The 228678-nt window shown below is 70.0% G+C and carries 215 protein-coding genes, 4 tRNA genes, 3 pseudogenes and 1 riboswitch (2 of these 223 only partly in view); of the genes and pseudogenes, 60 read left to right on the plus strand and 162 right to left on the minus strand.

Going from position 1 to position 228678, the window contains the following annotated elements; genetic code table 11:
* Positions 1–45, plus strand: the 3' portion of a protein-coding gene (locus tag OOK38_RS09515) for an SDR family oxidoreductase (protein WP_266761825.1). 729 nt of this gene lie to the left of the window's left edge; only the last 45 of its 774 coding nucleotides appear in the window; its start codon lies beyond the left edge, outside the window; its stop codon occupies positions 43–45.
* 127 nt (positions 46–172) lie between these two features.
* Positions 173–880 (plus strand): ester cyclase, encoded by a 708-nt coding sequence (locus tag OOK38_RS09520; RefSeq protein ID WP_266849328.1) that lies wholly within the window; start codon positions 173–175, stop codon positions 878–880.
* Between the two features lie 136 nt (positions 881–1016).
* On the opposite strand, the gene groL is transcribed toward OOK38_RS09520, so the two are convergent.
* From groL to OOK38_RS09540, 4 genes are all read right to left on the minus strand, one after another.
* Positions 1017–2642 (minus strand): chaperonin GroEL, encoded by a 1626-nt coding sequence (gene groL / locus OOK38_RS09525; RefSeq protein ID WP_266761822.1) that lies wholly within the window; start codon positions 2640–2642, stop codon positions 1017–1019.
* 155 nt (positions 2643–2797) lie between these two features.
* Positions 2798–3106, minus strand: a complete 309-nt coding sequence (gene groES, locus OOK38_RS09530; RefSeq protein ID WP_266761820.1) for a co-chaperone GroES — start codon at positions 3104–3106, stop codon at positions 2798–2800.
* A gap of 227 nt (positions 3107–3333) precedes the next feature.
* Positions 3334–4086 (minus strand): polysaccharide deacetylase family protein, encoded by a 753-nt coding sequence (locus OOK38_RS09535; protein WP_266761818.1) that lies wholly within the window; start codon positions 4084–4086, stop codon positions 3334–3336.
* A gap of 20 nt (positions 4087–4106) precedes the next feature.
* Positions 4107–5084 (minus strand): polysaccharide deacetylase family protein, encoded by a 978-nt coding sequence (locus tag OOK38_RS09540; RefSeq protein ID WP_266848346.1) that lies wholly within the window; start codon positions 5082–5084, stop codon positions 4107–4109.
* Positions 5085–5175: 91 nt separating this feature from the next.
* Between OOK38_RS09540 and OOK38_RS09545 the strand changes: the two genes are divergently transcribed.
* On the plus strand, positions 5176–6369 hold the full coding sequence (locus OOK38_RS09545; RefSeq protein ID WP_266848347.1) for a methyltransferase domain-containing protein: 1194 nt from the start codon (positions 5176–5178) through the stop codon (positions 6367–6369).
* On the opposite strand, the gene OOK38_RS09550 is transcribed toward OOK38_RS09545, so the two are convergent.
* From OOK38_RS09550 to tsaB, 17 genes and pseudogenes are all read right to left on the minus strand, one after another.
* Positions 6347–8389 (minus strand): cell wall-binding repeat-containing protein, encoded by a 2043-nt coding sequence (locus OOK38_RS09550; protein WP_266761813.1) that lies wholly within the window; start codon positions 8387–8389, stop codon positions 6347–6349. The genes OOK38_RS09545 and OOK38_RS09550 overlap by 23 nt on opposite strands.
* A 175-nt stretch (positions 8390–8564) precedes the next feature.
* On the minus strand, positions 8565–9842 hold the full coding sequence (locus OOK38_RS09555) for an RNA polymerase sigma factor (RefSeq protein ID WP_266848349.1): 1278 nt from the start codon (positions 9840–9842) through the stop codon (positions 8565–8567).
* Positions 9843–9886: 44 nt separating this feature from the next.
* On the minus strand, positions 9887–10243 hold the full coding sequence (locus OOK38_RS09560; RefSeq protein WP_266761810.1) for a YciI family protein: 357 nt from the start codon (positions 10241–10243) through the stop codon (positions 9887–9889).
* Positions 10244–10388: 145 nt separating this feature from the next.
* Positions 10389–10787: pseudogene (locus OOK38_RS09565) on the minus strand (Uma2 family endonuclease); the annotation flags it as partial.
* 27 nt (positions 10788–10814) lie between these two features.
* Positions 10815–11693, minus strand: a complete 879-nt coding sequence (locus OOK38_RS09570; protein ID WP_266848351.1) for a hypothetical protein — start codon at positions 11691–11693, stop codon at positions 10815–10817.
* A gap of 305 nt (positions 11694–11998) precedes the next feature.
* Positions 11999–13066, minus strand: coding sequence for an LCP family protein (locus OOK38_RS09575; RefSeq protein ID WP_266848353.1), 1068 nt, complete (start codon positions 13064–13066; stop codon positions 11999–12001).
* Positions 13067–13193: 127 nt separating this feature from the next.
* The gene (locus OOK38_RS09580; protein WP_266761807.1) at positions 13194–14567 is read right to left on the minus strand and encodes an endo-1,4-beta-xylanase; all 1374 of its coding nucleotides are present in this window, start codon (positions 14565–14567) and stop codon (positions 13194–13196) included.
* A 279-nt stretch (positions 14568–14846) separates the two neighbouring features.
* Positions 14847–15926, minus strand: coding sequence for a LacI family DNA-binding transcriptional regulator (locus OOK38_RS09585; protein WP_266761806.1), 1080 nt, complete (start codon positions 15924–15926; stop codon positions 14847–14849).
* 96 nt (positions 15927–16022) lie between these two features.
* Positions 16023–18248 carry a glycoside hydrolase family 3 N-terminal domain-containing protein gene (locus OOK38_RS09590; protein WP_266761804.1) on the minus strand — a complete coding sequence of 742 codons (2226 nt, stop codon included), beginning with the start codon at positions 18246–18248 and terminating at the stop codon, positions 16023–16025.
* A gap of 254 nt (positions 18249–18502) precedes the next feature.
* On the minus strand, positions 18503–19351 hold the full coding sequence (locus tag OOK38_RS09595; RefSeq protein WP_266761802.1) for a carbohydrate ABC transporter permease: 849 nt from the start codon (positions 19349–19351) through the stop codon (positions 18503–18505).
* Positions 19348–20352 (minus strand): carbohydrate ABC transporter permease, encoded by a 1005-nt coding sequence (locus tag OOK38_RS09600; protein WP_266761800.1) that lies wholly within the window; start codon positions 20350–20352, stop codon positions 19348–19350. Before OOK38_RS09600 ends, OOK38_RS09595 begins: the two co-directional genes overlap by 4 nt.
* A 10-nt stretch (positions 20353–20362) precedes the next feature.
* On the minus strand, positions 20363–21658 hold the full coding sequence (locus tag OOK38_RS09605) for an extracellular solute-binding protein (protein ID WP_266765808.1): 1296 nt from the start codon (positions 21656–21658) through the stop codon (positions 20363–20365).
* A 342-nt stretch (positions 21659–22000) separates the two neighbouring features.
* Positions 22001–23023, minus strand: coding sequence for a LacI family DNA-binding transcriptional regulator (locus OOK38_RS09610; RefSeq protein ID WP_266848355.1), 1023 nt, complete (start codon positions 23021–23023; stop codon positions 22001–22003).
* 189 nt (positions 23024–23212) lie between these two features.
* Positions 23213–23464: a hypothetical protein gene (locus OOK38_RS09615; protein ID WP_266761797.1), complete on the minus strand. Its 252-nt coding sequence runs from the start codon at positions 23462–23464 to the stop codon at positions 23213–23215.
* The gene (tsaD, locus tag OOK38_RS09620) at positions 23461–24564 is read right to left on the minus strand and encodes a tRNA (adenosine(37)-N6)-threonylcarbamoyltransferase complex transferase subunit TsaD (RefSeq protein ID WP_266761795.1); all 1104 of its coding nucleotides are present in this window, start codon (positions 24562–24564) and stop codon (positions 23461–23463) included. The genes OOK38_RS09615 and tsaD overlap by 4 nt, the downstream gene beginning before the upstream one ends.
* The gene (rimI, locus tag OOK38_RS09625) at positions 24557–25030 is read right to left on the minus strand and encodes a ribosomal protein S18-alanine N-acetyltransferase (RefSeq protein ID WP_266765807.1); all 474 of its coding nucleotides are present in this window, start codon (positions 25028–25030) and stop codon (positions 24557–24559) included. The genes tsaD and rimI overlap by 8 nt, the downstream gene beginning before the upstream one ends.
* Before the next feature lie 17 nt (positions 25031–25047).
* Positions 25048–25701, minus strand: a complete 654-nt coding sequence (tsaB, locus tag OOK38_RS09630; RefSeq protein ID WP_266761793.1) for a tRNA (adenosine(37)-N6)-threonylcarbamoyltransferase complex dimerization subunit type 1 TsaB — start codon at positions 25699–25701, stop codon at positions 25048–25050.
* 110 nt (positions 25702–25811) lie between these two features.
* Between tsaB and OOK38_RS09635 the strand changes: the two genes are divergently transcribed.
* On the plus strand, positions 25812–26366 hold the full coding sequence (locus tag OOK38_RS09635) for a hypothetical protein (protein ID WP_266761791.1): 555 nt from the start codon (positions 25812–25814) through the stop codon (positions 26364–26366).
* A gap of 375 nt (positions 26367–26741) precedes the next feature.
* Here OOK38_RS09635 and tsaE read toward each other — a convergent pair whose 3' ends face one another.
* From tsaE to glmS, 8 genes are all read right to left on the minus strand, one after another.
* A complete protein-coding gene (gene tsaE / locus OOK38_RS09640; protein ID WP_266761790.1) occupies positions 26742–27275 on the minus strand; it encodes a tRNA (adenosine(37)-N6)-threonylcarbamoyltransferase complex ATPase subunit type 1 TsaE in 534 nt (177 codons plus the stop codon).
* The gene (locus OOK38_RS09645) at positions 27241–28476 is read right to left on the minus strand and encodes an alpha/beta fold hydrolase (protein ID WP_266761788.1); all 1236 of its coding nucleotides are present in this window, start codon (positions 28474–28476) and stop codon (positions 27241–27243) included. The genes tsaE and OOK38_RS09645 overlap by 35 nt, the downstream gene beginning before the upstream one ends.
* Before the next feature lie 127 nt (positions 28477–28603).
* On the minus strand, positions 28604–29776 hold the full coding sequence (gene alr, locus OOK38_RS09650; protein ID WP_266761786.1) for an alanine racemase: 1173 nt from the start codon (positions 29774–29776) through the stop codon (positions 28604–28606).
* A gap of 433 nt (positions 29777–30209) precedes the next feature.
* Entirely contained in the window at positions 30210–31112 is a 903-nt protein-coding gene (locus OOK38_RS09655) for a L,D-transpeptidase family protein (protein WP_266761784.1), read from the minus strand.
* A gap of 200 nt (positions 31113–31312) precedes the next feature.
* Entirely contained in the window at positions 31313–32743 is a 1431-nt protein-coding gene (locus OOK38_RS09660) for an NAD(P)H-hydrate dehydratase (protein WP_266761782.1), read from the minus strand.
* 133 nt (positions 32744–32876) lie between these two features.
* The gene (locus tag OOK38_RS09665) at positions 32877–33248 is read right to left on the minus strand and encodes a holo-ACP synthase (RefSeq protein ID WP_266761781.1); all 372 of its coding nucleotides are present in this window, start codon (positions 33246–33248) and stop codon (positions 32877–32879) included.
* A gap of 129 nt (positions 33249–33377) precedes the next feature.
* On the minus strand, positions 33378–33887 hold the full coding sequence (locus OOK38_RS09670) for a hypothetical protein (RefSeq protein ID WP_266761780.1): 510 nt from the start codon (positions 33885–33887) through the stop codon (positions 33378–33380).
* Between the two features lie 69 nt (positions 33888–33956).
* A complete protein-coding gene (gene glmS, locus OOK38_RS09675; RefSeq protein ID WP_266761779.1) occupies positions 33957–35804 on the minus strand; it encodes a glutamine--fructose-6-phosphate transaminase (isomerizing) in 1848 nt (615 codons plus the stop codon).
* Between the two features lie 167 nt (positions 35805–35971).
* Between glmS and coaA the strand changes: the two genes are divergently transcribed.
* Together coaA and OOK38_RS09685 are read left to right on the plus strand one after the other, a co-directional pair.
* A complete protein-coding gene (coaA, locus tag OOK38_RS09680) occupies positions 35972–36961 on the plus strand; it encodes a type I pantothenate kinase (protein WP_266761778.1) in 990 nt (329 codons plus the stop codon).
* Positions 36962–37052: 91 nt separating this feature from the next.
* A complete protein-coding gene (locus OOK38_RS09685; protein ID WP_266848356.1) occupies positions 37053–38006 on the plus strand; it encodes a DUF389 domain-containing protein in 954 nt (317 codons plus the stop codon).
* Between the two features lie 154 nt (positions 38007–38160).
* Here the strand turns inward: OOK38_RS09685 and glmM are convergent, their stop codons facing one another.
* From glmM to rplM, 3 genes are all read right to left on the minus strand, one after another.
* On the minus strand, positions 38161–39519 hold the full coding sequence (gene glmM / locus OOK38_RS09690; protein WP_266761774.1) for a phosphoglucosamine mutase: 1359 nt from the start codon (positions 39517–39519) through the stop codon (positions 38161–38163).
* 196 nt (positions 39520–39715) lie between these two features.
* Complete coding sequence (gene rpsI / locus OOK38_RS09695) at positions 39716–40237, minus strand: 30S ribosomal protein S9 (RefSeq protein WP_261705341.1); 522 nt, start codon at positions 40235–40237, stop codon at positions 39716–39718.
* Between the two features lie 42 nt (positions 40238–40279).
* Positions 40280–40723, minus strand: coding sequence for a 50S ribosomal protein L13 (rplM, locus tag OOK38_RS09700; RefSeq protein WP_168529673.1), 444 nt, complete (start codon positions 40721–40723; stop codon positions 40280–40282).
* 1125 nt (positions 40724–41848) lie between these two features.
* Here rplM and OOK38_RS09705 point away from each other — a divergent pair.
* Positions 41849–42736, plus strand: coding sequence for a hypothetical protein (locus OOK38_RS09705; RefSeq protein WP_266761771.1), 888 nt, complete (start codon positions 41849–41851; stop codon positions 42734–42736).
* A 140-nt stretch (positions 42737–42876) separates the two neighbouring features.
* Here the strand turns inward: OOK38_RS09705 and truA are convergent, their stop codons facing one another.
* From truA to OOK38_RS09890, 38 genes and pseudogenes are all read right to left on the minus strand, one after another.
* A complete protein-coding gene (truA, locus tag OOK38_RS09710; RefSeq protein ID WP_266848358.1) occupies positions 42877–43743 on the minus strand; it encodes a tRNA pseudouridine(38-40) synthase TruA in 867 nt (288 codons plus the stop codon).
* A 92-nt stretch (positions 43744–43835) separates the two neighbouring features.
* Positions 43836–44333, minus strand: a complete 498-nt coding sequence (rplQ, locus tag OOK38_RS09715) for a 50S ribosomal protein L17 (protein ID WP_266761767.1) — start codon at positions 44331–44333, stop codon at positions 43836–43838.
* A 125-nt stretch (positions 44334–44458) separates the two neighbouring features.
* Positions 44459–45481: a DNA-directed RNA polymerase subunit alpha gene (locus OOK38_RS09720; RefSeq protein WP_003966937.1), complete on the minus strand. Its 1023-nt coding sequence runs from the start codon at positions 45479–45481 to the stop codon at positions 44459–44461.
* A gap of 178 nt (positions 45482–45659) precedes the next feature.
* Entirely contained in the window at positions 45660–46064 is a 405-nt protein-coding gene (gene rpsK / locus OOK38_RS09725; RefSeq protein WP_003956432.1) for a 30S ribosomal protein S11, read from the minus strand.
* 69 nt (positions 46065–46133) lie between these two features.
* Positions 46134–46514, minus strand: a complete 381-nt coding sequence (gene rpsM / locus OOK38_RS09730; RefSeq protein WP_081218901.1) for a 30S ribosomal protein S13 — start codon at positions 46512–46514, stop codon at positions 46134–46136.
* Positions 46515–46732: 218 nt separating this feature from the next.
* Positions 46733–46846, minus strand: a complete 114-nt coding sequence (gene rpmJ / locus OOK38_RS09735; protein ID WP_003998809.1) for a 50S ribosomal protein L36 — start codon at positions 46844–46846, stop codon at positions 46733–46735.
* Between the two features lie 68 nt (positions 46847–46914).
* Positions 46915–47136, minus strand: coding sequence for a translation initiation factor IF-1 (gene infA / locus OOK38_RS09740; RefSeq protein WP_003948620.1), 222 nt, complete (start codon positions 47134–47136; stop codon positions 46915–46917).
* A gap of 345 nt (positions 47137–47481) precedes the next feature.
* Entirely contained in the window at positions 47482–48321 is an 840-nt protein-coding gene (gene map, locus OOK38_RS09745; protein WP_266761765.1) for a type I methionyl aminopeptidase, read from the minus strand.
* A 195-nt stretch (positions 48322–48516) separates the two neighbouring features.
* On the minus strand, positions 48517–49173 hold the full coding sequence (locus tag OOK38_RS09750; protein ID WP_266761763.1) for an adenylate kinase: 657 nt from the start codon (positions 49171–49173) through the stop codon (positions 48517–48519).
* Entirely contained in the window at positions 49173–50486 is a 1314-nt protein-coding gene (secY, locus tag OOK38_RS09755) for a preprotein translocase subunit SecY (RefSeq protein ID WP_266761761.1), read from the minus strand. The genes OOK38_RS09750 and secY overlap by 1 nt, the downstream gene beginning before the upstream one ends.
* 245 nt (positions 50487–50731) lie before the next feature.
* Positions 50732–51187 carry a 50S ribosomal protein L15 gene (gene rplO / locus OOK38_RS09760; RefSeq protein WP_189190330.1) on the minus strand — a complete coding sequence of 152 codons (456 nt, stop codon included), beginning with the start codon at positions 51185–51187 and terminating at the stop codon, positions 50732–50734.
* Between the two features lie 2 nt (positions 51188–51189).
* Entirely contained in the window at positions 51190–51372 is a 183-nt protein-coding gene (gene rpmD / locus OOK38_RS09765; RefSeq protein ID WP_055553514.1) for a 50S ribosomal protein L30, read from the minus strand.
* On the minus strand, positions 51372–51977 hold the full coding sequence (gene rpsE / locus OOK38_RS09770; RefSeq protein ID WP_037694140.1) for a 30S ribosomal protein S5: 606 nt from the start codon (positions 51975–51977) through the stop codon (positions 51372–51374). Before rpsE ends, rpmD begins: the two co-directional genes overlap by 1 nt.
* Before the next feature lie 41 nt (positions 51978–52018).
* Positions 52019–52402, minus strand: a complete 384-nt coding sequence (gene rplR, locus OOK38_RS09775) for a 50S ribosomal protein L18 (RefSeq protein WP_010986354.1) — start codon at positions 52400–52402, stop codon at positions 52019–52021.
* 3 nt (positions 52403–52405) lie between these two features.
* The gene (rplF, locus tag OOK38_RS09780; RefSeq protein ID WP_266761757.1) at positions 52406–52945 is read right to left on the minus strand and encodes a 50S ribosomal protein L6; all 540 of its coding nucleotides are present in this window, start codon (positions 52943–52945) and stop codon (positions 52406–52408) included.
* A 24-nt stretch (positions 52946–52969) separates the two neighbouring features.
* The gene (rpsH, locus tag OOK38_RS09785; protein WP_010986352.1) at positions 52970–53368 is read right to left on the minus strand and encodes a 30S ribosomal protein S8; all 399 of its coding nucleotides are present in this window, start codon (positions 53366–53368) and stop codon (positions 52970–52972) included.
* Positions 53369–53578: 210 nt separating this feature from the next.
* Positions 53579–53764, minus strand: a complete 186-nt coding sequence (locus OOK38_RS09790; protein WP_003948630.1) for a type Z 30S ribosomal protein S14 — start codon at positions 53762–53764, stop codon at positions 53579–53581.
* Between the two features lie 5 nt (positions 53765–53769).
* Positions 53770–54327, minus strand: a complete 558-nt coding sequence (gene rplE, locus OOK38_RS09795) for a 50S ribosomal protein L5 (protein WP_037626984.1) — start codon at positions 54325–54327, stop codon at positions 53770–53772.
* On the minus strand, positions 54327–54650 hold the full coding sequence (gene rplX, locus OOK38_RS09800) for a 50S ribosomal protein L24 (protein WP_007494760.1): 324 nt from the start codon (positions 54648–54650) through the stop codon (positions 54327–54329). The genes rplE and rplX overlap by 1 nt, the downstream gene beginning before the upstream one ends.
* Positions 54651–54652: 2 nt before the next feature.
* Positions 54653–55021 carry a 50S ribosomal protein L14 gene (rplN, locus tag OOK38_RS09805; protein WP_003998823.1) on the minus strand — a complete coding sequence of 123 codons (369 nt, stop codon included), beginning with the start codon at positions 55019–55021 and terminating at the stop codon, positions 54653–54655.
* A gap of 100 nt (positions 55022–55121) precedes the next feature.
* Entirely contained in the window at positions 55122–55406 is a 285-nt protein-coding gene (gene rpsQ, locus OOK38_RS09810; protein ID WP_266761752.1) for a 30S ribosomal protein S17, read from the minus strand.
* Entirely contained in the window at positions 55406–55630 is a 225-nt protein-coding gene (rpmC, locus tag OOK38_RS09815; RefSeq protein WP_003998824.1) for a 50S ribosomal protein L29, read from the minus strand. The genes rpsQ and rpmC overlap by 1 nt, the downstream gene beginning before the upstream one ends.
* A complete protein-coding gene (gene rplP, locus OOK38_RS09820) occupies positions 55630–56049 on the minus strand; it encodes a 50S ribosomal protein L16 (protein ID WP_099500627.1) in 420 nt (139 codons plus the stop codon). Before rplP ends, rpmC begins: the two co-directional genes overlap by 1 nt.
* Before the next feature lie 5 nt (positions 56050–56054).
* Entirely contained in the window at positions 56055–56885 is an 831-nt protein-coding gene (rpsC, locus tag OOK38_RS09825; RefSeq protein WP_266761750.1) for a 30S ribosomal protein S3, read from the minus strand.
* Complete coding sequence (gene rplV / locus OOK38_RS09830; protein WP_006604878.1) at positions 56885–57232, minus strand: 50S ribosomal protein L22; 348 nt, start codon at positions 57230–57232, stop codon at positions 56885–56887. Before rplV ends, rpsC begins: the two co-directional genes overlap by 1 nt.
* 42 nt (positions 57233–57274) lie before the next feature.
* On the minus strand, positions 57275–57556 hold the full coding sequence (gene rpsS / locus OOK38_RS09835; protein WP_024755409.1) for a 30S ribosomal protein S19: 282 nt from the start codon (positions 57554–57556) through the stop codon (positions 57275–57277).
* A gap of 12 nt (positions 57557–57568) precedes the next feature.
* Positions 57569–58405 (minus strand): 50S ribosomal protein L2, encoded by an 837-nt coding sequence (rplB, locus tag OOK38_RS09840; protein ID WP_153289116.1) that lies wholly within the window; start codon positions 58403–58405, stop codon positions 57569–57571.
* A gap of 39 nt (positions 58406–58444) precedes the next feature.
* A complete protein-coding gene (gene rplW, locus OOK38_RS09845; RefSeq protein WP_189190335.1) occupies positions 58445–58861 on the minus strand; it encodes a 50S ribosomal protein L23 in 417 nt (138 codons plus the stop codon).
* Positions 58861–59517: a 50S ribosomal protein L4 gene (gene rplD, locus OOK38_RS09850; RefSeq protein ID WP_037627000.1), complete on the minus strand. Its 657-nt coding sequence runs from the start codon at positions 59515–59517 to the stop codon at positions 58861–58863. The genes rplW and rplD overlap by 1 nt, the downstream gene beginning before the upstream one ends.
* 4 nt (positions 59518–59521) lie before the next feature.
* Complete coding sequence (gene rplC / locus OOK38_RS09855) at positions 59522–60166, minus strand: 50S ribosomal protein L3 (protein WP_261705325.1); 645 nt, start codon at positions 60164–60166, stop codon at positions 59522–59524.
* A gap of 17 nt (positions 60167–60183) precedes the next feature.
* Entirely contained in the window at positions 60184–60492 is a 309-nt protein-coding gene (rpsJ, locus tag OOK38_RS09860) for a 30S ribosomal protein S10 (protein WP_003948644.1), read from the minus strand.
* 505 nt (positions 60493–60997) lie between these two features.
* The gene (locus OOK38_RS09865; RefSeq protein ID WP_266848360.1) at positions 60998–61453 is read right to left on the minus strand and encodes a hypothetical protein; all 456 of its coding nucleotides are present in this window, start codon (positions 61451–61453) and stop codon (positions 60998–61000) included.
* A gap of 52 nt (positions 61454–61505) precedes the next feature.
* Positions 61506–62048 (minus strand): hypothetical protein, encoded by a 543-nt coding sequence (locus OOK38_RS09870; protein ID WP_266761743.1) that lies wholly within the window; start codon positions 62046–62048, stop codon positions 61506–61508.
* 102 nt (positions 62049–62150) lie between these two features.
* Positions 62151–63116: a hypothetical protein gene (locus OOK38_RS09875; protein WP_266761741.1), complete on the minus strand. Its 966-nt coding sequence runs from the start codon at positions 63114–63116 to the stop codon at positions 62151–62153.
* A gap of 46 nt (positions 63117–63162) precedes the next feature.
* Positions 63163–67845 (minus strand): DUF6531 domain-containing protein, encoded by a 4683-nt coding sequence (locus tag OOK38_RS09880; protein ID WP_266761739.1) that lies wholly within the window; start codon positions 67843–67845, stop codon positions 63163–63165.
* A 145-nt stretch (positions 67846–67990) separates the two neighbouring features.
* The gene (locus OOK38_RS09885; protein ID WP_266848361.1) at positions 67991–68632 is read right to left on the minus strand and encodes a hypothetical protein; all 642 of its coding nucleotides are present in this window, start codon (positions 68630–68632) and stop codon (positions 67991–67993) included.
* Positions 68629–69174, minus strand: coding sequence for an SUKH-3 domain-containing protein (locus tag OOK38_RS34615; protein WP_353962500.1), 546 nt, complete (start codon positions 69172–69174; stop codon positions 68629–68631). The genes OOK38_RS09885 and OOK38_RS34615 overlap by 4 nt, the downstream gene beginning before the upstream one ends.
* A gap of 4 nt (positions 69175–69178) precedes the next feature.
* Positions 69179–69286: pseudogene (locus tag OOK38_RS09890) on the minus strand (transcriptional regulator); the annotation flags it as partial.
* A gap of 296 nt (positions 69287–69582) precedes the next feature.
* On the opposite strand from OOK38_RS09890, the gene OOK38_RS09895 reads away from it, so the two are divergent.
* Positions 69583–70767 (plus strand): helix-turn-helix domain-containing protein, encoded by a 1185-nt coding sequence (locus OOK38_RS09895; RefSeq protein WP_266848362.1) that lies wholly within the window; start codon positions 69583–69585, stop codon positions 70765–70767.
* A 49-nt stretch (positions 70768–70816) separates the two neighbouring features.
* On the plus strand, positions 70817–71413 hold the full coding sequence (locus OOK38_RS09900; RefSeq protein ID WP_266761736.1) for a Uma2 family endonuclease: 597 nt from the start codon (positions 70817–70819) through the stop codon (positions 71411–71413).
* 245 nt (positions 71414–71658) lie between these two features.
* Here OOK38_RS09900 and gdhA read toward each other — a convergent pair whose 3' ends face one another.
* From gdhA to rpsL, 5 genes are all read right to left on the minus strand, one after another.
* Positions 71659–73014 carry an NADP-specific glutamate dehydrogenase gene (gene gdhA / locus OOK38_RS09905; protein ID WP_266761735.1) on the minus strand — a complete coding sequence of 452 codons (1356 nt, stop codon included), beginning with the start codon at positions 73012–73014 and terminating at the stop codon, positions 71659–71661.
* 349 nt (positions 73015–73363) lie between these two features.
* Positions 73364–74557: an elongation factor Tu gene (gene tuf, locus OOK38_RS09910; RefSeq protein WP_266761733.1), complete on the minus strand. Its 1194-nt coding sequence runs from the start codon at positions 74555–74557 to the stop codon at positions 73364–73366.
* 143 nt (positions 74558–74700) lie between these two features.
* Complete coding sequence (fusA, locus tag OOK38_RS09915; protein ID WP_266761731.1) at positions 74701–76830, minus strand: elongation factor G; 2130 nt, start codon at positions 76828–76830, stop codon at positions 74701–74703.
* Between the two features lie 39 nt (positions 76831–76869).
* Positions 76870–77340, minus strand: a complete 471-nt coding sequence (gene rpsG, locus OOK38_RS09920) for a 30S ribosomal protein S7 (RefSeq protein ID WP_003992340.1) — start codon at positions 77338–77340, stop codon at positions 76870–76872.
* A gap of 3 nt (positions 77341–77343) precedes the next feature.
* Complete coding sequence (gene rpsL, locus OOK38_RS09925; RefSeq protein WP_003948652.1) at positions 77344–77715, minus strand: 30S ribosomal protein S12; 372 nt, start codon at positions 77713–77715, stop codon at positions 77344–77346.
* 421 nt (positions 77716–78136) lie between these two features.
* Between rpsL and OOK38_RS09930 the strand changes: the two genes are divergently transcribed.
* The 6 genes from OOK38_RS09930 to OOK38_RS09955 all read left to right on the plus strand — a co-directional run bounded on the left by OOK38_RS09930 (position 78137) and on the right by OOK38_RS09955 (position 86021).
* A complete protein-coding gene (locus OOK38_RS09930) occupies positions 78137–78838 on the plus strand; it encodes a Crp/Fnr family transcriptional regulator (RefSeq protein ID WP_266761729.1) in 702 nt (233 codons plus the stop codon).
* A gap of 188 nt (positions 78839–79026) precedes the next feature.
* On the plus strand, positions 79027–79980 hold the full coding sequence (locus OOK38_RS09935; protein WP_266761727.1) for a hypothetical protein: 954 nt from the start codon (positions 79027–79029) through the stop codon (positions 79978–79980).
* Positions 79977–82160: a hypothetical protein gene (locus tag OOK38_RS09940; RefSeq protein ID WP_266761725.1), complete on the plus strand. Its 2184-nt coding sequence runs from the start codon at positions 79977–79979 to the stop codon at positions 82158–82160. Before OOK38_RS09935 ends, OOK38_RS09940 begins: the two co-directional genes overlap by 4 nt.
* A gap of 3 nt (positions 82161–82163) precedes the next feature.
* Positions 82164–83693, plus strand: coding sequence for a PE-PGRS family protein (locus OOK38_RS09945; RefSeq protein WP_266761723.1), 1530 nt, complete (start codon positions 82164–82166; stop codon positions 83691–83693).
* 215 nt (positions 83694–83908) lie between these two features.
* Entirely contained in the window at positions 83909–84427 is a 519-nt protein-coding gene (locus OOK38_RS09950) for a Pycsar system effector family protein (protein ID WP_266765806.1), read from the plus strand.
* A 40-nt stretch (positions 84428–84467) separates the two neighbouring features.
* Positions 84468–86021, plus strand: coding sequence for a M48 family metalloprotease (locus tag OOK38_RS09955; RefSeq protein WP_266761721.1), 1554 nt, complete (start codon positions 84468–84470; stop codon positions 86019–86021).
* 123 nt (positions 86022–86144) lie between these two features.
* Here OOK38_RS09955 and OOK38_RS09960 read toward each other — a convergent pair whose 3' ends face one another.
* The 11 genes from OOK38_RS09960 to OOK38_RS10010 all read right to left on the minus strand — a co-directional run bounded on the left by OOK38_RS09960 (position 86145) and on the right by OOK38_RS10010 (position 100633).
* Positions 86145–90044, minus strand: a complete 3900-nt coding sequence (locus tag OOK38_RS09960; protein WP_266761719.1) for a DNA-directed RNA polymerase subunit beta' — start codon at positions 90042–90044, stop codon at positions 86145–86147.
* A gap of 114 nt (positions 90045–90158) precedes the next feature.
* Complete coding sequence (gene rpoB / locus OOK38_RS09965; protein WP_266761717.1) at positions 90159–93644, minus strand: DNA-directed RNA polymerase subunit beta; 3486 nt, start codon at positions 93642–93644, stop codon at positions 90159–90161.
* A gap of 638 nt (positions 93645–94282) precedes the next feature.
* The gene (gene rplL, locus OOK38_RS09970) at positions 94283–94663 is read right to left on the minus strand and encodes a 50S ribosomal protein L7/L12 (protein ID WP_266761715.1); all 381 of its coding nucleotides are present in this window, start codon (positions 94661–94663) and stop codon (positions 94283–94285) included.
* A gap of 110 nt (positions 94664–94773) precedes the next feature.
* A complete protein-coding gene (gene rplJ / locus OOK38_RS09975; protein ID WP_164373166.1) occupies positions 94774–95304 on the minus strand; it encodes a 50S ribosomal protein L10 in 531 nt (176 codons plus the stop codon).
* A 324-nt stretch (positions 95305–95628) separates the two neighbouring features.
* A complete protein-coding gene (locus OOK38_RS09980) occupies positions 95629–96489 on the minus strand; it encodes an LppX_LprAFG lipoprotein (RefSeq protein WP_266761713.1) in 861 nt (286 codons plus the stop codon).
* A gap of 182 nt (positions 96490–96671) precedes the next feature.
* Complete coding sequence (locus tag OOK38_RS09985; protein ID WP_266761711.1) at positions 96672–97577, minus strand: hypothetical protein; 906 nt, start codon at positions 97575–97577, stop codon at positions 96672–96674.
* 191 nt (positions 97578–97768) lie between these two features.
* Positions 97769–98494: a 50S ribosomal protein L1 gene (gene rplA, locus OOK38_RS09990; protein WP_266761709.1), complete on the minus strand. Its 726-nt coding sequence runs from the start codon at positions 98492–98494 to the stop codon at positions 97769–97771.
* A 94-nt stretch (positions 98495–98588) separates the two neighbouring features.
* Positions 98589–99023 carry a 50S ribosomal protein L11 gene (rplK, locus tag OOK38_RS09995; RefSeq protein WP_266761707.1) on the minus strand — a complete coding sequence of 145 codons (435 nt, stop codon included), beginning with the start codon at positions 99021–99023 and terminating at the stop codon, positions 98589–98591.
* A 193-nt stretch (positions 99024–99216) separates the two neighbouring features.
* The gene (gene nusG, locus OOK38_RS10000) at positions 99217–100092 is read right to left on the minus strand and encodes a transcription termination/antitermination protein NusG (protein WP_266848364.1); all 876 of its coding nucleotides are present in this window, start codon (positions 100090–100092) and stop codon (positions 99217–99219) included.
* Between the two features lie 77 nt (positions 100093–100169).
* Positions 100170–100451, minus strand: a complete 282-nt coding sequence (secE, locus tag OOK38_RS10005) for a preprotein translocase subunit SecE (RefSeq protein WP_103549158.1) — start codon at positions 100449–100451, stop codon at positions 100170–100172.
* A 109-nt stretch (positions 100452–100560) separates the two neighbouring features.
* Positions 100561–100633, minus strand: a tRNA-Trp gene (locus OOK38_RS10010).
* A 247-nt stretch (positions 100634–100880) separates the two neighbouring features.
* Here OOK38_RS10010 and OOK38_RS10015 point away from each other — a divergent pair.
* Positions 100881–102107 (plus strand): pyridoxal phosphate-dependent aminotransferase, encoded by a 1227-nt coding sequence (locus OOK38_RS10015; RefSeq protein ID WP_266761701.1) that lies wholly within the window; start codon positions 100881–100883, stop codon positions 102105–102107.
* A gap of 173 nt (positions 102108–102280) precedes the next feature.
* Complete coding sequence (locus tag OOK38_RS10020; protein WP_266761700.1) at positions 102281–103300, plus strand: adenosine deaminase; 1020 nt, start codon at positions 102281–102283, stop codon at positions 103298–103300.
* A gap of 53 nt (positions 103301–103353) precedes the next feature.
* On the opposite strand, the gene OOK38_RS10025 is transcribed toward OOK38_RS10020, so the two are convergent.
* The gene (locus tag OOK38_RS10025) at positions 103354–103977 is read right to left on the minus strand and encodes a TetR/AcrR family transcriptional regulator (RefSeq protein WP_266765805.1); all 624 of its coding nucleotides are present in this window, start codon (positions 103975–103977) and stop codon (positions 103354–103356) included.
* 151 nt (positions 103978–104128) lie between these two features.
* On the opposite strand from OOK38_RS10025, the gene OOK38_RS10030 reads away from it, so the two are divergent.
* A complete protein-coding gene (locus tag OOK38_RS10030) occupies positions 104129–104761 on the plus strand; it encodes an NAD(P)-dependent oxidoreductase (protein ID WP_266761698.1) in 633 nt (210 codons plus the stop codon).
* Positions 104762–104808: 47 nt separating this feature from the next.
* Here the strand turns inward: OOK38_RS10030 and OOK38_RS10035 are convergent, their stop codons facing one another.
* The 8 genes from OOK38_RS10035 to OOK38_RS10070 form a co-directional block, all read right to left on the minus strand.
* On the minus strand, positions 104809–105864 hold the full coding sequence (locus tag OOK38_RS10035; protein WP_266761696.1) for a UDP-N-acetylmuramate dehydrogenase: 1056 nt from the start codon (positions 105862–105864) through the stop codon (positions 104809–104811).
* Between the two features lie 152 nt (positions 105865–106016).
* Positions 106017–107465 (minus strand): DHA2 family efflux MFS transporter permease subunit, encoded by a 1449-nt coding sequence (locus tag OOK38_RS10040; protein ID WP_266765804.1) that lies wholly within the window; start codon positions 107463–107465, stop codon positions 106017–106019.
* Positions 107466–107718: 253 nt separating this feature from the next.
* Positions 107719–108288, minus strand: a complete 570-nt coding sequence (locus OOK38_RS10045) for a TetR/AcrR family transcriptional regulator (protein WP_266761694.1) — start codon at positions 108286–108288, stop codon at positions 107719–107721.
* 175 nt (positions 108289–108463) lie between these two features.
* The gene (locus tag OOK38_RS10050) at positions 108464–108892 is read right to left on the minus strand and encodes a MaoC family dehydratase (RefSeq protein WP_266761692.1); all 429 of its coding nucleotides are present in this window, start codon (positions 108890–108892) and stop codon (positions 108464–108466) included.
* Between the two features lies 1 nt (position 108893).
* Entirely contained in the window at positions 108894–109346 is a 453-nt protein-coding gene (locus OOK38_RS10055) for a MaoC family dehydratase N-terminal domain-containing protein (protein WP_266761690.1), read from the minus strand.
* A 189-nt stretch (positions 109347–109535) separates the two neighbouring features.
* The gene (gene rpmG, locus OOK38_RS10060; RefSeq protein WP_003948671.1) at positions 109536–109700 is read right to left on the minus strand and encodes a 50S ribosomal protein L33; all 165 of its coding nucleotides are present in this window, start codon (positions 109698–109700) and stop codon (positions 109536–109538) included.
* An 87-nt stretch (positions 109701–109787) separates the two neighbouring features.
* Positions 109788–109860 (minus strand) — tRNA-Met (locus OOK38_RS10065).
* 46 nt (positions 109861–109906) lie between these two features.
* Positions 109907–109979: transfer RNA gene (locus OOK38_RS10070), tRNA-Thr, on the minus strand.
* A gap of 447 nt (positions 109980–110426) precedes the next feature.
* Between OOK38_RS10070 and OOK38_RS10075 the strand changes: the two genes are divergently transcribed.
* Positions 110427–111677: an amidohydrolase family protein gene (locus OOK38_RS10075; RefSeq protein WP_266761688.1), complete on the plus strand. Its 1251-nt coding sequence runs from the start codon at positions 110427–110429 to the stop codon at positions 111675–111677.
* A 415-nt stretch (positions 111678–112092) separates the two neighbouring features.
* Here OOK38_RS10075 and OOK38_RS10080 read toward each other — a convergent pair whose 3' ends face one another.
* Positions 112093–113190, minus strand: coding sequence for a hypothetical protein (locus tag OOK38_RS10080; protein ID WP_266761687.1), 1098 nt, complete (start codon positions 113188–113190; stop codon positions 112093–112095).
* A 109-nt stretch (positions 113191–113299) separates the two neighbouring features.
* Here OOK38_RS10080 and OOK38_RS10085 point away from each other — a divergent pair, with 109 nt between their 5' ends.
* Positions 113300–113953 carry an SDR family oxidoreductase gene (locus OOK38_RS10085; RefSeq protein WP_266761685.1) on the plus strand — a complete coding sequence of 218 codons (654 nt, stop codon included), beginning with the start codon at positions 113300–113302 and terminating at the stop codon, positions 113951–113953.
* Between the two features lie 77 nt (positions 113954–114030).
* On the opposite strand, the gene OOK38_RS10090 is transcribed toward OOK38_RS10085, so the two are convergent.
* The 3 genes from OOK38_RS10090 to OOK38_RS10100 all read right to left on the minus strand — a co-directional run bounded on the left by OOK38_RS10090 (position 114031) and on the right by OOK38_RS10100 (position 115818).
* Positions 114031–114243 carry a hypothetical protein gene (locus OOK38_RS10090; RefSeq protein WP_266761684.1) on the minus strand — a complete coding sequence of 71 codons (213 nt, stop codon included), beginning with the start codon at positions 114241–114243 and terminating at the stop codon, positions 114031–114033.
* Positions 114244–114569: 326 nt separating this feature from the next.
* Positions 114570–115397, minus strand: coding sequence for a hypothetical protein (locus OOK38_RS10095; RefSeq protein ID WP_266761683.1), 828 nt, complete (start codon positions 115395–115397; stop codon positions 114570–114572).
* A gap of 339 nt (positions 115398–115736) precedes the next feature.
* Positions 115737–115818, minus strand: a tRNA-Tyr gene (locus OOK38_RS10100).
* Positions 115819–116019: 201 nt separating this feature from the next.
* Between OOK38_RS10100 and OOK38_RS10105 the strand changes: the two genes are divergently transcribed.
* Entirely contained in the window at positions 116020–116508 is a 489-nt protein-coding gene (locus tag OOK38_RS10105) for a YajQ family cyclic di-GMP-binding protein (RefSeq protein WP_266761681.1), read from the plus strand.
* Positions 116509–116794: 286 nt separating this feature from the next.
* On the opposite strand, the gene OOK38_RS10110 is transcribed toward OOK38_RS10105, so the two are convergent.
* Positions 116795–117061 carry a GlsB/YeaQ/YmgE family stress response membrane protein gene (locus OOK38_RS10110; protein ID WP_266761679.1) on the minus strand — a complete coding sequence of 89 codons (267 nt, stop codon included), beginning with the start codon at positions 117059–117061 and terminating at the stop codon, positions 116795–116797.
* Between the two features lie 179 nt (positions 117062–117240).
* On the opposite strand from OOK38_RS10110, the gene OOK38_RS10115 reads away from it, so the two are divergent.
* A complete protein-coding gene (locus tag OOK38_RS10115) occupies positions 117241–118485 on the plus strand; it encodes an APC family permease (protein WP_266761677.1) in 1245 nt (414 codons plus the stop codon).
* Positions 118486–118489: 4 nt separating this feature from the next.
* On the opposite strand, the gene OOK38_RS10120 is transcribed toward OOK38_RS10115, so the two are convergent.
* From OOK38_RS10120 to OOK38_RS10180, 13 genes are all read right to left on the minus strand, one after another.
* The gene (locus tag OOK38_RS10120) at positions 118490–119056 is read right to left on the minus strand and encodes an SMI1/KNR4 family protein (RefSeq protein WP_266761675.1); all 567 of its coding nucleotides are present in this window, start codon (positions 119054–119056) and stop codon (positions 118490–118492) included.
* Positions 119057–119343: 287 nt separating this feature from the next.
* Positions 119344–119736 carry a YccF domain-containing protein gene (locus OOK38_RS10125; protein ID WP_266761673.1) on the minus strand — a complete coding sequence of 131 codons (393 nt, stop codon included), beginning with the start codon at positions 119734–119736 and terminating at the stop codon, positions 119344–119346.
* On the minus strand, positions 119733–120596 hold the full coding sequence (gene htpX / locus OOK38_RS10130) for a zinc metalloprotease HtpX (RefSeq protein WP_266761672.1): 864 nt from the start codon (positions 120594–120596) through the stop codon (positions 119733–119735). The genes OOK38_RS10125 and htpX overlap by 4 nt, the downstream gene beginning before the upstream one ends.
* A gap of 236 nt (positions 120597–120832) precedes the next feature.
* The gene (locus OOK38_RS10135; RefSeq protein ID WP_266761670.1) at positions 120833–122332 is read right to left on the minus strand and encodes an NADH-quinone oxidoreductase subunit N; all 1500 of its coding nucleotides are present in this window, start codon (positions 122330–122332) and stop codon (positions 120833–120835) included.
* The gene (locus OOK38_RS10140; protein ID WP_266761668.1) at positions 122329–123903 is read right to left on the minus strand and encodes a NuoM family protein; all 1575 of its coding nucleotides are present in this window, start codon (positions 123901–123903) and stop codon (positions 122329–122331) included. The genes OOK38_RS10135 and OOK38_RS10140 overlap by 4 nt, the downstream gene beginning before the upstream one ends.
* Before the next feature lie 6 nt (positions 123904–123909).
* Positions 123910–125901: an NADH-quinone oxidoreductase subunit L gene (locus OOK38_RS10145; protein WP_266761666.1), complete on the minus strand. Its 1992-nt coding sequence runs from the start codon at positions 125899–125901 to the stop codon at positions 123910–123912.
* Positions 125898–126272, minus strand: a complete 375-nt coding sequence (gene nuoK, locus OOK38_RS10150) for an NADH-quinone oxidoreductase subunit NuoK (protein ID WP_266761664.1) — start codon at positions 126270–126272, stop codon at positions 125898–125900. The genes OOK38_RS10145 and nuoK (OOK38_RS10150) overlap by 4 nt, the downstream gene beginning before the upstream one ends.
* On the minus strand, positions 126272–126922 hold the full coding sequence (locus OOK38_RS10155; protein ID WP_266761662.1) for an NADH-quinone oxidoreductase subunit J: 651 nt from the start codon (positions 126920–126922) through the stop codon (positions 126272–126274). The genes nuoK (OOK38_RS10150) and OOK38_RS10155 overlap by 1 nt, the downstream gene beginning before the upstream one ends.
* Positions 126919–127584 (minus strand): NADH-quinone oxidoreductase subunit I, encoded by a 666-nt coding sequence (locus tag OOK38_RS10160; RefSeq protein WP_266761661.1) that lies wholly within the window; start codon positions 127582–127584, stop codon positions 126919–126921. The genes OOK38_RS10155 and OOK38_RS10160 overlap by 4 nt, the downstream gene beginning before the upstream one ends.
* 2 nt (positions 127585–127586) lie before the next feature.
* Positions 127587–128555, minus strand: coding sequence for a complex I subunit 1 family protein (locus OOK38_RS10165; protein ID WP_266761660.1), 969 nt, complete (start codon positions 128553–128555; stop codon positions 127587–127589).
* Entirely contained in the window at positions 128552–130021 is a 1470-nt protein-coding gene (locus OOK38_RS10170; protein WP_266761658.1) for an NADH-quinone oxidoreductase subunit C, read from the minus strand. Before OOK38_RS10170 ends, OOK38_RS10165 begins: the two co-directional genes overlap by 4 nt.
* A complete protein-coding gene (locus OOK38_RS10175; RefSeq protein ID WP_266761656.1) occupies positions 130018–130683 on the minus strand; it encodes an NADH-quinone oxidoreductase subunit B in 666 nt (221 codons plus the stop codon). Before OOK38_RS10175 ends, OOK38_RS10170 begins: the two co-directional genes overlap by 4 nt.
* Positions 130674–131087, minus strand: a complete 414-nt coding sequence (locus OOK38_RS10180) for an NADH-quinone oxidoreductase subunit A (RefSeq protein ID WP_266761654.1) — start codon at positions 131085–131087, stop codon at positions 130674–130676. Before OOK38_RS10180 ends, OOK38_RS10175 begins: the two co-directional genes overlap by 10 nt.
* A 305-nt stretch (positions 131088–131392) precedes the next feature.
* On the opposite strand from OOK38_RS10180, the gene OOK38_RS10185 reads away from it, so the two are divergent.
* The 5 genes from OOK38_RS10185 to OOK38_RS10205 all read left to right on the plus strand — a co-directional run bounded on the left by OOK38_RS10185 (position 131393) and on the right by OOK38_RS10205 (position 138321).
* Complete coding sequence (locus tag OOK38_RS10185; RefSeq protein ID WP_266761652.1) at positions 131393–132592, plus strand: sensor histidine kinase; 1200 nt, start codon at positions 131393–131395, stop codon at positions 132590–132592.
* Between the two features lie 157 nt (positions 132593–132749).
* Positions 132750–134105, plus strand: coding sequence for a sensor histidine kinase (locus tag OOK38_RS10190; RefSeq protein WP_266761650.1), 1356 nt, complete (start codon positions 132750–132752; stop codon positions 134103–134105).
* A gap of 304 nt (positions 134106–134409) precedes the next feature.
* A complete protein-coding gene (locus tag OOK38_RS10195) occupies positions 134410–135069 on the plus strand; it encodes a response regulator transcription factor (RefSeq protein ID WP_323178795.1) in 660 nt (219 codons plus the stop codon).
* A gap of 236 nt (positions 135070–135305) precedes the next feature.
* Positions 135306–137249, plus strand: coding sequence for a 2-oxoacid:acceptor oxidoreductase subunit alpha (locus tag OOK38_RS10200; RefSeq protein ID WP_266761646.1), 1944 nt, complete (start codon positions 135306–135308; stop codon positions 137247–137249).
* Entirely contained in the window at positions 137242–138321 is a 1080-nt protein-coding gene (locus OOK38_RS10205) for a 2-oxoacid:ferredoxin oxidoreductase subunit beta (protein ID WP_266761644.1), read from the plus strand. Before OOK38_RS10200 ends, OOK38_RS10205 begins: the two co-directional genes overlap by 8 nt.
* A 25-nt stretch (positions 138322–138346) precedes the next feature.
* Here the strand turns inward: OOK38_RS10205 and OOK38_RS10210 are convergent, their stop codons facing one another.
* Positions 138347–138760, minus strand: a complete 414-nt coding sequence (locus OOK38_RS10210; protein WP_266761643.1) for a helix-turn-helix domain-containing protein — start codon at positions 138758–138760, stop codon at positions 138347–138349.
* 92 nt (positions 138761–138852) lie between these two features.
* On the opposite strand from OOK38_RS10210, the gene OOK38_RS10215 reads away from it, so the two are divergent.
* The 3 genes from OOK38_RS10215 (at position 138853) to OOK38_RS10225 (ending at position 141647) form a co-directional block, all read left to right on the plus strand.
* Positions 138853–139707 (plus strand): SDR family oxidoreductase, encoded by an 855-nt coding sequence (locus tag OOK38_RS10215; RefSeq protein WP_266761641.1) that lies wholly within the window; start codon positions 138853–138855, stop codon positions 139705–139707.
* Positions 139708–139898: 191 nt separating this feature from the next.
* Positions 139899–141029 carry an EamA family transporter RarD gene (rarD, locus tag OOK38_RS10220; RefSeq protein WP_266761639.1) on the plus strand — a complete coding sequence of 377 codons (1131 nt, stop codon included), beginning with the start codon at positions 139899–139901 and terminating at the stop codon, positions 141027–141029.
* 147 nt (positions 141030–141176) lie between these two features.
* On the plus strand, positions 141177–141647 hold the full coding sequence (locus OOK38_RS10225; protein ID WP_266761637.1) for a VOC family protein: 471 nt from the start codon (positions 141177–141179) through the stop codon (positions 141645–141647).
* Between the two features lie 43 nt (positions 141648–141690).
* On the opposite strand, the gene OOK38_RS10230 is transcribed toward OOK38_RS10225, so the two are convergent.
* From OOK38_RS10230 to OOK38_RS10245, 4 genes are all read right to left on the minus strand, one after another.
* Positions 141691–142425, minus strand: a complete 735-nt coding sequence (locus OOK38_RS10230; protein WP_266761636.1) for a hypothetical protein — start codon at positions 142423–142425, stop codon at positions 141691–141693.
* Complete coding sequence (locus OOK38_RS34505; RefSeq protein WP_323178796.1) at positions 142415–144712, minus strand: hypothetical protein; 2298 nt, start codon at positions 144710–144712, stop codon at positions 142415–142417. Before OOK38_RS34505 ends, OOK38_RS10230 begins: the two co-directional genes overlap by 11 nt.
* Before the next feature lie 8 nt (positions 144713–144720).
* Positions 144721–145290 (minus strand): hypothetical protein, encoded by a 570-nt coding sequence (locus tag OOK38_RS10240; RefSeq protein WP_266761634.1) that lies wholly within the window; start codon positions 145288–145290, stop codon positions 144721–144723.
* Between the two features lie 251 nt (positions 145291–145541).
* Positions 145542–146555: a peptidoglycan DD-metalloendopeptidase family protein gene (locus OOK38_RS10245; RefSeq protein WP_266761632.1), complete on the minus strand. Its 1014-nt coding sequence runs from the start codon at positions 146553–146555 to the stop codon at positions 145542–145544.
* A gap of 268 nt (positions 146556–146823) precedes the next feature.
* Between OOK38_RS10245 and OOK38_RS10250 the strand changes: the two genes are divergently transcribed.
* From OOK38_RS10250 to OOK38_RS10300, 11 genes are all read left to right on the plus strand, one after another.
* Entirely contained in the window at positions 146824–147381 is a 558-nt protein-coding gene (locus OOK38_RS10250) for a DUF6668 family protein (protein ID WP_266765803.1), read from the plus strand.
* Positions 147378–147641 carry a hypothetical protein gene (locus OOK38_RS10255; RefSeq protein WP_266761630.1) on the plus strand — a complete coding sequence of 88 codons (264 nt, stop codon included), beginning with the start codon at positions 147378–147380 and terminating at the stop codon, positions 147639–147641. The genes OOK38_RS10250 and OOK38_RS10255 overlap by 4 nt, the downstream gene beginning before the upstream one ends.
* Before the next feature lie 547 nt (positions 147642–148188).
* Positions 148189–148488 carry a hypothetical protein gene (locus tag OOK38_RS10260; protein ID WP_266761628.1) on the plus strand — a complete coding sequence of 100 codons (300 nt, stop codon included), beginning with the start codon at positions 148189–148191 and terminating at the stop codon, positions 148486–148488.
* A 40-nt stretch (positions 148489–148528) separates the two neighbouring features.
* Complete coding sequence (locus OOK38_RS10265) at positions 148529–149302, plus strand: hypothetical protein (protein ID WP_266761626.1); 774 nt, start codon at positions 148529–148531, stop codon at positions 149300–149302.
* A gap of 1 nt (position 149303) precedes the next feature.
* Positions 149304–150440 carry a hypothetical protein gene (locus OOK38_RS10270; protein ID WP_266761624.1) on the plus strand — a complete coding sequence of 379 codons (1137 nt, stop codon included), beginning with the start codon at positions 149304–149306 and terminating at the stop codon, positions 150438–150440.
* A gap of 202 nt (positions 150441–150642) precedes the next feature.
* Positions 150643–152136 (plus strand): SCO6880 family protein, encoded by a 1494-nt coding sequence (locus tag OOK38_RS10275; RefSeq protein WP_266761622.1) that lies wholly within the window; start codon positions 150643–150645, stop codon positions 152134–152136.
* 11 nt (positions 152137–152147) lie between these two features.
* Positions 152148–153641 carry an ATP/GTP-binding protein gene (locus tag OOK38_RS10280; protein ID WP_266765802.1) on the plus strand — a complete coding sequence of 498 codons (1494 nt, stop codon included), beginning with the start codon at positions 152148–152150 and terminating at the stop codon, positions 153639–153641.
* A 366-nt stretch (positions 153642–154007) separates the two neighbouring features.
* Positions 154008–155765: a type IV secretory system conjugative DNA transfer family protein gene (locus OOK38_RS10285; RefSeq protein ID WP_266761620.1), complete on the plus strand. Its 1758-nt coding sequence runs from the start codon at positions 154008–154010 to the stop codon at positions 155763–155765.
* A gap of 29 nt (positions 155766–155794) precedes the next feature.
* Positions 155795–156244 carry a DUF4913 domain-containing protein gene (locus OOK38_RS10290; RefSeq protein WP_266761618.1) on the plus strand — a complete coding sequence of 150 codons (450 nt, stop codon included), beginning with the start codon at positions 155795–155797 and terminating at the stop codon, positions 156242–156244.
* Positions 156245–156262: 18 nt separating this feature from the next.
* Complete coding sequence (locus tag OOK38_RS10295) at positions 156263–156574, plus strand: hypothetical protein (RefSeq protein ID WP_266761616.1); 312 nt, start codon at positions 156263–156265, stop codon at positions 156572–156574.
* Positions 156571–157677, plus strand: a complete 1107-nt coding sequence (locus tag OOK38_RS10300) for a zeta toxin family protein (protein ID WP_266761614.1) — start codon at positions 156571–156573, stop codon at positions 157675–157677. Before OOK38_RS10295 ends, OOK38_RS10300 begins: the two co-directional genes overlap by 4 nt.
* Before the next feature lie 5 nt (positions 157678–157682).
* On the opposite strand, the gene OOK38_RS10305 is transcribed toward OOK38_RS10300, so the two are convergent.
* Complete coding sequence (locus tag OOK38_RS10305; RefSeq protein WP_266761612.1) at positions 157683–158240, minus strand: hypothetical protein; 558 nt, start codon at positions 158238–158240, stop codon at positions 157683–157685.
* 46 nt (positions 158241–158286) lie between these two features.
* On the opposite strand from OOK38_RS10305, the gene OOK38_RS10310 reads away from it, so the two are divergent.
* Positions 158287–160986 carry a hypothetical protein gene (locus OOK38_RS10310; RefSeq protein ID WP_266761610.1) on the plus strand — a complete coding sequence of 900 codons (2700 nt, stop codon included), beginning with the start codon at positions 158287–158289 and terminating at the stop codon, positions 160984–160986.
* 506 nt (positions 160987–161492) lie between these two features.
* On the plus strand, positions 161493–162080 hold the full coding sequence (locus tag OOK38_RS10315; protein WP_266761608.1) for a flavodoxin family protein: 588 nt from the start codon (positions 161493–161495) through the stop codon (positions 162078–162080).
* Positions 162081–162091: 11 nt separating this feature from the next.
* Here OOK38_RS10315 and OOK38_RS10320 read toward each other — a convergent pair whose 3' ends face one another.
* The 4 genes from OOK38_RS10320 to OOK38_RS10335 form a co-directional block, all read right to left on the minus strand.
* On the minus strand, positions 162092–162982 hold the full coding sequence (locus OOK38_RS10320) for an ABC transporter permease (RefSeq protein ID WP_266761606.1): 891 nt from the start codon (positions 162980–162982) through the stop codon (positions 162092–162094).
* Positions 162969–164138, minus strand: coding sequence for an ABC transporter ATP-binding protein (locus OOK38_RS10325; protein WP_266761604.1), 1170 nt, complete (start codon positions 164136–164138; stop codon positions 162969–162971). Before OOK38_RS10325 ends, OOK38_RS10320 begins: the two co-directional genes overlap by 14 nt.
* A gap of 29 nt (positions 164139–164167) precedes the next feature.
* Positions 164168–165439: a DUF2092 domain-containing protein gene (locus tag OOK38_RS10330; protein ID WP_266761602.1), complete on the minus strand. Its 1272-nt coding sequence runs from the start codon at positions 165437–165439 to the stop codon at positions 164168–164170.
* 275 nt (positions 165440–165714) lie between these two features.
* On the minus strand, positions 165715–166758 hold the full coding sequence (locus OOK38_RS10335; protein ID WP_266761600.1) for a CHRD domain-containing protein: 1044 nt from the start codon (positions 166756–166758) through the stop codon (positions 165715–165717).
* Between the two features lie 238 nt (positions 166759–166996).
* On the opposite strand from OOK38_RS10335, the gene OOK38_RS10340 reads away from it, so the two are divergent.
* On the plus strand, positions 166997–167536 hold the full coding sequence (locus OOK38_RS10340) for a hypothetical protein (protein ID WP_266761598.1): 540 nt from the start codon (positions 166997–166999) through the stop codon (positions 167534–167536).
* 8 nt (positions 167537–167544) lie between these two features.
* Here OOK38_RS10340 and OOK38_RS10345 read toward each other — a convergent pair whose 3' ends face one another.
* Positions 167545–168555: a polyprenyl synthetase family protein gene (locus OOK38_RS10345; RefSeq protein ID WP_266761596.1), complete on the minus strand. Its 1011-nt coding sequence runs from the start codon at positions 168553–168555 to the stop codon at positions 167545–167547.
* Between the two features lie 463 nt (positions 168556–169018).
* On the opposite strand from OOK38_RS10345, the gene OOK38_RS10350 reads away from it, so the two are divergent.
* A complete protein-coding gene (locus OOK38_RS10350; protein ID WP_266761595.1) occupies positions 169019–171016 on the plus strand; it encodes a CocE/NonD family hydrolase in 1998 nt (665 codons plus the stop codon).
* A gap of 829 nt (positions 171017–171845) precedes the next feature.
* Positions 171846–172007: riboswitch (cyclic di-AMP (ydaO/yuaA leader) on the plus strand.
* 3 nt (positions 172008–172010) lie between these two features.
* Complete coding sequence (locus OOK38_RS10355) at positions 172011–172778, plus strand: LysM peptidoglycan-binding domain-containing protein (RefSeq protein ID WP_266848365.1); 768 nt, start codon at positions 172011–172013, stop codon at positions 172776–172778.
* A gap of 216 nt (positions 172779–172994) precedes the next feature.
* Here OOK38_RS10355 and OOK38_RS10360 read toward each other — a convergent pair whose 3' ends face one another.
* Positions 172995–173804, minus strand: coding sequence for an HAD family hydrolase (locus OOK38_RS10360; RefSeq protein ID WP_266761592.1), 810 nt, complete (start codon positions 173802–173804; stop codon positions 172995–172997).
* 266 nt (positions 173805–174070) lie between these two features.
* Between OOK38_RS10360 and OOK38_RS10365 the strand changes: the two genes are divergently transcribed.
* Complete coding sequence (locus tag OOK38_RS10365; protein ID WP_266761590.1) at positions 174071–175072, plus strand: hypothetical protein; 1002 nt, start codon at positions 174071–174073, stop codon at positions 175070–175072.
* A gap of 210 nt (positions 175073–175282) precedes the next feature.
* Here the strand turns inward: OOK38_RS10365 and OOK38_RS10370 are convergent, their stop codons facing one another.
* Positions 175283–176506 (minus strand): FAD-dependent oxidoreductase, encoded by a 1224-nt coding sequence (locus tag OOK38_RS10370; protein ID WP_266761588.1) that lies wholly within the window; start codon positions 176504–176506, stop codon positions 175283–175285.
* Positions 176507–176533: 27 nt separating this feature from the next.
* Positions 176534–177805 (minus strand): ATP-grasp domain-containing protein, encoded by a 1272-nt coding sequence (locus tag OOK38_RS10375; RefSeq protein ID WP_266761586.1) that lies wholly within the window; start codon positions 177803–177805, stop codon positions 176534–176536.
* A gap of 228 nt (positions 177806–178033) precedes the next feature.
* Between OOK38_RS10375 and fahA the strand changes: the two genes are divergently transcribed.
* Complete coding sequence (gene fahA, locus OOK38_RS10380) at positions 178034–179263, plus strand: fumarylacetoacetase (RefSeq protein ID WP_266761584.1); 1230 nt, start codon at positions 178034–178036, stop codon at positions 179261–179263.
* 147 nt (positions 179264–179410) lie between these two features.
* Here the strand turns inward: fahA and recQ are convergent, their stop codons facing one another.
* Entirely contained in the window at positions 179411–181429 is a 2019-nt protein-coding gene (recQ, locus tag OOK38_RS10385; RefSeq protein ID WP_266765801.1) for a DNA helicase RecQ, read from the minus strand.
* Between the two features lie 291 nt (positions 181430–181720).
* On the opposite strand from recQ, the gene OOK38_RS10390 reads away from it, so the two are divergent.
* Positions 181721–182317: a hypothetical protein gene (locus tag OOK38_RS10390; RefSeq protein ID WP_266761583.1), complete on the plus strand. Its 597-nt coding sequence runs from the start codon at positions 181721–181723 to the stop codon at positions 182315–182317.
* A 59-nt stretch (positions 182318–182376) separates the two neighbouring features.
* On the opposite strand, the gene nuoN is transcribed toward OOK38_RS10390, so the two are convergent.
* Genes nuoN through OOK38_RS10460 form a run of 14 tightly spaced genes read right to left on the minus strand, consistent with a single transcriptional unit; the run spans position 182377 to position 198327 of the window.
* Complete coding sequence (gene nuoN / locus OOK38_RS10395; RefSeq protein ID WP_266761581.1) at positions 182377–184035, minus strand: NADH-quinone oxidoreductase subunit NuoN; 1659 nt, start codon at positions 184033–184035, stop codon at positions 182377–182379.
* Positions 184032–185603: an NADH-quinone oxidoreductase subunit M gene (locus OOK38_RS10400; protein WP_266761579.1), complete on the minus strand. Its 1572-nt coding sequence runs from the start codon at positions 185601–185603 to the stop codon at positions 184032–184034. The genes nuoN and OOK38_RS10400 overlap by 4 nt, the downstream gene beginning before the upstream one ends.
* Positions 185604–185608: 5 nt before the next feature.
* Entirely contained in the window at positions 185609–187522 is a 1914-nt protein-coding gene (gene nuoL / locus OOK38_RS10405; protein WP_266761577.1) for an NADH-quinone oxidoreductase subunit L, read from the minus strand.
* A 14-nt stretch (positions 187523–187536) separates the two neighbouring features.
* Positions 187537–187836 carry an NADH-quinone oxidoreductase subunit NuoK gene (gene nuoK / locus OOK38_RS10410; protein WP_004927567.1) on the minus strand — a complete coding sequence of 100 codons (300 nt, stop codon included), beginning with the start codon at positions 187834–187836 and terminating at the stop codon, positions 187537–187539.
* Positions 187833–188648, minus strand: a complete 816-nt coding sequence (locus OOK38_RS10415) for an NADH-quinone oxidoreductase subunit J (RefSeq protein ID WP_266761575.1) — start codon at positions 188646–188648, stop codon at positions 187833–187835. Before OOK38_RS10415 ends, nuoK (OOK38_RS10410) begins: the two co-directional genes overlap by 4 nt.
* On the minus strand, positions 188645–189274 hold the full coding sequence (nuoI, locus tag OOK38_RS10420) for an NADH-quinone oxidoreductase subunit NuoI (protein ID WP_266761573.1): 630 nt from the start codon (positions 189272–189274) through the stop codon (positions 188645–188647). Before nuoI ends, OOK38_RS10415 begins: the two co-directional genes overlap by 4 nt.
* Complete coding sequence (gene nuoH, locus OOK38_RS10425) at positions 189267–190640, minus strand: NADH-quinone oxidoreductase subunit NuoH (protein WP_266761571.1); 1374 nt, start codon at positions 190638–190640, stop codon at positions 189267–189269. The genes nuoI and nuoH overlap by 8 nt, the downstream gene beginning before the upstream one ends.
* On the minus strand, positions 190637–193141 hold the full coding sequence (locus OOK38_RS10430; protein ID WP_266848366.1) for an NADH-quinone oxidoreductase subunit G: 2505 nt from the start codon (positions 193139–193141) through the stop codon (positions 190637–190639). Before OOK38_RS10430 ends, nuoH begins: the two co-directional genes overlap by 4 nt.
* Positions 193138–194487, minus strand: coding sequence for an NADH-quinone oxidoreductase subunit NuoF (gene nuoF / locus OOK38_RS10435; RefSeq protein ID WP_266761568.1), 1350 nt, complete (start codon positions 194485–194487; stop codon positions 193138–193140). Before nuoF ends, OOK38_RS10430 begins: the two co-directional genes overlap by 4 nt.
* Complete coding sequence (gene nuoE, locus OOK38_RS10440) at positions 194487–195329, minus strand: NADH-quinone oxidoreductase subunit NuoE (RefSeq protein ID WP_266761567.1); 843 nt, start codon at positions 195327–195329, stop codon at positions 194487–194489. The genes nuoF and nuoE overlap by 1 nt, the downstream gene beginning before the upstream one ends.
* Complete coding sequence (locus tag OOK38_RS10445) at positions 195326–196666, minus strand: NADH-quinone oxidoreductase subunit D (RefSeq protein ID WP_266761565.1); 1341 nt, start codon at positions 196664–196666, stop codon at positions 195326–195328. Before OOK38_RS10445 ends, nuoE begins: the two co-directional genes overlap by 4 nt.
* Positions 196663–197403 (minus strand): NADH-quinone oxidoreductase subunit C, encoded by a 741-nt coding sequence (locus tag OOK38_RS10450; protein WP_266761564.1) that lies wholly within the window; start codon positions 197401–197403, stop codon positions 196663–196665. The genes OOK38_RS10445 and OOK38_RS10450 overlap by 4 nt, the downstream gene beginning before the upstream one ends.
* A complete protein-coding gene (locus OOK38_RS10455; protein ID WP_266761563.1) occupies positions 197400–197954 on the minus strand; it encodes an NADH-quinone oxidoreductase subunit B family protein in 555 nt (184 codons plus the stop codon). The genes OOK38_RS10450 and OOK38_RS10455 overlap by 4 nt, the downstream gene beginning before the upstream one ends.
* Before the next feature lie 13 nt (positions 197955–197967).
* Entirely contained in the window at positions 197968–198327 is a 360-nt protein-coding gene (locus tag OOK38_RS10460) for an NADH-quinone oxidoreductase subunit A (RefSeq protein ID WP_007383963.1), read from the minus strand.
* Between the two features lie 713 nt (positions 198328–199040).
* On the opposite strand from OOK38_RS10460, the gene OOK38_RS10465 reads away from it, so the two are divergent.
* The gene (locus OOK38_RS10465; protein WP_266761562.1) at positions 199041–199874 is read left to right on the plus strand and encodes a C40 family peptidase; all 834 of its coding nucleotides are present in this window, start codon (positions 199041–199043) and stop codon (positions 199872–199874) included.
* Between the two features lie 259 nt (positions 199875–200133).
* Here the strand turns inward: OOK38_RS10465 and OOK38_RS10470 are convergent, their stop codons facing one another.
* On the minus strand, positions 200134–201435 hold the full coding sequence (locus OOK38_RS10470; RefSeq protein ID WP_266761560.1) for a geranylgeranyl reductase family protein: 1302 nt from the start codon (positions 201433–201435) through the stop codon (positions 200134–200136).
* 98 nt (positions 201436–201533) lie between these two features.
* Here OOK38_RS10470 and OOK38_RS10475 point away from each other — a divergent pair, with 98 nt between their 5' ends.
* Both OOK38_RS10475 and OOK38_RS10480 read left to right on the plus strand, forming a co-directional pair.
* Positions 201534–202040, plus strand: a complete 507-nt coding sequence (locus OOK38_RS10475; protein WP_266761559.1) for a GNAT family N-acetyltransferase — start codon at positions 201534–201536, stop codon at positions 202038–202040.
* 80 nt (positions 202041–202120) lie between these two features.
* On the plus strand, positions 202121–202453 hold the full coding sequence (locus OOK38_RS10480; protein ID WP_266848368.1) for a PASTA domain-containing protein: 333 nt from the start codon (positions 202121–202123) through the stop codon (positions 202451–202453).
* Positions 202454–202475: 22 nt separating this feature from the next.
* On the opposite strand, the gene OOK38_RS10485 is transcribed toward OOK38_RS10480, so the two are convergent.
* From OOK38_RS10485 to OOK38_RS10505, 5 genes are all read right to left on the minus strand, one after another.
* On the minus strand, positions 202476–203171 hold the full coding sequence (locus OOK38_RS10485; protein WP_266761555.1) for a demethylmenaquinone methyltransferase: 696 nt from the start codon (positions 203169–203171) through the stop codon (positions 202476–202478).
* 205 nt (positions 203172–203376) lie between these two features.
* Positions 203377–204912 carry a reprolysin-like metallopeptidase gene (locus OOK38_RS10490; RefSeq protein WP_266761553.1) on the minus strand — a complete coding sequence of 512 codons (1536 nt, stop codon included), beginning with the start codon at positions 204910–204912 and terminating at the stop codon, positions 203377–203379.
* Between the two features lie 240 nt (positions 204913–205152).
* The gene (locus tag OOK38_RS10495; protein ID WP_266765800.1) at positions 205153–206415 is read right to left on the minus strand and encodes an acyltransferase; all 1263 of its coding nucleotides are present in this window, start codon (positions 206413–206415) and stop codon (positions 205153–205155) included.
* A 300-nt stretch (positions 206416–206715) separates the two neighbouring features.
* Positions 206716–209058, minus strand: coding sequence for a bifunctional polysaccharide deacetylase/glycosyltransferase family 2 protein (locus OOK38_RS10500; RefSeq protein ID WP_266761551.1), 2343 nt, complete (start codon positions 209056–209058; stop codon positions 206716–206718).
* A 19-nt stretch (positions 209059–209077) separates the two neighbouring features.
* Positions 209078–209485: a hypothetical protein gene (locus OOK38_RS10505; protein WP_266761549.1), complete on the minus strand. Its 408-nt coding sequence runs from the start codon at positions 209483–209485 to the stop codon at positions 209078–209080.
* Positions 209486–209803: 318 nt separating this feature from the next.
* Here OOK38_RS10505 and OOK38_RS10510 point away from each other — a divergent pair, with 318 nt between their 5' ends.
* The gene (locus OOK38_RS10510; protein ID WP_266761548.1) at positions 209804–210844 is read left to right on the plus strand and encodes a chitinase; all 1041 of its coding nucleotides are present in this window, start codon (positions 209804–209806) and stop codon (positions 210842–210844) included.
* 20 nt (positions 210845–210864) lie between these two features.
* On the opposite strand, the gene OOK38_RS10515 is transcribed toward OOK38_RS10510, so the two are convergent.
* From OOK38_RS10515 to OOK38_RS10530, 4 genes are all read right to left on the minus strand, one after another.
* Positions 210865–211464, minus strand: a complete 600-nt coding sequence (locus OOK38_RS10515) for a hypothetical protein (RefSeq protein WP_266761546.1) — start codon at positions 211462–211464, stop codon at positions 210865–210867.
* Between the two features lie 7 nt (positions 211465–211471).
* Positions 211472–212686: a cyclic dehypoxanthinyl futalosine synthase gene (mqnC, locus tag OOK38_RS10520; RefSeq protein ID WP_266761544.1), complete on the minus strand. Its 1215-nt coding sequence runs from the start codon at positions 212684–212686 to the stop codon at positions 211472–211474.
* Positions 212687–212758: 72 nt separating this feature from the next.
* Positions 212759–213496 carry an A24 family peptidase gene (locus tag OOK38_RS10525; protein WP_266761542.1) on the minus strand — a complete coding sequence of 246 codons (738 nt, stop codon included), beginning with the start codon at positions 213494–213496 and terminating at the stop codon, positions 212759–212761.
* A gap of 162 nt (positions 213497–213658) precedes the next feature.
* Complete coding sequence (locus tag OOK38_RS10530; protein WP_266761540.1) at positions 213659–216688, minus strand: BTAD domain-containing putative transcriptional regulator; 3030 nt, start codon at positions 216686–216688, stop codon at positions 213659–213661.
* A gap of 225 nt (positions 216689–216913) precedes the next feature.
* Between OOK38_RS10530 and OOK38_RS10535 the strand changes: the two are divergent.
* Positions 216914–217309: pseudogene (locus OOK38_RS10535) on the plus strand (DUF5753 domain-containing protein); the annotation flags it as partial.
* A 7-nt stretch (positions 217310–217316) separates the two neighbouring features.
* A complete protein-coding gene (locus tag OOK38_RS10540; protein WP_266761539.1) occupies positions 217317–217520 on the plus strand; it encodes a DUF397 domain-containing protein in 204 nt (67 codons plus the stop codon).
* A 50-nt stretch (positions 217521–217570) separates the two neighbouring features.
* Here the strand turns inward: OOK38_RS10540 and OOK38_RS10545 are convergent, their stop codons facing one another.
* Positions 217571–219544 carry an Ig-like domain repeat protein gene (locus tag OOK38_RS10545; protein WP_266761537.1) on the minus strand — a complete coding sequence of 658 codons (1974 nt, stop codon included), beginning with the start codon at positions 219542–219544 and terminating at the stop codon, positions 217571–217573.
* A 213-nt stretch (positions 219545–219757) separates the two neighbouring features.
* On the opposite strand from OOK38_RS10545, the gene OOK38_RS10550 reads away from it, so the two are divergent.
* The 5 genes from OOK38_RS10550 (at position 219758) to OOK38_RS10570 (ending at position 222387) form a co-directional block, all read left to right on the plus strand.
* Positions 219758–219901 (plus strand): hypothetical protein, encoded by a 144-nt coding sequence (locus OOK38_RS10550; protein WP_266761535.1) that lies wholly within the window; start codon positions 219758–219760, stop codon positions 219899–219901.
* A 33-nt stretch (positions 219902–219934) separates the two neighbouring features.
* On the plus strand, positions 219935–220264 hold the full coding sequence (locus OOK38_RS10555) for a hypothetical protein (RefSeq protein ID WP_266761533.1): 330 nt from the start codon (positions 219935–219937) through the stop codon (positions 220262–220264).
* Positions 220265–220369: 105 nt separating this feature from the next.
* On the plus strand, positions 220370–221074 hold the full coding sequence (locus tag OOK38_RS10560) for a hypothetical protein (protein ID WP_266761515.1): 705 nt from the start codon (positions 220370–220372) through the stop codon (positions 221072–221074).
* Positions 221074–221490, plus strand: a complete 417-nt coding sequence (locus tag OOK38_RS10565) for a DUF4279 domain-containing protein (protein ID WP_266761513.1) — start codon at positions 221074–221076, stop codon at positions 221488–221490. Before OOK38_RS10560 ends, OOK38_RS10565 begins: the two co-directional genes overlap by 1 nt.
* Before the next feature lie 9 nt (positions 221491–221499).
* Positions 221500–222387: a DUF4279 domain-containing protein gene (locus tag OOK38_RS10570; protein WP_266761511.1), complete on the plus strand. Its 888-nt coding sequence runs from the start codon at positions 221500–221502 to the stop codon at positions 222385–222387.
* A gap of 51 nt (positions 222388–222438) precedes the next feature.
* Here OOK38_RS10570 and OOK38_RS10575 read toward each other — a convergent pair whose 3' ends face one another.
* The 9 genes from OOK38_RS10575 to OOK38_RS10615 all read right to left on the minus strand — a co-directional run.
* The gene (locus OOK38_RS10575; protein ID WP_266761509.1) at positions 222439–222906 is read right to left on the minus strand and encodes a pilus assembly protein TadG-related protein; all 468 of its coding nucleotides are present in this window, start codon (positions 222904–222906) and stop codon (positions 222439–222441) included.
* Entirely contained in the window at positions 222903–223307 is a 405-nt protein-coding gene (locus tag OOK38_RS10580; protein WP_266765799.1) for a TadE/TadG family type IV pilus assembly protein, read from the minus strand. The genes OOK38_RS10575 and OOK38_RS10580 overlap by 4 nt, the downstream gene beginning before the upstream one ends.
* Before the next feature lie 38 nt (positions 223308–223345).
* Positions 223346–223723, minus strand: a complete 378-nt coding sequence (locus OOK38_RS10585) for a TadE family protein (protein WP_266761507.1) — start codon at positions 223721–223723, stop codon at positions 223346–223348.
* A 93-nt stretch (positions 223724–223816) separates the two neighbouring features.
* Entirely contained in the window at positions 223817–224068 is a 252-nt protein-coding gene (locus OOK38_RS10590) for a hypothetical protein (RefSeq protein ID WP_266761505.1), read from the minus strand.
* 63 nt (positions 224069–224131) lie between these two features.
* Positions 224132–225055 carry a type II secretion system F family protein gene (locus OOK38_RS10595; RefSeq protein ID WP_266761503.1) on the minus strand — a complete coding sequence of 308 codons (924 nt, stop codon included), beginning with the start codon at positions 225053–225055 and terminating at the stop codon, positions 224132–224134.
* On the minus strand, positions 225052–225981 hold the full coding sequence (locus OOK38_RS10600; RefSeq protein ID WP_266765798.1) for a type II secretion system F family protein: 930 nt from the start codon (positions 225979–225981) through the stop codon (positions 225052–225054). Before OOK38_RS10600 ends, OOK38_RS10595 begins: the two co-directional genes overlap by 4 nt.
* A 95-nt stretch (positions 225982–226076) precedes the next feature.
* Entirely contained in the window at positions 226077–227387 is a 1311-nt protein-coding gene (locus tag OOK38_RS10605) for a CpaF family protein (RefSeq protein WP_266761501.1), read from the minus strand.
* The gene (locus OOK38_RS10610; protein ID WP_266761499.1) at positions 227384–228244 is read right to left on the minus strand and encodes a hypothetical protein; all 861 of its coding nucleotides are present in this window, start codon (positions 228242–228244) and stop codon (positions 227384–227386) included. Before OOK38_RS10610 ends, OOK38_RS10605 begins: the two co-directional genes overlap by 4 nt.
* 20 nt (positions 228245–228264) lie before the next feature.
* On the minus strand, positions 228265–228678 hold the 3' portion of the coding sequence (locus tag OOK38_RS10615) for a hypothetical protein (protein ID WP_266761497.1). It continues 321 nt past the right edge of the window; the window shows 414 of its 735 coding nt (coding positions 322–735); the start codon falls outside the window, past its right edge — the gene reads right to left on this strand; it ends in the stop codon at positions 228265–228267.

Below are 228678 nucleotides of genomic sequence, written 5' to 3' on the forward strand. Positions count from 1 at the left end.
GGCGGGATCTCGTCGAGGACCGGGCGGAAGTACGGCCCCCAGTAGGGGCGATCACGCAGGTCGCGCGGTTCGCGCGGCAGGCGCTCGCGCGTCTCGTGCGGTGGGTGGTGTCGCCCCTCCGGTGGGAGGATTGAGGGTGAATCAACCGGACCAGGGGGCCGGAGGCGGCGCCATGACATTCGTGCAGTTGATTGACTGTAGAACCAGTCGGTTCGACGAGATGAACCGGCTGATGGACACATGGGTCGAGAAGACCAAGGGGAAACGGACCGCGACGCACAGCGTCATCGGCAAGGACCGTGCCAACGCGAGCCACTTCGTGGAGATCGTGGAGTTCCCGTCGTACGAGGACGCGATGCGGAACTCGAAGCTTCCGGAGACCGACACGATCTTCCAGGAGATGGTGGCACTCTGCGACGGGATGCCGACGTTCACGGACCTGGACGTGGTGCGCGACGAGCAGCTCTACGCGACGAACGTCCGCATGTACTTCGACATGCTGGCGGGCCCGGGTGAGCTGGAGCCGCTCAACGGACTGATGGCGGAGAGCTATCACGACCACGATCCCGCCAACGAACAGGACACCATCGGGCTCGACGCGGTACGGCGCGAGATCGAGATGTGGCGCGGCGGCTTCGACTTCAAGTTCACCGTCGAGGACCAGATCACGGAGGGCGACCGCGTCTGCACCCGGTGGACCTGGAACGGCACGCACACGGGCGACTTCATGGGGATCCCGGCGTCCGGGAAGCAGGCCTCCATGACCGGCACGACCATCTTCCGGTGCGGGGAGGACGGAAAGATCGTCGAGGGCTGGTGGCAGTACGACCGGCTGGGTCTGATGGCCGGGCTCGGCGCGCTGGACGCGCTGGAGGGCTGACCGCTCCGCGCGCCGGACGGACAGTCCCGGGGAAACAGCCTCACGGAAACGCGGGAGGTCCCCGTTCCTGATGGAACGGGGACCTCTTCACGACGTCACGCCTCGGTGGGCGTGTCCGTCCTCATGACGTCGTACGTCAGTGGGAGTGGCCGTGGCCGCCGTGACCGGCGTCGCCCTCGTCCTCGGCCGGCTTCTCGACGACCAGGGTCTCGGTCGTGAGGAGCAGGGAGGCGATGGAGGCGGCGTTCTCCAGGGCGGAGCGGGTGACCTTGACCGGGTCGATGACGCCGGCCTTGACCAGGTCGCCGTACTCGCCGGTGGCGGCGTTGAAGCCCTGGCCCTTGTCGAGCTCGGCGACCTTGGAGGTGATGACGTAACCCTCCAGGCCGGAGTTCTCGGCGATCCAGCGCAGCGGCTCGACGGCGGCCTTGCGGACCACCGCGACACCCGTGGCCTCGTCGCCGGTCTTGCCGAGGTTGCCCTCGAGGACCTTGACGGCGTGGACCAGCGCGGACCCACCACCGGAGACGATGCCCTCCTCGACCGCGGCGCGGGTCGCGGAGATGGCGTCCTCCAGACGGTGCTTCTTCTCCTTGAGCTCCACCTCGGTGGCGGCGCCGACCTTGATCACGCACACGCCGCCGGCCAGCTTCGCGAGGCGCTCCTGGAGCTTCTCGCGGTCCCAGTCGGAGTCGGTGTTCTCGATCTCGGCCTTGATCTGGTTGACGCGGCCGACGACCTCGTCGGAGCTGCCGCCACCGTCGACGATCGTGGTGTCGTCCTTGGAGACGGTCACGCGGCGGGCGCTGCCGAGCACGTCCAGGCCGACCTGGTCGAGCTTGAGGCCGACCTCCTCGGCGATGACCTGACCACCGGTGAGGGTGGCGATGTCGCCGAGCATGGCCTTGCGGCGGTCACCGAAGCCGGGGGCCTTCACGGCGACGGCGTTGAACGTGCCGCGGATCTTGTTCACGACCAGGGTCGACAGGGCCTCGCCCTCGACGTCCTCGGCGATGATCAGCAGCGGCTTGGAGGCGTTCGACTGGATGACCTTCTCCAGCAGCGGCAGCAGGTCCTGGATGGAGCTGATCTTGCCCTGGTGGATGAGGATGTACGGGTCGTCGAGGACGGCCTCCATACGCTCCTGGTCGGACACCATGTACGGGGACAGGTAGCCCTTGTCGAAGGCCATGCCCTCGGTGAAGTCCAGCTCCAGACCGAAGGTGTTGGACTCCTCGACGGTGATGACACCGTCCTTGCCGACCTTGTCCATCGCCTCGGCGATGAGCTCGCCGACCTGCGGGTCCTGGGCGGACAGACCGGCGACGGCCGCGATGTCGGACTTCTCGTCGATCGGGCGCGCTGTGGCGAGGAGCTCGTCGGAGACCGCCTTGACGGCCGCGTCGATGCCCTTCTTCAGCAGCGCCGGGGAGGCACCCGCGGCGACGTTCTTCAGGCCCTCGCGCACGAGCGCCTGGGCGAGCACGGTGGCGGTGGTCGTACCGTCACCCGCGATGTCGTTGGTCTTGGTCGCCACCTCCTTCACCAGCTGGGCACCGAGGTTCTCGAACGGGTCCTCGACCTCGACCTCACGGGCGATGGTCACGCCGTCGTTGGTGATGGTGGGGGCGCCGAACTTCTTGTCGATGACGACGTTGCGGCCCTTGGGGCCGATCGTCACCTTCACCGTGTCGGCAAGCTTGTTGACGCCGCGCTCAAGGGCGCGACGGGCGTCCTCGTCGAACTTCAGGATCTTCGCCATGGGAGCGGTTCAGCCCTCTCGGAAAACTTGGGAGAAACGAACGGCGCCCCCAGCGCCCGGTTCATCAAAGGTAGCGGGGGCCAGGGGCGCAGTTCACTGCAATGCTTGGTGCGGGGTTGTCCGGGGGAAGCCCTCGGACGCCCTTACCGGGTGAATTACTTCTCGATGATCGCGAGCACGTCGCGAGCCGAGAGGACGAGGTACTCCTCGCCGTTGTACTTCACCTCGGTGCCGCCGTACTTGCTGTAGAGAACGATGTCGCCGACGGCGACGTCGAGCTCGACACGCTTGCCGTCCTCGATGCGGCCCGGACCAACGGCCAGGACGACGCCCTCCTGGGGCTTCTCCTTGGCGGTGTCCGGGATGACCAGGCCAGAGGCCGTGGTCTGCTCGGCGTCGAGCGGCTGGACCACAATGCGGTCCTCGAGCGGCTTGATGGCAACCTTGGAGCTGGTGGTCGTCACGATCCGACCTCCCCCTTCGGAGATCTCACGGGGTTAACTGTCTGAGGTGGCGACCAGGTCGATCCGTCGTCGCGGGTGCCGGATCTGCCTGTCGCTATTGGCACTCTCCAGGGGGGAGTGCCAGACCTGAGACTATGACTGCGATTAGCACTCGGTCAAGCGGAGTGCCAAAGGCGTCCGGCGTGGCGTGGCCCGGAAGATGCCGGAGCGTGGCGAACGGGCGCCCCCTAGAGGTAGTTCTCCAGCCGGGCCGGAGTGAAGCCCTCCGCCTGGATGCGCCGGAGCAGCCGGACCGTGGCGTCCGTGAGATCGGGTTCGCCGAAGCCGCAGAGGATGTCGCCCGGCCGGAGCCGGTGCGCGTCGGCGGCGCGGCCGAGGACGATCGCGGCGACCCCGCAGTCGGCGGCGGCGCGCAGGGTGGTGCTGTCGAACCTGCCGTAGGGGGGCCGCAGCAGCCGGGGCCGGATGCCGAAGCGCTGCCGGAGCTTGTCCTGCTGTCCGCAGATCTCGGCGCGCTGGCTGGCATAGGGCAGACCGCGCAGGGAGGCGTGGTCGAGGGTGTGGTTCTGGACGCTCGCGCCGACCGCGCGCAGCCGGGCGAAGTGCCCGTACCCCGGCCCGACGACACTGTCCGTGAGGAACACGCTGACCGGCAGCCGCAGTTCGCGGACCATGTCGACGAACCGGGGATCGCGCTCCACCCCGTCGTCGTACGTCAGGAAGACCACCTTGTCGCGGGTGCGCACATGGTCCACGACGGGCGGCAGTCCCGGACCCGCGGTGCGTGCGGTGGTCCGGGCCGGCACCTTCGGCGCCGCGGCGAGCGGAGCGGCCAGACCCCAGCGGCGGTACGCCGTCTCCTGCGGACGCACCCGCTGGGCCGCCTTCTTGCCCAGCCGCTCGATGGGGTCGACGGACTGCGCGCAGCCACCGAGCAGCACCGCCGCGAGCAGCCCGGCGAGCGCCGCCCGCACCCTCACAGGCAGTCCTCGACGCGGACTCACAGGTAGTCCTCGAGGCGCGCGACCGCGTACCCCTTGCGGGTGACCGTCTTCAGAAAGCGGCGGACCATGTCGGGCATGGTGCCCTTCCAGTCCTTGCGGCCCCGGAAGTGGGTGAGGACGATGTCGCCGGGGTGCAGGTCCTGGTCGTCCTCGCGGTACTCCCAGTGGTCGACGAAGACTTCCTCGTTCCAGATGGGCGCGTACTCGACGCCGCAGGACTTGGCGGCGCGCAGGGTCTCCTGGTTGTAGTTGCCGTACGGCGGGCGGAAGAGGACCGGGCGCTTGCCGAACTGCTTCTTCATCACGTCCTGCATGCCGCAGATCTCGCGCTTCTGCCGCGCGTAGGACAGGGCGGGCAGATAGGGATGGTGCAGCGTGTGGTTGTTGAGGGTGATGCCGCGGTCGCGCATCTTCCGGAAGTACCCGTAGTCGTCCTTGACCAGGTAGTCGCTGAGGAAGGCGGTGTACGGGATCTTCAGGTCGCTCATCATCCGCAGGAAGGCGGGGTCCTTCTCCTCGCCGTCGTCGATGGTGAGGAAGACGACCTTGTCCTTGGTGGGGACGGTCGTGAAGACCGGCGGCAGCCCCAGCTCCTCCTGGCCGTCGACCTCGAACCCCTTGCGGGCCTCGATGACCGGCTTCCTGGCGGGCGGCGCCGGGGGTGTCAGCGGCACCCCGGCGAGTCCCCAGCGCTTGGCGGCGGCGACACGCCGGGCCTGCGCCAGCCGGAGCCGGGAGGCGTACGCGTCGAGGGCGCGGGCCGGGGGCGCCTGGAGCCGGACCTGCCGACCGTGGGCCGGCTTGGCGGCGCCGGAACCGGAACCGGAACCGGGGGCGGAACCGGAACCGGGGGCGGAGCCGGAGCCGGTCTCGGCACAACCGGAGACGAGGAGGGCGAGGGCGAGTACGCCGACTCCCCAGCGCGCACCGGCCCCGTTTGTGCCGTTTTTATCATTTTGTCGTACGGGTCGCATGGAGCCGGATCCTCCCAGGTCACCGCCCTCGCCAAGGCCCCGACACCGCCGCCGGAAGCACACCGTCCACCGACTGGCCCACAATGGCCGGGTGAACGACGTCTCCTTCGCCTCCCTCCTCACCGCCGAGGGCCGCGCCCTGCTCGACGAGGTCCGCGCCACCGAACCGGCACAGGAACTGGCCGTCGCCACCCGGCTGCGCCGCGAGCACCCCGCCGAACTGGTCTCGGCGGCCCTCGGACAGGCCCGGCTGCGGCAGCGGGCGGCGGCGAAGTTCGGGGCCGAGGACGCCGGACGGATGTTCTTCACCCCGAACGGGGTCGAGCAGTCCACCCGGACGAGCGTGGCGGTCCACCGCGCCGAGCGGCTGCGCGCCCTGGGAGTCCGGTCCGTCGCCGATCTCTGTTGCGGCATCGGCGGCGACGCGATCGCGCTGGCCCGCGCCGGAATCCGCGTCCTCGCCGTCGACCGCGATCCGCTGACGGCCGCCGCGGCCCGCGCGAACGCCGACGCGCTGGGGCTCACGGACCTGATCGAGGTGCGCGAGACGGACGTCACCGAGGTGGACACCTCTTCGTACGACGCGGTCTTCGTGGACCCGGGGCGCCGGGGCGGCCGGGGCCGGATCTTCGACCCGGAGGCGTACTCACCGCCGCTCTCCTGGGCGATCGGGGCGGCCGCGAAATCTCCGGTCGCCGCGCTGAAGATCGCCCCCGGCATCCCGCACGAGGCGATCCCCGCCGAGGCGGAGGCCGAATGGATCTCGGACGGCGGGGACGTGAAGGAGGCGGTGCTGTGGTTCGGCACGGAACCGGGCCTGGTGCGCGCCACCCTGCTGCCGGGCCCGCGTGAGCTGCGCGGGCGCGGACTGCCTGATCCCGCGGTGCGGGCGGTGGGACGCTATCTGTACGAGCCGGACGGCGCGGTCATCCGCGCGCACCTCGTCGCCGAGGTCGCCGAAGAACTGGACGGCGGGCTGGTCGACGAGACGATCGCCTACGTCACGGCCGACGAGCTGCGCCCGACGCCGTACGCCTCCGCGTACGAGATCACCGATCAACTCCACTTCAACGTCAAGAAGTTGAAGGCGCTGCTCCGGGAACGGGAGGTCGGCATCCTGACCGTGAAGAAGCGCGGATCGGCCGTCGAGCCGGAGGAACTGCGCCGGAAGGTGAAGCCGCAGGGCCCCAACTCCGCGACGGTGTTCCTGACGCGGGTGGCGGGCGCCCCGACCATGCTGGTGGGGGCGCCCGCTACACCGTCTACTGGTGGTGGACCGTCTTGAGGGGTGCCAGGTTCGGCTCGGCGCCGACCGGGCCCGACCTCACGACCGTCGCGGCCTGGCCGCCGTTCGTGCGGAGCGTGAAGGTGCTCCGCTGCGCACTCGTGGGCACCACGCCCTTGTAGTACGGGTGGTACACGAACTGGCTGCTGCTCGCGCTGATCGAGGCGCCCGCGGTGTCCAGCGCGCCCGCCGCGATCGACGCGCTGCCGCCGAAGCCGACCACGAACTGCGTGCTCGCGGACTCCCGCAGCAGATAGCTCTTGGCCTCGCTCGACAGGGTGCCGGGCGAGGTCCACAGGACGGGTCCGAAGACGTTCATCGCCCCACCCGCCGACACGCCGCCACGCCAGCTGTCCGTGGAGGCGAGGGCGGCCTGGCTCGGCGCGCTCCACCAGAACTTCGCGACCGCCGCGGAGGTGCCCTCGTTGCCGCTCGCCGTGATCGGGTAGTACGAGTACGTCGACGGCCACTTGGAGAAGGAGGTGTGCGTCAGCGCGTACTTCGCCGAAGCACCCACCGTGATGATCATGGTGTCCTTCGGGCTCAGGCTGTTGAGGTACGCCTTCACCGAATCGGTCAGCTTGTTGCCGTCGTTGAGGACGACGCTGCCCGCGCTGCTCGTGCCGTCCGCCCCGGCGGCGGCGGCCGCGGCGAGCGCCGAGTGGTAGTCGGTGCCGGTGGCCAGGAACACGTATTTGGGCGCGCTGGTCACGGACTTCGCCACCGCGACCGAGGTCGAGTACCGGGACGTGCCCGCCAGCCGCTTCGGCGTGAAGCCGAGCGCGGACACCTGCGAGGAGACCGAGCCGCTGAGGACGGACGTGCCGCCGATGAGATAGACGTTCGCGCCCGGCTTCAGCACCCGCTTCAGCTCGGCCTTCGTCGCGGAGGACAGCCCGCTCTTCGGGGTCATCAGCACCGGACCGTGCTTCTTGCCGGCGAGTGCGGGTGCGGTGAGCGAGTACGCCTCGCTGTCCTGGTTGATCAGCACCGCGGCCTTGGCGTCCAGCAGGCCCGGCACACTCTCGCCGACCGTGTTCCAGGTCCAGCGCGAGGAGGCCGTGTTGGTGCCGTAGGTGTCGGCGCCCCAGACCCGGCCGGTGCCGTTCTTGCGCAGCGGCTGCCAGCTGGGGTTGGAGCCGGAGTTGCCGCCCGTGTCGGCCGGCACCTTGGTGAGCGCGCCGGTGGCCAGGTCCACGTACTCGGTGGTGTGCACGTCGGAGCTGTCGCCCGAGGTGTGGGCGTCGAAGATGATCCGCTTGCCGGTGGGCGACCAGGACGGGTTCGCGTAACCGCGGGCGTCGCTGGTGATCTGCCGGACGCCCGTGCCGTCCGCGTTCGCCGTGAAGATCTGCGACATTCCGCCGTCGACGTGCCGGACGAACGCCAGCTTGGTGCCGTCCGGTGAATAGGCGGGCTGCTCGGCGTCGGTCAGCACCCGCTTGACCGTCTTCGCCGTCGAGTCGAAGACCCAGACGCCGTCGTTGTCGTAGCAGCCGTAGTTCTTGCGCCGCTCGAACGCCACCAGACCGGTCGGGCTCACGGTCGGGTCGTTGTCACAGACGGTGGACGGCTCCTGGGCGGCCGTCAGCAGCGGGTGGGGCGCCCACGAGCCGTCGGAAGGGCCGTAGGCGAGCTGGCCACCGGTCGAGAAGACGACGTAGCGCCCGCCCCACCAGAAGGTCAGGTCCTCGTACGAGGCGCTGGATCGCACCCCTTCCGCCCAGGGCAGAGTGATCTTCGAGGAGCCGCTCGGCCTGATGCTCGAGATCTGGCTCGCGGCGGTGACGAGCCGGCTGCCGTCCGGCGCCCAGGCGGCGTACCACCCGGACTGGTTGGGAACCTCGGTGGCCTTGCCCGTGGCGGGATCGATCAGGAGCGGGCCGTCCACGAGGATCTTGCCCTCGGTGCCCGGCCAGGGCCCGGCATCGTCGGCGACGGCACCCGGAGCCGTCGCCAAGGTGGCCGCGGCGAATGCCGCCGCGGTCGCGAGCGCCGTACCACCGCGGCGCTTGAACATGCTCAAAGTGACCCCCCATGGATCAGAAACGTCGGAATTGCCGCTCACTCGCCGGGCCGCTGCCTCTCCCCAGAGGCTCACAGCCGCGCCATGGCAGCCGGGTCACTGTAGTTCCTGAAGCGACCAGGGGGAACAGAGTTACGAGAGGGCTCCGCACGGGCCGCCGTACGGCGAGTCAGCCGCACTCCCGGGCCCGGGCGGTCAGCAGCGCGCGTTCGCGCTCGTTCCGCGCCAGCGAGGCCGCCCGCTCGAACTCCGCCCGCGCTTCCGCCGTCCTCCCCAGTCGGGTGAGCAGGTCCCCCCGGACGCTGGGCAGCAAGTGGTAGTCGCGCAGGGCGGGTTCGCCGGCGAGGGCGTCGACGATCTCCAGGGCGGGGCCGGGCCCGTCGGCCATCGAGACGGCCACGGCACGGTTCAGTTCGACCACCGGGGAGGGCGCGCGGGCCGCCAGCAGGCCGTACAGGGTGGCGATCTGCCGCCAGTCCGTGTCCTCGTACGTATAGGCCTGCGCGTGGCAGGCGGCGATGGCGGCCTGGAGGGCGTACGGCCCCGGGCTGCCGGTGGCGACGGCGCTGGAGCGGCCCAGCGCGGTGAAGCCCCGGCGGATCAGCATGCGGTTCCAGCGGCGGCGGTTCTGGTCCTTGAGGAGGACGGGTTCGCCGTCGGGCCCGGTGCGCGCGGCCGCCCGGGACTCCTGGAGCTCCAGCAGGGCGGCGAGCGCGTACACCTCGGGCTCCTTGGGCATCAGCTCGGCGAGCACCCGGGCCAGCCGGAGCGCGTCCTCGCACAGCGCGGGCCGGAGCAGGTCGTCGCCCGCCGTGGCCGCGTATCCCTCGTTGAAGACGAGGTAGATGACCTCCAGTACGGAACCGAGCCGGGCCTCGCGTTCGGGGCCGTACGGGACCTCGAAGGCGACCCCCTTGGTCGCCAGCGTCCGCTTGGCCCGCACGATGCGCTGGGCGACCGTGGCCTCCGGGACGAGGAAGGCGCGGGCGATCTCGGGCGTGGTCAGACCACCGAGGAGCCGCAGGGTGAGCGCGATGCGGGCCTCGGCGGACAGGACGGGGTGACAGGCGGTGAAGACCAGCCGGAGCAGGTCGTCGTCGATGTCGTCCGGATCGGCGGGTTCGTCGAGATGGTGCGGAGCCGACAGCGAGAGGTCCCGCCCGACCTCCTCCAGCTTGCGCGCGTAGCGCTCCCGGCGGCGTACGAGGTCGATCGCCCGGTGCTTGGCCGTGGCCATGAGCCAGGCGCCCGGGTTGTCCGGCACGCCGTCCCGCGGCCACTGCTCCAGCGCCGCGACCAGGGCGTCCTGGGCGAGTTCCTCGGCGATGCCGACGTCACGGACGATCCGTGCGACGCCCGCGATGATGCGGGGGGACTCGATACGGAAGATGGTCTCGACGGCCGTGTCGACACCGCCGGCGGGGGCTGGGGTGGGCTGCTGTTCCACAACCCACCATCAGACACCCACGGCGGCGTCAGGCCAAGGAGTCCTCAGCCCCCGGCGATCTCCCGCACCTCGCAGGTGACCGTCCAGAACTCCTCGTGCACCTTCAGGAACCGCTTGGTCCACTCCACGGCCTCGGCCATGTCCTTGCACTGCATGATCGCGTAGCCGCCGACGACCTCCTTGGACTCGGTGAAGGGCCCGTCGGTGACGGACAGCTGCCCACCCGACCAGTGGACGCGCTTGCCCTGCGAGGTGGGCGCCAGGCCGTCGGTCTCCAGCATGACGCCCGCCTTGGTGATCTCCTCGATGAGCTCGCCCATCCGCTGCATCAGCTCGGGGCTGGGACCCTCGGCCGGCGCGGTGCTCTCGTCGATCTGGACCAGCGAAAGATAGCGGGGCATGGTGACTCCTCGTGTCTGTGGTGCCTCGGAGGCGGGGCTTCTCCCTGCCTCTCACCCATGCGTCGAACGGGAGACACCTTCTTCGACACCGTCCCCGGATTTCTTTGGATTCTTTCTCCGGGCGAGGTCAGACGGGTCAATCGGGTCAGTCGGCGAAGTCCTTGAGCTTCTGCGTGTCCAGCGTGAACCCGACCGGATCCGGCAGCTCGATCACCGCTCCGAACGCACGGGTGGTGAGAGAGCGGTAGACGCCACCCTCGGGATCGCAGTGCACGGTCACGCTGTCCGTGTCCCGGTCGACGAGGAGGCAGACGGGGATGCCGGCGGCCGCGTATCCGTCGGGCTTCTCGATCCGGTCACGCCGGTCGGCGTCCCGGTCGTGCGAGATGACCTCGACGACCATCAGGACACCCGCGGGCTCGGACCACTCGCCCTTTCCCGCGAAGTACTCCTCGGGCGCCAAGACCCCGTCCGGCTTGGCCCGCCCCTTGCGGTAGGCCTCGACCTTCAGCCCTTGCTCCGGGTAGAGGAACAGCTCAGGCCGTCACGGGCGGACCGTGCTGCAAGGTCGTCATGTGCCTGCTCCTTTCTCCGCTTTGTCCGTGGTCTTCTCCGCGCGGGGCCCGGTACGCAGAGCGGCGCGCAGCCGTCCGGCATGGGCGCGCACCTCGTCGGCGGCGAGGGCGGGCCGCCCACCCCGGCACCCCCCGCACAACCCGCCCCGCAGCGCGTGACCGTCCCCGCCCGGCTCCCCGCACGCCGTGCACACCACCTCGTAGCGGGGCGCCGGTGGCTGCGGTTCGGGTCGCGGGGGCAGCTTGGCGAGGAGCCGGGCGCGTACGAAGGCGTAGGCGTGCGCCACACGCTCCGGGAGCCCCGCCGTCAGCGCCTGGACAAGCTGCGGCTCACCCGCGCCCCGCGCGAACCACTCGGCGGCCTCCCCCTCCAGTGCCACGCACTCCCCGGCCGACAGAGTCAGCCGGGCGTCGATCCGGCCGAGCCGGGCCAGCAAGCTGTAGGCGGTCGATCGCGCCGCCGCTGCCACGGGCCGCTCGGTCGCCGGCGTCTCCCCGGCGAGGAAGGCGTTCCACCAGGCGTCGTCGTGCGCGGTGCGCGAGAAGAAGGTGTGCCAGACCCAGCGGGGGCAGCCGTCGACGGTGACGGGGCGGCGCACCCTGCGCAAATGCCCTGCCGCGGAGAGGTTGTTGAGGGCGGTGGAGAGGGCGCACTGGCCGTACGGGAGGTGCTTGGCGAGGGTCTTGATCGACAGGTCCGACTCGTCGGCGAGCCGGTCGATGTACGTCGCGATCGATGCCTCACGGGTGGGCAGATGTGCGAAGTCCCGACCCGTCCGTGGGGTTTGGTCGGGCGCCGACCGTTTTCCGTACCCCGGATTGGCGAGGGGATGAGCGGAGGGGCGCGGGGCAGCACTAGGCTGGGTGACAGCCATGGATCGAGCCTCTTTCGATCAAGTTGGTCAGACCCCCGCGTGGTGTTCCCGCACCCACGGGGGTCGATACTTTCGCGGCGCACGCCACACGCCTGCCACGCTCCGCCGCGACCCGATCACGAAAAGTCATATCCCCTGGCCCGGACGGCACTTCGGCCGTCCGCAAGGGAGGGAGGGTGGGTTGGACCTCCCGCCCAATCCATACAAAAGAGGCTCGAATCCCGAGCCCCGAAGCTCAAGTCCCGCGGACCGGTTCCGGGGGTGTCACGTGAGTCGTGGAGTCGCTTGAGCGGGCCCGGAGATCATTACTTGAGCGAGGCCCACAGGTCGCTCGCCTCCGGCTCGTTCGCGATCACCCTGTTGTGATCCGAGGGGGCCGTCACGACCGGCATCATCACCGTCGTGGCCTCGTCGGAGGAGAGGGACTTCAGGCTCTGGCCGAGTTTCATCAGCTCGCCCAGGGAGTCCAGCCCGGTGTCCGTCGTCAGGCTGCCGGTCACCGCGTTCGCGACGTTGTAGAGCTTGGCCGGGTCGGTGAGCAGGCCGGCCGACGAGATCTGCGCCAACAGGGCTTTCACCAGCTTCTGTTGGAGACCTATGCGGCCCAGGTCGCTGCCGTCTCCTATGCCGTGCCGGGTGCGGGCGAGCGCCAGCGCCTTCGTGCCGTCGAGGTGGTGTTCGCCCGCGGTGAGGTGCAGATGGCTCTTGTCGTCGTCGATGTCCTCGTCCGTGGTGACCGTGACACCGCCGAGCGCGTCCACGAGGGCCGCGAAGCCGGAGAAGTCGATCTCGATGTAGTGGTCCATGCGGACATCGGTCAGCGACTCGACCGTCTTCACCGCGCAGACCGGGCCGCCGATCGAATAGGCGCTGTTGAACATCGCGTTGTACGCCACCGCCGTCGTCCCCCCGGAGGAGGTGGGGCAGGCCGGCCGGGTCACCAGGGTGTCCCGGGGGATGCTCACCACGGTCGCCCGGGTGCGCCCCTCGTCGATGTGCACGACCATCGCCGTGTCGGAACGGGCGCCGGAACTGTCGCCGCCGCCGAGCTTCGCGTTCGCCTTGCCGCTGCGCGAGTCGGAGCCGAGGACCAGGATGTTCAGGGCGCCGCTGGGCAGCGGGGAGGCGGAGGCCGACGCGGACGCCGGGGACGAGGGCGTCGCCACCGCCTTCGCCGGGCGGTCGTCGCCGAGCGCGCTGTTGATGTCGACGCTCTTGATGTTCTGGTTCAGATGCCAGTAGGCCCAGCCCGCCGTGCCGACGCCCAGCACCAGCAGTCCCGCCAGGGTGAGACCGGCGGCCTTCAGTACCCGCGACCGCCGGCCCACCGGCTCGACCCCGACCCCGTCCCCTATGTCCTTGTGTCCCGTCACGAGGAGGAACGTAAGTCCGAATTATTAGGGGACTGTTAGGGAAAGAGGCGCGAAACGATTTTCTTCGGAGAATCTCATGCTTCTCAGGCCGGACTCAGCGCCGACTCGGCCCGGACCCTGCCCCGGTTCAGCCCAGCGTCACCGTGGGCACCGGATTGCTCCCGCTCCAGGAGGCGTTGAACCCGAAGGTCACGGAGCCGCCGTCCGGGACGGTCCCGTTGTAGGAGGCGTTGGCGCAGCTCACCGCCGTGCCGGTCTGCGTGCAGGCCGCGTTCCAGGCCTGGGTGATCCGCTGGCCCGCGCCGTACGTCCAGTTCACCTTCCAGGACGCCAGCGCGGCCCCGGAGCACGCGATGCGGACCTGCCCCGTGAAGCCGGTGTTCCACTGGCTCTGGACGCTGTAGGTCGCCGTGCACGCGCCGGTCGGCGGCGGTGCCGAGGTGCCGCCGAGCGAGGTCGCGATCGCGGAGTACGCCGGTTTCGGCACGTAGCTCTCGTCGTACGGTGTCGCCGCGCCGTACCCCGAGAAGACGTCCGGGATCCAGGAGTCGGAGTCGGTGAAACCCCAGACGGTCACGCCGTGGCAGCGGGTCACGGCGACACAGGCGTCGAACACCGCCTTGTAGTCGGCGGCCTGCTGCGCCAGTTTCGTGCTGTCGGACGGGAGTTGCATCCGGATGTCCAGCTCCGTGATCGCGACATCGACGCCGAGGTCGGCGAAGCGCTGGATGTTCTGCTGGAGCGTGCCGGGTACCTGGCCGAGGATGAGATGGGCCTGAAGACCGACACCGTCGATCGGGACGCCGCGCTCCTTGAGGGACTTGACCAGGTTGTAGAGGGCGGTGCTCTTGGCGTTGACGCCCTCGACGTTGTAGTCGTTGATGTAGAGCTCGGCGCTCGGGTCGGCGGCGTGCGCCCAGGTCAGCGCCTGGGCGATGTAGTCCGCGCCGAGGCCGTTGTACCAGAGGGTCGAGCGGTAGGTGCCGTCCTCGTTGAAGGGCTCGTTGACCACGTCCCAGGCGGCCAGCTTGCCCTTGTAGCGGGTGACTTCGGTGGTGATGTGGTTCTGGAGCAGGCCGCTCAGCTCGGCGGTCGTCCAGGTGCCGTTCGTCAGCCAGCTCGGGTTCTGGCTGTGCCAGACCAGGGTGTGACCGCGCACCTGCTGGTCGTGGGCCTGCGCGAACGCGACGATCTGGTCCGCCTCGGCCCAGTCGAAGCTGCCCCGGGTGGGCTCGACGGTGCCCCATTTCATGGCGTTGCCCGGCGTCAGCGAGTTGAACTGGGCCCCGGCGATGTCGCCGTACGTCCCGGTCAGCTTGGAGCCGGTGACCGCCGTGCCGATGACCTTGCCCTTGGCGGCGGCGAGGTCACGCAGCGGGGTGTCGGCGGCGTGCGCCGTGGTGCCGGCCGCGAGCAGGGCGCCCACGGTGATGGCGCCGGTGAACAGGGCGGCGGCGCGGCGTCGTAAGGAAGTGGTTCCGGGGGTTCGGGAGGTTCTCATGGCGGGGTGCCTCCGAAAGTTTCGGTCGTCCAACCGATTGACTTCGGAGGAGTGTGGAGCGGGATGCCCCACCCGTCAACACTGTCTCTGCGTCAACTTCCAGCCAGAACAGGCACCTTGACCCCACAGCCCCCTCCGGACCGCACAAACCCTCCGGTCCCCCCGGTCCCCCGCTCGCGCCCGCACCGGACCACACGGACACCTTCACCCCACACAGGACGGCCCGCGGCTCACCGTCCGCGGCCCGCAGCTCACGGTCCGCGGCTCACCGCCCACCGCTCACGCCGGAGGTGCCCCCGTGCTGCTGCGCACCACCAGGCTCGTCGCCAGCTCCATCCTCGTTCCGGCCGACGGCCTTTCCTGGCGGCCGAGTTCGATCACCAGCTTCGCCGCCGCCTCGGCCATCTCCGTCAGCGGCTGCCGTACGGTCGTCAGCGGCGGCCCCACCCAGCGCGCCACCGGCAGATCGTCGAAGCCGACGACGCTCAGGTCCTCGGGAACGCGCAGCCCCAGCTCGCGCGCCGCCTCGTAGAGGCCGAGCGCCTGGAGGTCGTTGCCGGCGAAGACGGCCGTGGGCCGGTCGGGCCCACGGAGGAGTTCGAGACCGGCCCGGTAGCCGCTCTCGTGATGGAAGTTTCCGGGGCGGATCAGCGCGGGGTCGACGGGCAGCCCCGCGGTCTCCAGCGCGGCACGATAGCCGTCGACCCGGGCGCGGCTGCACATCATCCGCGAGGGCCCGCTGATCGCGCCGATCCTGGTGTGGCCGAGCTCGATCAGATGGCGGGTCGCCGCGAGGCCGCCGTGCCAGTTGGTGGCGCCGATGGACGGCACGTCGTCGCCCGGGTCACCGGCCGGGTCCATCACGACGAACGGGACGGATCTGCTGGTCAGCAGCGCCCGCCCGGACTCGTCGAGCCCGGACAGCACCAGGATCACCCCGTACGGGCGGCGCGCCGCGACCTGGTCGGCCCAGGTGCGGCCGGGGGTGAGCCGGCCCGCGCTCTCGGACAGCACCACGCTCAGCCCCTCGTCCCGGGCGACGTTCTCGACGCCCCGGATGACCTCCATCGCCCAGGCGCTCTCCAGCTCGTGGAAGACCAGGTCGATGAGGGGCGACCGGGTCGCCTCGGCCCGGCGCCGCCGGTATCCGTAGTCGCGCAGCAGCTCCTCGACACGGGTGCGGGTCGCCGGGGCGACATCGGCACGGCCGTTGAGCACCTTCGAAACAGTCGGAGCCGACACTCCGGCCTCGCGGGCGATCTCGGCGAGCGTCGCGGTCCCCGCCGACCGCACGCCCGGCCGATTCGACCCGTTGTCCCTGGTGGCCGGTGACGGATTCGACGGGTTCGACTGAGTCATGGGCGGGATCGTAGCTTCGCCCGCCGGCACGCCGAACCCCCTTTGACGCCAATCACCTCGTCACGGCTGCGCCGTGTGGCCCGAAAGATTCGCTCCTCACTTCACCCGGACCTCGCACCGCATCCGCCGTCCGGGACCCACCACGCGCTCGGGTCCGGTCAGCGTCAGCGGCACCGCGTGGCGCAGGTCGCCGTCGGCGCTCGACACCCCCAGCCGCAGTTCCAGCTCGCCGGGTTCGACGATCCGCCGCCCGTCGGGGCCGGTGTACGCGGCCAGTTCGGCCGGGACCGTGAAGTGGACCTCGGCCGACGCGCCCGCCTCCAGCGGGACGCGTGCGTAGCCCACGAGCCGGGCCACCGGGCGGGCCACCTTGCCGACCGGGTCGTGGAGGTAGAGCTGCACGACCTCCGTTCCGGCCCGCTCCCCCGTGTTGCGCACGGTCAGCCGCACCGTCGTCTCACCGTCGGTCGCGACCACCCGGTCGTCGGCCGTCGGCGGCAGCCAGGCGTACGAGGTGTAGGAGAGTCCGTGCCCGAAGGCGTACAGCGGGGTCGGGTCGAGGGTGCTCGCCTCACCGAGCCGGCCGAGCGGCGGCGCGAGATAGGTCCACGGCTGGCCCGCCGGGTCGCGCGGCACGCTCACCGGGAGCCGCCCCGAGGGGTTGACCCGGCCGGAGAGGACCCCGGCGATCGCGGGCGCGCCCTCCTGGCCCGCGAAGAACGTCTGCACCACCGCCGCGCACCGGTCCGCCCAGCGGCCGAGCGCGTAGGGGCGCCCGGAGAGCAGCACGAGCACGACCGGTGTTCCGGAGGCCAGCGCCTTGTCCACCAACTCGCTCTGACCTTCGGGAAGTTCGAGGTCGGCCGCGTCGCAGCCCTCGCCGGAGGTGCCCCGCCCGAACAGCCCGGAACGGTCGCCGACCGCGATCACGCACACGTCGGCTCCCACGGCGTCGTCCGTGAACTCCACGCCGAGCAGCTCCGCGCGCAGCGCTTCGAGCAGCGTCGGCACGGCGACACCCATCGGCACATCGGGGTGGTCCAGGAGGACATGGCGGGGGAAGGTGTAGCAGCCGAGCAGGCCCGCCGGGTCGTCGGCGAGCGGTCCGAGCACCGCGATCCGCCGCGCCTCGGGCCCGAACGGCAGCCCGCCGCCGTTGGCCAGCAGCACGACCGACTCCTCGGCCAGCCGCCGTGCCAGCGCGCGCATATGAGGCGGGTCGAGATCCACCGGACCGTCGGCGCTGGGCGAGGTCCAGTCCGGGTCCAGCAGTCCCAGTTCGCATTTCTGCGTCAGCACCCGCAGCGCGGCCCGGTCCACGGACTCCTCGTCGAGCGGTCCGGCCCCGTAGCAGCGCACCGCGGGGAGTTCGACGTCGACGCCCGCCGCGAGCGCGAGCGCGGCCGCACCCGCCGGGGAGTCGGTGAGCCCGTGCGCGGACTCCAGGAAGGACACCCCGAAGTAGTCGGCGACCACCGTCCCGGCGAACCCCCATTCCTCTCGCAGCAGTTGGGTGAGGAGCTGGTGGTGGGCGTGGGCGGGCAGCCCGTCGAGGTCGTTGTAGGCCGCCATCACCGAGCGGGCACCGCCCTCCCGTACGGCCATCTCGAACGGCGGCAGGATCACGTCGGCGAGTTCGCGCGGGCCGATGGAGGCGGGCGCGTGGTTGCGGGCTCCGCGTGAGGCCGAGTACCCGGCGAAGTGCTTGAGCGTGGCGACCACACCCGCGGACTGGAGACCCTGGACGTAGGCGGTGCCGACGGTCGCCACCAGGTGGGGGTCCTCGCCGATCGACTCCTCCGTACGACCCCAGCGGGGATCGCGTACGACGTCGAGGACGGGGGCGAGTCCCTGGTGGATGCCGACCGAGCGCATCGAGGCGCCGATCGCCGACGCCATCTCCTTCACCAGGGCCGGATCGAAGGTCGCGCCCCAGGCCAGCGGGGTGGGGAAGACGGTGGCCCGCCAGGCCGTGAAGCCGGTCAGGCACTCCTCGTGGGCGAGGGCGGGCAGCCGGAAGCGGTTGGCGGAGCGGATGCGTTCCTGGAGGGAGGCGAGCCGGGCGGCGCCCTCGGCGGGCTCGACCGGCGCCGTGCCGAAGGGGCGGGTGAGCTGGCCGAGCCCGTCGGGCAGCAGTCCGGCCAGGTCGATGTCCTCGGACAGGGCGTGCTGGAGGGGCGCCATGTCGCCGCCCGGCGTCTCGTTCGAGCCGGGCCAGACGCTGTAGAGCTGGGCGGTCTTCTCGCGCGGGGTCATCCGGGCGAGCAGGTCGGCGGCGCGGACGCCTGCGGGCAGAGCGGGGTCCTGCCAGGGGTGGATCATGTAACTCCTCGCATCCGTAAGGGAATCCGGGGCGTCCCGGGCGTCATGTGCGGCGTGGGTGTCCGGGTGGTCCGGAGAACCCGGGGGTCCGGGGGGTCCCGGGGGGTCCGGGGGGTCCGGGGGTCCCGGGGGTCCCGGGGGTCCCGGGGGTCCGGGGGTCCCGGGGGTCCCGGGGGTCCCGGGGGTCCCGGGGGTCCGGGGGGTCCGGGGGGTCCGGGGAACCGCGAGGACCGCGGACGGGGCCGTGCCGCGGCTCAGCCCTTCGTCGCGCCGAGCGTGATGCCGCCGATCAGCTGTCGTTCGGCGACCGCGTAGAAGGCCAGGGCGGGTGCCATGGCGAGCACCAGGTAGGCGAAGATGCGGGCCACGTCGGAGGCGTACTGGCCCTGGAACTGCTGGATGCCGACGGGGACCGTCCACCAGCTGGGTTCGCTGAAGACGAGCAGGGGCAGCAGGAAGTTGTTCCAGCTCCCGACGATGGCCAGCACGGAGACCGTGCCGAGCGCGGGGCGGGCCAGTGGCAGCAGGATGCGCCAGAAGAAGCCGAAGGCGGAGCAGCCGTCGAGGATCGCCGCCTCCTCCAGCTCTCCCGGGATCTCCCGGAAGAAGCCGCGCAGGATGACGATCGTCAGCGGCAGCCCGAACGCCGCCTGGGGCAGGATCACGCCCCAGGGGTTGTCGAGCAGCCCCACCGTGCGGAGCAGGATGAACAGCGGCAGGATCGCCACCGCGAACGGGAACATCAGCCCCATGGTGAAGACGGTGAACAGCACCTCCCGTCCCCGGAAGGCGAACCGGGCCAGCGCGTAGGCGGCGAGCGCCGACACCCCCACGGTCAGGACGGCGGTCGCCACCGCGATCAGCGTGCTGCTGCCGACCGCCCGCCAGAACGGGCCCGAGCCGAGCAGGGACGTGTAGTTCGAGGTCACCCACGGGTGCGGCAGACCGAAGGTGTTGCTGGAGAGCTGGTCGGTCGTCTTGAAACCGGAGACGAGGGCGAACAGCAGGGGCGTCACCATGACGGCGGCGACCAGCCACAGGACGACGTACACGGGGACGCTGCGCAGCCGTCGGCGGCGTACGACGTCCTTCGGCGCGCTCATCGGTTGGCTCGCATGCTGGTGATGGCTCCTTCGGTGTCGCGGCGCAGCACGAAACGCTGGTAGGCGAGGGCGAAGACGAGGCTGATCAGGAACATCGCCACGCTGATGGCGCTGGCGTAGCCCATCTGGTAGCGCTTGAAGCCGTACTGGAACATGCTGATGACCATGGTTTCGGAGTGATGGTCGGGTCCGCCCGCCGAGATCACCCACACCAGGTCGAAGAGCTGGATGGCGCCGATCACGGACAGGAACACGCTGATCCGCAGGGTCGGTGCGAGCAGCGGCAGGGTGATGTGCCGGAAGCGCTGCCAGGTGCCGGCGCCGTCGATGCGCGCCGCCTCGTGCAGTTCGGCCGGGATGCCCTGGAGGCCCGCCAGGTACAGCATCATGTGGAAGCCGAAGTACTTCCAGGTCATGACCAGGAAGAGGGTGGGCAGCACGGTGTTCTGGCCCGCGAACCAGAGCCCGCCCACGCCGTCGAGACCGATCGAGCCGAGCAGTCTGTCGGCGAGACCGTCGTCCGGCGCGAAGATCATGCCGAACAGCACGCCGGTGATGACCTCGGAGAGCACGTACGGCGCGAAGAACAGCATCCGGTAGACGGCCCGGCCGCGCAGCCGCTGGTTGAGCAGGACGGCCATGGCGAGCGCGAACGGCAGTTGCAGCACGATCGAGAAGGCGATGAGCAGGAAGCCGCGCCACAGGTCGCCGAGGAAGACCGGGTCGTCGAGCAGCCGGGTGTAGTTGGCGAACCCCACGGAGTCCGAAGGCGTCCCGAAACCACCCCAGTTGAAGAAGCTGACGTAGAAGGCGTAGCCCATCGGGACGAGGACGAGCAGCCCGAAGAGCGCGAGAGCCGGGACGGTGAAGACGAAGGCGCCCAGCCAGGCGCGCACCCGGCGCCGGACGGGCGGCGCCGCCGAGGGACCGGGGGAACCGGTCACCGGCCCGGAGGACTTGCCGATGACCGGTGGGTACGTCGAGGTCGTCGAGTGCGTCATCGGGGGGCCGTTAGCTCTTCTCGCTCTTGGCGACCTGGGTCACCGAACGCGCGACCTGCTCGGGAGACTTGGAGCCGGCGATGAGCGCGGCGACACTGTCGTTGATCTCCTGGCCGACGGCGGGCGCGTACGCCTGGTCGAGGTAGAGCTGGAAGCCGGTGGACGAGGCGAGGGCGTCCGAGACGGCGCTGAGGTTGGGGTCGGTCAGCGCGGAGCGCACGTCCTTGGACACGGGCACCAGGCCGGTCTCCTTGACGAGCTTCGCGGCGAACTCCCGCTCGGCGAAGAACTTCAGGAACTCCACCGCCGCGTCCGGAGCCCCCTTGCGCACCGCGTGTCCGCCGCCTCCGCCGAACACCTCGGTGAGCGCGCCCTTTCCGCCCTCGACGGCGGGGAAGGAGAAGAAGCCGAGGTCCTTGCCGATGCCCTTGCCCGAGTCGTTCTCGACGACGGGCGCCCACTGGCCCATCAGTTCCATGGCCGCCTTGCCGTTGCCCATGGTGGCCGCCTCGCCGTTCGGCGTGGAGTAGGCGGCGCCGAGGAAGCCCTTCTGGAAGGGTTCGAGGGCGACGAGGTCCTTGAGGTGCTGACCGGCCTTGACGAAGCCGTCGCCGGTGAAGTCGGCGTCGGTGGCGGCCTTCTGCATCGCGTCGAGGCCCGCGACCCGCATCGACAGGTACGCCCAGTAGTACATGCCGGGCCACTTCTCCTTGCCGGCCAGGGCGATGGGCGTGACGCCGGCGCTCTTCAGCGCCTTGACCGCGTCGAGATAGCCGGACCAGGTGGTGGGCGGGGTGTCGATCTTGGCCTTCTTGAAGAGCGCCTTGTTGTACCAGAAGCCGACCATGCCGATGTCGAACGGGACGGCGTACGTCTTCTCGTCGAACCGGTAGGCCGCCAGCGCGGCCGGGAGGTAGTCCTTGGTCCAGGAGGAGACCTTTCCGGTCAGGTCCTCGACCAGGCCCGCGTCGATCTGCTGTCCGAGGACCCCGCCGCCCCAGGTGTGGAAGATGTCCGGCAGCTTGCCCGAGGTGGTCAGCGCCGTCATCTTCGCCTTGTACGCCTCGTTCTCCAGCGTGACGATCTTGATCTTCACGTCGGGGTGCGCGGCCTCGAAGTCCTTGGCGCGCTGGGCCCAGATCTTCTTCGCCGGCTGTGTGGTGGTGATGTTCCACCACTCGATGGTGGTCGTGCCCGAGCTGTTCCCGCTGTCGGACGAGCCGCACGCGCTCAGGGCGGCCGCCCCCAGTCCGGTCGCGGCGGAGGCCGCCAGGAACCCACGGCGGGAAAGAGAGGTGTTGCCCAACGCTCGCATCGCACACCTTCCGGAAGAGTGCCGAAAATTATCGGTCGAGTGCGCACGGAAGTTACGGGCGCCGGACAGGTATGTCAACGCTCCTGACAAATATCGGAGTTGGGGTGGCGGGACGCGCGGCGCGCTCTGTGGGAACGGGTCCCGGCGGCATGCCTCGGGCCTGTCGCCACGCACGGGCGTCCCGCGTCAGGCACCCCGGCGTCGGGCGCCCCGGCGTCGGGCGCCCCGGCGTCGGGCGCCCCGGCGTCGGATCTCTCGCGCCGAACGCCCCCGCGTCAGACCGTCCGGTACCGGCCGCCCCGCGTCAGACCGTCCGGTACCGGCCGCCCCGCGTCAGACCGTCCGTGCCGCCGTGCTCGCTCGGACCACCAGTTCGGTGGCCAGTTCGACGCGGGGGGACGCCGGGTCCTCCCCCAGGGCCAGCCGCAGGACCGTGCGGGTCGCCAGCTTGCCCATGTCGGCGAGCGGCTGGCGCACGGTGGTGAGCGGCGGGGCCGACCAGCGCACCTCGGGCAGGTCGTCGAACCCGACGACGCTCATGTCCTCCGGCACCCGCAGCCCCCGTCGCCGCAGCGCCTCGATCGCTCCCAGCGCCATCTGGTCGCTCGCCGCGAACAGCGCGGTGGGCGGCTCGGCCAGGTCGAGCAGCGTGTTGCAGCCCTCGAAACCCGACGCGTGGTAGAAGTCCCCCGGCACGATCAGGGCGTCGTCGACACCGACGCCGGCGCCCTCCAGCGCCGCCCGGTACCCGTCCAGCCGCGCCCGCGAGCACATCAGCCGCGGCGGTCCGGCGATGAAGCCGATCCGGCGATGGCCGAGGCCGAGCAGATGCTCCGTCGCGGACATCCCGCCCGCCCAGTTGGTGGCGCCCACGGTCGGCACCTCCAGCGACGGGGAGCCGGCCGGGTCGACGACCACGAGCGGCACCCCGAGCCGCCGCAGCTCCTCGTGGAGCCGGGGTTCGAGGACCGAGGTCACCAGGATCACGCCGTCCGAGGCGCGGGCCCGCAGGTTGGTCATCCACTGGCGGGCCGACCCGGAGGCGCCGTGGATCGCGGAGACCACGGTGCCCACACCCGCCGCGTGCGCGACCTCCTCGACCCCGCGGATGATCTCCACGGCCCAGGGGCTGTCGAGGTCGTTGAAGACCAGGTCGATGAGGGCCGCGCGGTCACCGGGCGCCGACGGCTTGCGCCGGTAGCCGTGATGGCGCAGCAGGTCCTCGACCCGCGCCCGGGTCTCCGGTGACACGTCGGAGCGGCCGTTGACGACACGCGACACGGTGGGCACCGAGACCCCGGCCTCCCGGGCGATCTCCGTGATCGTCACCTTGTTCCTGATGCTCTCCCGGGCCACTGCGCCCACCTCCGTCGACGTGTCCAAGACTCCCCCACGGTTCCACACACCCGTACGAAACTTTGCAGGAGTCTTCCGGAAAACCCAGGTCGACGGGAAGCCCGGCCGGGGGCGGAGTGGCCGGAAGCCCGGAAGCCGAGCGGTCCGGGGCAGGGGCGGAACGGCGGGGCGGCCGGGCTCCGGCCGCCGTCAGCCCACCGACTCGAAGCGCCACCTGTGCACCGCCCGAGTCACCAACTCACCGTCGGGCTCGGGCAGTTCGGGAAGTTCGGCGTCGTACGCGGCGTCCCACCAGGTGATGACGAGCACCCGGTCCTGGGGCGCCCGCAGGATCTCCCGCCGCACCGGCTCCCCGGCGATCTCCTGTCCCCGCACCCAGGCGAGCAGATCCTCGCCCCGGCCCGTGACGGCCCGGGCCTCCCACATCAGCGCGACGGTCACGAGTACAGGTTCTCCTTGGCGACCTCGTGCACGTGATCGTGCGTGTGCGCGTGGCCGCGCCCCGGCACATGCGGGTCCGTCACCGGCAGCGACGAGTCCGCCGACAGATCCCAGTCGGAGGCGGCCCGGTTCCGGGCGACCATCTCGGCGCCCAGCGCGGCGACCATCGCGCCGTTGTCCGTGCACAGCTTCGGGCGCGGAACCCGGAGCCGGATACCGGCGGCCTCGCAGCGCTCCTGCGCGAGCACCCGCAGCCGCGAGTTGGCGGCCACGCCACCGCCGATCATGAGGTGGTCGACGCCCTGGTCCTTGCAGGCCCGGACGGCCTTGCGGGTGAGCACGTCCACCACGGCCTCCTGGAAGGACGCGGCCACGTCACGCACGGGCACGTCCTCCCCGGCCGCCCGCTTGGCCTCGATCCAGCGGGCCACGGAGGTCTTCAGACCGGAGAAGGAGAAGTCGTAGGCCGGATCGCGCGGCCCGGTGAGGCCGCGCGGGAACGCGATGGCCTTCGGGTCGCCCTCCTTCGCGTACCGGTCGATGACCGGGCCGCCCGGGAAGCCGAGGTTCAGCACGCGCGCGATCTTGTCGAAGGCCTCGCCCGCCGCGTCGTCGATGGTCGCGCCCATCGGCCGTACGTCGGAGGTGATGTCGGTGGACAGCAGCAGCGACGAGTGGCCGCCGGACACCAGCAGGGCCATCGTCGGCTCGGGCAGCGCGCCGTGCTCCAGCTGGTCCACGCAGATGTGGGAGGCGAGGTGGTTGACGCCGTACAGCGGCTTGCCCAGCGCGTACGCGTACGCCTTCGCCGCCGAGACCCCGACGAGCAGCGCACCGGCGAGCCCGGGCCCGGCGGTGACGGCGATGCCGTCCAGGTCCCTGGCCGTCACCCCCGCCTCCTTCAGCGCCCGGTCGATGGTCGGCACCATCGCCTCCAGGTGCGCCCGGGAGGCGACCTCGGGCACGACCCCGCCGAAGCGCGCGTGCTCGTCGACGCTCGACGCGATCGCGTCCGCGAGCAGGGTGGTGCCGCGGACGATGCCGACACCGGTCTCGTCGCAGGAGGTCTCGATGCCGAGGACGAGAGGTTCGTCAGCCATGGGTCTCTGTTCCTTGTACGGAGGCGGAGGGGTCGTGCAGGCGCATCACGAGGGCGTCCACGTTCCCCGGCTGGTAGTAACCGCGCCGGAAGCCGATGGGCTCGAAGCCGAAGCGCTCGTACAGCTTCTGCGCGCGGACGTTGTCCACGCGGCATTCGAGCATCACCTCGGCGCAGTCGAAGGCGCTCGCGGCCCGCAGCAGTTCGGTGAGCAGCCGGGCGCCGAGGCCGGTGCCCCACTGGTCCCGCCGCACCGCGATGGTCTGGACGTCGCCCAGGTCTCCCGAGGCGGCCAGCCCGGCGTATCCGACGACCCGGTCGCCGTCGCAGGCGACCAGATAGCGCCGGGTCGCCTGCGGCCCGCGGGAGTGGGCCAGCTCGGACCAGAACATGCCCCGGGACCAGGCGTCCACGGGGAAGAGTTCCTTCTCCAGCTCCAGTACGGGATCGATGTCCCACCAGCGCATCTCGCGCAGCACGGCGGTCACTTGGGGGTGACCACCTTGTAGTTCTTGGGCACCTGGGCGTCCGGGCGGCGCAGGTACAGCGGCCGGGGCGGCTCCAGTTCCTCGCCGGCGGCCAGCTTCTCCGCGGCCAGGGAGGCGAGCGCGGCGGCCGAGACGTTCTCGGGGGCGCGGGCGTCCGGGAAGGTGTCGGGGTAGAGGAGGGCGCCCGCGCCGACGGCGGGCAGCGCGGTGACCGTTCCGTCGATCTCGGCGGGACGGTCCACGGCGGGCTCCGACAGCCGGGTGCGGCGGTCGGCGTACCGCGCCCAGTAGACCTCCTTGCGCCGGGCGTCCGTGGCGACGACGAACGGCCCCTCGATGTCGGCCGCGTACGCGAGGCCGTCGAGGGTGCAGACGCCGTGCACGGGCACGCCGAGGGCGAGTCCGAAGGTGTCGGCGGTCATGAGGCCGACGCGCAGCCCCGTGTACGGGCCGGGGCCGACGCCCACGACGATGCCGGTGACGGCGTCCAGCTTGAGGCCTGCCTCGGTGAGCACCCGGTCGACGGCCGGCAGCAGCAGCTCTCCGTGCCGGCGCGCGTCCACCTGGCTCGACGAGGCGATGACGGACGTGCCGTCGTGCAGGGCGACGGTCACGGCGGGGGTGGCGGTATCCAGAGCGAGCAAGAGCACGCAAACAGCCTACGGCGCCCGAGCCTGACGCAAGGCCGCCCGGGACTCCCGTCCCTCGGCTGCTACCGTCACAGCAAGGACGTACGAAGGTCGAGAGGTGGGCACACAAGGTGGCTAGGAGCAGCTCGGGATTCGTGGCCGGGCTCACCGTGGCGGCGATCGCCGCAGTCGGCTTCCTCGCCTTCCAGGCATCCGCGAACGTTCCGGAGACCCTGGGCAAACCGAGCGCGAGCGTGTCGGCCAAGTCGTCCGCCCCCAAGGCGCCCCGGGACAAGAAGAACCCCACCGCGCTGCCGTCCTCGTCCGGCACCGGCGCGCGGGTCGTCTACTCGGTCGGCGACGACCGGGTGTGGCTGGTCGGCTCGGGCAACAAGGTGCGGCGCACCTTCAAGGTGACCCCGGGCACGGTCGACCCGGCCGCGGGCACCTACGCCGTCACGACGCGTGCGGGAGCGGTCACCGGGTCAGACGGAACGCAGATCGAGCACGTCGTACGGTTCACGCTGGTCAACGGCGTCGCGATCGGCTTCAGTGCCGCGGTGAACGGCTCCACGGAGGCCCCGGACCCAGAGAAGAAGCTCGGCGGCATCCGGGCGTCGCGCGCCGACGGCGACGCGATGTGGGCGTTCGCGACCGTGGGCGCGAAGGTCGTCGTCATCAAGTGACGGCGCCTGCCGCACCGGCGTCAGGCGGCTTTGCGGGGCCGTTCGGCGACGCCTGGCTCGGCCAGTGGTTCGCGGGGCGGCCTGGAAACCGCCTCCGCCGCGGCACAGGCCGCCAGCAGATCCCGCATGGACACCCCGGCCGTGGCGCGCGGCGCCGCCGGCACGTCACGTTCTGAAGCCGGCACTGAAGCCGACTCTGAAGCCGACATGGACGCCTCCTCGGGCTTCGGGGGCAGGCGCAGTTAGGTAGACCTAACCACGTACTGGTGTCCATGTGACCACGGCCGGGACGCCGAACGCAATATCTTGCCGACGTCCTGTCGGAACGTTGGCCGAATGTACGAGCGAATGACGCCCGCCGCTCGAAGACCCCGGTCAGGCCGCGAGCACGGTCAGATCCGCCGCGGCCCAGCGCCGCCCGAGTCCCGTGACCGTCACGTGCCGCACCTCGTCGGTGGTGTCCCCGACGGCCCGGTGGATGACGAGGTGCAGTCGGTCCTCGGTCAGCTCCTCGACCTTGCCCTCGCCCCACTCGACGACGATCACGGAGTCGGAGAGCGAGACGTCGAGGTCGAGGTCCTCCATCTCGTCGAGCCCGCCGCCCAGGCGGTACGCGTCGACGTGCACGAGGGGCGGTCCGCCGCCGAGGGAGGGGTGCACGCGGGCGATGACGAAGGTCGGCGAGGTGACCGCCCCTCGGACGCCGAGCCCCTCGCCGAGTCCACGGGTCAGCGTGGTCTTGCCCGCGCCGAGCTCGCCGTTCAGCATCACGAGGTCGCCCGCGCGCAGCAGTTCGGCGAGCCTGCGGCCCAGCTCCTGCATCTGCTCGGGGGAGGTGACGGTGATCTGCGCGCTGACCCCGTCCTGCGCGGACTCAGCCTGGTTGTGCGCTGCTGCTGGTGCTTCCATAGCTGCCCACGGTAGCCCCTGCCGGCACGGCTCCGGCGCGCACGAGGAGGTCGGCGAGGCGGTCTATGACGACCTCGGGATGCTCCAGCATGACCAGGTGTCCCGCATCGGGGACGAGCACCAGCTCCGCGTCCGGCAGCAGGTCGGCGATCGCCTCGCTGTGCTCGCTCGGCGTCACCAGGTCCTTGACCCCGGCGAGGACGAGGACCGGCATCTCGGTGAAACGGGCGAGTGCGGCGGTCTTGTCGTGCTCGGTGAACGCCGGGTAGAACTCGGCGACCACGTCGATCGGCGTGCTCTCGATCATCCGCTCGGCGAACCGCTCGACGGCCGGGTCGACGTCACGGCTCGCGAACGAGTACCGCTTGATGACCCCGGCGAACAGATCGGCCGTGGCGCGCCGCCCCCGCTCCACCAGGGCGGCCTGCTGGCCGAGGGCCTTCAGGACGCCGGGGAGCACGCGCCGTACGGCGTTGACGCCCGCGACGGGCAGCCCGAAGTTGACCTCGCCGAGCCGCCCGGACGACGTACCGACCAGGGCGACGGCGACGACCCGGTCGCGGATCAGCTCGGGGAAGTGGTCGGCGAGGGCCATCACGGTCATGCCGCCCATGGAGTGCCCGACGAGCACGATCGGGCCCTCGGGCACCGCCGCCTCGATGACGGCCAGCAGATCGCGGCCGAGCTGGTCGATGGTGACCGGCTTGCGGTCCTCCAGCTGGGCGACACCACGCCCGGACCGTCCGTGGCTGCGCTGGTCCCAGTGCACGGTGCGCACGACACCGCGCAGCGCGGCGCGCTGGAAGTGCCAGGAGTCCTGGTTGAGGCAGTAGCCGTGGCTGAAGACGACGGTGACGGGGGCGGGGGCCTTGCGGCCGAAGAGCCTGCGCCGGCGCGGGGCGAGCGAGGCCTCCGGCTCGGCCTCGTCGACCTCGTAGTACAGCTCGGTGCCGTCGTCGGCGTACGCCTTGCCCGGTGTGCCGCGCAGCGAGCCGTACGGGCCGGCCGAGTCGAGGGCGAGGCGCGCCTTCTTGCGCATGCCGCGGCCGACCGTGAGCCGCTCGATCGCGACTCCGGCCGCGGCGCCCGCCGCGACCACGCCTATCGCGGCACCGGCCACTCCGGCCTTGCGCCAGTTCCCGGCGGAGGCGGCGGCCGCCGAGGCCGCACTCACGACGGCCTCCGCGCTGCTCTCGCTCACGTCCCGCTCCTCTTCGCTCCGGCTGTGGGCTCTCGGCTGGGCGCGCTCCGGTCCGGCTCCCGCCCGCCGTGTTCCGCCCGCCGCTCTCCGCTCGCCGGGCCCCGCGCACCTGTTCGGCTAAGGGGTGTTACCCGCCTTGTTCCTCTTTCACATTCACGTAGACGCGTGGAACGCGGGTTCCGATGCGCGTGACGATTTCGTACGCGATCGTGCCCGTCGCGCGCGCCCAGTCCTCGGCGGTCGGCTCACCGCCGTCGCCGGGCCCGAACAGGACCGCCGGAGCGCCGGGCTCCGGCTCGTCACCGCCGAGGTCCACCACGAACTGGTCCATGGCGACCCGGCCCGCGACCGTACGCCACTTGCCGCCGACCAGGACGGGACCGGTGCCGGAGGCGTGCCGCGGGACGCCGTCCGCGTAGCCGACGGGGACCAGGCCGAGCGTGGTCTCGCCGGGGGTGATGTAGTGATGGCCGTAGCTCACGCCGTGGCCCGCCGGAACGTGCTTCACCAGCGCGAGCGAGGCGCTCAGCGTCATCACCGGGCGCAGTCCGAGGTCGGCCGGGGTGCCGAGCTCCGGGCTCGGCGAGATCCCGTAGACCGCGATCCCGGTCCGTACGAGGTCGAAGTGGCTCTCGGGGAGGGTCAGCGTCGCGGGCGAGTTGGCGATGTGCCGCACCTCGGGGCGGACGCCCTGCTCCTCGGCGTACGCCACCATCTCGCGGAAGAGCTCCAGCTGGGCCTGGATCGAGGGGTGACCCGGCTCGTCGGCGCAGGCGAAGTGCGACCAGAGCCCGGTGACGGTGATCAGTCCGCGCGCCTCGGCGGCCAGTGCCTCGGTGACGAGCTCCGGCCAGTCGGCGGGCTGGCAGCCGCCGCGCCCGAGACCGGTGTCGGCCTTGAGCTGCACGCGGGCGGGCGCGCCGACGGCCTCGGCGGCCGCCACGACCTCCCGCAGCGCCCACATCCCGCTGACCGACACGTCGACATCGGCCTCGATGGCCTCCGCCCAGGGGCCGCCCGGGGTCCAGAGCCAGCACATGATGCGCCCCGGCAGGCCGGCCGCCCGCAGCGCGAGCGCCTCCTCCGGGGTGGCCGTGCCGAGCCAGGTGGCGCCCGCCTCGCGCGCCGCGCGGGCGCACGGGACCGCGCCGTGGCCGTACGCGTCGGACTTGACCACGGCCATCACGGCCGCGGTCGGCGCGTGGGCACGCAGGGTCCGCACGTTGGCTCGCAGGGCGGCCAGATCGATCTCGGCGCGGGCGCGCAGGGGTGCCGTCCGCGGGTGTGCTGTCTCTGTCATCGCGCCCCAGTCTCTCAGAGGCGCACGACAGCCTTCCGGCACCGGTCCCCGGGACGGCCCCGGGGAGGGACCGAGGGCGGGCCCGGGGTGGACCCGGGGGCGGCCCGGGGGTGGCCCAGGAGCGGCCCAGGAGCGGCCCGGGGGTGGCCCGGGCACGGCCCGAAGGCAGGCCCGAGCGCGGCCCGGGCGCGGCCCGGGGTAGCCCGAGCGCGGCCCGGGGTAGCCCGAGCGCGGCCCGAGCGCGGCCCGGGGGTGGCCCGAGGGCAGGCCCAGGCACGGCCCGCGGGCAGGCCCAGGCACGGCCCGCGGGCAGGCCCGGGAGTGGCCCAGGAGCGGCCCGGGAGTGGCCCAGGAGCGGCCCAGGAGCGGCCCGAACGCAGGCCCGGCGTTGCCCGGGGCAGGCCCGGGGGCAGCCCAGGGGCGGTTCCGCTGCCTAGCTGCCGGACCTTCGGCCCCATACGTAGACGCGGTCGCCCTTCCTGAGCACGCTCCAGAGCGCGCGGGCGTCGGCGAGCCGCAGGTTCACGCAGCCCATCGAACCGCCGGTCGTGCGGATGCTGCCGCGGATGGCGTGGAAGGCCTGCCCCCGACTGAAGAACTGGGCGTACGGCATGGGGGTGTTGTACAGCGTCGACCAGTGGTTCCGGTGCTTCCAGTAGATCGTGAACCAGCCGGTCCTGGTGCGGTGCCCGGCCCCGCCGCTGCGCATCGGCACCGGCCCGTACAGGATCCTGCCGCGTTGCTGCACCCAGGTGAGCCGACGGGTGAGGTCGACGCAGGCGACCCGGTAGGAGCGGGCCGGGCAGCCGCGGCCGGCGTCCGGGTCGCTCCGGGCGGACAGCAGCCGCATGCGGGCCCAGGTCAGCGGTCCGGCGAACCCACTGGCCGGCCGGATGCCCTGCTTCACCTGGAAGGCGCGGATGGCCCGGCAGTCGGCCGCCGACTGCTTCCCGTCCACCGTCAGCCTCAGCCATCGCTCGACCTGCCGCTGGTGCGGACCGGTCCGGCCGACGCAGGCCACCGCCGGGCCGGCGGCCCCGTCGCCGAACGGCACGTACGAGTTCGGCGTGCCGTCGCCCGCGGAAGTGGAGGTACCCAGCGGTTCCCGCGCTTCCTCCCCCGCACCGGGCGTGTCCACGGCCGGGGACACCGGGTCCAGAATCTCGCCCCGCCACGGCGGATACGGCCCCTTCACCGCTCGGAGCACCGACTCGCCGACGGGCCCGGAGGCGGGCGCAGGCGGCGTGGGGACGGCGGCCGCCGTCCCCACGGGCACGGCCGCCACCACCGCCAGCAGCACCGCGATCCCCCGGCACACCCTTCGTCTGATCATCATGCGATCAGCCATACGCAACGGCGCGGCACCCCCGGGTGAGCCGCGCGGAAGGGGTCCCCCGATCTGGGCAACGCGTCCAGGCGCCGTCAGGTAGGGCGCCGGTCCCAGGGCCGGTAGAGCCGGTCCCGGGACCAGAGGCGTGAACGACGGGCGGCAGGGCCGGTTCCAGGACCAGGGGCGGGAAAGAGGGCGGCTCGGTGTCAGTCGCGTACGTCGCGCCATGCCTCCGGGATCGCGGCGGCCACGTCATGGGCCCCGGCGGGCGCGCCGTCCGCCGCGAAGCGCCCCGCGAGCCCGTGGAGATACGCGGCGACGCTCCCCGCGTCGATCGCGCGGAGCCCCGCCGCCAGCAGCGACCCCGCCAGCCCCGACAACACGTCCCCGCTCCCCGCGGTGGCCAGCCACGCCGTCCCCGTGGCGTTCACCCGCACCGCCCCGCCCGTGGGGTCGGCGACCAGTGTCGTCGCCCCCTTGAGCAGGACGGTCGCCCCGTACAGCCCCGCGAGTTCCCGCGCGGAAGCGAGCCGGGCCGTCTCCACCGCCTCCCGCGGGACCCCGAGCAGCGCGGCGGCCTCCCCGGCGTGCGGGGTCATCAGCGTCGGCGCGGTGCGGGCCCGCACCGTCTCCCGCCCGGCGAGCCGCAACCCGTCCGCGTCGACCAGCACCGGCACGTCCGCGTCCAGCACCTCCGCGACGGCCGAGGCGTCGTCCCCGGCCCCGGGGCCCACCACCCAGGCCTGCACCCGGCCCGCCTTCGACGGCCCCTTGTCGGACACCAGCGTCTCGGGAAAGCGCGCGATGACGGCGTCCGCGGCGGGCCCGACGTACCGCACGGCCCCGGCCCCGCCGCGCAGCGCCCCGGACACGGCGAGCACCGCGGCTCCGGGGTAGCGGGCGGACCCGGCGGCGATCCCGACGACACCGCGCCGGTACTTGTCGCTCTCCGCCCCCGGCAGGGGCAGCAGGGCCGCGACATCGGCGTGCTGGAGGGCCTCCAGATCGGCCGGCTCCGGCAGGTCGAGCCCGATGTCGACGAGGCGTACGGAACCGGCGTACCCCCGCGCCGGATCGATGAGCAGTCCCGGCTTGTGGGTGCCGAAGGTGACGGTCAGATCGGCGCGGACCGCGGCGCCGAGCACCTCTCCGGTGTCCGCCTCGACACCGCTCGGCAGATCGACGGCGACGACGGCGGCACGGGACGCGTGCGCGAGTTCGGCGAGCCGTGCGGCGTCCGGCCGCAGGCCGCCCTTGCCGCCGATCCCGACGATGCCGTCGACGACGAGATCGGCCCGCCGCACGAGCGGTTCGGCGGCGTCGGGCGAGGCCGAGGTGCCGCCGGCGCGGAGCAGCGCCGCCAGTCCCCCCGGGTGCGTCCGTCCGGGGGCGAGCAGCACCGCGGTGACGCCGGCGCCGCGCCGGGCGAGGCGCGCCCCCGCGTACAGGGCGTCGCCCCCGTTGTCCCCGCTGCCCACCAGCAGCACCACCCGGCGGCCGTACACCCGGCCGAGCAGGTCCGCGCAGGCGGCGGCCAGCCCGGCGGCCGCCCGCTGCATCAACGCCCCCTCGGGAAGCCGTGCCATCAGCTCCCGCTCGGCGGCCCTTACGGTCTCCACGCTGTACGCAGTACGCATGGAGCCGAGTCTCCCGCACCGGCGCACACGGTGCTCGCCCCGTCCAGGGCGGCTGCTCAGGCAGCCGTTCAGCCCCGGCCGGGGCCGGCCCTCCCGGCCGCCGTACCCGCTCAGGCGGAAGCAGACCCTCCCGCTAGCCCTCCGCCACCACCACCGCCGAGGCCACCCCGGCGTCATGACTGAGCGACACATGCCAGGACCGCACGCCCAGTTCGGCCGCCCGGGCCGCCACCGTGCCCTTCACGCGCAGGCGCGGCTGGCCGCTGTCCTCGACGAAGACCTCGGCGTCCGTCCAGTACAGCCCCGCCGGGGCGCCCAGCGCCTTGGCGAGCGCCTCCTTCGCCGCGAACCGCGCCGCGAGCGAGGCGATGCCCCGCCGCTCACCGCTGGGCAGCAGCAACTCACGCTCCACGAAAAGGCGTTCGGCCAGCCCCGGCGTCCGCTCCAGCGACGCCCGGAACCGATCGATCTCGGCCACGTCGATACCGACCCCGATGATGCTCATGTCCGCACCCTACGGCGGTCCGGACACCCGACGTGCCCAGGTGGCGGCCGACGCACACCGTGCGCGCCCGCCCCGATCGCCCGGCGCGCCGACGGCGATTCACCCGGCCGGACGGCGCCGACGGCCCCTTCAGAGAACAGCCCGCAGATCGACCACCGACCGGTCCTCCGTCAGGTGGGCGCGGGAGCGGCCCTCGGCGAACAGGTCCCGCAGATACATTCCGGGGAAGTCCAGGACATCGCGCCGGCCGGCCAGCGCGATCCGGACCCGTAGGCGGCTGTCCCCGTCGAGGACCAGCACGTCGCACCAGTCCGGCTCCGGAGCCTCCAGGCCGATCAGGGTGATGTCGTCCTCGGCCATCCGGTCGACCCAGGCGGCCAGATCCTCCAGCAGCCACGCCATGTTCATCCAGGACGGCGCGTCGGCGGCGGGCTGCCAGTCGTACGTACGGCGCGCCTCGCGTCCGGTGCCGGGCGGCTCGCCCTCGGCGTACACGGGCGGCTCCGACGGGCCGCCGATCTCGGTGCATTCGATGGAGCGGGACCGGAGCGTGAGCGCGGTGACGCGGAAACGGTCGCACCCGAGGTCGAAGGCGACTTCCGACGCGTGGGTGAGAAATTCACTGTCCGGATCGGCCATGGATCCCCCTTCCTTCCCGGAGATGGAGAGCCGCCCCGCCGGCCGCGCGGCCGGCGGGGCGGCCCGATCTCACTCCACTGTCACCGATTTCGCCAGGTTCCGAGGCTGGTCCACCTCGTTCCCCCGAGCGGTGGCCAGCTCGCAGGCGAAGACCTGCAGCGGGACCGTCGCCACCAGCGGCTGCAACAGCGTCGGCGTGGCCGGGATGCGGATCAGGTGGTCGGCGTACGGGACGACCGCCTCGTCGCCCTCCTCCGCGATCACGATCGTGCGGGCGCCCCGGGCCCTGATCTCCTGGATGTTGGAGACGATCTTGTCGTAGAGGACGGACCGGCCCCGGGGCGACGGCACGATCACCACCACCGGCAGATCCTCCTCGATCAGCGCGATCGGGCCGTGCTTCAGCTCACCCGCCGCGAAGCCCTCGGCGTGCATGTACGCCAGCTCCTTGAGCTTCAACGCGCCTTCGAGGGCGACCGGATAGCCCACGTGGCGGCCGAGGAACAGCACCGTGTCCTTGTCGGCGAGGGAGCGCGCGAGCTCCCGTACGGGCTCCATCGTCTCCAGGACCCGCTCGACCTCGCGGGAGATGCGCGACAGCTCCCGGATCACGGCCTGGATCTCGTCACCCCACTTGGTGCCGCGTACCTGGCCCAGGTACAGCGCCACCAGGTAGCAGGCCACGAGCTGGGTCAGGAAGGCCTTGGTGGAGGCGACGGCGACCTCGGGGCCCGCGTGCGTGTACAGCACCGCGTCGGACTCGCGCGGGATCGTCGAGCCGTTGGTGTTGCAGATCGCGAGCACCTTGGCGCCCTGCTCACGGGCGTGCCGCAGTGCCATCAGCGTGTCCATGGTCTCGCCGGACTGCGAGATCGCGATGACGAGCGTACGTCGGTCCAGGATCGGGTCCCGGTAACGGAACTCGCTGGCCAGCTCCACCTCGCACGGGACGCGCGTCCAGTGCTCGATGGCGTACTTGGCGATCAGTCCGGCGTGGAAGGCGGTCCCGCAGGCGATGATGACGACCTTGTCGATCTCGCGCAGCACCTGGACCGGGATGCGCACCTCGTCGAGCGTCAGCGAACCGGCCGCGTCGATCCGTCCCAGCAGGGTGTCGGCGACCGCCTTGGGCTGCTCGGCGATCTCCTTGAGCATGAAGTAGTCGTAGCCGCCCTTCTCCGCCGCCGACGCGTCCCAGTCGACGTGGTACGAGCGGACCTCGGCGGGGCTGCCGTCGAAGCCGGTGACGGTCACACCGTCCCGGCGCAGCTCGACCACCTGGTCCTGCCCCAGTTCGATCGCCGACCGGGTGTGGGCGATGAACGCCGCGACGTCCGAGGCGAGGAAGGCCTCGCCCTCCCCGACACCGACCACCAGCGGTGAGTTCCGGCGCGCCCCCACGACCACGTCCGGATCGTCGGCGTCCACCGCGACCAGCGTGAACGCGCCCTCCAGACGACGGCACACCAGCCGCATCGCCTCCGCCAGGTCCGCGCACGAGGAGAACTCCTCGGCGAGCAGATGGGCGACCACCTCGGTGTCCGTCTCGGAGGCCAGGTCGTGGCCCCGCTCGGCCAGCTCGGCGCGGAGCAGCGCGAAGTTCTCGATGATGCCGTTGTGGACGACGGCGACCCGGCCCGCGTTGTCGAGGTGCGGATGCGCGTTGGCGTCCGTGGGTCCCCCGTGGGTGGCCCAGCGGGTGTGCCCGATCCCCGTCGTTCCGGCCGGCAGCGGCCGGCCGGCGAGCTCCTTCTCCAGGTTGACCAGTTTCCCGGCCCTCTTCGCGACGGCGAGGCCCCCGTCCGCCAGGACGGCGACACCCGCCGAGTCGTATCCCCGGTACTCGAGCCTCTTCAGTCCGGCCATCACCACGTCGAGCGCCGACTGCGACCCCACATAACCCACGATTCCGCACATGGCGGCAGCGTACGGTCCTCCGCCCGTCCGAATCAGGCTCACCGTGCCCGATATCGGAAATTCTGGCGCCCTTGGAGACGGTCGCCGGGCTCCCGGGACCCGTCCGGGATCACCCGGCGTGACGGACCCCACCCTCCATCCCGTCCATACTCCCGTAACAATGGACTGTGATCTCTCCGGTCTCCTCGTTGCCGCGGAGCGCCCACCGGTCCAAGCCGGAGGCGACTCCCTACGTCGACCTCACCCGTGCCGAGTGGAGCGCGCTGCGCGAAAAGACGCCGCTCCCGCTCAACGCCGAGGAGGTCGAGAAGCTGCGCGGTCTGGGCGATGTCATCGACCTCGACGAGGTGCGGGACATCTATCTGCCGCTGTCCAGGCTGCTGAATCTCTACGTCGGCGCCACCGACGGACTCCGAGGCGCTCTGAACACCTTCCTCGGTGAGAAGGGCTCGCAGTCCGGCACCCCCTTCGTCATAGGCGTCGCCGGTTCCGTGGCCGTCGGCAAGTCCACGGTCGCCCGGCTGCTCCAGGCGCTGCTCTCCCGCTGGCCCGAGCACCCCCGGGTCGAGCTGGTCACCACGGACGGCTTCCTGCTCCCCACCAAGGAGCTCGAGGCGCGCGGGCTGATGTCCCGCAAGGGCTTCCCCGAGTCGTACGACCGCCGGGCCCTGACCCGGTTCGTGGCCGACATCAAGGCGGGCAAGGGCGAGGTGACGGCCCCCGTCTACTCGCACCTGATCTACGACATCGTGCCCGGCGACCGGCTCACGGTCCGCCGCCCCGACATCCTCATCGTCGAGGGCCTGAACGTGCTGCAGCCGGCCCTGCCGGGCAAGGACGGCCGCACCCGCGTCGGCCTCGCGGACTACTTCGACTTCAGCGTGTACGTCGACGCCCGCCCCGAGGACATCGAGCGCTGGTACCTGAACCGCTTCCGCAAGCTCCGCGCGACCGCCTTCCAGAAGCCCGACTCGTACTTCCGCAAGTACACCCAGGTCTCGGAGGAGGAAGCCCTCGACTACGCCCGCACGACCTGGCGCACGATCAACAAGCCCAACCTGCTGGAGAACGTGGCCCCCACCCGGGGCCGGGCGACCCTCGTCGTGCGCAAGGGCCCGGACCACAAGGTGCAGCGCCTGAGCCTGCGCAAGCTGTAGCCCCCACCGGCGTCGTCCGTGACGGTCCCTCACGGCCGCCCGGCCGGAACCGCCGTACGGCCGCCCCGTACGTACGACTACTCTGCGCCCCATGCTGCACCTGCGACTGATCACTCCCGCCGACCGGACCGACGACGTGGTACGCCTGATCGAGAAGACGGTCGGCACCACGCACCTCGTCGTGATCCCGGGTGCCGCCCGCAATCCGGCGGGCGATGTCGTGATGTGCGACGTCGCGCGCGAGGCGGGTGACGAACTCATCGGCGCGCTCCGGGAGTCGGGGCTCGACCGGACCGGTTCGATCGCCGTCGAGACCATCGACCTGTCGCTGTCGAAGCGGGCCGACGAGGCGGAGGAGGAGGCACCGGGCGAGGGCGCGGACGCGGTGCTGTGGGAGCAGTTGAGGGACGCGACGCACGAGGAGTCGACGCTCAACGTCACCTATCTCGCGTTCCTCACCGTGGCCACGATGCTGGCGGCCTGCGGTGTGATGCTCGACAACGCGATCCTGATCGTCGGCGCGATGGCCGTGGGCCCGGAGTTCGGGCCGCTGGCGGGCATCTGCACCGCGCTGGTGCAGCGCGCCCCGCAGCTGGTGTGGCGGTCGCTGTGGGCGCTGCTCGCGGGTTTCGCGGTGGCGATGGTCATGACCGCGGGCTTCAGCTGGCTGATGGACGTCTTCGGGCTGTTCTCGAAGTCCATGGTGGAGGCGGACCGGCCGAACACCGCGTTCATCTGGCAGCCGGACTGGATGTCGTTCGTGGTGGCGTTCCTCGCCGGGATCGCCGGGACGCTGTCCCTCACGTCCGCCAAGTCGGGTGCCCTGATCGGCGTCGCGATCTCGGTGACGACGGTCCCGGCCGCCGCGAACGCCGCCGTGGCCCTCAGCTACACGGACTACTCCCAGACCTGGGGATCCACCAAGCAGCTGCTGTTCAACCTGCTCGGCATCGTGGTCGCCGGCACGCTCACGCTGCTCGCCCAGAAGTGGTTCTGGGCGATGCAGCGCAAGCGGCAGGTCGCCCGCCCGGACACCGCCGGCTAGCAAGGCCGCCCGGCGGGACGCCGCCCGTGGCGAAGCCGTCCGGCGGGTGCTTCCGCCGGGTGACAGGCCGCCCGGCGGAAGCACCCGCCGCACAACAGCCGTGAGGCCCGGCACCCCTGGGGGTGCCGGGCCTCACGGATTCAGGCAGCGGGAACTAGCCCAGCGCCGACTTCACGGCGTCGGCCAGACGTGCGGCCACCGACCGGGCGTGGTCGATGTCGGCGGCCTCGACCATCACGCGGACGAGCGGCTCGGTGCCGGAGGGGCGCAGCAGCACCCGTCCGGTGGTGCCGAGTTCACGCTCGGCGTCGGCCACCGCGGTGGCCAGTTCGGCGGAGGTCTTCACTCGCGACCGGTCGACGTCGGGCACGTTGATGAGGACCTGCGGCAGCCGCTCCATGACCGAGGCGAGGTCCCGGAGCGTACGGCCGCTCTGGGCGACCCGGGCGGCGAGCAGCAGGCCGGTCAGCGTGCCGTCGCCGGTGGTGGCGTGGTCGAGGATGATGACGTGCCCGGACTGCTCGCCGCCGAGGGCGTAGCCGTGCCGCTTCATCTCCTCCAGGACGTAGCGGTCGCCGACCGCCGTCTGGACGAGGGCGAGGCCCTCGCGCTCCATGGCGAGCTTGAAGCCCAGGTTGGACATGACCGTCGCGACAACGGTGCCGGAGCGCAGTGCGGAACGCTCTCGCATCGCCAGCGCGAGGACGGCCAGGATCTGGTCGCCGTCGATCTCGTCGCCCGTGTGGTCCACCGCGAGGCAGCGGTCGGCGTCGCCGTCGTGCGCGATGCCGAGGTCGGCGCCGTGCTCGACGACGGCGGCCTTCAGGAGCTCCAGGTGGGTGGAGCCGCAGCCGTCGTTGATGTTGAGCCCGTCGGGCGCCGCGCCGATCGTGATGATCTCGGCGCCGGCCCGCGTGAAGGCCTCGGGCGAGACACGGGCGGCCGCGCCGTGCGCCTCGTCGAGGACGACCTTCAGACCGTCGAGTCGGTTCGGGAGGACACCGATGAGGTGGGCGACGTACTGGTCGAAGCCCTGGTCGTAGGAGTTCACCCGGCCGACGCCGGCGCCGGTCGGACGTTCCCAGGGAGCGCCGGTGCGGTGCTCCTCGTAGACGCCCTCGATCCGGTCCTCCAGCTCGTCGGCGAGCTTGTGCCCGCCGCGGGCGAAGAACTTGATGCCGTTGTCCGGCATGGCGTTGTGGCTGGCCGAGAGCATCACACCGAGGTCGGCGCCCAGCACTCCGGTGAGGTGGGCCACCGCCGGGGTGGGCAGCACACCGACGCGCAGGACGTCCACGCCGGCACTGGCGAGGCCGGCGACCACGGCGGCCTCCAGGAACTCCCCGGACGCGCGCGGATCCCGCCCGACCACGGCCACGGGCCGGTGGCCTGCGAACGTGCCCGCCTCGGCGAGTACGTGTGCCGCTGCCACGGAGAGCCCGAGCGCAAGCTCGGCCGTCAGATCCGCGTTGGCGACACCGCGCACGCCGTCCGTGCCGAAGAGTCGTCCCACTTGTCCTCCTGAGAAAGCTTCAGAGTACGGAAGTCCCCCGAAGAATACGGAGGTCATCCGATCACATGAGCCTTTGAGCACCTTGTGCCGTTATACGCCCAACCACTGTGATAAACGAACGCCCCGGCGGCACTGTGGCGTGCCGCCGGGGCGTTCGGAGCTACGCGTACTGACGCGCAGAAGCAAGCAGCGAAGATTAACGCTTGCTGTACTGCGGGGCCTTACGGGCCTTCTTGAGACCGGCCTTCTTGCGCTCGACCGCACGGTCGTCGCGCTTGAGGAAGCCGGCCTTCTTGAGGGCGCCGCGGTTGTTGTCCACGTCGGCCTCGTTCAGCGCACGGGCGACGCCGAGGCGCAGGGCACCGGCCTGACCCGAGACACCGCCACCCGAGATGCGGGCGACGACGTCGTAGCGGTTGTCGAGCTCGAGCACCTTGAAGGGCTCGTTGACTTCCTGCTGGTGCACCTTGTTGGGGAAGTAGTCCTCAAGGGTGCGACCGTTGATCTTCCACTTTCCGGTGCCCGGGACGATCCGGACGCGGGCGATGGCGTTCTTGCGACGGCCCAGGCCGGCGGCCGGCTGCGGGTCGCCGAAGCGGCCTTCGAGCGACTCCGAGGTGTACTCGCCCTCGACGGGCACCTCGGACTCGGTGGTGTAGCTCTCGATGTCGACGAGCTCAGTCTCTTCGACCGGCTGCTCAACGGTGGTCTCGGCCACGATTCTCCTCAGATTTCTTTATGTCTTAGGGGGTGGCCGGAACTACTGCGCGACCTGGGTGATCTCGAACGGGACCGGCTGCTGCGCAGCGTGCGGGTGGTTCTCGCCCGCGTAGACCTTCAGCTTCGAGAGCACCTGACGGCCCAGGGTGTTCTTGGGAACCATGCCCTTGATGGCCTTCTCGACGGCCTTCTCGGGGTTCTTCGCCAGCAGCTCGTCGTAACGGACGGAGCGCAGACCACCCGGGTAACCGGAGTGGCGGTACGCCAGCTTCTGGGTCTTCTTGTTGCCGGAGAGGTGCACCTTGTCGGCGTTGATGATGATGACGAAGTCACCAGCGTCGACGTGGGGCGCGTAGATCGGCTTGTGCTTGCCGCGCAGAATGTTCGCAGCAGTGGTCGCCAGACGGCCCAGGACGACATCCTGGGCGTCGATGACGTACCACTGGCGAGTGATGTCGCCGGGCTTGGGGCTGTACGTACGCACGGTCGTAGCCTTCGCTTCTTCAGTGAGTGGGTCCTGACATGGCCACCACGGACGATCACGACAGCCCTGACCGCACTGCGGTGACGCATACCGCGTGCTGGTCGCTGGTCATCAGCCCCGGTGGACCGGTGTAAGGGCCCCTCACGTGAGAATGAGCAAGCCAATACACATAACGAACTGCAAGCTTACCCGCGGTGGCCCGGAAGGGTCAAAACGCGAGTGCTCACACCCTCGTCGCCCGTCGTCCCTGTCGCGGAGCGACAAGTGGTCGGGGCCGCCGAGCGGCAGATGACGGAGGTGCCGAAGCGCCACCGATGCAGTCAATACAGACAGGGTAAGGCAGTCCCGGAGGGAACGTCGGCTGCCCGGCTCCGGCCGGCTCCGGCCGGAGCCGGCCGGAGCCGCGGCACCAGAGCCGGCCGGAACCAGGGCTCGCCGGGCCGCGGCACCGGGGTACGGCAGCCCCGCGAGCGGCAGCGGCACCACGACCGGCAGACAGTGGCCGCGGCGTCCGTGTGACGAACCCCGCAGGATCCGGTATCAGCGGCGCCGCCCCGCCGGACGCCACGGCCGGCACCAGGACCACCGCGGCCGGCCCCCGCCGCCGGCGCGCGAGGACGAAGAGCCGCGCGAGGACGAAGAGCAGCACCACCGGCGCGAGCGACGGCTTGAGAGCGAGGGCAGCGCCGACGACCACGCCCGCCACCGGCAGGACGGTCGCCGTCGGCGGGACGAGCACCCGCGGCGCGTATGACGGGAGCACCGCCCGCGGCACCGCGGCGAGCACCGCGGCGAGCACCGCGCTCGGCGGACAGAGGATGCGCCGGCCGGTACAGGGGCAAGCCGCCGTGTGCCGGTCGGTACAAGGCGAGCCGCCGTCCGGCCAGGTGCGCGCGGCCCGGACGACGATCGCGTTGTCCGTCCCACCGTCCGAGGTGCCGCGCGCGGCCCCCACGACGTGCGCGCACAGCTCCGCGCACGACACCTCCCCCGCGCGTCAGGAGGCCCGACGTACCAACCACCCGGAGATGTCACTTTTGCCCGTGCACATTCAGATCACGCTAGGGGCTCAAGTGACCGGCGGAGCGGAACGGCACCCCCCAACGCCCGTCTAAGATGCGGCGCATGAGTTATGGGCAGGGTGGGCAGGGGCAGCCCCCGTGGGACCCCTGGAAGCCGGGTTCTCAGCAGGAGCCCCAGTGGGGCAATCAGCGATCCAGCGGGAATCCCGACTGGGCCGCACTGGCGGAGGCTTCCGAAACGCGCAACAAGCGCCGCAAGGTGCTGTTCATCGTGGGCGGGGCGCTGGCCACCGTCGCAGTCGGCGCGGCCGTCGCCATGGCCGTCGTCAACGCGAACGGGAACAACCAGGCCTCGAACCAGCCGTCCAATCTGCCCGCCACCGCGGACATCCCGAGCTCCACGGCGCCGGCACCGTCCTTCGAGCCGACCTCGGCTCCGCCGCCGCTGGATCCGAAGCAGTTCATAGCCAGCGCGCAGAAGGACACGGCACCGCTGAGTCCGGACATCCTCTTCCCCGGTACGCAGCTCACCATGGGCGACCGCGTCTACCGCAAGGGGCCGACGGCCGACACGAAGAACTGCGCCTCGGCCGCGAAGGGCTCCCTCCCGGCGGTCCTCAAGAAGGACGGCTGCACCCGCTTCCTGCGGGTCACCTACTCCAAGGACGGCGTGGCGGTGACGGTCGGCGTCGCGGTGTTCGACACCGAGGCCAAGGCGTCCAAGGCCAAGGCCGACGCGGACAAGAAGAGCATCATCGCGTCACTCGCCGGCAATGGCGTCAAGTCGTTCTGCGACTCGGCCGTGTGCCGTTCGACGACCAACTCCTACGGCCGTTACGCCTACTTCACCCTCGCCGGCTTCACCGGCGGCAAGGACGTGACGACGAAGGACACCCAGGTGTTCACGACCGGCGACGACCTCGCCGAGTTCGCCTTCCGTCAGATCCGCCGCCGGGGCGAGGCCCAGGCGTCGGCCGCGGCCAACCAGTAGCGGCACCGGGCGGCGGCCCGGAACACCGGCCGCCGCCCCGCACCGCCCGCGCCCCGGGCACGCACAACGTCGAGCGCCTCCCGGCAAGCCGCTGTCTCAGCACGGCAGCCGAAGCACCGTCCCGGCCGCAGGCACCGTCGCTAGCAGGTCTCGCATCCGGCCGCACCCGGCAACGACCGCCGGTTCCGCGCCTCCTTGTTCCGCGCGGCAAGCAACTCGTCCGCGGGGTAACCGACTTCCTCGAGCGTCAGGCCGTGCGGCCGTACGACATGGACGGCCGAATCCCGGACGCCGGCGGCGAGCACCTTGCCCGGCCAGTCGGGCCCGCGGTGCCCGTCCCCCACGAACAGCAGGGCCCCGATCAGCGACCGCACCATGTTGTGGCAGAAGGCGTCGGCCCGCACGGTGGCGGTGATGACGCCGTCCTCCCCCCGCACCAGGCTCAGTTGCTGGAGCGTGCGGATGGTCGTCGCGCCCTCGCGCCTCTTGCAGTAGGCGGCGAAGTCGTGCTCCCCCAGCAGCCGTTCGGCCGCCTGGTTCATGGCGTCGACGTCCAACGGCCAGTCGTGCCACAGGACATGACTGCGCAGCAGCGGGTCCACGCCGCCCGGTTCGTCGGTGACGCGATAGGCGTAGCGCCGCCAGATCGCCGAGAACCGCGCGTTGAACCCGGCCGGCGCCTCGGTGAGCGACCACACCCGCACGTCCTTCGCGAGCCGCCCGGCGAGCCGCTTCAGCAGCTTCTCCCGATGCTCGGCCCACAGCTCCTCGGGGAGGTCGACGTGGGCCACCTGCCCGCGCGCGTGCACCCCGGCGTCGGTCCGCCCGGCCACGGTCAGCTCGTACGTGGTGTCCTTCGTCCGCGTCACCGTCCGCAGCGCGTCCTCGATCTCGCCCTGCACGGTCCTGCGTCCCCCGGCCTGCTTGGCCCACCCGGAGAACTCGCTCCCGTCGTACGACAGATCCAACCGCACCCGTACGAACCCGGGCTCCGCTTCGTCACTCACACCTAGATCCTCTCAGCACCGGGCATCTCCCCGGCAACGCGAAAGCGGGCCCGCCCCCGAAGGGACGGACCCGCTCACAGCAAGGCAGTGCCTCAGGCGTCCTTCGACTCCTCGGCGGGAGCCTCAGCGGCGTCCTCGACCTTGGTGTCCTCGACCTTGGCCGGAGCCTCGGTCTCCTTGACGGCACGCTTGGTGGCCGCCTCGGCCTCACCGGTGGCCTGCTGGGCCACGGTCAGGGCCTCCACCAGCTCGATGACAGCCATGGGCGCGTTGTCGCCACGGCGGTTACCGATCTTGGTGATACGGGTGTAGCCACCCGGGCGGTTCTCGTAGCGCGGGCCGATCTCGGTGAAGAGCGTGTGCACGATGCTCTTGTCCGTGATCACCGAGAGCACCTGACGGCGGTTGTGAAGGTCACCCTTCTTCGCCTTGGTGACCAGACGCTCCGCGTAGGGACGCAGGCGACGGGCCTTGGCCTCGGTGGTGGTGATGCGGCCGTGCTCGAAGAGCGACTTCGCGAGGTTCGCGAGGAGCAGCTTCTCGTGCGCGGCGCTGCCGCCCAGACGGGCACCCTTGGCGGGCTTCGGCATGGTTTCTCCTAGGTGTCTGCCCCGGCCGTATCAGGTACCGAGGTCAGTGTCCGAGCGGGCGATTGCCCGTCGAAGATCCGGGGTCCCGAAGGACCCCGGAGGACGGAAGGCGTCCCAGTACCGGATCAGTACTGCTCGGTCTCCACGAAACCCGCGTCCGCGTCGTCGTCGGCGCCGAAGGCGTCGGCGGCGGCGGTCGGGTCGAATCCGGGCGGGCTGTCCTTGAGGGCCAGGCCCATGCCGGCCAGCTTCGCCTTGACCTCGTCGATGGACTTCGCACCGAAGTTGCGGATGTCCAGGAGGTCGGCCTCGGAGCGGGCGACGAGCTCACCCACGGAGTGGATGCCCTCACGCTTGAGGCAGTTGTACGAGCGGACCGTGAGCTCCAGCTCCTCGATCGGCAGCGCGAGATCGGCGGCAAGGGCGGCGTCCGTGGGGGACGGGCCCATGTCGATGCCCTCGGCGTCGATGTTGAGCTCGCGGGCCAGACCGAACAGCTCGACCAGGGTCTTACCGGCCGACGCCATGGCGTCACGGGGACGCATGGCCTGCTTGGTCTCGACGTCGACGATCAGCTTGTCGAAGTCGGTGCGCTGCTCGACACGGGTGGCCTCGACCTTGTACGTGACCTTCAGCACCGGCGAGTAGATCGAGTCGACCGGGATGCGCCCGATCTCCTGACCGACCTGCTTGTTCTGAACGGCGGAGACGTAGCCGCGACCGCGCTCGACGGTCAGCTCCATCTCCAGCTTGCCCTTGCCGTTGAGCGTGGCGAGGACGAGGTCGGGGTTGTGGACCTCGACACCGGCCGGGGGCGCGATGTCGGCGGCGGTGACCAGACCCGGGCCCTGCTTGCGCAGGTACATCACGACGGGCTCGTCGTGCTCCGAGGAGACGACCAGCTGCTTGATGTTGAGGATCAGGTCGGTGACGTCCTCCTTGACGCCCGGCACGGTGGTGAACTCGTGCAGGACACCGTCGATGCGGATGCTGGTGACAGCAGCGCCGGGGATCGACGAGAGGAGGGTGCGGCGCAGGGAGTTGCCGAGGGTGTAGCCGAAGCCCGGCTCCAGCGGCTCGATCACGAACCGGGAGCGGAATTCGTCGACGACCTCTTCGGTCAACGAGGGACGCTGAGCGATCAGCATGTGTGGATCAATCCTTTTTTTCGTGGACGCCCGCTATTTGACGCCCGACGGAACCGCGCCTCGCGAGAGGCCGGGTACAGCAAGGGTACGGGCGATACGGCCCTTTTACGGAGCCGTACCGCCCGGAAACCTCGAACCAGCACAGGGCCGTCAGGAACGACGACCGAGCGGCCGTGCGTCAGACGCGGCGGCGCTTCGGCGGACGGCAGCCGTTGTGCGGGGTGGGGGTGACGTCCTGGATCGAGCCGACCTCGAGGCCAGTGGCCTGGAGGGAGCGGATCGCGGTCTCGCGACCGGAGCCCGGGCCCTTCACGAAGACGTCAACCTTGCGCATGCCGTGCTCCTGCGCGCGACGGGCGGCCGACTCGGCGGCCATCTGCGCGGCGAAGGGGGTGGACTTGCGCGAGCCCTTGAAGCCGACGTGGCCGGCGGAGGCCCAGGAGATCACGTTGCCCGAGGGGTCCGTGATCGAGACGATCGTGTTGTTGAACGTGCTCTTGATGTGGGCGTGCCCGTGAGCGACGTTCTTCTTTTCCTTGCGGCGCACCTTCTTGGCAGCGCCCTGACGACCCTTGGGGGGCATCTATTTCTCCTACGGGGAGGTGGTCGGTCCTACAGCGAAGACCGCTGGTGAAGCGTTGTCCGCTGAGGACTACTTCTTGCCCGGCTTCTTCTTGCCGGCGATCGCGCGACGCGGGCCCTTGCGGGTACGAGCGTTCGTGCTGGTGCGCTGACCGTGCACGGGCAGGCCACGACGGTGGCGGATGCCCTGGTAGCAGCCGATCTCGATCTTGCGGCGAATGTCGCCCTGGATCTCGCGACGGAGGTCACCCTCGGTCTTGATGTTGGCGTCCACGTACTCGCGGATCTTGACCAGCTCCTCCTCGGAGAGGTCACGAACGCGCGTGTTGGGGTTCACGCCAGTCTCGGCCAGCGTCAGCTGGGAAAGCGTCCGGCCGATGCCGAACACATAGGTGAGGGCGACCTCCACACGCTTTTCGCGCGGGATGTCAACACCGGAAACGCGTGCCATTCAATGGCTCCAGTTGTCGTTCGGAGGTCTTCCGCAGAACCGGATCCCGCCCGCCGTCGTCCTCTGATCCAAGGGATCGAGCATTCGGTACGAACCGGGTCCCCGGCCTCCGACCGGGGGTGTCAGGCCTGATGAGACTCAGCCCTGGATCCTGCGTATGAACATGTACTACTGCGTCGCGCGAAGTATCTGCGGGGTGCAGAAGGTGCGGTCGTGCGTCAGCCCTGGCGCTGCTTGTGGCGCGGGTTTTCGCAAATGACCATGACCCGACCGTGACGGCGGATCACCCTGCACTTGTCGCAGATCTTCTTGACGCTCGGCTTGACCTTCATTAGGTGAGGTTCTCCGGGTCAGTGCCACCCCCCGTGTCCCGGAACCGGGACACGGAGCAAGGCAAGATCTACTTGTAGCGGTAGACGATCCGGCCGCGCGTCAGGTCGTACGGAGACAACTCCACCACGACCCGGTCGTCAGGGAGGATGCGGATGTAGTGCATGCGCATCTTGCCGCTGATGTGCGCCAGGACCTGGTGGCCGTTCTGGAGCTCCACCTTGAACATCGCGTTCGGAAGAGACTCAACGACAGTGCCCTCGATCTCGATGGCACCTTGCTTCTTGGCCACGCTTTGCCCTTCGAATCGACTACCTTGATCGACTTCGTGCGAGCGCATGCAGACATGCGGGTGCACGAGAGCCGACGAGTCAGTCTACGTCAGGGCTCCCGGAAAGACGAATTCGTCTCCGGCCACCTCCGCCATTCATGACGATGCCCCACCCGTCGACGCGGTATGCGCGAGGGGCAGGGCTGACCGGTCGTACGGTCGGCGGAGTGACGGGAGGGGGAGAAGTGAGAAAAGAAATCGAACGCAAGATCGATCTTAGAGGATCTTGCGGATGCCTCCGCGGGTGACACTTCGACGCGGGAGGGCGCCGGGCCGCGCTCGGCCCGTCGGGACAACGCCGGTGCTTCAGCCCGCGAGGGGGTCGGGCGCCGCCGTGACGCCGTGCTCGGCGAGCTTCGCCCGGCCGCAGTCGGGCGCCGTGAGAACCAGCGGCCCTTCCTCGGTCAGCGCCACCGAGTGCTCCCAGTGCGAGGACCAGGTCCCGTCCGTGGTGATCACGGTCCAGTCGTCCTCGAGCGTTTCGGTCCGCGGTGTGCCGAGCGACACCATCGGCTCGATCGCGAGGCAGAACCCGGGGACCAGCTTCGGCCCCTTCCCCCGCTTCCGCTCGACGTAGTTCAGCAGGTGCGGGTCCATGTGCATCTCGGTGCCGATGCCGTGGCCGCCGAAGTCCTCGATGATCCCGTACTTGCCGCCGCCCGGCTTCGGCTGGCGGCGGATGTAGGTCTCGATGGCCCGCGAGACGTCCACCAGCCGGTTGCCCTGCTTCATGGCCGCGATGCCCGCCCACATCGACTCCTCGGTCACCCGGGAGAGCTCGATCAGCTCAGGAGCGTGGCCGGAGCCCACGAACGCGGTGTACGCGGCGTCGCCGTGCCAGCCGTCCACGATCGCGCCGGCGTCGATGGAGATGATGTCGCCGTCCTTCAGGACGGTCTTGTCGTCCGGGATGCCGTGGACGACGACCTCGTTGGCCGAGGTGCAGATCGTCGCGGGGAAACCGCCGTACCCGAGGAAGTTCGACTTGGCGCCGTGCTCGGCGAGCACCTTGCGCGCGACCTCGTCCAGATCCCGGGTCGTCGCACCGGGTACGGCCGCTTCCCGGGTGGCCGCATGAATGGCCGCGACGACCAGCCCGGCCTCACGCATCTTGGCGATCTGCTCGGGGCTCTTGATCTGCACCATGGTGGCTGCGGCCTTTCTGGACCGGAACGACGGACTACTCCAACGATACGGGGGACTGGTCCCACCCCGCCCGGGGTCCTGGACCCCTTGCCTCGCACGTCGGCCGCGGCACCCGGAGAGGGTGCCGCGGCCGATGCGACGTACTTCTTCACGCTCCCCCGCGACACGCGTGCGTCACGGAACGGACCGCAGGGACTAGGCGTCCTCGCGGGCCAGAGCCCCCATCGCGCGCGCCGTGACCTCTTCGACCTTGCCGAGCGCCGGGATCGTGACGACCAGGCTCTGGGACCGGTAGTAGTCGATGATCGGCTCGGTCTGCGTGTGGTAGACCTCCAGCCGCGTACGGACGGTGTCCTCGGAGTCGTCGTCACGCTGGTACAGCTCGCCGCCGCAGACGTCACAGACGCCTTCCTGCTTCGGCGCCTTGTACGACACGTGGAAGACGTGCGCCGAGTCGTTGCGGCAGATGCGACGGCCCGCGATACGGCGGACCACCTCGTCCTCGGGGACCTCCAGGTCCAGCACCGCGTCCAGCTTCATGCCCTCGGTGCTCAGCATCTCGTCGAGCGCCTCGGCCTGCGAGACGTTGCGCGGGAAGCCGTCGAGCAGGAAGCCGTTCTCCGCGTCGGGCTGCTCCATGCGGTCCTTGGCCATGGCGATGGTGACCTCGTCCGGTACCAGTTCGCCCTTGTCCATGTAGGACTTCGCCAGCTTGCCGAGCTCCGTCTGCTGAGAGATGTTGGCGCGGAACAGGTCGCCCGTTGAGATGTGCGGGATCGCCAGATTGTTGGCGAGGAACGCGGCCTGCGTTCCCTTCCCGGCACCGGGCGGCCCGACGAGGACGATTCGCATCAGCGGAGGAACCCTTCGTAATTGCGCTGCTGAAGCTGGCTCTCGATCTGCTTCACCGTCTCGAGGCCGACACCCACGATGATCAGGATGCTTGTGCCACCGAACGGGAAGTTCTGGTTTGCCCCGAAACCAACCAACGCCACTGTCGGCACGAGAGCGATCAGCCCCAGATACAGCGAACCCGGCCAGGTGATCCGGTTGAGTACGTAACTGAGGTACTCAGCGGTCGGCCGGCCAGCCCGGATGCCCGGGATGAAGCCACCATACTTCTTCATGTTGTCGGCGACTTCCTCGGGGTTGAACGAGATCGCCACGTAGAAGAACGCGAAGAAAACGATCAGAAGGAAGTACATCGTGATGTAAATCGGGTGGTCACCCTTGGTCAGGTTGTCCGTGACCCACGTCTTCCACCCGGAATCGCTCTTCGAGAACTGGGCGATCAGGCTCGGAATGTAGAGCAGCGACGAGGCGAAGATGACAGGAATCACACCTGCCTGGTTGACCTTCAGCGGAATGTAGGTCGAGGTACCACCGTAGGAACGGCGGCCGATCATGCGCTTCGCGTACTGGACCGGAATCCGGCGCTGCGCCTGCTCGACGAAGACCACCAGGCCAACCATGGCCAGACCCACGGCGATGACCGTGCCGAACTCGATCCAGCCGTCGGCCAGCTTGCCCTGGATCTTGACCGTCCACAGCGCGCTCGGGAAGGTCGCGGCGATCGAGATGAACATGAGGATCGACATGCCGTTGCCGATGCCGCGGTCGGTGATGAGCTCACCGAGCCACATGACGACGCAGGTACCGGCGGTCATCGTGACCACCATCGTGATGGTGGTGAAGATCGACTGGTCCGGGACGATCTGGTTCGCCACGGGGCAGCCCGAGAACAGGGCGCCGCTGCGGGCGGTGGCCACCAGGCCGGTGCCCTGCAGGATGGCGAGCGCGACCGTCAGATAACGCGTGTACTGCGTGATCTTCGCCGTACCGGCCGAGCCCTCCTTCTTGAGGGCTTCCAGTCGCGGGATCACCACGGTGAGCAGCTGGAGAATGATGCTCGCCGTGATGTACGGCATGATGCCGAGCGCGAAGATCGTGATCTGCAGCAGCGCGCCGCCACTGAACATGTTGATCAGGCTGAAAAGCCCGCGGTTCGTGTCGGCCATGTCAATGCACGACTGGACATTCTTGTAGTCCACGCCGGGGATCGGAACGTGGGTACCGACCCGGTAGACCACGATGATGCCGAGCGTGAAGAGGAGCTTCTTGCGCAGGTCGGGCGTCCTGAACGCCCGGGCGAACGCGGTGAGCACGGTGCCTCCTGCGACCCCCGCGCTACTGCGTCAGAGGGTGACGGTCTTGAGGTTCGACGGATGACTGACAGCTAACCAACAGTCAAAGCCCGTCCGGAGTTCCCTTGAGGCACGCCGGACGAAAATCAACAGTGCAGGCCACCTTACCGGCGACACTGCCCCCCTAGGAACGACCAACCGGGGATGCCCCTTTTGTGGGGCATCCCCGGTCGGGATCGCTCAGGTCATCGAGACGCCTGCTGAAATCAGACGAGCTCGGTGACGGTACCGCCGGCGGCGGTGATCTTCTCCTTGGCGGAGCCGGAGACGGCGTCGACCGTCACCTGCAGCGCCACGGAGATCTCGCCCTGGCCGAGGACCTTGACGAGGCTGTTCTTGCGAACGGCACCCTTGGCGACGAGACCCTCGACGGTGACCTCGCCACCCTCCGGGTACAGCGCGCCCAGCTTGTCGAGGTTCACGACCTGGAACTCGGTCTTGAACGGGTTACGGAAGCCCTTCAGCTTCGGAAGACGCATGTGGAGGGGCATCTGGCCACCCTCGAAGCGCTCCGGAACCTGGTAGCGGGCCTTCGTGCCCTTGGTACCACGACCAGCCGTCTTACCCTTCGACGCCTCACCACGACCAACACGGGTCTTGGCGGTCTTGGCGCCCGGGGCGGGACGGAGGTTGTGGATCTTGAGCGGGTTGTTTTCCGCCATGATCAGTCGACCTCCTCGACCGTCACGAGGTGGCGGACGGTGTGAACCATTCCGCGGAACTCGGGGCGGTCCTCCTTGACGACCTGCGTGTTGATGCCCTTGAGACCAAGGGAGCGCAGGGTGTCACGGTGGTTCTGCTTGCTGCCGATGTACGACTTCGTCTGCGTGACCTTGAGGCGAGCCATTACGCACCCGCCCCGGCACGTGCACGAAGGAGAGCCGCGGGGGCGACGTCCTCGAGGGGCAGACCACGGCGAGCCGCGATCTCCTCGGGACGCTGCAGGCCCTTGAGGGCCGCCACGGTCGCGTGCACGATGTTGATCGCGTTGGAAGAACCGAGCGACTTCGACAGGATGTCGTGAACGCCGGCGCACTCCAGGACAGCACGCACCGGGCCACCGGCGATAACGCCGGTACCGGGGGAAGCAGGCTTGAGCAGGACGACGCCCGCGGCCTTCTCGCCCGTGATCGGGTGCGGGATGGTGCCCTGGATACGGGGGACCTTGAAGAAGTGCTTCTTGGCCTCTTCAACACCCTTGGCGATCGCGGCCGGCACCTCCTTGGCCTTGCCGTAACCGACACCGACGGTGCCGTCACCATCGCCCACCACGACCAGCGCGGTGAAGCTGAAGCGACGACCACCCTTCACAACCTTGGCGACGCGGTTGATCGCGACAACGCGCTCAACGTACGCGGTCTTCTCGGCAGCAGCTGCGCCGCCGTCACGGCCCTTCCGGTCCCGCCGCTCGCCGCCACCGGCACCGCCACCGCGGCGCTGGGGTCCAGCCATTGGAATTACCTCTCTCTGTTTCCGCTAGCTACGGAACCGACTCAGAACTTGAGTCCGGCTTCGCGGGCGGCGTCCGCCAGGGCGGCAATGCGCCCGGCGTACTGGTTTCCACCACGGTCGAATACGACAGCCTCGACACCGGCGGCCTTGGCGCGCTCGGCGACAAGGGCGCCGACCGACTTGGCCTGAGCCGACTTGTCGCTCTCGCCGCCGCGGATCGTCGTGTCCAGGGTCGACGCCGACGCGAGGGTGTGACCCTTAACGTCGTCGATGACCTGGGCCACGATGTGGCGGTTGGAGCGCGTCACGACCAGGCGCGGACGCTCAGCCGTACCCGAGATGTGCTTACGGATCCGGATGTGACGACGCTTGATGGCAGCACGCTTGTAAGCGTCGCCCTTAGCAATCTTGACACCGTATGCCATGGCTTACTTACCCGCCTTTCCGACCTTGCGGCGGATGACTTCGCCTTCGTACTTGACGCCCTTGGCCTTGTACGGGTCGGGCTTGCGCAGCTTGCGGATGTTGGCCGCAACCTCGCCGACCTTCTGCTTGTCGATGCCCTCGACCGAGAAACGGGTGGGGGCCTCAACCTTGAAGGTGATGCCCTCGGGGGCCTCGACGGTGATCGAGTGGCTGTAGCCGAGCGAGAACTCCAGGTTGGAGCCCTTCGCCAGGACGCGGTAACCGACACCGCTGATCTCGAGCTTCTTCACGTAACCCTCGGTCACGCCGGTGATCATGTTCGCCACCAGCGTGCGGGACAGGCCGTGGAGGGCCTTGTTCTGACGCTCGTCGTTCGGGCGGGTGACGTTCAGAACGCCGTCCTCGCCCTTAGCGATCTCGATCGGCGCCGCAATGGTGTGAGAGAGGGTGCCCTTGGGACCCTTCACCGCAACCGTACGGCCGTCGATGGTGACGTCCACGCCGGCGGGAACCGTGATGGGGAGCTTGCCAATACGCGACATAGCTGTTTCCTCCGTTCCCTTCCGTTACCAGACGTAGGCGAGAACTTCTCCGCCTACGCCCTTCTTGCCGGCCTGCTTGTCGGTGAGGAGCCCGTGCGACGTGGAGATGATCGCCACGCCCAGGCCGCCCAGCACCTTCGGCAGGTTGGTGGACTTCGCGTAAACCCGGAGACCGGGCTTGGAGATCCGCTTGATGCCCGCGATGGAGCGCTCACGGTTCGGGCCGAACTTCAGCTCGAGAACGAGGTTCTTGCCGACCTCGGCGTCCTCGACCTTCCAGCCCGTGATGAAGCCCTCCTGCTGGAGGATCTCCGCGATGTGCGACTTGATCTTGCTGTGCGGCATACCCACGGTGTCGTGGTACGCCGAGTTCGCGTTACGCAGACGCGTAAGCATGTCTGCGATCGGATCAGTCATGGTCATGAATTGGCCTTCGGCCTCTCTCGCCGGGGTTTCCTGTATGCGCCATCCCTCTCCCCACTCATGGGCGGGACGGGTGCGGTGCGGGGACCTACGGCGTAGTAAGTCGTACGGGCGTCAGGCGCCCAACCCTCCTAGCCTAAGCCATGGAGAGGTGGGCACCTGACAGAGCCCTTTGCTTACCGAGAGTCCTGGATCCCTGAATTACAGGGACTACCAGGAGCTCTTGGTCACGCCCGGCAGCTCGCCACGGTGAGCCATCTCACGAAGGCAGACGCGGCACAGGCCGAACTTGCGGTACACGGAGTGCGGACGACCGCAGCGCTGGCAGCGCGTGTAGCCACGCACACCGAACTTGGGCTTACGAGCAGCCTTGGCAATCAGAGCCTTCTTCGCCATCTCGCTTACGCCTCCTTGAAGGGGAAGCCGAGGTGACGGAGAAGGGCACGGCCCTCAGCGTCGTTGGTCGCCGTGGTCACCACGGTGATGTCCATGCCCCGGGTACGGTCGATCTTGTCCTGGTCGATCTCGTGGAACATGACCTGCTCCGTGAGACCGAAGGTGTAGTTGCCACGGCCGTCGAACTGCTTGGGGGACAGACCACGGAAGTCGCGGATGCGCGGGAGCGCGAGCGACAGGGTGCGGTCCAGGAATTCCCACATGCGGTCGCCACGGAGCGTGACGTGGGCACCGATCGGCTGACCCTCACGCAGCTTGAACTGCGCGATGGACTTGCGGGCCTTGGTGATGGCCGGCTTCTGACCGGTGATCGTGGTCAGGTCACGGACGGCACCGTCCATGAGCTTCGAGTCACGGGCGGCGTCGCCGACACCCATGTTGACCACGATCTTGACGAGGCCCGGCGTCTGCATGACGTTCTCGTAGGAGAACTCTTCCTGCAGCTTCGCCGCGATCTCCTCGCGGTACTTCGTCTTGAGACGCGGAGTGGTGGTGGTAGCCATCAGATGTCCTCACCCGTCCGCTTGGCAACGCGGATCTTGTTGCCCTCGTCGTCGAAGCGGTAACCGACGCGCGTGACGACCTTGTTGCCGTCCTTCTCAACGACCAGCTGGACGTTGGAGACGTGGACGGGCGCCTCGGTCGTGACGATGCCACCGGCCTGCGAACCCTTGGCGGTCGGGCCGGCCTTCGTGTGCTTCTTGACCCGGTTGACACCCTCGACCAGGACGCGCTCGTCGCGCGGGTAAGCGGCAATGACCTTGCCCTGCTTGCCCTTGTCCTTACCGGTGATGACCTGAACCAGGTCGCCCTTCTTGATCTTCATGCTTACAGCACCTCCGGCGCGAGCGAGATGATCTTCATGAACTTCTTCTCGCGCAGCTCACGGCCGACAGGGCCGAAGATACGGGTGCCGCGAGGGTCGCCGTCGTTCTTCAGAATGACGGCGGCGTTCTCGTCGAAGCGGATGTACGAGCCGTCCGGACGGCGGCGCTCCTTGACGGTGCGAACGATGACAGCCTTGACGACGTCACCCTTCTTCACGTTGCCGCCGGGGATCGCGTCCTTGACGGTGGCGACGATGACGTCACCGATGCCCGCGTAGCGGCGACCGGAGCCACCGAGCACACGGATGCAAAGGATTTCCTTCGCACCAGTGTTGTCGGCGACACGCAGTCGCGACTCCTGCTGGATCACGTCTATCTCCTGATTGTCTGCCGGTTCCCGGGGCGGGACCGTCTAGGACGGTCCCGCCCCGAGCCTGGCGGAACGAACCTGAGGGATACCCCTCAGGTAATTACTTGGCCTTCTCGAGGATCTCGACGATGCGCCAGCGCTTCGTCGAGGACAGCGGCCGGGTCTCCATCAGGAGGACGCGGTCGCCGACGCCGGCGGCGTTCTGCTCGTCGTGGGCCTTGAGCTTGTTCGTACGGCGGATGACCTTGCCGTACAGCGCGTGCTTCACGCGGTCCTCGACAGCGACGACGACGGTCTTGTCCATCTTGTCGCTGACGACCAGACCCTCACGGGTCTTGCGGAAACCGCGGTCGGTCTTCTGCTCAGTCACGTTGCTCTCGCTCATCAGGCGCTCTCCACCGTCTCGATGCCCAGCTCGCGCTCACGCATGAGGGTGTAGATCCGCGCGATGTCCTTGCGGACGGCCTTGAGCCGACCGTGGTTCTCGAGCTGACCGGTCGCCGCCTGGAAGCGGAGGTTGAACAGCTCTTCCTTGGCTTCGCGGAGCTTCGCGAGAAGCTCCTCGTCACCCAGTTCGCGCAGCTCGGACGCCTTGGTACCGGCCGACATCACGCTTCACCTGCCTCGCGCTTGACGATCCGGCACTTCATCGGCAGCTTGTGGGCTGCGCGAGTGAGGGCCTCACGGGCGATCTTCTCGTTGGGGTAGGACAGTTCGAACATGACCCGGCCCGGGTGCACGTTCGCGACCCACCACTCGGGGGAACCCTTACCGGAACCCATGCGGGTCTCGGCGGGCTTCTTCGTGAGCGGGCGGTCCGGGTAGATGTTGATCCAGACCTTGCCGCCACGCTTGATGTGGCGGGTCATCGCGATACGCGCGGCCTCGATCTGACGGTTCGTCACGTACGCCGGCGTGAGGGCCTGAATGCCGTACTCGCCGAACGAAACCTGCGTACCGCCCTTGGCCTGACCACGGCGCTTCGGGTGGTGCTGCTTGCGGTGCTTGACCCTGCGGGGGATCAGCATGTCGGTCAGGCCTCCGTTCCGGTGCTCTCAGCCGGAGCGGCAGCCGGAGCCTCGGCCTTGGGGGCCTCGGCAGCGGGAGCCTGCTGCGGCTTACGACCGCGACCGCCACGCTCGCCACCACGGCCACCACGGCCGGCCGGGCGGTCGTTGCCGCCACGGGCCGGGCGGTTGCCGGCACGGGCAGCGGCGTTCTCGGCGCGAACCTCGGCGATGTTCTTGACGTCGCCCTTGTAGATCCAGACCTTCACGCCGATACGGCCGAAGGTCGTCTTGGCCTCGAAGAAGCCGTAGTCCACGTTCGCGCGGAGCGTGTGCAGGGGCACACGGCCCTCGCGGTAGAACTCCGAGCGGGACATCTCGGCGCCGCCGAGACGGCCACCACACTGGATCTTGATGCCCTTGGCGCCGGCCTTCATCGTGCCCTGCATGCTCTTACGCATGGCGCGACGGAAGGAGACGCGGGAGGACAGCTGCTCGGCAACGGCCTGAGCAACCAGCTGAGCGTCGGTCTCGGGGCTCTTGACCTCGAGGATGTTCAGCTGGACCTGCTTGCCCGTGAGCTTCTCGAGGTCACCGCGGATGCGGTCGGCCTCGGCGCCACGGCGGCCGATGACGATGCCGGGACGCGCGGTGTGGATGTCCACCCGCACGCGGTCACGGGTGCGCTCGATCTCAACCTTCGAGATGCCGGCGCGCTCCATGCCGGACGTCATCATCCGACGGATGGCGACGTCTTCCTTGACGTAGTCCTTGTACAGCTTGTCGGCGTACCAGCGGGACTTGAAGTCCGTGGTGATGCCGAGCCGGAACCCATGCGGGTTAACCTTCTGGCCCATTACCGGGTTCCTTCCTTGCTGCTGACGACCACGGTGATGTGGCTGGTCCGCTTGCGGATCCGGTAGGCACGGCCCTGGGCACGCGGCCGGAACCGCTTCAGGGTCGGACCCTCGTCGACGTAGGCCTCGGAGATGACGAGGCTGCCGGCGTCGGTGTGGTCGTAGTTGTGTGCGGCGTTGGCAATGGCGCTGTCAAGCACCTTGCCGACCGGCACGCTCGCGGCCTGCGGGGCGAAACGCAGGACCGCCTGAGCCTCCGTGGCATCCATGCCACGGATAAGGTCCACCACTCGGCGGGCCTTCATGGGCGTAACGCGGATGTACCGCGCCTGGGCCCTGGCTTCCATGGTTGTCCTTCCAGTGTCTGTCATGGTCGATTCCACCCCGCGTTAGCGGCGCTTCGACTTCCGGTCGTCCTTGACGTGACCCCGGAAGGTGCGCGTCGGCGAGAACTCGCCGAGCTTGTGGCCGACCATCGACTCGGTGACAAACACCGGGATGTGGGTCTTGCCGTTGTGCACCGCGATCGTGTGGCCGAGCATGGCCGGGATGATCATCGAGCGACGGGACCAGGTCTTGATGACGTTCTTGGTACCGGCTTCGTTCTGTACGTCCACCTTCTTTACAAGGTGTCCGTCGACGAAGGGTCCCTTCTTGAGACTGCGCGGCATCTAAACCCGCTCCTAGCGCTTCTTGTTCGTCTTGCGGCGGCGGACGATGTACTTGTTCGAAGCCTTCTTCGGCGAACGAGTACGACCCTCCTTCTGACCCCACGGGGAGACCGGGTGGCGACCACCGGAGGTCTTGCCCTCACCACCACCGTGCGGGTGGTCAACCGGGTTCATCGCCACACCGCGGACGGACGGGCGAACGCCCAGCCAGCGCTTACGGCCGGCCTTACCCCAGTTGATGTTGCTCTGCTCGGCGTTGCCGACCTCGCCGACCGTGGCGCGGCAGCGCTGGTCGACCAGACGGATCTCACCGGAGGGCATGCGGAGGTGGGCCATGGTGCCCTCCTTCGCGAGCAGCTGCACCGAGGCACCGGCGGAGCGGGCGAACTTGGCGCCGCCACCGGGACGGATCTCGATCGCGTGGATCGTGGTACCGACCGGGATGTTGCGGAGCGCCAGGTTGTTGCCCGGCTTGATGTCGGCCCCGGGACCGTTCTCGACGCGGTCACCCTGCGACAGGTTGCGGGGGGCGAGGATGTAGCGCTTCTCGCCGTCCGCGTAGTGAAGCAGCGCGATGCGCGCGGTGCGGTTGGGGTCGTACTCGATGTGCGCGACCTTCGCCGGCACGCCGTCCTTGTCGTGACGACGGAAGTCGATCACTCGGTAGGCGCGCTTGTGTCCGCCACCCTGGTGGCGAACGGTCACACGACCGGAATTGTTACGGCCGCCCTTGCTGTGCAGGGGGCGAACCAGCGACTTCTCCGGCGTGGACCGCGTGACCTCGACGAAGTCGGCGACGCTGGAGCCACGACGGCCCGGCGTAGTCGGCTTGTACTTGCGGATTCCCATTTCTCAGTCCTCGTCCGATATTCGGACCAGGGCACTCCGTTAGGAGGCCTGGCCGAAGATGTCGATACGGTCGCCCTCAGCGAGGGTCACGATCGCGCGCTTGCTGTCGGCACGCTTGCCGAAGCCCGTCTTGGTGCGCTTGCGCTTGCCCTGACGGTTGATCGTGTTGACCCCGGTGACCTTGACCGAGAAGACCGCCTGGACGGCCTGCTTGATCTGGGTCTTGTTGGCCCGCGGGTCCACGACGAAGGTGTACTTGCCCTCGTCGAGCAGCGCGTAGCTCTTCTCCGAGACGACCGGCTTGAGGAGGACGTCACGGGGATCCGTGAAGCTCTTGCTCAGCGGGGTCTCGACGGTGTTCTTGCCTTCGGCCTCGTGGCGCTTCGCCTTGGCGACGCGCGCGACCTTCTTGGCCTTGGCGGCCTTCGAGGCAATGCTCGGGTGACGCGTAGCCATCAGGCTTCGCTCCCTTCGGTGTCAGCGGCCTGGGGGCCAGACACGAAGGACTCGAAAGCGGCCTGGGTGAAGACCACGTCGTCCGAGACGAGAACGTCGTACGTGTTGAGCTGGCCCGGCTCCAGGATGTGGACCTGGGGCAGGTTGCGCGCGGAGAGCAGCGCGGCCTCGTCGGAGCGCTCGATGACCAGGAGCACGTTCTTGCGCTCGCTGACCTTGCCGAGGAAGCTCTTCGCGGCCTTGGTGGAGGGGGTCTCGCCCTCGATCACGCCGGTGATGACGTGGATGCGAGCGTTGCGGGCCCGGTCGGTGAGGGCGTGGCGCAGGGCCGCGGCCTTCATCTTCTTCGGGGTCCGCTGCGAGTAGTCACGCGGCGTGGGGCCGTGAACGACACCACCGCCGGCGAACTGCGGCGCGCGGGTCGAACCCTGGCGGGCGCGGCCGGTGCCCTTCTGGCGGTAAGGCTTGCGGCCACCACCACGGACCTCGCCACGACGCTTGACCTTGTGCGTGCCCTGACGGGCCGCGGCCAGCTGCGCGACGACAACCTGGTGGAGCAGCGGAATGCTGATCTTCTCTACGTCGAAGATCTCGGCCGGGAGCTCAACGGTCCCGGCGGTGTCGCCGGAGGGCGACAGAATGTCAATGGTGCTCATGTCCTCAAGCCCCCTTGGCCGCGGTACGGACCAGGACGAGGCCGCCGTTCGGACCCGGGATGGCTCCCTTGATGAGGAGCAGGCCCTTCTCCGCGTCAACGGCGTGAACGGTCAGGTTCTGGGTGGTGACCCGCTCGTTGCCCATGCGGCCCGCCATGCGGACGCCCTTGAACACACGGCCCGGGGTGGCACAGCCACCGATGGAGCCGGGGGAGCGGTGCTTGCGCTGGACACCGTGTCCGGCGCCGAGGCCCTTGAAGTTGTGACGCTTCATGACACCGGCGAAGCCCTTGCCCTTGCTCTTGCCGGTCACGTCCACCTTGATGCCGGCCTCGAACACCTCAGCGGTGATCTCCTGGCCGAGGGTGTACTCGCTGGCGTCAGCGGTACGGATCTCGACGAGGTGGCGGCGGGGGGTGACGTCGGCCTTGGCGAAGTGACCCTTGAGGGGCTTGTTCACCTTGCGCGGGTCGATCTCGCCGAAGGCGATCTGGACCGACTCGTAGCCGTCGGAGTCATTCGTACGGACCTGGGTCACGACGTTCGGGCCGGCCTTGACGACGGTGACGGGAACAACACGGTTGTTCTCGTCCCACACCTGCGTCATGCCGAGCTTCTCGCCGAGGATGCCCTTGATCTGCTTAGCCATTCTCAGATCACCGATCCCTAGAGCTTGATCTCGATGTCGACACCGGCCGGGAGGTCGAGTCGCATCAGAGAGTCAACGGTCTTGGGCGTGGGGTCGAGGATGTCGATGAGGCGCTTGTGCGTGCGCATCTCGAAGTGCTCGCGAGAGTCCTTGTACTTGTGCGGCGACTTGATGACGCAGTACACGTTCTTCTCAGTGGGCAGCGGCACCGGGCCTGCGACCGACGCACCAGTGCGGGTCACCGTTTCGACGATCTTCTTCGCCGAGGAATCGATGACCTCGTGGTCGTAGGCCTTGAGCCGGATGCGGATCTTCTGTCCCGCCATGGCTACTCAGTAGTCCTTTGTCTAGTGAAACGCTCTGGAACCCGGGGGTTCGCGTCCTGTCCTCCGACCCACGCGGTCGGGTGTGTCGCGCTCCTGCCGACAGGGATATCCGTCACGGATTTCCCTACGAGGGACGCGGCTCCGCCCGAAAGCAACCGCAGGACCGGGGGCGAGAACACCCACCGGGTGCCTGGTCTGCACCCCGCTGACACTTCCCGGAAGATTCCCGTACGTCCGCCCCAGCGCTGCCTCACGACAGATTGGGCGACGAGTACTGTGGGACTCGCTTCCAGTCCTCCCGACGGGAGGCGCGCAGCATCGGCACTCGACCGAGCAACCCCGCTAGTCTGCCATACCGGACGGGGGGCTGGCCAATCGAGCCGGAGATCGTACCCCTAAGGTGACGCACGTCAAACCCGGCACGACCATGATCGCGTGACCGATCCCACAGAGCCCCGCCGGCCACCCCGGCGCCACCTCTCCCCCGCCCCTGTCGGGCCCCGGATCACATACCGGCCGGCGCAGCACCTCGGCCGGCCTCTTCCAGCAGCTCCAGGGCATGGCCATAGGCGCGGAAGCCTGCCCTGCCGTAGTCCGGTGCGCTGGAGTCGGGGCGGAGGATGCCCGGGAGGAAGGCGACCCGCCAGGACCGGAAGGTGGCGGCTGCGCTGCTTCGCCCTCCGTCGTCCGCCAGGGCGACCGCGATCCCGAGGGCCTCGGCCACCCTTTCCGCACCCTGTGGGACCCCGGTCCCACCCGCGATGGCAGCGGTGACCAACGCCTGCAGGAAATGGGCGAGTTGGAGATCCGCCCCCAGGTGGCACATGCGGCGCACGACCGACGGGCGTTCGAGTTCCGCGGGGCGGGGCGAGATCTCCTCGATGCAGCCGGACCACAGGAGCAGGGACGGCGCGGTCACCCGGTACTCGCGCAGGTATCCCAGCTCATCGGCGATGGCCATGGACGCATCGCTGAAGCCGCCGAGCACGCGGACAGCGGCGAGCGCCGGTGGATCAATCCCACGGATCACGCAGTGGCCTGCGCTTCCACCATTCTGCGAGTTCCGCCTCGGGACTCGCCTTCGTCGGACGCACCCAGGCGCGCAGAGACCGCTCCGGATCCGGGACGCTCGCGGCAGCGAAGCGCTCGTCCAACCGCGTCAGCAGCTGCCCCAGCGTGCCCTCCCGGGCCTCCGTGGGCAGCCCGAGCATCAACTGCCCGAGCAAGTCACGGGAGTCGAGGTCGTTCTCGTAGGCGCTGATGGGATAGAAGCCGTCGCTCGACCGACCCGGCTCCATCCGGCGCACCACACGCTCCCAGGACGCGAACCGATCCGCGACCGAGTAGACGGGAGTCGTGATCCTCTCCCGCAACTCCGGCGCGACCCGGGACCGCTCCACCTCAAGGCGCTCCGCGTCGCACCGGGCGACGGCCTCCATGACCTCTGCCGACAACTCCGCCCACACGGACCTCGTATCCGGCGCGGATCGGAACACGTCGTACGGTTCCCGCTCCCTGCCCCGCCGCGCCGGGGTGTGCCCCTCTCCCCGCGTCAACGCCTGCACTCCTTCAGGTGCTTCAGGAAGTCCCTCGTGCATCGCGAAGCCACCGCGCTCGCGGAGCACGAGTCGAACGCGCAGCGAAGCCGGTCCAGGAGGTCACTGCAGGACGATCCGATGCGGATGCTCCCGGTCGACAGAGCAGACGAAGATCATCAGACGGCCTCCGCGGCCGACGACAATCCGCGTCGGGTTGTTCGCCTGCGTGTCCGCCACGGCACGGTCCTCCAGCGGGACCCAGCTACGGGTTCCCCTGTCCCACTCCCTGCTGTCGACGGTCACGAGGAGTTCCATCGGCTGTCCGCATTCGCACACCACGTCCTGCGGGCCGGTAGAGGGCCACGGGGCGAATCCGCCGACCTTCCAGCCGGGGGGAATGGAGAGGTCGAACTGGTAGCTGACCGCGTCCTCGTCCTCCCAGTCCTCCCAGTCGTCCAGGAGGGCGCGGATCGAGTAGGGCAACAAGTCACCCCACTGGTGTTCCGTGACCTCCTCGGGGTGCAGGACACAGGGGTCGGGTACGTATTCGGCTCGCCCGACGACTTCCGGTTCCGGCTGGTCGGCCAGGACCTCGGTGACGTCCGACGCCTTTCGGGAGTAGAGGTGCACACCGACGTTCCGATCCGCTCCGTGCGCGTTGAACGGGCACCAGAAGATCTGGAGCAGGTCCGCTTCGCCCGGCAGCGTCAGACCGGGGACATCGCGCGTGTAGAGCTGGGCGACCGGCAGGAGCGGAATCGGGTCCGTGTCCGTGAGCCAGGGCGCGTGGCGCCCCCGGCGAAAGGAACGGAGAAGCTCGTACTCCTCCTCGGTCGGCCCGGCGGCGAGGAGTTTCCGGGTCAGACGGACTTCACCGATGCGCTCCCCGAACCTACGTTTGTGCGGCTCTGCGCAGTGGGGCCACGGCTCGTCCGCGGGCCACAGGAGCGGGCCGCCGACAGAACTCTGCTCCGGGCCCGGAACCCCTGGCCGCGGGTGCAGTCGCGTGCCGACACCGCGGTAACCGGACAGCTCGGGAATCGCTTGCTCGATGTCCACAGGGCGCTGGGGAGTCGTGCGCGTCATGGTGCTCCTGTTCGTCTGCGAAAGGCAGCCTAATCAAGGTCCGCTGTCATGCCGTCCTCACGCCCGAGGCCGGATTGTCCAGCCAACCGCTCAGCGAGAAGCCCTTGTTGCCGAAGGCCTGGAACTCCAGACGCGTCGGAATCGGGTTCGTTCCCTCGTAGAAAGGCGTTACGTCGTACTGGATGATCTCGTCCTTCATGGCGGCGTCAGCGACGGGCTTCTCGAACATCTCGTACATATGCGGATGGTTCGTTGGATTCTGTGTCAGAGTCACCAGGTTGTGCGGTGCGTGAGGCCCCTTGCCCGCGCCCCCCAGTGTGTTCGCCAGAAGATGACCACGCGCCTCGTTGAAGAGGGTTCCGTGTCCTCGCCAGCCCTTGGTCCACATCTTTCCGGCCTCCGTGCCCTGAGTGATCACCATCTGCTTTCGCACGCAGGCGGATATGCCTGTCGGACGGCCGAGGTGGTCGGTCCCCTTGTAACGAACGCTGCCACCCCAGGCGTAACGATCCGGCCTGTTGGCGTACCGGGGCGCAAGGCCCAACGGATCGCAGCCCTGCAGCGGGTTGGCGACGTAGACGACAGGATTGGGAGCCGGCTCGAGTCCCAGGGGATCGGAACTGAGGTAACGCGCGGTTTCCGGGTCGTAGTAGCGCTGGAAGTTGTAGTGCAGTCCCGACTCGGGGTCGAAGTACTGGCCGGGAAACCGCAGAGGCGTGTACGCGGAGGCGTCCCTGTTCCAGGTCGTCGTTCCCCAGAGGGTGGAGCGAGCCCGCCATGCGATGTCGCCCTCCTCGTTCACGAGTTCGCTGGGCGTTCCGACAAGGTCGGTGACGATGGCGAAGAACCGGGAGTCGATCTCCTGCCGGGTGAGCGAGTCGACACGTCGGTCCGTCTGCGTGACCGGGTGCAGTCCGTCGTACTCCCAGGTCGTCACGATGGGATCCGGCAGGTCGGGACCGGTGGACTCCTGTTCCGCCAGGTACGCGCCGTCCCAGGTGAATCGCACCTGCTCGACCACTGTGGCGCCGTCGGCACCGAGGCGCTGCTTGGCCGTCCGCCGTCCGAGAGGGTCGTAGCGGTAGCGCCATACCGTGCCGTCCGGTGTGATCACCGAGGTGAGGCGGTCCTCCGCGTCCCAGGCGTAGCGCCACACATCGGCCTTGCGGGAGATCCGGGCCCTGCGGCGCAGGACTATGCGACCGGCGGCGTCGTAGACGTAGCGGACCGAGCCTGCCTGGACGAGCCTGTTGCCTACGTAGTGACGGTCACCCCGGGCATCGGCGCCCGGGTGCCGGTCCGGCCACTCCGCGTGGGTCTGGTTGCCGTTCGCGTCGTAGGCGTACCGTTCCCGCCAGCCCCGTGCTTCGACGCCGGTCACCCTGCCCGCCGCGTCCAGTCGGAAGCTGCGTCGACCGCCGGCAGGCCCGTCGTCGACGGCGACCAGGTGACCGTCGGTGCGATAGCTGTATCCGCGTGTCAGCACGGCACCCGCAGCGCCGACCACCGCCTGTTCCGCGACGCGCCCCGAACGGTCCCAGGTCCGGGACAGCCGCAGCCCCGTGCGGGAAAGCGTCCTGGAGATCTCGCGGCCCACTTCGTCGTACCTGAACCGCAGCATGCGCCCCGCGCAGTCCATCCCGGACATCTGCCCGGCGGCGTCGTACGCGTACAACGTCACCGCCCCGCCGGGCGTGACACGCCGGACAGGGCGTCCGAGCCGGTCATGGTCCCGTCGCAGCACTCGCCCGTCGACCGACTCCGAGACGGCACGGCCGATGGCATCCCGTTCATAGGACACCTCGCTGAAGGGGCTCGCCAGCAGCAGTACCCGGCCCATGACGTCGCGTTCGTACCGGGTGGTCATGCCGTCGACCGTCTTGGCCATCGTCCAGTCGAGCGCGTCGTATGCGTACTCGACCCGCTGCCCGAGCGCGTTCACCCGGGCGACGAGCCGGTCCGCCGCATCGTGCTCGTAGTCGACTCGACAGCCGTCGAAGTCGACCTCGGCGATCAGCCGACCCGCCGGGTCATACTCGTAGTGCCAGGTCAGACCCCGTGGGTTGACGACCTTCGTCAGCTGCAGGGTCGCATTGTGCTCGAACTCGTACCGACTGCCGTCGGAGCGGATCTCGGCCGCCAGCACATCGAAGTGCGTGTACTCGTACCGGGAGGTGCGACCCTCACCATCGGTATGACTCAGGCAGTTGCCCTCACCGTCGTACGTCCACGACTCCTCGTTTCCCTGCGGGCCCACCCGGTGCGACAACTGACCATCCACCGACCACCGCAGTCGTGTCTCGGCGCCGGTGGGATCCGCCACCGCGCACAGCCGCCCGAACGCGTCGTACTGGTACACGGCGGTCGCGCCGAGCGGGTCGGCCACCAGGACGGGAAGGCCCGACGGGTTGTTCCGGACGGAGACGGTGTCGCCCAGTTCGTCCGTCGCCGATACCAAGTACCCCGCCTCGTCGTACACGAAGGTCGTCGTCGCACCCGACTCGTCCGTCACCGACGTGCGGTTGCCACGCCCGTCGTACGTGTGCCGGATCGTCGTTCCGTCCTCCTGGCGGATCCAGACCGGAAGGTGCAACTCGTTGTATTCGACGGAGGTTTCCAAGCCGTCCGGACGGATGACACGGGTGGGCATTCCGTACTCGTCGTTGGCGATGCGGATGCGGTTGCCCAGAGGGTCGGTGCGTACCGTCACATGATGGGAGGAGTCGTAGTCGGTGCGAGTGACCGAGCCGGTCGGGTCGATCTCCGCGACCACCAGGAAGGCGTCGTCGACGACGTACCTGGACACGTGCCCTTCGGCCGTCGTGGCCGTGGTCACGCTCATCCCCGGGAAGTCAGGGTCCCGTCCCTCGTATTCCAGGGACAGAACGTAGTGGCCGGCCTCCCCGCCCTCCGCTGTGCAGCGGTCCTCGTCGTCGTACGCGTAGCTGTAGCGACTGTCGTTGGAGTCGGTCCAGGCGACGACACGCAGGCGGTCGTCGTACTCGAACCGCACCTGCAGTCCGACCGGTCCGTGGACTTCCGCGAGGTTCCCGTCCGCGTACACGTAGCGCCTGATCAACGCGTCGTCGCCGTTCTCGGCTCCGCCGACGAGGTGAAGGGCCGTGACGCGGCCGTCATCCGTCGTGAGCCGGAGGCGGTAACCGCCCGACGAGCGGACGGCACACGGCAGGCCTGCCTCGTCGTGGTCGAAGTCGAGCCGACGACCATTGCGGTCGGACAGCGACAGCAGCAGGGCGCAGTCGTCACGCCCCGGTCGCCCGAACCGGTAGACCAGGCCGGCGAACGGGTCGGTCAGCTCGTACCCGCCGTCGTCGAGTCGCGTGAGCGGCAGATGTGGTCCCGCGTCCGGAAGCACCGGTTCGTCCGGTCGGACCGGATGCGGGTAGCAGAGCAGTTGGCCGTCGTCGGTGACGAAGACGACGCCGGTCGTGTCGACCTCCAGACGCTGGTCGATGGTGGACGTCCACGACGGGCCGAACCACCATCCCGCCCGGTAGTCGGACTGGACACGCCGTTGGAACACGAGAGGGAGAGCACCGGGCAGTTCCACGTCCGTCTGGGGGAGGAACATCATGCCGGTGGCCATGTCGATCGGGTCGCTCAAGCCCTGCCGAATGCTCGACTTCATACGGGCGAAGGCGTCCTTCGACCTGCCGGCCATACTGCGCGCGCTCTTGCCCAGGCCACGCGCAGCAAGCCCCATGGCTTTGAGACCGCCCTTGAGGCCTTTCATCGCGGCCAGACCGCCCTTGAGCCCCTTGGCCAGCCCACCGAGCGTGGTCAGGCCCTTCATGCCGGGTATGCAGTCCAGCGCCGCGAAGGCCACATCCCATAGGGACGCCTGCCCCTTCGCATACTTATTGAGCGTGTCCGCGAGAACCACCAGGGCGGCGATCAGCACGATCGCGCCGAGGATCGGCCCTCCAATGATCATCGCGATGATGCCCAGAACCGCGACGACGACCTTGCAGACCGTGACAATGGTGTCCCAGTTGTCGGAGAACCAGTCCCCGACCTCCTCCCACCACTTCCGATTGCGAATACCCGCATCCGAAGCCTCATCGATCTTCGACTTCGCGTCCCGCGCCGCCTCCTCCCGCATCCTGCGGGCATCAGCCGCCATCTTCTTCGCCGCGTCCAGCGCACTGTTCGCGTTCGTCACATCCGACTGAGCACTGGTCTGCGCCGACTTCGCATGCTGCGCGTCCCGCGTCGCGGCCCGCACCTTCGCCTCGTCCGGCTTCTCCGCATCCTTGCTGCCGGTCGGATCGTCCTTGTACTTGTCCGCTTCCCTGTTGGCCTTCGTCACCCACGAATCAGCCGACGACAGACGGGACTTGGCGGAGGTCAGATCGGCCTGCGCCTCCCGGCCCTTGGCGAGCGCCTTGTCCGCCAACGCCTGGGCGCGCTCCAGCTTCGGCCAGTAGTCGGCGAGCGCGTCCCCCGCCATCTCGTACGACTTCTTCAGCTTCTTCAGCTGCTTCGGCACACCCGAGAACTCGTCCTGGAACGCCTTCGCCGACTTCCCCGCCCACCGCAGAACAGCGTCCTCGCCGGCCATCCCCTTGATGAGGCGGAGCGCATCCGAGACGTCGTCGGCGAAGTCATGCAGATTCTTGGACAGATGCCGCACCCGGTCCGGGTCGCCCGGCGTCGGATCCTTGTCCAGATCCAGGACATGCCAGTCCCCCGGCCGATTCCCCGCCATGCCGCAACCCCCGTCACGTTCGCCTCAGTAACTCTCGTACACATCAGCGAATTTACCCGAGGGCGACGACACGCGTGGATCAGGACATCGCTGGGCCGGACAGCAACTCAGCAAGCCTGTGCACCACTTCGATGTCAGACGCGACTTACGTATACGGATCGACCGCATCCTCCAGACCGTGGGCGTACGCCCTGAACAGAGCCTTGGCTTCAGCGCTTGAGGATGAGTCAGGACGCAGGATGTCCGGCAGGAACTTGACGCGCCACATCCGGAAGGTGTCCGCCGCGGCCCGTTCGCGCTGGACACCCAGCAACGATCCCGCCGTCCGCACGGCATCGACGACCAGGGGCACAGCCGTGTCGGGACCAGGGCCTCTCGCCGTGGCCGTTCCCACCAAAGCGTCCATGAAGGTGACCAGTTGGAGGTCCCGGCCCATGTGAACCATGCGCCGCAGTGCGGCTGGGTCATCGATCTCGGGAGGGTAGCTCTCGATGCATCCCGAGTACATCGTCAGATACTCGGCCGTCACCTCGCGGCCGTCGTTCCATCCTCCCTGCCGCTCGAAGATGGCCATCGTCTCGGGAGAGAAGCCACCGATGTCCCGGACCAGCCCGAGGAGTCGATCGATGTCGATCCGGTGATCCGCCACGAAGTCGGCGAGCGAGACATCGCGCAGGGCCCTTGCCCCCGATTCCGCTACAGCACCCAGTTCCAGAAGCCCCCACAGCGGGGCGAACACGTCGTAGCCGAGACCCGTTTCCGAGACCGGCACACATTCGTCCGTCACCCCGGACAGCCCTCCAATCCCCAGGCCGGCCCAGGCTGTGCTTCGCCGTGGACCGCCAGGCCGGCCCACCAGTGCACGCCGGGGCGGCGCAGCCCTCGCCTACTTGATTCCCTCGACCAGTTTCTCCAGTGCCCGGTCCGCGGTCTCCGCAAGGAGCGTGACGCAGTCCATGCCGATATAGACCGCACCGCTCGGAGCGATGCCCAGGTAGCTGTTGCGACGGTCGGATTCCCGATGGGGTAGAGATCGACGCCGGCCCCTTCGCTGAGTACGTCGAAGACTTCGTCGTCCCACTCGGCCACGGTCGGGTCGAGCCTGAACCCCATGCGGGCCATGGTTCTCCCGGGTCCTCGCTCGTTGCTCTCCAGTCCACCGAACTCAGCGAGAAACCTCCGGGCGCTCCCGTGCATCTCGAAGCCGCCGCGCTCATGGAGGGCGCTTTCCCAGTCGTCGGTGGGTACCGATCGGCCTGGATACCAGCCCGCCCCTCGCAAGACGCGATCTGTCTCCGGGGACCACCGTGGTCCGTTCTCCTCGCTCATACCTCTGCTCGACGAAGGCCAACAGCGCCCTCGGGATGAGGGCCGTGGCCCGGATCATGCCATAGCGCATTGCAAGGATCCGCAGGAACTTCGAGTCCGAGACCGTGCGACCGCCAGGGCCCAACTGGCCCTCGCTTCCACCGGATCGCGGTTTTCAACGTCCCGGTGATCGACGTCTCGGCCCCGCGCGACATCAAATGCTTTTAAATCCGGAGGAAGAAAAAACCTCCCAACCCCACCAGTACACCCACAGGTGGCCCATCACTCGCAAGGGTGATGATTGCTAACTGAGCTGGATTTTGAGCCTGTTGCCGGGCATATGCTCGCCGCGACAGCGTACGAGCGCCCCCAGGACATCAGGGCATCACCGCATCGCTCCAGCGCGCTGTCACCACAGCAACCGCAGACATGCGACGGCCCCCGGCCGGGACTGGCATCCCGATCGAGGGCCTGACCAACGAGGAAGAAGAGAGCTTCCCGGTGGATTCCCAAAACCTTAGCGCGCCCTCGTGCGTCCAGCCCCGTGTTCCGCGGGGTGTCACCCACATCAACGTCCGCCACTCCACCCGTTTCACGGTGGTCGGCAACCATCTCGCCCAGCATCGCGAGCTGACCCTCACGGCGATCGGGCTCGCCCTCCACATCCAGTCGCTGCCCGAAGGCGCCCGCGTGGACATCAAGTCGCTCGCCGCCCGTCTGCCCGAGGGCGAGGCTCGGATCGCGTCGGCCCTGCGGCAGTTGGAGGCGCACGGCTATCTCTCCCGCAGGCGGGAGCGGCTGCCGAGCGGCCGGGTCGTCACGCACACGGTGTCGTACAACCGGCCGCAGGGGCTCGTCGAGCCGGCAGCGCAACCAGCCGCGTCCGTCCCCACCTCTGCGCCCATCCCCGTCGCCGAACCGGTCCAGGCAGCAGGCCTCGTGGCAACAACGGGCCTCGTCGCTGCGCCCGAGCTCCCGCCCGTGCCCGGCCCGGTGCATGAGTCGGCCCTCACCCCGGTTCCCCGTCCCAGCTCACCTTCAGGACCCGCACCCGCACCCGCACCCGCACGGAACTTCACCTGCGTAAGCCCGGTGCCGCAGGCATCCACATCCGCGGCCACTCCGATGCCCAAGCCCGAGCCAGCACCAGCACCAGCACCAGCACCCAAGCCAAGGCTCCCTCTCCCCGCCCTCGACACCGACACCGACACCGACAACCCTGACCGTCACCGTCACCGCGCAGCCACCGCGCTCCTCGCGAGCCTGCACCGCGAGGACCCGCGCCTGCTGCTCGCGGAACGTGATGTACACCGTCTCGCCCCGGCCGTCACCGCCTGGCTGGAACGCGGCGCCGCCGCCGAAGCCGTACGCCTCGCACTGACAGCCGGACTCCCCCGCGCGCGCCTGCACCACCCGGCGTCCCTCCTGGCGCACTGCCTCACCGAGCTGCTGCCACCTCGGCTGCCCGCCGCGGCCCCGCCGATCGCGCGATCACACCCGCAGCACTCGCCACCGCATCCGCTCCAGAACTGCGAAGGCTGCGACCGCGCGTTCCGTGCCGCGGCCCCCGGCCGCTGCCGCGACTGCCGATCCGTTCCCCAGGAGGCCGCCTAGCATGAAGGTGACGATCCTTGCCCCCGGGCACAGACGAGGAGCGAGCGCCATGACCATCGCCCCGGACGACGCGCAGCAGGGCACCACCCACCGGTACCGGGTCATGCGCGATTTCGTTCAGACCATGGACGACACCCTGCCCGGCAAGTTCGAGGTCACCAAGGAAGGAATCGTCCACGACATGATGGCGCCCGTCGGCCCACACGAGCTGACCACCCTGCACCTGCGGAAACGTCTCGAAAAGGCAATGCCGGACGAGAACGTGGCCCACACGGGCGAGCCGGATGTCGAGGACGCACCCGAGGGCATCATGCGGCGACCCGACGTGATGGTGATCGCGCTGACCGACATGGAAGTCCCGGGGAGCTTCGATCCGCGTACGCTCATCGCCGCCATCGAGGTCGTCTCCCGCTCCAACCCGGACAACGACTGGGTGAGCAAGGCACGCGACTATCCCCTGATGGGCATCCCCGTGTACGCGATCTTCGACCCCCGCACCGGCACCGGCGCCGTCCTCACCGACATCCACCCCACCCCGGACGGCCCCCGATACGCGACCCGCAAGGACTTCGTCTACGGCGAGGACGTGACCATCGCCGGCTGGACGATCTCCACCGCGAACCTGCCGCTGTACCCGAACGCCTGACCCGGCCTCGGCCCGCCATCCGCGGCCGCGGGACTCGCAGGAAGGCTTCTGCTTCCTCTCCGTGACAAGGGCTTGGGAGACCGCCGAGCCGGTTCGATGATCCGGCCCATGTACAGACGTGCGTCTGAGGGTTCTCGCCGTGACGGCGATCGGGCCACGTCCGGTTCCCGAGGGCGCCTGAACCGGACGTGGCAAAGGGCTCGTACGACCGAGGCCGTACGAGCCCTTCCCGGAGTCCGGCTCCGTCAGATCACGCCCTGCTCCAGCATCGCGCCGGCGACCCGCTCGAAGCCCGCGATGTTCGCGCCGCTGACGTAGTCGCCCGCGACGCCGTAGCGCTCGGCGGTCTCGTGACAGATGGCGTGGATGTTATTCATGATCTGGGTCAGCTCGTCCTCGACCCGCTCCCGCGACCACGAGGTGCGGGCGTGGTTCTGGCTCATCTCCAGCGCGCTGACCGCGACACCGCCCGCGTTGGCCGCCTTGCCGGGGCCGAAGGCAACGCCCGCCTTCTGGAAGAGGTGGACCGCCTCGGGGGTGGTGGGCATGTTGGCGCCCTCGGAGACCGCCTTGACGCCGTTGCCGATCAGGGTGGCCGCCGCGGCCGCGTCCAGCTCGTTCTGGGTGGCCGAGGGCAGCGCGACATCGCCCGGCACGTCCCAGACGCTGCCGTTCGCGACGAACCGCGCCGACGCGCCGCGCCGTGCCGCGTAGTCGGAGACCCGGCCGCGCTCGACCTCCTTGACCTGCTTGAGCAGTTCGACGTCGATGCCCTTCTCGTCGACGACGTAGCCGGTCGAGTCTGAGCAGGTCACCGCGTTGGCACCGAGGGCGGCGAGCTTCTCGATGGTGTAGGTCGCGACATTGCCGGAACCGGAGACGACCACGGTCTGGCCCTCCAGGTCCTCGCCACGCTCCCGCAGCATGGCGGCGGCGAACAGGACGTTGCCGTACCCGGTCGCCTCGGGCCGGATCAGAGAACCGCCCCAGTGCGTGCCCTTGCCGGTGAGGACACCGGCCTCCCAGCGGTTGGTGATGCGCCGGTACTGGCCGAACAGGTAGCCGATCTCCCGGCCGCCCACGCCGATGTCGCCCGCCGGCACGTCCGTGTGCTCACCGATGTGCCGGTACAGCTCCGTCATGAACGACTGGCAGAACCGCATGACCTCGGCGTCCGACCTGCCGCGCGGGTCGAAGTCGCTGCCGCCCTTGCCGCCGCCGATGCCGAGACCGGTCAGCGCGTTCTTGAAGATCTGCTCGAAGCCGAGGAACTTCACGATGCCCAGGTTCACCGACGGGTGGAACCGCAGACCGCCCTTGTACGGGCCGAGCGCGCTGTTGAACTCCACGCGGTAGCCCCGGTTGACATGGACCTTGCCGTGGTCGTCCTGCCACGGGACGCGGAAGATGATCTGCCGCTCGGGCTCCACCAGCCGTTCGACGAGGGCCGCGTCCGCGAACTCCGGACGCTGCGAGAGGGCCGGAGCCAGGGTTTCGAGCACCTCGTTCGCGGCCTGGAGGAACTCGGGCTGCGCCGGATTGCGCCGCTCGATGTCGACGAGCAAGGAGGCGATACGGCTCTTCGTGTCAGGGCGGGTCACCTGGCGTCCCTTCAGACGGGGTTGCCGGAACTGCCGACCGGAATCGGTTCGACCGGTCGGTTCCGGTGGCATCGGTGCGGAGACCGGTCGAGCCCCCGCCCGCGGGCGAGGGACCGTCCCTACAGTCTTCCCCCTGAATTACGGCCGCGTTACGTGATTATGCCGACACGCGCCAAGGATCGCTTCACCTGGAGGAACCTCCTTCACGTCGCAACGACGTTCGGATTTCGTATACGAATGCGACCGCTTCGCGAGATGGACCGGGCATGCGGAAAGGGCCCGTACGACCGAAGTCGTACGGGCCCTCTCTGGAGCTCTGGAAGGAGCTACCAGGTCATACGGTCAACAATTACTTGTTGATCTTGGTGACCTGGCCGGCGCCCACGGTCCGGCCACCCTCACGGATGGCGAACTTCAGGCCCTCTTCCATGGCGACGGGCTGGATGAGCTCAACCTTCATCTCAGTGTTGTCGCCCGGCATGACCATCTCCGTGCCCTCGGGGAGGGTCACAACACCGGTCACGTCAGTCGTACGGAAGTAGAACTGCGGACGGTAGTTGTTGAAGAACGGCGTGTGGCGGCCACCCTCGTCCTTGGACAGGATGTAGGCCTGGGCCTCGAACTCGGTGTGCGGCGTGACCGAACCGGGCTTGATGATGACCTGGCCGCGCTCGACGTCCTCGCGCTTGATGCCACGGAGGAGCAGACCGACGTTCTCACCGGCCTGGCCCTCGTCGAGCAGCTTGCGGAACATCTCGATACCGGTGACCGTGGTCGTGGTCTTGTCCTGCTTGATGCCGATGATGTCAACGGTCTCGTTGACCTTCAGGACACCACGCTCGATACGGCCGGTGACGACCGTACCGCGACCGGTGATCGTGAAGACGTCCTCGACGGGCATGAGGAACGGCTTGTCGACGTCACGCTCGGGGGTCGGGATCGCCTCGTCGACGGCGGCCATGAGGTCCAGGACCGTCTGGCCCCACTCCTTGTCGCCCTCGAGCGCCTTGAGCGCCGAGACCTTGACGACCGGAAGGTCGTCGCCCGGGAACTCGTACTCGGAGAGGAGCTCACGGACCTCGAGCTCGACGAGCTCCAGGATCTCCTCGTCGTCCACCATGTCGGCCTTGTTCAGGGCGACGACGATGTACGGAACGCCGACCTGGCGGGCCAGGAGCACGTGCTCCTTGGTCTGCGGCATCGGGCCGTCGGTCGCGGCGACGACGAGGATGGCGCCGTCCATCTGCGCCGCACCCGTGATCATGTTCTTGATGTAGTCAGCGTGACCCGGGCAGTCGACGTGGGCGTAGTGACGGCCCTCCGTCTGGTACTCGACGTGCGCGATCGAGATCGTGATACCGCGCTGGCGCTCCTCAGGAGCCTTGTCGATCTGGTCGAAGGCCGAGGCCTCGTTCAGGTCCGGGTACGCGTCGTGCAGCACCTTGGTAATGGCGGCCGTGAGGGTCGTCTTACCGTGGTCGATGTGACCGATGGTGCCGATGTTGACGTGCGGCTTAGTCCGCTCGAACTTTGCCTTCGCCACTGGGGTCCTCCTGCGGAGTGGTTCTGGTACGCCTTACTCATCGGCGCCAGGTGATCTTTGCTGGGATGCCGCCCGCCGGGGTTTTCCCTCCCGGGTGAGCCCCGGCGGTCGGTGTCAAGCCTAAAGCGTGCAAACGGGGTGTGTTACTCGCCCTTGGCCTTCGCGATGATCTCCTCGGCGACGTTCCTGGGAACCTCGGCGTAGGAGTCGAACTGCATCGAGTAGCTTGCGCGACCCGAGGTCTTGCTGCGGAGGTCTCCGACGTAGCCGAACATCTCCGAGAGGGGCACGAGGCCCTTCACGACGCGAGCGCCGCTGCGCTCCTCCATGGCCTGAATCTGGCCACGGCGGGAGTTGAGGTCGCCGATGACATCACCCATCGACTCCTCGGGCGTGGTGACCTCGACGGCCATCATCGGCTCGAGGAGCACGGGAGAAGCCTTGCGCGCGGCCTCCTTGAAGGCCTGCGAACCGGCGATCTTGAACGCGAGCTCGGAGGAGTCGACCTCGTGGTAGCCACCGTCGAGAAGAATGACGCGGACGCCCGTCATCTCGTAGCCGGCCAGGATGCCGAACTGCATGGCCTCCTGCGCACCGGCGTCCACCGACGGGATGTACTCCCGCGGGATACGGCCACCGGTGACCTTGTTCACGAACTCGTACGCCGGACCGTCGGTCTCGGTGATGGGCTCGATCGCGATCTGCACCTTGGCGAACTGACCGGTACCACCGGTCTGCTTCTTGTGGGTGTAGTCGTGACGCTCGACAGTCTTGCGGATCGTCTCACGGTAGGCGACCTGCGGCTTGCCGACGTTGGCTTCGACCCTGAACTCGCGCTTCATACGGTCGACCAGCACCTCGAGGTGCAGCTCGCCCATACCGCCGAGGATGGTCTGGCCCGTCTCCTCGTCCGAGTGAACGTGGAAGGAGGGGTCCTCCTCCGCGAGACGCTGGATGGCTACACCCAGCTTCTCCTGGTCACCCTTGGACTTGGGCTCGATGGCGACCTGGATGACGGGCGCCGGGAAGTCCATGGACTCCAGGATCACCGGGTTCTTGTCATCGCAGAGCGTCTCACCGGTCGTGGTCTGCTTCAGACCCATCACGGCGACGATGTCGCCGGCGCCCACCGCGTCGATCTCCTCACGCTTGTTCGCGTGCATGCGGTAGATCTTGCCGATGCGCTCCTTCTTGCCCTTGACGGAGTTCAGCACCGCAGTGCCGGTCTCCAGGCGGCCCGAGTACACCCGGACGAAGGTGAGCTTGCCCAGGTGCGGGTCGCTCATGATCTTGAACGCGAGCGCGGACAGCGGCTCGTCGACCGACGGCTTGCGCTTGATCACGAGCTCCGGGTCCTTGGCGTCGTGGCCCTCGATGGCCTCGACGTCAAGCGGAGTCGGGAGGTAGCGCACGACCGCGTCGAGCAGGGGCTGAACGCCCTTGTTCTTGAACGCGGTGCCACAGAACACCGGGGTGACCGTGACGCCCTCGGACTTGCCGGACGCGATGGTGACGCGACGGATCGCGGCGTACAGCTGCTCCTCGGTGGGCTCCTGGCCCTCCAGGAACAGCTCCATGATCTCGTCGTCGTGCTCCGCGACGGTCTCGACCAGCTGACCGCGGTACAGCTCAGCAGCCTCGACGTGCGTGGCCGGGATGTCGACGACGTCGTACATCTCGCCCTTGGCCGCCTCGGCGGACCACACGAGCGCCTTCATGCGGACCAGGTCCACAACGCCCTTGAAGTCCATCTCGGCACCGATCGGGAGCTGCATGATGATCGGGACAGCGCCGAGGCGGTCCTTGATCATGTCCACGCAGCGGTGGAACTCGGCGCCGGTACGGTCCAGCTTGTTCACGAAGCAGATGCGCGGCACGCCGTAACGGTCGGCCTGACGCCACACCGTCTCGGACTGCGGCTCGACACCGGCGACACCGTCGAACACCGTGACGGCACCGTCGAGGACGCGGAGCGAACGCTCCACCTCGACCGTGAAGTCGACGTGTCCCGGGGTGTCGATGATGTTGATCGTGTAGTCGTCGTCCTCAAGCGGCCAGTGACAGGTGGTGGCAGCAGAGGTGATCGTGATGCCACGCTCCTGCTCCTGCTCCATCCAGTCCATGGTGGCGGCGCCGTCGTGGACTTCACCGATCTTGTAGCTGACGCCGGTGTAGAAGAGGATCCGCTCAGTGGTGGTCGTCTTGCCCGCGTCGATGTGAGCCATGATCCCGATGTTGCGGACCCTGGCCAGGTCAAGTGAAGTGGTAGCCATAAGGCTTCAGTCTTCTCTCGGTCTCGATGTGGGTAACGACTACCAGCGGTAGTGCGCGAAGGCCTTGTTGGACTCGGCCATCTTGTGGGTGTCCTCACGCTTCTTCACAGCGGCACCAAGGCCGTTGGAGGCGTCGAGAAGCTCGTTGAGCAGACGCTCGGTCATGGTCTTCTCGCGGCGGGCGCGGGAGTAACCGACGAGCCAGCGCAGCGCGAGCGTGTTGGCGCGACCGGGCTTGACCTCGATCGGAACCTGGTACGTCGCACCACCGACACGGCGGGACTTGACTTCGAGCGTGGGCTTGATGTTCTCCAGCGCGCGCTTCAGCGTGATGATCGGGTCGTTGCCCGTCTTCTCACGCAGACCCTCCATGGCGCCGTAGACGATGCGCTCGGCGGTGGAGCGCTTGCCGTTGAGCAGCACCTTGTTGATGAGGGAGGTCACCAGAGGAGAACCGTAGACCGGGTCGATGATGACCGGGCGCTTCGGGGCGGGGCCCTTACGAGGCATTTTCTACTTCTCCTTCTTGGCGCCGTAGCGGCTGCGGGCCTGCTTGCGGTTCTTGACACCCTGGGTGTCCAGGGAACCTCGGATGATCTTGTAGCGAACACCCGGCAGGTCCTTCACACGGCCGCCGCGCACGAGCACGATGGAGTGCTCCTGCAGGTTGTGTCCCTCACCCGGAATGTAAGCGGTGACTTCGATCCCGCTGGTCAGACGCACACGCGCGACCTTACGCAGGGCCGAGTTCGGCTTCTTCGGGGTGGTCGTGAACACACGCGTGCAGACGCCGCGACGCTGGGGCGAACCCTCGAGTGCGGGCGTCTTGTTCTTCTCGACCTTGTCCTGCCGGCCCTTCCGGACCAGCTGCTGGATCGTAGGCACTACTTCTCCGGTTTCTGTGTGCCGAATGGTGAAGCTAACCTGGAACGCCACCGACCCACGCGGTCGGGTGTGTCGAATACTGCAGACCCTCGCCGCGAGGCGAAAAGGGCGCAGATTGCGGTGGCCGCTTACGGCTCCCCTTGCGGTCTGAAGGCACGCACGAGAGCCAGGGCACACCCCAGGCACAAGGTAAGAGCGTACCTACCTCACGGACTTCGGTCAAAACAAATGCCGTGGTGCCCGACACGCCGGACTTCTCCCGATCCATTCTCGGGGCTCTTGACGCCTCTCGCAGCTTCTCACCGGTGAATGTCCCGGATTCGGTGCGCACGGCACACACTGGGTGAGTACGTTGACCGGTTGCTGTGCATCGGTCACTGTGCGTCGGCCACGGTGCCGATCGGGGGACGGGGATGGACTCATGACGGCTGCACCCTTAACCGGGGACGAGAGCCTGGACGACCGGGTGCCGTTCCTGGCACGCCTGGAGAGCGACGACCGCTCCGCGCTGCTGTCCCTCGGGCGCGAGCTGTCCTTCACGCCCCGGATGGTTCTCCTGCACCAGAGCGAACCGTCCTCGCACGTACTGATCGTGACGCACGGCTGGACGAAGGTGACGGCGTCCGCCGCCAACGGCTACGAGGCGCTGCTCGCGCTGCGGGGGCCCGGCGACATCGTCGGCGAGTCCGCCGCGCTCACCGGCCGGCCGCGCTCGGCGACGGTGACGGCCCTGGAACCGGTCCGCACGGTCGCGGTCGTACGCGAACACTTCACGGACTTCCTCGCCCGCTCCCCCGCCGTTTCCTTCGCCCTGCTCGGCCTCACCTCGGACCGCACCCGCGCCGCCGACCGCCGCCGCCTGGAGTTCGCCTCCATGAGCGTCCGCGAGCGCTTCGCGGCGCTCCTGCTCGACCTGGCCCGCACGAACGGCCGCCGCACGGAGGAGGGCGTCGAACTCTCCGTCCCGCTGAGCAAACAGGAGCTGGCGGGCTCGGTGGGGGCGTCCCGGGAGATGGTCCAGCGCCTGCTGAAGGAACTCCGCGAGCGGGACGCGGTACTGACAGGCCGGCGGACGATGGTGATCCTGCGGATGGACGTCCTGCGCCGGATCGCCCGGCGATGACCGGGCCCGGCACGGAACACGGACGCCCCGACCCGGACGTGCGGGACTCCCCGGACGGCTGAGCCGCCCGTGACTCCGGAACCCTTCTGTGCACACGGTCACACTTCGAGTGGGACATCCGCCCTCACACCCGGCCCACCGGTGACGCCAACCTGCATGTCAGGCGAGGCCCCCACCGAAAGGCGACCATGACCGACCCCGTGAGCCGGACGATCCTCCTGCTCGACATCGAGAAGTACAGCGACCGGGACGACGTCGAGCAGGCCTACCTGCGCCGGATGCTGTACGACATCACGGACCGCGCGCTGGAGAGCGCCGGCATCGACGAGCGCCTGCGCCTGCGGGCGGACCGCGGTGACTCGGTGATGGAGCTGATCGACGCCAACGCCTCGGTCACCGCGCTGCTGCGCGCCCTGCTCACCGAGGTGCCCGCCCAGCTCCGCGCGGTCAACCGGATGGCTTCCAGCTCCGCCCAGATCCGGCTGCGCGGTGTCGTCGCCACCGGATACGTCGCCGTCGACGCGTACGACGGCTGGGTCGGCTCCGACCTCAACCACGCCTGCCGGCTCCTCGACGCCGGACTGCTGCGCGCCGCCCTGCGGGAGCGGCCGAACGACTTCGCCCTGTGCGTCTCGGAGAGCGTGCACGCGGGGATCGTGCGGCACAACCACCCCGGTATCCCGGCGGACGGCTTCCACCCGGTGACGGTTGACAGCAAGAACGGACCCCTGCGGGCCTGGCTGCACGGCCCGGTTCCGCACGGGGCGGACGACCACGACGGCCACAGTGAAAAGGGGGGAGCCCCGGCGCCGGGCGGCTCGGGGGAGAGCCCGGCGCCGGGGCCGGGGGCCACGGGGGCCGGGGCCACGGGCCCGGGGCACACGGGAGCCGGGACCACGGGGGCCGGGGCGTCGCAGGTCACGGAGGCGGAAGCACCCGGGCCGGAAGCGGCCGGGCCTCAGGCGGAGCCCGCCCGGGCCGCCGCGCCTCCCGGGAACGTCGTCTTCAACTTCAACGGCGGCTCCCCCAGCTTCGGCGGCAGCCTCGTCGGAGGTGACCAGCACGGCGTGTCCGGCGGCCAGGTCACCGGCGACGTCCACCTGGGCGGCAGCGGAAGCGGAAGCGGGGGTGAGTCCGCGTGACGGCGGCCCCGCCCGTGACACCGGACGCCTCCGACGACGTACCGCCGCCGGAGCCGAAGGCGCCGAGAGGACCGAGGGACCCGCGCCCGGCGCCCGAGGCGCGCACCGACCCCGGCGAGCCCGAGGAGCGGACCCAGGAGGCCAGGGCCGCACAGCGCGAGCTGGTCGCGCACACCCCGGGGTTCATCTTCAGCGAGGCCGCGTCCTTCGGCGGCAGCCTGGTAGGCGGGGCCCAGCACGGGGTCTCGGCGGGCGGCTCGGCCCGTGACGTGTTCATGGGCGGCAAGACGGAGATCCACCACCACGGGACGGCGTCCGCGCCGGAGGCGTACGCCTCGGGGGAGATCCCCCGGCAGCGGCTCGACGCGCTCGCCGGAGTCTTCGTCGAGGGCCCCTCCTTCGCCGCCGCCCTGGCCCGGCTGCGCGACGAGCGCGTCCTCGTCCTCGCCGGCGCCCACTCCACCGGCCGCTACGCCGCCGCGCTGATGCTCCTGCACCACCTGGGCGTTCCCGCCGTACACGCCCTGTCGGCCGAGACCGGCCCGGCGAACCTGGGCGCCCAGGTCTCCGCTCCCGGCGGACACGTCCTGCGCGATCTCCCGCTGAGCCGCAACCGCCCGCTGCGGGACACCCACCTGTACGCGGCCCGCGACCGGCTCGCGAAGACCGACGGCTACCTGGTGGTGACCGTCGAGAACTCCCCGTTCCTGCTGGGGGTGGTCCCGTCCGGCTGGGAACCGCCGGAGGCGGCCGAGGTGCTGCGCGCCCACCTGGCCGACCTGCGGAAGGAGCCGGGAGACAGCGCCGGCCTGCTCGCCCTCGGCCCCGTGCGCGACTTCCTCTCCCGGGACGCCCACCGCCCCGCCGAGGTCGCCCGGTTCGCCGCGGAGGTCGCCCGTTACGACGGCGGCGAGGAAGCGGTGGCCCGCCTCGCCGACTTCGGGCACGCGGCGGTCGAGCAGCAGTGCCGGGAGTGGCTCAGCGACCCCGAGGCCACCCTGCGCGACAAGGCGTTCCTCATCTCGCTCGCCGTCTTCGACCAGGCGCCGTACGTGCTGGCCGCCGAACTCGCCGACAAGCTGTACGTGCACTTCCAGCGGCTCCAGCATCCCGAACAGCCACCGGAGATCCCGGTGTTCGGGCTCGCCGCCGGGACCCGGCTGGAGCGGGCGCGGGCCGAGGGCGAAGTGCGGGACGAGGCCACCGAGTGGGGCTCGGTGCCGCAGTTCACCGCGTACTTCAAGAAGGAGAACACGCCGGGTCTCCTGCTCGGCGAGGTCTGGACGGGCCACCCCTCGGCACGGCCCGCGCTGGTCTCCTGGCTGAAGGAGCTGGCCCGCGACAGCCGTCCGGTCGTCCGGACCCGGGCCGCCGCGGCCACCGCGCTGCTCGCCCGCGCCGACCTGCCCTCGGCGGTGGCGCTGCTGATCGACGGCTGGGCGGTGTCGAAGGCCTTCGGCCCCCGCGTCACCGCCGCGAACACCCTCACGCTCGCCCAGCTCCTCGACGCGCCCGTCGTGCTGCGCCTGCTCACCCAGTGGTGCACGGACACCCACTGGGCCCGCCGCTGGACCGCGATCCGCGCCTTCGGCCTGCTCACCCCGCTGCGCCCGGACCTCGCGGGCCCGGCGCTGAGCGCGCTCGCCGCCCGCGCCCGTGCCGGGGACAGCGGCGAGACCGAGGCGAACAACCTGATCGACTCGACGGCCCTGCTGCTCTCGGTGGGCGCCCGGCGCGGCGAGATGCTCTCCGAGCTGGTGCGCCTGCTCCACCACGACACGGCCTCCGTCCGCGCGCTCGCGCTGGGAGCGTTCGTGCGCGCCTGCGACAACGCCGAGGAGGGCGCGCTCGTCGAGTGGTACGCCGACACGGGCATGTACGAGGAGGACTCGGCCCGTGACCTGGCCACCCTCTGGCGGACGGCCCTCGGCGACCGCGGGCACACCCGTGGCGCCCTGTACGCCCTGCACACCTGGGTGCACCTGGCCGAGGTCCGGGCGGACGTCGCCCAGGCCCTGGAGCTGCTGCTGCCCGCGCTGGTCGTCACGGCGGACGACCGCAAACGCCTGAGCCACGAGCTGCTCAACCTGCGCGCCCCGGACGGCGGCCCGCGCCCACCGGCGGCCGACCGCCTGCTCGGCCTCCTGATCCCCTCCACCCCAGATCCATCGAGGAGTTGAACCATGGCGGAGTTCCGCCGTCAGCCGGAGTGGCAGCAGGACGCCAACCGGCACACCACGCTCATCGACCCGGTGCTCACCGTGCGGCCGATCGCGCGCTTCGACTACACCGTCCGCCGCTCGGTCACCGCGATCGACCACGCGCTGGTCTTCGTCACCGCGAAGGGCTCGTACGACGTCTACATGCCGCCGCACCGGCCGAGCCGCGCGGACGCGGCCACCCGGCGCTACACCTCCGTCTACGAGGTGGACATGGGCAGCCATCCCGTGCAGCTCGCCCTGGAGGTGCCGAGCGACGACGACGCGTTCTCCTTCGGCGCCACCGCCGATCTGACCTGGCGGGTCGCGGACCCGATCGCGTACGTGGCGAGCGGTGAGCGCGATGTGCCGACGCGGCTCACCCGTGAACTGCACCAGCTCGCGCGGCCGGTGAGCCGGGCCTTCTCCATCGAGGACAGCCCGGCCGCCGAGCGCGCGGTACAGCAGGCCGTGGAGACGGGCGGTTTCGCCGCGGGCATCGGGCTCGCCGTCACCTGTGTCGTACGCCTGCGGCTGGACGACGAGGCGATCGCGCACCGGCGACGGCAGCGGAGCCTGCGCTACGAGTCCGACATGCTCGACCCCGAGCACGAGTTCCGGCTCCGGCTGGCCCGGCAGCAGCACGAGCTGGAGGTGCTGCGCCAGCAGCAGGACCACCATCTGATCACCGAGAAGATCAACTTCTACCAGTACCACCTCCAGCACGGGGGCGTCGCCGCCTGGGCCCTGCATCTCGCCCAGCACCCCGAGGACACCAGGATGGTCATCGGGTCCATCCAGAAGGACCAGCTGTCCATCATCAGAGGACAGCTCCAGGTCATCGCCGGGGACACCCTGGAGGACTTCCAGAAGGCGGAGTCGGCCCGTTCGACCCTGCGCGCCGTCGACGAGCTGATCCAGCAGCAGACGCCTCCGGCGCCGCGGGACGGGCAGGGGGCACTGCCGGCCGGGGCGACACCCGGACAGCCGCAGAGCCCGCCCCAGCCGCCGTATCCGGGCCAGTCGCCCTACCCCGGCCAGTCCCTGCAGCCGCCGTACGCCGGAGAGCCCCCGTACGGCGGCCCGGCCCCGTACGCCGGACAGCCCCCGTACGCGGGCGGGCAGCCTCCGTCCGCCGGGCAGCCCCCCTACGCGGGCGCCCAGCCGCCGTACACGGGACAGCCGCCGTACACGGGACAGGCGCCGTACGCCGGCGGTCACGCGCCGTACGCCGACGACCGGACCCTGTACGGCGGACAGCCGCCCCACGCGGGCGCCCAGCCGCCGTACGCCGGCGGTCCGGACACCGCGGCCGCCGGGGTGCCGGGGCAGGTCGGCGGCCCCGCTCCGTACGGACAGCCCTCCACGACGCCCTACGCCGCCGATGGACCGGCTCCCGCCGTGCCCCCGGTGCCCGGGGGCCCCGAGAGCGCCCGGACCGCCGTGCCGCCCGCCACGCCGTTCGCGGCGCCCGCCTCGGCACGGCAGGACACTCCAGGGGACGAGCCCGCGTGACCACACCCGACACGGCGCGGCCACCCGCGCCCACGGCTCCGCCGACCCCTGCCAACCCGCAGACGCCCGCCAATCCGCAGACGCCCGCCGGCCTGCCGACACCCGTCACTCCGCCGACACCCGCCGGCCTGCCGACTCTCGCCGACCCTCCGACACCCGCCGACCCGCAGACGCCCGCCGACCCGCCGCCGGACCCGCCGCCGCCGGACCCGCCGCTGCCGGACCCGTCCTCGCCCCCTTCCGGGGCCGGTGGCCGCACCGCCGAGCGGCTGCTGACCGAGCTGCGCGGCGAGATAGCCCGGGCCGACAGCAAGGCCTCCGTCCTCGTGGCGGCGCTCGGGATGACAGCCGGGGTGTTCAGCGCGCTGCTCGCCGGACGCGGCTGGACACCGACCGAGCTGTCCCGGGCCGGGACGGGCCTGTGGTGGACCGGGGCGGCGGCTCTGGGACTGTCCCTGTTCGCGCTGCTGCTCGCCGTGCTCCCCCGCTACCGCCGCGGCACCTGGGCCCCGGGCCGGCCTCTCTGCTACTTCGGCGACATCCAGCAGGCCGTACGCGAGGGCCGGCTGGCCACCGCGCTGGCCGACACCGACCGCGATCCCGCCGCCGGACTCACGGCGGCGCTCATCGAGACCAGCCGCATCGCCGCCCGCAAGCACCAGTGGATCCGAACCGGCCTGATCGCCTTCTGCGCCGGCACCGCCCTGCTGCCGACCGCGCTGCTCATCGGCTGACGTCCCGCATCGGCTGACGTCCCTCATCGAAGGAGCCCTCATGTCCCAGCCCCCGGGCCCGTCCCCCGCCTCCCCCGAGCCCCCGTATCCGGGAGCCGCCACTCCGCAGCCCCCGTACCCCGGAGCATCCGCTCCACCGCCCCCGTACCCGGGAGCCGCCTCCCCGCCACCCCAGTACCCCGCGGCCTCCGCTCCCCCACCGCAGTACCCCGGAAGCCCCGGGACGGGCGGACCGGAGCCCCAGTACCCCGGTACGGGAAGCCACCCGCCCCAGTACCCAGGAGCTGGTGGCCCCGCGCCCCAGTACCCCGGCGCCGGAGGCCACCCGCCCCAATACCCCGGAGCCGGAGGCCCCGCACCCCAGTACCCGGACGCGGAAGGCCACCCCCCGCAATACCCGGGAGCCGGAGGCCCCGCACCCCAGTACCCCGGTGCCGGAGGAGGCTCGGCCTCCCCGTACCCCGGAGCCGGAGGAGGCCCCGCGCCCCAGTACCCGGGCTCCGCCGCGCCGGGCTCCGCCTCCCCGGGCGCCACCCACCAGCAGACGGCCACCCCGCCGCAGTACCCGGGGCCCGACCCGCGGTACCCGGGGCAGCAGCCGCAACCGGCGCCCTTCGTCCCGCGGCCCGCCACCGCGCCCGACGACCTCGACTACCGCCACCAGGGCTCACGCGTTCATCTGGCGAGCCATCAGCGGGGCGCCGACGCCACCGCCATCGGGCAGCTGGCGACACAGATCCCGGGGTTCCTGGTGAGCCTCGCCGTGGTCTCGTCCCTCGCGCTGGGCATGTTCGGCACGGCCGTGGGCTGGGTGGTCGTGGTGGCCTGGCTGGCCTCGGGCGCGCTCGTCTTCCACCGTCCCACCGAGCTGCGCTTCGCCCGGCACGTGCTCAAGCTGCGGGCGCCGCTGGCCGAGGAACGGGCCCGGCTGGAGCCGATCTGGCGGGAGGTCACCGCCCGGGCGGGCATCGAGGCGAACACCTACGAGCTGATGGTGGAGAACAGCGACGACCTGAACGCGGTCGCGGCCGCCGGCCATGTCGTCGGCGTCACCACGTACTCCCTCAACCGGATTCCCAGCAGCAACCTCGCGGCCGTACTCGCCCATGAGCTCGGCCACCACACCGGCGGTCACGCCTGGGCAGGGCTCCTCGGCTACTGGTACTCGCTGCCCGGACGGCTCGCGTGGGCGTTCACCCGCGTGCTGGCGAGAATCGCGCTCGCCGTCGCGGGAGTCTTCTCGGCGGCCGCGACCGGACTCCTGATCCTCTTCATGGGGATGTTCGTGCTCGCCGGGTTCCTCGTCGCCTGGTACATCACCGTCCCCCTCGTCGTCGCGCCCTACCTCCTCGCCTACGCGGGACGCCTCGGCGAACTGCGCGCCGACCAGCAGGCCGCGGCCCTCGGCTTCGCGCCCGAGATGGCCCAGGTCCTGCACCACTTCCAGGCCGAGGAGGACGCCGCGAAGGCGTACGCCGTCACTCAGGGCAAGAAGCTCAAGGAGCCCGGCGGCCTCGCCAGGCTGCTGTCCACCCACCCCGACAACTACACCCGGCTGCGCGCGCTGGAGCCGTATCTGCAGCTCCCTCGCTAGGACACGCCAGGACTGGTCCGCCAGGACAGGACAGGCACTCGGCGGGCCGAGGAACGCCGAAGGGCGGTCACCCCCATCGGGGATGACCGCCCTTCGTACTACCTACTGCCTACTGCCTACCGCTCACTGGTTGTACGGACCGTAGTCGTAGTCCTCCAGCGGGACGGCCTGGCCGGAGCCCGTGCCGAACGGCGAGTAGTCGATGTCGTCGTAGCCGACGGCCGAGTACATCGCGGCCTTGGCTTCCTCGGTCGGCTCGACCCGGATGTTGCGGTAGCGGGACAGACCCGTACCGGCCGGGATGAGCTTACCGATGATGACGTTCTCCTTGAGGCCGATCAGGGAGTCGGACTTGGCGTTGATCGCCGCGTCCGTCAGAACCCTGGTCGTCTCCTGGAAGGACGCCGCCGACAGCCACGACTCGGTCGCCAGCGAGGCCTTGGTGATACCCATCAGCTGCGGACGGCCGGAGGCCGGGTGGCCGCCTTCCTGGACCACACGACGGTTCTCGGTCTCGAACTTCGAACGCTCGACCAGCTCGCCGGGCAGCAGCTCCGCGTCGCCCGACTCGATGATCGTCACACGGCGCAGCATCTGCCGGATGATGATCTCGATGTGCTTGTCGTGGATCGACACACCCTGCGAGTTGTAGACCTTCTGGACCTCGCCGACCAGGTGGACCTGGACGGCACGCTGACCCAGGATGCGCAGCACGTCGTGCGGGTTGGTGGCACCCACGGTGAGCTTCTGGCCCACCTCGACGTGCTCGCCCTCCGACACCAGGAGACGGGCACGCTTCGAGATCGGGAACGCCGTCTCGTCGCTGCCGTCGTCCGGGGTGACGACGAGCTTCTTGGTCTTCTCGGTCTCCTCGATCCGCACGCGGCCGGAGGCCTCGGAGATCGGGGCGACACCCTTCGGCGTACGAGCCTCGAAGAGCTCGACGACACGGGGCAGACCCTGGGTGATGTCGTCACCGGCCACACCACCGGTGTGGAAGGTACGCATCGTCAGCTGGGTACCGGGCTCACCGATGGACTGGGCGGCGATGATGCCGACCGCCTCACCGATGTCGACCAGCTTGCCGGTGGCCAGCGAGCGGCCGTAGCACATGGCGCAGGTGCCGACGGCGGACTCACAGGTCAGGACCGAGCGGGTCTTGACCTCCTCGATGCCGTGCTTGACGAGCTCGTCGATGAGGACGTCGCCGAGGTCGGTGTTGGCCGGGGCCAGCACCTTGCCGTCGACGGTGATGTCCTCGGCCAGCGCACGTGCGTACACGCTGGTCTCGACGTTCTCGGCCTTACGCAGGATGCCGTCCGCGCCGCGCTCCGCGATGTGCAGCTTGAGGCCGCGGTCGGTGCCGCAGTCCTCCTCGCGGATGATGACGTCCTGGGAGACGTCGACCAGACGACGGGTGAGGTAACCCGAGTCGGCGGTACGCAGAGCGGTGTCCGCCAGACCCTTACGGGCACCGTGGGTCGAGATGAAGTACTCGAGCACCGACAGGCCTTCACGGAAGGAGGCCTTGATGGGGCGCGGGATCGTCTCGTTCTTGGCGTTCGACACCAGACCACGCATACCGGCGATCTGACGCATCTGCATCATGTTGCCTCGTGCGCCCGAGTTCACCATCATCGAAACCGGGTTGGTCTTCGGGAAGTTCGCGTTCATCGCCTCGGCGACCTCGTTGGTCGCCTTGGTCCAGATCGCGATGAGCTCCTGCGTGCGCTCTTCCTTGGTGATCAGACCGCGCTCGTACTGCTTCTGGACCTTCTCGTCCAGGTCCTCGTAGCCCTTGACGATCGCGCGCTTCGCATCCGGAACGACGATGTCGGAGATGGCCACGGTGACGCCGGAACGGGTCGCCCAGAAGAAGCCCGCCGCCTTCAGGTTGTCGAGCGTCGCCGCCACGATGACCTTGGGGTAGCGCTCGGCGAGGTCGTTGACGATCTCGGAGAGCTGCTTCTTGCCGACCTCGTAGTCGACGAACGGGTAGTCCTCGGGCAGCAGCTCGTTGAAGAGCGCGCGGCCCAGGGTCGTCCGCAGGCGGAAGGTGTCACCCTGCTGCCACTCCGGGTCGCCCTCTTCGCGCGCCGGCGGGGTCCAGCCGCGCGGCGGGATGGTGCCCACCGGGAAGCGGATGTCCACGCGCGACTGCAGCGAGAGCTCGCCGGCGTCGAACGCCATGATCGCCTCGGCCACGGAAGCGAAGGAGCGGTCCTCGCCCTTCACGTTCCGCAGGTCGCCGTCGGTGGTCAGGAAGAACAGACCGAGGACCATGTCCTGGGTCGGCATCGTGACCGGGCGGCCGTCGGCCGGCTTGAGGATGTTGTTCGAGGACAGCATCAGGATGCGGGCCTCGGCCTGCGCCTCCGCGGAGAGCGGCAGGTGGACGGCCATCTGGTCACCGTCGAAGTCCGCGTTGAACGCGGTGCAGACGAGCGGGTGGATCTGGATGGCCTTGCCCTCGACCAGCTGCGGCTCGAAGGCCTGGATGCCGAGGCGGTGCAGCGTGGGCGCACGGTTCAGGAGAACCGGGTGCTCCGCGATGACCTCTTCCAGGACGTCGTACACGACCGTGCGGCCGCGCTCGACCATCCGCTTGGCGCTCTTGATGTTCTGCGCGTGGTTCAGGTCGACCAGGCGCTTCATCACGAACGGCTTGAAGAGCTCCAGCGCCATGGCCTTGGGCAGACCACACTGGTGCAGCTTCAGCTGCGGACCGACGACGATCACGGAACGCGCGGAGTAGTCCACACGCTTGCCGAGCAGGTTCTGACGGAATCGACCCTGCTTGCCCTTGAGCATGTCGGACAGCGACTTCAGCGGACGGTTGCCGGGGCCCGTCACCGGGCGGCCACGACGGCCGTTGTCGAAGAGCGCGTCGACAGCCTCCTGAAGCATGCGCTTCTCGTTGTTCACGATGATCTCGGGGGCACCGAGGTCGAGAAGGCGCTTCAGGCGGTTGTTGCGGTTGATCACACGGCGGTACAGGTCGTTCAGGTCGGAGGTCGCGAAGCGGCCACCGTCCAGCTGCACCATCGGGCGAAGGTCCGGCGGGATGACCGGCACGCAGTCGAGCACCATGCCCTTGGGGCTGTTGCTGGTCTGCAGGAACGCGGAGACGACCTTGAGGCGCTTGAGCGCACGGGTCTTCTTCTGGCCCTTGCCGGTGCGGATGATCTCGCGGAGGCGCTCGGCCTCCTCGTCCAGGTCGAAGGACTCCAGGCGCTTCTGCAGCGCCGCGGCACCCATCGATCCGTCGAAGTACGTGCCGAAGCGGTCACGCAGCTCGCGGTAGAGGAGCTCGTCGCCCTCCAGGTCCTGGACCTTGAGGTTCTTGAAGCGGGTCCACACCTCGTCGAGACGGTCGATCTCGCGCTGCGCGCGGTCGCGCAGCTGCTTCATCTCACGCTCGGCGCCCTCGCGCACCTTGCGGCGCACGTCGGCCTTGGCACCCTCGGCCTCGAGCTCGGCCAGGTCGGTCTCGAGCTTCTTGGCGCGGGCCTCGAGGTCGGCGTCGCGGCGGTTCTCGACCTGCTGACGCTCGACGGAGACGTGGGCCTCCAGCGAGGGCAGGTCGCGGGTGCGGCGCTCCTCGTCGACGTACGTGATCATGTACGCGGCGAAGTAGATGACCTTCTCGAGGTCCTTCGGGGCGAGGTCGAGCAGGTAGCCCAGCCGCGACGGAACGCCCTTGAAGTACCAGATGTGGGTGACGGGAGCGGCCAGCTCGATGTGGCCCATCCGCTCACGACGCACCTTGGCGCGAGTGACCTCGACGCCGCAGCGCTCGCAGATGATGCCCTTGAAGCGGACACGCTTGTACTTACCGCAGTAGCACTCCCAGTCCCGGGTCGGACCGAAGATCTTCTCGCAGAAGAGTCCGTCCTTCTCGGGCTTGAGGGTGCGGTAGTTGATGGTCTCGGGCTTCTTGACCTCGCCGTGGCTCCACTGACGGATGTCGTCAGCGGTGGCCAGACCGATCCGGAGCTCATCGAAGAAGTTGACGTCGAGCACTATGCGTCAATCCCTCTCAGGGTTGTAAGTCTTAGGGGTCTGATACGGGGGTCCTGGGGCCGGCGGGCCTTGATCACCCTTTCCACAGGTGGCCAAGGCCCGGCCGGACTCCCGTCAGACCTCTTCGACGCTGCTCGGCTCGCGCCGCGACAGGTCGATGCCGAGCTCCTCCGCCGCGCGGAAGACGTCCTCGTCGGTGTCACGCATTTCGATGGACATACCGTCGCTGGACAGCACCTCCACGTTGAGGCAGAGAGACTGCATCTCCTTGATGAGCACCTTGAAGGACTCGGGGATGCCGGGCTCGGGGATGTTCTCGCCCTTGACGATGGCCTCGTAGACCTTCACGCGGCCGGTGACGTCGTCGGACTTGATGGTCAGCAGCTCCTGGAGGGCGTAAGCGGCGCCGTACGCCTCCAGCGCCCACACCTCCATCTCACCGAAGCGCTGGCCACCGAACTGAGCCTTACCACCCAGCGGCTGCTGGGTGATCATCGAGTACGGACCGGTCGAGCGGGCGTGGAGCTTGTCGTCGACCAGGTGGTGCAGCTTGAGGATGTACATGTACCCGATCGAGATCGGGTCCGGGAACGGCTCACCGGAGCGGCCGTCGAACAGCCTCGCCTTGCCGGACGGGAGGACCAGACGGTCACCGTCGCGGTTGGGCAGGGTGTGCTCGAAGAGACCCGCGAGCTCGTCCTCACGCGCACCGTCGAAGACGGGGGTGGCGACGTTGGTGCCCGGGGCGACCTGGTCGGCACCGATGGCCTGCAGGCGCTGGGCCCAGTCGTCCGCGAGACCGGAGACGTCCCAGCCGCGGCTGGCGAGCCAGCCGAGGTGGATCTCCAGCACCTGTCCCGGGTTCATTCGGGACGGCACACCCAGCGGGTTGAGGATGATGTCGACCGGGGTGCCGTCCTCCAGGAACGGCATGTCCTCGATCGGCAGGATCTTCGAGATGACACCCTTGTTGCCGTGACGGCCGGCGAGCTTGTCACCGTCCGTGATCTTGCGCTTCTGCGCCACGTAGACACGAACCAGCTGGTTCACGCCCGGCGGCAGCTCGTCGCCCTCTTCACGGTCGAAGACGCGGACGCCGATGACCTTGCCGATCTCGCCGTGCGGGACCTTCAGCGAGGTGTCACGGACCTCACGGGCCTTCTCACCGAAGATCGCGCGCAGCAGGCGCTCCTCCGGCGTCAGCTCGGTCTCACCCTTGGGCGTGACCTTGCCGACGAGGATGTCGCCGGCGACGACCTCGGCACCGATACGGATGATGCCGCGCTCGTCGAGGTCGGCGAGGACCTCCTCGGAGACGTTCGGGATGTCCCGGGTGATCTCCTCCGGGCCGAGCTTGGTGTCACGGGCGTCGACCTCGTGCTCCTCGATGTGGATCGAGGAGAGGACGTCGTCCTGCACGAGGCGCTGCGACAGGATGATCGCGTCCTCGTAGTTGTGACCCTCCCACGGCATGAACGCCACGAGCAGGTTCTTGCCGAGCGCCATCTCGCCGTCCTCGGTCGCGGGACCGTCGGCCAGGACCTGGCCTTCGATCACGCGGGCGCCCTCGTCCACGACAACCTTCTGGTTGACGGAGGTGCCCTGGTTCGACCGGGAGAACTTGTGCAGGCGGTACGTGGTGTACGTGCCGTCGTCGTTGGCGGTGGTGATGTAGTCCGCGGAGACCTCCTGGACCACACCGTCCTTCTCCGACTTCAGGACGTCACCGGCGTCGACCGCACAGCGGTACTCCATGCCGGTGCCGACCAGCGGCGCCTCGGACTTGATGAGCGGAACGGCCTGACGCATCATGTTCGCGCCCATGAGGGCACGGTTGGCGTCGTCGTGCTCCAGGAACGGGATCATCGCGGTCGCGACCGACACCATCTGGCGCGGGGAGACGTCCATGTAGTCGACGTCGTCACCGGGGACGTAGTCGACCTCTCCGCCACGACGGCGGACCAGGACGCGGGTCTCCTCGAACCGGAAGTCGTCGCCGAGCGGCGCGTTGGCCTGCGCGATGACGAACCGGTCCTCTTCGTCGGCCGTCAGGTAGTCGACCTCGTCGGTGACGACACCGTCGGTGACCCGGCGGTACGGCGTCTCGACGAAACCGAACGCGTTCACGCGGCCGTAGGAGGCGAGCGAGCCGATCAGGCCGATGTTCGGGCCTTCAGGCGTCTCGATCGGGCACATGCGGCCGTAGTGCGACGGGTGCACGTCACGGACCTCGAAGCCGGCCCGCTCACGGGAGAGACCACCCGGACCAAGAGCCGACAGACGGCGCTTGTGGGTGAGACCCGACAGCGGGTTGTTCTGGTCCATGAACTGCGACAGCTGGCTGGTGCCGAAGAACTCCTTGATGGAGGCGACGACCGGCCGGATGTTGATCAGGGTCTGCGGCGTGATCGCCTCGACGTCCTGAGTCGTCATGCGCTCGCGGACGACGCGCTCCATACGAGCCAGACCCGTGCGGACCTGGTTCTGGATGAGCTCGCCGACGTTGCGCAGACGACGGTTGCCGAAGTGGTCGATGTCGTCGGTCTCGACGACGATCGAGGTGCCGCTGTTGCCAACGGTCTCGGTCTCACCGGCGTGCAGCTTCACCAGGTACTTGATCGACGAGAGGATGTCCTCGACGGTCAGGACCCCGGCGTCCAGCGGCGCTTCGCCGCCCAGCTTCTTGTTCACCTTGTAGCGGCCGACCTTCGCGAGGTCGTACCGCTTCGAGTTGAAGTAGAGGTTCTCAAGAAGCGTCTGCGCGGCCTCGCGGGTCGGCGGTTCGCCCGGACGCAGCTTGCGGTAGATGTCCAGCAGCGCGTCGTCCTGACCCTGGGTGTGATCCTTCTCCAGGGTGGCGCGCATGGACTCGTACTCGCCGAACTCCTCGAGGATCTGCTCGGTGGTCCAGCCGAGAGCCTTCAGGAGAACGGTGACGGACTGCTTGCGCTTGCGGTCGATGCGGACACCGACCATGTCGCGCTTGTCGATCTCCATCTCCAGCCAGGCACCCCGGGACGGGATGACCTTGGCCGAGAAGATGTCCTTGTCGGACGTCTTGTCGATGGAGGAGTCGAAGTAGACACCCGGCGAGCGGACCAGCTGCGACACCACGACACGCTCGGTGCCGTTGATGACGAAGGTGCCCTTGTTGGTCATGAGCGGGAAGTCGCCCATGAAGACCGTCTGGGACTTGATCTCGCCGGTCTCGTTGTTGGTGAACTCGGCGGTGACGAAGAGCGGGGCCGCGTACGTGAAGTCGCGGTCCTTGCACTCGTCGATGGAGTTCTTCGGGGGCTCGAAGCGGTGGTCGCGGAACGTCAGGGACATCGACCCGCTGAAGTCCTCGATCGGAGAGATCTCCTCGAAGATCTCTTCAAGACCGGACTTGGTGGGGACGTCCTGTCCACTGTCCAGAGCCGCCTCGACACGAGCCTTCCACGCGTCGTTGCCGAGCAGCCAGTCGAAGCTCTCGGTTTGCAGCGCAAGAAGGTTCGGAACCTCGAGGGGCTCCTTGATCTTTGCAAAGGAGATGCGCAGCGGGGCGGTGCTGGCGCCGTTGTTCGTATTCGCGGTCGAGGCAGTGCGCGAGGCGGCCAAGAGGGGGTCCTTCCGAGGGCTCGGACTCACTACGCGCGTACCGGTCCCATGTAGGACAAAGCGTCGGGCCGTTCCCGATCCAGCCTGATAAGGCCAGGTCAGGGATAGTCCAACCGTCGATGCTCAAACACGGGCATGCCCCTGGTGACGGGCAGGAGGCAGCTAACAGGCAGCGCAAAGGGTCAGTGTAGCCACTAGGCCCACTGATGTCCAGTCCCGGTTTCTTGAGACCCTCGTTGTTCTCAACACCTGCGGCAAGCCACGCCCTCAATGCACATCGATACTGCCCTCTTCGTCAGCGATCCATGCCTCGGATACGGATCGTTGTGACGACGCGTCCTGAGAATTGCGCGCTGCGTGCGGTTCGTCAAGGCCCCCCAAGCCCAAAGCAAGTGCCGCGATCGTCACGTGCGGCCCGTCTTGCAACCCGTCTCTCTGCCTGTCACAGGGTGGCCGGAGGCACTACGAAGATCACCATACTCGTCGCGACCTGCAGCGCAAGGCTGCCGCTTCGGGGACCCCCTGGAACGCCGAAGAGCGACCACCCAGTTGGGTGATCGCTCTTCAGTGCGTCAGCGTTACAGCGCTACTTGAGCGGCTGTGACAGCTTCACAGGAGTCCTCGGGGGACTCGTCGAGTTACTTGACCTCGACGGAGGCGCCGGCGCCCTTGAGGGACTCGGCAGCCTTCTCGGCGGCCTCCTTGGCGACCTTCTCGAGGACGGGCTTCGGAGCGCCGTCGACGAGGTCCTTGGCCTCCTTCAGGCCCAGCGAGGTGAGCTCACGCACGACCTTGATGACCTGGATCTTCTTCTCGCCGGCACCCGTGAGGATGACGTCGAACTCGTCCTGCTCCTCAGCGGCCTCGGCGGCGGCGACGGGGCCGGCCGGGGCAGCGGCGACCGCGGCGGCGGCGGTGACGTCGAACTTGGCCTCGAAGGCCTTCACGAACTCGGAGAGCTCGATGAGGGTCAGGTTCTCGAACTGCTCGAGCAGCTCTTCCTGGGACAGCTTCGCCATGATGGCGTCCTTCCACTAATTCGGCAGGTGCCGGGATGTACTGGTGAGGCGGGCGTACGTTCGGCCCGCTACGACCGTCGCCTCAGGCGGCGGTCAATGCGCGAGCCGAATTACTCGGCACCGCCCTGCTCGGCCTGCTTGGCACGAAGCGCCTCCGCGGTGCGGACGAACTTCGAGGGGAGCGCCTGGAAGAGCTGAGCAGTCTGCGTCTGCTTGCCCTTGAAGGCACCCGCCAGCTTGGCGAGCAGAACCTCGCGGGACTCGAGGTCCGCAAGCTTCTTGATCTCGTCGGCGGACAGCGCCTTGCCGTCAAGGACACCGCCCTTGATGACGAGGTTCGGGTTGTCCTTGGCGAAGTCACGAAGACCCTTCGCCGACGTCACCGGGTCACCGGTGATGAAGGCGACCGCCGTCGGACCGTTGAACAGGTCGTCGAGCGTAGAGATCCCGGCCTCGTTGGCCGCAATCTTGGTCAGCGTGTTCTTCACCACGGCGTACTGGGCGTCTTCACCGAGCGAACGACGCAGCGTCTTGAGCTGCGCCACGGTGAGACCCCGGTACTCGGTCAGCACGGCGGCGTTCGAGCTGCGGAACTGGTCCGCGAGCTCGGCTACCGCGGCAGCCTTGTCGGGCCTTGCCATAGAGCGTCGGCCTCCTTCCGGGTGATGAGGACCGCTCAGAAGGGACTGACAAAACGAAACGCCCCGGCGCAGGCGCACGGGGCGTAGCTCAACCGGATTCTTCCGCACGCTGGGCGAGCGAACTCCGGGAACACATCCACGGTCACCTACGCGGGTCGTCCGCAGTTTCAGCGGATCCTTCGGTCACCACGCCCTCTTGCGAGCACGAGGCAACGACCAGCGGTCTTTGGCTTCTCGAGGAGAGTACGTGAAGGGGACTCCGTCAAGCAAATCCGGCCGAACGGCCCACCTACCGGGCCGTTCTTCCGGGTCCGGTCGCGCGAATCACTGCTGCTGGACGCCCTTCATCATCTCGGCGAGGTCCACGGTGTCCTTGGCGGGCGGGGCCTTCACCGACACCGGCTCGTTGTAGTCGAGGAAGGTGATGGTCATGTCGAGCGGACCCTTGTCGGCGGTCCCCCGCATACGGAACTGCTTGGTGTGGTCGTCGCCGTCGACCCACATGTCCATCGTGAACGTGTCGACGCCCATCTTCGTGTATTGCTCGAGGCTCTTCTCCCGTGCCGCGCGCGTGGCCTTGTCCTCGCCCTTGAGGGACTTGCGGAAGTCGTCGAGGGTGACCGTCCCCTTGTAGTGCGTGGTCTTCACGCCCTCGACCGTCTCGGTCCCGACCTTCTTCACGTTCTTCGAGCCGGTGAGGAAGGTGGACTCGGTGGCGGGGTTCTTGTCGGCCTGTCCGCCGCCCAGCTGGTTCGCGTCCAGCTCCTTGTCCCCCGCCATGGCGGACATGTCGAACTTGATCCAGCTCTTGCCGTCCATGTCCTTGGCGGCCTGGGCACCACCGCCGATGTACATCGCCTTGCCGACGATCCGCATCTCGACCGGGCCGTCGGCGGCCTGGTCCTCGGAGGTCATCTTCATGCTCATGGCCAGGGGCTTCATGCTCATCGCCGCCTCACCGCTCACCCGGCCCTGCTCCGGGACCTTGCCGGTCATCCGGTAGTGGAGGGAGGTGATGTCCTCGGTGTTCTTCGCCGCTTTCGCCACGGCCGCGGCGGGGGTGAGCGCGGGCGACGACTCCGCTTTGTCCTTCGTACAGGCCACCGCGCCCCCGCCGAGGACCAGCGCCGCGAGTGCCACGCCGGTCGCCCCGCGCCCTGCCGAGTTGCGTACAGACAGTCTCAAGATTCCCCCCAGGGAACAGATGGACGATACACAGATTCGCCGCGAGCGTATCGGAAGCGATTCGAGCGATCATCCGAGTTTCCACGGAGCTTCTGAGGGGCGACGGACGGCGGGCCGCGGGTGCGACGACGACGCCGGGTGCGGGGAGGACGACGGCGGCTCACGGGAGGGCCGGCCAGGACTCAGGACGTGGTGCCGCCCGTGGCGCCCTGTGCCTTCAGCAGATCCTTGAAGTCGGCGGTGTCGGCCGTCGGGGGCTCCTCGGCGGAGACCTTCGTCCCGTAGTCGCTGTAGTACGCCGTCGAGGTCATCGTGCCGCTCGCCAGCTCGCCCTTCTCGACCTTCTTGACCAGCAGGTCGTCGCCGTCGACCCAGATGTCGACCTTCTCGGTGGTGACGCCGGCCGCCGTGAGCTGCTTCTTGAGGTCGGCGAGCTGGCTCGCGCTGAGGTTGGAGGACTTGCTCGCCAGGTCCGCGACGTCCACCGTGCCGGAGTAGTGCGTGGCCGAGCGGCCGCGCACGGTCTCCGTGCCGACCTTCTCGACGTCACCGGAGGCCAGCAGGAGCTTCACGGACTGGTTCGGTGTGGTGTTCTGCATCTGGTCCTTGAGATACGCGCCCGAGCTGCCGCCGAACTTGGCGAGATCGTCGTATCCGTACCGGATCCAGTGCTTGCCGCCGGACTGCGCGGCGAACTTGTCGCTCATCCTCGCGTAGTAGGCGTCCGGCAGGTAGCGGGCCTGCATGGAGGTGCTGCCGGTCTGGCGCATCGTGTCGGCGAGCGTGCCTCCGGTGTACGTGATCGTCATGGTGCCGGTGAGACCGTCCGCCCAGCCCATGACGCCGTCGGCCTTCATGGACATCAGCGTGCCCATGGTGGTCGTGGACTCGACCTTGGCGGAGTCTGCGCCGTCGGTCGACCTCTCCGCGGAGCGCAGGGCCGCTATCGGGCTGACGCGCGTGGTGCCCTTGTGCCCGGCCTTGCCCGAACCCCCGGAGGAGTCGGAGGAGTTGCAGGCCGTCACCCCCGCCAGCGCGGCCGTCAGCGCGATCGAGAGGGCCACGCGGCGCACCATGGTGCTCTTCATTCGTCCCACCCCTATGCGAATTATGTGAACTGCACGCTAGCGCAGGCCACTGACACACGTATCAGGATTCCGCCCCGGGGCACATGCCCCGGAAAGGCCTCCGGAGACGAGGACGGGCCCCGCACCTCGAAAGGTTGCGGGGCCCGTTCAAAAACGCGTGCGCGACGCGGTCACCGGGGTGAGCGGGAGGCTCAGACGGCGGCCGGGTCCTCCTCGACGAGGAGGTTGCGGGTGCGGTTGGGGTCGACCAGGATGCCGGGGCCGATCGTCGAGCTGATCGCGGCCTTCTTGATGTAGCGGCCCTTGGCGGCCGACGGCTTCAGACGAAGGATCTCGTCGAGGGCCGCACCGTAGTTCTCCACCAGCTTGGTGTCGTCGAAGGACACCTTGCCGATGATGAAGTGCAGGTTCGAGTGCTTGTCGACGCGGAACTCGATCTTGCCACCCTTGATCTCGGTGACAGCCTTGGCGACGTCCGGGGTCACGGTGCCGGTCTTGGGGTTCGGCATGAGACCACGGGGACCGAGCACGCGGCCGAGGCGGCCGACCTTGCCCATGAGGTCCGGGGTGGCGACGACGGCGTCGAAGTCCAGACGGCCCTTCGCGACCTCGTCGATCAGTTCGTCGGAGCCGACGATGTCGGCGCCCGCGGCCTCCGCGGCCGCAGCACGGTCACCGGTCGCGAAGACCAGGACCCGGGCGGTCTTGCCGGTGCCGTGCGGCAGGTTCACGGTGCCACGGACCATCTGGTCGGCCTTGCGCGGGTCGACACCCAGGCGGAAGGCGACCTCGACGGTGCCGTCGAACTTGCTCGTGGAGGTCTCCTTGGCGAGACGGACGGCCTCGAGCGGGGCGTAGAGCTTCTCCCGGTCGATCTTGGCGTCCGCAGCGCGGAGAGACTTGCTGCGCTTGCTCACTACTGCTCCTGATGTGTTCTGAGGAGTCGTGGTACGGGCCGAGCAGGCCCTGCCACGTGCGGCCGAAGCCGCATGGTTCCTACGAAGGTGGGTGTCAGCCCTCGACCGTGATGCCCATGGAACGGGCGGTGCCGGCGATGATCTTCGACGCGGCGTCCAGGTCGTTGGCGTTGAGGTCGGGCATCTTGGTCGTGGCGATCTCACGGACCTGCGCCTGGGTGATCTTGGCGACCTTGGTCTTGTGCGGCTCGCCGGAGCCCTTCTCGACACCCGCGGCCTTGAGGATCATCTTCGCGGCCGGCGGAGTCTTGGTCACGAAGGTGAAGGAACGGTCCTCGTAGACCGTGATCTCCACCGGGATGACCCAGCCACGCTGCGACTCGGTCGCGGCGTTGTAGGCCTTGCAGAACTCCATGATGTTGACGCCGTGCTGACCGAGCGCGGGGCCGACCGGCGGGGCCGGGTTCGCCGCACCGGCGTTGATCTGGAGCTTGATAAGCCCCGTGACCTTCTTCTTCTTGGGAGGCATTCCGGGTCCTCTTTCGTTTTCGCCTTCCTACGTCCGAGTCGCCCCGGACGGCTGCCTTCAACCGAGGTGATGATCCGGATGGAGGCATACCGCACAACGATAACGGGTATCTGTGCGCGGCTAAAAACCGAGCAGGTCAGACAGGCTGCGAGAGCCCGTCTGACCTGTTCGGAAGACGTACGTCCAGAAGGTGCTAGTTCTTCTGGATCTGGTCGAAGGAAAGCTCGACCGGGGTCTCGCGGCCGAAGATCTCGACGAGGCCCTTGACCTTCTTCGAGTCGGCGTTGATCTCGTTGATCGTGGCCTGCAGCGTGGCGAACGGGCCGTCGGTGACGGTGACCGAGTCGCCGACCTCGAAGTCCAGCACCTGGACCTCGACCTTGCGCTGCGGAGCGGGCTTGCCCTCGGCCTCGGCAGCCTCGCGGGCGGCCTTCTCCTCGGCCTCCGGGGCGAGCATCTTGACGATCTCGTCCAGGGTCAGCGGGTACGGGTCGTAGGCGTTGCCCACGAAGCCGGTCACGCCGGGAGTGTTGCGGACGACGCCCCAGGACTCGTTCGTCAGGTCCATGCGGACCAGGACGTAGCCCGGGAGCTTGTTCTGCTTGATCGTCTTGCGCTCGCCGTTCTTGATCTGCGCGACCTCTTCCTGCGGCACCTCGGCCTGGAAGATGAAGTCCTCGACGTTCAGCGAGACGGCACGCTGCTCGAGGTTGGTCTTCACGCGGTTCTCGTAACCGGCGTACGTGTGGATGACGTACCACTCGCCGGGGAGCAGGCGGAGTTCCTCGCGCAGGGCGGTGACGGGGTCGACGGGCTCGACGGGCTCGGCCTCTTCTTCGGCCTCTGCCTCGTCGGTGTCGGCGGCGAGCGCCTCGTCGGGCACGTCCTCGTCCTCGACGTCCTCACCGGACTCGTCCTCGACGTGGAGGGCCGCGTCCTCGGCGGGCTCGCCGGCGGCGGCATCTGCAGCCTCGAACTCGTCCACGACGTCCGCTCCCTCGACGATCTCGAGCTCGTCGTCAACGGACTCGACCGACTCGCTGGCGTCGTTCAGGTTCGGGTCAGACACGGTGGCTGCTTCTTCCTGGATACATGGGGGTGGAACACGCGAAAGGGGCGCCGGTGACGGCGCCCTTCGCTCTCGGCTCAGCCGAAGACGTACTTGGCGGCGTGGTTGAGCCCATAGTCAATCACGGTCACCAGGCCGATCATGATGACGACGAACACAATCACCACTGTGGTGTACGTCGTCAGCTGATTGCGAGTCGGCCAGACAACCTTGCGGAGTTCCGCGATGATCTGGCGGTAGAAGGTGGCAAGGCGCTTCAGCGGGCCCTTCTTGGCACGCTTACCGCCCTTGCGGGCCTTCTTTTTGGACTCCGGCGCCTCGGCATCAGGCATGTCGATGGAGCCCACGGCGTCCGTCACTCGTCCTCACCTGATTCCCGGGTCGTGACCGTGCCGCGCCCGGTTGAGCCGCACGGCGGTGCATTGCAGTACGTACATGCGCACACATCCTGGCGAAAGGTGTGTGTAGCAGGGCCGGAGGGACTTGAACCCCCAACCGCTGGTTTTGGAGACCAGTGCTCTACCAATTGAGCTACGACCCTTTGATTTCCCCCAACGTACCGCATCCGACCGGGTGCTCGGTGTGCACCGGTTGAGCGCGGCCGGTGAAGGCCAACGAGGTGAGAGTGTACGTGGTCCGGAGCCGGGCGTCGAACAGAAAGTGTCCGCACGGACTGCCTCCGCTGAAGATCCACTGGTGGGGCGCGCGGATCCGGACGGATGTTCTGCCGTGGTTCAGTCTGTGAAACCGGTGTGCCGGGGGCGTTTCCGGTCTGAAACGATGGGTCCATGAGCCCTGCAACCCCTCCCACCGAGCGCCGGGTCTCCGCCCGAGTCGGCGCGATCTCCGAGTCCGCCACCCTCGCCGTGGACGCGAAGGCCAAGGCCCTCAAGGCCGCCGGACGTCCGGTGATCGGCTTCGGCGCCGGTGAACCCGACTTCCCCACCCCGGACTACATCGTCCAGGCCGCCATCGAGGCCTGCTCGAACCCCAAGTACCACCGCTACACGCCGGCCGGCGGGCTCCCCGAGCTGAAGGCCGCGATCGCCGCGAAGACGCTGCGCGACTCCGGCTACGAGGTGGAGGCCGCCCAGGTCCTGGTCACCAACGGCGGCAAGCAGGCCATCTACGAGGCCTTCGCCGCGATCCTCGACCCGGGCGACGAGGTCATCGTCCCGGCGCCGTACTGGACGACCTACCCGGAGTCCATCCGTCTGGCCGGCGGTGTCCCGGTGGACGTCGTCGCGGACGAGACCACCGGCTACCGCGTCTCGGTCGAGCAGCTGGAGGCCGCCCGCACCGAGAACACCAAGGTGCTGCTCTTCGTCTCCCCGTCCAACCCGACGGGCGCGGTCTACACCCGCGAGCAGATCGAGGAGATCGGCCGCTGGGCCGCCGAGAAGGGCCTGTGGGTCCTGACCGACGAGATCTACGAGCACCTGGTCTACGGCGACGCGGAGTTCCACTCCCTGCCCGTGGTGGTGCCCGAGCTGCGCGACAAGTGCATCGTCGTCAACGGCGTCGCCAAGACGTACGCGATGACCGGCTGGCGCGTGGGCTGGGTCATCGGCCCCAAGGACGTCGTCAAGGCCGCGACCAACCTCCAGTCCCACGCCACGTCGAACGTCTCGAACGTGGCCCAGGTCGCCGCGCTCGCCGCCGTCTCCGGCGACCTCACGGCCGTCGCGAAGATGCGCGAGGCCTTCGACCGCCGCCGCAAGACCATCGTGCGCATGCTGAACGAGATCGACGGCGTGCTCTGCCCCGAGCCCGAGGGCGCCTTCTACGCCTACCCCTCCGTGAAGGGACTCCTCGGCAAGGAGATCCGCGGCAAGCGTCCCGCGGACACCGTCGAGCTGGCCGCGCTCATCCTGGAGGAGGCCGAGGTGGCGGTCGTCCCGGGCGAGGCCTTCGGCACGCCGGGCTATCTGCGTCTGTCGTACGCCCTCGGTGACGAGGACCTCGTCGAGGGTGTCAGCCGGATCCAGAAGCTGCTGGCCGAGGCGACGGACTGACCTCCCCTCGTCCGCCCGCGCCCTCGGGGCGCCGGTGACGTCTTCGCGCTCCACGCGCGCGTGCGGGGGCCGGCCACTCTTGGGAGTGGCCGGCCCCCGTTCGTTCGTTCGAGCAAGCCGCCGATCAGCGAAAGCGCTACCGGCACGACATCCGCGTACGGCAGGATCCTTGGATGGAGCGCGTACGTGATGTGAGTGAACTGCCGAAGGCCCATCTGCACCTGCACTTCACCGGGTCGATGCGGCACACCACCCTTCTGGAACTGGCCGACAAGTACGGCGTACGGCTGCCGGAGGCGCTGACCAGCGGGGAACCACCGAAGCTGCGGGCGACCGACGAGCGCGGCTGGTTCCGCTTCCAGCGCCTGTACGACGCCGCGCGGTCCTGCCTGAGAGAGCCCGAGGACATCCAGCGGCTGGTGCGCGAGGCCGCCGAGGAGGACATCAAGGACGGCTCCGGGTGGCTGGAGATCCAGGTCGACCCGACGTCGTACGCCCCGCGCCTCGGCGGTCTGATCGCGGCCCTGGAGGTCATCCTCGACGCGGTGGACTCGGCCGTGCGCGACACCGGACTCGGGATGCGCGTCCTGGTGGCCGCGAACCGTATGAAGCACCCGCTGGACGCCCGCACGCTGGCAAGGCTCGCCGTGCGGTACGCCGACCGGGGCATCGTCGGTTTCGGACTCTCCAACGACGAGCGACGGGGCATGGCGCGGGACTTCGACCGGGCCTTCGCCATCGCGCGGGAGGGCGGGCTGATGTCCGCGCCGCACGGCGGCGAGCTGACCGGGCCCGCCTCGGTCCGCGACTGCCTGGACGATCTCCACGCCTCGCGGATCGGCCACGGGGTGCGGGCCGCCGAGGACCCGCGGCTGCTGAAGCGCCTCGCGGACCGCGGGGTGACCTGCGAGGTGTGCCCCGCCTCGAACGTCGCCCTGGGCGTCTACGAGAAGCACGCCGACGTCCCCCTGCGAACTCTGTTCGAAGCCGGTGTGCCGATGGCCCTCGGCGCCGACGACCCGCTGCTCTTCGGTTCCCGCCTCGCCGCCCAGTACGAGATCGCCCGCCGCCACCACGCCTTCACGGACCCGGAGCTCGCCGAGCTGGCACGGCAGTCCGTCCGCGCGTCGGCCGCGCCGGAGGACGTCCGGGCGAAGCTCCTGTCCGGGATCGACGACTGGCTGACCTCGTAGGACCCGCTGACCTCGCAGGACCTAGTGACCTTGTGGGCCCGCCCCGGCGGGCCTCAGGCCCCCGCGGACTCCGCCGGGTTCCCGGGCGCGATCCCGGCGAGCAGGGTGCGGGCGAGCGCCGGGGCGAAGGTGTCCAGGGGCGGGGGCGCGCCCTCCGGGGTGGCGTCGTAGGCGAACGCGCGCTGCGCGCAGGCGCCGAGCAGGAGGGACGCGGCCGCGTAGGTGTCGGAGTCCGGCTGGATACGCCCGGCACGCTGCTCCGCCCGCAGATACGCGGCGACGCCCCGGATGGGCATGTGGGGGCCCGCGTCCATGGCCCGCATGGCGTCGTCGTGGCGGCGCTTGAGCTGCTTCTCCGCGTACAAGGAGGCGGCGATCGGGAAACTCTGCTCATAGAAGAGGGCCGCCTGGCGGGCGATCTCGGTGAGGTTCTCCTCCAGGGAGTGCTCCGCCGGCTCGGCCGTCAGCCGCTCCAGGAGAGGGCCGAGCTTGGGCAGCCGCTCCTGAAGGACCCAGATGAACAGCTCTTCCTTGCTCGCGAAGTACTTGTAGAGCGCGGCCTCGGAGCAGCCGGCCGCCCTGGCGATCTCCTTGGTCGTGGCGCGGGAGAGACCGAGGGTGAGCATGAGCTCGTGCGCCGCGTCGAGGATGCGGATCCTGGCCGGTTTCGACGGCATGGGCTCCGTGGCGGATTTCTGCTGCATGGGGCCCAAGGATTCCATGGCACACCCTCTCGGGGTTGACGGGTGGGTGAGTACTTACTCACTCTAGAAGAAGCACGGGTGAGTGAACACTCACCCACCCCATCTCCATCCAGCGGAGCAGGTCATGAAACTCACCGTTCTCGGTGCCACCGGAGGCATCGGCCAGGAGATCGTCCGCCAGGCCCTGGGCGCGGGCCACCAGGTCACGGCCGTCGTACGGGACCCCGCGCGGCTGACCGTCACAGGCGCGGGTCTGGAGGTGTTCCGCGCGGATCTCACCGACCCCCGGGCGCTGCGTCCCGCCGTCGCGGCCCGGGACGCGGTCCTGTCCGGCCTGGGCGCGCGCAGCCGCAAGGACGCCGGGGTCGCGGCCCGGCTCACGCGTACGGTGCTGGACGCCATGGAGGCGGAGCAGGTCCGGCGGCTGCTGGTGGTGAGCGCGAGTCCGGTCGGCCCCGCCGCCGAGGACGACGTGTTCGCCGACCGCGCCATGCGCAGGCTGATCTCCGGCATCCTCAAGGACGTCTACGCCGACCTGAGGGAGATGGAGGACGAGCTGGCGGCCAGTGCCACGGACTGGACTGCCGTCCGTCCGCCCCGGCTTCAGAACAAGCCGCTGACCGGCTCCTATCGCACGGTCGTGGGAGGCACCCCGCGGAAGAGCCGCTTCATCGCGCGCGCCGACGTGGCCCACGCGATGCTGGCGATGATCGACGACCCGGGGACGGTGAAGCAGGGCGTGGGCGTCGCCTACTGAGGATCAGGGCAGCAGCCGGGCGGGCCCGTGCGAGCCCGCCGGAGCTCCTAGAGGCTGGCGTTCACCGTCACCGGCTCGTTGACCAGGGTGATCCCGAAGGCGTCGTGGACACCCGCGACGACCTCCCGGGCCAGCGCGAGGAGATCCTCGGTGGTGGCCCCGCCCCGGTTCGTCAGGGCCAGCGTGTGCTTGGTGGAGATGCGGGCGGGCCCGGTTCCGTAGCCCTTGGTGAAGCCCGACTTGTCGATCAGCCAGGCCGCGGAGGTCTTGGTGTGCCCCTCCCCGGCCGGGTACGCGGGCGGTACGGCGTCGGCGCCGAGCCGCTCCTTCACGCGCGCGTGGAACGCGGCGAACGCCTCGTCCGGGAGGATCGGGTTGGTGAAGAACGACCCGGCGGACCAGGTGTCGTGGTCCTCGGGATCGAGCACCATGCCCTTGCCGGCCCGCAGCTTCAGGACGGTCTCGCGGGCGTCGCCGAGGGCCACGCGGTCGCCGGGCTCCACACCGAGCGCGCGGGCCGTCTCGGCGTACTTGACCGGCGCCGACAGCCCCCGCGCGTCCTCCAGCTCGAAGCGCACGCGCAGCACCACATGGCGGTCGGGCTCTGCCTTGAAGCGGCTGTGACGGTACGAGAAGACACACTCGGCGTTGGTCAGCGTGACCGTTTCCCGGGCGACCCGGTCATAGGCGATCACCTCGGTGATCGTCGACGACACCTCCTGGCCGTACGCGCCCACGTTCTGGATCGGAGTCGCGCCTGCGGAGCCGGGGATACCGGCGAGGCACTCGATCCCGGCGAGCCCGGCCTCGACGGTGCGGGCGACCGCGTCGGTCCACACCTCGCCCGCGGCCAGCTCCAGCCTCGTACCGTCGAGCGAGAAGCCCTTCGTGGCGATGCGCAGCGCGGTCCCGGCGAAGCCCTTGTCGCCGATGACCAGGTTCGATCCACCGCCGATGAGCAGCAGCGGCGTACCGGCGTCGTCGGCCTCGCGCACGGCGGCGACCACCTCGGCGTCGGTCGTGGCGGTGATCAGCCGGGCGGCCGGGCCGCCCAGGCGGAAGGTGGTCAGCGGGGCGAGCGGGGCATCGTGGAGTTCCTGCACGCGCCCAAGACTACGAGAAGGGGCGGGGTCGCCCGGCCACCGGTGCTCCGCGGGCATGCGAACGGCCCCGCCGGTGGGGCGGGGCCGTTCTGCCGGGGGCCTGACCGAGGCCGCTTCCCCGGGGGTTCGACCGGGTGACTTCGTCCCGGGCGTCAGCGGGAGGCGGATTCGAGGGCGGGAGCCGTGAGCGGGCCGCCGTCGAGCCGGTCCGCCTCGGGCGAGCCGGCCGCGAGGTCGTGCGCCGGGTCCTCGGCCGTCCCGGTCCGCGCCGCGGGCCGGGCGGCCGGGATGAACAGGGCCGCGACGCCCGCGAGGGCGACGACCGAGGCGCCGACCACGAGCGCGGGCCGCAGCCCGTCGATGAAGCTGTGCGCGGTCGCGTAGCCGCCCTGCGCCGAGAAGATCGAGGACATCACCGCGATACCGAGCGCGCCGCCCACCTCGCGCAGCGCGTTGTTGGCGCCGGAGGCGATGCCCTGCTCCTGGGGCCGGACGCTGGACATGACCAGGCTGGAGGCCGGGGCGAAGTAGAGGGACATCCCGACGCCGCTGATGATCAGCGCGGGCAGCTGGGAGGCGTACGAGGCGTCGGCGGCGACCACGGTGGCGTAGTACGCGAGCCCGATGGCCTGGAGGAAGAGCCCGGTGGCGACGACGGGACGGCCGCCGACGCGGTCGGACAGATAGCCGGCGACGGGCGCGACGAGCATCGGCATACCGGTCCACGGGAGCATCCGCAGCCCCGCCTCGGTCGGCGAGTAGCCGAGCACGCCCTGCATGTACTGGCTGAGCAGGAAGATCGAGCCGAACATCCCGAGGAACATCAGCAGGCTGGCCGCGTTGATCCCGGCGAAGGCGCGGGAGCGGAAGAGCCGCATCGGGAGCATCGGGTTCTTGGCCCGGGTGCCGTGGACGACGAATCCGGTGAGCAGCGCGGCACCCGCGAGCAGGCCGGTCAGGACGACCGGGCTGGTCCAGCCGTCGGCGGGCCCGCGGACCAGGCCGTACACGATCCCGAAGAGGCCGCCGCTGGCGAGCAGGGTGCCGGGGAAGTCGAGCCGGGCGCCGGTGCCGAACGACTCGGACAGCCGGAGCCGGGCGAGCGGGAGCACGGCGAGACCCAGCGGAACGTTCAGCCAGAAGATCCAGTGCCAGGAGACGTGCTCGGTGAGGCTGCCGCCGATGAGGGGCCCCGAGGCGACCGCGAGCCCGTTGACGGCACCCCAGATCCCGTACGCCATCCCGCGCTTGGCGGCCGGAACCGCGGCTGTCAGCAGGGTCAGGGTCAGCGGCATCATGATCGCCGCGCCGACGCCCTGGACCGCGCGGGCGGCGATCAGGGAGTCGATGCCGGGCGCCATGGCCGCAGCGGCGGAGGCGCCGGTGAAGACGCTCAGGCCGACGAGGAAGAGCCTGCGGCGGCCGAACCGGTCGCCGAGCGCCGCGCCGAACATCAGCAGGACGGCGAAGGTGAGCGTGTAGGCGCTCACGGTCCATTCCAGGTCGTCCATCCCTCCCCCGAGGTCCTCGCGGATGGAGGGCAGGGCGGTGGTGACGACGAGATTGTCGAGAGCTGCCATGAACCCGGCGACGCCGGTGATGACGAGGGCCCACCCTGCTCCGCCGCGCCGCCCGGCCGGTGCCGCGGCCGAATCCGCGGCCGCCGGGTCCGATCCCTCGGGCGGTTCCGTAGCCGGTGCCGGGTCCGGTGCCGCAGATCCGTTCTTCGCTGTCCGTGCCGTCCGCTGAGACATCGCTCCCCCAGAAGGTGATGTGATCGCTATCGATGGTTAGTTATTGATGACTAACTTTTGCGCTCATGAAAGGGCGCCGAACCCCGCCCACCCCGTCGCACTACTTCTCCAGCCGGCCCGTGACCCGCGCCGACGGATAGAGCCCTTCCCAGACCCGGTGCTCGGGCGGGAACCCCATCGACACCAGGCAGTTGACGAGCATTCCGTACGCCATGAAGGTCGCGGTCTCGTCCACGTCGGCCCCGAGCGGCACGTGAACCGTGTCCCAGAGCCGCATCCAGCCGGCCCGGACCGCCTCGCCGAGCTCGCGATCGCCGGCCTCCTCGGCGGCCGCCACCGCGACGTACATCTGCATCTGCATCAGCAGCCGCTCCGGATGCTCCGCGATCACGCTGACGTAGGCCCTCGCCATCGCATGCAGGGCCTCTTCGCCCTCCAGCCCCTCGGCGGCCTCCTCGAAGGTGTGCCGGGCGAGCTCCATGCAGTGCTCGGCGGCCGCCAGGAAGATCGCCTTCTTGCCCGGGAAGAGCCGGAAGAGGTACGGCTGCGAGACGCCCACGCGCTTGGCGATCGCCTCGGTGGACGTGCCGTAGTAGCCGCCGCGGGCGAACTCGATCATCGCCGCGCGAATGACGCTCTCGCGCCTCTCCTCTGCGCTCATCCTGACCATGCGGCTAAGTTAGTACTCAATCACTAACTAAGTCAAGGGGTACGAATCCTGGGCGCCTGCCTCGCGGAGCCCGGCTCGTGGAACGCGGAGCTCCTGAAGCGAGGCCCTGGGGCCGCCACAACGGGACGAGTAAGGGGCGCCCGCAATGGCGGACGCCCCTTACTCGGCCTTCGGATCAAGCCAGTCGTACGACCGCTCGTGACATCCCCAGCACCTTCTGTCCGTCGCTGGTCGCCGTGAGGTCGACGCGGACGGTGTTGTCGTCGAGCTTGACCGCGACCTTGCCGCTGACCTCGATCGTGGCGCCCTTGTCGTCGTTCGGGACGACGACGGGCTTGGTGAAGCGGACGCCGTACTCGAGGACCGAGCCCGGGTCGCCGACCCAGTCGGTGACCACACGGATCGCCTCGGCCATGGTGAACATGCCGTGCGCGATGACGTCGGGAAGGCCCACCTCGACCGCGAACTTCTCGTTCCAGTGGATCGGGTTGAAGTCCCCGGAGGCCCCCGCGTACTGCACGAGGGTGGCACGCGTCACGGAAAACGTCTGGGCCGGCAGCTCGGTGCCGACCTCGACGTCCGCGTAAGAGATCTTCGCCGTCATGTCAGCCCACCTCCGCCGCACGGGACACGAGCTTCGTGATGGCCGTCACGACGTGCTCGCCCGCCTCGTCGTGGACCTCGCCACGGATGTCCAGGATGTCGTTGCCCGCGAGGGACTTGATCGCCTCGATGGTCGAGGTGACCGTGAGCCGGTCACCCGCGCGCACCGGGCGGGTGTACGCGAACTTCTGGTCGCCGTGCACCACCCGGCTGTAGTCGAGGCCCAGTTGCGGGTCCTGGACGACCTGGCCCGCGGCCTTGAATGTGATGGCGAACACAAAAGTCGGCGGGGCGATCACATCGGGGTGCCCGAGCGCACGTGCGGCCTCGGGGTCCGTGTACGCAGGGTTACTGTCCCCCACGGCCTCCGCGAACTCGCGGATCTTCTCCCGGCCGACCTCATAGGGGTCGGTGGGCGGGTAGGACCGCCCTACGAAGGACTGGTCGAGCGCCATGGGCTCGGCACCTCCTGGTTGTCGTCGCCGCACTGGTTGTCTCAGCTGGAGCGACCGTCTTAGCCGGACGGCCTATCTTCGCTCTAAACCACGGGGTCCACGCATGACGCCTGGCCCGCGCCGGACATCGGTTCCACAACGACGCGAGGCCGCCCCCCGAAGGGGACGGCCTCGTGTACGAGCCTGAAATTATCGCGTTTCGCGGTGCGCGGTGTGCGCGTTGCAACGCGGGCAGTGCTTCTTCATCTCCAGTCGGTCCGGGTTGTTACGCCGGTTCTTCTTGGTGATGTAGTTCCGCTCCTTGCACTCCACGCAGGCCAGCGTGATCTTCGGGCGGACGTCGGTGGCAGCCACAGGAGTGCTCCTTGACGAACGGATGGGACATTAACGCATAGAAGAGTAGCCGATCGAAGGACCGACCCCACAATCGGCTACTGTCAGTAGCGGTGACCGGACTTGAACCGGTGACACAGCGATTATGAGCCGCTTGCTCTACCGACTGAGCTACACCGCTGAGATGCGATCGGGTCCCGCCTTGCGACGGGAACCTCTCGCACCAGAGCCCCAATACGGAATCGAACCGTAGACCTTCTCCTTACCATGGAGACGCTCTACCGACTGAGCTATTGGGGCGAGCGATGAAGACATTACACGGTCCTCCGCCGATCGCCCAAATCCGTTTCGCGGCACCCGCCCCGGCCTGTTCCCACGGGCTTCCCCAGGCGTTCCCAGAACCCCTCACCGGCCCCTCGGACCCCCTGCGTCACACGGGGTGACAGCCCTCCGGCCGCCTTCGGACACCGGGCTGAACGGGCAGCCGAGGGAAGGGCCGGACAGCCGGAGGGCACGGGCAGTGGACGGAGGGCGGCGGGGCGGGCCGGTGCGCGCGACGGGTCGGGGACCGGCCCGGCCCCGGGACGGCCGGTCCCCGACCCGTCGACGGGCCACACCGGTACGACTATTGCGCTCCTCCCCGACGTTGACGGGTCGCCGCCCTAGGCTCGACTCACGCTGCGTGATCTTGTCTCCCCACGCTCCGTAGTCGTCCCTCCCGCAGCCGCCCCGAGCCCCAGGAGTGCGATGCCCGACAGTCAGCAGCAGCCGCCCCACTCCTCGGCGGGACAGACCGACACGGCCGCACTCCTGCTGTGCGGGGCGCGGCTCACCGACGGCCGGGCCGTGGACGTACGGCTGGGCGGTGGGCGTATCGAGGCGGTCGGTACCGCCGGGAGCCTCGCGGCGGGTGCCTCGGGGGCTCTCGCCACGAAGGTGGACCTCGACGGCTACCTCCTGCTGCCCGCCCCCGCCGAGGCCCACGCGCACAGCGACACGGCCCTGGCGGCCGACGGCGACGGCCCTCTGGCGTACGACGACCAGGAGATCCAGCGCCGGGCCACCGAAGCCGCGCTGCTGCAACTCGGCCACGGCGCCACGGCGTTGCGGTCCCATGTGCGCGTCGGAGACGTACAGGGGCTGGACGCGCTGGCGGCGGTGCTTCAGGTACGGCGGTCGCTGCGGGGGCTCGCGGAGCTGACGACGGTGGCGATGCCGCGGCTGCTGACGGGCGCGGCCGGCGCCGACGGGCTCGCGATGCTGCGGGACGCGCTGAAGATGGGCGCTACGGTGGTGGGCGGCTGCCCGGACGCGGACCCCGATCCGACGGGGTACGTGGAGGCGGTCCTGGAGCTCGCCTCCGAACACGGCTGCCCGGTCGATCTGCACACGGACGCCGCCGATCCCGCCCGGCTCGCCCGACTCGTGGCGATGGCGGGCGGCTTGCGGCCCGGGGTGACGCTCGGCCCGTGCGGCGGGCTCGGCCGGCTGCCCGTCGAGGTGGCCTCCCGCGCCGCGGACCAACTGGCCGCGGCCGGAGTGACGGTGGTGTGCCTGCCGCAGGGCGGCTGCGGGTCGGCGGACCGGCGCGGCACCGCTCCCGTACGGCTGTTGCGGGCGGCCGGAGTCCGGGTCGCGGCCGGCAGTGGCGCCCTGCGCGACCTGTCCAACCCGGTGGGACGCGGGGACCCGCTGGAGGCCGCCTACTTGCTGGCCTCGCGGTACGGGCTGCGCCCCGAGGACGCGTACGACACGGTGAGTTGTGCCGCCCGGGCCGCCCTCGGACTGCCCGAGGTCCGCGTGGAGGCCGGATTCCCGGCGGAGTTGCTCGCCGTACGCGGGGACCGGCTCTCGGGGGTGCTGTCGCTCGCGTACAGCCGGATCGTGGTGCACCGGGGGCGCGTGGTGGCGCGGACGAGCGCGGTGCGGGAGTACTGCAACTCGGCCGCCGAGCCGGGGATGGAACTGCCTCGGCAGGGACGCGGAGAGCCGTCGTAGCCGGTGCGGAACGCGAGGCGGACGCTGGCTCTGGCTCTGGCTCTGGCTCTGGCTCTGGCTCTGGCTCTGGCTCTGGCTCTGGCTCTGGCTCTGGCTCTGGCTCTGGCTCTGGCTCTGGCTCTGGCTCTGGCTCTGGCTCTGGCTCTGGCTCTGGCTCTGGCTCTGGCTCTGGCTCTGGCTCTGGCTCTGGCTCTGGCTCTGGCTCTGGCTCTGGCTCTGGCTCTGGCTCTGGCTCTGGCTCTGGCTCTGGCTCTGGCTCTGGCTCTGGCTCTGGCTCTGGCTGCCGGAACGGCGGTCGCGCGTATGAGGGTGCGCGGCACCGCACGCCGAACGCGGCACCGCACGCCGAAGGAGGACGGCCCCGCGAGCGTGGAGGTCGTTGTACGCCCTCCACGCCCGCGGGACAGGCCTACCTCTAGAACCCGCCGCCGCCCAGGAGGGCACCGCCCAGCGAGCCGCCCCCGGGGACCTTGTCCACGGGCATCTCCGTGGCCCCCGACGGCGCGCTGACGTCACCCGCCTTTGAGAACTTCAGGACGAGCGGCAGCTTGGTGCCCTTCTGACCGTCGGCGAGGACGGCCAGGTCGACCTTGATCTGCCGGAGGTCACCGTTCTTCAGCGTGAAGTCGACGGCGACCTTCTTGTTCGGAGCGTCCTTGAGGTCCTTCGCCGTGGGGAGTTCCGCGCCTTCGGGAAGGTCGTCCTGCAACGGCCGGAGCTTGTCGAAGACACCGGTGAGCAGGTCACGGAAGTTGCCCTTGGCGACGACGTGCTCGACGCCGTCGGCGCCGCTCTTGGTCCGGAAGGTGACCTCGTGGGCGATGACACGGCTCACGGCGTCGAGGATCTTCTTCTGGGTCTTGGCGTCGATGTCGTCGGCACCGGCCCCCTTCGAAGCGCCACCGGCGGCCTTCCGGGAACTCTCCAGCTTCTTGGTGTCGACCTTCACCCAGTCGCCTTCGAGGACCTTCTTCATCTCCTTCTCGCTCGGGGGAAGGTCGTCGGCCGACGGCATGGGAAAGCCCATCGCCTTGCCGACGGCCTTCATGTCCGCGCGGTAGTACGTGAAGTCGCCGACGACCCGGTACTCGGCCAGGACGCCGTCGGCCCCCGCGATCTTCATGCTCGTCCCGATGAGGTCCTTCTCGCCCGAATCCGCCAGCGGCTTCTTGGACTTGACGGAGACATCGACGCGCAGCCCGCTGAGGAACTTCGCGAACTCCGGCGGAAGGGCCTCGTCGGGACCGGACTCGCCCGCCAGCGTGTTGATCGCGGCGGCATCGGCGTCGAGGTCCAACTGGAAGGCGAGGGACTTCTGTTCGCCGAGCCGGTCGACGGCGTGGTCCACCTTCTGCCCGGCCGTGAGGTTCTCGACCGTGCCGCAGGCGGCCGCCGTGGCGAGGATGACAGCGGTGCAGCCGGTCGCGATGACGGTCTTGCGTATGACGGTGATGATGGTCTCCTCTACGACGCCGTACGGGCCCGCACGGCGTTCTTTCGTTCGCGTGTTCACTCGCTCTCGCGGTGATCACCCGTACTTCCACAGTGATCACCCATGTGACTCACGAGTTGCCCACAGGGTTGTGCGGCGAACGCGCTCATCCGGGCGTACGGTCGGGAACATGCGCATTGTCATCGCTGGTGGTCATGGTCAGATCGCGCTGCGGCTGGAGCGGCTGCTCTCCGCGCGAGGGGACGAGGTCGCGGGGATCATCCGCCGTGCCGAACAGGGCGACGATCTCCGGGCGGCCGGCGCCGAGCCGGTCCTGTGCGATCTGGAGTCGGCGTCGGTGGAGGAGGTCGCCGCGCACCTGCAGGGCGCGGACGCGGCCGTCTTCGCGGCGGGCGCGGGCCCGGGCAGCGGAGTGGACCGCAAGGAGACGGTGGACAAGGGCGCCGCGATCCTGTTCGCGGACGCCGCGGAACGGGCGGGCGTACGCCGGCACGTGGTCGTCTCCTCGATGGGCGCGGACCCGGCTCACCCGGGCGACGACATCTTCGACGCGTATCTGCGAGCCAAGGGCGAGGCCGACGCGTACGTACGGCGTACGGGCCTGGACTGGACGATCCTGCGTCCCGGCAGCCTGATCGACGACGCCGGGACCGGCCTCGTACGCCTGGAGGCCTCCACCGGCCGCGGCATGATCCCCCGCGACGACGTCGCCGCGATCCTCGCGGAACTGGTCGACACTCCGGCGACGACCGGTCTGACCCTGGAAGCGGTCAGCGGCTCGACACCGATCTCGGTCGCGGTGAAGTCGGTGGCGGGCAACTAGCCCACATCCCGTCCCGGTGCCGGGGGCGTACCAGTGGCGGTGCCGGTGGCGGTGGCGGTGGCGGTGGCGGTGGCGGTTCAGAACAGCGGGAGCTGGCCGGGGAATTCCGGGACGGTGTACCCGTCCAGCGCGGGCTGCGCCGCCCCGATGAGGGCCTGCCGGCGCGAACCGGGGCACGAGACCAGTTCCCCGCTCCCCCGCGCGCCGGGCGGATCGTGCCGGGCGAACCGCCCCGCGACGACGGCGATCTCCCGACGGCACTCGGGGCAGTTCCTGCGACGCGATGACATGGGATCAGTGTGCCCCGAGGGTCCCGACTTCCGTCGCCGCGCCCGTCACAGACGGCCGCGGCGGTGCGGGCGTACGGCCCGTCCAAATGCTCGGACGGGCCGTACCGATGCTCGGACGGGCCGTACGGTGGGGGTCGAGTCCGCCCGCGCGGCGACGACCGGCGTTCCGTCCGGCAACATCGTGTCGATGCGCCCATCTGCCCCACAGGCACCCCATCGACTGCCGCCGAGCCGACCGCAGTGGGGAAACGCGGACTAGGCGGTTTGACGGGGGTCGTGCTCGCCAGGGCCGAGGTGGGTGAGATCCCGCTCCCGCGCCGTGGGCGTCAACTCACGTCGACGTAATCGGCCGCGCTGGTGGCGACGCCGGTCGTGGAGTTGCCGTAGTACACCCAGCGGTAGTAGCCGTCGACCGAGGCGGTGACCGTGGCCTTCAAGCCCCCGGTGCTGCTGGTGGTGGCCTTCTTGACCGTCTTGAAAGCGTCGGCACCCTTGGCGCGGAACTGGAGACTGACCGTACGGCCGCTGTAAGCGTCGTACTTCTTCGTGCCCCAGTTCGCCCGGGTCACCTTGCCCGTGACAGTGATCGACTTGCCCTTGGTGACCGGCTCCGGCGAGGCGTTGGTGGTTGCCTTGGCGGCGCGCTTGAGCTGAGCGGTCGTGGACCGCGTCTCCCGTTCCCCGGTCTTGAGGCCGCCGTCGGCCTTCCACAGCTTCAGCGAGACGCCGACCTTCCAGGTCGTGGCGTCGCTGTTGGAGTCGACGTGCTCCTGGCTCGGGTGCGGGTCGATGTAGAGGTTGCCCTCGCAGCGAGCGTGCTTGGAGTCGATCTCATAGCAGGTGTAGCTGCCCGGCTGAATGAAATTCTCTCCCGTGTCGGCCGCCGTCGTGATGCTGCCGCGGTAGAGGAAGGGGTACGCGTCGTAGCGGGAGGGGTCGTCAGTGCTGTACCCGGAAGGCAGCGCGATGTTGAAACTGATGGGCGGCTCCACCTCCTTCGTCGTGCCGACGACGATCGGCTTGCCGTTGTTGATGACGATGTCCGACACGGTGATACCGGTGTCCGCCGCCTGAGCCGTCGGCGCGTTCAGCACCGAGAACCCCAGCGCCCCAACGAGCGTGGCCACCGCGACGGTTCGTCTGCCTGTCTTCATTCACACCTCTTCAGGAGGATGCCGTTGCAAGAACCGGCAGCCTATCTGGCAGGTACATGGCCTCTGCTCTCCGACCGTCCGGCTCACCACTCCGCAGCCCATCCCTCCCGCCTTACTCGGAGTCGTGACCCCGACGTTCGAGAAGGACGTCACAACGGCATGCCGGACCCCCGAGTCGTCCGCACCGCGCTGTACAGCTGGGCCTTCAACAGGAACCCCATCCCGAGATACAGCGTTCGAACGCGAGGCTGCGTGAGACAACAAACTGATCGGCAGGGGGGTATGACTAAGGGCCCGTGACCTGCTGTTTAGGCAGGTCACGGGCCCTTGGTTCCCGGGTGGCGGCGCGTGGATTCGAACCACGGAAGGCTAAGCCGGCAGATTTACAGTCTGCTCCCTTTGGCCGCTCGGGCACACCGCCGGGGATGCTGCCCCTGAGCCCCGCTTCTGCGGTGCTCCCTGGCAACGACGTAAACGATACCTGATGCCCGGGGATGCTTCGCCACCCAATTGATCGACGCTTGGGGGGAGGGGGGTGGCTAGGCTTATGCGGATGCGGCCGGAGGCCTACGCAGGGCTCGACGGCCGCCCCTACGCACCCCGATACAAGGAGCCACAGGACATGGCCGACTCCAGTTTCGACATCGTCTCGAAGGTCGAGCGGCAGGAGGTCGACAACGCCCTCAACCAGACCGCCAAGGAGATCTCGCAGCGCTACGACTTCAAGAACGTCGGCGCCTCCATCTCCTGGTCCGGCGAGAAGATCCTCATGGAGGCGAACTCCGAGGAGCGGGTGAAGGCCGTCCTCGATGTGTTCGAGACCAAGCTGATCAAGCGCGGCATCTCGCTGAAGGCGCTGGACGCCGGTGAGCCCCAGCTCTCCGGCAAGGAGTACAAGATCTTCGCGACGATCGAGGAGGGCATCTCCCAGGACAACGCGAAGAAGGTGGCGAAGATCATTCGCGACGAGGGCCCCAAGGGCGTGAAGGCCCAGGTGCAGGGCGACGAGCTGCGCGTCAGCTCGAAGAGCCGTGACGACCTGCAGGCCGTTCAGGCTCTCCTCAAGGGCAAGGACTTCGACTTCGCCCTGCAGTTCGTGAACTACCGGTAGAACGCCTGGGAGAACTCCTGGCAGAACGCCTGGTGACCCGTCCCGCACGCCGGGCGCCGACACGCTTCGCCAGTACCTCGCCGACCCGCCTCAGGGCCCGGGTCGCTGCGGGCGGTTCCTGCCGGGGTGTTCCTGTCGGGGCGGGTCATTGCCCGGGGCGTTTCGTCCCGCGGTACGAGGAAGCAGGAAGCGGCCGCGGGAGTGGCCGCCGCACGAGGAAGGGTGGGCACCCGGGGTGTCCACCCTTCTCGTCTGCCGGCCGTGGTCCGGCCCCGGCGGTGCGCGCTCAGCGGCGCGAGTCGCCGAACAGGATGCGGTAGACGATCAGCAGCACGAGCGCACCGCCGATGGCGGCGGCCCAGGTGGCACCGTCGTAGAACTGCTTGGTGATGGGGTGGTCCAGCCAGCGGGCCGATATCCAGCCGCCTATGAACGCGCCCGCGACGCCGATGACGGTCGTTCCGATGAAGCCTCCCGGGTCGCGCCCCGGGAGCAGGAACTTGGCGATGGCGCCGGCCAGCAGCCCCAGAATGATCCAGCTGATGATGCCCATGTCCCGAACCTGCCCTTCCGCGCTGTGCTCACGCTGTCCCGGCCCTGTGAACTCGACCCTGCCGGGCCGTGCCCCGGCTGTCCGTGTCCGGTGCGGGTCGAACGCGTGCCGGTGCTGTGTTGATGAACAGGACGTAGCCACGGCTCCCACCGGTTGCAGTGATCAGTAAGGTGCGGCGCATGACGCCGTCCAGTCCCGAATTGCACCGCACGCTAGGAGTCGGTGACGCCGTGGTCGTCGGGCTCGGCTCGATGATCGGTGCCGGGATCTTCGCCGCGCTCGGCCCCGCCGCGCGGGCGGCTGGATCCGGGCTGCTGCTCGGACTCGCCCTCGCCGCGGTCGTCGCCTACTGCAACGCGATGTCCTCGGCACGGCTGGCCGCCCTGTACCCCGCTTCCGGCGGCACGTACGTCTACGGGCGTGAGCGGCTGGGCCCCTTCTGGGGGTATCTGGCGGGCTGGTCGTTCATCGTCGGCAAGACGGCCTCGTGCGCGGCGATGGCGCTCACCGTGGGCGCGTACGTCTGGCCGTCACACGCGCACGTGGTGGCGGTCGCGGCCGTGGTCGCGCTGACCGCCGTGAACTACGGCGGTATGCAGAAGTCGGCCTGGCTGACGCGGGTGATCGTGGCGGTGGTCCTGGCGGTCCTCGCTTCCGTGGTGGTCGGGTGCCTCGGTTCCGACGCCGCCGATGCCGGGCGGCTGGGCATCGGACTGTCGTCGGGCGCGGGCGGGGTGCTTCAGGCGGCCGGTCTGCTGTTCTTCGCGTTCGCCGGGTACGCGCGCATCGCGACGCTCGGCGAGGAGGTACGCGATCCGGCGCGCACCATTCCGCGCGCGATCCCGTTGGCCCTGGGCATCGCGCTCGCGGTGTACGCGGCGGTCGCTGTCGCCGTCCTTTCGGTGCTCGGGTCGGCGGGACTGGGGCTTGCCCCGGCGCCGCTGGCGGACGCCGTGCGGGCAGCCGGGCTGCCGGGGCTCGTGCCGGTGGTGCGGGTGGGGGCCGCGGTGGCCGCGCTCGGCTCCCTTCTCGCCCTGATCCTGGGTGTCTCGCGGACCACGCTGGCCATGGCCCGCGACCGTCATCTGCCGGGCGCCCTGGCCGCCGTGCATCCACGCTTCCAGGTTCCGCACCGGGCGGAACTGGCCGTGGGCGTGGTGGTCGCCGCGCTGGCCGCGACCGTGGATGTGCGCGGCGCGATCGGTTTCTCCTCCTTCGGTGTGCTGGCGTACTACGCGATCGCCAACGCCTCCGCCTGGACGCTGAGTCCGGCCCCGGCGTCGCGGGTCGTTCCGGTGCTGGGTCTCCTCGGGTGCGTGACGCTGGCCTGTGCCCTGCCTGGTGTCTCGGTGGTCGTGGGGGCGGCCGTCCTGGCGGTGGGCGCGGCGGCCTACGGCGTACGGCTGTGGGCGGCTTCGCGCTAGTGGGTCAGGAGGCCCGGGTCGCCGTCGTACGTATGTGGAAGTCGGGCCAAGGGGGGAGGTCCGCGCCGTCGTGGGACTCCTCGTACCAGCCGGTTCCGTCGAGCCAGGCGCGCAGCCAGGTCGCGAGGTCGGGTGCGTCCACGTACCAGGCGTGGTCGGCCTCGTCGGCGTTCGGCTCGTAGAGCAGGACCGTGGCGTCGGGGCTCCGGCAGTCCACGCACGCGTACATCCCGCAGCCCCAGTGGGATATCGGCAGGACGCCCTCGGGCCATGGCCAGTCGGGGTCCTTGCGGCCGCTCTCGCGGCTGGCGAGGTACTGCGGAACGACCGCCGGCTCGCCCGACGGCGGGCCGTCGAGCAAGGGCAACAGGCCGTATTCCGGACCGAATCCGCCGTCCCCGATCCGCAGGTAGAGCGAGGCGAGCAGCGCGGGCAGCGGGAAGCCGAGGACGGCCTCGGCACGGGCGACCTCGGCCGTGTCCACGGGCGCGGGCAGTGAAGGCCAGCCCCATGGGCGGGTGTTGCGGGCCTGCGTGGCAACCCGTGCCAGCAACTGCTCGATTTCGGTCATGGGTTCATCATGCAGCGCGCCACTGACAATCGGGCAGCCTGTGGACAGCCCTCACGCCGGACGGACATCGAGGCCGTTTTCGGCGAGGAAGGCGAGGAGTTCCTCGAAGGTCGGCGGGCGTAGCCGGTACGCCGGGGGACGCCGAGGAAGGTGCGGGCGATGTCCGCGGACTGCCGGACGAGCGAGAAGGGCGGTTCGGCGCCGCAGCGCCTCGCAGGCAGTCGTTCGGTGTGTCCAGGCACCGGCCGAGGCAAGGCGCTTCGACCGGCCGTCCCCGCTTCCACCCGCTAGCGCGTCGCGAACGGCTGGTCCGTGGGCACGACTTCGCGTCCCAGCGGGAACAGCGAGATCGGGATGAGCTTGAAGTTGGCGATGCCGAACGGGATGCCGATGATCGTGATGCACATCGCGATGCCCGTGACGACGTGGGCCAGGGCGAGCCACCAGCCCGCCAGCACCAGCCACAGGACGTTGCCGACGCAGGACGGCGCGCCCGCGTCGTGGCGCTCCACCGTCGTATAGCCGAAGGGCCACAGGGCGTAGAGCCCGATACGGAAGGCGGCGATGCCGAACGGGATGCCGATGATGGTGATGCACAGGATGATGCCTGCGAGCAGGTACCCGAGGAACAGCCAGAAGCCGCTCAGGATGAGCCAAATGACGTTCAGAATTGTCTTCACTGGTGACGACCTGCCATCTGCTCGAGCCGGGCGATACGCTCCGCCATCGGCGGATGCGTGGAGAACATCTTCGACATTCCCTGTCCCGGGCGGAATGGGTTCGCGATCATCATGTGGCTCGCGGTCTCGATGCGCGGCTCGGGAGGCAGCGGCAGCTGCTTGGTGCCGGCGTCGAGCTTGCGCAGCGCGCTCGCGAGGGCGAGGGGGTCGCCGGTGAGCTGGGCACCGGACGCGTCCGCCTCGTACTCCCTGGAGCGGCTGATCGCGAGCTGGATGAGGGAAGCGGCGAGCGGGCCCAGAATCATGACCAGGAGCATCCCGAGAATGCCGGGACCGTCGTCGTCATTGGAGCGGCCGATCGGGATCAGCCAGGCGAAATTGACCAGGAACATGATCACCGAGGCGAGGGCGCCGGCCACGGACGAGATCAGGATGTCGCGGTTGTAGACGTGACTGAGCTCGTGGCCGATGACGCCGCGCAACTCGCGCTCGTCCAGGATGCGCAGGATCCCCTCGGTGCAGCACACGGCCGCGTTGCGCGGGTTGCGGCCCGTCGCGAACGCGTTCGGCGCCTCCGTCGGTGAGATGTACAGGCGCGGCATGGGCTGGCGTGCCTGGGTGGAGAGATCGCGGACCATGCGGTACAGGGCCGGGGCCTCGAACTCGCTCACCGGGCGGGCGCGCATCGCGCGTAGAGCCAGTTTGTCGCTGTTCCAGTACGCGTACGCGTTCGTCCCGAGCGCGATGAACAGCGCGACGATCAGGCCGGTGCGCCCGAAGAAGCTGCCGATGACGATGATGAGTGCGGACAGTCCCCCGAGAAGTACGGCTGTCCTGAGCCCGTTGTGCCGGCGGTGCACGGTACGCCCTCCAAGTGGTGCGGCAGGGGAACCCTTTGCTTGCTGATGCTCTGCTTCCACTCTTCAGTGGACCCTCCCGTACTGGTCAACGCCAGACGGAGAGCACTAGTTCCCTTGTGCGCACGGCCTGGAACGTGGGCCGTCCGGGTGAATCGAACGGTGGTCCACGCGCGCGCGTGCCTCTTGGCCGGGGTGGAGAAACCGGGTTGTCCCGGGCGGCGGAACCGGCCCCCGATTCAGAAGAGTCCGGTCGCCGAGAAGCGCAGGATCAGCTGGGGCGCACCTGAAAGGACGATGCCCAGGACGGCCGTCAGGGCGATGGCCGCGGTGAGCGGAGCGGGGGTGCGGTGCGTGCCCGGCTCGCCCTCGGGAGCGCGGAAGAGCAGCGTCGTCCACTGAAGGTAGTAGAAGAGCGCGATCACCACGTTGACGGCCATGACGACGGCCAGCCAGCCGAGCCCGGCGTCGACGGCCGCGGAGAAGACGGTCACCTTGGCGAAGAGACCGATGATGCCCGGCGGCAGACCGGCCAGGCAGAGCAGGAAGAAGCCGAGGACCAGCGCGGAGAGGGGGCTCTCGGCGTACAGACCCCGGTAGTCGCTGATGCGGTTCAGGGGACTTCTGCGGGCCACCAGGGCGGCCACGGCGAAGGCGCCGAGGTTCACGGCCGCGTACATGAGGGCGTACGCGACCGTGGAGCCGATGGCCTTCTCGGCGTCCTTGGAGTAGGCGGCGGCCGCGATCGGGACCAGGAGGTAGCCGGCCTGTCCGACGGAGGACCAGGCGAGCAGCCGTACCGCGCTGTACGCGCGCGTGGGCCGCTGCCGCAGGGCGCCGACGTTCCCGACCGTCATGGTGAGGGCCGCCAGCGCTGCCAGCGCGGGGCCCCAGACATCGGCGTACGACGGGAAGGCGATGACGGTGACGAGGATCAGCCCGGAGAAGCCGACCGCCTTGCCGACGACCGACAGGTAGGCGGCGATCGGCAAGGGCGCCCCTACGTAGGTGTCGGGCACCCAGAAGTGGAAGGGCACGGCGGCCGTCTTGAAGGCGAAGCCGACGAGGGTGAGGACGACGCCCGCCTGGGCGAGGGTGTGGAACTGTCCGTCGACGTGCTGGATCCCGTCCGCGATGCGGGTGAGGTAGAGGCTGCCGGTCGTCGCGTAGACGAAGCTGACGCCCATCAGGCTCACCGCGGTCGCGGTGACGGAGGACAGGAAGAACTTGAGGGCCGCTTCCGAGGACTTCTTGTCGCCGCGCCTGATGCCGACGAGCGCGAAGGCGGGCAGCGAGGCGACCTCCAGGGCGACGATGAGGGTCGCGAGGTCGCGGGAGGCGGGCAGCAGGGCGGCGCCGGCGGCCGAGGAGAGCAGCAGGAACCAGTACTCCCCTTCGGGGAGTTCCTTGTTCGCGTCCTTCAGGGCGGTGACCGACAGCAGGGCGACGAGGAGCGCGCCGCCGAGCACCAGAAGCTGGATGACCAGGGTGAAGCGGTCCGCCACGTAGCTGCAGGTGTCCGCGTCGCCCGTCAGGCAGAACGTCGCCCGGTCGCCGTCCAGGAGGGGCAGCAGCAACAGCGCGGAGGCGGCCAGGCCCGCCACGGACACCCAGCCGAGGACGGCCTTCCTCGCGTCGCCGATGAAGAGGTCGGCGACGAGCACGACGAGTCCGACGACCGCCGCGAGGGTGGGCGGCGCGATGGCGAGCCAGTCGACGGACTGGACCAGGGAACTCATCGGGTGCCTCCTGCGAGGAGCTGCTGTACGGCCGGGTCGGTCAGGCCGAGGAGGGCCCGGGGCCACAGGCCGGCGACGACGGTGAGGGCGACGAGCGGCGTCCAGGCGGCGAACTCGTAGCTCTGGACGTCGGCGAGCTTCGGCTCCTCCTGCGATGTGCCGCCCATGCAGACGCGGCGCACGACGATGAGCATGTACGCGGCCGTGAGCAGGGTGCCGAGCGCGGCGATCGCCATGAACGTCAGATAGGCGGGTCGGCTGAGTCCGGCGGCGGGCTCGAACGCGCCGAACAGCGCCAGCATCTCGCCCCAGAACCCGGCGAGGCCGGGCAGCCCGAGCGAGGCGACCGCGGCGAAGGCCAGCAGGCCGCCGAGGCGCGGGGCCTTGCCGTACAGCGCGGCGCCCGTCTCCTCGGCGAGGGTGTCGAGGTCGGTGGTGCCCGTGCGGTCCTTCAGCGCTCCGACGAGGAAGAAGAGGAGGCCGGTGATGAGGCCGTGGGCGATGTTGGCGAACAGCGCGCCGTTCACGCCGGTCGGGGTCATCGTCGAGATGCCGAGCAGGACGAATCCCATGTGGCCGACGGAGGAGTAGGCGATGAGCCGTTTGAGGTCGCCCTTCGCTCCCTGCTTGGCGAGGGCCAGGCAGGCCAGGGAGCCGTAGATGATCCCGACCACGGCGAAGGCGGCGAGGTAGGGGGCGAAGGTGCGGAAGCCGTCCGGGGTGATCGGCAGCAGGATCCTGACGAACCCGTACGTTCCCATCTTCAGCATGACGCCGGCCAGCAGGACCGAGCCGACGGTCGGGGCGGCGGTGTGGGCGTCCGGCAACCAGCTGTGCAGCGGCCACATCGGCGTCTTGACCGCGAGCCCGATCCCGATCGCCAGAACGGCGATGACCTGCACGGATGTGGTCAGTGACCGGCCGTTGTCAGTGGCGAGTGCCACCATGTCGAATGTGCCCGCCTTGATTCCGATCAGGAGCAGGCCGAGCAGCATGACGACCGAACCGAGCAGGGTGAAGAGGATGAACTTCCAGGCCGCGGCCTGGCGCTGGGCACCTCCCCACCGGGCGATGAGGAAGTACATCGGGATGAGCACCATCTCGAACGCGAGGAAGAACAGCAGCAGATCGAGGACGGCGAAGGTCGCGAGTGTGCCGGACTCGAGGACGAGCAGCAGTGCGACGAATGCCTTCGGGGTCGGGCCCGCGGGCATCTTGAAGTAGGAGTACAGCGCGCAGAGGAAGGTCAGCAGCGCGGTCAGGACCAGAAGGGGGAGGGAAATGCCGTCGATGCCGAGGTGGATCCGCACGTCGAGTGCGGGGATCCAGCTGATGTCCGTCGTGGCCTGCATCCTCGACGGCTGGTCGTGGTCGAAGCCGAGCGCTAGGACGATCGCGGCGATGAGCACCACGCCGGTGACGGTCACGCCGTGCCGCAGCACCGCCTGCTCGGGAGACTTCCCCTTCAGCCCGGGCGGGGCCGGCAGAAGGGCCGCGGCGGCCCCGATGAGCGGGCCGACGACGATCACCGCGAGAAGAATCTGCATCACGGATTCACTGATATCGATCACGCGTGCTCACGCTCCCGTGGCGACGAGGAGGGCGGCGACCACCAGGACGACGGTGCCGGCGAGCAGCGCGCTCACATAGGTCTGCACATTGCCGGTCTGCGCACGCCGTACGGCCGTGCCCAGCCAGCGGGGTAGGGCGCCCGCACCGCGTACATAGGTGTCGACGACCTCCCGGTCGAGGAACCGGACGAGCGAGGCTCCGGCCTGCACCGGGCGGACGAACAGCACGGTGTACACGGCGTCGAGGTGGAAGCCGACGGCCGCGTGGCGGTGCAGGGGGCCGAGCAGCAGTCGGCCCGGGTCCGCCGGGTCGGGGGCGTAGGCCACGTCTCCGAAGGCGGGTTCGTGGGCGGCGATGGCCTCGGCCTCGACCTGTCCGGCATCGGCGCCGGGGTGGGCCGCGACCGCACCCATCGGTCTGCGGGCCGCCAGGGCGGTGGTGTGCCGCCAGGCGCCGTAGGTGACGATCACGCCGACCAGGGCGAGCCCTGTGCCGAGCACCGAGGTGGTGAGGACCGGCGTCAGGTCACGGCCGTCGAACCAGTCGGGCAGCGGGCCGATCGCCAGGCCGAAGACGAGCGACGGGACGGCGAGCACCCAGAGCACGGCCGTCATGGTGACCGGCTGCCTGCCGTGGTCGGGAGCCTCGGCTCCGTGCCCGCGGAAGGCCAGCAGCCACAGCCGGGTGGCGTACGCGGCGGTGAGGACGGCGGTGATCAGACCGGTCACCAGGACGATCCAGCCCGCGGCGCCGGGGGCCTGCTCGGTGTGCCCGGTGGCGACGTGCTCGGCGGCCCCGAGGACGGCTTCCTTGGAGAAGAAGCCGCTGAAGGGAGGGATCGCGGCGAGCGCGAGCAGGGCCACGGTCATCGTCCAGTAGGCGTCGGGGACGCGGGCGCGCAGGTCCTTCATACGGGACATGACGGCCAGCGAGTTGGTGCCGGAGGCGTGGATGATCACGCCGGCCGCGAGGAACAGCAGCGCCTTGAAGGCGCCGTGCGCGAGGAGGTGGAAGACGGCGGCACCGCGGTCGCCGACGGCGAGGGCGCCGGCCATGTAGCCGAGCTGACCGATCGTCGAGTAGGCGAGGACCCGCTTGATGTCGTCCTGGGCGAGCGCCGCGAGTCCCGAACCGACCATCGTGACACCGGCCATGACGGCGAGGACGACCATCGCGGCCAGGGAGGCCTGGAAGACGGGAAGGAGCCGGGCGACGAAGTAGATACCGGCGGCGACCATCGTCGCGGCGTGGATCAGCGCGGAGACGGGTGTGGGGCCCGCCATCGCGTCGGGCAGCCAGGTGTGCAGCGGGAACAGCGCCGACTTGCCCGCAACGCCCGCGAGCAGCAGCAGGGCGACCAGGGTCGGGTGGTGCAGTCCGCCGCTCGCCACGGTGCCGAGGACCGTGGTGATCTGGAAGGAGCCGGCGTCGGTGGCCAGAGCGAACAGGCCGATGAGGAAGGGGACGTCGCCGAGTTTGGTGACCAGGAAGGCCTTGATGGACGCGGCGCGGGCCTCGGGCGTCTCCCAGTAGTGGCCGACCAGGAAGTACGAGCAGATGCCCATGATCTCCCAGCCGACCAGGAGCACCATCAGGTCGCCCGAGTAGACGACGAGCAGCATCGCGGAGGTGAACAGGGAGACGAGGGCGGCGTACGAGGGGTAGCGCGGGTCGTCGCGCAGGTAGCCCGTCGAGTAGATCTGCACGCAGGTGGCGACGACGCCGACGAGTACGGCGACGAGGGCGGCGAAGCCGTCGATGTGCAGGCTCAGTTCGATGGGGACCGAGCCGGTCGGGGTGAGTTCGGTGTGCGCGTCGATGGCCCGGCCGCCGGCCTGGTCCATGGCGACCAGCACGGCGAGGACGAGGGACGCGAGAGGCGGCAGTACGGCGAGCGGGCGGACGAAGCCCGGGGCCGTGCGGCCGAGGAGGAGTCCGGCGACGGCTCCCAGGAACGGAAGGAGGGGGACGAGGACGGCGAGGGTGGTCGTGGTCACGCGGTGGCCTCAGCCTTCTCGGCCGCGGGGGCGTCGGGGTCGTCGGGGCCGTGGCCCTCGGCGGTGTCGCGGAGCTTGTCGATGTCCGAGGTGCCGCGGTTGCGGTACACGGCGAGGACGATCGCGAGGCCGATGCCGATCTCGGCGGCGGCGATGGCGATGGTGAACAGGGTCAGTGCCTGGCCGGAGTGCAGCGTGTCGCGGGCGGCCTTGGAGAGCCAGACGTCGAAGGCGACGAGGTTCAGGTTGACGGCGTTGAGCATCAGCTCGACCGACATCAGGACCAGGATCGCGTTGCGGCGCGCGAGGACTCCGTACAGGCCCGTGCAGAACAGGAGGGCGGCGAGCACGGCGGGATAGGCGAGGTGCATCAGCGGACACCTTCCTTGTCTTGCTTGCCGCTGCGGCTGCCGGGGACGCGCGGGGTGGTCGTGGCGGCGTCCGCCTTCGCCTTGCGGGAGAGGACGATCGCGCCGACCAGGGCGGCGAGGAGAAGGACGGAGAGCGCTTCGAAGGGGAGGACCCAGTTCTGGAAGAGGCTCGCTCCGGTCACCTCGGTGGAACCGGCGGCGGCGCCGTTCAGGTCGACCCAGGTGGTGCGGAAGGCGTCGACGACGACCCAGACCAAGGCGCCGGCCGAGGCGACGGCCACGGTCAGGGCGGCCCAGCGGTTGCCGGAGTCGGCGTCCGGGGAGCGGCCGATCGGGGCCCTGGTGAGCATCAGACCGAACAACAGGAGGACGACGACGGAACCGACATAGATGAGGACCTGCACCCAGGCGATGAACTCGGCCGTCAGCAGCAGGTATTCGACGGCGAGGCCACCGAGGGCCATCACCAGCCACAGGGCGGCGTGCACCAGCTGCTTGGTGGTGACGGTGACGAGCGCGGCGCCGAAGGTGACCAGGCCGACGAGGAGAAAGGCGATCTCGACGCCGGTCGGGGAGAGGAAGCCGTGGTGTCCGGAGTCGACGGCGGTGGCCGCGTGGGCCGCCGTGGCCGTGGCTGCTGCGAAGGTCACGACTGTCCCTCCTGGGGACCGGAAGGGGGCGTGGCCGGGGGCTCCGGCTGCCCACCCTGCTCGGTCCGGGTCGGCTGCCCACCCTGCTCGGCCTGCGCCGCTTGGGCTGCCTGGGCCGCTTGCTCGGCCTGGGCCGCCTGTTCGGCCGCGAGTTTGTCGGCGGTCTTGCGGGCCGCGGCGATCTCCTTGGGTTCCTCGGCGCCGGGGTCGAGGGCGGGCGGGGCCGGGACGGTCCACATCCACTCACGGAGCTTGTCGCGTTCGTGGGTGAGTTCGTGGATGTCGGTCTCCGCGTACTCGAACTCCGGGGACCAGAAGAGCGCGTCGAAAGGACAGACCTCGATGCAGATACCGCAGTACATGCACAGGGAGAAGTCGATGGCGAAGCGGTCCAGGACGTTGCGGCTGCGCTCACGGCCACCCGGGGCGGCCGGCGGGACCGTCTCCTTGTGGGAGTCGATGTAGATGCACCAGTCCGGGCACTCGCGGGCGCACAGCATGCAGACCGTGCAGTTCTCCTCGAAGAGGCCGATGACGCCGCGGGTGCGGGGCGGGAGTTCGGGCTGGGCGTCCGGGTACTGCGCGGTGACGGTCTTCTTCGTCATCGTGCGGAGGGTGACGGCCAGGCCCTTGGCGAGGCCGGAGCCAGGGATGGGAGCCATGGTTACGCGATCACCACCTTGACGATGCCGGTGAGGGCGATCTGGGCGAGGGACAGGGGGACGAGGAGGGTCCAGGAGAGTTTCTGGAGCTGGTCCTCCCGCAGGCGGGGATAGGTGACGCGGAGCCAGATGACGACGAAGGCGAGGATCGCGGCCTTCAGGAGCGTCCAGACCCAGCCGAGGCCGTCGGCACCCCAGGGACCGTGCCAGCCGCCCAGGAAGAGGACGGTGGTCAGGCCGCACAGGACGACGATCCCGGCGTACTCGGCGAGCAGGAACAGGGCGAAGCGCAGGCCGGTGTACTCGGTGTAGGCGCCGAAGATGATCTCGGAGTCGGCGACGGGCATGTCGAAGGGGGGCCGTTGGAGTTCGGCGAGACCGGCGACGAAGAACACGATCGCGCCGACGATCTGCCAGGGCAGCCACCACCACTCGAATGCGTCCACGATGCCCGGGAGCGAGACCGTGCCGGCCGCCATCGCGACCGAGGCCGCGGTCAGCAGCATCGGGAGCTCGTACGCGAGGAGCTGTGCGGCGGTGCGGAGGCCGCCGAGGAGGGAGAACTTGTTGGCCGACGCCCAGCCCGCCATGAGCGAGCCGAGGACGCCCACGCCCATGACGGCGAGGACGAAGAAGATGCCCGCGTCGACGACCTCGCCGACCGCGCCCTCGCCCGGGCCGATGGGGATGACGAGGAGGACCAGGAGGTACGGGAGAAGGGCCACGGCGGGGGCGAGCTGGAAGATACGGCGGTCCGCGCCCGTGGGAACGATGTCTTCCTTCTGGGCGAACTTCACGCCGTCCGCGACGAGCTGGGCCCAGCCGTGGAAGCCGCCCGCGTACATCGGGCCGAGGCGGCCCTGCATGTGGGCCATCACCTTGTGCTCGGTCTGGCCGACGATCAGGGGGAACGTCAGGAACACGACGAAGACGACGAGGAGGCGTAGGGCGACGTCGAGAGCGTCGTTCACTGCGTGCCTCCGGAGGGGTCGTCAGGGGTGGGGGCGGGCTTCGAATCGGGGGTGGGGCCGGACTTCGAACCGGGGCCGGGGTCCGCGTTCGGCTCCTGATCGGACGCCGACCCGGAGTCGGGTTCCGACTCGGTCTCCAACTCCCGCCGTGGCTCGGACTCCTGCCGGGGCTCGGACTCACGCCCTGAATCCGGGGCGGGCTCGGTCTTCACCTCGGTCTTCGCCTCGGGGGTCGGTGCCGGGGTCCGGTCAGGCGTCCCCTCGGGCTCGGACTCCGGCGTCGCCTCAGGCGCCGGAGTTCGCGCGGCCTTCGGCTCCGGGTCGTCGAACGCGGGCTTCGCCTGGTGCCAGGGAGCGTCGGAGCTGCGCGGTGCGGCAGGCCTTCTGGCGGGCCTCGTCGCCGAGCCGGGGCCGGCTGCCCGAGGGCCACTCGCCGGAGAGGTCGCCTCAGCCGGAGCCGCCGGTTCCACACCAGCCGTCGGCTCGGAGGGAGCCGCCGGTTCCGCCCCGGTCGTCGGCTCCACCGCAGACGTCGGCTCCACCGCAGACGTCGGCTCCACCGCAGACGTCGGTCCCGCAGGGGGCGTCGGTTGCGCGGCGGGCGTCGGATCGGAAGGTGGAGGTGTCGTCTGTTGCGCTCGTTGGGTCGCCGAGCCCTGGCTCGCGCTGCGGGCTCTGCGCGCGGGCCGCGCGGCCTCCGCACCGGAGGCGGCACCCGCCCCCGCGGAAGCCGCACCCGTGTCCGTCGCCCCGGCGGCAGCACCCGCGTCGGCGGGTGCGGAGGCGGCTGTGGCCGGTGTCTGACTGGCCGACCCCTCCCCCGCCGTGCGGGCCCTGCGCACGGGGCGGTCGCCGGCGGGGCGGGCCGCGCCGCGGGCCGGTCGGGACGGGGCCGGGGGGAGCTGGCCCTTGAGGGGGCCCCACTCGTTGGGGTCGGGTACGCCGGGCGGAAGCATCTGGCGGCGCTTGGGGCCGCCGTGCTCGGACTCGCCGGGTTCCTTCGCGCCGGGCCAGGCCTTGGCGACGCGGGCGGCCAGGACGAAGTCCTTGCGGAGGGGATGGCCTTCGAAGCCCTCCGGCAGGAGCAGGGGGTCGAGGCCGGGGTGACCCTCGAAGGCCACCCCGAACATCTCGTGCGTCTCGCGCTCGTGCCAGGCGGCGCCCGCGTAGACGGAGACCGCCGACGGGAGGACCGGGGTGGCGTGCGGGACGGTCGTACGGACGAGGAGGCGGCGTACCGGGGACAGGGCCACGACGTGGGCCGAGACAAGGAAGCCCGTGCCGGGTTCGTCGACGGCGCTCAGCCAGTCGAAGTAGGTGCAGCCCAGCGTGTCACGGGCCGTCTCCAGGGCCGCGATCCAGGACGCCGGGGGTACGTCGACCGTCAGGACCTCGTACGACTCCTCGGCCGTGGCGTCGGGGCCGAAGAGTTCCTCGGCGGGGCCGGGGAGCCAGCCGACGGTCATCGGTCCTCCTCACCGGGGGCGGTCGCGTCCGTCCCCGGAACGCTCGTCGCCGAAGGGACCGGGGGCTTCACCAGACCGCTCTGGAGCGCGGCGGCCGACGGTCGCGGCGCGTCGGACCCGTACCGCTCCCCCAGCGACTCCCGGGCGATCTTCTCCTGGAGCTTGAGGATGCCCTGGAGCAGGGCCTCGGGGCGGGGCGGGCACCCGGGGACGTAGACGTCGACGGGGATGATCTGGTCGACGCCCTTGGTGACGGAGTAGGAGTCCCAGTAGGGGCCGCCGCAGTTGGAGCAGGCGCCGAAGGAGATGACGTACTTCGGTTCGGGCATCTGCTCGTACAGGCGCTTGACGGCGGGCGCCATCTTGTCCGTGACCGTGCCCGACACCACCATCAGGTCGGCCTGGCGGGGGCCCGGCGCGAACGGGATCACGCCGAGGCGGATGAAGTCGTGGCGGGCCATCGACGCGGCGATGAACTCGATCGCGCAGCAGGCGAGGCCGAAGTTGAAGACCCAGAGCGAGTAGCGGCGGCCCCAGTTCAGGACCACCTTCATGGGTTCGGGGGCGAGGCGGGCGAGCGCTCCGAGCCGCTTCGGCTCGGGCAGCAGCACCGGCTCGGGCAGCAGCACCGGCTGGTCCGGGGCGGAGGGGGTCACGTCCATGTCAGGACGCCCTTCTTGTATGCGTACAGCAGGCCAACGGCCAGGAAGCCGAGGAAGATGAACATCTCGACGAGCGTCGCGGCGCCGTAGCCGGGAGCGGCGAAGACCGTGGCCCAGGGGAAGAGGAAGATCGAGTCGACGGCGAAGATGACGTAGAGGAAGGCGTACACGTAGTAGCGGACCTGGGTGTGGGCCCAGCCCTCGCCGACGGGGTCGACGCCGCACTCGTACGTCAGGAGTTTCTCGGGGGTGGGGACCACGGGCCGCAGCAGGCGGCCGGCCCCGAAAGCGACGGCGACGAACAGCACGCCCATCACGGCGATCAGTGCGACCACCGAGTAGGACTGGAAGTAGTCCGCCGCGACGACGGTTCCGGTCGCCGTGACAACGGTCGGTTCCGGCACGTCAGCCCCTCACTCCCTGACCTCGTTGCGCCCCGTCGTGCGCCGTCGCGCACTCTGTGATGCGCCATGTTCGACGATCTGTACGGACGGGAGTCTAGGGCCTGCTAAAGAGAGCGTAAGCAGCCCGTCACGCCTCGACCATCCCTTGACCACCGGGAAGACGTTCACGTCTCACGGTGTGAACGTGTCCCGGCACCACCTCGCCGTCACCTACGGCTCTCACCCCTGAGGGTGGGGTTTTCCCCAGTGCATCGCGGCGGCCCACCTCATGGCGCGGCGGCGCGCCGCCGGGCAGGCTAGCGGATATGACCGAACGCATCACGCCCGCCAGTCCGCCGGACGATCCGTCCGACGGTGACCGGCCGCCCGCCGTACGCCTCGCCCTCGACCCGGTGACCTGGAAGGAGATCTCCCATCTTCTGGTGAACCTGCCGGCTTCGATCGTCGGGTTCGTGTACGTCGTGGCGATGCTCGCCACGGGCGCGGGGCTCGCCGTGACCGTCGTCGGTCTGCCGCTGCTCGCGGCCGGGCTGCGCGGTTCGCGGCAGCTGGGCAAGCTGGAGCGGGCGCGGGCGCGCGGGCTGCTGGGGCTGCGGATCGACGAGCCGAGCCCGTTGCCGGTACGCCGGACCGGCTTCTTCGGCTGGCTGTGGTCGAGCCTGAAGGACCCGGTGGGCTGGCGGGCGGTGCTGTACGACCTCATACGGCTTCCCTGGGGCATCGCCACCTTCACGATCACGCTCGTGTCGCTGTTCGTGCTGTGGCCGGTGCTGCCGTTCATCGCGCGCGGGCTGACGAACGTGGACCGGGCGATGGTGCGCGGGCTGCTGTCTCCCTCCGACGAGTTGGAGCGCCGCATCGCCGAACTGGAGTCGGACCGCGGGGTCGTGGTCGACACGGCCGCCGCCGATCTGCGCCGGATCGAGCGCGATCTGCACGACGGGGCGCAGGCCCGGCTCGTCAATCTCGCGATGGGGCTCGGTCTGGCGAAGGAGAAGCTCCTGGAGGACCCCGACGCCGCGGCGTCGATGGTCGACGAGGCGCACGGCGAGGTGAAGCTGGCCCTTCAGGAGCTGCGTGATCTGGCCCGGGGCATCCACCCGGCGGTCCTCACCGACCGGGGTCTGGACGCCGCTCTGTCCGCGATCGCCTCGCGGTGCACCGTGCCCGTGAAGGTGACGGCCGAACTGGAGTCGAGGCCCGCCGCCGCCATCGAGGGCATCGCGTACTTCACCGTCTCCGAGCTGCTGCAGAACGTCAGCAAGCACAGCGGGGCGAGGTCCGCGTCCGTCGACGTCTGGCGGACGGACGAGCGCCTGCTCATCCAGGTCTCGGACGACGGCCGGGGCGGGGCGGGCCTCGACGGCGGTACGGGCATGGCGGGGCTCGCGGACCGGCTCGGCGCGGTGGACGGACTGTTCGTCGTCGAGTCACCGGTGGGCGGCCCGACGGTCATCACGGCCGAACTCCCGTGGCGGGACCGGCAGAACGAGCCCGCGCAGTGAGCGGGCCCGTCCATGTCCGCCGGGGTAGGGAAAACCCCCGGTCCAAGACGCCGATCCGCTCCATGTCCGGCGGGCGTCCCGGACGGCAGGGTTGAGGTAGGAGCCGACGCGCAGAACGAGTCGAGGCGCAGGACGAGACGAGAGAACGGACGGACCGATGGCCACGGACTACGGACACGGATACGGGCACCGGAGCGGGCCCGGATTCGGCGGGGCGGGTGCCGGAGAGCGGCGGCACCGTCTTCCGGCCCCGCTGCGGGCGCCGATCGAGGCCCGCAGCTGGCGTGAGTTCGGCTACGTGCTGCTGAGCCTGCCGCTCGGGATCATCATGTTCACGTTCGCCGTCACGATGGTCTCGCTCGGCGCGGGCCTGCTCATCACCTTCCTGGGTGTCCCGGTGCTCGCCGCGGCGCTGGCCGGCTGCCGCGGTTTCGGCTCGCTGGAGCGGGCGCGGGCGCGCGGGCTGCTCGGTGTCGAGGTGGCCGAGCCCGAGCCGCTCAGGATGAAGAAGCACGGGGCGATGGCGTGGATGGGCGCCATGCTCAAGAGCGGCACGTCCTGGCGGCACCTGCTGTACGCGGTGGTCCAGTTCCCGTGGTCGGTGTTCTCCTTCGTCGTGGCTCTGAACTTCTGGGCGTACGGCTGGGCGCTGCTGACGTATCCGCTGTGGTTCTGGATCTTCCCGATGTACGGCGGTCAGGACGGACTCCAGCTGTACGGCGACGGGACGCACTCGATCTATCTGGACAACCCGTTCGAGATCACGGTGACCGCGCTGGTGGGGCTGCTCTTCACGATGGCGACCCCGTGGATCGTGCGGGCGCTGACGAGCGTGGACCGGCTGATGGTGCACGGGCTGCTCGGGCCCTCGCGGCTGGCCACGCGTGTGGTGGAGCTGGAGTCGGACCGGGGGGTGGTGGTCGACACGGCCGCCGCCGACCTGCGCCGGATCGAGCGCGATCTGCACGACGGGGCACAGGCCCGGCTCGTCGCCCTGGCGATGGACCTGGGGCTCGCCAAGGAGAAGCTGGCCGAGGACCCCGAGGCCGCGGCCCGGATGGTGGACGAGGCGCACGGCGAGGTCAAGACGGCGCTGCAGGAGCTGCGGGATCTCGCGCGCGGTATCCATCCGGCGGTGCTGACCGACCGCGGGCTCGACGCCGCGCTGTCCGCGGTGGCCTCGCGGTGCACGGTCCCGGTGCAGGTGGAGGTGGATCTGCCGGCGCGGCCGGCGCCCGCGATCGAGGGGATCGCCTACTTCACCGTCTCCGAGCTGCTCCAGAACATCAGCAAGCACGCGCGGGCGACCCGGGCGAGCGTGGATGTGTGGCGGGTCGAGAACCGGCTGATGATCCAGGTCGCCGACAACGGCGTCGGCGGGGCCGGCGTCTCCGAGGGGTCGGGCCTCGCGGGACTGACGGAGCGGCTCGACGCGGTGGACGGGATTCTGGTGGTGGACTCACCGGTGGCCGGACCGACCCGGATCACGGCGGAGCTGCCCTGGCGGGGCTGAGACGCCCTGTCCGGGGAGACGGATCCCCCAGAGGCGGTGCCCCCACGAGGGTGGGGGCACCGCCTCCGGCACGGGACCGGGGTGCCGCGAACGGGTACCCCACCGGGGTGCCCGGCCGAGATCGGTCGGGCACGTGTGACAGAGAGATCGGTCCTCCCGGCCGCACCCCTATTCACGTCGCCCGGGCGCATCCCGGTCCGAATGCTGGAATGCTGGGGTCTGTCGTACGAGCGGGAACGAATCCGGCGGAGCCGGGGACGGCCCGGGGTGGGCTCTGGGGGGCCGAGGAATCGTGGAGGACAGGGTGCGAGTGGTCATCGCCGAGGATTCAGTGCTGCTCAGGGAGGGCCTGACCCGGTTGCTGACCGACCGCGGGCACGACGTGGTGGCGGGGGTCGGGGACGGCGAGGCGCTGATCAAGACCATCACCGAGTTCGCGGCGCAGGACGCGCTGCCGGACGTCGTGGTCGCGGACGTGAGGATGCCGCCGACCCACACCGACGAAGGCGTGCGGGCGGCCGTACAGCTGCGCAAGGCGCATCCCGGACTCGGTGTGCTCGTCCTGTCGCAGTACGTGGAGGAGCGCTACGCCACCGAACTGCTGGCCGGTTCGAGTCATGGCGTCGGTTACCTGCTCAAGGACCGGGTCGCCGAGGTGCGTGAGTTCGTGGACGCGGTGGTGCGGGTGGCCCAGGGGGGTACCGCGCTGGACCCGGAGGTCGTGGCGCAGCTGCTCGGCCGTAGCCGCAAGCAGGACGTGCTGGCCGGGCTGACGCCGCGGGAGCGGGAAGTGCTGGGGCTCATGGCCGAGGGCCGGACGAATTCCGCCGTCGCCCGCCAGCTGGTGGTCAGCGACGGTGCCGTCGAGAAGCACGTCAGCAACATCTTCCAGAAGCTGGGCCTGTCGCAAAGTGACGGGGATCACCGGCGTGTTCTGGCCGTCCTCACCTACCTGAACTCATGACCGGCTGACACTGTGTCAGTTGTCGGACAGAACCGAGGGGTAGGCCGGGAGCGTCATTCGGAGAAAGGACCGGGGGCGGGAAAAATCGTGACAAGTCAGGGCGTCAGGCCGTCTCAAAATAGTGTCCATCATGCGAATGGCCTAAGGAAGGCGACCCTTACCGACGTAGGGTTGAAGAAGGAAGGGCCTTCGGGAAGGCCCCTCCCGGACAGCCGCCTCAAAGGAGGTCCAGTTCAGTGACGAGCAAGGTCAGCAGCCCAACGGAACAGGCCGACGAAGCCGTCGTAGGAGAACAGCGCAAACCGCCGGGGGCGAAGGACGTCCGCCGGCTCGACCGGGTCATCATCCGGTTCGCGGGGGACTCCGGTGACGGTATGCAGCTCACCGGCGACCGCTTCACCTCGGAAACGGCCTCCTTCGGCAACGACCTCTCGACTCTGCCGAACTTCCCTGCCGAAATCCGCGCGCCCGCAGGTACCCTGCCGGGCGTTTCGTCTTTCCAACTGCACTTCGCCGACCACGACATCCTGACGCCCGGTGACGCGCCCAACGTGCTCGTGGCCATGAACCCGGCTGCCCTGAAGGCGAATATCGCCGATGTGCCGCGCGGCGCGGAGATCATCGTCAACACGGACGAGTTCACCAAACGGGCGATGCAGAAGGTCGGCTACGCGGCCAACCCGCTGGAGGACGGCTCGCTGGACGGCTACAACGTCCATCCCGTGCCGCTCACGACGATGACCGTCGAGGCGCTCAAGGAGTTCGAGCTCTCCCGCAAGGAGGCCGAGCGGAGCAAGAACATGTTCGCGCTCGGACTGCTGTCGTGGATGTACCACCGGCCGACCGAGGGCACCGAGAAGTTCCTGCGAACCAAGTTCGCCAAGAAGCCCGACATCGCCGCCGCCAACCTCGCCGCGTTCAGGGCCGGTTGGAACTTCGGCGAGACGACCGAGGACTTCGCCGTCTCCTACGAGATCGCCCCGGCGACGAAGGCCTTCCCCGTCGGCACCTACCGGAACATCTCCGGGAACCTCGCCCTGTCGTACGGCCTGATCGCCGCCTCCCAGCAGGCCGACCTGCCGCTCTACCTGGGCTCCTACCCCATCACCCCGGCCTCCGACATCCTGCACGAGCTGTCGAAGCACAAGAACTTCGGGGTGCGCACCTTCCAGGCCGAGGACGAGATCGCGGGCATCGGCGCCGCGCTCGGCGCCGCGTTCGGCGGCTCGCTCGCCGTGACGACTACGTCCGGTCCAGGTGTGGCCCTGAAGTCGGAGACGATCGGGCTCGCGGTCTCGCTCGAACTGCCGCTGCTCGTCATCGACATCCAGCGCGGCGGACCGTCGACCGGTCTGCCGACCAAGACCGAGCAGGCCGATCTGCTGCAGGCGATGTACGGGCGCAACGGCGAGGCCCCGGTGCCGGTGGTCGCGCCGAGGACTCCGGCCGACTGTTTCGACGCGGCGATGGAGGCGGCCCGGATCGCGCTGATGTACCGGACGCCCGTGCTGCTGCTCTCCGACGGCTACCTGGCCAACGGAAGCGAGCCGTGGCGCATCCCGGAGACCGACGAACTCCCGGACCTGCGCGTGCAGTTCGCCCAGGGGCCCAACCACACGCTGGACGACGGCACCGAGGTCTTCTGGCCCTACAAGCGCGACCCCGGAACCCTCGCGCGCCCCTGGGCCATCCCCGGAACACCCGGCCTGGAGCACCGCATCGGCGGTATCGAGAAGCAGGACGGCAGCGGCAACATCTCCTACGAACCCGCCAACCACGACTTCATGGTCCGCACCCGCCAGGCCAAGATCGACGGCATCGACGTCCCCGACCTCGAGGTCGACGACCCCACCGCGGGCACCGACAGCGCCGCCGACACCCTTGTGCTGGGCTGGGGTTCGACCTATGGACCCATCACCGCGGCGGTACGCCGGCTGCGCAACGCCGGGGAGAACATCGCGCAGGCCCATCTGCGCCACCTCAACCCCTTCCCGCGGAATCTGGGCGCGGTGCTGAAGAGCTACGACAAGGTGGTGATCCCCGAGATGAACCTCGGTCAGCTCGCCACCCTGGTCCGGGCGAAGTATCTGGTGGACGCGCACTCGTACAACCAGGTGAACGGCATGCCGTTCAAGGCTGAGCAGCTCGCCACGGCTCTCAAGGAGGCCATCGATGGCTGACACGTCAGCGGAAGGCACGGGCACGATCGAGGCGCTTTCTCTCGTCCCCAAGGCCGAGGCCAGGCAGTCCATGAAGGACTTCAAGTCCGATCAGGAAGTGCGCTGGTGCCCCGGCTGCGGTGACTACGCGATCCTCGCCGCCGTCCAGGGCTTCATGCCCGAACTCGGCCTGGCGAAGGAGAACATCGTCTTCGTCTCGGGCATCGGCTGCTCGTCCCGTTTCCCGTACTACATGGACACCTACGGGATGCACTCCATCCACGGCCGCGCCCCCGCCATCGCGACCGGGCTCGCCTCCTCCCGCCGCGACCTGTCGGTGTGGGTCGTCACCGGCGACGGCGACGCCCTGTCCATCGGCGGCAACCACCTCATCCACGCCCTGCGCCGCAATGTGAACCTGAAGATCCTGCTCTTCAACAACCGCATCTACGGCCTCACGAAGGGCCAGTACTCCCCGACGTCCGAGGTCGGCAAGATCACCAAGTCGACGCCGATGGGCTCCCTGGACGCGCCCTTCAACCCGGTGTCGCTGGCGATCGGCGCGGAGGCGTCCTTCGTGGCCCGGACCGTGGACTCGGACCGCAAGCACCTCACCGACGTGCTGCGGCAGGCCGCCGCCCATCCCGGCACGGCGCTGGTGGAGATCTACCAGAACTGCAACATCTTCAACGACGGCGCCTTCGAGGTCCTCAAGGACAGGCAGCAGGCCGAGGAAGCCGTCATCCGCCTGGAACACGGGCAGCCCATCCGCTTCGGCGTCGACGGCGCCCGCGGAGTGGTCCGCGACCAGCTCACCGGCGACCTCGAGGTCGTGACCGTCACCCCCGAGAACGCGTCGCGGATCCTCGTCCACGACGCGCGCACCGCGTCCCCGACCACCGCCTTCGCGCTGTCCCGCCTCGCCGACCCCGACACCCTGCACCACACCCCCATCGGGGTGTTCCGCTCGGTCGACCGGCCGGTCTACGACACGCAGATGGCCGACCAGCTCGACGCCGCCATCGAGCAGAACGGCAAGGGCGATCTCGCCGCGCTCCTCGCCGGCGGCGACACCTGGACGGTCGTCGGCTGAGTCCGCGGGCGCCGTCCCGCGATGGTCAGGAGGCCCGGGCCCTGAGCGCCCGGGCCTCGTCGTACGCGACGCGGGCCCGCTCGACGTCGGCCATGCGCTCATTGGTCCACAGCGCCAGCGACCGCACCTGCTCGGCGGCCTCGCGGCCCAGGTCGGTGAGCGAGTAGTCGACGCGCGGCGGGATGACCGGCTTGGCGTCCCGATGGACGAGCCCGTCGCGCTCCAGGGTCTGCAGGGTCTGCGTGAGCATCTTCTCGCTGACCCCTCTCCCGACCCTGCCGATCGCCCGGCGCAGCTCGCTGAAGCGGTACGGACGCTCCAGGAGCTCGATCAGGACGAGGACGCCCCAGCGGCTGGTGACGTGTTCCAGGACCAGACGGTAGGGGCACATCGCCTCGCCGGCGTCGTACCCGTCCGCTGCCTTGTTACTTACGGCCATACCAGTACCTTACTTCAAGGTGGGTACTTTCCAACAGTTAGTGCAGCTCCTAGGGTGAGTGTCATCCCGCACCCCACAAGGAGATGCACGTCATGAGCATTGTCGTCACCGGAGCCACCGGACACCTCGGCCGTCACGTGGTCGACCAGCTGCTGGAGAAGACCCCGGCCGAGCAGATCACCGCCGTCGTGCGCGACGAGGCCAAGGCCGCCGGCCTCGCGGCCCGCGGCGTACGGCTCGCGGTCGCCGACTACAACACGCCCGAGACCTTCGACGGCCTGTTCTCGGCCGGTGACAAGGTGCTGCTGATCTCGGGCAACGAGTTCGACAAGGGCCGCGTCCAGCAGCACCGGGTCGTCATCGACGCCGCCAGGGCGGCCGGAGTCTCCCTGCTCGCCTACACCAGCGCCCCCGGCAGCCTGACGGCCGCGCTGGCCGACGACCACCGCGCCACCGAGGAGGTGCTGCTCGCCTCCGGGCTGCCCTACACGCTGCTGCGCAACGGCTGGTACCACGAGAACTACACCGAGAACCTCGCCCCGGTGCTGGAGCACAACGCCGTCGTCCAGGCCGCCGGAGAGGGCCGGATCGCCTCCGCCTCGCGCGCCGACTACGCGGCCGCCGCCGTCGCGGTGCTGACCGGCGAGGGGCACGAGAACAAGACATACGAGCTGAGCGGCGACGAGGCGTGGGGCTTCGCCGAGTACGCCGCCGAGCTGAGCCGGCAGACCGGCAAGGAGATCGCCTACCACCCCGTCTCCCCCGAGGCCTTCACCGGCATCCTGACCGGTGCCGGGCTGCCCAAGGTCTTCGCCGGGATCCTCGCGGGCGTCGACACCTCCATCGAGAAGGGCGAGCTGGCCGTCACCACCGGGGATCTGTCCCGCCTGGCGGGCCGCCCGACCACGCCGATCGCCGAGTCCGTCGCGGCGGCACTGAAGGGCTGACACCCCCTCGGGTGCCGGGCCCGGCCCCGCACACCCCGCCTGTCATGACCGTATGGCGATACGGGCATGACAGGCGGGGGTGTGCGGCGCTACCTTCTTTCAGGCTGCACGGAAGTTCCCCGACCGCACGGGAGCGTCCGGAGCGCAGGGGGCGCGACAGGCGTCCGAGGTCGCAGAAGAAGGAGACGCCGGTGGCCGGGAAGTCGAGGGGCGAGCAGCAGATAGGTCTGCTGAACGGCTTCGCGGCGTACGGGATGTGGGGGCTCGTCCCCCTCTTCTGGCCGCTGCTGAAGCCCTCCGGAGCGGTCGAGATCCTCGCCCACCGGATGGCGTGGTCGCTGGTGGTCGTCGGTGCGGTGCTGCTGGTGATGCGGCGCTGGGCCTGGGCGGGCGAACTGCTGCGGCAGCCGCGCAAGCTGGCTCTGATCGCGGTCGCGGCGACGGTCATCACCGTCAACTGGGGCGTCTACATCTGGGCGGTCAACTCCGAGCACGTCGTCGAGGCCTCGCTCGGCTACTTCATCAACCCCCTCGTCACCATCGCGATGGGCGTGCTGCTCCTCAAGGAACGGCTGCGGCCGGTGCAGTGGGCCGCGGTGGGCGTCGGCTTCGCGGCCGTCCTCGTCCTGACGATCGGCTACGGCCACCCGCCGTGGATCTCCCTCTGCCTCGCCTTCTCCTTCGCCACGTACGGCCTGGTGAAGAAGAAGGTCAACCTCGGCGGCATCGAGTCGCTCGCCGCCGAGACCGCGATCCAGTTCCTCCCGGCGCTGGCGTACCTGGTGTGGCTGGGGTCGCGCGGCGACGCGACGTTCGGTGCGCAGGCGCCGGGGCACGCCGCGCTGCTCGCGGCGACCGGCCTGGTGACGGCCGTCCCCCTCGTCTGCTTCGGCGCCGCCGCGATCCGCGTGCCGCTGTCCACCCTGGGCCTGCTCCAGTACATGGCCCCCGTCTTCCAGTTCCTCCTCGGCATCTTCTACTTCCACGAGGCCATGCCGGCCGAGCGCTGGGCCGGGTTCGCGCTGGTGTGGCTCGCGCTGTCGCTCCTGACGTTCGACGCGCTGCGCGCCGCGCGGCGGGGTGCCCGAGCCCTGCGGGAGTCGGCCCGCGCGACCGTGCCCGGGACCGCCGCGGAGACCGCGGACACCGCGACCGACGCGACCGACGCGGCTGATGCCGCTGCGTCGGTGGACCTCGCGAGCGCCTCCATCGACCTCGCGAACACCTCCACCGAGGTCACGTGCACCTCCACCGAGGTCGCGGGGACCGCCGCCCTCGCCGCGGGTACCGCCGGGCCGGCCGGTTCGCACGGAACCTCGTAGCGGGCGGACCCGTCCGGTCCGCCGGGCGCCGACGGCTCCGGACGGATCGATCCGGGGCCGGAGCGGTGGGGCACGCCCTCGTACGACATGAGGTCGGCCCCGGCGATTCCGTTGCCCGCCCGGACGTGGAACCACAAGAGTGGCTTCATGACGTCTACTCCCGCGCCCGTACCCGTCCACTGGAAACTTGTCGTCGACTCCGCCGATCCGCACGCGCAGGCCGACTTCTGGTCCGCCGCGCTCGGTTACACGGTCGAGGACAACAGCGCCTTCATCGAGCAGCTGCTCGGCCTCGGCGCCCTGCCGGCCGAGGCCACCGTCGACTTCCACGGCCGCCGGGCCTTCCGGGACCTGATCGCCGTACGGCATCCCGACGACCCCTACGACAGGGACCGCGGCACCGGCCTCGGGCGGCGCCTGCTCTTCCAGCGCGTCCCCGAGCCCAAGACCGTCAAGAACCGTATCCACCTCGACCTGCACCCCGGCGAGGGGCGGCGCGCCGACGAGGTCGAGCGTCTGACGACGCTGGGGGCGAGCGTGCTCCGGGAGGTGAAGGAACCCGCGGGCGCTTGGGTGGTGATGGCGGACCCCGAGGGGAACGAGTTCTGCGTCCACTGACGCCGGACCGGTCCGAACCGGGGCAGCCCGGTCACCGGACCGCTCAGCGGCGGGGAGGGGCGGCTCCGGGAACGGGCCGTGCGGATGCCGGTGCCGCTGCGGGCGCCGCTGCCCCTGCCCGTGGCGGGGAGGCCGCCGTCGCCGGGGACACCGCCCGTGCGGCGGCGGTCACCGACCGTACGGGGGAAGCCGGTCGCGCGCCGTGAGCGGCGGCGGCCGGTGGTGCTCCCGGTGCCGGTGCCCCACGGATCAGCTCCCTGGCCGCGTCGGCGCGCTCCGTCGTGAGGGCGTGGGCGGCGGCCGGGGTGGAACCCGAGCGCGTACGGGCCGCCACGGCGGTCGGCAGGTGTGCGCCGACGGCCAGGTCGGCGGCGACGCGGGAGCGCAGGGCCCCGACCGCGGCAAGGTGACTCCGCGCCTGCTCCGGGGTGAGCGACTCGACGGAGACGCTCACCGCGGCGCGGACGACGGCCGGGTGCGTCGGGATGGGTGCGGCGCCGTGGGAACGCGCGGAACGGAGACCGGCCGGGCCCGCTCCGGCCGTCCGGGGTACGCCACGGCCGGTTCCACCCGGCCGGTCGGCAGCGCCACGCGGCTGAAGCGTGCGCCAGCTCATCGTGCCGGTGAGCTCGTTGACCGTCAGCTCGATGCGGGGGTGCGGGGCGCGACCTCCCCCGCCCGCAGCGCCGTCCGTGTTCCTGTTCCGGCGCCGGTTGCCGAGCCCCTTGCTGATCCCGTCACTGATCCTGTTCCGCGCGTTCCGGTCGTCATTCGCCATGGGCGCGGGGTGTCTGGTTGTAAGGGTTGTCCGCCATGGCGCGGGCGCGTTCTGCGAGGCGGCCCATGCGGGTGCGGGCCGATTCAAGCTGTTCGATGTCGTCGGCGGCGGGGCCGCCGTCGACCGTGAGCTCGGTCCACACGCCGATCAGATCCCGCCCGAGGTGCAGTCCCTGGAGAGGGTCCCGGACGGCACGCCACGCGGCGGCCGCGCTCTGGACGTTGCCGTAGGCGGCACGGGTGTCCCGGTGGCGTCGGCGGACCCGCGCGAGGTCCAGCGACAGATGGAACGACCTGAGGGCGTCACCGGCCAAGTAGGCGATGTACGCGGTCAGTTCGCGCAGCTTCAGCACCTCGGGGTGTTCCTGGCCCAGCGACTGCGCCGCCTCGCCGACGGCACGCTCCGCCATCCCGGCGGCGGCCTCGATACGGCCCATCTTCACGGCCTCGTTGATCCGGGCCACGGGCTCCGCCAGGAACGCCGCCGCGGCGTCCCGCTCCGGCGCCCCCTCTTCCGGACCCGGCCCGAGCACCGACTCGGCGACGGCGTCGAAGCCGCGCACGGGAGCGGGCTTCGGCTCGGGTTCCGGCTCCGAAGCCATCAGGGACAAGGCGTCCATCGCGGGGGCCGGCTTCCGCTCGGGGGCGGGCTTCGGCTCGGGAGCCGACGCGGGCTCGGGCGCGGACCTTGCCTCGGGCGCGGGCATCCGCTCCGGGGCGGCCATCGGCACGGGGGCGGGGTCGGCCAGCGGGGCCGGTCCGAACTCCCCCGTCGGAGCGGGTGTCGCGGCGGCCGACTCCGGCACCGCCCGCAGCACATGCGTCGACGCGCTCCCGGGCAACGGCTTCGGTTCCGGTACCGCCCGCAGCACGAAGGTGGACGGTGTGGGAGTGCCGGGCACGGCATGCCCGGCCGCGGGCACCGGTTCGGGGCCGGAAGCAGGAGCCACGGCCCCGCCCGCAGGAGCAGCCCCCGCATCGGCGGCCCTGCCGGAGTCGCCCGCCACACCCGACCCGGACACCGACACGGGAGCGGTCCCGTGCGCGGACTCCGGGGTCGTCACGGGCGCGGGCTGCGGCACGAACTCGGCCGTCACCGCAGGCTCGGACCTCCGAACGGGCGCGGGCACAGGCGCGGCCTGCGGCACGGGAGCGAACTCCGGCGTCGCCACCGGCGCGGGCTGCGGCACGAACTCGGCCGTCACCGCAGGCTCGGACCTCCGAACGGGCGCGGGCACAGGCGCGGCCTGCGGCGCGGGAGCGAACTCAGGCGTCGCCACCGGCGCGGACTGCGAGTGCGGCTGCGGCTGCGGCACGAACTCCGCGGTCACCGCGGGCTCAGGCCTCCGCACAGGCTCCGGCGCCGTCTCGGGCATCGGCGGGGCCGGTTGCGTGTTCGGTTCCGGCACCGCCCGCAGAACGTACGTCGCCTTGTCGCGGCGCGGAGTACCCGGTGATTCCGGAGCCTCCGCCGACCGCTCGGCGGGCACCGGAGCGGGCGGAAGCGGCGGAGCCTGTGGCTCCGGACGCCGCTGGGCCGAGGGCTGAGGCGCCTGGACCGGCGGCTGCGGGGCGTCCCTGACCGGATACGGCGGGCGCTCCTGAGCCAGCTGCTGCGGGCGCTCCTGGGCCGGAGCGTGCGGGCGCTGCTGAACCACCGGGTGCCGGCTGCTCTCGGGAGCCGGCGGCTGGTGGGCCCCCGAGGCCGACGCCTGCTGGGTCTCCGGGACCGGCGACTGCTGGGTCTCGGGGACCGGCGGCTGCGGGACCGGTGACTGCGGGCGCTGCTGAACCGGGGGCTGTGCGAAGTTCCGGGCCGGAGGCTGGGAGTGGCCCTCGGCCGGAGCGTGGCGGTGCTCCTGGGCCGGGGGCTGCGGGCTCCGGTGGGCCCGCTGTTCGTACGGCGCCTGGGGCGTCATGCGTACCGGCTCCCCCGTATAGCGGCTGGAGCCGTCGACGTGCACCTGGAGCGGTACGACGAAGCCGATGCGTTCGTCGTGGATGGTGGCGAGGACGGGGTGGCCGGTGGCGAGGGCGAGGCGGTGGAGGTAGCTCAGGATCGCGCCCTGCACCGTCTCCCCGGGCGCGGCGACGACCGGCATCCCGCCGACGGTGGCATCGCCTGTGGCGCCCGCGGGGCCACGGACCGCGGCCCCCGCCGGGCCGTCCGCCGATGCCGGTACATGGACCTCGATCGGCGTCATCGCGGTGGTCGGCTGCCCCCCGGCACCGGGCGCCGAGCGCTGCCGCTTGAGTTCCCGCTTCTGTTCGCGGCTGAGTCGAGACATCGGTTCCCTCACGAAGGGGTGGTCGCGGACGAGGATGAGGTCGAGGACACGGGCGAGGGCGATGAGGATGCCGGCGGTGACGGCGGGGTCGCCGCCTCCACCGTCTCCACCTCGGAGATGCGCCACGGCCGGCCGTCGCCGGCCCGGGTGAGCTTGAGGTAGACACTGGCGCGCGGACCCGTGCCCGTCCAGCCGTCGCGGCCGTGGGCCGTGCCCTCCACGAAGAGGGCGCGATAGGCCAGGACGGCCGTGTCGGCGGGGCCGTCGGCGTCGTCGTCCGCGCTCACGTCCACCGTGGTCCACGCCCGGTGGCCGGCCCAGGTGTTCCACTCGTTGCCCGCCCCGCTGGCGGGGCGGTACGACCGCTCGGCCGCGGCCTTGGGGGCGGTGAACCAGCGGGCCGAACGCAGCACGGCGTCGTGCGGACCGTAGTCGTATTTCGTGTCATGGCCGTACGCCACCTCCGCCCACGCCTCCGATACTTCCGTCGCGTCCGTCCCGTCGACACCCGACGGGCTCGGGACATGCGCGTCCGCGCCCAGCGGCCTGCCCGACGGGAGGGGCGCCTTCGGTGCCACGGAGGGCATCGTGGAAGACGACGATCCCGGCGCGCCCACCGCATCACGATGGTCCCGCAGGCCACAGCCCGTCAACGCCAGCACCCCGGTCACGGACACGACCGCCAGCGCGGAGACCGTCCTCCGGCGCATCCCCGCACGGACTCCCGTACGTGTTCCCGTACAGGCGCTCGTACGCGTCCCCGTACCTGGCGCCTTGCGCGCGTCCGTACCCGTTCCCGTACCTGTCGTCCTCATCCTCGCCTCCCTCCTCACTTCAGCCCCAGCCAGGGTGCCGGATCCACGTACGTGCCGTTCTGCTGGACCTCGAAGTGCGCGTGCGGTCCGGTCGAGAGGCCGGTGGATCCCACCTCGCCGACCCTCTGGCCGACCCGCACCTGCTGGCCGACACTCACACTGGGGCGGCTTCTCATGTGGTTGTAGGTCGTCGAGATCTGGTCGCCGCCGATGGTTCCGTGGGAGATGACCACGCGGTTGCCGTAACCGTTGGACCAGCCGGCGAAGGTGACCTTGCCGTCCCGGGCCGCCATGAACGGCGTACCCAGCGGGGCGGCGAAGTCGATGCCGGTGTGCAGCTTCATGACGTGCTTGATCGGGTGCATGCGCATGCCGTACGGGGAGGTGATGCGCGGGGTGCCGGAGAGCGGCATCGCCATCTGCTGCCCGTCGGGAATCCTGCCCGGCGGATCGTCCACCGACTCGTACTTGGATATCAGGGACTTGATGCGGGCGACGTAGTCCCGGGTCTCGGTGTACGGGGGTATGCCGCCGTACTGGTGCACCGCGCCGGGTCCCGCGTTGTACGCCGCGAGGGCGAGGTCGAGGGTCTCACCGCTCGCCTCGCCGCGGTTCTTGTAGCCCTCGACCTGCTTGGCGAGGGCGCAGTCGTAGCGGCCCTGGGCCATGATCGCGTCGCCGGGATCGTACGGAGACACCCGGCCGTTGCCGTCGTCGTCCTTCCCCCAGGTCTGCCAGGTGCCGGGCATGAACTGCGACAGCCCCTCGGCGCCGACCGGGGACCGGGCGTTGGGGTTCCAGCCCGACTCGGCCTCGATCTGCGCGGCGATGACCGCCGGTTTGATGACATCGCACAGGGCACCCGCCTTCAGCACCCAGGGCACGTACTGCTGGGGTACGGCGCCGTCCTTCAGCCCGCCGCCCGCGCCCGACCCCGTGTCCGCCTCGCTCGGCGATCCGCTCACCGCGACCATCATGACCACTGGCATGATCACCACGGCGAGACAGCCGCCGACCACCCAGGTCATGGTGGATCCACCCCCGTTGGACATCGGCTCCCCTCAGCCTCAAGATCCGGTCGTGTACATGCAGTTGAGTCTCTCGGCTCCCACCCGATTCCCGCGTCACCGCGGCGTCACAGACTCGTCCCAGGAACTCACGCCCCGTTACCCAACCCGTTCCGCCGCCGGGAAGATCGGGGCACGGACGAAGGGCGGAGCGCCCATGCAGGGGATCGAGGGGGTGGCGATGCGAGCGAACGAGGGGGTGGCCATGCGCGGGAACGAAGGAGTGCCGATGGGCGGGAGCGAGGGCGCGGCGCCGCGCGGGAACGTGCCGCGGGGGCCGGGCGGGCCCGAGATATGGATTCGCGGACCGGTCGGTGAACCGGAACAGCCGCGACAGCAGCACGAGGAGGAACGGCAACTCGCCGTGAGTACACGGCAGTTCTCCTGGGTCGCCACCCATGGCGGAGCCGGCGCCTCCACGCTCGCCGGCGTCTTCGGCGGCCATGACGCGGGCCGCAACTGGCCCCGCCCGGACCAGGGCGAGCCGGGCTCGGTCCTGCTCGTCGGGCGTACGCACGCGGCGGGTCTGGACGCCGTCTCGCACACCCTCGACATCTTCCGTCGCGGTGACGCGCCGCCCGGACTCGATCTCGACGCCATCGTCCTGGTCGCGGACGCGCCCGGGCGGCTGCCGCGCCAACTCACCCAGCGCGTCAAGGTGATCAGCTCGGTCATAGACGTCTACCGGGTGCCGTGGATACCCGCGTGGCGCACCGGCGACGTCACCGGACCGCTGCCGCGCGAGATCGCACCGCTGGCCCGACTGACCGGAAGGACCGCACCGTGACCGCCCTGTACACGATCGCCGTCGGAGCGCTGGCCGAAGCCCCGCCCGGCGCCGTCACCACCGAGCTCGACAAGGTCCTCGGCATCATCGCGTGGCTCGTCACCGCCGCCGGCGTGGCGGGCCTGATGATCGTGGGCTCCCGGATGGCGCTCGCCGTCAAGTCCGGTGACGTGGAGGAGCACTTGAGCCAGTTCCTGATGGTCCTGGGCGCCTGTGTCATCGGCGCCACGGCGGGGCCGATCGTCGGTTTCGTGCTCTGAGACCCGCGCCGCACGGACGGGCCACCGACCGGCGCCGCATCGACCGCCACGCCGAGACCCGCGCCGCACCGACCGGCGCCACGCCGGCCGTCACACGGAGACCCGCGCCGCACCGACCGGTCCCGCACCGACCGGTCCGCCGATCATCCCGCACCGGACACCCGGCACCCGGCACCCCCGAAGACCCTGGAGGCACCCTCGCATCTGAGGGTGCCTCAGCTGTTTCCGGGGGTCCGCCACCTCGTATTTCATGACGGTCTCTTCCCGTCTGTCACGGACACGTCACCGACAGGTGCTGGATCACTACATCGCTTGGCCCGGACCCACCGGAGTCGCCAAGCTCACTGTGCAACCGGGAACCCGGGCGTCCCACGAGTCCTCCGTCGCCCTCAAGTACCGCTCACAGCAAGCACGAACCGCTCACACCGAGCAGGTGTCGCTCACACCGGCGCATGCCGCTCGCACCAAGCAAGTGCCGCTCAGCCCGGCATGCTCCGCCCACGTCCAGCACGTGGCCGCGGACAGCCGGCCACATCGGGGAGAAGCCATGTTCAAGGCGATAGCAGCCAAGGCCCACCAGTACATCTACCTGGCGGACGGAAAGGTCCCCGACCCCAACCGCAACGCGCCGGGCGCGCTGACCGGGAAGGTCGACACCGTCCTCGGCATCCTCGCCTGGGCCGGCACCGCGGCGGGCGTCGCGGGTGTGCTCATCACCGGCGCCATGATGGCGATCTCGATGCGCCGCGGCGAGGGCTCGGAGCACATGGGCCGCCTCGGCATGGTGCTCGGCGGCTGTGTCCTGGTGGCCACCGCGGGCCCCGTCGTCACCTTCGTCTTCGCCTGACCCACGCCCCGTCAGAACCTGACACGAAGGGAGCGCAACCATGCTGAACTCCGGTCGGCCCCAAGGGGGCAGCGGGGAGTGGGAGCAGCCGTTCTGGCAGCAGCGAGGCTGGATCCTGTCGGCCGGGTTCCTGCTGGTGCTGCTCGTGCTCGCCGTCTTCACGATGATGGGCGGGGGCGAGAAGGCGGCGGACGCATCGGACGGTCCCGCCCGGAAGCCGGACTCCTCCGCGGACACGGGCCGGGGCGGCAGCGGCGGGCAGGACACCCGCCCCGCCGGCTGCCGCACCGATGACGGCGACCAGGCCAAGCCCACGCGCGCGCCCAAGGACTTCACCTGGAAGGCCGACGGGACGGGCCTGGTGCCGGTGTCCAGGTCGGTGGGCCCGCGCACGTTCGACGGACCGGTCTGGTCCTGCTACGCCCGCACGCCGATGGGCTCCGTGATGGCCGCCCACGCCATCACCGATCACCTGAGCTACCCGGGCTGGCGCAAGGTCGTCGACCGGCAGGTCGTCCCCGGCGCGGGCCGCGACGCGCTCGTCGAGAGCCGCGCCGCGGCGGGCGACAAGCCGACCTCGGGCGCGCCCGACGGCGGCGGCTACGCCGGCTTCACGGTCCTGTCGTACGACAAGGAGAAGTCGACGGTGATGTTCGTGGTGCGTGTCCCCGGCAAGGACGCCTACGGCACCGCGTCGGTGACCCTGCGGTGGCTCGACGGCGACTGGAAGCTCGCGCCCGACGCCGACGGGACCGTCTATTCGGGGATGTCGCAGATCAGCGGCACCAAGGGCTTCGTCACCTGGGAGGCGTGAGATGGCTTGTTCCTGGCGGGTGTACGACTGTGTGATCGACGAGGTCGGTACGCAGTTCACCGACGGTGCCGTGGTGGCCTTCGCCAAGGCGATCGGCGACGCGACCTCGGACGTGCTCAAGGCGCTCAACGGCGTCTGGATGAACGTCAAGGTGGAAGACTCCTCCGGGCCCATCGGCCTGATCGACCAGCAGGTCGACTGGATCGTCGCCTATGTGGCCGTGGCCTCGCTGCTGATCGCGGCGATCCGCATGGCGCTGGAGCGCAAGGGCCAGCCGATGAAGCAGGCGTTCATGGGGATGTGGAAGGTCATCCTCGTCGGCGCGGTCGCCGTGCCGGTGGTCCAGGCGCTCACCAAGGCCTCCGACGCGTACGCGCAGCATGTGTACGCGAAGTCCGACCTCGGCGACACGGCGTCGACGATGCTCGGTGTGCTGACCCTCCACCAGCCGGGCCTCATCCTCATCTTCGGCCTGCTGGTGATGCTGTCGAGCTTCGTGCAGATCTGTCTGATGTACATCCGCATCGGCGTCATGATCGTGCTCGTCGGCACGCTGCCGCTGGCCGCCGCCTCCTCGATGACCGGGTGGGGCGAGGGCTGGTGGAGGAAGCACGTCGGCTGGCTCGCGGCCTGGCTGCTGTACAAGCCGGCGGCCGCGCTCATCATCTACTCGGCCACGTCGATGACGCAGAACACCAAGGACCTCAACCAGACCATCGCCGGTATGGGCATGCTGATCATGGCGGTGTTCGCCCTGCCGGCCCTGCTCAAGCTGATCGTTCCGGCGACCGCGGCACTGGGCGGCACCTCTGGCGGCACGGTCGCCCTCAACGCGACGAACAACATCGCCACCGGTGCCGTCAGCATCGCCGCGGGCGGTGCCGGCGGGGGCGGCGGAGGCGGCGGCGCGGCCGGTCCGCAGGGCTCGCCGTCCGCCGGTGCCGGTGCCTCGGCCGGCGGGGGCGGCGCCGGAGCCGCGGCGGCCGGGGGCGGTGCCGCGGCCGCGGGCGCGGCCACGGGCGGCGCGACCCTCGCCGTGCAGGCCGCGGCGGTCGCCGTGCAGACCGGTGTCGCGGCGGCGAGCGAAGTGGCCAACTCCCTCGGCGACAACGACGGGATGAAGGGCCACAACCAATAGGCCACGAGACAACGGGAGTTCGGGGCAGCACCTCCTCGGCACCTCCTCGGCCCCACCGCGGCACGTCCGCGGACCGGTCGCGGACCGGTCGCGGACCGGTCGCGGCAGCTCCGCGGAGCGGCCACCGAGGCTCCGCGGGGCGCCGCCCCGGACTCCGACCCCCTGTACGTATCCAGCGCTTCGAGCCGGAAGAAGGAACCCCATGTCCACCGACGCCATGACGCGTCCCACGTACGGGAACTGGCGCAGGCCCCGCCGTCCCGGACTCGGTCCGCTGGGTCTGCTCGGCACCGTCGTCGCCTTCGGCGGACTGCTGGTGGCGCTGCTGGCGTCGCTGGTCTCGCTGGCCGCCGCGATCGTCGTCCTGGTACCGGTCGGGCTCTTCCTCGCCCCACTGGCGCTGCGCACGGTCGACGGCCGCAATGTCTACCAGGTCCTCGCGATCCGCATCGGCTGGATGCGGCGGAAGGCCAACGGCTCGCACACCTACCTCTCCGGTCCGCTGTCCAAGCGCCCCGGCGGCCGCTACCAGCCGCCGGGACTGCTCGCGCGCACCCGGATGCACGAGGGCCGCGACGCCTACAACCGCTCCTTCGGCGTGCTGCACCACCCGGGCCGCGGCCTGTACACGGTGGTGCTGGCCTGTGAACCGGACGGCGGTTCGCTGGTCGACCCCGCTCAGGTCGACATCTGGGTGGCCTCCTGGGGCGACTGGCTGGCGCGGCTCTCGCACGAGCCGGGCCTGCGCGGTGCCCAGGTGGTCGTGGAGACCGCCCCCGACACCGGGACGCGGCTCGCGGCCGAGGTGCTCCCGCGCATCACTCCGGACGCGCCGGCCGCCGCGCGCGCCGTGATGGAGGAGGTCGTCGAGCGCTACCCGTCGGCGTCCTCCGAGATGCACACGTACATCGCCCTCACCTACGGCCCGACGGGCGGGCCCAAGCGCGGCACGGACGACATCATCACCGACCTGTCGATGCGGCTGCCCGGCCTGCTGTCCGGGCTGGTCGCGGCGGGCGGCGGCAGCGCCTACCCGCTGGCCGCCGACCGGCTCGCCGAGATCGTCCGGGTGGCGTACGACCCCGCCATCGCGCCCGATGTGCTCAGCGCCCGCGCCGAGCACGCCACGACCGGGCTGGAGTGGAGCGACGCGGGCCCGGCCGCGGCCGTCGAGACCGTCACCTCGTACAAGCACGACTCGGGTGTCTCGCGCACCTGGATGCTGACGCTCGCGCCGCGCGGCACCGTCCGCTCCAGTGTCCTGCGCGGGCTGCTCGAACCGGCTCCGGGAACCCGGCGCAAGCGGGTCTCGCTGATCTACCGGCCCATCGACCCGGCGACCTCCGCCCGCATCGTCGAGTCCGACCGCCGCACCGCGCACTTCATGGCGGGCTCGCGGCGCGGTCTCGTGCAGGCGCGGGCCAGTTCGGAGATGCAGGCCGCCGAGCAGACCGCGGCCGAGGAGGCGGCGGGCGCGGGACTCGTGGAGTTCTCGCTGATGGTGACGGTCACCGTGGACGACGAGGAGCAGTTGCAGGACGCGGGCATCACCGTGCGCAACCTCCAGGCCTCGTCCCGCATCCTGATGCGCCCCGCGGACCGTATGCAGGCCTCCGCGTTCACGTGCACGCTGCCGGTCGGCCTGCTGCCGTGGGAACACACCCTCGTTCCGTACCAGATCAGGGAGGCGCTGTGAGCAAGCAGTCGATGCCGCGGACCCCGGGGACCCCGGCCACCGCACCCCCGCGCGGCTGGTACGGCCCAGCGGGCGGCCAGGTCGGGCATGTCGACCCGCCCGCGCTGTGGCGCGCGACCACCGTGCAGGCGTGCGGGCTGTGGCCGTTCGCGGCCGGCTCCGGCGCGCCGATGACCGGGGTGCCGCTCGGGCAGCACCTGCACACCGGGGCGACGGTGTGCGGTGACCCCATCTCCTGGTTCACCCGGGCCCGTTACATCTCCAACCCGTCGCTCTTCATGCTGGGCATGCCGGGCCTCGGCAAGTCGACCCTGGTCAACCGCATGCTGATCGGGATGTCCGCGACGGGCATCACGCCCCTGGTCCTCGGCGACCTGAAGCCCGACTACGCCGACACGGTACGGGCGTTGGGCGGCCAGGTGATCTCCATCGGACGCGGGGTCGGCGGCATCAACGTCCTCGACCCGGGCGCGATGGGCGAGGCGGCGCTCCGGATCGGGGGCGAACGCGGCCGGATCCTCGCGGCGGAGGCGCACGGCCGGGTGCTGAACATGGTCGCGGCGCTGATCACCATCGTGCGCGGGCGTCCCATGGACGACCACGAGCAGTCGGTGCTGTCCGCCTGTCTGCACCATCTCGCCGAGCGGACGAAGCCGGGACGGGCGCCCCTGCTGCCGGATCTGCTGAAGGTGCTGGACGAGGGTCCCGACCGGGTCCGCGCGGTGACGCTGGACCGCGGGAACGAGGCCCGCTACCAGGAGGCCGTGGACCCGCTGCACCGCTCGCTGCTGGGCGTGCTCGACGGACCGCTCGGCGACACCTTCGCCAGCGAGACGTCGACCCGGATCAACCCCGCCTCCCCGGCGGTCTGCGTGGACATCTCCCGGATCGGCGAGGCGGACACCCAGCTGACGGCCGCCGCGATGCTCGCGGCCTGGTCGGACGGGCTCGGCACGGTGGCCGCCGCGCACGCGCTCGCGGATGCCGGGCTCGCCCCGCAGCGCTGGTTCTTCACCGTCCTCGACGAGCTGTGGCGTCCGCTCCGGGCCGCCTCCGGCATCGTGGAACGGATCGACGCGCTGACCCGGCTGAACCGTTCGCTCGGCCTCGGAGACGCGAAGATCACCCACACCCTGAAGGACGCCGAGGCCCTCGGCAGCGAGTCCGACCGCGCGAAGGCGCGCGGCTTCGTGGAGCGGGCCGGGATGGTCGTCTGCGCGGGGCTCCCGCGGTCGGAGATGCGGGAACTCGGCGAGATCGTCGGCATGTCCGAGCGCGAGATCGAACTCGTCTCGTCCTGGTCGTCCCCGCCCGGCTGGGCCAGCACCGGCGGGAACGAGGAGCCGCCCGGACGCGGACGCTTCCTGATCAAGGTGGGCGGCCGGCCCGGCATTCCGATCAAGGTCTCCATCACCGACACCGAGCGGGCCCTGCACAACACGAACACCCGCTGGTCGGAGGCGGGCAAGCCGTCGCTGTCCAAGCAGGAGGGCGGGCTGCGGTGAGAACCACCGACCGACCGCTGCCGGGGAGCCGCGGCCCGTCCGGCGTGCGAGCACGAGCACGAGCACGGGCACGGGCCGTCCACCGCCCCAACGGGCCGGCCATGGGGTGCTCCAGCCTGTCCGGGGCCAGAGGACGAGCACGGACCATCCACCGCCCCAAAAGGCCGACCGTCGGACATTCCAGCCCGTCCGGCGCTTGAGGACGAGCACGGACCATCCACGGCCCCAAAAGGCCGACCGTCGGACATTCCAGCCCGTCCGGCGCTTGAGGACGAGCGCGGAGCGCGACGGGGGGCCGGGGGCGCGGCCCCCGGTATGGGACGGGTAGGGGCGGCGGGGGCGACAACCATCAACGGGGGACCAGAGATGAGCAGCACGAAAAGGACGACATCGGGCAGCGGGGAGGACTTCCTCCCCTGGATCGTGCCGGGGGCCGCCTTCCTCGTAGGCATCACCTTCTTCGGCGCCTGGCTGGGCGGAACCCTGGGCGCGGCGGTGAGCGGCGCAGGCTGGCACCCGCCGCCGTTCGGTCTGTCCACCCTGTCGACGCTGGTGAAGGACGGCCCCGGCACGGTGTGGCCGGCAGCCTCGCCGACCGCGCTCGCCGCGGGCATGGCGACGGTCTTCGGCACCGTCGTGGCGGCCGTCGTCGTACTCATCGTGCTCGTACGGCGCCGGATCACCGCACCCACCGGCCTGGCGGGCCGCAAGGAACTGGCCGGCCTCCTGCCCAAGGGGGCCGCGCGGCGGGCCCGCCAACTCCGCCCGGTGCTCGGCAAACTGCCGAAGGTCACCCCGGACGACACCGGGAACCTCATCGGCAACCTGGAGCCCCGCGGCCCCGAACTCCGCTCCAGCTACGAGGACGTCGAGCTCGACCTGATGGCGCCCCGCGCGGGCAAGTCCACCGGCATCGCGGTGCCGCGCGTCCTGCGGGCCCGCGGCAGCGTGCTGCTGACGTCGAACAAGGCGGACGTGTACAGCGTGACGCGGGCGGAGCGTGAACGCGTGGGCCGGGTCTGGACGTTCGACCCCCAGGGTATCGCCCACACCCCACGTGCCCTGTGGTGGGACATGCTCGCCGACGCCGCCACGATCGAGGGCGCCCGCCGGCTGGCCGGGCACTTCGTGGGCGCGGTCAACGACGACGCCTCCCGCCGCGACTTCTGGATCTCGGCCGCCCAGAACACCCTCACCGCCCTGTTCCACGCGGCCCATCGGGGCGGACGGCAGATCGGCGAGGTGCTCGGCTGGCTGGCCGACCCGGCCGACCGCACCCCCGTCGACCTGCTGCGCGACGCCGGGATGACAGCCCTCGCGGACCAGCTGCAGGGCACCGTGCAGGGCGCGGTGGAGACCCGGGACGGCATCTACGAGACCGCCCGCCAGTGTGTGGCCTGTCTGCTCGACCCGTCGATCGCGGCCTGGGTGACACCGGACCCGGCGGTGCCGCAGTTCTTCCCCGACCGCCATGTCCTGTCCACCGACACGCTCTACCTGCTCTCCAAGGACGGCGGCGGCTCGGCGGCCGGTGTCGTCGCGGCCGCCGCGGACTCCGTACTGCGCGCGGGAGTCGTCGCCGCCGAGCGGATGGGCGGACGGCTCGAACCGCCGATGACGGCGGTCCTCGACGAGGCGGCGAACGTCTGCCGGATCTCCGATCTCCCCGACCTGTACTCGCACTTCGGCTCGCGCGGCATCAACATCGTGACGCTGCTCCAGAGTTACCGGCAGGGCTCACGCGTGTGGGGCGAGGCCGGGATGGACGCGCTCTGGTCCGCGGCCACCATCAAACTGCTCGGCGCGGGCCTGGACGACGCCGACTTCGTGGAGAAGATCTCCCGGCTGGTCGGCGAGCACGACGTGTCGACCGTCAGCTGGTCCAAGGGCAGGGACGGGCGGTCCCGGTCGACCTCGTACCGCCTGGAACGCATCCTCCCCGCCGACCGCATCCGCGCGCTGCCCAAGGGCACCGCCCTGCTCCTGGCGACCGGCATCAGGCCCGCTCTGGTCCGGCTCCGCCCCTGGTACGCCGAACCGGGCGCCGACCGCATCGCGACGGCGGCCCAGGCCGAGGTGAAGGCCATCACCGCCCGCGCGGCCGAAAGGATCACCAGCCGATGACATCCGCCGCCGAAGGGAACTCTCCCCCGATGACGACCGCCGCAGCCGAGCCGGAGCCCGCCACCGCTCCGCCGTTCATCCTCTATCTCGAGGGCCCGGAATACGCCGAGGAAATGGGTCAACTCGCCGTATGGGTGACCGACCTGCTCCTCCCCGTCTACGGCCGCGAGGTCACCTCGCAGCAGCCCTGGTGCCCCCGCTGGTGGGAACACCCGGAGGCGGTCGCCCGGCTGCACGGGCTGTGGCTGGCCTGGCAGGAACACACCGACCCGGCCGCGGGCGCGTCCGGACCCGCCGTCTGGCACCGCGACCACCTCGGTGCCGTGCTGAGCGAACTCCGTTCCCCGAGCGGCCCGTTCGCCGGATGCAAGCAGGGCAGCCACCGCCCGAAGACGCCACCCGCGGTCGAGTCGTACGAGGACGCGGTCGCCGCGTCCCGCCGACCGGACCCGGATCCGTACGAGACCAGCCTCTGGTAGACGAGGAATACTCCAGCCATGAACGACACCCCCGCACCCGGCACCCCCGCCGACGGTCCGGCTCCCTCCCTGCGCGCCTACCTCGGCCTCTACGCCGCCGGATTCGTCGAACGCGAGGAGATGGTCGCGACCGTCGCGGCCTGGCCCTTCGAGGTCGAGGAGGGGCTGGACGAGGGGCACCCCGAACCCACCCATCAGGACAACACGCTGTCGGTCCTCGCCGCGGCGCGGCTGCTCGGGCAGGTGACCCGCGAGGACGTGGCGGAGATCCAGCGCCGGATCGACGGTCGGCCGGACGGACCGGCCGACGGGGCCGAGCGGCGCCCATGACCACGGACGACGGGCCGGAGGCGGGGCTCGGACCTGAATACCGCTCGCTGTACCGGGAGTTGCAGACCCGGATGTCGCCCGGCGGTGATCTCGCGCCGGGGGACGTCGACACGTTCGGCCAGTTCCGGCACGGCGCGCTGTGGACTCCGGACCGCGAGCGGATGCACGCCGCGATCCTGGAGGACTTCACGGCGCGCTGCGCGGGCATGCCGCGCGACGGGCATGCCGCGCTGCTCACCGCCGGGGCCCCCGGCGCCGGCAAGGGCGGCGCGCTGCGCGGACTCGCCGAATGGCAGGAGCAGGACGACGAACTGGGGCGCGCCCTGAACCGGGTGCACGGCATCGACGTACGCGACTACGTGGTGCTGGACCCGGACGAATTCAAGGTGGCGCTCTTCGAGCACGGCGGATCACCTCGACTGCCCGCGCATTCCCTCGAGTTGTCCGACGGGCGGCGGGTCTCGCCGTCCGAGACGGCCTCGCTCACGCACCGCGAGTCGGCCTTCCTACAGGGGGCCTTCGAGCAGTGGGCGCGGGCCGAGGGCTACAACCTCCTCTACGACGCGACCCTGCGCGACCAGCGCTGGAACGAGAAGCTCCTCGGCGATCTGCGCGCCGACGGCTACGACAGACGCGTCCTGCTCTCGGTCGAGGTGCCCGTCGAACAGTGCCTCGCCCAGAACGCCGGCCGCTGGCAGCACGGCCGCACCGAGTTCGACGCGGGACGGGACCGGTACGGCGGCCGCATGGCCCCCGAGGTCATGATCAAGGACCTGTACGCGCGGAGCACCTCGGGGCGCGGCTTCTCCGTCGGCCGCGAGAACGCGGAGAAGCTGGTCGAGGGAGGACTGGCCACCGGGCTGATCACCTCGGACCGGGGCGCGTTCACCGCCGGGCGGGGAACCGGGGCGGCCCCGGCGCCCGGGCCCGGCGCCGCGCCCGCCCACCGGCAGGGCGACGCCACCATCCGGGTCGCCGCCGCGGGACGCCTGCGCTCCGGCGGCGGAAGCACCGCCCCGGCCGCGGGACGGACACCGGCCGCACCCGGCGCCGCACCCCCGGCCGCGGCGAGCGCCGCGCCCCGACCCCCGCGTACGCCGTGACGCGCCTACGCGCCCGGCGGCGGGCCGACGTGGTCGACGCCCTCCAGGATGCGGCGCTTGCGGGCGATGTTCTCCAGGAGTCCGGCGCGCTCGAAACGGCGCGGGTTCTTGTGGAACACCTCCCGGCCGCGCTCCGAGGTGAACAGCTCCTCGGGGACGCGATCGGCGCCCTCCGGAAGGAACTTGAGGACCTCCTCCACCGCCGCGAGCGCGAACGCGGAACCCGCGCGCTGCTCGCGCCGCTCGGCGGGCGGCGTGTGCAGCAGCCGCAGCCCCGTGTCCGTGGCGACCTGGTCGGCGACCCACAGGAACTCCCCGGGGTCGATGATCCGCGAGGGCTCGGCGCCGCCGAACGCCGGTGGCGCGGGCGGGAGTTCGTCGGTGAGCCGGAAGGCGAAGGAGCGGGCGCGGCCGCATTGCGGACAGACCCCTTCGTACACCGCGATCAGCACACCGTCACGCTCGTCGAGACGGTGCTCGCGCTCGAAGTCCTCCGCCCCGCACACACACGCGTGCAGGTCCATGTAGAGGTGTGCTTCCTGCGTCGAACGGGCGATCAGCATGCCAAGATCTTACGTGCCACGAGGCCGGCCAAGGGGGAAAGTGCCAGTGGACCAGGAACCGCTCGACCGCAGGGACCCGGGCCGCTCCGCCCCGGCGGACACCCGGCGGGACACCCCGGCGGACACCCCGGCCGCGGCCCCGGCGCCGCGGCCCGAACCGACCGTCATCGCCGCGACCGACGTCGCGGGCAGCCGCTTCGTCTCGGGCACCGGCACAGCCCCTGATCCCGGGCGGCAGGCCGCCGTCGTCGCGCAGGCGGAGAGCACCCTGCCGATGGTGGTGCAGAGCCTGTACGCGCAGCGGCTGCACTCGGTCGAGCTGCGGTCCGGCGCCGCGGGCGACCGCTTCTTCGCGCTCACCGACGACCGGGGCAGGGACCTCACCCTGCGTCTGGACGCCGTACCGCTCCCCTCCGGCACGGTCGCGCGGACGCACGTCAACACCACCTCGGACCAGCACGTCGTCCAGCTCTCCGACCGCATGGACCCGCGGCAGGTCGGCCGGGCGCTGAGCCACGAGGTCGGTGAACTGCTCGCGGTGCGCGACCGGGCGGCCCGTGCCGCCGCGGGCGACCCCGAGGTCGCGGGCGTCGCACCGAGCCGCGACGACCTGCTGGCCCGGGGGCGGCTCGGCGCCGCGGAACGGCGCCTGAGCCTCACCGAGGAGGACCTCGGCCGGGTCGGCGAGCTGAACTACCTGGCCGCCCGCATGAACGACACCACCCTCGACGCCTCCCGACGCGCGGAGGCGCGCGGCGAGTTGTCGGCGCTCATCGACCACACCGGGCTGCGGCCTCAGGCTCCGGCCGGCTCCGAGCGGTATCCGGCGGAGTTCCAGGCCGCCGACATCCGCCGCGACATCGTCGACCAGCACCTGACCCCGATGGCCACCGACGCCCTGCGCGAACTGGCCGTCCCCGTGGAGCGGTTGGGCGCCGCCGACGCGACCGAGCTCCGGGAGTTCCGGTCGCGGGCCGAGCACGCCCGGCCCCTCGGGGCGTCCGCAGAGGCCCCTCCCCTGCCGGGGTTCCGGCCCGACGGCTCCCCCGTCCCGCGCGAGGAACTCGCCGCGGCGGCGGCCCGGGCCGCCGATCAGCGCACCCGGGCCGCCGCCGGCACGCTGGAGCAGCTGCGCGCGGAGGCCGCCACGACGGGCGCGTGGCCCACCCGCGAAGTCGTCATCGGCGGTGGCGCCAGCCTCGTCGGGCGCGAGCCGGACGCCCTGCTCGTCGACGCGCGCGGCCGCTGGCACCTGGACCCCGGCCAGGGCATCGTCCAGTCCCCCGACCAGGTACGGGACATGCGGGCGACCGGGCTCGGCGACGCCCACCAGTTCGCCGATCCGACCGCGCGGGTGCCGCGTGACGCGGTACGCCTGTGGGAGGACGAGCTCGCCGTACGCGGACCGGTCGTCGACGGGACCGCGCGGCTGGTCCCGGCTCAGGACGGCCATCTGTACGCGCACATCCGTCCGGGCGACGGCTCCTCGGACGTCTATGTCAGGGTCGAAGGAACCCCGACCGTCGCCACCGGGCTGCCGCCGGAGATGGTGCCGGGCGTCGACCGGCGGGACGTGGTCGATCTGCCGGAGGCCCTCGACGCCGTACGCGGACAGCTGCCCGCCGACTCCCCGGTGCACGCCCGGCTGGCCGGGGCGACCGGCGCGCAGCAGACCCTCGGGATCCTGCGGGAGGAAGGCGTGCTGGACGGACTGCGCTCGGGCGGCGGCGCGCGGGCCGCGCTCCAGACGCTCGACGCCACGGCCCAGTGGGAGCGGGCGAGGGACGCCGCGCCCGGGCGGGTCTTCATCGGAGACGAGATCGCCGAGAACCGTTTCGACGTGAGCGGCGAGGGCGCTCCGAAGACCTGGCTGGTCGCGGGTGCCGGCGGCACGGGGGTGGCCAACGCCGAGATCATCCTGGAGGCCGACCCCGAGGCCCGGGTCACCATCTACGGGCCGAACCTGCCTCCGGCGCTGGAGAACCAGGTCCAGTTCACCGCGATGCGCGAGCGGTTCGTCAGCGAGTACGGCGGTGACGGCCGCCTCACCATCGACATCCACCCCGACAACCGGGTCGGCGCCGTGCAGATGCACACCGGGCCCGACGGAAAGCCGCGGTTCCGGGAGGGGCGCGTGGAGGCGGAGGCGTACGTGGCGAGCCTCGGGCGGACCGCGCCGATGCCGGAGGCTCTCCAGGATCTGGCCGAGCGGACCCGGGCGGGGGGCGGGCAGGTGCGGGGGGACCTGATGTTCGATCAGGACCGGCAGTTCCTCGGCTACGGCGTCACCTTCGAGACGGGGGGTGGGCAGCGCCGCGTCGAGGTGACCGGTGCGGCGTCGCAGTTGCTGCCGCGTGATGTCTTCCCCCGTGACACCCAGGCCGCCCTGAACGCCATGGCCGCCCGCCAGGTCCCGTCCCAGAGCGGCAACGCGGCCCCGGGGTTCGCCCCCACGGCGCAGCAGGCCTCCCGGCTGGCCGCGGCACGGGAGAGCGGGACGGTGGAGCGGCACACCTCGGTTCCGGAGAGCTGGGGCAGGCCGGCGGTGGCGGGTGCGACGGCGACACCCGGGGGGCCGGGTACTGCGCCCTCCAGCGGCTCCAGCAACTCTGTCGCGGGCGCGGCTCGCCGTCAGTCCGGCCGGGGTTCGGCCACTCCTGGGGGGCCCGTTCCCGGTTCGGCGCCCGGGCCTGTCGCGCCGGGTCGGCCGCCGCAGGTGCCGCGGCCGCCGGCGCCGGGGCGCTGACCTCGCGGGCGCTGACCTCGCGGGCGGGGTTCGGTTCGGTGCGGGTCCGGTTCGGTGGGTGGGGCCGGTGCGGGTCCGGTGGGTGGGTCGGGGCCGTGCCGGTACATCCCAGTCCGTCGCCGCTGGATCAGACGTGGGCTACCTGTGCGAACCGCTGCTCGATCCGAACGTAAGCGACGGACATAGGGATGTACCGGCACGGCCCCTCCCGTGCGATCTCCGCTGCGGGTGCAAGATCCAGCCCCTCCGGCGTTTGAGGAGCGGGGTCTGGGGCGGAGCCCCAGGGGTGGGACGGGTAGGGGCGGAGGGGGCGAAAGAAGGTTGGGGCGGGCCCTTCCGTGTGCGGACGGGGCGTGGCCGCTTGCGTGTGGAGGGGGGCGGCTGCGGGTGCGTGGTCGTCTGGTTCGAAGGCCATCTCAGGCCCGCCCTGGACTATTGAATGCGTGTGCATATATTGTGCACGCATACAAGCGACGTCGTTCTTGGCGTGTGATCCAGGGGGAACCATGACCCGCCATTTCCTGTTCCTGCTCGGCAGCAGCCGCACCGGTGGCAACACTGAACTACTGGCCCGCAAGGCCGCAGAGCAGCTGCCCGCCGATGTCGAGCAGCACTGGCTCAGCCTCGCCGAGCCTCCGCTCCCCGACTTCGTGGACCTGCGCCGCGACAGCGACCATGTGCGCCCTCCCGCCGGGAGCACCGCGGGCATGCTGCTCGACGCCACGCTCGCGGCCACCGACATCGTGATCGCCTCGCCGCTGTACTGGTACTCCGTGTCCGGACTGACCAAGCGCTACCTGGACTACTGGTCGGGCTGGCTGCGCACCCCCGGCATCGACTTCAAGGCCACCATGGCCGGTCGCACCCTCTGGGGCGTCACCGCGCTCGCGCACGAGGAGCAGGAGGTCGCCGACCCGCTGATCGGCACGCTGAGCCACTCGGCGGCGTACATGAAGATGCGCTTCGGCGGGGTGCTGCTCGGCAACGGCAGCGGGCGCGGCGATGTCCTGAACGACGCCGAGGCGCTGGCCCGCGCGAAGACCTTCTTCGCGGCACAGGAACCGCCGCTCGCCCGCTTCCCGTACGAGGTCTGAGCCGCCCCCGTCTAGGCGGTGATGTCCTTCGCCGTGAACCGCGCCCACGCCGCCGACCCGAACACGGCGGCGTACAGCCCCTGGAGGCCGAGGTTGTGGACCAGGTCGTCCCAGTAGACCGGGTCGCGCATGAGGTCGGCGAAGGACAGCCAGTAGTGGGAGAAGAAGTACGGCTGGAGCGCGTGCAGCTGCGGGATCTGGTCGAGGATCTGGACGGTGATGAGGAGGCCGACCGTCGTCGCCATGGCCGCGATGCCGCTGTTGGTGAGGGTCGAGACGAAGAGGCCGAGTGCCGCGACGCCGGTCAGTGACGCGGCCACGACGAGGGCGATGAGCAGCGCGCGGCCGAGTCCCTCGGTGAAACTGATGCGGGTCCCGGAAATGGTGGTCAGCTCGCCCAGCGGGAACAGCAGGACGCCCACCAGAAGCGCCGAGACGGCCACCACCAGGGTCGCGACCAGGCAGAACGTCATCGTCGTCGCGTACTTCGTGAGCAGCAGCCGGGTGCGGCCGGCGGGCGCGACGAGGAGATAGCGCAGGGTCCCCGCGTTGGCCTCGCCCGCGATCGCGTCGCCCGCGATGACGCCGATCGCCATCGGCAGGAAGAAGGGGAGGGTCGCCGCCAGCGCGGTGAACACCAGGAACAGGCCGTTGTTGGTGATCTGCGCGATGAACGCGGGTCCCTCGCCTCCGCCACCGCCCGCGCTCGAACCGTCACTCGTCTCGATCTTGATGGCGATGCCGATGAGGATCGGCACGGCCGCGAGCACCCCGAGCAGTGCGATCGTCCGCCAGCGCCGGAAGGTCGTGAGGAGCTCACTGCGGAAGAGCCCGAGCGTCCACAGCGGGCTGGGCGCACGGCCGGCCTCCGCCCCCACACGCAGCGTCTCAGCCCGCGACATCGAAGCCCTCCCCGGTCAGTGCCACGAACGCGTCCTCCAGCGAGGCCCGTTCGACCCCGAAGCCACGGACCCGGACGCCCGCCGTGACCAACGCGGCGTTCAGTTCGGCGAGTTCACGGTCGGGCGGCTCCGCGGTCACCCCTGTCTCGGTCACGACGAGATCGGCGACGCCCTGTTCCTTGAGGACCCGGGCCGCGTCCCCCGCGTCCGGGGTGGTCACCACCAGCCGGCCCCGCGCACCCGCCGCGAGGTCCGCGACCGCGCCCTGGGTGATGAGCCGGCCCTGCGCCATCACGGCCGCGTGCGTGCAGACCTGCTCGATCTCGTCGAGGAGGTGAGAGGAGAGGAAGACGGTCGTTCCCTCCGAGGCCAACTCCCTGACCAGCGAGCGGATTTCGCGCATGCCCTGGGGATCGAGACCGTTGGTCGGCTCGTCCAGGACGAGCAGGCGGCGGGGCTGGAGCAGCGCGGCCGCGAGTCCGAGCCGCTGCTTCATGCCGAGGGAGTACGCCTTCGCCTTCTTCCCCGCGGCGGCGGTCAGTCCGACCCGGTCGAGGGCCGCCGCGACGCGTGTCCGCCGGGTCCGGGGATCAGCGGTCGGGTCGGCGGCGTCGTACCGGACGAGGTTGTCCCGCCCGGAGAGGAAGCCGTACAGGGCGGGACCCTCGATCAGCGCCCCTACGTGCGGGAGCACGGCCCGCGCGGACCGGGGCATGGACTGCCCCAGCACGCGGGCCGTGCCCGAGGTCGGCTCGATCAGGCCCATCAGCATGCGGATGGTGGTGGTCTTGCCCGAGCCGTTCGGCCCGAGGAAGCCGAAGACGCTGCCCGCCGGGACGGTCAGGTCCAGGCCGTCGACGGCGAGCTGTCCGCCGCGGTAGCGCTTGCTCAGCGCGCGAGTGGCGATCACCGCGTCCTCGGTGATCGAGGTGGGCGCGGTGGGCGCGGTGGCGGTGCCTGCGGCTCGCCTCGCCGGTGCCGCGTCAGTTTCTCCCGCGGGCACGGCGCCGACGTCACCCGCTCTTCCGGCGGGCACCGCGCCGGTGCCTTCCGGCTTCCGGGCAGGCGCCGTGCGGGCACTGCCCGCCTGTTCGGCGGACACGGCACCGCCCTCGGCCTGCGCCGGATCGGGCTCGACGGCGGACAGCTCCTCCATGGGCTCCCTCGGTTCGGCTCTCCTGGGACCTACTGGGCCGCGTTGGCCGCCTTCACCAGCGCGGCCTTGGTGACGGCACCGGCGTACACCTTGCCGTCGTCCGTGATCAGCGCGTTGACCAGGCGGGTCGAGAAGACCGTGCCCGAGCCGAACTTGCCGGTGACGTGGTCGCCGAGGGAGTTGAGGAAGCCGTCGACGTCACTGTTGCCGGTCGAGCCGGACGCGCCGGTCGGCAGGCCCTGGCCGCCGGTCTCGAACACGGCGATGGAGTTCCAGCCCTCGCCGATGGTCTTCAGGCCGTCGAGGCCCCCGGCCGGACCTTCGCCGGCCCCCGGCCGCGCCTTCTCCGCGCCCTTCCACGTGTCGCCGCGCAGGTCCTTCGGCGTGTCGCCCTTCACACCCTCGTGCTCGTCGCCCTCGGTGACCTTCGCGCCCTTGGGCGGGGTGAAGGCGAAGGTCGACGCGGCCGGCTTGGAGAAGTCGACCCGGGTGAAGCCCGCGTCCACGACGGCCGCGCCACCGCTCGCCGGGGTCAGCGTGAACTTCAGCGGCAGGCCCGTCCTCGCGTCCACCGCGATGCTGATCGCGCCGACCGTGGAGCCGGACTGCCTGGGCTTGATGACCAGCCTGTAGGCGTCGCGGCCCGCGACGTGCGCGGTGCCGTCGACGGTCACGGAGGTCGTCTCGTCCACGGCCTTGAGTGCCTCGTCGGCGAGACCCTTGGGCGTGGCCGGGACATCCCGCGGCGCCTTCTCCTCGGCACCCCCGGACTCGGCGGACGTCGCGTGGTAGACCTCGTTCGACTTGCTGTCGTACCCCCACACGTCCTTGCCGTTGTGGATGACGCTGTACTCGGCGGCACCCTCCAGGAGGGAGACCTTGCCCTTGTCCGGGCCGTCGGCGGCGACGCGCAGCGTGTGCGTGCCCGAGGCCAGTTCGAGGAGCTTGGACTGCGGGTCCGCGGAGGAGCCTCCGTCGCCTCGGGCGGCACCCGACGCGAAGCTGCTCTCCAGGCCGCCCAGGTTCGGCAGTCCGAGATCGGTGCTGATCTTGACCGTGCCGGACAGCTGCTGGACGTCCGACTTGGCGATCTTCTCGATGAGTTGCTGAGCGGTGACCTTCGGCAGGTCGGGGTCTCCGGAGTCGGCGAGTGCCGGGACGAGCCCGATCGTCGCCGCCGCCACCCCCACCACCGCGACCGGAACGACGTACCGCGCGGCCTTGCGTCGCCCGGCGCGCGGGTCGTCGGCGTCGTCGGCCCCGGTGGCCCTCGCGCTGTCGTCGGATGCGTACGGTGCCATGTGTGCCTTACCTCCGTCGTCGGCGGCGGCCCTACCGTCGTGCCCTGCTCCACCCCTAAGCCGCCATTCTCACCCGAACCGGTGAGGAGTGGTGTTGTCCATCTGACCAAATCGGCGGGATCGAAGCGTCACTCCCCGGACTCAACTCCGCGTAGTCCTGCGGTATGACGTGAGGGGGCGGCGCCTCGCCCGACCCGTAGGGGTCGTGCCGGACGAGGCGCCGCCCCGGCCGCGCGCCCGGCCGGAATCGGCGGGATTCCGGCCGGGCGTTCGCCTCAGCGCTGCACGAACACGTAGTCGGCCTGGTAGGGGACACCCACGATCGTGCCCGGCGAGCAGGAGCCTGCCGGGGCGACGCCGCCCACGGTGTTCAGGCGCAGGATCTCCTGTGTGCCGGCCAGCAGGCCGTGGTGCCGGCCCGACTGCGTGGCCCTGAGGTCGAGCTCGGGGATGTTCGTTGCGCCGTTCGGGGTCTTCGCGATCAGCGCGCCGGTGACCGCGCTGCGGTCGGGCGCGACCCACTGCGGGGTACCGGAGTTGGGCTTCACGAAGGAGTGGGCGATGTGGCCGCCGAGCCGGGCCGCCACATCGCGCTGGGCGAAGGCGTAGCCACCGCCCTCGGCCGGCTTGCACTCGTAGATCTGCCTGCCCTTGACCACGGACGCCTGGAAGTTGTGCAGGGCGTTCCCGAAGTCGAAGGTGCTCGTGACCTTGTGGAGCTGGCCGCGGACCGCCCCGCCCGGGAACTCGGCGGTGTGCAGATTGGCGTAGAACGAACCGGGGTCGGTCTTCAGAGCGTCGAGCAGGGCCGCGTCCTCGACCTTGACGGTCCCGACGACGCTGTGGCCCTTGATCCGGTCGAGCAGCTTGCCGGAGTCGACCTTGACGCCGCCGTTGGCTCCCTTGGCGCCCTGGTGGATGTGGAGCAGGGTGGGCCTGCCGGTGCCGCGCCAGGTGACGGCCACGGACACCTTGTCGCCCTTGACCTTGATGAACTCCAGCGCCGCGCCGTCCTTGTCGCCGACGGCGGGGCCGCCCTGGACGGGCACCTCGGCGGCGCCGCGCAGACTGGCGGCGAGGATGGTGCCGCCCGTGCCGCCCATGACTCCGTGCTGCGTGACGATGGTCGAGTCGTCGTGCCCGGAGTGGTTCGTACCGCTGTTCTCGCTGTGGCTCGTGGCGTTCTTCCCGCCGTGGCCTCCGTGGTCGGCGGCGACCGCCGGGATGACGGCGGCGGCGACCCCGGCCGCCGCGGCCACCGCGACACCGGTCAGGATCAGGCTCTTGCGACGTGTCGTGAACGTGGCGTTCGATCCCATGATTCTGTTTTCTCCCCGTAACTCGGCCGACGCCCCCTGCGTCAGCTTCTGCGCAGAGGTACGGACTCGATCCGATCCTGGACTCAATCCAAGAGTGTGACGCCCATCACATTCACAGAGCCGATCAAATCCGGCGGCCATTCGAGCGGAAAACGGCTTGAATCCGTACTTACGGGTGGCAGCGATCAGGATCGCCCAGCACTCCAGGGGGCGACGGATCGAGGATCGAGGGATCGCCATGCTCGCCATCAGGCACATCACGGGATACGCCGCCACGGGCGCCGCCGTCCTGGCGCTCACGCTCTCCGGATGCGGAGGCGGAGGGGGCGGAAGCGGAGGCGGGGACGGCTCCGCGAAGAGCACCGGCTCCACGGGACCGGCGACAGCGACGCTGAACACCGCCGAGGTCGGAAAACTGGGCACGGTCGTGACCGACAGCAAGGGGTACGTCCTGTACCGCTTCGACGCGGACTCGGCGAACCCGACCAGGGTCAGCTGTTACGACACCTGCGCCCAGGTCTGGCCGCCGGCCACGACCCAGGGCGGTGTGACCACGAACGGCGTCGACAAGAGCCTGGTCTCCACGGTGAAGCGCACCGACGGCGGCACCCAACTGACCCTCGCCGGCTGGCCCCTCTACCGCTACGCCAAGGACGACAAGCCGAAGGAGGCCCTTGGCCAGGGCGTGGACGGAACGTGGTTCGCCGTGACACCCACCGGAGCGAAGATCACCACACCGGCACCGGCGTCCCCGGGCACAGGAGGAGGAGGCTACTGACGGCCGTCTCAGCCGGCCCGGTGCACCACGGCGTCCACCAGCTCGACCAGGGCGGCCTTCGCGTCGCACTCGCGCAGCGGTGCCAGCGCGGCCCGCGCGTCCTCCGCGTAGCGCACGGTGTCCCTGCGCGCCTGCTCCAGCGCGGGGTGCTCCCGCAGCCGGGCCAGCGCCTCGGCGTGCCGCGCGTCGTCCGTCAGGTCGGAGTCCAGCAGCTCGCACAGCGCGATGTCCTCGGCGAGCCCCAGCCGCTCCGCGCGCTCACGCAGCCGCAGCACCGGCAGCGTGGGAATCCCCTCGCGCAGATCGGTCCCCGGCGTCTTGCCGGACTCGTGCGAGTCGGACGCGATGTCGAGGACGTCGTCCGCGAGCTGGAAGGCGACGCCCAGCCGCTCCCCGTACTGCGTCAGCACGTCCACGACCGTCTCGTCGGCCCCCGACATCATCGCCCCGAACCGGCACGCGACGGCGACCAGCGAACCGGTCTTGCCGCTGAGCACGTCGAGGTAGTGGTCGACCGGATCGCGCCCGTCGCGCGGCCCCGCGGTCTCCAGGATCTGCCCGGTCACGAGCCGCTCGAACGCCTCGGCCTGGATACGGACGGCCTCGGGCCCGAGGTCGGCCAGGATGTACGAGGCGCGGGCGAAGAGGAAGTCACCCGTGAGGACGGCCAGCGAGTTGCCCCAGCGCACGTTGGCGCTGTCCACCCCGCGCCGGACCTCGGCCTCGTCCATCACGTCGTCGTGGTACAGCGTGGCGAGATGGGTCAGCTCGACGACCACGGCCGAGGGAACGACACCCGGCGCGTACGGGTCACCGAACTGCGCGGCGAGCATCACGAGCAGCGGCCTGAACCGCTTCCCACCGGCACGCACGAGGTGCTGGGCGGCTTCCGTGATGAACGGGACCTCGCTCTTGGTGGCTTCGAGCAAACCCTCCTCGACAGCCGCCAATCCGGCCTGGACATCGGCTTCGAGAGCCTGGTCCCGCACGCTCAGCCCGAACGGCCCGACGACGGTCACGAGAGGTTCTCCTGTCTGCTGACGATCACATGGCGAACTCGGTCGATCATTCGGTCGATGACACGGTTTGTCGATGTGTCGCTGCCATCACTCAAGTCAGCGTATCCGGTCACGTTTCGATCACCACGAGCGCCCACCGTCCCCCGGCCGACTTCGCTCCGCCAGCAGCTATACGGGAGTACACCCGGAAGGCACACGGGAAGCACCTGCCTGCCCCATAGGCGGGTACCCCGACTCGCGGGCGCCACCCGACCACCGACGGTATGTTCATGATCAGCCGATCCGAACCGATACAGGACGACATACCCCGAAGTGCCCGGAAGCAGTGACTGTGTCCCGTAGCTCCGCCGAGAACGAGTCAGGCCCGGACGTGAGGCCCTCACCCCCCGGCCGCGCCGCACGATGACCCCGCCCTCCGAGATGCCCCGCCCTCCGAGATGCAGCCCGTCCACTGAGGTGGCTCATGCACATCCGTACGTCCTTCCCCTACGAGACCACTCACGAGGACGTCCTCGTCCCTCTCTCGGACGGCACCCGTCTGTACGCCCGGATCTGGCGCCCGCTGACCGAGGAGCCCGTACCGGCGCTCCTGGAGTACAGCCCGTACCGCCTGACCGACTGGACTGCACCGCGCGACCGGCAGCGCCACCCCTGGTACGCCGGACACGGCTACGCCTCCGTCCGCGTGGACGTGCGCGGCCACGGCAACTCGGAGGGCATGCCGACGGACGAGTACTCCGAGACCGAGCCGGCCGACGGGGTGGAGGTGATCACGTGGCTGGCCGCCCAGCCCTGGTGCACCGGCAGGGTCGGCATGTTCGGGATCTCCTGGGGCGGCTTCAACTCCCTCCAGATCGCGGCCCGCGCGCCCGAGCCGCTCAAGGCGGTCGTCACGGTCTGCTCGACGGACGACCGCTATGACAACGACGGGCACTACGCGGGAGGTTCCGTCCTCGCCGTCGACACGCACTCCTGGGCGGCCACCCTGCTCGCCTTCGCCGCCCGCCCGCCGGACCCGCTGCACGTGGGCGAGGTCATGTGGCGCGACATGTGGGTGAGCCGGCTGGAGGCGGTCGACCCCTTCATCCACACCTGGCTGGCGCACCAGACCCGGGACGCGTACTGGCGGCACGGCAGCGTCCGCGAGGACTTCGGCTCGATCCGCGCGGCGGTCCTCGCGGTCGGCGGCTGGCACGACCCGTACCGCGACACGGTGCTGCGCCTGGTGGAGAACCTGCCGCCGGATCGCGTACGCGGTCTCATCGGTCCCTGGTCGCACCAGTACCCGGACCGGGGCCTGCCGCCCGGACCGGCCATCGGCTTCCTCCAGGAGACGCTCCGCTGGTGGGACCACTGGCTCCGGGACGAGGACACGGGCGCGCTCTCCGTCCCCCTCCTGCGCTCGTACGTGATGGACGCGCACCCTCCGGCGACCGTCTACGAGGAACTTCCCGGCCGCTGGGTCGGCGACCCGGCCTGGCCCTCACCCTCGGTGACCCCGATCACGTACGCGCTCCAGGGCACCCCGGTGCCGGTGCGGTCCCCGCAGCACACGGGGGTCGACGCGGGCCGCTTCTTCCCCTTCGGCAACGCCGCCGACCTCCCACCGGACCAGCGGGAGGAGGACGCCCGGTCGGCCTGCTTCGAGTTCGAGGTACCGGCGGAGACCTGGGTGCTGGGCCGCCCGCGGGTCGATCTGCGGCTGACGTCCGCGTCACCCAGGGGCCAGGTGATCGCCCGCCTCTGCGACGTGGCCCCCGACGGAGCGTCCACGCTCGTCACCCGAGGGGCCCTGAACCTGTCGGCGCGCCGCGGCCGCGACCGGACGGTTCCCGCGGAACCCGGCACCACGGAGAACGTGGCGTTCGACCTGAACGGCATCGGCTACGCGTTCCCGGCGGGCCACCGCATCCGTCTGAGCGTCTCCTCCGCCTACTGGCCCTGGATCTGGCCCCAGCCGGGCTCGGAGGCGGGCTTCACCCTCGACCCCATCGGCAGCGCCCTCGAACTCCCGGTACGGACAAGGGAGTCGGACCCCTCCATCACCTTCGGGGAACCGGAGGAGGCGGAGCCCCTCGGCGTGGCCGTCTCCGAGACGCTGGACGAACCCCGTCCGGAACGCCTGGTCCTGCGCGACGTGGCCGCGGGCACCTGGCGCCTGGAGGTCGACCCGTGCCTCGGCGGCACCCGCGCGTATCCCGACGGCCTCGAATGCACGGAGGACGCGCGGGAGACGTACACGATCGACGCGTCCGACCCGCTGTCCGCCCACGCCCGCTCGACCTGGTCGATCCGTCTGCACCGCCCGGACCTGCCGTGGGACGCCCGCGTCGAGACGGCCTCCACCATCAGCTGCGACGCGCAGGACTTCATCACGTCCAACGAGGTCGTCTGCAAGGACGGCGACGAGGTCGTCTTCCACCGGACCTGGGAGAAGAGAATCCCGCGCACGGCGGGCTGACACGCGGCCGCACGGGCGGGAGTTCCCGCCCCGTGCGATCGGCCGACAGGGCTCGCGCGAGCGGGAGTTCGCCTCCGTACGACCATCGACACGCCGCTCGCCCCGCCCCGGACGCATCCCTCCTCCCTGCCCGGACGCATCGCCCCTCCCTGCCCGGACGCGCGACTCTCCCCGGCCTCGATGCGCCGCAGGTGCCCGCCCGGATGCGCCGCTCACGCACGCCTGGATGCGCCGCCCATGCCCGCCCGGGTGCACCGCTCAGGCCGACCCCGCATGCGCCGCTCAGGCCGGCCTCGGTCCGCCCGGCGTTCCGACGCCGGCCTGGAACACGTACGGCGAACACCCCCGCCAAGGGCGGCGGTTCACCCCGCGATCGCCCCGGCTCGCCCTACGTCCGTCCCGGCTCGGCCCGCGACCGGTCCGGCCCGACCCGCCGGGCCCGCGCCTCGGCCCGGTACGGGTCGCTTCCCCCACGAGCCCCACGGCACCGAATCCCTCTGCGCGGGGGGCCGATTGCCGCCCTCCGGGAACTCGGCGCCCCTGACAGCCGGAAGCACAATGCCCGAGTTGCCCGGCATGCCGCCTTGATGACCCTTGGTCTCGTGAGTTGAGTCACCCGTGAGCCCGGGTGCCGACCCACTCCGCCCCCTCGCCAACCCATTTGCCAAAGGCAAGTTGAGGATTCAATTCCGCTCTAATCGGACGTTTCCCCCTTGCCCCAAACAGGCGAAAGCGATCTTCGTAGCCACATCTGGCCTTGTTCCGGACATGTGCTCTCGCATACGTTCTCGTCGATCCCGGGCGGATCGCCGAATCCTGCCGCCGCCCGGATACCCACCCACCCACGCACGGCAGGAGCGGGGGACCCACAGGTAAGCCGCCGATCCGGACACACCGGACCGGCTAGGGGTGAAGCCGCGCCCAAAAACGCGGCCGGGCATCTCCCGCCCGAACCCGACAGCTCACCTCGCAGGCGCCGGAGAGGACATTCGTCATGCCCGCACGAGGCAAGCACCGCCGCACGAAGACCAACGTCATCACCCGGGGCATGATCGCCGCCGGAACGGGCGGCATCGCACTCGCCCTGCCGCTCGTGAGCGCGACAGGCGCCCACGCGGCGACCCCGGCGCAGGCCCCCCAGCTCACGAAGGCCGCCAAGACCGCCGTGGTCCCGAACGTCCAGCTCATCACCTACAAGGTGGTCGCGGGCGACACCCTGTCCAAGGTGGCGAAGAAGCACCCCGAGAGCGGTGGCTGGAAGAAGCTGTACAAGGCGAACCGCGCGGTCATCGGCGACAACCCCGCCCTGATCCGCCCGGGCCTGAAGCTGACCGTGGGCACGAAGACGCTGAAGTCGACGGCGGCCAAGACGGCGAAGGCGACCCCGGCCGTAGCCAAGTCCTCCGCGGCCACCGCCACCCAGGCCTCCGCCAAGACGTACACGAACAACCTCGACGGCTGGATCAAGGAATCCCTGGACATCATGGCGAAGGAGGGCACCCCGGGCAGCTACGACGGCATCTACCGCAACGTGATGCGCGAGTCCTCCGGCAACCCGCTCGCCATCAACAACTGGGACTCCAACGCCGTCGCGGGCACCCCCTCCAAGGGTCTGCTCCAGGTCATCGACCCCACGTTCCGGGCCTTCCACGTCCCCGGCACGTCGATGGACCCCTACGACCCGGTCGCGAACATCACCGCCGCCTGCAACTACGCGGCGAAGACCTACGGCTCCATCGACAACGTCAACGGCGCCTACTGATCACACCCTCACCATCACCCGCCGGCGGCACCTTCCGGGGCCGCCGGCGGGCGCGTTGCCTGGCGCGTTCCTCGCGTGGCCGGTCGCTGGAACGGTCACGTTCCTCGCGTGACCGGTACCTGGAACGGTCGCGTTCCTCGCGTGGCCGGTCCCTGGAACAGGCAGATCCTGAAGCGGATGGACCGCAGACGGACCCCCGGAACGGGCGACCGATCCCTAGAAGCCGAAGAGGCGTTCCAGGACGACCGCGATTCCGTCGTCCTCGTTCGACAGGGTGACCTCGTCGGCCACCGACTTGAGTTCCGGGTGGGCGTTGGCCATCGCCACACCACGGGCGGCCCAGTCGAACATCGGGATGTCATTGGGCATGTCGCCGAAGGCGAGCGTCGCGCCCGGGGTGAGTCCGAGGTGCGCCGCGGCGAGAGCGAGGCCCGTCGCCTTGGTCACCCCGCATGGCTGGAGTTCGACGGTGCCGGGCCCGGACATGGTGACCGTCGCCAGCGAACCGACCACTCCCCGCGCCGCGGACGCCAACTCGTCGTCGGACAAGGACGGGTGGCGGAGCAGCACCTTGCTGATCGGCTCCGACCAGAGGTCGTCCCGCCGCCGCACCCGCACCGCCGGCAGGGTCGGATGGGGCATCACGTATCCCGGCTCGATGAGCGTCAGCCCGTCCACGCCGTCCTGGTCGACCGCCGCGTACAGCAGCCCGACCTCCGCCTCGATCTTGCCGAGCGCCGTCTCCGCCAGTTCCCTGTCCAGGGTCACCGACCACAGCATCCGGTCCGCCCCGGCGTCGTACAACTGCGCCCCCTGCCCGCACACCGCCAGCCCCTCACCGCCGAGTTCGTCGAGGAGCGGTCGCACGCGCGGCGCGGGGCGGCCCGTCACCACGAGGTGCTGGGCACCCGCCTGGGCCACCTTCGCCAACGCGGCCCGCGACCGGTCGGAGAGGGTGTCGTCGCCGCGCAGCAGCGTTCCGTCCAGGTCAGTGGCGATGAGTGAATATGCAGTCGGAGCGGCCATGATCCGAAGAATACGGATCGAACGACTCATGGGCCCGGCGTGAACCGGACGACGTCCGGTATCCCGTCAGCAACGCCGTTCACCGTACGGTGGTTAGCGCGTTGCGACCGCTTCGGATCACGCAAGGTCCACTTCCGCCCACACCGACTTTCCCGCACATGACCGACCACAACACCCCAACACCGCCCGGCGGCGGCGGGCCGACCCGGCGGCGGCACACACCGCTCCAGGAATCGCCGATCACCATGACAAGTCCGGGGAGAGACATGTCCTTTGAGTCCTTCGAGCCCCCTGCGCGGCTTCCCCGCCCTTCCGGCGCGGTGACCCCCTTCCGGCAACACCTCCGCACCTCTGCCGAAGCCGTGATCCGGCGCTTCCCCGAATTCCTCCGGTCCGAGATCTACGCCCTGTCCTTCCGGATCTGGCGGATCGACGGGGACGAGCGCCACCCGTACGTCGCCATCGGCTACAACACCGAGACCCAGTACGAGCGGGAGACCTACCCGGAGGACCCCGGCGAGGCCCGCTGGAACTACGCCCTCTGGCTGCTGGACGGCTTCGAGATGCTGGGCAACATCCCCGAAGACCCCGCCGGCAGCCCTCTGTACGTGGACGAGGTCAAGGAACTGGGCATCTGGTTCGACGGTGACCACGACTTCCTCACCATGGACCTTCCGGAGGAAGAGGAGGAGGAACTGGACGCCAGGTCCGACCTTCTCCGGCTCCACTTCTACGACGCCGTCATCGACCTGGCCCGCCGTCTCCACGCCGATGGCCGCCTCGCGGAGATCTTCGGCCGCGCACTCCCCGTCGTCGTCTTCGACATGGACTGCCCGGGGTGGGAGATCGAGGCCACCCGGGCCGCCAACCCACCCGAGTCCATTGCCGACTTCATGGCCTGGCAGCAGGGCGCCATCTATGAAAGCGCGCCGAGGACCGAGGAGTTCCTGATCCGTCTCGACGCGGAGTGGCTCGAGTACTTCCGCGCCATGGCCGACGTACTCGTGACCCGCTTCGGCGTCTCCCGCGCGGAGTCCGTCGCCAGGATCAACGAACGCTACGCGGCGGAGGAGCTCAAGCCCATGGGAAAGGACCTCCTGGGGCACGAACTCCCCGAATTCTGGGCGTACCGCCTCTACTTCGAACCCGACTCCAGGGGCGTACTGCCCTCGGGCTCCCCCGAATCCGACGGCGACCTCCGCGCGTGGGCCGTCCGCCCCGCCCCACCCCGCGACTCGGCCGCCTGGACCCTCACGGAGGAGCCCTGACGTACGGGACGGCCGGGACGTACGGGGCGGCCGGGACGGCGGCCGGACGCAGCCCTCGGCCCCGCCCGGCGCCCGCCCGCACCGCCGGTGGCCGTCACCGGCGCCCGCCCGCACCGCCGACCATCCGCACCGCCGATGGTCGTCACCGTCGGCCGCCCGCACCGTCGGCTGCCGTCACCACCGGCTGCCGTGCCCTCGGCTGTCCTCGCCTCACCCGTGTGCGGCCACCAGATGCCTGGCCAACCGCGGTGAGGCGAACTCCGTCCCGCACACGAACCGCATCACCGGACCGTACGAGGCCGCCGCCGGCAGACCCGTGAAGTACAGCCCGGGCACGGAGGACCGGTACCCGGCACCGAGCTTCGGTGCACCGCGGCTCACCGCCAGCTCCGTGCGGAGCTCGTGCCCGAGGAAGTCCATCGCGGCGATGTCGACGCGGTAGCCGGTCGCGGCGATGACGTGATCGGCGGACAGCTCGTCCACCCGGCCGCCATGGGTCTGCACGGTGAGGACGGGGCCGCCGTCGGTGACCCCGGCGCGGACGATCCGCCGGACCTCGCGGACCGCGACCTTGCCCTCGAAACGGTCGCGGAGCCACCAGGCGCCGAGGGGACCGAGCACACGGCGGACCAGGTAGTGCCGGGACCGGGCGGGCAGATAGCGGTAGGGATGCGGGTAGTAGCTGAGCGCCCACAGGGACCAGGCGCGCCCGAACGGCGACTCGGGTCGCAGCCTGGGCTGGTTCCACGGCGGCGTGCCGAAGTCGACGGCGCCCTTGCCCCGGGACACCACCCGCACCTGCGCGCCGGCCTCCGCCGCGAGCGCCGCCGTCTCCAGGGCGGACTGCCCCGCGCCGACGACTATCAGCTCCTTGCCGGAGAAGCGGCTCAGGTCGTGCTGCTGCGAACTGTGCGAGACCGGGCCGGTCGGCGTGGGACCGTCGGCGGCCGCGCCCGCGAGCTCGGGAGGCAGATGGGCCAGCCCGGACAGTCCGGTGGCCACCACGACCGCCCGCGCGGTGAACAACTCTCCCGAGTCCAGCTTGAGTTCGAACCCGCCGGACGGGTCGCCCCCCTCCCGGACGCCCTTCCGGTCGATCGACACGACCCGCACCCGCTCCAGCTCGGGCACGAGTTTCTGCTGGAACCACTCCCCGTACGCGATGAACGTCTCGACCGGGATGATGTCCTCGTCGGTGACCAGACGCCGCGTCCCCGCCGCGTCGCAGTAGTCGGCGAGTGTGTGGCCACGCTGCGGGGCGTCGATACTGGAGGCGACCGGAGTCGACTTGAGGAGCATTCCCTCGGGCATGTGATCGCGCCAGCTCACCATGGGCTCGCCGAAGACACGCACCGGGACTCCACGCGCCCGCAGATGGGCGGCGGTCGACAGGCCGAACGGCCCCGCACCGATGACTGCTACCGGATGAATCACGAAGTCCCTCCCCAGGACGTACTACGCCTACTTCGCGGTAGAACTGTTGGTGCTGCCGAGGCGGTTGGTCCGCCACAGCTGATGGAGATGCTTGGCGCCCGGCCGTACGAAGCGCGCCAGCATCATGAAGAACGGCCGCAGGTCGTCACCCGCGAGCCATGCCAGCTCCGTGCCGCTCGCGCGGGTCGGCGCGTGCGGTGTCGTATAGCCGCTGCGCCGGTAGGCGAGCAGGGCCGGCAGGTCGATGTTCTCCACGATGTACCGGTGACCGGCCCGCTGTTCCCCCTCCGGAACGGCGCGCCCGGTCAGGTCGAGATGCATGGCACGGACTACGTCGATCCCCGACTCGTTCTCGAAGAGCCGGAACTGCGCGCCCATGCGTGGGTTGAAGTCGAGGAGCTTGTACCGGCCGTCGCGGCGGTCGAATCGCAGGTCGAGGTCGATGATTCCGCTGAAGCCGATCTGTTTGATGAAACGCGCGGCGAGGTCGGCGAGTTCCGGATTGTCGACGACGTACGCGTTCGCCGTCATTCCCGCGTGCGGCGGCCAGGAGCGGACCTTCACCCCCGTGAACATCGCGAGCGGTGCCGAGTCCGCGCCGAAGTACGCGTGCACGATCCAGTCCTCCGCCTCCTCCCTCGGCAGGTACTCCTGGAGGATCACGCCGGGCTGCGGACCCCAGTCCCGGGCCAGGGCGAGCAGCCCCTCGCGGGTCGCGATCCTCGTCGTGCCGTTCACCGCGGGCCGGCTGCGGCGCACGAACGCCTCGCGGTTCTTGGCGACGAGCGGGAAGCCGGCCTTCTCGGCGAACGCCTCGATCTCGTCGTACGACTGCGGAAAGGCCGCCGCGGGGCTGGGTATGCCGTGCTCCACGCACAGTTCGTGCAGCCCCTGTTTGCTGGCCAGCCTGCGGGGCAGCCTGGCGTCCACGCGCGGGAAGAGGAAGGGGCCGGCCAGTTCCTCCTGGTGCTCGGCGATCAGTACGGCGGCCTCTTCGTCCGTCGGGACGAGCACCGTGGGCCGGCCGATGCGCCGGCCGATGCGCAGCAGTCCCTCGACGAGCCGCTCGGGTTCCTCCGTCCCGGTGGTCGGCCAGACGAAGGCGCGGCGCAGATAGCGTGAACTCGCGGCCGGTGTGTAGCGGTCCTCGGTTATCGCATACATCGGAATGCCGAGTCGGCCCAGACTCCGTATGGCGCCCACCCCGCCGTGGTGCAGCGGATAGTCTCCGAACTTCACGATGAGGCCCGGAACTTCCCGGTCGACGTCGGCCGTCACACTCCTGGAGCTCCTGGCCATGGGTCCCCCCACATGTCCCCCCTACGGACCGGACCCACCCCGTCCGTGTCCCCCAAAGGACGCTAAGCCGGAATTGCCACGTCCGACAAGGTCAATTCGGACATTGCAAACTCTTTAGGCACTGCCCCAGCATGGTCACTCCCCCGTAACGTGTGCCTCGACCACATGAAACGCGTGGAACGCATGGATCACATGGCGAGTACGAATCCGAAAGCGAGGCACCAACCGATGCCCCCCTTCGATGTCCCCGAGGGCGATCCCTTCGGCCCGCACAACCTGCCGTACGGCGTGTTCTCCCTGACCGGCCCGGACGGCGACCACGAGCGGCGCGTCGGCGTCCGGCTCGGCGACCATGTCCTCGACGCGGGCGCCGCGGCCCGGGCACTCGGCTCCCCGTACGCCGGGCTGCTCGCGCAGCCGACCCTCGATCCGTTGCTCGCGGCGGGCCGCACCGCCTGGTCCGACGTCCGGCGCGCGCTGACGGCCTGGGTGACCGTCCCGGCCCACCGGGAGACCCTGGCTCCCCATCTCCACCCCCTCTCCGACGTGACGCTGCACCTCCCGTTCACCGTCGCGGACTACGTCGACTTCTACGCCTCCGAGAACCACGCCCGGAACGTCGGCCAGATCTTCCGCCCCGACGCCGCCGACTCCCTCACCCCCAACTGGAAGCACCTGCCGATCGGCTATCACGGCCGCTCCGGCACGATCGTGGTCTCCGGCACGGACGTCGTACGCCCGTCGGGCCAGCGCAAGGCCCCCGCGGACGCCGCCCCCGTCTTCGGCCCCTCGGTCCGCCTGGACATCGAGGCGGAGGTCGGCTTCGTGGTCGGCACCCCCTCGGACATGGGCCGGCCGGTGCGGCTGGGTGACTACCGCGACCACGTCTTCGGCCTCTGCCTCCTCAACGACTGGTCGGCGCGCGACATCCAGGCCTGGGAGTACGTCCCCCTCGGCCCCTTCCTCGGCAAGTCCTTCGCCACATCCGTGTCGGCGTGGATCACTCCGCTCGACGCCCTCGACGAAGCCCGCGTCGCGCCCCCCACGCGCACGCACCCGCTCCTCCCCTATCTGGACGACGCCTCCGAAGACCCCGGCGGCTACGACCTCCGCATCTCCGTGGCCATCAACGGCCACGTCGTCTCCGAACCCCCCTTCTCCACCATGTACTGGACGGCCGCTCAGCAGCTGGCCCACATGACGGTCAACGGCGCCTCCCTGCGCACCGGCGACCTCTACGGCTCCGGAACCGTCAGCGGCCCCTCGGAGGGTGAGCGCGGCTCTCTGCTCGAGCTCACCTGGAACGGACGCGACGCCCTCGAGCTCCCCGACGGCAAGCGCACGTTCCTGGAGGACGGCGACGAGGTCACGCTGACGGCCTGGGCGCCTGGGCCGGGCGGAACCCGGGTGGGCCTCGGCGAGGTCCGGGGCCGCATCACGCAGGCCGTCCCCCAGTAGGACGAGGTCCGCGTCACGGTGGCCGGCACCCTGGCCACCGTGACCCCGCGGAACCCGCCCGACGGGCCGGTCCCCTTACCTCCAGCCGTCTCTGTCCAGTGCTCTACATCCAGTGCTCTACAACCCGTGCGCTACATATCCCGTGCGCTACATCCAGTCCTCGGGCTCCGGCTCCTGGTCCAGCTCGGGCCAGTCCGGGTCGGGCCCCTCGTCGGTCGCCGCGGCCGGGACACCCTGAGCTGCGGGGACGCCCGGGGCGCCCCGGTCCGCCGCGGGCGTGCCGGCGCCCAGCGAGGCGAGCACTCCGATCACGCCCTCCCCGTACGTCGCCAGCTTCTTCTCGCCCACCCCGCTGATACCGCCGAGGTCCTTCACGGACGTGGGCCACACCGTGGCGATCTCCCGCAGCGTGGCGTCGTGGAAGATGACGTACGCCGGGACGCCCTGCTCGCGCGCCTGCTCGCCGCGCCAGGAACGCAGTGCCTCGAAAGCGGGGACGAGCTCGGCGGGCAGCTCGGCAGCCGCCGCCTTGGCCTTGCGCTCGCCCTTGGGTGCCGACGACCGGGAGGCGGTCGGCTTCGGCGGCTCCTTGCGCAGCGGCACATCGCGCTCCCGTCGCAGCACGGTCCCGCTGTCGTCGGTCAGCACCAGCGTGCCGTACTCGCCCTCGACCGCGATCAGGCCCTGGGCCAGCAGCTGCCGTACGACACCCCGCCAGTCGGACTCCGCCAGCTCCTCGCCGATGCCGAAGACGGACAACTGGTCGTGGTCGAACTGGATCACCTTGGCGGTCCGCCGCCCCAGCAGGATGTCGACGATCTGCCCCGCGCCGAACTTCTGCCCCCGCTCACGCTGGAGGCGCACCACCGTGGACAGCAGCTTCTGCGCCGCGACCGTGCCGTCCCAGGTCTCCGGGGGCGTCAGGCAGGTGTCGCAGTTGCCGCAGGCCGGGGTGTTCGGGTCCTGGCCGAAGTAGGCGAGGAGCTGCGAGCGCCGGCACTGGGCCGTCTCGCACAGGGCGAGCATCGAGTCCAGGTGGGCGGCCGCCCGCCGCCGGAACGCCTCGTCCCCCTCCGAGCCCTGGATCATCTTGCGCTGCTGGACCACGTCCTGAAGGCCGTACGCCATCCAGGCCGTGGACGGCAGTCCGTCGCGGCCGGCACGGCCCGTCTCCTGGTAGTAGCCCTCCACTGACTTCGGCAGGTCGAGGTGGGCGACGAACCGGACGTCCGGCTTGTCGATGCCCATGCCGAAGGCGATCGTGGCGACCACCACCAGGCCCTCCTCGCGCAGGAAGCGCGACTGGTGGGTGGCGCGGGTGCCCGCGTCCAGGCCCGCGTGGTACGGCACCGCCTCGATGCCGTTGCGGGAGAGGAACTCGGCTGTCTTCTCCACCGAGTTGCGCGAGAGGCAGTAGACGATGCCCGCGTCGCCCGCGTGCTCCTCGCGCAGGAAGGACAGCAGCTGCTTCTTCGGGTCGGCCTTGGGAACGATCCGGTACTGGATGTTGGGGCGGTCGAAGCTCGCCTCGAAGTGGCGGGCCGTCGGCATCCCCAGGCGCTGGGTGATCTCCTTGTGCGTCGCCCGCGTGGCCGTGGCCGTCAGCGCAATGCGCGGGACCTCCGGCCAGCGCTCGCCGAGCAGCGAGAGCGCCAGATAGTCGGGGCGGAAGTCATGGCCCCACTGGGCCACACAGTGCGCCTCGTCGATCGCGAAGACGGAGATCTTCCCGCGGGACAGCAGGTCCAGCGTGCTGTCCAGCCGCAGCCGCTCCGGAGCGAGGTAGAGCAGGTCGAGCTCCCCGGCCAGGAACTCGGCCTCGACCACGCGCCGCTCGTCGAAGTCCTGCGTGGAGTTCATGAACCCGGCGTTCACGCCCAGCGCCCGCAGCGCGTCCACCTGGTCCTGCATGAGCGCGATGAGCGGCGAGACCACGATGCCCGTACCCGGTCTGACCAGGGAAGGAATCTGATAGCAGAGGGACTTGCCGCCACCGGTCGGCATCAGGACGACGGCGTCACCGCCCGCCACCACATGCTCGATGACCGCTTCCTGCTCACCTCGGAAGGCGTCGTACCCGAAGACCCGGTGGAGGGTGGCCAGTGCCTCGCTCTCTCCCAGCGTCTCCGTCGCGTCAGCTTCGGTCATCACACCCGTCCCGCCCATCGTCCTGTCCCCCGTACGTCGCGCCTCGACCACAGCGTCCACGATAGGGGTCCGCGCCGACAGTCCGAGAGTTGTCCACAGGCTGCGAGTGACCGGCTTCCCTACGCAACGGCGCCCGGCCCGTCTCACTCCCCCGGACGGCGAGGCCCGCCCGCGTTCAACCCGTTGGCCCCGCTCGCATGGCGGCACTTCGCGACCGAGGGACATGCTGCTCGGGCGGGAGGAGGGGGCCCGCAGCCGACGGAACGGGGCCGTCGCGTACGCCTCTCTCGCGTCTCTAGGAGTCTTCGCATGTCCCACCGTCCCCTCAGGACCGCCATCACTCTCGTGACAGCCGCCGCCGCGTCGCTCGCCCTGGCCGCCGTTCCCGCCCCGGCCGCGTCCGGTCCGGTCGACCCGGCCGACCGGAAGGCCGTGCGGGATCTGGCCACGGCGTACATGGCCAGCTTCAAGTACCTCGACGAGAAGGCCGCCCTCGCCGACGGATACGTCCCCCATCAGTGCTCCACGGATCCCGCGGGGCACGGCAGCATGGGTTACCACTACTTCAACGAGTCCCGCTACGGCTCGCTCGACCCGGCGAAGCCCGCGGCTCTTCTCTTCGAGGACGGGAAGAACGGCAGGCGCAGGCTCGCCGGGGTGGAGTGGATCGTGGTGGACGCCGACCAGAACCTGAAGACCGGACAGCGACTCTCGATGTTCGGCGGCCAGAAGTTCGACGGTCCGATGCCGGGGCACTACCCCGGCATGCCGATCCACTACGACCTGCACGTCTGGCTCTGGAAGCACAACCCCAGCGGACTGTTCAACCGGTGGAATCCCCGGGTGAAGTGTCCGGCCGCCCCGACCCACTCCGGTGGCTCGGGCAAGACCCACTCCACCCACTGAAAACGGCTCGGGCCCCGCTCCCTTGAAGGGAGCGGGGCCCGAGCCGCGCAAGGCCCTGCTCAGCGCACGAAGACCCCGGCCTGGCCCGCCAGGTCGAGGAAGTACTGCGGCGCCACACCCAGCACCAGGGTGACCGCCACGCCCACGGCGATGGCCGTCATGGTCAGCGGCGACGGCACGGCGACCGTCGGCCCCTCGGGCTTCGGCTCACTGAAGAACATGAGCACGATCACGCGGATGTAGAAGAACGCCGCGATGGCCGACGAGATCACACCGACCACGACCAGCGCGCCCGCGCCGCCCTCGGCCGCCGCCTTGAACACGGCGAACTTTCCGGAGAAGCCCGAGGTCAGCGGGATACCCGCGAAGGCCAGAAGGAAGATCGCGAACACCGCGGCCACCAGCGGGGACCTGCGTCCGAGACCTGCCCACTTGGACAGGTGCGTGGCCTCGCCGCCCGCGTCCCGTACGAGCGTGACGACGGCGAAGGCGCCGATCGTGACGAAGGAGTAGGCGCCCAGGTAGAAGAGCACCGACGAGACGCCGTCCGGCGAGGTCGCGATGACACCCGCGAGGATGAATCCGGCGTGGGCGATCGACGAGTACGCCAGGAGCCGTTTGATGTCGGTCTGGGTGATCGCGACGATCGCGCCGCCCAGCATGGTGACGATCGCCACGGCCCACATGACCGGCCGCCAGTCCCAGCGCAGGCCCGGCAGGACGACGTACAGCAGGCGCAGCAGCGCGCCGAACGCGGCCACCTTCGTCGCCGCCGCCATGAAGCCGGTGACCGGGGTCGGCGCTCCCTGGTAGACGTCAGGCGTCCACATGTGGAAGGGCACCGCGCCGACCTTGAAGAGCAGGCCCATGACGACCAGGGCGGTGCCGATGAGCAGCAGTGCGTCGTTGCCCATGGTGCCGGCGAGTGCCGGGTCGACGTTCGTGACCGTGCCGTCGACGACGTGCGCGATCGTCGCGTACGACACCGAGCCCGCGTAGCCGTACAGCAGGGCGATGCCGAAGAGCGTGAACGCGGAGGCGAAGGCACCGAGCAGGAAGTACTTGACGGCCGCCTCCTGCGACATGAGCCGCTTGCGGCGGGCCACGGCGCACAGGAGGTACAGCGGGAGGGAGAAGACCTCCAGCGCGATGAACAGCGTCAGCAGGTCGTTGGCCGACGGGAAGACCAGCATGCCGCTGATCGCGAAGAGCAGCAGCGGGAACACCTCGGTGGTGGTGAACCCGGCCTTCACTGCGGCCTTCTCGCTGTCGCTGCCGGGCACCGAGGCGGCCTGAGCGGCGAAGGAGTCGACCCGGTTCCCGTGTGCCTCCGGGTCGAGGCGTCGCTCGGCGAAGGTGAAGACGCCGAGGATGCCGGCCAGCAGGATCGTGCCCTGCAGGAACAGGGACGGTCCGTCGACCGCGATCGCGCCCATCGCCGCGATGTGCGCCTTCGTGGTGCCGTATCCGCCCGCCGCGAGCGCGACGACCGCGGCGAACGCCGCGGCGAGGGCGACGACGGCGACGAACACCTGTGTGTAGTAACGCGACTTGCGCGGAACGAAGGCCTCGACCAGCACCCCGAGGATCGCCGCACCGATAACGATCAAGGTGGGCGACAATTGCCCATATTCGATCTTCGGTGCGTCGATCTTGGAGATCGGCTCGGCCGCGGTTGCCGCCGTTGTCCACAGGCTGTGGACGGCTGATGCGCTCACTTGGCCGCCTCCACCTCGGGCTGGGGGTCCGTCTTGTGTACATCTGACATGGTCTGCTGTACCGCCGGGTTGACGATGTCGGTGAGCGGCTTCGGGTAGACGCCCAGGAAGATCAGCAGAGCGATCAGCGGGGCGACCACCAGGAGCTCGCGCACCCTGAGGTCCGGCATCTCGGCCACCTCCGCCTTGACCGGGCCCGTCATCGTCCGCTGGTAGAGGACGAGGGTGTAGAGCGCGGCGAGCACGATGCCGAAGGTGGCGATGATGCCGACGGCCGGGTAGCGCGTGAACGTGCCCACCAGGACCAGGAATTCACTCACGAAGGGCGCGAGACCGGGAAGCGAGAGGGTCGCGAGACCGCCGATCAGGAAGGTGCCCGCGAGCACCGGGGCGACCTTCTGCACGCCTCCGTAGTCGGCGATCAGACGCGAGCCGCGCCGCGAGATCAGGAAGCCCGCGACCAGCATCAGGGCGGCGGTCGAGATCCCGTGGTTGACCATGTAGAGCGTCGCGCCCGACTGGCCCTGACTGGTCATCGCGAAGATGCCCAGGATGATGAACCCGAAGTGCGAGATCGACGCGTAGGCGACCAGCCGCTTGATGTCCCGCTGTCCGACCGCGAGCAGCGCCCCGTAGATGATGCTGATCAGCGCCAGGACGAGGATCACGGGCGTCGCCCACTTGCTCGCCTCCGGGAAGAGCTGGAGGCAGAAGCGGAGCATCGCGAAGGTGCCGACCTTGTCGACGACCGCCGTGATCAGCACGGCGACCGGCGCGGTGGCCTCACCCATGGCGTTGGGCAGCCAGGTGTGCAGCGGCCACAGGGGCGCCTTCACCGCGAAGGCGAAGAAGAAGCCGAGGAAGAGCCACCGTTCGGTGCTGGTCGCCATGTGCAGCGACCCGTTGGCCCGGGCCTGGACGATCTCCTGGAGCGAGAAGTTCCCGGCCACCACGTAGAGGCCGATCACGGCGGCCAGCATGATCAGGCCGCCGACCAGGTTGTAGAGGAGGAACTTCACCGCGGCGTACGAGCGTTGCGTCGCCGCCACCTCGTCGCCGTGCTCGTGGGCCTTGTCCCCGAAGCCGCCGATGAGGAAGTACATCGGGATGAGCATGGCTTCGAAGAAGATGTAGAAGAGGAAGACGTCGGTGGCCTCGAAGGAGATGATCACCATCGCCTCGACGGCCAGGATCAGGGCGAAGAAGCCCTGCGTCGGCCGCCACCGCTTGTTGCCGGTCTCGTGCGGGTCGGCGTCGTGCCAGCCCGCCAGGATCACGAACGGCATCAGCAGCGCGGTGAGCGCGACGAGCGCCACCCCGATGCCGTCCACACCCAGTTCGTAGCGCACCCCGAAGTCCGCGATCCAGGCGTGGGATTCGGTGAGCTGGTAGCGGTCACCGCCGGGGTCGAACCGCACCAAGGTGATCACGGCGAACACCAGGGTGCCGAGGGAGACGAGCAGCGCGAGCCACTTGGCGGCGACGCGCCGCGCGGCCGGCACGGCGGCCGTGGCGATCGCCCCGAGGGCCGGGAGCGCCGCCGTCGCTGTCAGCAGAGGAAAGGACATCGGTATCAGACCGCCCTCATCAGCAGGGTCGCGGCGACGAGAATCGCCGCACCGCCGAACATCGAGACCGCGTAACTGCGCGCATAGCCGTTCTGCAGCTTGCGCAGCCGCCCGGAGAGGCCGCCGACCGAGGCCGCCGTCCCGTTGACGACTCCGTCGACCAGGGTGTGGTCGACGTACACCAGGGAGCGCGTGAGGTGCTCGCCGCCGCGCACCAGGACGACATGGTTGAAGTCGTCCTGGTACAGGTCGCGTCGGGCCGCCCGGGTGAGCAGGGAGCCGCGCGGGGCGACGACCGGGACGGAGCTGCGGCCGTACTGGAGGTAAGCGATGCCGACGCCGACGACCAGCAGCACCATGGTGGCCAGCGTCACCGTGAGGGCACTGACGGGCGAGTCGCCCTCCGAGTGCCCGGTGACCGGCTCCAGCCAGTGCAGGAAGCGCTCGCCGATGCTGAAGTAGGCACCCGCGAACACCGACCCGAAGGCCAGCACGATCATCGGGATCGTCATGGACCTGGGCGACTCGTGCGGGTGCGGCTGATGGCCGTCCGCGTCGGGCTGCCAGCGCTTCTCCCCGAAGAAGGTCATGAGCATCACGCGCGTCATGTAGTACGCGGTGATCGCCGCGCCCAGCAGGGCCACGCTGCCGAGGATCCAGCCCTCGGTGCCGCCCTTGGCGAAGGCCGCCTCGATGATCTTGTCCTTGGAGAAGAAGCCGGACAGGCCCGGGAAGCCGATGATCGCGAGATAGCCGAGGCCGAAGGTCACGAACGTGATCGGCATGTACTTCCTGAGGCCGCCGAACTTCCTCATGTCGACCTCGTCGTTCATGCCGTGCATGACCGAACCGGCGCCGAGGAAGAGACCGGCCTTGAAGAAGCCGTGCGTCACCAGGTGCATGATCGCCCAGACGTAGCCGATGGGGCCGAGGCCCGCCGCCAGCACCATGTAGCCGATCTGCGACATGGTCGAGCCGGCGAGCGCCTTCTTGATGTCGTCCTTCGCGCAACCGACGATCGCACCGAACAGGAGCGTGACCGCACCTACGACGGTGACGACGAGCTGCGCGTCGGGCGCTCCGTTGAAGACGGCGGCCGAACGCACGATCAGGTACACACCCGCGGTCACCATGGTGGCGGCGTGGATGAGGGCCGAGACCGGGGTCGGGCCCTCCATCGCGTCCCCGAGCCATGACTGCAGCGGCACCTGGGCGGACTTGCCGCAGGCGGCGAGCAGCAGCATCAGGGCGACGGCGGTGAGCTTGCCCTCGGTGGCGTCCCCGACCAGACCGGGGTGCTCCTCGGTGCCGAGCAGGGGCCCGAAGGCGAAGGTCCCGAAGGTCGTGAACATCAGCATGATGGCGATGGACAGGCCGATGTCGCCGACGCGGTTGACCAGGAAGGCCTTCTTGGCGGCGGTGGCGGCGCTGGGCTTGTGCTGCCAGAAGCCGATCAGCAGGTACGAGGCGAGACCGACGCCCTCCCAGCCGACGTACAGCAGCAGGTAGTTGTCGGCGAGGACGAGCAGCAGCATCGCCGCCAGGAACAGGTTCAGGTAGCCGAAGAAGCGGCGGCGGCGCTCGTCGTGCTCCATGTACCCGATCGAGTACAGGTGGATCAGCGAGCCGACGCCGGTGATCAGCAGGACGAACGTCATCGACAGCTGGTCGAGCTGGAAGCCGACGTCGGCACGGAAGTCCCCGACGGCGATCCAGCTGTACAGATGCTGCGTAAGGGTCCGGTCCTCGGGGCTCTTCCCCAGCATGCCGGCGAAGAGGACGGCGGCGATCACGAAGGAGGCCGCCGCGAACGCGGTGCCGAGCCACTGGCCGACGGCATCCAGCCGCCGTCCGCCGCACAGCAGTACGACCGCTCCGAGCAGAGGCGCCGCTACCAGCAGCGCAATCAGGTTCTCCACGATTCAGCGACCCCTTACAGCTTCATCAGGCTGGCGTCGTCGACCGAGGCCGAGTGGCGGGAACGGAACAGCGACACGATGATCGCGAGCCCGACCACGACCTCCGCGGCGGCGACGACCATCGTGAAGAAGGCGATGATCTGGCCGTCGAGATTGCCGTGCATACGGGAGAAGGCGACGAAGGCGAGGTTGCAGGCGTTGAGCATGAGCTCGACGCACATGAACACCACGATCGCGTTCCGCCTGATCAGCACACCGGTGGCGCCGATCGTGAACAACAGGGCGGCGAGATAGAGGTAGTTGACCGGGTTCACTTGGACGCCTCCTCCGTCTTCGTGCGCTCCAGACGCTCTTCGGCACGCTGCTCCAGCGCCTTCAGATCGCTCAGCGCGTCGGCCGACACGTCACGGATCTGGCCGCGGTCGCGCAGCGTCTTGCTGACGGTCAGCTCGGACGGAGTGCCGTCGGGGAGCAGGCCCGCGATGTCCACCGCGTTGTGCCGGGCGTAGACACCCGGTGCCGGCAGCGGCGGTACGTGCTTGCCCTCGCGCACACGCTCCTCGGACATCTCGCGCTGGGTCTTGGCGCGCTCGGTGCGCTCGCGGTGCGTCAGCACCATGGCGCCGACGGCGGCCGTGATGAGCAGGGCGCCGGTGATCTCGAAGGCGAACACGTACTTCGTGAAGATGAGGGCGGCGAGGCCCTCCACGTTGCCGTTCGCGTTCGCCTTGGCCAGGCCGTTGAAGTCCTTGATCGACGCGTTGCCGATACCGGCGAACAGCAGGACTCCGAAGCCCAGTCCGCAGACCAGGGCCAGCCAGCGCTGCCCCTTGATGGTCTCCTTCAGCGAGTCCGCCGCGGTGACACCGACGAGCATGACGACGAAGAGGAAGAGCATCATGATCGCGCCGGTGTAGACGACGATCTGGACGATGCCCAGGAAGTACGCGCCGTTGGCGAGGTAGAACACCGCCAGGATGATCATGGTCCCGGCGAGGCACAGCGCGCTGTGCACGGCCTTCCGCATGAAGACGGTACACAGGGCGCCGATCACCGCGACGGTGCCGAGGACCCAGAACTGGAAGGCCTCTCCGGTGGAGGTGGAGTACGCGGCCAGGTCGGTCATGCCCCCGCCCCCTCTCCGGCAGCCGTGCCCGACGGGCTCGCCGAGGGACGCAACTCGCCCTTGGAGACGGCCACCTGGCGCTCCGTGCCGGGCGCCGCCTCCGTCACCAGACCCTGGTAGTAGTCCTGCTCGTCCGTGCCCGGGAAGATCGAGTGCGGTGTCTCGACCATGCCTTCCTCGAGTCCGGCGAGCAGCTGCTCCTTGGTGTAGATCAGGTTGGCGCGACTGCTGTCGGCGAGCTCGAACTCGTTCGTCATCGTCAACGCGCGCGTGGGGCACGCCTCGATACACAGGCCGCACAGGATGCAGCGGGCGTAGTTGATCTGGTAGACGCGGCCGTACCGCTCGCCCGGGGAGTAGCGCTCCTCCTCGGTGTTCTCCGCGCCCTCCACATAGATGGCGTCCGCGGGGCAGGCCCAGGCGCACAGCTCACAGCCGATGCACTTCTCCAGGCCGTCCGGATGACGGTTGAGCTGGTGCCGGCCGTGGAACCGCGGCGCGGTGGTCTTCTGCTGCTCCGGGTACTGCTCGGTCAGCCGCTTCTTGAACATGGCCTTGAAGGTCACGCCGAAACCGGCGACCGGGTTCTGGAAACCCGGTTTGGTCTCCTTCGGCTCCTCAGCCATCGGACCCCTCCTTTCCGTCACGAGATCCGGCAATCGATCCGTCACTCGCAGTATCGGACCCGCCACTGACAATCAACTCCCGCTCCCGGCGCGGGCGGCGCCGGGGCACCGGCGGCAGCTCCTGGCCGGGCAGCGGGGGTACGGGGAATCCACCGGCCATCGGGTCGAAGGCGGCCGGCTCGGCGGGTGCTTCCTGAGCCCCCCGTTTGTCGCGGAAGATGTCCGCCGCGAACGACAGCAGCAACAGGACGAGGACGCCTCCGCCGACGTACAGGGCGATGTCCGCGAAGTCGTAGTTCTCGTTCCGCAGCGTCCGTACCGTCGCGACGAGCATCAGCCACACCACGGAGACCGGGATGAGGACCTTCCAGCCCAGCTTCATCAACTGGTCGTAGCGCACGCGCGGCAGCGTGCCGCGCAGCCAGATGAAGAAGAACAGCAGCAGCTGCACCTTCACCACGAACCAGAGCATCGGCCACCAGCCGTGGTTGGCGCCCTCCCAGAAGGTGCTGATCGGCCACGGGGCCCGCCAGCCGCCCAGGAAGAGCGTCGTCGACACGGCCGAGACCGTCACCATGTTCACGTACTCGGCGAGCATGAACAGCGCGAACTTGATCGACGAGTACTCGGTGTTGAAGCCGCCGACCAGGTCGCCCTCGGACTCCGGCATGTCGAACGGGGCCCGGTTGGTCTCACCGACCATCGTGATGATGTAGATGAGGAACGACACCGGCAGCAGGACGATGTACCAGCGGTCCTGCTGCTGCTCGACGATCACCGAGGTCGACATCGAGCCGGAGTAGAGGAACACCGAGGCGAACGCGGCGCCCATGGCGATCTCGTACGAGATCATCTGCGCACAGGACCGCAGACCGCCGAGCAGCGGATAGGTGGATCCGGAACTCCAGCCGGCGAGCACGATCCCGTAGATGCCCACCGAGGCCACCGCGAGGATGTACAGCATCGCGATCGGCAGGTCGGTGAGCTGCATCGTGGTGCGCTGGCCGAAGATCGAGATCTCGTTGTCCGCGGGCCCGAAGGGGATCACCGCGATCGCCATGAAGGCCGGGATGGCCGCGACGATCGGCGCGAGGACGTAGACCACCTTGTCCGCGCGCTTGACGATGAGGTCTTCCTTGAGCATCAGCTTGACGCCGTCGGCGAGCGACTGGAGCATCCCCCAGGGCCCGTGCCGGTTGGGACCGATGCGCAGCTGCATCCAGGCGACGACCTTGCGCTCCCACACGATGGAGAACAGCACGGTCACCATCAGGAAGGCGAAGCAGAACACCGCCTTGACGACGACCAGCCACCAGGGGTCACGGCCGAACATCGAGAGGTCTTCAGCAGCGAGGTACGGCGTCATGCCTCCACCTCCTTGGGAGCCTCGGCGGCGACGGTCGCCGGACCGATGCGGACGAGTGCGCCGGGCAGCGCCCCGGTGTCGGAGGCGACGCCCTTTCCGCTCGAGTTCAGCGGGAGCCAGACCACGCGGTCGGGCATCTCGGTGATCTGCAGCGGGAGTTCGACCACTCCGGCGGGACCGCTCACGGCGAGGACGTCGCCGTTCTTGACCCCGGCCTCGGCGGCCGTGGCGGCCGACACGCGCGCGCGTGCGGCGTGCCGGGTCCCGGCGAGCGCGTCGTCGCCCTCCTGGAGGCGCCCTCGGTCGAGCAGCAGCCGGTGCCCGGCCAGGACGGCCTCACCGGCGGCCGGACGCGGCAACTGCACCCCGGTCTCCAGGGGTTCGGTGGCGTGCGGCCCGTCCCAGGCGCCGAGCCGGTCGAGCTCTCCGCGCGCGGTGCGCAGATCCGGCAGCCCCAGGTGTACGTCCATGGCGTCGGCCAGCATCTGCAGGACGCGCGCGTCGGCGGGTGCCAGGCGCCTGGTCATCTGGTCGGGCTTGAGCGCCGCCTCGAAGGAGCGGACCCGGCCTTCCCAGTTGAGGAAGCTTCCGGCCTTCTCCGCGACAGCGGCGACCGGCAGGACGACATCCGCGTGCTCGGTGACCTCACTGGGCCGCAGTTCGAGCGACACCAGGAAGCCCACCTCGGACAGTGCCGCACGCGCGCGTGCCGGGTCGGGAAGGTCGGTGACCTCCACGCCCGCGACCACCAGCGCCCGCAGCTCTCCGCCGGCGGCCGCCTCCACGATCTGGCCGGAGTCGCGGCCGTAGCGGTGCGGGAGTTCGGAGACGCCCCAGGCGGCCGCGACCTCGTCCCGCGCGCGCGGGTCGGTGGCCGGGCGCCCGCCCGGCAGCAGCGACGGAAGCGCGCCCGCCTCGATCGCGCCGCGCTCCCCGGCCCGGCGCGGAATCCACACCAGGTGGGCGCCGGTGGCGGAGGCGGCCCGCACGGCGGCGGTGAGCCCGCCCGCCACGGCGGCCAGCCGCTCACCGACGGCGATCACCGCGCCCTCGGCGCGCAGCGCCTCGGCGGCCTTGGCTCCGTCGCCCTCCAGGCCGACGCCGCTCGCGAGCGCGTCCAGCCACTCGGTCTCGGTGCCGGGCGCGGCCGGCAACAGCGTGCCGCCCGCCTTCTCCAGGCCGCGTGTGGCGTGCGTGGCGAGCGAGAAGGTCTTCTGACCGTGCCCGCGCCATGCCTTGCGCAGGCGCAGGAAGACGCCGGGCGCCTCCTCCTCGGACTCGAAGCCCGCCAGCAGGACGGCGGGCGCCTTCTCCAGGGAGGTGTACGTGACGCCCGTACCGTCGAGATCCTTTCCGCGGCCGGCGACCCGGGCGGCCAGGAAGTCGGCCTCCTCGGAGCTGTGCACGCGCGCGCGGAAGTCGATGTCGTTCGTGTCGAGGGCCACGCGCGCGAACTTGCTGTACGCGTAGGCGTCCTCGACGGTGAGCCGGCCGCCGGTGAGGACACCGGCACGGCCGCGGGCCGCCGTCAGCCCCCGTGCCGCGGCCTCCAGGGCCTCCGGCCAGGACGCGGGCTCAAGGACGCCCTCGGCGTTGCGCACCAGGGGCGTGTCGAGGCGGTCGCGCTGCTGCGCGTACCGGAACCCGAACCGCCCCTTGTCGCAGAGCCACTCCTCGTTGACCTCGGGGTCCGGGGCCGCGAGGCGCCGCATCACCTTGCCGCGCCGGTGGTCGGTGCGCGTCGCGCAACCGCCGGAGCAGTGCTCGCACACGGAGTGCGAGGAGATGAGGTCGAAGGGGCGCGAGCGGAAGCGATACGCCGCCGACGTGAGCGCGCCCACCGGGCAGATCTGGATCGTGTTCCCGGAGAAGTACGACTCGAACGGGTCGCCGTCACCGGTGCCGACCTGCTGGAGCGCGCCCCGCTCGATCAGCTCGATCATGGGGTCGCCGGCGATCTGGTTGGAGAAGCGGGTGCAGCGGGCGCAGAGCACGCACCGCTCGCGGTCGAGCAGCACCTGTGTGGAGATCGGGACCGGCTTCTCGTACGTCCGCTTCCTGCCCTCGAAGCGGGACTCGGCGTTGCCGTGCGACATCGCCTGGTTCTGCAGGGGGCACTCGCCGCCCTTGTCGCAGACGGGGCAGTCCAGCGGGTGGTTGATGAGCAGCAGCTCCATCACCCCGTGCTGCGCCTTCTCGGCCACCGGCGAGGTGAGATGCGTCTTGACGACCATCCCGTCCGTACAGGTGATCGTGCAGGACGCCATGGGCTTGCGCTGGCCCTCGACCTCGACGATGCACTGGCGGCAGGCGCCGGCCGGGTCGAGGAGCGGGTGGTCGCAGAACCGGGGGATCTCGATGCCGAGTTCCTCGGCGGCCCGGATGACCAGGGTGCCCTTGGGCACGCTGATCTCGACGCCGTCAATCGTCAGCGAGACGAGATCCGCCGGGGGGACCGCCGCTTCCCCGCCTCCGGAGGGAGCGCTGGTGGTCACTGTCATGCGTTCACCTCCGTGTGCTTGTCCGCCCAGGCCGTCGACCTGGCCGGGTCGAAGGGGCAGCCGCGGCCCGTGATGTGCTGCTCGTACTCCGCGCGGAAGTACTTGAGCGAGGAGAAGATCGGCGAGGCGGCACCGTCGCCGAGGGCGCAGAAGGACTTGCCGTTGATGTTGTCGGCGATGTCGTTGAGCTTGTCGAGGTCGGACATCACGCCCTTGCCGGCCTCGATGTCGCGCAGCAACTGCACGAGCCAGTACGTCCCTTCGCGGCAGGGCGTGCACTTGCCGCAGGACTCGTGGGCGTAGAACTCGGTCCAGCGGGTGACGGCGCGTACGACACAGGTCGTCTCGTCGAAGCACTGGAGTGCTTTCGTGCCGAGCATGGAACCCGCGGCGCCCACTCCTTCGTAATCAAGAGGGACGTCGAGATGCTCGTCGGTGAACATCGGGGTCGAGGAGCCGCCCGGCGTCCAGAACTTCAGCCGGTGGCCGGGGCGCATCCCGCCGCTCATGTCGAGGAGTTGGCGCAGCGTGATGCCGAGCGGGGCCTCGTACTGGCCGGGGCTGGCGACATGACCGCTGAGCGAGTAGAGCGTGAAGCCCGGAGACTTCTCGCTGCCCATCGACCTGAACCATTCCTTGCCCTTTTGGAGAATGGCGGGAACTGACGCGATCGATTCGACGTTATTTACAACAGTTGGGCACGCATAGAGGCCCGCGACAGCGGGGAAAGGGGGACGGAGCCGCGGTTGTCCACGGCGGCCTTCGAGCGAGTCGAGCAGTGCGGTCTCTTCACCGCAGATGTACGCGCCCGCGCCCGCGTGCACGGTGAGCTGGAGGTCGAGTCCGCTGCCCAGGATGTTCTCGCCGAGGAAGCCCGCCTCGTAGGCCTCACGTACGGCCTCGTGCAACCGCCGCAATACGGGGACCACTTCACCGCGGAGATAGATGAAGGCATGCGAAGACCGGATGGCATAACACGCGATCACAATGCCCTCGATGAGGCTGTGCGGGTTCGCGAAGAGGAGCGGGATGTCCTTGCAGGTTCCCGGCTCCGACTCGTCGGCGTTGACAACTAGATAGTGTGGTTTGCCATCGCCCTGCGGAATGAACTGCCATTTCATTCCCGTGGGGAATCCCGCCCCGCCTCGGCCGCGCAGTCCGGAGTCCTTGACGTACGCGATCAGGTCGTCCGGCGACATGGCGAGTGCCTTGCGCAGGCCCTCGTACCCCTCGTGCCTTCGGTAGACGTCCAGCGTCCAGGACCTGTCCTCGTCCCAGAAGGCCGACAGCACGGGTGCGAGCAGCTTCTCGGGACTCGTTTCGTTGATCTCGGCTGCCAAGGTCATCACTCCCCCTCCTCTGCGACAGGACCCGCCGGGTGGGACGGGTCGGAGGCCGACGTGTCCTGCGGCGCGTCGTGCGAGCTCGGGTGCTCGGCGGGCCGCTGGTTCTGCGGCACCCCTCCGCCGCGCGGATGCACCACGCGCGCGGGAGCGCTCTCGCCCTTGGCCAGGCGCAGCCCCACCAGTGACGCGTGGCCCGCGCTCCCGCCGCCTTCCACCGCGCCCTCGCGCTCGTCGGGGAAGCCCGCCAGGATCCGGGCGGTGTCCTTGAAGGTGCACAGACGGGCGCCGCGGGTCGGCTCGACCTCGGCTCCCTCGCGCAGGTCGTCGACCAGGCGCTTGGCCGAGTCCACGGTCTGGTTGTCGAAGAACTCCCAGTTGACCATCACGACCGGCGCGAAGTCGCAGGCCGCGTTGCACTCGATGTGCTCCAGCGTGACCTTGCCGTCGCCGGTGGTCTCTCCGTTGCCGACGCCCAGGTGGTCCTGGAGGGCCTCGAAGATGGCGTCGCCGCCCATGACGGCACACAGGGTGTTGGTGCAGACACCCACCTGGTAGTCACCGCTCGGCTTGCGCCGGTACATCGAGTAGAAGGTCGCGACAGCGGTGACCTCGGCCGTCGTCAGACCCAGAACCTCCGCACAGAACCGCTGTCCCGTGCGCGTGACATGGCCCTCCTGCGACTGCACGAGATGCAGCAACGGAAGGAGTGCCGAGCGGGAGTCGGGGTAGCGGGCGATGATCTCGCGCGCGTCCGCCTCGAGCCGGGCCCGGACATCGGCCGGGTAGTCGGGCGCGGGCAGTTGGGGCATGCCCAGGCTGACGCCCTCGGGGGTCGTGGTCACCGGTCGACGCCTCCCATCACGGGGTCGATGGACGCGACGGCGACGATGACGTCGGCGACCTGGCCGCCTTCGCACATCGCCGCCATGGCCTGCAGATTGGTGAAGGACGGGTCACGGAAGTGGACCCGGAAGGGGCGGGTGCCTCCGTCGGAGACGACGTGCACCCCGAGCTCGCCCTTGGGCGACTCGACCGCCGTGTACGCCTGTCCCGGCGGCACGCGGAATCCCTCGGTCACCAGCTTGAAGTGGTGGATCAGGGCCTCCATGGAGGTGCCCATGATCTTCTTGATGTGGTCGAGCGAGTTGCCGAGACCGTCGGGGCCGAGCGCGAGCTGGGCGGGCCAGGCGATCTTCTTGTCGGCGACCATGACCGGGCCGGGCTGGAGCCGGTCCAGGCACTGCTCGATGATCCGCAGCGACTGGCGCATCTCCTCCAGGCGGATCAGGAAGCGCCCGTAGGAGTCGCAGGTGTCGGCGGTCGGGACCTCGAAGTCGTAGTTCTCGTAGCCGCAGTACGGCTGGGACTTGCGCAGGTCGTGCGGGAGGCCCGCCGAACGCAGGACCGGGCCGGTGGCGCCTAGGGCCATGCAGCCGGCGAGGTCGAGATAGCCGACGTCCTGCATACGGGCCTTGAAGATGGGGTTCCCGGTGGCGAGCTTGTCGTACTCGGGAAGGTTCTTCTTCATCTTCTTCACGAACTCGCGGATCTGGTCCACGGCGCCCGGGGGCAGGTCCTGGGCGAGTCCGCCGGGGCGGATGTACGCGTGGTTCATCCGCAGGCCGGTGATCAGCTCGTAGATGTCGAGGATGAGCTCACGGTCACGGAAGCCGTAGATCATGATCGTGGTGGCGCCCAGCTCCATGCCTCCGGTGGCGATGCACACCAAATGGGAGGAGAGTCGGTTCAGCTCCATCAGGAGCACGCGGATGATCGAGGCGCGGTCGGGGATCGCGTCCGTGATGCCGAGGAGCTTCTCGACGCCGAGGCAGTACGCCGTCTCGTTGAAGAACGGCGTCAGGTAGTCCATGCGCGTCACGAACGTGGTGCCCTGGGTCCACGTACGGAATTCGAGGTTCTTCTCGATACCGGTGTGGAGGTAGCCGATGCCGCAGCGGGCCTCGGTGACCGTCTCGCCGTCGATCTCCAGGATGAGCCGGAGCACGCCGTGGGTGGACGGGTGCTGCGGGCCCATGTTGACGATGATGCGCTCGTCGTCGGACTTCGCCGCGGACTGGGCGATCTCGTCCCAGTCGCCGCCGGTGACCGTATATACGGTGCCTTCGGTCGTCTCGCGGGCCGAAGCGGCTGATGCCCCGGAAGGGGTCTGCGTGCTCATGAGTACGACCTCCGCTGGTCCGGAGCCGGGATCTGGGCGCCCTTGTACTCGACGGGGATGCCGCCGAGGGGGTAGTCCTTGCGCTGCGGGAAGCCTTGCCAGTCGTCCGGCATCATGATCCGCGTCAGCGCCGGGTGACCGTCGAAGATCAGCCCGAAGAAGTCGTACGTCTCGCGCTCGTGCCAGTCGTTCGTCGGATAGACGGAGACGAGCGAGGGAACGTGCGGGTCCGCGTCGGGGGCGCTGACCTCCAGGCGGATCAGCCGGTTGTGGGTGATCGAGCGCAGGTGGTAGACGGCGTGCAGCTCGCGTCCCTTGTCGTGCAGGTAGTGGACGCCGGAGACGCCGGTGCACAGCTCGAACCGGAGGGCCGGGTCGTCGCGCAGGGTCTGGGCGACGCGGAGCAGGTACTCGCGTTCGACGTGGAAGGTGAGCTCGTCGCGGTCGACGACCGTCTTGTCGATGACGTTCTCGGGGACGAGTCCCTGTTCCTCCAGGGCACCCTCCAGCTCGTCGGCCACCTCGTCGAACCAGCCGCCGTAGGGGCGGTTGGCCGCGCCGGGGAGCCGGATCGAGCGGACCAGGCCGCCGTAGCCGGAGGTGTCGCCGCCGTTGTTGGCGCCGAACATGCCGCGCTGGACGCGGATCTCCTCGCCCTTGTCGCCTCGCTGGCCCGGGAGGTTGGAGGCGCCGAGGTCCTTCTCGGGGTTGACCCCGTTGCCGTTCGCGTCGCTCACCGCAGCAGGCCCTTCATCTCGATGATGGGAAGCGCCTTGAGCGCCGCTTCCTCCGCCTCGCGGGCCGCTTCCTCGGCGTTCACGCCGAGCTTGGAGCTCTGGATCTTCTGGTGGAGCTTGAGAATCGCGTCCATCAGCATCTCGGGCCGCGGCGGGCATCCGGGCAAATAGATGTCGACCGGGACGATGTGGTCGACGCCCTGCACAATGGCGTAGTTATTGAACATTCCACCCGATGACGCACAAACCCCCATGGAGATGACCCACTTGGGGTTGGGCATCTGGTCATAGACCTGTCGCAGCACCGGCGCCATCTTCTGGCTCACCCGGCCGGCCACGATCATCAGGTCGGCCTGGCGGGGTGACCCGCGGAAGACCTCCATACCGAAGCGGGCCAGGTCGTAGCGCCCCGCGCCGGTCGTCATCATCTCGATGGCGCAGCAGGCGAGTCCGAATGTCGCGGGGAAGACGGACGCCTTGCGCACCCAGCCCGCGGCCTGCTCGACGGTGGTCAGCAGGAATCCGCTCGGCAGCTTTTCTTCGAGTCCCATGCTTAAAGGCCCCTCAGTCCCATTCCAGGCCGCCGCGCCGCCATACGTACGCGTACGCGACGAAGACGGTGAGCACGAAGAGCAGCATCTCCACGAGCCCGAAAACACCCAGGGCGTCGAAGGTGACGGCCCAGGGGTAGAGGAAGACGATCTCGATGTCGAAGACGATGAAGAGCATCGCCGTCAGGTAGTACTTGATGGGGAAACGCCCGCCGCCGGCCGGCGTGGGGGTCGGCTCGATCCCGCACTCGTACGCTTCGAGCTTGGCGCGGTTGTAGCGCTTCGGACCGATCAGCGTGGCCATGACCACGGAGAAGATCGCAAAGCCTGCCCCGAGGGCTCCCAGTACGAGGATCGGCGCATACGCGTTCACGCTCCTCGCTCCTCTCAGTCGGCACTGACTGGTGGCGGTTCGACGAGCCTGCACCCCTGCCTCGGCAACACCGCGAGCCCCACCCGTCCCGGCGAAGATCGCGGACATGTGAAGCAGGTCACAAGCCCAACTGCCTCGCATCTTATGCCCGGCGGTCTGTGATCTGCGACACGGGGTATTGCACAAGCTTTGTGATCTCCACCACCTGACGAACGATCATGAAGTCGGATGAGCAGTGATCTTCACACGCGAAGCGTCAGGTCGATCACCAGACGTGACATTTTCGTTCATCGCCGCAGGCCGGAGGCGTCGTCTCAATATCAAGAGACTTCCGCTGCATGCAAATTGGCGCTGGGCTCACCCCCTTGATAGAGGAGCACGTTCACACTTCGGGGTGGCCGCGCGGACGGATGTGGACACGTGCACGCGTTCACGAGCGGGGGACGGCCGGGGCCGACGCGCGGGACGCGACAGCCCGGGTGACCGTTCCGTGACCTGCGCCACATCTACCTATGGGTCAGATAAGCCGGGCTTGGCCATCGGCTTCAACCGGTGGTAGGTGGCGGGCAATTCGGACGTAATACTGAAAGGCCATGATCACGGGCTCGGTGGACGGTGTCCGCAATGCCCGTTACGGCGTCAATAAAGAGTGACGCGCGACGAATTCGGCGGCCCATTGAACAACTGTGGCGCACCACACGTTTCTTGAAGGTATGAGGGAGCCCCTGGTACCGCTAGTACCCATGTCCCACACCGCACACATACGAAGCCACCGGAAACCCCGCCGCAACGCCTCGTCGCTCGCGATGCGCGCCGGAGTTGCCGGTGGCGTTCTCAGCACCCTGGCAGTGGCCGGGGCGGCGGGTTCGGCGAACGCTGCCGAGCCCGTGACGCAGACCCTCGAACTGCCCACCCTGACGGCCGACCTGGCCGCTCAGGTCGCGCAGTCCGCGGACGCCACCCAGCAGGCCGCGGCCAACTACGAGCTGCAGGCGGAGCGCGACGCGGCCGCCGCCAAGGCCGCCAAGCAGGCCAAGGCCGACCTGGCCGACGCCAAGAAGAAGGCGGAGGCCAAGAAGAAGGCCGAGGCCGCACGGAAGGCCGCGGCGGCCGAGGCCGTCTCGCGCTCCTCGGCGCGGACCGTCCTGTCCGCCGGCGCCTCGACGTCCACGAACGTCTCCGCCCCGGCCAGCGGCAGCGTCGCGACCGTGGTCGCGTTCCTCAAGGCGCAGGTCGGCGACGCGTATGTCATGGGCGGCACCGGACCCAACGCGTGGGACTGCTCCGGTCTTGTGCAGGCGGCGTTCAAGCAGGTCGGCGTCGACCTGCCGCGCGTCTCTCAGGACCAGTCGACGTCCGGTACGCCGGTTTCGCTGTCCAATCTCCAGGTCGGCGACATCCTGTACTGGGGCTCTGCCGGTTCGGCGTACCACGTCGGTGTGTACATCGGTGACGGTCAGTACCTGGACGCGGCCAACCCGTCCAAGGGTGTCGTGATTCAGGACCTTTCGGGCTACCCGGCGACGGGCGCGGTGCGCGTGCTCTGACCCGCGAGTGTCTTCCGGAGGACCGCTTCCTGTGCGGGGAGCGGTCCTTCGGGCTGTCCCGGCACAGGAAGCGGCGGCCTGCCGCAGGGCGGGCGTCCGGCACGGGAGATCGACGGACCGCCGCCGGCCGCGGTGATCGCGCGCCCGAAGCGGATGTCCGGGCGGCGCGAGACGACGGGCGGGCGGCGCGGGCGGGTGGTGGCCCGTCGCGCCGCCGAGGAAGGCGGGCTGATGCGGTGCCCCCTCGGGGGCGCTCCGGTCAGGCCTTGGGGGCCACCTTCGAGAGGCCGTTGATGATGCGGTCCATCGCGTCGCCGCCCGTGGGGTCGGTGAGGTTCGCGAGCATCTTCAGCGTGAACTTCATCAGCATCGGGTGGGTCAGACCGCGCTGGGCGGCGATCTTCATGACCTTCGGGTTGCCGATGAGCTTCACGAAGGCGCGGCCGAGCGTGTAGTAGCCGCCGTAGGTGTCCTTGAGGACGCGCGGGTAGCGCTGGAGGGCCAGCTCGCGCTGGCCGGGAGTGGCACGCGCGTGGGCCTGGACGATGACGTCGGCGGCGATCTGGCCGGACTCCATGGCGTAGGCGATGCCCTCACCGTTGAAGGGGTTCACCAGGCCGCCCGCGTCACCCACCAGCAGCAGGCCCCTGGTGTAGTGCGGTTGACGGTTGAAGGCCATCGGGAGGGCGGCGCCGCGGATCGGGCCGGTCATGTTCTCGGGCGTGTAGCCCCAGTCCTCCGGCATCGAGGCGCACCAGGCCTTCAGGACCTCGCGCCAGTCCAGCTCCTTGAAGGAGTCGGAGGTGTTGAGGACGCCGAGACCGACGTTCGAGGTGCCGTCGCCCATGCCGAAGATCCAGCCGTAGCCGGGCAGCAGACGGTCCTCCGCGCCCCGGCGGTCCCACAGCTCGAGCCAGGACTCCAGGTAGTCGTCCTCGTGACGCGGCGAGGTGAAGTACGTACGGACGGCGACGCCCATCGGGCGGTCCTCGCGGCGGTGCAGGCCCATCGCCAGGGAGAGCCGGGTGGAGTTGCCGTCGGCCGCCACCACCAGGGGGGCGTGGAAGGTCACCTCCCGCTTCTCCTTGGAGTCGGCGTCGCCCAGCTTCGCGCGCACGCCGGTGATGCGGCCGGTGCGGTCGTCGATGATCGGGGCGCCGACGTTGCAGCGCTCGTACAGCCGCGCGCCCGCCTTCTGCGCCTGACGTGCCAGCTGCTCGTCGAAATCGTCCCGCTTTCGCACGAGTCCGTAGTCGGGGAACGAGGCGAGATCCGGCCAGTCGAGCTGGAGCCGGACGCCGCCGCCGATGATCCGCAGGCCCTTGTTCCGGAGCCAGCCGGCTTCCTCGGAGATGTCGATGCCCATCGACACGAGCTGCTTCGTGGCGCGCGGGGTCAGACCGTCGCCGCAGACCTTCTCGCGCGGGAAGGCCGTCTTCTCCAGGAGCAGGACGTCGAGCCCCGCCTTCGCCAGGTAGTACGCGGTGGTGGAACCTGCTGGCCCCGCCCCGACGACGATGACGTCGGCGGTGTTTTCGGAGAGGGGTTGGGGCTCGGTCACGACGGGGTCTCCCCAAGGCTCGAAATCAACGTGCCGACGGGCACTGGACATGGGCAGTCTATGCAGCGGTACCGATCACCTGGCTGAAGGGCTGCCCCGTGAACCGAGCTCTCCCCGATGTACGACTGCGTGTTCCCACCGACGAGGACGCTCTCGCGTGGCACCGGGTCTTCGACGACCCGGAGGTCATGGAGTTCCACGGAGGCCGCACGGCCGAGCGGTCGGTGTACGAGGAACTCACGGCGCGCCAGCGGCGGCACGACGCGGAGCACGGGTTCTGCCTGTGGACGATGGTCGGCCCCGAGGACGAGGTACTGGGCTTCACCGGCGCGCAGCCGTGGCCGCACGCGTGGGGGCCGGCCGGGCAGATCGAGATCGGCTGGCGGCTGGGACGGGCGCACTGGGGCAAGGGGTACGTCACGGCGGCCGCGCTGACCACCCTGGAGCGGGTCCGCGCGGCGGGCGTCACGGACGTCGTCGCGATGGTCAACGCGGGCAACGCCCGTTCCATCGCGGTGACCCGACGGCTCGGCATGGAGCTCGCGGAGCGGTTCACGCTGCCCTCGTCGCGGCAGGAGGGCCACCGCTACCGGCTGGCCCTCTGACGAGTCCGGCAGGCCTCCTCACGGCTTCCGGAAGGGCACGGGCGAGGCTTACCCTTCCGGTACCGCTGGGGGTGACGTCCGTGCGCATAACACCCAAGACACCCGAAGTGCGCGTACCGCGGCTCGTCGGTCTGATGGCCGTGGACGCGCGTGAGACGGCAGAGGCGGGCGGTGTGCTGCTCGCCGCGCCCGACCGGCCCGACTTCCATCGGACGGTGGTCGACTACGTCGTACGGCAATTTCCGCAGCCGGGTGCCGAGGTGCCGCGCGGAGCGGTCGTCACCGTGTGGTTCGACCTCGGGGACGCGGAGGGCGGCGCGGGAGTGCGTGAACCCCGGCCGCCGCGTCCGCCGTCGGGAGGGCTCCGCCGTGAACTCGACCAGCCCGGCGACCCCTTCGAGGTCCTCAGGTAGCCGGGAGGGCGGGCCCCGGCGGTCAGGCCTGCTTGTAGCCCCGGTGGAGGGCCACGATGCCGCCCGTCAGGTTGCGCCAGGCGACCTTCGACCAGCCGGCCTTCTTCAGCCGCTCGGCCAGTTCCGGCTGGGTCGGCCAGGCGCGGATGGACTCGGCGAGATAGACGTACGCCTCGGGGTTGGAGGAGGCGGCGCGGGCGACCGGGGGCAGCGCGCGCATCAGGTACTCGGTGTAGACCGTGCGGAACGGCGCCCAGGTGGGGTGCGAGAACTCGCAGATCACGACACGTCCGCCGGGCTTCGTCACGCGGTACAGCTCGCTGAGCGCGGTGTCGGTGTCCTGCACGTTGCGCAGCCCGAAGGAGATCGTGACGGCGTCGAAGGTGTCGTCCTTGAACGGCAGCTTGGTCGCGTCACCGGCCGTCAGCGGCAGCCAGGGGTGGTTGCGCTTGCCGACGCGGAGCATCCCGAGGGAGAAGTCGCAGGGGACGACATAGGCGCCGGCGCGGGCGAAGGGGAGGGACGAGGTCGCGGTACCGGCCGCGAGGTCCAGGATCTTCTGTGCGGGGCGCGCGTCGACCGCCTTCGCGACCTCCTTGCGCCACACCCGGTCCTGGCCGAGCGACAGGAGGTCGTTGGTCAGGTCGTACCGTTCCGCCACGTCGTCGAACATCGAGGCGACTTCGTGCGGCTGCTTGTCCAGGGATGCGCGGGTCACGGTCCCCATTGTGGCAGTACGGGCCCGACGGCTCTCCGGCGCCCGGCCGGGAATCGGTCGCTGTTCCCGGCGCACGGGAAAAGCGCCGCACCCGCCCCGTGAACCACGGGGGGCGGGTGCGGCGCTGTCCGACGCTCCGGTGTCCGCCGGCGGGCGGGCGGGCTCAGAGCCCGTCGGCCCGACGGGCTCTGCCGCAGGCCGGGTACTACCGCACAGGCTCCGGGATCTCGGTGAACAGCGCGGTGATGGTGTGGTTGGCGTCCATGGTGATCGTGTAGTTGAGCGTGGTGTCGGTCTGGAGCACACCGTCGACCTGCCAGCCGCTGATCTGGAAGCCGGGGCTCGGCTCGGCGGTGACGGTGACCTGCGCACCGGGGTCGTACGGGCCGTACTCGCTCGGCCTGAGACTGCCTCCGGCGACGGGGCTGGAGGCCATGGTCAGGGAGACCCGGTTGGTGACCAGGGAGGTCCGATAGCCCGCCAGATACTCGGCAGCCCTCGTCGCGTTGGCGGCGTTGTTGTTGTTCTCGTCGCCGAGCGCCTGGCCGTTGAGCTGGTTGACGGTGTTGGAGTACTGGTTGACGACCGTGCACGCCAGGGTGCAGGCGCTGGAGTAGGCCATGATCGTGTGGTGCCGCTGGTCGGCGGTGACCCAGCCGTAGTTGTCGGTGCCCACGGGAGTCGTGCCGCCCTGGGCCACCACCGTCTTGCGGTCGTGCTTGAGACCGAAGTTGTGGCCGATCTCGTGCGCGAGGTTCTCCCACGCCGTGATGGAGAAGGCGCTGGTCACCGAGAAGGCGTTGTTGCTGGTCGTCGGGCCCGCCGGGGTGGGCAGGTTGGCCTGCCCGGAGCTGTCCTCCGCGGGGATGGCGGCGATGAGTGCCACCAGGTCGGCGCCGAAGGCGGCCCGCTGGGCGGCGGCCGTGGCACCGAGGGTCAGGTTCGTGGGGTTGCTGATCATGTTCAGCAGCGTTCCGGCGTTCTCACGGGCGACGCCGGTCGCCTGGGTCTGGTAGGTGTTGACGACATGCACGCTGGCCGGCACGTAGCTGGTCGCGAGTGCCCTGTTGAGCTGGTTCACGCCGTAGTCGATCCGGCTCTGGACCGCCGCGACCGAACCGAGTTCGGTGACGGTCGCCGGGGTGTAGGCGACGACGATGTCGATGGCCGCGGGATTGTCGGGAGTGGCGATCCGCAGACCCGGCTTGTGCGGCTTGGCCGACCGGGTCGGCGGCGCGGTCACGGTGTCGACGCCCTGTCCGCTGGGGGGCAGTTTCAGGGTGTCGATCTCCTGCAGCAGGTACCGGCCCGGCCGCTTGGCCAGCGGCTTGTACAGATACTGGCGGAAGCCCGCCTCGATCTCGCCGGAAAGGGTGACCGGCCCGGCCGTACACGCCCCGATGACGGACACGGAGATCGTGTTCTCCGGATGCCTCGGGTCGTGGCCGGACCAGAACACGGTGCCGTTCGGTTCCTGGCGTCTGAAGTCCTCGATCGCCGTGAAGCCCTTGCCGCGCTCGAAGAGCGGGAAGGTGCGGCGCTCGGGCACGCCGTCCTTCGGCTTGCGGCACAGCGAATGGAAGTCCTTCGGATTCGCACGCATCACGGCGCTGCGCTTCACCCAGGGCTCGGGCTCGTGCCCGCCGCCGGCTCCGGCGGCGGCGGGTGTGTTCATGGCCAGGGACAGGGCGGCGGTGAGGGCGGTCGCCGCGGTGGATGCGGCGAGCAGGGAACGACGCATGAGGTACGTCAGCCTCTCTGTGGGGAATCTCGCCCCATGTTCCGTAACCAAGATCGCGCGAGCTCGTTCTACGCGAGCTCGGACGCCCACCCGTGGAGAGGTTCACCCGGTTACCGGCACGGAGATGCCCAGGTGGCGGCGTTGATCAACCGGACGGTCGCAGGCCCCGCGAACCCCCTGGCCCGGCCCGCCCCGCGGCCACCGCCGGGCCGGCTCCGCGACCCGCCCTCGGTGCGGACGTCACGGCAGCAGTCTCGGCTTCCTGCGCGCGGCCACGTCCTCGACCCAGCCGAACAGCGGGATCGCGATCCAGATCAGCACCCAGCCGATGCCGAACATGAACCACTGGCTCTCCAGCGGCAGCCATTTCTCGAAGGCGGGCACGTTCCAGAACCGGTCGATCAGCGGGACCGCCAGGATCAGCGCGATCTCGTGCCAGAGGTAGATCGTCACCGCCCGGCCGTTGAAGATCGTCACGATGCGGTCGAGTCGCTCGAAGCGGGCCAGCCAGGCGAAGTCGACGTCGTAGTACGCCTTGAAATACATCAGCAGCGTCACGAAGCCCGCCGACCAGAAGGTCTGCGCGAGGGGGATCTCGTCGAGGTCGTAGGTGCCGAACTCCGCCTGGTGCGCGAGGGCGTACCAGCCGCCGAACGCGAGGGCGGCGAGCGACGCGAGGACCACGGCACCCGGCTTCAGCCGCTGGAGCACGCCCTCGCGGTGCGCGAAGCCTACGAGCCAGCAGAAGAGGTAGGTGGCGAGGTCCGTGAGAGCGCTGCCGAAGCGGTCGTACGGCGGCTGCCAGCCGTACTGGAAGACCACGATCGGAACGAGGGAGAGGAGCAGGACCGGAATCGGGGCCTTGCGGAAGATCTTCAGGAGCAGGGGGGAGAGCAGCACGAACCAGAGGTACGTCCGCAGGTACCAGAGGATCTCCCAGGCCTGGACACCCCACTGGTTGCCCGGCGGGTCGCCGACCGGGACGATCCAGAACACGATCTGCCAGCCCGGCATCCAGCCGTGGATCATCATCGCCACCACGACGAAGAGGCCCCAGAACCAGAACGGCGGCAGCAGGCGCCGCATCCGGCTTCGGACCACCTTGAACGCGGGGCGTTCCAGGGACTTGGCCATCAGCGTTCCGGCGAGCGCGAACATCACGCCCATCGACGGGAAGACCAGGCCCGCCCAGGCCCAGCCGAAGGTGTGGTAGCTGACGACACGGACCAGGGCGACGGCGCGGAGGGCGTCGAAGTAGCGGTCGCGGCCCCCGGCTCGCGCCTTCGGGGCCGGCTCGGTGGGCTTCTCGGGAGGGGAGCCCTGAGAGGCGGCCTCCGCGTCGGCCGAAGGCTCGTCGTGAGCCGGGGCCGGTGAAGGAGAGGGCCGGGGCGGCGAGGGGTCGGCAGGCACCGGTGCCTGCGGTGCCGTCGTCGAGAGGGCTCCCGGTTCCTCGGAGACGTACGGCCACTGCTCCTCGTACGGCACGGACTGCCCGTACGGCACGGGCTGCTGTACGGGCTGCCCGTACGGCGGCTGCGGCTGGGTGTATCCGGCGCCATATCCCTGGCCGTACGTCTCGTCGTGGCCGTGGCCGTGGCCGTGGCCGTATGCCTCGCCGCAGCCGTCGCCGTATGCCTCGCCGGGCTGCTGCGGATATCCCTGCCCGTACGGTTGAGGGGGCGTCTGCTGCCCGTACGTCTGGCCGTACCCGTGGCCTCCCTGGCCGTACCCCTGCGGCCCCTGCCCTGGCTGCCCCTGCCCCTGACCCTGACCCTGACCCTGCTGATCCGCGCCCCAGCTCATCTAGCTCACTCCTGCCGGGGTTCCGACCTCGCCCGTGCGCTTGAGCTTCTGCCAGCGGAGGCGGCCGCCGGTCAGGGCCGTGACGCAGGAGTGGATCAGAACCAGATACATCATCTGGCGGTACGCGAGTTGCTGCAGCGGCAGCATCGCGAGGTACCGGTACTTCTCCCGGTCGAGGCGGAACGCGTAGGCCGCGCAGACCAGTTGGACCGCGAGGACGGCCAGCCAGACGAGAAGCGCGGCCTGGAAGTCCACGAAGATCATCGAGTAGGCGGTGAACACGTCGATGAGGGGCGCGAAGACCGGTGTGACGATCTGGAACAGGACCACCAGCGGCATGCCCACGCGGCCGAAGCGGCCCGAAGGCCCCATGTCCGTCAGGGACTTGCGGTGCTTCCACAGGGCCTGCATGGTGCCGTAGCTCCAGCGGTATCGCTGCGACCACAGCTGCTTGAGCGAACCGGGCGCCTCCGTCCAGGCCTTGGCGTGCTCCTGGTAGACGACCCGCCACCCCGCTCGGTGCATGGCGATGGTGATGTCGGTGTCCTCGGCGAGCGTGTCCTCGCTCATGCCGCCGACCTCCAGCACCGCGTCCCGGCGGAACGCGCCGATCGCGCCGGGGATGGTGGGCATGCAGCGCAGCAGGTCGTACATGCGGCGGTCGAGGTTGAAGCCCATCACGTACTCGATATGCTGCCAGGCGCCGATCATCGTGTTGCGGTTGCCGACCTTGGCGTTGCCCGCGACGGCCCCGATCTCCGGGTCGGCGAAGGGCTGCACGAGCTGGTGCACGGCGTCCGGCTCGAAGACGGTGTCGCCGTCCATCATCACGACGATGTCGTACCGGGCGTTGCGGACACCGTTGTTGAGCGCGGCCGGCTTGCCCGCGTTCTCCTGCCGGATGACGCGGACGTTCGGCATGCCGAGCGACTCGGCGATCTCGGACGTGTTGTCCTCGGAACCGTCGTCGACCACGATGATCTCGATCGGATGCGTGCTCTTCGCCAGCGATCTCAGGGTGTTGGCGATGCATTCCTTCTCGTTGTACGCGGGCACGATCACGGTCACCGGCCGGGTGACCGTCGGCCCCCAGCTGAACTTTCCGCCCCTGCCGCGTCTGCGGTTGCGCTGCCGGTAGTGGCGGCGGGCGAGAACCAGCATCATCCCGAACCGGCCCATGACGGCGACGCCGACGACCACGAGGAACCAGGACAGCGCCGGTACGACCCATTCGGCGACCGCCACGGCGTAGACGAGCGCCTTGCCCTCGTAGAGGGTCGCGCCGGTGGCCTTCCGCTGCGCGGCCTGCGCGGCCGCGCTCGCGGCGGTACCGGCCGAACCAGGGCCCGCCTGCTGACCGTTCGCCTGCCCACCGCCCGTCTGCCCGCCGCTCGCCTGCTGACCGGGAGGCAGGTTCGACCCGGTGGCCCCTCCGGTGCCGCGTGCCTGGGCCGCGGCCCGGTTCAGCTTGGCCTGGGCACCGCTGACGGTGGTGAAGGTGTAGCCCTTCGCCTTCATCTTCTTGATGTAGACGCCGAGCGCCTCGACCGTCTGCGAGCGGTCACCGCCCGCGTCGTGCATGAGGACGATGGCGCCCTGGTTCTTCTTCGGCGTCGCCCACTTGACGATCTTCGAGACGCCCGGCTTCTTCCAGTCGTCGCTGTCGGTGTCGACGAAGACGCTCGTGTAGCCGAGGCCGCCGAGCTCCTTGTAGACGGGCCAGCTGTAGTTGTCGACGGCGTTGATCTCCGACGAGTACGGGGCGCGGAACAGCGTGGTGGTGACGCCGGCCGCCCCCGCGAGGGCCAACTGCGTCTGCTTCAGCTCACGTTGGAGGCGCGTGGTGCTCTGATAGGAGAGGTCGACGTGGGTGAAGGTGTGGATGCCGACCTCGTTGCCCTGGTCCACCAGGGTCTTCACCACGTCCGGGTAGCGGGAGACCATCGAGCCGACCATGAAGAAGGTGGCCTCGACGTCGTTCTTCTCGAGGACCTCGAGGACTTCGGGCGTCCAGTTCGCGGTCGGCCCGTCGTCGAAGGTGAGCACGATGGTCTTCTTCGGCACGGACTGCGTCTTCGCGGTGCCGTTGTCGAAGGTCAGGATGGGCCCGCCGTCGAGGATCTTCTCGGGGACCTTGTCGTAGGCCGCGCCGTCGCGCACCCGCGCGTCGTTGCCGATCTCGGAGCGCAGATAGCCGTCGAGCAGCATCACGCTGATGAGCGCCAGCAGGAGCAGCAGGGCGAGGATGACGCGTGGTTTCTGCAGCGCCGCGGCCTTGCCGGCCGCCCGCTCCATCTTGGAGGGGGCGCGCCGACGGCCGCGCGCGGGCGTCGTCGTAGTCATGAGGGTGAGTGCGTCCCCGTCAGTTGGCGCCGGTGGAGGCGGAAGCCCCGGCGGTTGTCGTGGGAGCGGAGGAGGGCGCGGACCCGGTGGGCGGACCCGAGGGCGGGGTGCCGGTCGGTGCGCCGCTGGGGGCGATGCCGCCCGGCTGTATCCCGTTGCCCCCGCCGGGTGCGGAACCGGCCCGGCCACCGTCGAAGGGGAGGAGCGAGGACGGCGTCAGCGAAGTGCCCCAGCCCATGAAGGCCATGCCGAGCACGACGGCGTAGCCGAGGCAGACGACGCCGACGAGGGTGCCGATTCTGCGCAGCATGCGGGCGCGGCGCCCAGAGTTGTCAACGAACACGGGGCCGTCCACGGCCCCGCTGCCGCGTTTGCGGCGGCGGCCACGCACCGGGGCATGGTTTTCGATGGCGGACTCGGATTGCATTCCCCAGACATTAGGACGCCTTTATGTGTCAGAAACTCTGCTTTCCGTGTGAGCGGCCCACGAGAGATGCCTCTACCTGTATTTTCTCTATGAGATTCAAGGACCATCCTCGCAGCTCAAGCCCGATGGATTTGGAAGATATGCACCATTTGAAAGTCCGGATCACCCCCTTTTCCGGTACTCTCCCCCGCGACTCCCATGCATGATCTCCATTCGGCATTCGGGTCCGGATGTGACACATTTCCAGTCGGGGAACGACCGTTTGTTTCCGACCTGAGACAGAAATCACGAGAAATAGCGAGAGCGGGTGCGTGCGCAATGAGGAGTTTCCTGAAGCCGGCCGCAGGGGTCGTCTGCCTGGTGGCCCTGGCCTGTGCGGGGTGCTCCTCGGGCGGCGACGACGCCTCGGACGGAGCGTCCGCGCCGCCCGGACGGTCGGCCGCGGCACCGTCACCGAGCCCGAGCGCGTCGGAGTCGTCGGCCACCTCGTACGCCCCGTACGTGAGCGCCACGACCGCCTCCGCCACCGACTCGGCGGGGTCCCCGACCACCTACAACCTGGCCTTCGTGATCTCCGACGGCAACGACTGCACGCCGAGCTGGAACGGGACGTACGCCATCGGTGACACGGCCGTGAAGTCCCGGATATCGGCGCTGAAGAAGTCCGGCGCGAGTGTGCGGGTGTCGTTCGGCGGCGCCTCCGGCAAGGAGCTGGCGTCGACCTGCGACAGCGCGAGCGAGCTCGCGGCGGCCTACGGCGCGGCACTGGACGCGGCCGGCTCCACCCAGGCGGACTTCGACGTCGAGGGCGACCAGTTGACCGATTCCGGCTCGGTCGCGCTGCGCTCCGAGGCGATCGGGCTGCTCCAGAAGGAGCGCACCGATCTGACGGTGTCCTTCACCCTGCCCGTCATGCCCTCCGGCCTCGACGACGACGGCCTGGCGCTCCTGGAGTCCGCCAACGACCATTCCGTGAAGGTCTCCACGGTCAACATCATGACCATGAACTACGGGAGTTCGTACGCCGACGACATGGGCGACTACGCGATCACGTCCGCCGAGGCGGCCCACGACCAGCTGAAGGACGTGTTCGGACTGTCGGACGCGGGGGCCTGGCAGGGGCTCGCGCTCACCTCGATGATCGGCGTCAACGACGTCGACAACGAGACGTTCGGCCTCTCGGACGCGGCGCAGGTACGGGAGTTCGCCGAGAGGAAGGGCGTGGCCTGGGTGTCGATGTGGTCGACGTTCCGGGACCAGCAGTGCGGGGACGACGACTCTGCGTCCGATGACGCGGCGACCGACTGCAGTGGGGTGAAGCAGAGTTCGGGGGCGTTCGCGAAGACGTTCGCGGGCTGAGCCGGCGGCACGTGCCGTGATCAGCGGCTCCGGTACACCAGCCGCCCGCCGATCACGGTCGCCACGCAGGTTCCCGCACCGAGCCGGACCAGTTCGGCGCGGTCCGCCACGTCGAACACGGCGAACCGGGCGGGACCGCCCGGCACGAGCCCCGGCAGCATGATCAGCGGGGTCGGGGACAGCGACGCCGGCCCCGCGAGCCGTTCCGGCCGCCGCCCCACCGCGAGACCCACCCTGCGCACCGCGTCGACCACGGCTCGCGACCGCAGCTCCCCGGCCACCGCCACCGTGCCGTGCGCCAGCAACCGCTGGATCCCACGCCGCGCGCTCGCGCCGACGCGCGTGGGATCGGCGCGGAAGATCCGCTTGGCCCGCTCCCCGCCGATGGGCTCGGTGCCGAAGCCGTCGGCCTCGCGCGGGTCCGGGTGGTACATGGCTTCCAGGAGCTCCGGGCCGTACGGGTTGAGCAGCCCCGGCGTCAGGATGCCGGGCCAGTGCCGCACCTTCGCGCCCGGATGGGCGGCGGCCAGTTCCTCGTACGGGCCGACGGCGGCGACGACTGCCCCGTCGACCAGGACCGAGGTCCCGGCCGACCGCTCGGCTACGTGAAGTGTCAGCACGGCGCGGCTAGTTGGAGGCCAGCAGCTTCAGCTCGGGGTGCGCCGTGCCGCCCGCGATCGCCGTCGAGGAGATGTGGGACATGACGCGCTCGTCGACCGGGTCGTTCGCCGGGTCCTCGTGGACGACGATGTGCTCGTACGTCGTCGTCCGCTGGGCGGGGACGCGGCCCGCCTTGCGGATCAGGTCGATGATCTCCATCCGGTTGGAGCGGTGCTTGGCACCGGCGGAGGAGACGACGTTCTCCTCCAGCATGATCGAGCCGAGGTCGTCCGCGCCGTAGTGCAGGGAGAGCTGGCCGACCTCCTTGCCGGTGGTCAGCCAGGAACCCTGGATGTGCGCCACGTTGTCGAGGAAGAGACGGGCGATCGCGATCATCCGCAGGTACTCGAAGAGCGTCGCCTGCGTACGGCCCTTCAGGTGGTTGTTCTCGGGCTGGTAGGTGTACGGGATGAAGGCACGGAAGCCGCCCGTCCGGTCCTGTACGTCACGGATCATCCGCAGGTGCTCGATACGCTCGGCGTTGGTCTCGCCGGTGCCCATCAGCATGGTGGACGTCGACTCGACGCCCAGCCCGTGCGCGATCTCCATGATCTCCAGCCACCGCTCGCCGGACTCCTTGAGCGGGGCGATCGCCTTGCGCGGCCGGGCGGGAAGCAGCTCGGCGCCGGCGCCGGCGAACGAGTCGAGACCGGCCGCGTGGATGCGCTGGATGGCCTCCTCGACGGTCACCTTGGAGATCCGGGCCATGTGCTCGACCTCGGACGCGCCGAGGGAGTGGATGACCAGCTCGGGGTACGCGCCCTTGATCGCGGCGAAGTGCTTCTCGTAGTACTCGACGCCGTAGTCCGGGTGGTGTCCGCCCTGGAACATGATCTGCGTCCCGCCGAGCTCGACGGTCTCGGCGCAGCGGCGCAGGATGTCGTCGAGGTCGCGCGTCCAGCCCTTGGCGGTGTCCTTGGGGGCGGCGTAGAAGGCGCAGAACTTGCACGCCGTGACGCACACGTTCGTGTAGTTGATGTTGCGCTCGATGATGTACGTCGCGATGTGCTCGGTACCCGCGTACCTGCGGCGGCGTACGGCGTCGGCGGCGGCGCCGAGCGCGTGCAGCGGGGCGTCGCGGTAGAGGACGAGCGCCTCTTCCGGGGTGATCCGCCCACCCCCGGCGGCACGGTCGAGGACGGCTGTGACATCAAAAGACGTAAGGTCGGCCTTCTCGGTCACCGGGAGCGTCCCTTTCGTAAGGGTTGTGGACAGACCCAACCACCCTACGCCAGCTCGTCGCGCCGACCGACGTCAGGCCGCGTAAGCCCCGATCAGGAGCCCCACGTACGCCCCCGCGATCAGGAACGGGCCGAACGGGATCGACGTCTTGCGCCCGGCGCGCCGCACGATCACCAGGACCATCCCGTACAGCGCGCCGAACAGGAAACCCGCGAAGGTCCCCAGGAACACCACGCTCCACCCGTACCAGCCGAGCACCGCCCCGAGACCGAGCGCCAGCTTCACATCGCCGAAACCCATGCCGTTCGGGTTGATGAGGAAGAGCACGAAGTACGCGCCCCCGAGCGCGAGCGCCCCGAACAGCGCCGTCAGCCACTCCCCCGCGTGCTCGGGCAGGGCGGCGGCCACCCCGAGCAGCGCGAGCGCCGCCACCGCGAGCGGCAGGGTCAGCGCGTCCGGCAGCCGCTGCACCCGGAAGTCCACCACGGCGAGCAGGACGCCGAGCGGCGCGAGCAGCAGCCAGGCGCCCAGTTCCGGGCGCGTCCCGGTCGCGAGGGCTAGCCCGGCACAGACCAGGGCGGTGGCCGGCGAGACGAGGAGGGTGCCGGGGCCGTACCAGGAAGCGCCCGGCGACCTGGCGAGCCCGAGCCATCCGCGCGCCACCCCGGTGATCGGCTGCCCGTCGGGGCAGCGGTCGCGCCACGGCTCGTCCGGCTCGACGGCGAGGCGGTACGCGGGCCGGGGCACCAGCAGCCCCGCCGCCGCGCCCCAGAGCGCGGCGGCGACGACGAGCCAGAGGTCGAGATCCACGCGTTCCCCCAGGAAGAAATCCGTTCCGACGGCCACGGCGATGCCGGCCTCGGCCCCGACCGTTCAGCCCCGGCCGTGTCGCCCCACCCGTTCTCGCCCCAGCCTCACCCCTTCACCCCCGGCGCGGGGCGATCGCGCCGCCGGGGCCGGGACCGCCGTGGCTCATCCCACCGCGGCGGCGCCGCTCCGCCAGGCCGGCAGCAGCTCGTCGAGCAGGGCCTCCGTGCGGGGCGGCAGTCCCCGTGCCCCGCTGCGGGCGACCAGATCGGCGGCGACCCGCTTCAACCGGTCGCTGTCCCCCGTCGCCTGCGTCGCGCGCAGCAGCTCGTTCCACAGCCGCTCGTCCGCCGGTGCCGAGTTCATCGAGGCGTTCAGCGCCTCGATCGCCTTCTCCGCCCGGTCCTTCTCCAGATGGAACGCGGACAGGGCGAGTCCGATGTCCGCCACGAGCAGCGGCAGTTGGGCGTCGATGATCTCGTGGGTGAGCCAGCCGTAGCGCCCCTGCGGACGGTCGGCGAGCAGCGGACCGCGGACGAGGACGAGCGCGTCGGTGAGCAACCGCCCGCGCACCACACGGCTGTTGACGCCCTTGCCCTGCGTCGCCTCGTGGTAGAGCGAGCGCAGCACGTCCAGGTCGGACACGACGGACTTGGCCAGCGTGAGCCGTCCCGTCGCGTCGGTGCCGAGGCGGGGTGTGCCGTCGGGGTCGTTGCCGAGCCAGCCGTGCAACCGCTCCACGAGCGCGTCGCGCACGTCGTCGGTGACGCCGCGCGGCCACAGCGCGGAGGACAGCACGCGCGGGTGCACCCCTTCGCGGTGCAGCAGGAGCAGTGCCAGCGCCTCGTGCAGCAGCGGGCTGCGTTCGCCGTCGGGCGTCTCCAGACCGATGATCTCGTACGGGCCCACGAGCCGCGCGTACACGGCGGGCCGCCCCTGCTCGCTGATGTCGACGAGGAACGGCGGGGAGTTCGTCGGCCCGTCGGGCCCGCGGTCCGGGTCCGCCTCGACGAAGAGCTCCACGACCGCCCGCTGCTGCGCGACCGGCAGCATCTGCGCGTCGAGTTCGAGGCCGAGCAGCGGCGCGAGCAGCTTGCCCTCGCCGGTGATCTCCATCTCCCAGGCGGCTCCGGGCAGATCGCCGGACTCGGTTCCGACGAGGTAGCCGATCCCCAACCGGCTCGCGTCGGCGGCTAGTTCGGCGAGCTTGACGGCGTCCTCGGCGGACGGTTCGGCGGCGAGGAGAACGAGGTGCGGGGCCCAACGGGTGTGCTGGGCGGGCCCGGTGCGGCCGGTGAGCACGGAGTCGTGTCCGGCCGCGCCGAGGGCGCCGCGCCGCTGCCGTGTCTCGGCCTCCATGGTCTCGACGAGCGCTTCGACGTCGTCGAGGTGGCGCAGCCGGTTGGGCGCGAGCGGCGTCAGGTCCTCGCCGAAGCCGACGAGCGTGATCGTCATGCGGTCGGACCAGCCGTTGGTGGCCAACTCCGCGGCGACGGAGGCGAAGACACCCGCACGGTCGGCCGCGCTCCCGCTCAGGGAGACGATGCCGGGCACGGCCTCCAGGTTGAGCAGCAGCCGCGAGTCGTCCATCGTGCCGAGGCTGACGAGGCCCGGGTACGGGGCGGCGGTGTCGACCTCTTCGTACCGCTCGGCGTCCGCCCGTGCCAGCATCCAGAACGTCTGGTCCTGCCCGAGCTGCCACGGCGTGGGCGGCTTCCCGGCCGGCTGGGCGAGCTGGAGGTGCAGATCGCCGTTGCCGCCGAGCCAGGCCGCGTAGACGGTGGGCAGCGGGCGCGACTCGTCCGCGAGCGCGGACGCGAGTCCGCGCAGCGACAGGTCGAGAAGGCGTACGCCCTCGGGATCGGCGCCGACGAGCAGCGCGTCCTGGGCGTCCGCGGCGGGCCCGGTCGGGACCGGCGGCTCCATGCCGCGCCGTCCGCCGACCGCGCCGAGAGCCGACTGCCACAGGGCCTGGCGGCGGCGCCGGCCGAGGGCGCCGAGGAGACCGGCGGCGAGAAGGGGCGCGCCGACGAGGGCCTCGGGCAGCCCGAAGGCGAAGCCGCTCTCCTCGGAGGCCGTCTGCGAGGTCTGTTCGTTCCGCGCGTGCGGTGCGGCTTCGGCGGGTGCGCGTTCGGCCCCCCGGCCGCTGTCGTCGCCGGGCCGCTGCCGGGGCACGTGGATGTGCGCGGTGTCCCGGTCGCCCTGGTCGGCCTGCCGACCGCCGCCCGCTCCCTGCTTGCCGCCGCCCTGCTGGTGGTCGCCGGTCCTGGCGTAGTCGTGGATCTGCCGCTGGACCTGCTCCGAGACCTCGGGGGCCGCGTCGGGCATCTCGACGAGTTCGCCGCCGTGGGCGTCGCCGGGCATCTCCAGGATCCAGCCGGGCCTGATGAGGCTGGCCTCGGACAGCTTGGACCCGTCGGGCTGCGTACGGTCCTTGTTGAGCTGGTAGATCTCCTTGTACCGGCGCCCGTCACCGAGGTGCCGCTGCGCGATCTCCCAGAGCGAGTCGTGGTGCCGGCCCTCGGGGGGCTGGATCCGGTAGTACTTCGTGTCGCCGTGCTCGGTGGAGCCGCCGCTGTCCGCCTGGGACGCCGCGTCGGCGGCCGCATTGGCGGCCTGCTCGGCGACCGCGGCCGCGGCACCGGCGGCGGCCTGCTCCTGCTGCTGCCCGAACAGCCCGCCCGGGGTCTGCTGGGCGGCGGCGACGGAACCGTGCTGATTGCCCTCCAGGCTCTGGCCGAGCTGGGAGAGACCCGGCGTGAAGCTCGCGGCTGCGGCGCCGACGAGCAGGACCGCCGCGACGAGCTGACGGGCCAGCAACTGGCTCGGCCCGGCGCCCGGTACCCGGTTGGGCAGTCCGACGCCCGACAGCGCGGCCTTCACCTCGACGAGCACGCACGCGGTGAACTGCGCCCACGCGAGCCACACGATGACCGTCAGCACGCGGATGAACGTGCCGACGGTGATCTCCTGCTGGAGCCAGTCCCAGTGGGGCGCTCCGTGCGGCAGCGGCCACCCCACGCTGACGACCAGCGCGCCGGGCACGCCGACGAGCAGCACCAGCAGGGCGACGAACGCCCCGAACGCCTTCACGAAGTCACCGAACGTCCGGCGACGCCGGGGCAGGGGCTGCGGCGTCCGATTCCTCGGACCCGGCGAACCGCCCGTCGAACTGGAAGTGGTGCGTCGCGCCATGGCGGGTGTCCTGGGGTCGTTTGGGGAGGGTGTGAGGCCGGGGGTGGACCGAGCCTACTGAGAGTTTACGGAGGGTGTCGAAGGTCGGGCAGGGGGCCACGGGAAGCGACCGTCCGTTTCGTCACCGACCGCCCCGTAGGCCCGAGTTGCCGTCCAGCCCGGCCCCCTCACCACCCCGCGACCTTCACACTCCCGCAACCACACCGCCACGGCCCTCACGCTCTCCGCATGCAGCGCAAACTGATCCTCGGAGGCCCCACCCCTACGCGGTACGACGGGGTCGTCCACGAGGCGGCGCTGCGCATCATGGTCGGCGACCGCGCAACCTCACGGGCCCAGCTCACCCACCTGCTCGAACTCTCCGAAGCCGACCACATCACCGTGCGGGTCATCCCCTTCGACCTCGAAGGGTTCGGCGGCGCCACGAGCGCCATGGCGTACACGGGAGGCCTCGTACCGAAGCTGGACACCGTCGTACGCGACGCACCCCAAGGCGCCGCCTTCATCGACGCCGAGGACCAACTCGACGCCTATCGAACGCTCTTCCGTAAAGTGGAGGATGTATCGCTGGGGACCGCCCGGTCTCGCGCATTCATCCACAGGTTGGCGAAGGAGCTGTGAGACGGCCATGAGCACCCCCGGCAACTGGCAGAAGTCGTCCTATTCGGGCCCCGGTGACGGCGACTCCTGCGTCGAACTCGCCTCCACCCCCGCCACCCTGCACCTCCGCGAGTCCGACGACCCCGCCACGGTCCTCTCCACCACCCCCGCCCCCGTGGGCCACCTCCTCCAGGCCATACGCAGCGGAACGGTCACCGCACCCCGGACTTAGACCGTGCACCAACATCTGGCCCAGTTGCTACAGCTCACGCCGCATGCCGCTCAGCTCGTGAAGGTGAAGTACTTCCACGCGCCGTATGTCGTCGAGTTCACCGTGTCGCCCGACGAGTCGTTGACGTACGAGGAGCGGACGCGCATCCGCCAGCCCGTCTCGTGCTCGCCGGTCAGCTCCACCTTGGACACGCCCGCGGAGCTCAGCGTGAAGTACTTCGAACCGTTGCCGTACCAGGTGCCGTTGTAGTAGATCTCGAACTGCAGGCGCTGCTTGCGGCCCGGGTAGGCCGTCATCGTGTTGGTGAACAGCGGGTTCTTGGTCTTCTTGAAGTAGTAGTAGGTGTGACCCGACGTGTATGACGTCTTGTAGTGCCCGCTCACCGACGTCGACACCTTGACCTCGGCGCCGACCGTGCTGGTCAGCGTCTTCGGCACGTAGCGGGCGTCGCCCAGGAACTTCGCCGTGACCTTGGTGTCCCGCTTCAGGTCCAGGACGACGGACAGGTTCCCGCTGGAGTTGACCGTGCCGGACTTCACCAGCGTGTTCGGCTTGTCCGAGCCGTACGGGTTGGCCCAGATCTCCACCTTGCGGTTCTTGTACGTCGTGCCGAGGTGCGCGGTGAACGTCACGTCGGCGCCGTACGCGTAGACCTTGCCGTTGTTGTTCAGCGTCAGGGTCGTCGCGGCGCGCGAGACCTCGACGGTGTCGGAGCCGGTACCGGAGGCGTGGCCCGCGTCGCCGGCGTACTTCAGCGTGTACTTGACCTTGCCGCCCACGGGCGGGGTGTCCACGAAGGAGTAGGTGCCGTCCGCCTTGACGGTCACCGTGGCCAGCGCCTTGCCGCTCGGCGACTCCAGGTCGGTGCGGGTCACCGTCAGCTTGATACCGGCGGGCAGCGCCACCCTGGAGGAGACCTTGCCTTTGACAGTGAGCTGCTTGGCACGGGTCGCGGTGGCCGGGGCGTCCACGGTGATCGAGGTGGCCGGCGTGGTGGGCGCCTCCAGGACCCGCAGCGAATACACCCCGGAGTAGTTGGATGTCACCGCGAACAAGCGGGAGCCATCCGGTGCCCAGGCCAGGCCCGAGGCGGCGAGTTCGTCGGCGCCGGTGGTGCTGGAGTCGGTGTCCGGGAAGTCGTACTCCCGGATGGATCTGGTACTGCCCGGCTTGTACACGTAGACGTCGGGCTCGTACGGCCCGTGGACGCCCGCCGCGACCGCGCCGTTCGGGGCGATGGCAACCGCGTTCGGGCCGGAGTCGCTGGCGTAGGAGCCGTCCTCGGTGAGGTCGGACGTCTTGAGCACCTGGTGGTAGTAGGGCGCGCCGCTGGCCACGATCACGTGCTGGCTGTCCGGGGTGACCTGGATGTCCCCGAGGTTGCCGCCGGTGCCGTTGGTGTACACGGTGCGGGTGAGCGTGCCCGAGGAGACGTCGTAGGAGGCCATGGACACCGGGCTCCCACCGATCGAGGCCGCGATCAGGGTGCTGGAGCCGGGAGCGGCATCCAGCATTGGGGCGAGGTACCAGACGCCGCCGCCCTCCTGGGCGAGGGTGACCACGGGCTGCTCACCGGAGAAGTCGACCGAGCCGATGTTGCCCTCAGTGGCCCCGCCATGGCTGAACCACAGCTTGCCGCCGGCCAGGGCGACGCTCAGCGGGCTGTCGCCCACCGTGTAGCGGGTGGTCTCGGTGCCGGTCGCGGTGTCGAACGCGACGATCGCGTCGGCGCCCGCCACGGCCGCGTAGAGCGTGCCGGAGTCGGCGGACAGTTCCAGGCCCACGACGTTCGGGAGGTTCGTCAGCTGACGGACCACCTTCCCGGCGTAGTCGGTGACGACGATCTTGCCGTTGCTCGGGTCGCTGACGAAGACCCGCTGGTGGACGCCGTCCACCACGATGTCGGCGGTCTGCTTCACCGGCAGGCTCGCCGTGGTGTCCGCGACTGCCGGCGCGGTGGTGAGGACCGCCGAACTGAAGAGGACCGCCAATGTGGTGGCGGCCGCGAGGGTGTGCACACGCACTGCTGGTTCGAACCCCCCGGAACGAAAGATGATGCCGACACGCCCGGACATGTGTGGGAACTGTGGGGCGTGTGTGGCCAGTGAGCGAAGAGTAGGTCACGCCACCGGCAAAGTCGGCACAGGGGCCCGCCCGTCCGGTCTGCGCTCTTCCCTGTTCCCAACCTCGGTGTTGAGGAGGCCCCCGTCGCGCGGGGCGACACCCGTACCCTTCGTATGGCGCCGGCCCAGACGTGCATCCCGGTCCCGGGAACCACCGACCAGGTCGTTCTCGTCTCCGGAGCCAGTCCGGTGCTGGACCTGGCCGAGGCGTTCCACGGCATCTTCGACGCGGTGACCAGCACCTTCCGCTTCACGTGACCGAAACTTCAGAGCTCCAGGAGGGGATCCGACATGGGCGGTGGCGGCAAGAGCGACCTCGCGCTCCCGCTGAGTGAGCTGGAGGACTACGGCGGGCGGTTGCGGGACATCAAGACCCGGCTGAACCACACCAAGAAACTCTTCGAGTCTTTCAAGGACGACCTCGGGGACCACACCGTCTACGACGCCCTGGACGACTTCGAGTCCGGCTGGGAGGACGGCCGCGAGGACATCGGCCAGGCCCTCGACGCCCTCGCCGAGATGTCCGAGGCCGTCGTCCGCGAGTTCAAGAAGCTCGACGACAAGCTGGCCAAGGACGTCTCCGAGGGAGTGAAGACGGAGAAGAAGGGCGGGGAGAAGTAGCCCGACGGCGGCCGGGGCATCCCGCGCACCCTCGTCCCCTCGTCCCCTCGTCCCCTCGTCCCCTCGTCCCCTCGTCCCGAGGAGCTGACCACTGGCAGGAGTTCCATGCACGACGTCAACTGCTGCCAGATCTGCGGCACGCCGGCCCCTCCGGTCGATGGCTGGTGCGGAGAGGTCATCGGATACCGGCTCATTCCGGACCTGTGGGCCGCCTCGCCCTCCTACCTCGACGGCAATCTCCACTTCTCCTGCCTGGAGGAATCCGACGAACGCGCCGCATTCCACGGCGAGTTCCTTCGGTTCGTGCAGGCGGGACACGAAGAGGTCGACAGCCTGGACGGGACCGGGACCCTCCCACCGCTCACACGGATGGGCCTGGGAATGTTTCCCGTCTTCTCGGGCGACGAGTGCGACATCTTCCAGAGCCAGGTGTCCGACCGCTGGATGGTGGTGAAGAAGTGCGGCCCGTGGCTCGGCCTCGGTCTCCCCCAACTCCAGGCCATCGGCGAGGGAACGCTTCCGGTCTCACCGTCCGACGTGACCCGCTATCGCCTCCCCATCGATCTCGGCGACCAGGTCGGCACCTACGGCCTTTCCGATCTGCTGAGATCCCTCGGAGTGGCGGATCGGTATGCCGGCGAGGCCGACCTGGCCCGGGTGGAATACCGTTTCGTCGACTACCACGCGCCGAAACGGCTCCTCGACTACGTCGCCGCCACACCCCTTCCGCTGCCCGAGGAAGCCACCGCTTTCCTTGCCGCCTACGCAAAGACGTACAGCCCCGTCACCTTCGACGACGAGGGCGCCTGATGGAGTACACGCACAGTGAAGGCCCGTGGGTCGAAACTGCCGTGAAGCTCGTCGTCCGGAAGCCGGACCTGGACGCGGAACTCGTTTCCCGGGCGCTCTCCTTGCCTCCGACGTCGGTTCGGCAACCGGGAAGCGATCGCCAGGGTCCAGAATCGTCTCAAGACGGCCTCTGGACACTCCAGGTCCACGACAGAATGCCGGGGGGAATCAGCGATCAGCTCCGGACCCTCTTGGACATGGTGGAACCCCGTTCTTCCGCACTGGCCCGACTGGCCGCCCAGGGATACGGCATCCACATCGACCTCTTCGGTTTCGTCGGCCGTGGTGCCACGTTCGTGCTGCCCCCCGAGGTCGTCCAGAGGGCGGCCGCCCTCCGCGTTCCCGTCACGGTCACGACCAGCGTCAGCGATCGGTGAGGAGCCGCCATGGAACTGTTCGCTTCATGGGGAACGCCCCAAGCCGCGCTTCTCATCACCGGGCGGAACCTGAAAGCGCGCGAGATCACCGACGAGTTGGGCATCGCGCCCACCTTCTCCAGGGAGCCGACGGCCGGTTCGTCATTTCGCCCCGGCGAGGGATGCTGGGCGATCCAGGTGACCGGTGAGCCTCACCAGGGCTTCGACGGAGTGATCGACGAACTCATCGACCTCATCTCCCCGTCCCTGAAGGAGATCCAGGACGTCCGTCACCGGGGACACATCGTTCGGCTGGACCTGAGCGGCCACGTGCAGCGAGGGTCCCGGACCTTTCTCTCCCCTCACGCACTGGCGCGTGCGGCCCAGTTGGAGCTGCCGGTGTCCCTCACGACGGACGCCGATCCTCCCACTCGATCGGAGGAGCTCCTGGACTGGCTGCCGGCCCCGGACGGATCGCACCGGGAACAGCCCCGAGGGCAGGAACGCGACCGAGGGGCTCAGGCGGTTCGCCCCGCGGGGTTCTTCCCCGAACTCGCCCCGGGGTGGGGACTCCCTCTGGACGGACCCATGCGGGACTCCGTGAAGGCGACGGGAGAACCGGACGAGGCGGAGATCATCGCCTATCTCCGAAATGGTGCCGGCATCTGGAGCGAGATGAGCGCGGGACCCGACGTCCTGGACCCGGAGGCTCCTGACCTGTCCGGCATCGGTTCGCTCTACACGGACGGAACCTGGCTGTGGCGCCAGGACCTCCCCTACTACCTCGGCAGGTACCACGTCTCCCTGCCCCCGGATTTCGTCACGCACATCAGGAACGCCCACCACCGGGTTCCGGAAGTGCCGGAGAAACGGCTGCTGGAGATCCTGACGCGGGATCTCGGAATCGACATGGACTGAGCGGCGTCCGGCCGGGGGCCACGCGAAGACGATCGCCCCCAGGCGCCGGCCTCAGCCCACCTCGTTCTCCGCCACCGCACTGCCGTGGACGGTCACGTCGCCGCCGTAGAACATGCCGGTGAAGACCGGCGAGTAGGTCAGCTGGACCTCGACCTCGACCTGTTCGGCGTCAGCCGTCACGCAGTGGGTGGCGGCGATGTCGGCGCCGGACATGCCCATCTCGCGGGCGAACGCCTTCACGCGGGCACCGCAGTTCTCGAAGTTGATGGGCGCGGGGCCGTTCTCGTTCTCGTAGAGCGAGTCGAGGTCTATGTCCTGCGCGGCGAAACGGGCCGCCTGTTCGGCGATGTCGGCGGCGCGCTCCCGCTTGGAGATGGACATGCCGCCGTCGATGACGAAGGCCGAGAGCGACAGGAAGACGAGCGCGAAGATGATGACCGCGCCGGCACCCGAGCCTCGGTCGTCGAGACGCGCACGGCGTGCCGCGATCCGGCCCCGTACCGCGGAGCGCAGCTTCATGCCGTCCTCCGGAACGGGTCGAGCGGCGAGCTGAAGCTGGCCTCGAGGGTGGTGGGGACGTCGAGACCGAGCATCGCGAGGCCCCGTACCTCACAGCTCACCTCGACGGTGAAGAGCGTGTCCGGTTCGAAGCCCGCGCTGGTCTGCGTCACGGTCACCGGGCCCGAGCAGACATCCGCGAGGTCGGCCTCGGCCGCCTTCCTCGCCTCGGCGATGGCGGTCGCGTGGTCCTTCTGGATCGAGCCCGCGCGCGCCGCGTCCCGGGCGGCGCCGTCCAACGCACCGCGCCCGTCGACCAGTTGCCCGAAGGCCACCAGCACCAGAATGAAGAGGATCATCACCGGGGCGAGGATGACCACCTCGATGGTGGACAGCCCCCGGTCTCCCCGGCGGCCGGACATCCGCTGACGGAGGACGGTGAACAGGGCCTCTGCTCGCATCAGTTCTCCTCCTCCACGAACCGCTCCACCGGTCCCGACGACTGCGCGTGCACCGTCAGGTCCAGGCCCGGGAAGACGGAAGGGACCCTCGCCGTGATCTCGACGCCCACGGTGTTCTGCTCCGGCTGGAGCAGCGTCACGTCCGGGGACAGCACCAGCTGCGGGCCGAGCTGGCGGATGTAGCTGTCGACGACGTCACGCGCCTCGCCGCGCCAGGCGCCGGGCTGCGCGTCGGCGGTGGCGCGGGCCTTGCGGGCGCCCGCCTGGGCGGCCGCCTGGGCCACATGGTCCGCAAAGAAGTACAGCGCGAACTGCACCGTCGCGAAGATCATGAAGAACAGCACCGGAGTGAGCAGCACGAACTCGATCGCGGTCATGCCGGAGTCACCGCGGGCGGAGGCTGCCTCCACCCTGCGGCGCACCCAGCGACGTACACCTCGACGTGCTCGCACCCGTATCCCCGTATGAAATCAGCAGGTCTTGCCCGCGTCGGTGCCCCTGATGCAGTCACCGACCTTGTTGGCGCCGTCGCTCAGCGCGGCGTTGATGATCGCGGCGACCACGCCGACGATGGCGACGACGACGGCGGAGATGATGACCCACTCGACCGCGGACGCGCCCCGGTCGAGTTCGCCGGAGCGGGCACGCTGCACCCGCCCCTGGAGGAAGGTGATCAGGAAGTCCACCCCCGGGATCCCGGTGCTGAAGTTCCGTCCGTTCATGGTGAGTTGTCCTCTCGAAGGATAGTGGTGGGCGCTGTGTGGCGCTTCGGGCACCGCGGATGCTCAGACCTGGAACACGCGCATCGCCGCCGGGAAGATCAGGAAGACCAGGAAGCCCGCGCACAGCAGCAGTTGGGCGACCAGCATCGACTGCGACTTCTCACCCGCGCTGCCCTCGATCTCGGAGAGTTCGCGGTGGCGCATCGTCTCGGCGCGCGAGGCGAGCGACTCGCGCACCTTGGCGCCGTCGTCCGCGACCAGCGCCAGGGAGGCGGACAGGTCCTTGAGCTCCTCGACGCCGAGTTCCTCGCCGAGCGAACCGAGCGCCTGCCACTGGCTGATGCCGGTGATACGGGCGTCGGCGAGCGCGTTGCGGATGCGCTGCGTGGCCCAGCCGTCGGAGATCTCGGCGGCGGCCATCAGCGCCTCGGGCAGACCGCGGCCGCCCGCCAGGCTCATCGACACCAGGTCCAGATACGCGCCGATCACGCGCCGCAGGTCGCGCCGCTTGTCCACCGCGTCCCGCCGGACCTCCACATCGGGGAGGAAGAAGAACACGATCGCGAAGAGCAGCGCCAGCCAGACCGGGATGATCGGGCTGCGGCCGACGCCGAGCGTCCAGACGACGGCGAAGAGGAGCGGGCCGAAGAAGACACCGGCCGCGGCCAGCAGCACCTTCGTCGCGAGGAACCTCTCCCAGCTCCGGTCCAGGACCGCCAGGTCGGCCCGGAGCGACCGCTGCTCCCAGCCCTGCTGGAGATAGAAGTCGGCGACACGCGTGCCCACTTGGGCGCGCAGGCTGCCGAGTCGCCCGGTGTCCTGCTGCCCGTGGTGGGCGGACTCGTACGCCGCCCCGCGCGCCCGCATCGCGTCGATGCGCGCGACCTGCGCGACAGCGCTGCGCCTCGACGGCATGAGCGCGCGGACGAGGGCGTAGACGCCCAGGCCCAGGACGGCGCCGATCACGATCGGCATGGTCAGGCTCATCGGCGTACCGCCTCATCACCAGGAACCGGCGTACGGGGGCGCACGAACTGCACGGACGACTCGTCCCGGACCAGGAACCGCTCCGGCGTCTCGATCGTGGACAGCTTGCGCAGCCACCAGAAGCCGAGGGCGAACAGCCCGCAGACACAGGCGAGTACGAGCTGACCGACCGCCGTGCCGTACGGCTCGACGAACTCGCGGTTGAAGATCGACAGTCCGAGGACGAAGGCGATGGAGACCGCGACGACGATCTGCACGGAGCGCCGGGTCGAGGCGCGCTGGGCCATCACGCGCTGCCGCATGTCGACCTCCTCGCGCGCCGACTTGGCCAGGGCGCCCAGCACTTGACGCAGACCGGGGCCGCGGAGGCGAGCGTTGAGGATGAGCGCGGCCACGATGATGTCCGCGGAGGCGTCGTCGATCTCGTCGGCCAGGTGCTGCAAGGCTTCGGGCAGCGGTGTACGGGAGCGCAGCCGGTCCACCAGCGCGTCGAGATGCGGCCGCAGCACGGGAGCCGAGGCGCGCGCCGAGGCGGGGATGGCCTGCTCCAGGCCGACGGCGCCCGCGATGGTGTCACGCAGCGACTCGGTCCAGGACGCCAGCGCCTCCACGCGGCGCATCGCGGCCCGCTCCTCCGAGGCGCCGCCGAAGAGCTTGTCCCAGAAGAAGACGAGGATGCCGGCCGCGATACCGGCGACGGCCCAGCGGGTCAGGAGGAGGACCACGAGACCCGCGATCGCGGCGATCGAGCCGCGCTGTCCGGCGAAGCGGAGCAGTTCGCCGGCGCGTTCGCTCGCCTTCTGCTTCTCGTGCTCGGGTTTGGCGGGCAGTCCGCGCACGGCGACCGTGAACAGCGCGAGGCCACCGCCGACGGCGACACCGCACGCGAGCGCGTACAACACGGTCGTGGAGAACAGCCCGCCCATGGAACCGAGCGAGTCGAGCGCCGCGAGCGAGGCCGTGCCCGGCGTCGCGGACGTCATGTCCGGCGTCACGGGCGTCATGTCCTGGGTCATCGTCATCACCAATTCCCGCTGCCGGGCAGCCGGTAGCCCTGCGCGACGAGATCGTCGAGGCAGGCGATGGGCGCGTGCGGGACGATCCGGCCGTCCGGGGCCTCGGCGAACACCTCGCTGGACAGCACCCGCCCATCGACGCCGTTGACCTCGCGCACGGAGGTCACCATGCGCTGGAGGCGGCCACCGGACTCGTACTCGTTGCGGCGCTGGATGAACACGACGAAGTTCACCGCGCCCGCGATGAGCATCTGGCTGGCCTCGATGGGCAGTCGCTCGGTCGCCTGGAGCGCGTACGTGGAAATGCGGTTGAAGACCTCGCTGGAGCTGTTCGCGTGGATCGTGGAGAGCGAGCCGTCGTTGCCCTGCGACATCGCGTTGAGCATCGTGACGATCTCGTCGCCGAGGACCTCGCCGACGATGACGCGGGAGGGGTTCATACGGAGCGACCGACGGACCAGCTCGGCCATGGTGATGGCACCTTGACCCTCCGAGTTGGGCAGGCGCTCCTCGAAGGCCACCACGTTCGGGTGCAGGTCGGCGAAGGTGTCGAGGCCGAGCTCCAGGGCGCGTTCGACGGTGACGAGCCGCTCGTGCGTCGGAATCTCGTTGGCGAGGGCCCGCAGCAGCGTCGTCTTGCCCGCGTTGGTGGCTCCCGCGATCATGATGTTCTTGCGGGCCCGTACGGCACAGGCCAGGAAGTGCGCGACCTCGGGGGTCAGGGTGCCGTTGCCCACCAGGTCGGACATGAACACCTTGCCCATGCGCGCCCGGCGGATCGACAGGGCCGGCCGGCGGGTCACGTCCATGACGGCGGAGAGCCGGGAACCGTCCGGCAGCCGCAGGTCGAGCTGCGGGTTGGCGGAGTCGAAGGGCCGGGACGACAGACCCGAGTACGCGCCGAGAACCTGGATCAGCTCGACGAGTTCCTCGTCGTTCTCGGCGACGGAGTCCCCCTTCGTCTCCCGGCCGTCCGCGTAGCCGATGAAGACCTGGTCGTACCCGTTGATGTCGATGTTCTCGACTTCCGGGTCGTCCAGCAGCGGCTGGAGCCGGCCGACGCCGAAGAGCGCGGCGTGCACGGCGGCGGCGTACTGCTCCTCGGTCTCCGCGTCGAGCGGGGTCCGGCCGAGGTTGATCTCGGTGCGGGCGTGGTCCTCGAGTATCTGGGCGATGACGGCGCGGGCGTAGTGCCGCTCGTCCTCGCTCGACATCGGGGTGACGCCGCGGACCTGGTCCTCGCGGCGCTGCTCGGCGATACGGTCACCGGCGTCCTGCCGGAACCGCTTGACCAACTGGTGGTCGACGGCGGTCATCGGCCGGCTCCGGCAGCGGGCTGCCCGTGCGCCCCATGGGGCCCGTCGGCGGGTACGGACCAGGCGGCGCCGTACTGCTGGTACAGATCGGCGGCCACCTTGCGGGCCGAGCGGATCAGCAGCGACTTGTCGAGCCTGCCGCGCCTGCGTCCGGCCAACTGGTCGGCGCCCGCGGGGTCGTCGGCGAGCGTGCCCACGACGCGGGCACCGGTCTGGGCCGCCACGAGCATGTCGTTGACCTGGTGGACGAGCTTGGCGGAGTCGCCCGGGTCGGCGATGAGGATGACGCCGATGAACGGTGTGGCGAGGCCGGCGGCGCCGCGCGGGCCGCCGTGCAGCTTGGCGGAGAGCGCGGCGGCCCGGTCGCGGACGCGCGCGATGGCCTCGGGTTCGGTACGGGAGAGCAGCAGCACCAGGGCGGCGTGCGGGAAGAGTTCGACGGCCGGGGTGTCCCCGCTGATGCGCCCGCAGTCGGCGATGACGTCGGCGGGCGCGTTCGGGGAGTCCGCGAGCTGCGCGAACGCCCGGCCCAGGGTGGGCCAGAGTCCGGCGAGACCGGCGGCCTGCTCGGCCATCCCGAGGCCGACGAGGACTTCGAGCCCGCCGCTCAAAGGCTGGACGTGATCCCAGAGTTGGTCGGGCACGAGCCCGCGGCGGGCGGTCGCCGCGATCGACAGCATGCCGGTGTTGGGGTTCAGCGGGCCGCCGTGGGCCGCCGCGCTGCGGTACACGAGGTCGCCGCCCGCCGGGTCGGTCTCGGCGAGCAGGACCCTGCGGGGCCAGACCGCCGAGAGTGCCACGGCGGCGGTGGTGACTCCGGGGGAACCCTTGTCTGCGGCGAGGGCGATGAGCGCCATGTCTGTCTACTCACTCGCCTCTAGTTGCCGGGGACGATGACGAGGGCGACCTGACCGGCCGAGGCGGCGTCGGCGACGGACGCCGCCTGACCGCTGTCCACGATGAGGGTGACAGGCAGATTGGTGCTGCTGATCGTGCTGTCCTTCTGGCCCTGGACGTAACTGACCTTCGCCCGGTCGACGATGAGGGCGTCGTCCGCGCTCGACGAGCTCGAACCCGAGGAACTCGACGAACTCGACGAACCGCGGCTGCCACTGGATCCGCTGCTGCCGACGCGGTACACGGCCACCGTGTCACCGGACTTGATGCCCGCGGGGTACTGGCCCTCCTTGAGCGAGACGCCCACGGAGGCCTTGCCGGCCGGAAGGGTGGAGCCCTTGGTGAACATGTCGCCGATGACGACGGTCCCCTCGTAGATCGGGGACTTGGCCTT

Origin of the sequence: Streptomyces sp. NBC_00568 (assembly GCF_026341855.1) — a bacterium.
Lineage (GTDB): Bacteria > Actinomycetota > Actinomycetes > Streptomycetales > Streptomycetaceae > Streptomyces.

Coding starts and splice junctions, on each gene's coding strand:
- OOK38_RS10360 (WP_266761592.1), bottom strand. CDS start 173,804: ATGGCCGCTCCGACTGCATATTCACTCATCGCCACTGACCTGGACGGA.
- OOK38_RS10510 (WP_266761548.1), top strand. CDS start 209,804: ATGAGGAGTTTCCTGAAGCCGGCCGCAGGGGTCGTCTGCCTGGTGGCC.
- OOK38_RS10290 (WP_266761618.1), top strand. CDS start 155,795: ATGACGACCGCCGCAGCCGAGCCGGAGCCCGCCACCGCTCCGCCGTTC.
- OOK38_RS10590 (WP_266761505.1), bottom strand. CDS start 224,068: ATGAACGGACGGAACTTCAGCACCGGGATCCCGGGGGTGGACTTCCTG.
- OOK38_RS10115 (WP_266761677.1), top strand. CDS start 117,241: ATGACGCCGTCCAGTCCCGAATTGCACCGCACGCTAGGAGTCGGTGAC.
- OOK38_RS10575 (WP_266761509.1), bottom strand. CDS start 222,906: ATGAAGCTGCGCTCCGCGGTACGGGGCCGGATCGCGGCACGCCGTGCG.
- nuoI (WP_266761573.1), bottom strand. CDS start 189,274: ATGGCTGAGGAGCCGAAGGAGACCAAACCGGGTTTCCAGAACCCGGTC.
- OOK38_RS10340 (WP_266761598.1), top strand. CDS start 166,997: ATGCTCGCCATCAGGCACATCACGGGATACGCCGCCACGGGCGCCGCC.
- rplL (WP_266761715.1), bottom strand. CDS start 94,663: ATGGCGAAGCTGTCCCAGGAAGAGCTGCTCGAGCAGTTCGAGAACCTG.
- OOK38_RS09540 (WP_266848346.1), bottom strand. CDS start 5,084: ATGCGACCCGTACGACAAAATGATAAAAACGGCACAAACGGGGCCGGT.
- OOK38_RS10330 (WP_266761602.1), bottom strand. CDS start 165,439: ATGGCACCGTACGCATCCGACGACAGCGCGAGGGCCACCGGGGCCGAC.
- OOK38_RS10050 (WP_266761692.1), bottom strand. CDS start 108,892: ATGACGGCGAAGATCTCTTACGCGGACGTCGAGGTCGGCACCGAGCTG.
- nuoH (WP_266761571.1), bottom strand. CDS start 190,640: ATGACGCCGTACCTCGCTGCTGAAGACCTCTCGATGTTCGGCCGTGAC.
- OOK38_RS10350 (WP_266761595.1), top strand. CDS start 169,019: ATGCACATCCGTACGTCCTTCCCCTACGAGACCACTCACGAGGACGTC.
- rplC (WP_261705325.1), bottom strand. CDS start 60,166: ATGGCTAAGCAGATCAAGGGCATCCTCGGCGAGAAGCTCGGCATGACG.
- OOK38_RS10210 (WP_266761643.1), bottom strand. CDS start 138,760: ATGGCCGTAAGTAACAAGGCAGCGGACGGGTACGACGCCGGCGAGGCG.
- OOK38_RS09550 (WP_266761813.1), bottom strand. CDS start 8,389: ATGTTCAAGCGCCGCGGTGGTACGGCGCTCGCGACCGCGGCGGCATTC.
- rplV (WP_006604878.1), bottom strand. CDS start 57,232: ATGGAAGCCAGGGCCCAGGCGCGGTACATCCGCGTTACGCCCATGAAG.
- OOK38_RS09895 (WP_266848362.1), top strand. CDS start 69,583: ATGCGACGGCCCCCGGCCGGGACTGGCATCCCGATCGAGGGCCTGACC.
- nuoK (WP_266761664.1), bottom strand. CDS start 126,272: ATGCACCTCGCCTATCCCGCCGTGCTCGCCGCCCTCCTGTTCTGCACG.
- tsaD (WP_266761795.1), bottom strand. CDS start 24,564: ATGGCTGACGAACCTCTCGTCCTCGGCATCGAGACCTCCTGCGACGAG.
- OOK38_RS10400 (WP_266761579.1), bottom strand. CDS start 185,603: ATGTCCTTTCCTCTGCTGACAGCGACGGCGGCGCTCCCGGCCCTCGGG.
- OOK38_RS09720 (WP_003966937.1), bottom strand. CDS start 45,481: ATGCTGATCGCTCAGCGTCCCTCGTTGACCGAAGAGGTCGTCGACGAA.
- OOK38_RS10245 (WP_266761632.1), bottom strand. CDS start 146,555: ATGACCTGGGTGGTCGGCGGCTGTCTCGCCGTGGTGATCATGCCAGTG.
- rplQ (WP_266761767.1), bottom strand. CDS start 44,333: ATGCCGAAGCCCGCCAAGGGTGCCCGTCTGGGCGGCAGCGCCGCGCAC.
- OOK38_RS34505 (WP_323178796.1), bottom strand. CDS start 144,712: ATGTCTCGACTCAGCCGCGAACAGAAGCGGGAACTCAAGCGGCAGCGC.
- OOK38_RS10295 (WP_266761616.1), top strand. CDS start 156,263: ATGAACGACACCCCCGCACCCGGCACCCCCGCCGACGGTCCGGCTCCC.
- rplK (WP_266761707.1), bottom strand. CDS start 99,023: ATGCCTCCCAAGAAGAAGAAGGTCACGGGGCTTATCAAGCTCCAGATC.
- OOK38_RS10530 (WP_266761540.1), bottom strand. CDS start 216,688: ATGGCGCGACGCACCACTTCCAGTTCGACGGGCGGTTCGCCGGGTCCG.
- rpsQ (WP_266761752.1), bottom strand. CDS start 55,406: ATGAGCGAGAGCAACGTGACTGAGCAGAAGACCGACCGCGGTTTCCGC.
- OOK38_RS09865 (WP_266848360.1), bottom strand. CDS start 61,453: ATGGCCATCGCCGATGAGCTGGGATACCTGCGCGAGTACCGGGTGACC.
- rplE (WP_037626984.1), bottom strand. CDS start 54,327: ATGGCTACCACCACCACTCCGCGTCTCAAGACGAAGTACCGCGAGGAG.
- OOK38_RS10335 (WP_266761600.1), bottom strand. CDS start 166,758: ATGGGATCGAACGCCACGTTCACGACACGTCGCAAGAGCCTGATCCTG.
- OOK38_RS10055 (WP_266761690.1), bottom strand. CDS start 109,346: ATGGCGCTCGACCAGTCCTTCGTAGGGCGGTCCTACCCGCCCACCGAC.
- OOK38_RS10095 (WP_266761683.1), bottom strand. CDS start 115,397: ATGAAGACAGGCAGACGAACCGTCGCGGTGGCCACGCTCGTTGGGGCG.
- rimI (WP_266765807.1), bottom strand. CDS start 25,030: ATGCGCTGGTGGGACATCGATCCCGTACTGGAGCTGGAGAAGGAACTC.
- OOK38_RS09520 (WP_266849328.1), top strand. CDS start 173: ATGACATTCGTGCAGTTGATTGACTGTAGAACCAGTCGGTTCGACGAG.
- OOK38_RS10390 (WP_266761583.1), top strand. CDS start 181,721: ATGTCCCACCGTCCCCTCAGGACCGCCATCACTCTCGTGACAGCCGCC.
- OOK38_RS10085 (WP_266761685.1), top strand. CDS start 113,300: ATGCGCATTGTCATCGCTGGTGGTCATGGTCAGATCGCGCTGCGGCTG.
- OOK38_RS10230 (WP_266761636.1), bottom strand. CDS start 142,425: ATGGCGAATGACGACCGGAACGCGCGGAACAGGATCAGTGACGGGATC.
- rpmC (WP_003998824.1), bottom strand. CDS start 55,630: ATGTCGGCCGGTACCAAGGCGTCCGAGCTGCGCGAACTGGGTGACGAG.
- OOK38_RS10270 (WP_266761624.1), top strand. CDS start 149,304: ATGGCTTGTTCCTGGCGGGTGTACGACTGTGTGATCGACGAGGTCGGT.
- OOK38_RS09600 (WP_266761800.1), bottom strand. CDS start 20,352: ATGACGCACTCGACGACCTCGACGTACCCACCGGTCATCGGCAAGTCC.
- rpsH (WP_010986352.1), bottom strand. CDS start 53,368: ATGACCATGACTGATCCGATCGCAGACATGCTTACGCGTCTGCGTAAC.
- OOK38_RS10585 (WP_266761507.1), bottom strand. CDS start 223,723: ATGACCGCGATCGAGTTCGTGCTGCTCACTCCGGTGCTGTTCTTCATG.
- OOK38_RS09945 (WP_266761723.1), top strand. CDS start 82,164: ATGGCGGAGTTCCGCCGTCAGCCGGAGTGGCAGCAGGACGCCAACCGG.
- OOK38_RS09655 (WP_266761784.1), bottom strand. CDS start 31,112: ATGATGATCAGACGAAGGGTGTGCCGGGGGATCGCGGTGCTGCTGGCG.
- tsaE (WP_266761790.1), bottom strand. CDS start 27,275: ATGGAAGCACCAGCAGCAGCGCACAACCAGGCTGAGTCCGCGCAGGAC.
- rpmD (WP_055553514.1), bottom strand. CDS start 51,372: ATGGCTCGCCTCAAGGTCACGCAGACGAAGTCGTACATCGGCAGCAAG.
- OOK38_RS10160 (WP_266761661.1), bottom strand. CDS start 127,584: ATGGCTCCCATCCCTGGCTCCGGCCTCGCCAAGGGCCTGGCCGTCACC.
- OOK38_RS10105 (WP_266761681.1), top strand. CDS start 116,020: ATGGCCGACTCCAGTTTCGACATCGTCTCGAAGGTCGAGCGGCAGGAG.
- OOK38_RS10275 (WP_266761622.1), top strand. CDS start 150,643: ATGTCCACCGACGCCATGACGCGTCCCACGTACGGGAACTGGCGCAGG.
- OOK38_RS10595 (WP_266761503.1), bottom strand. CDS start 225,055: ATGAGCCTGACCATGCCGATCGTGATCGGCGCCGTCCTGGGCCTGGGC.
- OOK38_RS09590 (WP_266761804.1), bottom strand. CDS start 18,248: ATGATCCACCCCTGGCAGGACCCCGCTCTGCCCGCAGGCGTCCGCGCC.
- fusA (WP_266761731.1), bottom strand. CDS start 76,830: ATGGCTACCACTTCACTTGACCTGGCCAGGGTCCGCAACATCGGGATC.
- OOK38_RS10540 (WP_266761539.1), top strand. CDS start 217,317: ATGAGCACCCCCGGCAACTGGCAGAAGTCGTCCTATTCGGGCCCCGGT.
- OOK38_RS10075 (WP_266761688.1), top strand. CDS start 110,427: ATGCCCGACAGTCAGCAGCAGCCGCCCCACTCCTCGGCGGGACAGACC.
- OOK38_RS09875 (WP_266761741.1), bottom strand. CDS start 63,116: ATGACGCGCACGACTCCCCAGCGCCCTGTGGACATCGAGCAAGCGATT.
- OOK38_RS10300 (WP_266761614.1), top strand. CDS start 156,571: ATGACCACGGACGACGGGCCGGAGGCGGGGCTCGGACCTGAATACCGC.
- rplF (WP_266761757.1), bottom strand. CDS start 52,945: ATGTCGCGTATTGGCAAGCTCCCCATCACGGTTCCCGCCGGCGTGGAC.
- OOK38_RS09985 (WP_266761711.1), bottom strand. CDS start 97,577: ATGAAGAGCACCATGGTGCGCCGCGTGGCCCTCTCGATCGCGCTGACG.
- OOK38_RS10190 (WP_266761650.1), top strand. CDS start 132,750: ATGGCCACGGACTACGGACACGGATACGGGCACCGGAGCGGGCCCGGA.
- rpsE (WP_037694140.1), bottom strand. CDS start 51,977: ATGGCTGGACCCCAGCGCCGCGGTGGCGGTGCCGGTGGCGGCGAGCGG.
- OOK38_RS10305 (WP_266761612.1), bottom strand. CDS start 158,240: ATGCTGATCGCCCGTTCGACGCAGGAAGCACACCTCTACATGGACCTG.
- OOK38_RS10225 (WP_266761637.1), top strand. CDS start 141,177: ATGACGTCTACTCCCGCGCCCGTACCCGTCCACTGGAAACTTGTCGTC.
- OOK38_RS10355 (WP_266848365.1), top strand. CDS start 172,011: ATGCCCGCACGAGGCAAGCACCGCCGCACGAAGACCAACGTCATCACC.
- OOK38_RS10550 (WP_266761535.1), top strand. CDS start 219,758: ATGGCGCCGGCCCAGACGTGCATCCCGGTCCCGGGAACCACCGACCAG.
- rplJ (WP_164373166.1), bottom strand. CDS start 95,304: ATGGCAAGGCCCGACAAGGCTGCCGCGGTAGCCGAGCTCGCGGACCAG.
- OOK38_RS10315 (WP_266761608.1), top strand. CDS start 161,493: ATGACCCGCCATTTCCTGTTCCTGCTCGGCAGCAGCCGCACCGGTGGC.
- rpsM (WP_081218901.1), bottom strand. CDS start 46,514: ATGGCACGCGTTTCCGGTGTTGACATCCCGCGCGAAAAGCGTGTGGAG.
- OOK38_RS10025 (WP_266765805.1), bottom strand. CDS start 103,977: ATGCCGTCGAAACCGGCCAGGATCCGCATCCTCGACGCGGCGCACGAG.
- fahA (WP_266761584.1), top strand. CDS start 178,034: ATGCCCCCCTTCGATGTCCCCGAGGGCGATCCCTTCGGCCCGCACAAC.
- OOK38_RS09955 (WP_266761721.1), top strand. CDS start 84,468: ATGTCCCAGCCCCCGGGCCCGTCCCCCGCCTCCCCCGAGCCCCCGTAT.
- OOK38_RS10560 (WP_266761515.1), top strand. CDS start 220,370: ATGCACGACGTCAACTGCTGCCAGATCTGCGGCACGCCGGCCCCTCCG.
- rplR (WP_010986354.1), bottom strand. CDS start 52,402: ATGGCATACGGTGTCAAGATTGCTAAGGGCGACGCTTACAAGCGTGCT.
- OOK38_RS10415 (WP_266761575.1), bottom strand. CDS start 188,648: ATGACCGACCTGGCCGCGTACTCCACCTCCACCGGAGAGGCCTTCCAG.
- OOK38_RS09880 (WP_266761739.1), bottom strand. CDS start 67,845: ATGGCGGGGAATCGGCCGGGGGACTGGCATGTCCTGGATCTGGACAAG.
- glmS (WP_266761779.1), bottom strand. CDS start 35,804: ATGTGCGGAATCGTGGGTTATGTGGGGTCGCAGTCGGCGCTCGACGTG.
- OOK38_RS10110 (WP_266761679.1), bottom strand. CDS start 117,061: ATGGGCATCATCAGCTGGATCATTCTGGGGCTGCTGGCCGGCGCCATC.
- rplD (WP_037627000.1), bottom strand. CDS start 59,517: ATGAGCACCATTGACATTCTGTCGCCCTCCGGCGACACCGCCGGGACC.
- rpsK (WP_003956432.1), bottom strand. CDS start 46,064: ATGCCCCCCAAGGGTCGTCAGGGCGCTGCCAAGAAGGTGCGCCGCAAG.
- OOK38_RS10600 (WP_266765798.1), bottom strand. CDS start 225,981: ATGGGCGGGCTGTTCTCCACGACCGTGTTGTACGCGCTCGCGTGCGGT.
- OOK38_RS09750 (WP_266761763.1), bottom strand. CDS start 49,173: ATGCGAATCGTCCTCGTCGGGCCGCCCGGTGCCGGGAAGGGAACGCAG.
- rplX (WP_007494760.1), bottom strand. CDS start 54,650: ATGAAGATCAAGAAGGGCGACCTGGTTCAGGTCATCACCGGTAAGGAC.
- rpsC (WP_266761750.1), bottom strand. CDS start 56,885: ATGGGCCAGAAGGTTAACCCGCATGGGTTCCGGCTCGGCATCACCACG.
- OOK38_RS10175 (WP_266761656.1), bottom strand. CDS start 130,683: ATGGACGTGACCCCCTCCGCCCCGGACCAGCCGGTGCTGCTGCCCGAG.
- rplO (WP_189190330.1), bottom strand. CDS start 51,187: ATGGCGGAAAACAACCCGCTCAAGATCCACAACCTCCGTCCCGCCCCG.
- OOK38_RS09670 (WP_266761780.1), bottom strand. CDS start 33,887: ATGGCCGATCCGGACAGTGAATTTCTCACCCACGCGTCGGAAGTCGCC.
- OOK38_RS10170 (WP_266761658.1), bottom strand. CDS start 130,021: ATGACCGTCGGCTGGCTCCCCGGCCCCGCCGAGGAACTCTTCGGCCCC.
- rpsJ (WP_003948644.1), bottom strand. CDS start 60,492: ATGGCGGGACAGAAGATCCGCATCCGGCTCAAGGCCTACGACCACGAG.
- OOK38_RS09930 (WP_266761729.1), top strand. CDS start 78,137: ATGACGGCTGCACCCTTAACCGGGGACGAGAGCCTGGACGACCGGGTG.
- OOK38_RS09705 (WP_266761771.1), top strand. CDS start 41,849: ATGAGTTATGGGCAGGGTGGGCAGGGGCAGCCCCCGTGGGACCCCTGG.
- OOK38_RS09665 (WP_266761781.1), bottom strand. CDS start 33,248: ATGAGCATCATCGGGGTCGGTATCGACGTGGCCGAGATCGATCGGTTC.
- OOK38_RS10490 (WP_266761553.1), bottom strand. CDS start 204,912: ATGCGTCGTTCCCTGCTCGCCGCATCCACCGCGGCGACCGCCCTCACC.
- OOK38_RS10365 (WP_266761590.1), top strand. CDS start 174,071: ATGTCCTTTGAGTCCTTCGAGCCCCCTGCGCGGCTTCCCCGCCCTTCC.
- recQ (WP_266765801.1), bottom strand. CDS start 181,429: ATGGGCGGGACGGGTGTGATGACCGAAGCTGACGCGACGGAGACGCTG.
- OOK38_RS10375 (WP_266761586.1), bottom strand. CDS start 177,805: ATGGCCAGGAGCTCCAGGAGTGTGACGGCCGACGTCGACCGGGAAGTT.
- OOK38_RS10280 (WP_266765802.1), top strand. CDS start 152,148: ATGCCGCGGACCCCGGGGACCCCGGCCACCGCACCCCCGCGCGGCTGG.
- OOK38_RS10020 (WP_266761700.1), top strand. CDS start 102,281: ATGGAGCGCGTACGTGATGTGAGTGAACTGCCGAAGGCCCATCTGCAC.
- OOK38_RS09900 (WP_266761736.1), top strand. CDS start 70,817: ATGACCATCGCCCCGGACGACGCGCAGCAGGGCACCACCCACCGGTAC.
- OOK38_RS10135 (WP_266761670.1), bottom strand. CDS start 122,332: ATGAGTTCCCTGGTCCAGTCCGTCGACTGGCTCGCCATCGCGCCGCCC.
- rplW (WP_189190335.1), bottom strand. CDS start 58,861: ATGGCTACGCGTCACCCGAGCATTGCCTCGAAGGCCGCCAAGGCCAAG.
- alr (WP_266761786.1), bottom strand. CDS start 29,776: ATGACAGAGACAGCACACCCGCGGACGGCACCCCTGCGCGCCCGCGCC.
- OOK38_RS10500 (WP_266761551.1), bottom strand. CDS start 209,058: ATGACTACGACGACGCCCGCGCGCGGCCGTCGGCGCGCCCCCTCCAAG.
- OOK38_RS10090 (WP_266761684.1), bottom strand. CDS start 114,243: ATGTCATCGCGTCGCAGGAACTGCCCCGAGTGCCGTCGGGAGATCGCC.
- OOK38_RS10430 (WP_266848366.1), bottom strand. CDS start 193,141: ATGACAGTGACCACCAGCGCTCCCTCCGGAGGCGGGGAAGCGGCGGTC.
- OOK38_RS09685 (WP_266848356.1), top strand. CDS start 37,053: ATGCTGCACCTGCGACTGATCACTCCCGCCGACCGGACCGACGACGTG.
- OOK38_RS10555 (WP_266761533.1), top strand. CDS start 219,935: ATGGGCGGTGGCGGCAAGAGCGACCTCGCGCTCCCGCTGAGTGAGCTG.
- OOK38_RS10285 (WP_266761620.1), top strand. CDS start 154,008: ATGAGCAGCACGAAAAGGACGACATCGGGCAGCGGGGAGGACTTCCTC.
- OOK38_RS34615 (WP_353962500.1), bottom strand. CDS start 69,174: ATGAGCGAGGAGAACGGACCACGGTGGTCCCCGGAGACAGATCGCGTC.
- OOK38_RS10015 (WP_266761701.1), top strand. CDS start 100,881: ATGAGCCCTGCAACCCCTCCCACCGAGCGCCGGGTCTCCGCCCGAGTC.
- OOK38_RS10045 (WP_266761694.1), bottom strand. CDS start 108,288: ATGGTCAGGATGAGCGCAGAGGAGAGGCGCGAGAGCGTCATTCGCGCG.
- OOK38_RS10030 (WP_266761698.1), top strand. CDS start 104,129: ATGAAACTCACCGTTCTCGGTGCCACCGGAGGCATCGGCCAGGAGATC.
- OOK38_RS09660 (WP_266761782.1), bottom strand. CDS start 32,743: ATGCGTACTGCGTACAGCGTGGAGACCGTAAGGGCCGCCGAGCGGGAG.
- OOK38_RS10580 (WP_266765799.1), bottom strand. CDS start 223,307: ATGTCCGGCCGCCGGGGAGACCGGGGGCTGTCCACCATCGAGGTGGTC.
- OOK38_RS10565 (WP_266761513.1), top strand. CDS start 221,074: ATGGAGTACACGCACAGTGAAGGCCCGTGGGTCGAAACTGCCGTGAAG.
- OOK38_RS10455 (WP_266761563.1), bottom strand. CDS start 197,954: ATGGGACTCGAAGAAAAGCTGCCGAGCGGATTCCTGCTGACCACCGTC.
- OOK38_RS09580 (WP_266761807.1), bottom strand. CDS start 14,567: ATGAGAACCTCCCGAACCCCCGGAACCACTTCCTTACGACGCCGCGCC.
- OOK38_RS10605 (WP_266761501.1), bottom strand. CDS start 227,387: ATGACCGCCGTCGACCACCAGTTGGTCAAGCGGTTCCGGCAGGACGCC.
- OOK38_RS10325 (WP_266761604.1), bottom strand. CDS start 164,138: ATGGAGGAGCTGTCCGCCGTCGAGCCCGATCCGGCGCAGGCCGAGGGC.
- OOK38_RS10570 (WP_266761511.1), top strand. CDS start 221,500: ATGGAACTGTTCGCTTCATGGGGAACGCCCCAAGCCGCGCTTCTCATC.
- rplP (WP_099500627.1), bottom strand. CDS start 56,049: ATGCTGATCCCCCGCAGGGTCAAGCACCGCAAGCAGCACCACCCGAAG.
- OOK38_RS10265 (WP_266761626.1), top strand. CDS start 148,529: ATGCTGAACTCCGGTCGGCCCCAAGGGGGCAGCGGGGAGTGGGAGCAG.
- OOK38_RS10260 (WP_266761628.1), top strand. CDS start 148,189: ATGTTCAAGGCGATAGCAGCCAAGGCCCACCAGTACATCTACCTGGCG.
- groL (WP_266761822.1), bottom strand. CDS start 2,642: ATGGCGAAGATCCTGAAGTTCGACGAGGACGCCCGTCGCGCCCTTGAG.
- OOK38_RS10205 (WP_266761644.1), top strand. CDS start 137,242: ATGGCTGACACGTCAGCGGAAGGCACGGGCACGATCGAGGCGCTTTCT.
- OOK38_RS09935 (WP_266761727.1), top strand. CDS start 79,027: ATGACCGACCCCGTGAGCCGGACGATCCTCCTGCTCGACATCGAGAAG.
- OOK38_RS09585 (WP_266761806.1), bottom strand. CDS start 15,926: ATGACTCAGTCGAACCCGTCGAATCCGTCACCGGCCACCAGGGACAAC.
- rplB (WP_153289116.1), bottom strand. CDS start 58,405: ATGGGAATCCGCAAGTACAAGCCGACTACGCCGGGCCGTCGTGGCTCC.
- OOK38_RS10320 (WP_266761606.1), bottom strand. CDS start 162,982: ATGTCGCGGGCTGAGACGCTGCGTGTGGGGGCGGAGGCCGGCCGTGCG.
- OOK38_RS10185 (WP_266761652.1), top strand. CDS start 131,393: ATGACCGAACGCATCACGCCCGCCAGTCCGCCGGACGATCCGTCCGAC.
- OOK38_RS10505 (WP_266761549.1), bottom strand. CDS start 209,485: ATGCAATCCGAGTCCGCCATCGAAAACCATGCCCCGGTGCGTGGCCGC.
- OOK38_RS10215 (WP_266761641.1), top strand. CDS start 138,853: ATGAGCATTGTCGTCACCGGAGCCACCGGACACCTCGGCCGTCACGTG.
- OOK38_RS10445 (WP_266761565.1), bottom strand. CDS start 196,666: ATGAGCACGCAGACCCCTTCCGGGGCATCAGCCGCTTCGGCCCGCGAG.
- rpsG (WP_003992340.1), bottom strand. CDS start 77,340: ATGCCTCGTAAGGGCCCCGCCCCGAAGCGCCCGGTCATCATCGACCCG.
- OOK38_RS10250 (WP_266765803.1), top strand. CDS start 146,824: ATGGGCGGGAGCGAGGGCGCGGCGCCGCGCGGGAACGTGCCGCGGGGG.
- nuoF (WP_266761568.1), bottom strand. CDS start 194,487: ATGACCTTGGCAGCCGAGATCAACGAAACGAGTCCCGAGAAGCTGCTC.
- OOK38_RS09570 (WP_266848351.1), bottom strand. CDS start 11,693: ATGGCTGTCACCCAGCCTAGTGCTGCCCCGCGCCCCTCCGCTCATCCC.
- map (WP_266761765.1), bottom strand. CDS start 48,321: ATGGTGCAGATCAAGAGCCCCGAGCAGATCGCCAAGATGCGTGAGGCC.
- OOK38_RS10120 (WP_266761675.1), bottom strand. CDS start 119,056: ATGACCGAAATCGAGCAGTTGCTGGCACGGGTTGCCACGCAGGCCCGC.
- OOK38_RS09790 (WP_003948630.1), bottom strand. CDS start 53,764: ATGGCGAAGAAGGCTCTGATTGCCAAGGCTGCTCGTAAGCCCAAGTTC.
- OOK38_RS10465 (WP_266761562.1), top strand. CDS start 199,041: ATGAGGGAGCCCCTGGTACCGCTAGTACCCATGTCCCACACCGCACAC.
- OOK38_RS10610 (WP_266761499.1), bottom strand. CDS start 228,244: ATGGCGCTCATCGCCCTCGCCGCAGACAAGGGTTCCCCCGGAGTCACC.
- OOK38_RS09595 (WP_266761802.1), bottom strand. CDS start 19,351: ATGAGCGCGCCGAAGGACGTCGTACGCCGCCGACGGCTGCGCAGCGTC.
- rpsS (WP_024755409.1), bottom strand. CDS start 57,556: ATGCCGCGCAGTCTCAAGAAGGGACCCTTCGTCGACGGACACCTTGTA.
- rpmJ (WP_003998809.1), bottom strand. CDS start 46,846: ATGAAGGTCAAGCCGAGCGTCAAGAAGATCTGCGACAAGTGCAGGGTG.
- OOK38_RS09560 (WP_266761810.1), bottom strand. CDS start 10,243: ATGCCCCGCTATCTTTCGCTGGTCCAGATCGACGAGAGCACCGCGCCG.